Genomic DNA, 166196 nt, shown 5'->3' with positions numbered 1-166196 from the left:
GGGTGTTAAGTATTGCCCGAACATTCATGTTGTTCCCTGATAGCTCAGTTGGTAGAGCACTCGACTGTTAATCGAGTTGTCACAGGTTCGAGTCCTGTTCGGGGAGCCATTTCTGGAGAGCTGTCCGAGTGGTCGAAGGAGCACGATTGGAAATCGTGTAGGCGTTAACCGCGTCTCGAGGGTTCGAATCCCTCGCTCTCCGCCAGATATGGCCCGTTGGTCAAGTGGTTAAGACACCTCCCTTTCACGGAGGTAACAGGGGTTCGAGTCCCCTACGGGTCACCATTAATTACCTGAAAAAAAAGACTTGCATTCGATATAGTAATTGAGTTATTATATTACTTGTCGCTGTCACGGAGGCTTAGCTCAGCTGGGAGAGCATCTGCCTTACAAGCAGAGGGTCGGCGGTTCGATCCCGTCAGCCTCCACCATTTAACTTCATAAGAAGTATCTTTTATTGACGCGGGGTGGAGCAGCTCGGTAGCTCGTCGGGCTCATAACCCGAAGGCCGCAGGTTCAAATCCTGCCCCCGCAACCAAAACAATTCGGTTATATACCGAACGTTAATAACGCGGAGCCGTGGTGTAGTGGCCCAACATGCCTGCCTGTCACGCAGGAGACCGCGGGTTCGAATCCCGTCGGCTCCGCCATTTAATCAAAGTTCGGCTCGGTAGCTCAGTCGGTAGAGCAGAGGACTGAAAATCCTCGTGTCGGCGGTTCGATTCCGTCCCGAGCCACCATTTTCAAAAAGCAATTGTATATGCCGGTGTAGCTCAGTTGGTAGAGCAACTGACTTGTAATCAGTAGGTCGTGGGTTCGACTCCTATCGCCGGCACCATCTTGGAGGATTAGTGAAGTGGCTAAACACGGCAGACTGTAAATCTGCTCTCTCAGAGTTCGGTGGTTCGAATCCATCATCCTCCACCATTTCCTAGGGGCATAGTTTAAAGGTAGAACAAAGGTCTCCAAAACCTTTGGTGTGGGTTCAATTCCTGCTGCCCCTGCCAATTAAATATAGTTGTATGGCGGTCGTGGCGAAGTGGTTAACGCACCGGTTTGTGGATCCGGCATTCGTGGGTTCAATTCCCATCGGTCGCCCCATAACAACTACAAACAACATTTAATGTATTGGGGATTAGCCAAGCGGTAAGGCAACGGACTTTGACTCCGTCATTCCTAGGTTCGAATCCTAGATCCCCAGCCATTAATTTGCGGAAGTGGCTCAGCGGTAGAGCATCGCCTTGCCAAGGCGAGGGTCGCGGGTTCGATTCCCGTCTTCCGCTCCATTTAAATCTGGCGCCATAGCCAAGTGGTAAGGCAGAGCTCTGCAAAAGCTTTACCCCCAGTTCGAGTCTGGGTGGCGCCTCCACAAATTTTTTTCAAGCAATGAGCGCCCTTAGCTCAGCTGGATAGAGCGTTTGACTACGAATCAAAAGGTCAGGAGTTCGAATCTCTTAGGGCGCGCCATAAGTTAGCCGGCGTGGCGGAATGGCAGACGCGCGCGACTCAAAATCGTGAGGGAAACCGTGGAGGTTCGAGTCCTCTCGCCGGCACCACTTTATACATCAGACAGCCTGCAGGATCCTAGGATCTTGCAGGCTTTTTTGTTGTTTCTATAACTCCATGAAACTAGTAACCATAACGTTCAAATACGCACTGGAATAGCATGGACGGGATTTTACGCGGTATGAGATAATCGAAAGAACAAATCGGTAAAGGAATGGTACCAGGTGAAGCTGTTCCAGTCGCTGCAATTTAAGTTGATTATCGGCATATTCGCTATGCTCGTTCCACTTGTTGCTTACCACCTATACACGAACTTTTATGCGATACATGTTGTGAGGGAGAAAGTAGCGTCTTCCAATAACGACTTGGTCGACTTGTTCATGCAGAGCAAGGTAGATCAGGTGTTGGAGGATACGAGCAAATATCTGCTGACTCGGGCTGCTGGCGACCCTGATGTGTTATCGCTTAATTTATACCCCGATAGCGACAGCGAGTATCAGCTGCGCAAAGCACGCATTATTAACCGGCTGCGCGATGATCTTGTACTGTACCGGATCAGTACTTTTTTCGTATATTCGCGTAAGGCTCAGGATTTGACGGTCACGGACGGCAATTATAAAGACTTCAGAGAGCTCGCTGATTGGCTCCAGAAGAGCAGTACGAATGATAACGCGGAATGGACCGTTCTACGTAACGGCAATGAATTTGGGCTATTTACGGCTGTCCACGCATCGCCTGACGTTATGCTCGGCGCTTGGATTAACGTGGACAATCTGCTCGTGCCGTTTCGCCAGTTGAATCTTGGCGGCGGAGGCGAGGTTATGGTGCTCGGACCGAGTGGCGAGGCGCTGACGCCATCCTCGTTGTCGGATACTGGTCTTAATGATCTCCGTCATCATCTGAAGGCACTAGACGGCTCGTATTTCGTTCTGGAACAGCCGGGCGGTAAGAAGCTTGCAGTAGGAACACAGTCGGCCCAATCGGATATTCGAGTGGTCGTGCTTATCCCAGAGAGAAACATGCTTCAGCGTCTAACCTTCTTCATGAGGGCGGCATGGCTAATTCCGCTTGGCGCTGTTCTTGTGCTGGGCTTGTATATTTTTCTGCTGAAACGAGTTCTGTTTAGGCCGCTAAGTGATCTCATACGAGGTATGAGGCGCATCACTCAAGGGGATTTGAACTATCGGCTAACCGAGGATAAGACGAGTGAGCTCACATTCCTATCTTCGACTTATAATCATATGGCCGACCAAATTAAGCAGCTGCGTATCGGTATCTATGAGCAAGAGCTGAGAGTGAAACAAGCGGAGCTTAAACATCTGCAAGTTCAGATCAACCCCCATTTTTATTTGAACAGCTTACATATCATCTATAGCTTGGCGACGCTGAAGCTGCACGGCAACGTTCAGAAGATGGCTTTGTACTTGGCGGATTATTTCAAATTTACGATTCGGACGAACCGGACGCATGTCGCTTTGCAGGAAGAAATCAAACATATCTCCAATTACTTAGAAATCCAGAAGCTCCGATATCCCGATATGCTGGACTTTGAGATGCATATTCCGGCTCCTCTCAGTGATGCCGCTATTCCTGCTCTTACGGTTCAGCCGTTCGTCGAAAATGCGATTGTGCATGGCATGCGCATGGAAGGCGAGGCTTTCGTTATTCGGATATTTGCGGAAGCGCTTACGGACGATCCGAAGCAGTTCACGATTGTGATTTCGGATAATGGAGTCGGGTTCCCGCCTGAGCAGCTGGCCCAGCTAGGGTCGGCGCGATTTATGGAGGAAGCAGACGGCAATCATATCGGGATATGGAATGTGATGTATCGGCTGCGGCTTTATTTTGGAGAGAGAGCCGCTGTGGAATTTGCGAATGGTGAATCAGGGGGCGCGGTCGTGAAGCTGACGCTGCCTATACAGCACGGGGATGACGGGGGAGGTCATGTGCATGTTTAATTTGCTGATCGTTGACGATGAGAAATATTCGGTTGCGGGTATTACGCAAGGGATCGATTGGACAGGCATGCCCATTGAGAACATCTACGAGGCATACAGCGCCAAGCAAGCGAAAGAGCAGATGAACAGAACGAATGTTGATCTGCTGATCTCGGACATCGAGATGCCAGGTGACAACGGCATTCAGCTGCTCGAGTGGACGCGAGAGCATTTTCCAGAGACGGAGACGATCTTCCTGACGGGGCACGCGAATTTCAGCTATGCGCAACAGGCGGTTCATCTCGGAAGCTATGAATATATTGTGAAGCCAGTAGATTATGAGGAGCTTAAAAGGATTGTCGCAGGCGCCCTGAAGGAGATAAGCGACAAGAGGGAAACGAGGGAGTACCAAGAGACATACCGGCGTTATCATGACCGCTGGGTGCAGCAGAAACCGTTGCTCATCGAACGGTTCTGGCAAGATTTGCTCAGTCAGCGTATCGCCTCATCGAAGGATAACATTGATGAAGCCATCCATCTATACAATCTGCCGCTCACCTCGAATCAAACGGTCCTTCCTGTCTTGATTAGCGTGGAACAATGGAGCAAAGAGCTCGATGCCCGTGACGAGGAGATAATGGAATACGCCATCCGGAATTCGGCACTCGAAATTCTGCTTGAGGGAGAACGCGGCGCAGTGCTGCAGGATCGCTCAGGCGTCAATGTTGCACTTCTCTATGACGGAGTTGCCGGATTATCCGAGGGGATGGAAAGATTAAAGGATCGATGTAAAATGCTGCTTGAGGCGGCTAAGCGATACTTCTACTGCGAAATCTCCTGCTATATCGGGGAGGAAACGGAGCTCCCTCGTCTGTCCGCGTCTTATCGCGCCTTGCTGGAGCAGGAACAAGACAATGTGGCGGAATCGAACGATGTGTTTACGCGCGAGCAATCGGCGGACAGAACGATGCAGTCGGTTCCTTTTGCCCCGTTTGACGATTGGCTGGTAATGTTCGAATCAGGGAATAAACAGGAGCTGCTTAAGCGGCTGGAAGATACGGTAAAGTCTATTAGAGAACGTGACACGACCGCAGATACGGTAGATATGCTCATGACCTCGATCAAGCATCTGCTCTATCGTTCATTCCATCGTCAAGGCTTGCCTATGTTTGGCGGATTCGTGGTAAAAGGCGGTATTCGGTCTTTAGCGCAGTTCCATTCGTGGGCGCAGCAAACGATTGAAGAGGCCTTCGAAGTCTATCACGCGCAGGTGGCGGATACGAGGGCAGTCATTGATAAGATCCATCAATTTATCAACCAGCACCTGATGGAGGAAGAACTGAAGCGAGAAGATATCGCGAAGCATGTTTTTCTTAACCCAGCCTACCTGTCACGCCTCTATAAGAAAGAAACGGGGATCGCCCTGTCGGACTATATCATGCATGCACGAGTGGAGAAGTCCAAGTCTTACTTGGCGAATACGGACCGTAAAGTATCGGATATTGCGGTAGCGGTCGGGTATGCGAATTTGTCTCATTTTGCAAAGGTGTTTCGCAAGATAGTCGGTGTTGGACCCAAGGAATATCGGCAAAAATTCAATAAATAACGATTAGAGCCTCCGAACATCATGATCGGGGGCTTGCTGTATGTCCCACTAGGTAACAGAAACGTCGGAATTGTCACCGTACTCGGTAGAGAAAGCGCTCTCTCAAACGTTATTATTCATATGAGCACAAGGAGATGAATGAACGGGGAGGAAGCGAGTTGGGGAAGCAAGCGAAGGTTTGGACGATTGGCAAATCGTTGATGGCGTTAATGCTGGCATTGCCATTGTCGATGCCTATTCAGGGGTTAGCGGCGGCGGAAGGGGAGGCAGCGGCTGCGGCTACGGGCGCGGTCACATGGACGAACAGCTTTGACCCGGATGTCTTTACGGGGTGGGGATTGTGGGCTGGCGAAGGCAGCTCTGTGAAGCAGGCAAGCGTAGATGGCGTTACAGGCAAGGCGGTTCGCATTGATTATGACCGTTCGCCGCTTGGCTGGGGACTTGTCGCGCATGCGGAGCTGCCTGCGGATTGGCATCTAGACGGCACAAAGACGATCCAATTCTATGCAAAAGGCGATGGAATGGAGCAGGACTTCTATGTCGGAGTCGAAGAGAAGGATGGCGGAGACAAGTACCGCAAGCTGGTTACGATCAGCGGCAGGGAATGGACGCTTGTTACGATACCTGTATCTGAGCTGACTTATCAGGATAGCGGCGATCAGCATCTCGATTGGGATCGCGTCAATGCGATCAATATTAGCCCGGAGATCGATCGCTCTGGTCAAGTCACCATTGACGATGTGACTCTGGGTACATTCGAGCCAAGCTTAACCAATACGTTCTCTCCCGATGCATTCGGAGATTGGGGACTATGGGCAGGTGATGGCAGTCAAATTACAAAGTCAGCCATTGAAGGGGCGAGTGGAGGTCAAGGAGCGAAGTTCGATTATACTCGCTCCGCAGCAGGTTGGGGATTAGTCGCACACGGAAATATCCCAGCAGACTGGAAGCTGGAAGGAACGGAGGCACTGCGCTTCATGATTCGCGGCGACGGGACGGATCGGCATTACTCGATCGGCGTGGAGGAGAAGGACGGTGGCGATAAGTTCCGCGCCATCATTGATGTGAGTGGCGAAGGTTGGACGCCAGTTACGATTGCAGCGTCAGACCTCGTTTATCAGGATGGCGGAGGCAACGCTCTGCTGGATTGGGGACTTGTGAGCGGCATTAATATTAGCCCGGAAGAGAATGGCTCCGGCAGCTGGTCGCTTGATGACTTCACTTTCTACAAAGGCGGCTTACTGCCACCGGTTGTCAGTGAACCGTCATTGCAAGTTACGGAGCTGACTGCTGCGCGAGCAGGCTCGGTGTTCGAGGGTAAGAACATCATGCTGAGCGCAGCGCTGGACAACAGCGGTTCTGCGCCGTCATCGTTGGCAAGGAAGTTAAGCTATACCGTCAAAGATACCTCTGAGGCGGTCGTATTGTCAGGTACAGCCGATATACCGGCCATTGATGCGGGCGGCAAGGCTGATGTAGCTCTATCCTTCCAAGTGCCGAAATACGGCTACTATACGATCGAGGCATATACAGAGGATGAAGCAGGCGTACCGTCGGCGCGGACAATTGCCTTCGCAGCTATTGCTCCGGCAGCATCATCGGCAGGCGCGAAGCTGGGGCATAAGGATGATGATTCGACGCTTAGCGGGTTCTCGACTCACTATGATTATCTGGCCAGCGACGAGCTTCGCGAGCAGGAAGCGGAACTCATCAGGCTTGCGGGCGCGCAGCTGGTTCGCAATGATTTTCTGTGGAATACAATTGAACCGGCTAAGGGTCAATTCGATTGGTCGCTGTATGATCGCATCGTAGCGGCGAACAAGTCGCAAGGCCTGCAAATGATCGGTATGCTGGCATACAGCGCGGCTTGGGCAAGCACCGCAGCCGAAGGTGCGGATATGCCAGATCATTACCCGCCGCGTACGGTCTCTGAGTACGCGAACTTCGTCTATAAGACGGTCCTGCGATACAAGGACACGGTCCATCAATGGGAAATTTGGAATGAGCCGAATCTAGACGGCTTCTTCAGACCGACGCATTCGGCGGAAGCTTATACGGAGCTGCTGAAAGCCGGGTATTTGGCAGCGAAGCGGGCCGATCCTTCCGCGACTGTCGTCATGAGCGGGCTATCGGGAACCGGCGGCGGGTATCTGGATGAGATGATCGCGAGCGGAGCACTGGACTATACGGATGCGATCGTGATCCATCCCTATCAGGCCGGGGATCCGGAGGCTGGTGATGCGTTCGTTCACGATATTGCCGGCGTACAGGCAAAGGCTCCAGATAAGCCGGTATGGCTGACGGAATGGGGCTGGCGCACGGATGAACAAGGAGCTGCGAATCAAGCGTTGTACACCGTGAAGGGATATTTGCTCGCGGATGCGATGGATGTGCAGCGTAACGCGCTTTACTCGTTCAATATCGCAACGGATACGCAGTTCGGACTTGCTGATTCGAGTATCGGCGGAGCGGTGAAGCCGGTCTATCCGGCTGTAGCTGCCATGAACCGCGTAATCGCGGATCGTTCTTACGTAGGTGATGTCGCACTCGGTACGGATGGCGTAACGGCACTTGCGTTCAGTGGACGTGGCAACGCAGATTCTGTGATCGCGATGTGGTCTACAACAGCGAAGACGATTCTGCTCAAAGCGTCGAAGTCAGTCACGATCTACGATTTCTACGGCAATGCCACCGAAGTTGCGCCTGTCCAAGGCAAAGTGACGGTGACGCTGTCCGCGCAGCCAATCTATGTGCAAGGCAAGCTTCAGTCTTATGTCGGAAGCGCAGTCCCTAGAACAGGCGGCACTAAGCATGATGATCATCCTGGAAAGTCTGGTAACGGTAAGCATAACGATCCTGACCAGGCTTGGATTATGAATAGCCCATATACGCGAATCGGTCATGCTACGCTCACACGCGGCTTTGACAATTCGTTCTCAGTCGAAGTGTACAACTACAGCAGCCGTAAGCTTAAAGGCTCGTTAGAGCTCGCCGGTATCCCGAAGAGCTGGTTCTCTTCAGCTAAGGGAATGCTCCGAGCGTATGAGGTACAGCCATATACAAGCCAGACCATTACGTTCCAGTTGAAGCCGCCTGCAAACGCAGAACTTGGCACGGTGCAAGCAACGGTTAGAGAGAATGGCTCTAAGCCAGCGTTAAAAGCGAAATCGGTACCGCTGGACATCGTACCGAAGCTAGCGGTGCAGGTCGACAAGAAAGCGATAAAGTTGACGAACACGACGAGCCAGCCAATCTCCGGCAGCGTGGCGCTTCAAGCGCTTACGGGCTGGCAGCTGACGATCGCTCAGCCGGGCTTCGACCTTGCACCTGGCGCATCCGTATCGCTGCCCTACAGCATGAGTCCGCTCAGCGGCACTAAGGCTTCGAGCGAGATAATCATCGCAGGAACGGTTAGCTCCGCAGGAGAATCGATACCTTTCACCCAGAAGCTCTATGTCATCACGGCATCACATGCTGCGCAAGCTCCCGTTATTGACGGGCTTGTAGATGACAGTTGGTCAGCCTCCGTCGCTGCATTGGCCAATAAACAGGAGCAAGTGAGCGCAGACTATCGTGCCAACTGGCAGGCAGACGATGTATCGGCGAATGTGAAGCTCATGTGGGATACTTCGAAGCTGTACGTGCTTGCCGTCGTCAAGGATGACACTGCGTTCCAGCCGCAATCCGGCGGTGCGATGTGGCAGGGAGACTCGCTGCAGCTTGCTTTCGACGCGGCGAATACGGCTGGCGCTGGTTATGGGCCGCTCGTCTACGAGCTCCAGATCGGCAAGCAGGACGGTGGAGAAGCACAGATCTTCAAAGGGATGGGCTTCGCCAAGTCAGGCTTGATGGAAAGCGGCAATATCGCCGTTAGCCGTGATGAAGCCAGCGGAACGACTACGTATGAGCTAAGCATTCCTCGTGCCGAGCTCGATGGCTTCGGTGATGGAACGGCGATGAAGGAAGCGGGTTTCTCGTTCCTTGTTAATGACAATGATGGCAGCGGACGCGAAGGCTACATCGAATGGTCTTCCGGCGTCGGCGGCGCCAAAAATGCTTCGCAATTCGGTACCTTGTGGCTAATGCAATAGAAAGGCAGTACGGGGAGGGCTAGCGGAGGAACGATAGGCTGTCCTCCCCTTCATATAGCTGCATAATTCTATGGGAGCAGGTGACTAATGTGAGGAAGGTTTATCACCAAAGCAAGTTGAAGGCTTGGTCGAAGCTTGGCGTTGCGGCAGCACTAGGATTGACGCTGCTGTTCCCGGCAGCGGTTAGCTTCGCGGGGACGGCGACGACAATTACCGTCGATACGGCTTCAAATGCGGGAACGGTCAATCCGTATACCTGGGGCGTCGGAGCGCCGGACAAGTATGCGTGGTGGGCGGGAAACACAGCGCTCAAGACGAGAATCAGCGATGCGAAGATTAAGCTTGTGCGCGTGAATCCGATTCAGAACATGCTGTATAACAGCAGAGATCCATATCCGTCATCCGGCACGTTCTCCCTCACAGATATGGATGCGATTCTGAACACGATCTTCGATGCTGGAGCAGAGCCGCTGTTCGTCGTCGCAGGGTTCCCGGCTGGCGTGCCGAATACCCGTGACGCAAGCGGCACCATTACGTCGGCCAATTGGACGGAATACGGCAATTTCATGAAAGGCGTCGTGAAGCGGTACAATACGGACCATGCACTAGGCGCAACGAAGACGATTAAATATTGGGAGTTGTGGAATGAGCCCACTATCGAGGGCGATGGCAAATTTGCGAGCCAGGCAGCTTACAAAACATTCGCTCAGACCGTCGGGAATGCCATGAAGGCGCAGGACAGCACCATTAAGCTAATCGGGCCAGTTGATGCTTGGTCGGACTTAAGCAGCACGGGGTACTTATCGTATGCCGCGAAGCAGCTGGAGAGCCAAATCGATATACTGAGCTGGCATGATTATGGCCCTGATCCTACTAACTCGGACGCTACTCGCCTCGCATGGACGAAGCCGCACTATCAGGACAATATTGCAACAGTGAAGTCGGGCGGCTCTGGCGACATCTTCAAGGGACCGTCCGGCAAACTGTATGGCGCAGCGATTACCGAATACAACATGAGTCACCAAGACGGGGGAAGTACGTATAACGCGAAGTACCATAATGTCTTTAACGCGGTATATTCGGCGAGCGCGATCATCAATGCGATGAAAGGCAACGCGGATATGTTCATGTCTTATAATTTGGCGGAGACCGGGACGAATCTGCTCGGACTGCTGGATAACGCGGGATACGGCGCATACAAGCCATATTATACGTACCATCTGTTCGGCAATCACTTCGGGAATCAGAAGCTGACCTCGTCCGGCGGAGCGACCAATCTCGAGTTTGTCTCGTCCAAGGATACAGCTACAGGCAAAACCTACATTATTGCCGTTAATAAGGATGCAAGCGTCACTTATGATGCTTCTGTCCAATTACAAAATATCTCTTCGGCGACTGGAACGGTTAATGTGTGGAAGCTGGATGCCTCAACGAACCCAACGTCCAGCACCTCGCAGGCGTATTCCGGCAGCCAGTTTACGTATTCGATCGCACCGATGACAGTCGTCGCATTCGAAGTGACGCCAGGCAGCGGCGGCGGCGGTGGCTCTGTTCTCTTCTCGAACGGATTTGAGAGCAGCGAAGCAGCGCCTACATGGCTCGACACGCTCGATGGCAGCAGCAACGTGACCGGCTATACAGCCGGTACTAATCCGGAATGCTCGCCTCGTCTAGAAGCGCCGCATACAGGCACAGCGACTTTGATGTTCTCAGGCACTGACAATAGCACGTCGACGTCTTACGCCAAGTGCAAAGTGTTTGACGTGAATATTCCGATTACGTCTGTGACGAAGCTTGGCTATTGGCTGTATCCACAGGTGAATAACGCGAGATACGTTGCTGTCGACCTCATTATGACGGACGGCACGACGCTGCGCGATAGCGGCGCAGTCGATTCCAACGGCTACAGCATGCATCCGAATGCGGGCCACGGCGGCGCGATACCTCTGAACGCGTGGACGAATATCAAGTCCAATATCGGCACCGTGTTAGCTGGAAAAACGATTGATCGCATTATTCTGAACTACGATCATGCTGCCGATACCGGACAGTATCGCGGTTATGTCGATGATATTATCATTACGAACGGGACGCTTCCGTGACGTAGCATATAAGATGCAAGAAACCGCCCAGAGACGATCTCTGCGGCGGTTTTCGTCGTTTATATGTCCTTTTTTTCCATGAGAACCATGTGTAACCAAAACGTCCATCATGTCACCTCGATGCGTAGAGCGTGGTTATCCCCTCCTTCTATAATTCAGATAGTGAGAGAAACTTCCAGAGAAAGAGAGGATGAACCATGAAGACAATGTCCGCCAAACTGCAAGCCAGCGCCGCAGCGGAGACTGGCGGGAGGCAGGTTCGCGAAGGCCAAAGCCATAACCACAGTCATAACTCCAGCCGCCGCCGCAGTATCAGATTTCGCAGCTTAATCCGCTTCCGGATGCTCTACTTGATGATGCTGCCCATGCTTGCGCTCGTCATCATCAATAATTATTTGCCTATGTTCGGCATCCTCATTGCGTTCAAGAAGATTAACTATGAGCTGGGGATTCTCGGAAGTCCATGGATTGGATTGGAGAACTTCAAGTTTCTCTTCGCCACAACGGATGCTTGGATCATTACACGGAACACGCTGTTGTACAACGTCGTATTCATCGCCACGAACCTGGTGTTCGCAGTTAGCTGTGCCCTCATGCTGAACGAAATGCGCAGTAGAGTGCTTGCGAAATGGTTCCAAAGCGCGATGTTCTTGCCTTACTTCCTATCGGCTGTCGTCATCAGCTATCTCGTGTTTGCGATGCTGGGCGAGGAGCATGGCTTCGTGAACAACGTCATTATGAAGTCGCTTGGCCTTGACCCTGTCTCCTGGTATGCCAAGCCGGAAGCTTGGCCGATTCTGCTGCCAATCATTAATGCATGGAAGAATGTTGGCTACTTCTCCGTTGTGTACTTGGCCGCTATTGTCGGCATCGACGAAGAATATTACGAAGCCGCGCTGATCGACGGAGCCAGCAAGTGGAAGCAGTTGACCAGCATTACGCTTCCGCTGCTCATGCCTGTGATGGTCATCATGACGCTGCTGCAGATTGGACGCATCTTCTATGCGGACTTCGGCTTGTTCTTCCAAGTGACGCTCGATACCGGGGCGCTGTATCCGACGACGAACGTCATCGACACCTATGTGTACCGCTCGTTCATGGTCATGGGCGATATCGGGATGTCCTCCGCAGCTGGCTTGTATCAATCGGCAATCGGATTGGTGCTCGTCTTCGCATCGAATTTCATCGTCAAAAAAATCAACCGCGACAACGCGTTGTTCTAAGGGGGCACAGGCAATGAAATCATCACAGTTAGCGCACTCGCCCAATGCCATCTCGAAGCGCGCCAATTACTTCATTACTTCTCTGTTCTGGCTTTACACCATCGCATGCGTGTTTCCGCTGGCTCTGGTCATCGCTGTCTCGTTCACAGACGAAATGTCCATTCTGAAGAACGGTTACCAGCTCTTCCCGAAAGCATTCAGCACGATGGCCTATCAGCTGCTGTTCGAGGATTCCGCACAAATCGTACGCTCCTACGGTGTCTCGCTGTTCGTTACGATTGCTGGCACCTTGATCAGCCTCCTGTTGACGGCGGCATTCGCTTACCCGATCTCACGCAAGGAGCTGCCGCTGCGTAACGGCTTCACGTTCTTTATTTTCTTCACGATGCTGTTTAATGGCGGGCTTGTCCCTTGGTACCTCGTGTACACCAAGTACCTGCACATGGATGACTCCATCTGGGCGCTGATCGTCCCCATGCTCGTGCAACCCTTCAACATACTGATCATGCGGACGTTCTTCCAAACGACCATTCCCGGTGCCTTAATCGAAGCAGCGACAATAGACGGAGCGGGAGAGCTTCGAATCTTCTATAAGATCGTTCTTCCACTGTCGCTGCCTGTCATCGCGACGATCGCGCTGTTCAACACGCTGATGTATTGGAACGACTGGTTCCTCAGCTTGATCTTCATCAGCAATAACGAAACGGTCAGCGTGCAGTATCTGATGTACAAAACGATGCTGAACATCCAGTACCTCACGTCCAATGTGCAAGCTTCAGAAGCGCTCACGCGAGGAGGAGGCACGCTGCGCCTGCCAAGCGAGGCGATTCGAATGGCAATGGCGGTCATCGGCATCGGCCCGATCATTCTGGCTTATCCGTTCTTTCAGAAGTATTTTGTCAAAGGGCTCACAATCGGGGCTGTCAAAGGCTGATTCCGGCAAGCTATACTACTCGTAATAGATTGTCCGGTTAGCATAAATTGTTCTTTCATAGACATGGGAGGGTTATCGCATGATTTCCGGCAAAAGAAAAGGAATTTCCTCACTCGCTCTGGTGTGCGCACTCGGTCTGGCGTTATCGGGCTGCGGGAGCAGTGGCAACAGCAACGGCAACAGCAACACAAGCAGTAACAGCGGCACAAACAATGCCAAATCGACGGATACGGCATCCGCTGATGCAGCGCCAAAGTTGGAAGAAACGAATTTAACGCTGTATTATCCGGGTTCCCCGCAGAAGGATGAGCAGGAGGTCGAGGCGGCGATCAACGCGTATTTGAAGGATAAGATCAATGCCAAGCTGGACTTGATGCCGATTGACTGGGGCAGCTGGGACAGTAAAATCAATCTGATGATCTCTTCCTCGCAGCCTGCTGATATTATCTTCACCGCGGCTTGGAACGGGTTTACGGTCAATGTCGGCAAGGGCGCTTTTCTTGATCTGACTGAGCTTATCGACAAGTACGGCAAAGAGATGAAAGCGGTCATGAATCCGGCATTCCTGAACGGTTCGAAGGTGAATGGACGCAACTACGCGATTCCGACGAACAAGGAACTAGCGGCAACCCGCGGCCTACTCCTGCGCAAAGACATCGTGGAGAAGTACGGCTTTGACCTGAGCACGATTCATACGACAGCGGACCTTGAGCCGATGCTGAAGACGGTGAAAGAGAAAGAAGCCGATATGACGCCGTTCTACGTATCCAGCGATAGCGGCTTGCTGACGAACCTCAACTTTGACACGCTTGGCGATAACTCCGTGCCAGGCGTCCTGCATAAGATCGGAACAGAAACAACGATTCTGAACGAGCCGGCAACGCCAGAATTTAAAGAAGCGGCTGCGCTTAGCCGGAAGTGGTATCAAGCGGGTTATATCAACAAAGATGCGGCAACAACGAAGGTGAAGCCGGAGGAGCTGATGAAGGCGGGGAAAGTGTTCAGCTACACCGCATCCTTGAAGCCGGGAGCAGCCGAAGAAGTGATGCGTTCGGTCGGCGTTCCGCTCGTTCAAGTCAAGCTGACGGAACCGACAACTACGACCGGCGATACGACAGGGTCGATGCTGGCGATCTCCCGCACTTCGAAGAATCCGGAGCGTGCCATGATGCTGATAAATCTCTTGCATACGGACAAGACGTTGATTAACTTGATTAACTACGGCATTGAAGGCAAGCACTATGTGAAAGTGGAAGGCAAAGATAATGTCATCAAATATCCGGACGGCGTTGATGCAGCGAAATCGACGTACAGCCCGGGCACGAATTGGCAAATTGGCAACCAATTCTTGAACGACTTGTTCGATACGGAGAATCCGAAGAAGTGGGATCTCTTCAAAGCATTCAACGATTCCGCGAAGCCGTCGATCGGGCTTGGTTTTACGTTCAATAGCGACAGCGTGAAGAGCGAAGTAGCTGCATGCGTCAACGTGTACAAGGAATACTTCGGTTCATTGAATGCCGGCACCGTCGATCCAGACAAATATACGGCACAGTTCCTCGATAAATTGAAAGCATCCGGCGTTGATAAAATCATTGCAGAGAAGCAGAAGCAGTTTGACGAATGGTATCAAACAAAAAGCTAATTGGATATAAAACAAAACGACCGCTCTCCTATACAGGGGAGCGGTCGTTCACGTTTACAGCAAGATGCTTATTTCTTCATCATATCTGCAACGGTTTTGTCGAACTTCGCGAGCAGCTGATCTTTATTGATTGTGCCGCCTTGGTATTCTTGCATTGCAGCGCCGAAGCCTTGAGTTGTGCCGTCTGGGAAACGATCCCAGTGCCAGCCAAGAGCTGTCGCGGATTGATCTTTGATGGATGCTGCGATGGAACCGATGTCTTCTGTAGTCGCGTCGATGTTAGTCTCAGCAGGCATGAAGTGGAATTCCTTCGTCAGGTACTTCTTGCCTGTATCGGAGCTAACCATCCAGTTCAGGAATTTCTTCGCTTCTTCAGCGTTTGCGGACTTGCTGTTAACGATCCAGTTGTTCGGCACGCCTACATATACGTGGCCTGGTTGGTCATTGATTGGAAGCGGAAGCACGCCAAGTTTCAGTTCTGGGTTCACTTTGTCGATATCGCCTTGTGTCCAGTTACCTTGCTGCATCATCGCTGCTTTACCAGCTGCGAAGCTAGCGACTTGTGTAGCATAGTCAGTTGTCAGCTGATTTTTTTGTGCGTTCTTGAAGATCAGGTCAACAAGGTTGATCCATTGCTCGAACACTTGGTTGCCCTTTGCTGTTACTTTGCCAGCTTTCCAGTCTTCGATGAATTTCGCTGGATCTGGTTGGTTTGCAAGCGCTACGTCAGCAAGGTGAATACCAAGCGACCACCACTCGTTCGTCGTTTCGAACGGTGTAATACCTGCAGCTTTCAGCTTAGCAACGGCATCAGTCAGCTCAGGAAGCGTCTTAGGCTCAGTTGTGATGCCTGCTTTTTGGAACAGGTCTTTGTTGTAGATCAGACCGAAGCCCTCAGTGTTCATTGGCATACCGTACAGTTTGCCATCTACTGTTGTAGGAGCTTTCGTCGTCTCAAGCAGGTTGGCTACCCATGGTTGGTCCGAAAGATCAGTTGCGCGGTCCATGTAAGGAACGAGCGCGGAGTAACCGCCGTTGTTGATGATCTCTGGCTCGGAGCCTGAAGCGATCGCTGCTTTCAGAAGAGCGCCGTAGTCTTCGCCGCCGCCATGAGTTTCAACATCAACTTTAACGCCTGTTTCTTTCTCATATTCTGCAGCCATTGCGTTCAGTTGATCCGCAATCTCAACTTTGAATTGGAATACTTTGATCGTAACGTCCTTCGACGGAGCGTTAGTTCCGGTGTTCGTACCTGTATTGGTTCCTGTGTCACCCGTTGTGTTGTTTTTGTCGTTGTCCGACGAGCCGCAGCCTGATGCAAGAAGTGCAACAAGCGCAGAAGTCATGGCAAGCGCTGTAATTCTTTTCATGTCTCTAGTACCCCTTCCAAGTTGTCTGGTTTGTAAATGCTTACATTCTCATTGTAGGTATAATTACATGCTTCTCACACTGATTGCATTGAACAAAAAGGTGGAACATATTGATTAGCCCTTCACTGAGCCTGCAGTAATACCTTCGACGATGTACTTCTGTAAAAAGAGGAAGAACACGATAATTGGTGCGATACCGATGGCAAGTCCAGGTAAGGCAAGATCCCATTTCTTCGTATAAGCACCGAAGAATTTCGTAATGCCGAGCGGAATCGTCGTTAAGTCTTTGTTGCCGCCGATGACAAGCACAGGCAGCAAGTAGTCATTCCAAATCCAAAGTGTATTTAGAATGATGACAGTTACCATAATCGGTGTCAGAAGCGGGAAGACGATCTTGAAGAACACGCCGTAAGGTGTGCAGCCGTCAACAACTGCCGCTTCTTCGACTTCGAGCGGAACGCTCTTAATGAAGCCGTGGAATAAGAACATGGATAAAGCGAGACCGAAGCCGAAATAGCAAATGATAATACCGTACATATGGCCGCGCAGCTCAAGCAAGGACGTAATACGAACCAACTGGAGCATGACGGACTGGAACGGAATGATCATTGAAGCGACGAGAGCCGTGAACAGGATTTTGTTAAACACGGTCGGTCTGCGAACAAGGCGGTAAGCCATCATGGAACTGATGAACACGATACCGGCAACGCTGAATGCAGTAATAAGCAGTGAATTCATGAAGACATGAGGGAAATCAAGCTGCTCCCATACCTTCTTGTAGTTGTCCCAGTGATAAGTTGCAGGCCATTTGGCCGCATTCAGCAAAATTTCCCCTAGTGTCTTCACCGAGTTCGACAGTACGAAGTAAAACGGCGAGAGGAAGATTAGGCCGAGCAAGATTGCGGCAATCTCCAGAACAAGAGTGGGGAAGGAATAATTCGCTTTGCGTTCCATTATGCTTCCACCTCCCGGCGTTTCGTAAACCAAACTTGGGTCACTGTAATGAGCGAGACTGCGAAGAAGAACAGCATGGCTTTCATAGTGCCTAGACCGTAGCGGTTGTTGTTCAATGCTTCGGCATATACGTTGAATGCAAGCGATTGTGTTGATGTACCCGGGCCGCCTTTGGTGAGCGACAGGTTAAGATCGAACATTTTGAACGCATTCGATGTTGTTAAGAACAAGCAGATCGTAATCGCCGGCATAATGAGCGGCACGATTACGCTGTACAGCAGCTGGAAGGAGTTCGCGCCGTCGATGCGGGCAGCCTCCGTAAGATCCTTAGGCAAGCCGGCAAGCGCCGCGATGTAAATAACCATCATGTAACCAGCAGTTTGCCAAATAAAGACGATGACTATCCCCCAGAAGCCAGTTGTCGGCGTTCCGAGCCATGGCAGGTTAAAGAATGGAAGATTCGTCAATTCACCGATGGTGGTGAAACCCTTGGTGAAAATAAACTGCCAAATAAAACCGAGCAGAATCCCTCCGATAACGTTCGGCAGGAAGAACACGGTCCGCAGGAAGTTGCGGCTTTTGAGCGGCTTCGACAATACCATCGCGAGCAGGAATGCAAGCACGTTAGCGCCGATAACGGTTACCACCGTAAATTTGAGCGTAAAGCCAAGGGACTGCCAGAAATTCGTATCTGATGCGATCAGATGCAAGTTGTGAAGCCCTGTCCAATTTGCTTTGTTCATATCGAGTCCGTTCCAGTCGGTAAAGGAATAATAGAAACCGAGCAAAAACGGGATAAACACGACAGCCAGGAAGAACAGCAAGCCAGGTCCTACAAAGACGAGTTGCTGCATCCATTGGCTGAGCCGGTTGTTTTTCATAATTGAGTCGCTCCTCTCTCTAGATGTTCGTTTTGCGTGATCTTTTGGTACGCTAGGAACCAGTATATAGCACCCCCTCCTGCCGGAAAACCGAAGATCGTGAAGAGTAGGGTGGAATATATTGACCTGCCTGATACAATAATGACTGGATGGAGGCGAAAACAACATGATTCGAAACAGCATTCGCAAGAAGCTTATCTTCTTCTTGCTCGCTGCGACTATAATTCCAATCGGCGCATCGATTGCCGTATCCAATCTCTATACGAAGCGTTCCGTCACGGATGCGGCAATAAATGAGAATTCCAGCCGTCTGGAGCTTGGCAAGAACAATATCGTGAGCTATTTCAACACGATCAACCAGCTGTCATTGTCGGTCTACGGCGGTATCAATGCGGCTGACTCCTTATATACCTACTTGGAGAAGTCGATTACGAAGCCAGTGAGCAGCAACGTGGTCGCAACAAGTCATGATTTGGTTTATCTGCACTTGTTTAGTTTGTCACAAGCGAGCAAAGATATTTATCAATTGCACCTATTTATCCCGAGCGGCAGCCAGTCCAATCTTTGGATAAACGGTTTCTTCCGCCGAGAATATAACCCGAGCTACAAGGTGCCGCTGGACCGGAACGGGGAAGCGAATCCGTTCATCGAACCGACGCATATGAACACGCAGTATGGGATGCAGTTCTCGCTGCCGGAGTCGAAGACGTCGAAGGAACCTGTCATTACGCTGCATCGGCCGATCTATATGACGCCAACCAAGATGGTGATCGCCATGTTGTCGTTCGACTTGAAAATGGACAGCTTCAACCGGATCTGCGAGCAGCTGTACAATCAGAATGGACGTGAGCGCCTTGCTATCACGGATGAGGCCGGCAGTTACTTATACTCATCTCAGCCTGAGGAATACGGGAAGAAGCTGAAACAGAATTGGTCTGCGAAGCTTGCGCAAACGACCGGAAGAGGGCATTTTGTATGGAAGGACGACAGCTTCTCGGGAATCATATTTTACGACCATCTCGCAACGCCTTATATGAATGCGACAATCATTAAACAAATCCCGTATTCGGATCTATATAGCACAGCTACGACGCTAACGCGCATCAATTCGCTGATCGCTGCAGGCTTCTTGCTCATCGCGCTCATTGGCACGGTCTTCATCTCGTTCCAGCTGACCGAGCCGATTAAGCGGCTAATCGGCTATATGAACAGAGTGCAGGCAGGCAATCTGTCGGCTCCGCTCGAGGTGCGCAATACGGATGAGATCGGCCTGCTCGCAAGAAGGATGCAGAGCATGATGGAGACGATCGATCAGCTCATCCTGCAGGAATATAGGCTCGAGCTTGCGAACAAGACCAACCAGCTCAAGGCGCTCCAAGCGCAGATTAACCCGCACTTTCTGTACAATGCGATGCAGTCGATCGGTACGCAGGCACTTCAAGGAAATGCGCATAAAACCTACAGTCTCATTACACTGCTCGCCAAAATGATGCGTTACAGCATGACGACCGAAGAGACAGAGGTTCGGCTTGAACGCGAAGTCCAGCATGTACTGGCGTATCTGGACTTGCAGAAGGAACGTTTCGGCGAGCAGCTGCGCGTGGCAACATCATTCGCACCGGAGACGATGAACATTATGGTTCCGAAAATGCTGCTGCAGCCAATCGTCGAAAATTATTTCAAGCATGGATACACCGGCGGCGTGCAAACAGGCGAGATCCAAATTACAAGCACCATTCAAGATGAGATGCTCGTGCTTGAAATTATGGACAACGGCAAAGGCATCGAAAGCGATGAGCTCGAACGTCTGGCGGAGATGCTGACAGGCGAGCAGGATCATCCATTGCAAATGGAGGAGCCGGATGGCTCTGTGATTGATAAATCCGCAAGCATTGGTCTGATGAATGTTATTGCAAGGCTAAGGTTGTACAATGGACAGGCTGCCCAAATTAAGCTGGATAAGCGGATGCCAGCGGGCTTGTCCGTTACTGTACTTATTCCGCTTGCGAAAGGAGGAACCGAACAATGAGAGCGTTAATTGTAGATGATGAGAAGCATGTGCGTGATGCGATCAAGCTCCTGGTCCCGTGGGAAGAGCTTGGCATAACGGATCTGCTCGAAGCAGCAGACGGGCAAAGCGCGAAAGAAATGATCGAGCGGGAGAAGCCGGAGCTTATCTTCACGGACATGATGATGCCGGTGATGAGCGGCGTCGCTCTGCTGCGCTGGATTCATGAGCAGGAGCTGACGAGCAAGACGATCGTCATTAGCGGTTATGATGATTTTAATCTGGCGCGTGAGACGATTCGCTTCGGCGGCCTCGACTATATATTGAAGCCAATCGAACCGGAGCAACTCATTAAGGCGGTAAGGCATGCGATCGAGACGTGGTGCCGGGAGAATCAAGATCGGACGCTATCGCAGAATCGAGTGATGGAGCTTAACCAGCTAAAGCCGGTGTATTGGGACAAGGTGTTCTCGCAGATGATCGAGGAACCGCAGTCTTATCTGGCGCAGGCAGAGCTGCTTCAGCAGGAATTTGGATTGCCCGCCTCGGCGGAGCTTGTCAGGGTAGCGGTGCTTTCTTTCGAGGGCGTGAATCCAGTGAGCCTGCGATCGTTCTCATCGGATGAAGACTTGTTCTACTTTACGATGATGAATATTAGCAACGAGATTGTGCAGGAAGCGCGTCTGGGCTATGCCTTCTCTTATTGGAATCAGCGGCGGGAAATTGTCGTGATCCTGTGGAGCAGGCTTGAGGAAGCGACGCAAAGCTTGAACCGGATGCAGGAAGGCTTTAAACGTACGCTTCATACATCGTTTCATTTTGGCCTAGGCGGCATTTATCCGTTCCCGTCGGGCCTCAAGACGGCATACCTAGAAGCCAGCGCTGCGCTGCATCATCGCAATCTGCTTGAAGCGGGACAGTCCATCCATCTGTACTCGGAGCTGGATCCTCGGGGCAGAATGCAGGTTGTTCATCTATCCGATCATGGGGAGTCGCTGCGAATCGCGTTCCATAGCGGACAGGCGCAGCGGATCCGCGATGCGGTGGCCGATTGGGCGCGAGAGGCTGCGGGTGCCGGACGCATTACGCCTGACATGATTGAGATGTGGCGCAGCGAGTACAGCGTGCTGTGCTCGCAATGGTCGAAGGCATGGCTGGAGGAGAGCGGAGACTCGCCGGGACCGGCAATTGGCGAGGATGTGTTCGCGCTTCGGTATGAGGTGGATTGTCGGTTCTCCCTTGAGCAGCTGGAGCAGGCATTAGCGGAAGATCTGATCCGCTTCGAGCAGTCGCTTCGCGAGCTGAAGCAGCAGAGGGGCAATGTCATCTACGAAATTAAGAAATACGTCGAGACCCACTATCAGCGGGAGATTTCGCTTCAGGACATCGCGAACCATTTCTACCTCAGCCGGGAGTATATTTCGCGCAAGTTCAAGCAGGAGCTTGGCGAGAACCTGTCGGATTATATCGGCCGCATTCGGATCGCCAAAGCAAAGCGGCTGCTGGAGAATCCGAATATGCGTGTCGTGCAAATTGCGCAGATGGTTGGGTATCAAGATGAGAAGTATTTCAGCAAAGTATTCAAGAAGCTGACCGGCATGACGCCGAATGAGTATCGGAAAGGCCAGCTATAATGAGGATTAATGAAGGGGCTTCGAGGACGTTGTGACGTCTTGAAGCCCCTTTTTTGACGGGTAATGGCCGGGAGGCGGACCGGTGTTACGCCTTAGGTACGGAGAGGTCCCCGCCTGAGGTCCAGTATGAAAAACCGCCCTCGGTCCGTTTTGAATCGTTCTGAAAAAGCCTATCATGAGTACATAAGCAAAACACGCAACAAACAAAGAAAGAAATCGTAAGAAATAAACACATGCAGTTTAAATAACGAAAGGCGGTGACTAAAACAATGAACGGAAAAAATGCACTGGGCGCTATTTTGGTCGTAATCGGCGCACTCATGATCATGAACTTTATCGGTATTCACCTCGGCTGGATTATTAGTCTGCTGATGCCATTCATCCTAATCGGACTTGGCGTAATAGGACTTCGCAATAACAGCAAGGTAATTGGCGGCATCTTGATCGTCGTCGGCGCAATCATGCTTCTTGGCCAGATGGGTAAGATTATCGGACTTCTGATCGCAATCGGCGTTATCGTGTGGGGCGTCTCCTTATTCAAGAATCGCCACAAACGCGTCTAAGTAAATACGATGCTATAGCAACTAACATTTAATTGGGACAAAGGAGGCGAACCGATGAGCATCATGCGGAGAGTTCGGGATATGACGGTTGCAACGCTCAATGAGCGTTTGGAGAAAGCGGAAGATCCCGTCAAGCTGATTGACCAGTTCCTCTGGTCGACTAGAGAAGAGATTATCGGGGCAGAGCGGTTGTACCAGCAATGCCTGACACATAGCAATCATCTAAAAGCACAATGGCTGCAAGCGGAGCAATTGAAAGAAAAGCGCGAGCAGCAAGCGATTATCGCCTTGAAAGCAGGCGAGGAGCATGTAGCGCGCATTGCGCTGACGGAGAAAGCATCCAGCGAGGAGCGTGCGACGCAGTACCGCGAGCTCTACGAGCAAGCGCTGCAAGGCACAACTGAGCTAGAGCAGCAGCTTCGCGAGCTGCGCAGCGAGTACCAGACGGTATATGACAAGCGGGAATACTTCTCCGCACGTATGGAGTCGCTTCGTCTGCAGCAGCGGATGAACGAACGGTTCACAGGCGGCAATGCGAATGCGCCGGGCCAGCAGCCTGGCGGGATGTTCCGCAAGCTGGAAGACCGAATCAGCGATATGGAGCTGGAAGCGCGCAGTTTGCGCGATCTGCGTAAAGCAGGCGGACAGCTGATAAGCGAAGCGGGCTTTGCCCTTCAGAACACGATAGAGCGTGAGATGGAGCAATTGAAACGTAAATTACAGCAGGAAGGATGGAAGTCGTAATGAAGAAACTGTACCGGTCGCGCCGCGATAAGAAACTGTTTGGCTTATGCGGCGGTCTTGCCGAAATGCTGAATGTTGATGCGACGCTGCTGCGGATTCTTCTGATCGTCGTAACCGTCTTTACTAGCGGAGCATTAATTCTAGTCTATATCTTGGCTGGTCTAGTCGTTCCGAAGGACCCTTATCACTACGGGGGCTACGGTCCGACCGGCCACAATGGGAATTGGAATAACGGCCCATTCGGAGGCGGACAGGGTGGTCAAGGTAACCACGGCGGTCATGGCTTCGGCGGTGCAGGTGGTGCTGGAGGCTTTGGCGGTGGAAGTTCCTATACGAACCCACCTCAGCCTGGTCCTGGCGCTGCCGGCTGGCAGCAGCCTCCGGCACAAACGTCGGCTTCGAATATAGATGCGATGATGGATGATCTGGAGAAACGCGCACTGCGCAAAGAAATCGAAGAGCTTCGTGCTAAATTAGCGAAACATGAGAAGGGAGAGTTTTAATATGAGTATTTTTAAACGGATGAGGGATATGACGAAGGCGTCGATGCATGAGCTGTTAGACCGTATGGAAGATCCGGTCGTCATGTTGAATCAATATTTGCGCGATATGGAGGCTGAAATCCATACGGCGGAATTGACTGTTGCGAAGCAAATGGCTAGCGAGCGCCGCATGAAACAGCGTCTTGAGGAAGCGGTTCGCGGGGTGAGCGATCGTGAGGCGAAGGCAGAAACAGCGCTTCGCGCCGGTCAGGAAGAGCTTGCTCGCAAGCTGCTCGAAGAGAAAATCTTCTTCGACCAGAAGACGACGGAATATACAGAGCTTCACCAAAGCGCGAAAGCGCAAGCGGATGAGCTGATGAACCAGCTGCATGGCATGAAAGACGAGTACTATCAGCTGCGCAACAAACGCAATGAGCTTGCAGCCCGTGCCCAAATGGCGAAGGCGAAGAAGCAAATGGCGCAAGTATCTGCCGTGCACTCCATCGAGAGCGGTCACGCATCCCGCGGTTTCAGCCGTATGGAAGAGAAGATCATGCAGCTGGAAGCGGAAGCAGACGTTTCGCGCGTCCCTTACGGCGCATCCGGTGCACAGTCAGCAATCGGGACAGTTGATACAGCGAAGCAGCTGCAAGTGGAAGAACAGCTGCAGCTTCTCAAGAGCAAGCTGAATCCTCCTGCGACGCAAGCAACCATCGAAACGCCAACAGGTGAATAAAACAAGAATGAATCTGCAAATGATGTAGCCATACTTGGTCGATGCGCAATTGCCGCATCGGCCTTGCGGCTTGTTTTGCAGTTACATAGACTTAAGGGGGAACAGCATGTCAGCGGAATCGTCTTCGCCGAAAACGCCGGATCACGCGGAAGCCGGGGCGGGTACTGGTGCGGAAGCAGGAACGGGAGCGCAAATGGGAGCCTATCGTTCGCAGCCTGTCCAAGCAGACAGACCAAGGTTCCCAGATTATCTGAAAAGTGCAGAACCGCTGCCCAGCCTAACGGAGAAGCGTAAAAATGCGGCGGAGACAGTGCTGTGGCTGCTCGTTATTCTAGGTCTCAGCGTACTGCTGCTGCAAGGAACGGGCTATGTGAAGCTGTTCGCATTGCAGAGCAACGCCGCACTCATTGGGCTGTCCGTCATTGCCCTGTCGCTTGCGCTCGCTGCAGTATACAGCTACTTGCAAGGAATTAAGCTTCGCGCAGCGGTGCAGCGGCTCACCGATCAGCAGCGTAGCAAGCGGCAGCAGCGGGTAACGCTGATGTCGGAAGACGGCGGAGCACAAGTGCCGCCGGAGTCGTTCACCGAAGAGGATGAAGCGTGGACCGAGCAGGTTCGGTTCTCTGCGGTTATCGAAGAACGACAACGGCTCGCTCGTGAACTGCATGATGCGGTTAGCCAACAGCTGTTCGCGATATCCATGACGGCAACTGCAGTCAGCCGGACGCTTGAGAAGGATTGGGAGCGGGCGAAGCGCCAAGTTCAGCTGATCGAGGAGATGGCTTCCGTTGCTCAGTCCGAGATGCGCGCGCTGCTGCTGCATCTTCGTCCCGTACATCTCGATGGCAAGAACCTCGGGCAGGCGCTGCACAGCCTCATTGATGAATTGAAGCAGAAGGTGCCGATGACTATTACATTGGAGGCCGATCCGACCATTAAACTGGATACGGAAGCGGAGGATCATCTGTTCCGGATTGCACAAGAAGCATTGTCCAATTCGCTGCGGCATTCGAAGGCCGAGCATCTCAATATTTACTTGCAGCATGCAGGCTCGCATGTGAGACTGACGCTGCAGGATGATGGTCTTGGCTTTAATTTGGAAGAGAAGAAGCAAACGTCTTACGGACTGCTCACCATGGAGGAACGGGTGAACGTGCTCGGCGGTTCATTGAAGCTTATTACATCGCCGGGCAACGGCGTGCTGATCGATATATGGGTGCCTACGGGCGGGGCTTGATGGAAGGGGAAATGACGAAGTGGAAGCGATGGAACGAATGGACAGCTTGGAACAGCCAATAAAAGTGCTGCTTGTTGACGATCATGAGATGGTACGTATTGGCCTTGCGGCCGTATTAAATACCGAGGACGGCATTGAAGTTGTCGGGGAAGCGAGCAACGGGATGGAAGGCATCCGGCTTGCGCAAGCCTACCGACCGGATGTGGTGCTGATGGATCTCGTAATGGAGGGCATGGACGGCGTTGAAACGACGCGCAAGCTGCTTGAGCTGTATCCAGATTGCAAAGTCATTGTCCTGACGAGCTACCTCGACGATGGCAAAATGTATCCGGTCATTGAAGCGGGCGCGTTCAGCTACCTGCTCAAGACGTCACGCGCGACGGAGATTGCAGATGCAATTCGAGCCGCTGCACGAGGTCAATCGGTGCTGGAGTCGCAAGTTGCCGCTAAGATGATGAATCGATTCCGCCAGCCGAAGGCAGAGGCCGCGCAGAAGCTCCATGAGCAGCTGACGGAACGGGAAATGGATGTGCTCAAATGCGTCGGCAAGGGCTTATCCAACCAGGAGATCGCCGAAGAGCTGTTCATTGGCATTAAGACCGTCAAGTTCCATGTGACGAATATTTTCGCCAAGCTCGGCGTTGATGATCGGACGCAAGCGGCTATCTATGCGCATAAGCATGGGTTGGCGGAATAGGAAGAGCTGCAAGCTCTGCTCAATACTTAGAGGGTGTTTCACATCTTGCGGAAGGCAAAAGGTGTAATCCCTTCGCGGGTTTTGAACAGATTAATGAAATGGCTGACATGGTCAATGCCGACCTCATCGGCGATTGATGCGATGGGGGATGTCAGCGTACTTGAGCAGTGCTTCGCCCTGACAATCCGCAAGAAGATGATGTATTCGTTGGGCGACATATGGGCGGAAATGATGATCTCGCTCACGAGTTCGGTTAACAGCTTGGTGCCAAGCAATTCCGTGTGAGGCGCAGTCCCCTCATGAACGTCAATAAAGCTTCGAATAAGTCCGAGTATAGGTGATTCTCGCTGCAGCTGCAGAAGAGGGTCGCCTTTTTTGGCATATTGATCGTACTAATGGTTGCTCGCGCCGTCGTAGAAGTGAACCTGTTTTATTATTCGGGGGAGTAGGATTTTTGGGTGAGGAGAGGGCAAGGGCCAGGGCCAGGGCCAGGGCGAGTGAGGGCAAGAGCAAGAGCAAGAGTAAGAGGCTGAGATTCCGAAATAGGAGAAGAGTGTCCCAGAGGGATACACATTGGGTCGGAATCGCTGAAAACGGTAAAAGAGTGACCTTGAGGGATACACATCGGGTTAAAAACGCTGAATTTAGTGAAAGAGTGACCCTGGGGGATACTCATTCTACTCGAAGAAGTCCACCAGACCAGCTACATTTGCGGAAACTGCCAGGTTTGAGGCATAGAGGTCCACCAGACCAGCTACATTGGGATAGAGCGTCGAAAGGGGGAGGAAGAGTGAATCTTGAGGGGGGATACTGAGGAAACATTTAGACTGGACTGCTCCTTGAATGGAGCAGTCTTATTTATGTTGGTGAAAGGTGAGGAGTTGGTTGTAGATATCATCGATGTCGTTGATGGCGAAAGTAGGGACGCCGGATGGAAGGGGGGAGGTAGGGGCAAAAGAGTCCCACGTAGCAAGCATCGCAATATTCGTTAATTGGAGCAGCGGCTCGTCTTCGGAACTCCGAAGAAGCACAAGCTTCGGATAGTGCTCTTGCTTGAAGCCTTCGACCAGTACGATGTCGACTTGCTGCATATGGGCAAGGAGCGCGGAGAGCGGCTCGGTTCGGTTGCTAATTATGGCGCTGCGGGATGCGGAGCTGATCGCGGTAATATCCGCGCCGGCCTCTTGATGCTGCCATGTGTCCGTGCCTGGCGTATCCATCGTGAATTCGTGTGCGTCGTGCTTCGCTGTGCCGACAGTGAAACCTGCTTGTTTCAGCATGCGGGTTAGCCGGGCGAGCAGCGTTGTTTTGCCGCTGTTTTTGTAGCCGACGATTTGGAGCACGAATGGTGTTTGCTGTGCCTGTGGGGGTACGGCATGATGGCTGTTTTGATCAGATGGCATCTGGCTCAGTGCTCCTTATAAAGGGTAATGGTTAGAGCTGAGATTAGTATAGCATAAGCATGTATTACTGATTTAGCGGTTTCTGTTACAATGGGGAAATAGATAGTTACGGAAAGCGTAAAGGAGAAGATGGCTGTGCAGCTGCAGGGGGAGACGCGTTTTAGCAGGCGCGCGGTCAAAGTGGATGAGGCGATACGCCTCGTCATTGAAGCGGCAGTGCCGGGGCGGCAAGAGCGTGTGCCGCTGTGGGAGGCTTGCGGCCGTTATCTGGCGGAGCCGCTTGTTGCGACGACGGATTGGCCGCCTTTTGCGCGGTCGGGGCTGGATGGCTTCGCCGTCCGCAGCGCAGATACGGCGCAAGCGTCACCGAGTGAACCGGTGACGCTGCGCGTGGTGGATACGGTCCGCGCGGGCAAGCTTGCCTCCGCGGCCGTGGAGCCGGGCACCGCCGTCCGCATCATGACCGGCGGCGCGGTGCCCCTGGGGGCTGACGCCGTCGTCATGCTGGAGCAGACGGCGGATGCCCTTATTGACGGGCGAACCGCGGTGCGCGTGAAACGCGCCGCGGAGCCCGGGCAGAACATTGCGCCCCTCGGCGAGGAATTCCGCCGCGGGAGCGTGCTCGCAGAGCCCGGCACGAAGCTGCGGCCGGGCCACGTCGCTTTGCTCGGCACGTTTGGCTGCGCCGACGTGCCGGTGTTCGCGCGCCCGCGCGTAGCGGTGCTGGCAACCGGCACGGAACTGCTGCCGGTTGAGGCGCCGCTTGAGCCGGGGCGCATCCGCGACAGCAACAGCGCGATGGTCGCCGCGCTCGTGCAGCAAAGCGGCGGCGTTCCGCTGCTGCTCGGCCGCGTGCCGGACGAGCCGGAAGCCGCGGCTCGCGCGATTGCGGCTACGCTCGCGCAAAGCGACATCATCATCACCACCGGCGGCGTATCGGTCGGTGATTATGATGTGATGGCGAGTCTGCTCGCGGGCTTGCCTGCCGCCGGCTCGGCGGCAGAGCAAGTAAGTGAGGGAGCAGCCGCGGCTAGAGCTGCTGGCAGTCCCGCTGCGACTAGCGCACCTGCCGTCGCGGGCAATTCCGCCGCGACTAGCGTCCCAATCGCCTGCGGCAGTTCCGTCGTGCGAAGCATCCCAAGTGCCGTCGATCCTTCCGCGACTAGCGTACCCGCCGCGCCAAGCGTCCAAAGCGCCGCAGGCCAATCCGGCGCGACCAGCGACCTTGCCGCGGTCGGCACTGGTGGCCATACCGTCCCAAGCGTCCCCGGCAGTGCCGCCACGGCCAGCCCCTCCGCCGAGCTGCCTCCAGGCAGCCGCCTCCTGTTCAACAAGGCGGCGATGCGCCCCGGCAGCCCGACGTCCGCCGCTGTCGTTGGCGGCAAGCTGCTGCTCGCGCTGTCGGGCAACCCCGGCGCTTGCTTCGTCGGCTTCGAGCTCTTCGCGCGGCCGGCGCTGCGTCGGCTTCAAGGCGCAGCCGCCGACAACGCAAAGCCGAAGCAGGCGACAGCGAAGCTCGCCGCAGGCTTCGCCAAAGGCAGTCCGCACGAGCGATTCGTGCGTGCACGCCTTTCTACCGAAGGCGGCGTGCTCTACGCCGATCCGCTGGCGTTCGCCAAGTCCAGCATGATGGCGTCCATCCCTGATGCGGACGTACTTATTCGGCTGAAGGCGGGTGCAAGTGGCGTGGAAGCGGGAGCCATAGTGGATGTTATTCTCCTATAAAATGCAAAAAACCGCTCATTCAAGAGAGCGGTTCAGAGTGCCCGTGTAAGAAGTCAGTTGGACTTTTTACACGGGCACTTCTTTTATGTAGTTGGCGCTCGCTAACGCTAACGAACTCCAGCGATCCTATTAGGCGAATCTAGCTCGCCTCAAGGATCTAACGAATCCTAGAAGCGCTATTCCGACTAAATCAGGCACTTTCGTCAGCCAAAGTGCCGAATAGCGCTGCTGGAATTCGTTACATTTTCCCAAGCGCTGCATTCGGCCGAATAAGATGCCTACGATTCGTTAGCCAACCGGCCAGCCGGCTATTCAAATATGCGAGCGACAATCTTTCCGCCAACTCACATGAACGAATTCATAAACAACCCATCCAGCGGAAGCTGCAAATACGAGTCGGAAGAGGAGCGGTACAGAGTGAACGGCTGAAATCCGCTCGCCTTCGTGCTGATCAGGGATTTTGTCGGCAGCTCCGACAGCTGGGCAATCGTCTGCTGCAGCCGGGACGCCAGCCCGTGTCGGCTGTTTACGATTCGGCTTACCTCTTCCGGCCGAGCTTCCACTGCAGCACTCAGCTTCTCTTCATCGATCTTCCACTTGCCTTGCTGCGATTGTGAAATGCCGATCGACGCATGCTCCGGGCTTCGCAGCACGTCATCCACACGCAGCTTCAGCACCGGGTTCAAGTAGCTGGACGCATCGAAAGTATGCTGCAGCATATTGATTTCATGGATTACCGATTGCAGCTGGCTGTGCAGCGCATCGGAATTATTGCGTACCTTGATCGTGAAATCAGCAGGTCCGCTCATATCGTTCAGCGAGATTCGCACACGGCCTTGCTGCAGCACGATTGTATTCGTCTCATCCGAATCAATCACGTTGCCATCCACCAGAACGTGCGGGTCCGATGCCTTGATGACCGTCCGGTCTGCGCCGCTCGAAGCCGTAGCGTTGCCTCTCTGATCCTGAAGCGAGAAAGCATGCTCTGTTCCTATCCTGCTAGCCTCCAAGACAAGCTTAACCGTCCCGTTCGATTGATTCTCTTGCACGGATGCTGATATGCCGATTGAAGCTCCATTGATACTGTTCTGCAATCTGCCTAGCGCTGACGCATTCGTATCTCCGGGACGAATGACGGTAGCGAGTGAACGTGTCTGCCCGCCTGCTTGAAGCGTAAAGATATGCGCACCGGAGCTGATGACGGAAGGCGCATTCTTCGTTAGCTCATAGCCTTGATTCTGCTGACGTCTGGCAAGCGAGGCGACTTGAACGCTGTAGTCTGTCCGGGATGCGTTGGCGTCAGCTTCCCCGAATACGCCGGCAGCGCTCGTCCCATCCACTTGCACGGAGCGCTGTTCGAATGCAGACTTGCCCTTCATCCGAATGTCTGAGAGCGCATCGCTAGTAATATCACTCTGAGCGAGCCAAGCCGCTGAGCTGTCTGCTGCTGCCTTCAGAGCAGCGAGTGCCTGCTTCGGAAGCGTAAAGCTGCCCACCGAGCCGCGTGCCGGAATGGATGCGGCGACTTGCTTCCTCCTATTTTGCGATATCAGCGACATATAGCCTTGGCCCGAATAGGGATAAAGTGCGTACCGTTCAACGGGCTGAACCGGTTCCCGCGTATGCCGAACCGTTCCATATATAGCGGGTACAGAGTAAGGCAGAACCACAGCAATCCCTCCGATCGCAATTGTTCATCTACCTTACATTTTAAATAAATTTTTCCATCTTGTCGATTATCATATCGTTGTCCGCCAGCAATGAAAAAGCCCGCACCCCGCGCAGCTAAGCTGCAAGCGAAAGGGTATGGGCTTTGGATGCCGAATTATATGAGCAGGAACAGAAATGCAAGGGACGCCAAATCGAAAGCAAGCGCCTCGCCCCAATATGGATTATAACCATACCCGTAGTAAGGATCGCCATAGTAGTACGGATCGTAAGGATAATAAGCTTGCGTCTGCACGGCTTCCTTCGTCCCAGACTTACCCTCTACCGCCGCTTTGCCCGGCTTGCCGCCTTTTTTCTTCTTCACCTTCGTATTCGTGACCTTTCCTTGCTGCCCAACTGTAGCTCCAGCAGTCTTCTGCTTCATATTTGCTTCTGTCTCATTCAGCATTATGCGTCCGCCGTGGCATCGGCTGAGAATACCGACATGTCGCGTGCCTTCGTTCGTGACGACACAGACAGGCATGCCGCAATACTGTTTAATTGTATCTTCATGAAGTGGATATATAGGTTGCAACTTCGATGACACCTCCCCTTTAAAGTTCCTGAGACAGTGTATTCACCTACAGGTAAGTGCGTATGGATGTTTACCTACAGCTTATAAGGATATAAGAACTCTTGAAGGGAGCGGATCTTCGTATGCCAGCTAACCATCGCCGTCAATCGAGAGGCGGCATACTCGCCGTGGTCGTTCTGCTGCTCATTCTCGTAACCTGGACCCTATGGCATAACCGCAACATCCCCGCATCAGGTCAGACAGACCATGCGGTATCGTATGATTTTGAACAAGTGTGGAAATGGAGCAGCACGTCCTACGTAGGCGGAGCAGAAGGGGCGCATTGGTCGTTCCGCTGGGATGGCGAAGCGAATGCGGAAGGAATCGAGCAGCTTGCCTCGACGCTTGGATTCACGCTGCCACCTGGCTTGAGTGGTGACGCGCCTGTTGATATTACAGCCACGAATGATGTAGATAAGTTGAAGCTGTGGGTCCGATCAAAGCCGGTCGGCCAATTAAGCAATTCTGCCGATGCTTCATTCGAGCTTGTCCTGCTGCTTGATACGGCCAGAGGGTCCGGCAGCAAGGTGATTTCGGATGAGGTGGGAAAGGTGGAAAGTGCGGCAAATGCTGCTGGTTTGCTTTTGCAGGGGGGCTTTACGGTTCGCGGAGAGATGGTGCAAGTGGATGCTCCTGTTAGAGTTGCGGCAGCTGCGGAAGCGAAGGAAGTGGAGTCGTACGACGATAAGCATACGTCCAGCTTGACGTACTATACCGAGTTACTGCGAAGCAGCGTGCAGAGCGGGGCGGCAAAGGTGAATTTACAAATTGCAGGTGCGCTGACGACAGGCGAAACAGCTCGGGAACTGATCATTGGAGTGCCACTCATAACAGGCGATTATACGGAGCAGGAATAAGAAAATTTACCAGCTGCTGGGCGATATTTTGTCGGTGCATGAATAGCATCTACTGGCTCAATATGCTAAACTAACATAAATTGAACCACACAGTACATGTGTGAAAATACATAACAGAGAATGAGGGAAAAGACCGAAGTGAGCAAACAGGATACGATTGCCGCAGAGGGTGCGGTTTATTATTTGTTTGGAGCTACAGGCGACTTGGCGCGGAGGAAGCTGTTTCCTGCGCTTTTCAGCTTATATAAGGAAGGCAAGCTGGCTGAGAATTTCGCTGTTGTCGGACTTGCGCGCAGACCGCGGACGAATGAGCAATTCCGCGCCGATGTGCATGAATCGATCGGTGAGTTCTGCCGTTATAAAGCTGACGATGCGGAAGCTTGGGAACGTTTTGCGGAGCATTTTGTCTACATGTCACTCGATATCAACAATGTCGAAGGCTTCCGCGAGCTTGCACGTCTAAGCAAAGGCTTGGATGAGAAGTTCAATATCCCGGGCAATCGTCTGTTCTACTTGGCGCTTGCGCCGAATCTGTTCGGACCTGTCTCGTTCAACCTGCGCGATGGCGGACTCCTCGAGTCGACGGGCTGGAATCGACTTGTTATTGAGAAGCCGTTCGGCTACGATCTGGAATCCGCTCGTGAGCTGAATCAGCAGCTGAGCCAAGTGTTTGAGGAGTCAGAGATTTACCGCATCGACCATTACCTTGGTAAAGAAATGGTGCAGAACATTCAAGTGCTACGGTTCTCGAATGCATTTTTTGAGCCGCTGTGGAACAATAAACATATTGCCAATGTCCAAATCTCGCTGTCGGAGACGGTTGGCGTTGAGGAGCGCGGCGGCTATTACGATAAGTCAGGCGCTCTGCGCGACATGGTACAGAACCATTCGATGCAGATGCTGGCGATGATTGCGATGGAGCCGCCTAGCCGTCTTCATGCAGAAGATCTCCGCGACGAGAAGGTTAAAGCGCTTCGTTCGCTTCGTCCGTTCGAATCGGCTGCGGAAGTGAATCAGCACGTCATTCGCGGTCAATACAGCGAAGGTTCGATCGGTGATAAAGCGCTCACCGGCTATCGCCAAGAAGATTCGGTTAGTCCGGAATCGACGACGGAGACGTATTTTGCCGCTCGTGTGTACTTGGATAATTTCCGCTGGGCGGGCGTTCCGTTCTACATCCGTACAGGCAAGCGCCTGCCGGTGAAGACGACTGAGGTTGTCATCGAGTTCAAGAACGTGCCGGACAACATGTTGTTCGCGCAGCGTCACGATCTGGCGCCGAACCTGCTCGTTATTCGGGTTAACCCGATGGAAGGCATCTATATCAAGATCAATGCGAAGAAACCGGGCGTCGACAATGTCGTTCAGCCGGTATCGATGGAGTTCTGCCAAAGCTGCATGATCGGCATCAACACGCCGGAAGCTTACGAGCGCCTCATCTATGACGCGGCTCGCGGCGAATCGACTTACTTCACGCGCTGGGATGAAGTGGCTGAGGCGTGGTCGTTCGTTGACCGTATCGCAGCGGCTTGGCGCGAAGACAGCTCTAATCTGCAATTGTACCCTGCGGGCTCGTGGGGACCGAAGAGCGCTGAAGAGCTGCTCGCAGCAGACGGCTTCCACTGGTGGCCGGTGAACGGGCAAGCTGAAGACAATGTCATCTGGATTTCGGGCGGACCGAAGTGACCTTAGATAGTCTGGACGCACGCGGATGCTGGTGAGGCATATGCTAGAAGGACGGCAAGAGGACTGAAACGAATGGCCATGATTGATTTGTGGGCTGTAAAGGACGAAGGGAATAACGATGAGCAAACTTACGATAGCAGATGAAATAAAGCAAGAAGTAGAGAGACGGCGCACGTTCGCCATTATCTCTCACCCGGATGCGGGTAAAACAACACTGACGGAGAAGCTGCTCCTGTTCGGGGGCGCCATCCGTGAAGCGGGTTCCGTTAAGGCGCGTAAAGCAAGCCGCCATGCAACGAGCGACTGGATGGAGATCGAGAAGCAGCGGGGTATCTCCGTTACTTCCTCGGTTATGCAATTCGACTATAGCGGACATCGCGTAAACATTCTCGATACGCCTGGTCACCAAGATTTCTCTGAAGATACGTACCGCACGCTCACTGCAGCGGACAGCGCCGTGATGCTGATCGACGTCGCGAAGGGCGTCGAGGCACAGACGATTAAGTTGTTCCAGGTGTGTAGCAAGCGAGGTATCCCAATCTTCACGTTCATCAACAAGCTTGACCGTGAAGGGAAGAGTCCCTTCGAGCTAATGGAAGAGCTGGAGCGCGTGCTTGGCATTCGCGCGGTTCCGATGAACTGGCCGATCGGCATGGGCCGTGAGCTGTGCGGCGTCTACGACCGGATGAAGAGTCAGGTAGAACTGTTCAACGGGAACGACCATTCAACGATTGAAGTTCAAAAAGTAGCGGATTACAATGATCCGCATATTCGCGAGATGGCGGGCGATTACCTGACCGATCAGCTGATCTCGGATCTGGAGCTGCTGGACGTTGCAGGCGACCAATTCGACTATGAGAAAGTCCGTGCAGGCGAGCTTACGCCGCTGTTCTTCGGCAGTGCGGTGAACAACTTCGGCGTGCAGACGTTCCTTGAGAACTTCCTGCAGCTGGCGCCGTCACCGACGCCAAGAGAGAGCACGACCGGAACCGTCGATCCGATGAGCGAGAAGTTCTCGGGCTATGTTTTCAAAATCCAAGCGAACATGAACCCGGCGCACCGCGACCGTATCGCGTTCCTGCGTATCTGCTCCGGCCGCTTCGAGCGCGGCATGAGCGTACGCCATGTGCGTAACGGCAAAGACATTAAGCTGTCGCAGCCGCAGCAGTTCCTGGCGCAGGATCGGGACATCGTCGAGAATGCTTATCCAGGCGATATTATCGGCTTGTTCGATCCGGGCATCTTCCGGATCGGCGATTCGTTGTCGCAGGGCAGCGAGATCGTATTCGACGAGCTGCCGACGTTCTCGCCGGAGATTTTCGCAAAAGTAACGGTGAAGAATGCGCTTAAACATAAGCAATACCAGAAGGGCATCGACCAGCTGACGGAGGAAGGCACGATTCAAGTGTTCCACTCAACAGGCGGCTTCGAGGAGACGATTCTCGGCGTAGTCGGCCAGCTGCAATTCGAAGTATTCGAGCATCGGATGCGTGCCGAGTATGGCGTCGAAATTCAACTCCACCGGATGACGTTCCAGTTCGCCCGCTGGATTGTAGATGATAAGATTGACCCTACCAAGTATCGGATCAATTCCACGCTTGTGAAGGATAAGAAAGATAACTATGTTGCGCTATTCGAGAACGAATACGCAATGCGCACAGCAATGGAGAAGAACCCAACCTCCAAGTTTTTGGAGATGGCACCTTAAATTAGCTGTCGCGGAATGAAGCATGTCGAACAGCCGATTAAGGACGCGTCCTTGATCGGCTGTTTTATTTTGGAGAGGAGAGATAAGCTCATATGTCAACTTCACGCGTATTACGCTGGGTATCGGGCGGGATTGAAGCCTTTCTGGGCATTCCGATTATCGGGGGACTATTCGTCATCTCGATGGCATGGACCCCGCTGTTTGTGATGTTAATTCTGCATATCGTTACGCTAGTGTTCTGCTCCAAGGAGAATAAATCTAAGACTGGCAGCATTCTCGGCATTATTACTTCAGTAGTTGCGTGGATTCCGATTGTCGGTATGATTATGCATATTATAACTGCTATATTGTTAATGGTAAGCGCAGCCAAGGATCGCAACGAAGCACTTCCGCCGCCGAGCCCGCCGCACCCGAACAGCTTCTAAGAATATCAGATAAAGCGCCTGAAGTCGTAATCTTACATATTGACAGGCGCTTTTTTGCATGAGAAAATGTACGCGTGTACATTTCCAGTAACATGGAAGGGAGGAAGGGCTTATTCGTAGAAAAGTAGCGGAGCTTGCAGGCGTATCGGAAGCGACGGTGTCGCGGGTATTAAGCGGCGCTGATAACGTGAAGGAAGAAACAGCAAGACGAGTTATGGAAGCGGCTAATCAGCTGGGGTATGTTCCGAATGCGTTGGCACAGCGGTTCGCGCTGCGCAGAAGCGGCAACCTTGGCGTCATCCTGCCTATGCTGCCTAAAGTGAATCTCTTCTCTACGCACTACTTCTCTGAAGTGTTAAGCGGCATTGGGATAACGGCCAAACAACGGGGGTATGATCTGCTGCTCTTGTTCCGAGAACCCCATGAGCCACGGGATTACGCCAGCTTGTTTCGAACACAGAAGATTGACGGGTGCATCATCTTAGGTGCGCAGGACGTTCCTTCCGAGCGTGTTGCGCTTCGGGAGTTGAAGGACGGAGACTTTCCGTTCTGCCTGGTCAATCAACGTTTCGAAGGTGAAGCATTCAGCACCGTAGATGCCGATCAGCGTATGGGCAGCTATCATGCAGGCAAACATCTTGTGAAACAAGGCTATAGCCGAATCTGTTTCTTGAACGGTCCGGCGGAGTATTCGAACAGCTTAGATCGACTGAAAGGTTTCCGGCAGGCGCTGAAGGAAGCGGGGCTGCCGTATAAGCCGGAGCATGTTCTCGTCGGCAACTATAGCCGAAAGAGCGGCTACGGAAATTCGGAAGCGGTTGCAAAGCTGGTGGAATGCGGTGAAGTGGATGCAGTCATTGCTGCGAACGACCGGATGGCCATTGGGCTCTTGCAAGGACTCAGGGAGCGTGGCATTCGTGTTGGCGAGCATCTTGCGCTCGTCGGTTGCGACGATTCCGACATCTCTCGGATGACCGAGCCGCCGCTAAGTTCCATCCGTGTTCCATTCTACGAGGTCGGCTGCGAGGCGGCTTCAAGGCTGCTAGACGCGATGTCGGAGAACGAATCGCCTGAACCTTTCGAAATCAAACTGCCTGTGAAACTGATTGAACGTGCATCATCCCAAGTATTCAGAGAAACTCGCGATTAATTGACGAAAGTAAACCTAATTCGCTTGAGAGGATGAAATGAGAAGATGAGCAAAATTCGAGTCGGTATGATTGGTTATAAATTTATGGGAAAGGCCCATAGCAATGGTTATCGTGCCCTTCCGATGTTCTTCCCAAAGGTTGTTCGCCCAGAGATGGCAGTCATTTGTGGACGTGACCCTGTTGCACTTGAGCAAGCGCGCGCACAATACGGCTGGGAGCAAGCGGAGACAGACTGGCGTAAGCTGATTGCCCGTGATGATGTTGATTTGGTCGACATCAACGCGCCAAGTGATGCGCATAAAGAAATTGCAATTGCCGCCGCTAAAGCGGGTAAACATATTTTCTGCGAGAAGCCGCTTGCGCTTAATCTTGCAGATTCGATTGAAATGCTGAACGCGGCTGAGGAAGCTGGCGTGAAGCATATGGTTGGCTTCAACTACCGTTTCGCTCCTGCGATTCAGCTGGCTAAGAAGCTCGTGACAGAAGGTCGTCTCGGTGAAATTTATCACTTCCGCGGCTTCTTCCTGCAAGACTGGATCGTCGATCCTTCGTTCCCGCTCGTATGGCGCTTGCAGAAGGAAATTGCCGGCTCCGGCGCGCACGGCGACCTTGGCGCGCATGTTATCGACATGGCTCGTTTCCTCGTTGGCGATATCAAAGAGGTTATCGGCATGAGCGAGACGTTTGTCAAAGAACGTCCACTCGAAGCATCTTCAAGCGAGCTTAATACTGGACTTAGCAAGAAAGCTGATAAAGACGCGCCGCGCGGCGAAGTTACCGTTGACGATGCGACATTGTTCCTTGCCCGTTTCGCAAACGGCGCGCTTGGCAGCATTGAAGCGACTCGCTTCGCGCCAGGCCACCGCTGTACGAACTCGTTCGAAATTAACGGCAGCAAGGGCAGTATCAAGTTTGATTTTGAGCGTGTCAATGAGCTGGAAGTGTTCTTCACGGACGATGCCGCTGACGTACAAGGCTTCCGCCGTGTTCACGCGACAGAAGGTGCACACGCTTACAGCGAGGCTTGGTGGCCAGCTGGTCACAGTATCGGCTATGAGCACACGTTCACGCACGAGTTCCATGAGTTCATGCTTGCGATTGAAGAAGATCGCCAGCCGGTGCCGAACTTCGTGGACGGCGTAGAGTGCCAGGCTGTATTGGAAGCGGTCGACAAGTCGATTGAAGAACGCCGCTGGGTTTCGATTTCAGAGCTGAGATAAACATACTTTGGTAAGAAGGATGGTATCACCAATGAAAAAAGCACTCATCGTTTGGGGCGGCTGGGACGGTCATCAGCCGAAGGAAGTCGCTGAAATTTGTGAAGGCGTATTGAAGGAAGAAGGGTTCGACGTAACCGTATCGGATACGTTGGATGCTTACAAGGATGCGGGGCTGATGGCGTCGCTTGATCTGATCGTGCCAATCTGGACGATGGGTTCGATTACGCAAGAGCAGCTTCGACCGCTGCTTGATACGGTTGCAGCCGGCTGCGGCATCGCAGGCTGCCATGGCGGCATGGGCGATTCCTTCCGCAATGAAGTCGATTATCAGTTCATGGTTGGCGGCCAGTGGGTTGCTCATCCGGGCAATGACGGCGTTCGCTACGATGTGAACATGGTGAGCGAGGAAGATCCGCTGACGAAGGGTATCGGCGACTTCGAAGTGCGTACGGAGAAGTATTATATGCATGTTGATCCAGCGGTTAAGGTGCATGCAACGACGAATTTTGACGATGTTAAGATGCCAATCGTATGGACCAAAACATGGGGTCAAGGCCGCGTTTATTACAACTCGCTCGGTCACCAAGCGAACATCGTAGCGATGCCGCAAGTGCTTGAGTTGATGCGCCGCGGATTCCTGTGGGCAGCGAAGTAACTATAGTTGAAAATGAAATGTTCGTGATTAGAGGAGGCGTACTGCTAGATGAATCGCGTTAAAGTGGGCATTATCGGCTGCGGTAATATCAGCCATGTGTATTTTACGAATTTGAAGAAATATCCCGAGGTTGAGCTGGTAGCCGCAGCGGATATTGATATTGAACGCGCTCGGAGCCGTGCGCAAGAGTTTAACTTGGAGAAAGCGTATACGGTAGATGAGCTGCTCGCCGATCCGGAGATTGAGATCGTCGTCAATCTGACGATTCCGAAGGCGCATGCTTCGGTCTGCTTGAAAGCGCTTGAAGCGGGCAAGAATGTGTACGTGGAGAAGCCGATCGTCGTGACTCGTGAAGAAGGCCAGCAAGTGTTGAAGCTTGCAGCTGAGAAAGGGCTCCGCGTCGCAAGCGCGCCAGAGACGTTCCTTGGCGGCGGCATTCAAACTTGCCGCAAGCTGATTGATGATGGTGCAATCGGCACGCCGGTGTCCGCAACGGGCTTCATGCTCTGCGGCGGTCATGAGAGCTGGCATCCGGACCCTGAGTTCTATTATGAGATCGGCGGCGGCCCGATGTTCGATATGGGTCCTTATTATCTGACTGCGTTCGTTACGCTGCTTGGCCCGATCAAGCGTGTAACCGGCTCGGCGCGCATCTCGCATCCGACAAGAACGATTACGAGCGAGAAGAAGCGTGGCAAAATCATCGAGGTAGAGACGCCAACGAACATTACAGGCGTGCTTGATTTCGAGAACGGCACGATCGGCACGCTGCTGACGAGCTTCGACGCTGCGGCTGGCACAACGCTTCCGAACATCGAAATTCACGGCAGTGAAGGCACGCTGCTCGTACCAGACCCGAACGGTTTCGGCGGCGTTGTGAAGCTGCGCCGCAGAGGCGGCGACTGGGAAGAGATTTCGCTGACGCATGGCTATACCGACAACAACCGCGGCATCGGCGTAGCGGATATGGCGCGCGCGATTCGCGAAGGCGGCGAGCATCGTGCGAACGGCACGATGGCGTACCATGTGCTTGAGGCGATGCATGGCATCCACGATGCATCCCGCGAAGGCAAACATTACGAGATGCAGAGCACGTGCACGCGTCCGGAACCTATGCCAGCGCTTGAAGCACAGTCCAAATAACGATACACTATTAGAATCAGACAAGAACAGCTTGCCCGGCTTGGGTAAGCTGTTCCTTTTAACGACAGGACTACATAGATAGAGGAGCGCATACGAACATGAAACGAGTGAAAGTCGGCGTAATCGGCTGCGGCAATATCAGCCAGATTTATTTTACTAACTTGAAGAAGTATGACGAAATTGATCTCGTCGCAGCAGCGGATATCGACCTGGAGCGTGCGAAACAGCGTGCGGAAGAGTTCAGTCTGGCGAAGGCCTACACGGTAGAAGAATTGCTCGCTGACCCTGAGATTGAGATTGTCGTGAATCTGACGATTCCGAAGGCTCATGCATCGGTTTGCTTGCAGGCGCTGGAAGCAGGCAAGCATGTGTACGTGGAGAAGCCACTTGCGGTAACACGCGAAGAAGGCAAGAAGGTGCTTGAACTGGCTGCTGCGAAAGGGCTTCGCGTTGCTAGCGCTCCTGAAACCTTCCTTGGCGGCGGTATCCAAACTTGCCGTAAGCTGATTGATGACGGTGCGATCGGTACGCCTGTCTCCATCTCGGGCTTCATGCTTGGCGGCGGCCCTGAGGGCTGGCATCCGGATCCGGAGTTCTTCTATGAAGCGGGCGGCGGTCCAATGTTCGATATGGGTCCATACTACCTGACAGCGTATATTACTCTGCTCGGTCCAATCCGCAGAGTGACAGGCTCTGCTGTCATCTCGTACCCTGAGCGTACGATTACGAGCGAGAAGAAGAACGGCAAAGTGATTACAGTTGAGACGCCAACGCATATTGCAGGCGTGCTTGATTTCCATAGTGGTGCAGTCGGAACGCTGATGACAAGCTTCGATACGAAAGCAGGCACATCGCTTCCGAACATCGAAGTGCACGGCAGCGAAGGCTCGATTCTTGTGCCAGACCCGAACACGTTCGGCGGTCCGGTGAAGGTTCGCAAGCTAGGCGGCGAGTGGGAAGAAGTCGAACTCACGCACGGCCACACGGACAACAACCGCGGCATCGGCGTAGCGGATATGGCGCGTGCAATTGTCGAAGGGCGCACCCACCGTGCGAACGGCGCGATGGCTTATCACGTGCTTGAAGCGATGCATGGCTTCCACGATGCTTCCCGTGACGGCAAGCATTACACGATGGAAAGCACTTGCGAGCGTCCGGAAGCAATGCCGGCTCTCGAGAACGCGCCATCCCTGTAAGAAAATAAAGACAGCTTGTCCAGCGGACAATCGAATCATCGCGGCTTTATAGACGGGATGATTCGATTCTTCTGTGGGCAAGCTGTTTTTGTTATTCTGCTTCGTTCAGCTCGGACTTGGCGGAGCGCTCTCGTCTACGCCGTTCAGCTCATTGTACAGTACACCGACCATGCGCTCTTGATCGGGCTTCTCGCTGTTTTTCCATATCATTTCGAACAGTACCCCGAGTCCGGGCAGCGTTCGTTCATCATTGCCGATGGAGCTTTCGATCACGTCGGTCAGTTCCTCACCATTTTTATTTTGTACCCGACGAACGATTGCCTGCCGCAAATCAAGATTGTTCAATCTGATCCCTCCATCTTCACTACAGATTCGACAGTTAATATCTCCTGCGTCGCTTCATTTCATGCCGGAAGCAGCAGGCTGCTTATTCGGATAAATCCGGTAATTGTGATATACTAGGCGAAAGGATTTCGACCACTGGTCAGGGAGGAACATGAGCTTGGCTAAGAAGCAGTTTGCAGTAATCGGAATGGGGCGTTTCGGCTCTAGCGTAGTCACTACGTTAATGGAACTTGGATTCGATGTGCTTGCCATAGATCGGAGTGAGCAGATCATTCAGGATGTATCGGACTGGGCTACTCATGCGGTTGCGGCGGATACGACAGATGAAGATACCCTTCGGTCACTTGCCATCTCGAATTTCGATGTGGTCGTTGTGGCGATCGGCGAAGATATTCAAGCGAGCATCCTGACCGTATTGATTCTCAAGGAACTCGGCGTGAAGCAAGTCATCGTGAAAGCGCAGAACGAGCTTCATGGCAAGTTGCTGAGCAAGATCGGCGCGGATAAGATTGTGTTCCCGGAGCGGGACATGGGCATGCGGTTAGCGCATAACTTAGTATCTCCGAATATCCTTGAGTTTATTGAGCTGTCTAAGGAGTATAGCATTGTGGAGCTGAAGGCTCCGTCTGAATTGGTGGGCAAAACCTTAAAGCAGCTCGATATCCGGGCGAATTATAAATGCAATGTGCTGGCGATCAAGTCCGGCGCGGAAATGAATATTGCTCCTTTTGGCGATGATTGGGTTGAAGAGAACGACGTGCTGGTCATCGCAGGCAGAAACAAAGATATATCGAAACTAGAGCGTGAATATGCGGAAGGCTGAATGAACGTGGGGAATACATATGAATAAACGAATGATGAGTATTACTTCATTGCAGAATGAGAAAGTGAAAGCGATGGCGGCGCTGCTCGAGAAGAAGCACCGCGACCGTACGGGACGGTTCATCGTGGAGGGCGTGCATCTGGTGCAGGAGGCGCTGCAGGCGGAAGCAGATGTCGAGACGATCGTCATCGACATGGAGCGGGGCATTCCCGCAGAGCTGCGCACGCTGCTGAGCCAAACGGATTGCGAGCTGATTGAAGCGACGCCGGCCATTATCGCAAAATGTACCGGAACGGACACGCCGCCGCCGGTGTTCGGCGTTGTCGCGAAGCCGATGCCGAATCCGTCGGCGCTCTGGGGGCCGAACTCGCTCGTCATCGTGCTGGACGGCGTGCGCGATCCCGGCAATGTCGGCACTATTATCCGCAGCGCGGACTCGGTTGGCGCAGATGCCGTCATCCTCGGCCAAGGCTGCGTCGATCTGTACAATCCGAAGACGGTCCGCTCGACTATGGGCTCGCTCTTCCACTTGCCAGTCATCGAAGGCGACTTGGCGAAGCTGCTGCCGGAAGCGAAGGAACGCGGCATCACGCTCGTCGGGACAAGCCTGCAGGCGACATCGACCTGCTACGGCTACAACTGGAACGAGCCTACGTGGCTGCTGATGGGCAGCGAATCGCAAGGGCTGTCCGAGGAGTCGCTCGCTCAGGTCGATGAGCGGATCATCATTCCGATGCACGGGCGTTCGGAATCGCTGAATGTGGCGATGGCGACGACGGTGCTGCTCTATGAAGCAATGAGACAGAGGCGGTATAGCTAGCTGATCAGAAACGTATATGTGAGTTGTAATTCAGTTTGGCATTAAAGGTAAGACCCGAGGATAAGTTTCCTCGGGTCTTTTTTGTGACATTGCATTGCTATTGTTAGTTTACTGCGAAGATCATCACATAGGATCAGAACAACACGATCCGGAAAAGTCTTTTTGCCTCCGGTTGCTCAGAGCATGCCTAATCGGCACGTCAGCTACCTTATATGGTCACTACTCGTCTAAATCATCCGAATCTTGTACGATATCGCTGATTCGGCTCATCGTGTACCGAACAGCCATGATTGTATCTCGCTCGGTTTCTAAACTGCAAGCATTGCCCGTACGATGCTCCAATTCCGTATTGATTGCATCAAGGTATCCGCTTAGCCAGTCCTCCAACACCCTCCATTTATCCATGCAGTACTTAATTCCTTTCGAACTTGGCCATTACTTCGTCGAGGATGGCGATGAAATAGCTTTCCGTACCCGGCTCCTTTATTTTGTCTGCACCAGGAATAAGAAGAAAGCAATGCCTATTTCTCTGTCATTGGCAAGCTATGATTCAGCTTAATAGCGCGCCGCCCTCAATCATAATTACAGAACCCGTTGTAAAGCCGTTTTGAGCGAGATAAACATAAGTGGCTGCAATATCTTCTGGCTGAGCAATCCGACCTACCGGTAATTGCTTACTAATTGAATTAAACAAAGCATTACGATCGTCCTCAGCCATTCCAGCATATATAGGTGTCTACGATTCCAGGTGAAACTACATTCACGCGAATTGGTGCAAGATCAACAGCGAGCCCACGAAATAAACGGCAACCTGCTGAGAGGTTGCCGTTTATTCAACTAACGGGCAGTTTAGTTCCAATATGTGGTACAATGGTTTGCAGTCAACGACCGACTGTGTTTATGGACATCGCATCAATCTATATGTCGAACAGAAGACCGAGCAATGTTGCGGTTTTTTTGTTTTGTGGTCACATTATCATTTCTTTGATTGTCTTTAATAGTATAAAGGTTGAAAAGTGGTGAGAAATTGGAAACTAACGGTAGCAATACATGGGTAGAGAGCATGATTGATCGATATCACAATCCAATTTTTAAGTACTGTTACCACATGCTCCGGCAACGGCAAGATGCGGAGGATGCTTGTCAGGATATTTTTGTAAAAACGATGAAGAGTTTCAACGATCAGCAGAATATTCAATCCGAAGCAAACTGGATCTATCGAATCGCGCATAACCATTGCTTGAACATCCTTAAAAAAAGAAAGTTGCTCCGTTTACTACCTTTCGTACAAGAACGGAATGTTGATTCCTTTCAGGATGCTTCTTTGGCTAATGTGGAATTGTCATTGGACATTGATCGATTGTTGTCCGGATTATCTTCCGAGGAGCGTTCCATTATGGTGCTCCGAATTATAGAGGATAAATCATTTGAAGAAATCGGAGCAATTATTAATTATTCGTCCGCAACCACCAGGAAGAAGTTCGAACGATCAAAACGAAAACTTCAAAAGTCGCTTGAGTCTGAAAAAGGAGATCCTGAACATGAACAAACCAGCATTTCATACCTATGAACAGTTTGAAGAGTCCTGGAAAAAAGAGTCTGTTCCAAAGCCAGATGTAGAGTCTTTTAAAACGGGTTTATTGTTGCTTAAGAAAAAGAATTTTGAAATATCGCGATGGATTAGGCCAATCCCTGTTTCGATTGTTGTACTGTGCATATGCGTAATCTTTGTCTCAGGATCTCATACCTATGCTTTATTATCCAAGTTCATTCTTCACGACGCGGAGAAAAACGCTACTTTTGAATATAAACAGTCCTCAAGCGAGAGGGTGGAAATAAATCGTAAAATTGAAAGCATTCTCTCCCAGTACAAGAGCAAAATGTCGGAGGTCGCAAGTTCATTAGAACCAGGAGAAGCCGTAGTTTTTCTGATTGCTGAAGCCTATCAAATTGATGGGCACTACTTCCCGTTGCAAAAAGATATGTTAGTCACCGATTTGGAACAAATGAAGAACCTGCCTTCTTTGAAATTCAAGCCTCCTGCGAAATTATATCCATCCTACAGGTTTTCCAAAGGAACGATTCGATATAAGACTGATCAAGTTGAGCATGAGCAGTTGGAACAATGGTATTCTAAATCGATTGACTCGAATCTTACTTATCTGGTTGAACCGGTGAAACTAACCGATCAAGTCGAGCGGGTCGAATTCAGTTATGTCGATGAGGACAATCCAGTTTTTTCAGTTCTAAGTGTACATATGACCGAATCTACTGGCTCCATGTCTACAAGTAATCTTGATGCACAGGCAGAAATTATCAATATTGGCGGTAGGGAAGTCATTTACGAACCGAATCATTGTTCTCTTACTTTCGTGCTTCAACAGGACGACACTAAGCTACAGTTTACCGTTCTAGGCAATAACTTAATGACTAAACAAGATTTTATTCTCGCAGTAGAAAGTTTGACCGGTCAGCTTCAATTGAAAAATGGGGAGTGACTACACATGTTTTCATGCCGCAGGCTTTTATTGACGTGGTGTGTTAAGCTAACGGGCACAATAGCGCAACAAGGAATAGGCTGCCGAATCGGATCGGCAGCCTATTCAGCTAACGGGGCAGTTTAGCGTAATAAGCCTCTTCTCATGGACATCCAATATAAGGTAATATTGACAGGTTGTTGAATCTTATTTAGATCTTCTGTGAGGTGAGTAACATAGGTAAGAAAAAATATTTGATTGTTTGTATTTTGCTTATTGCAGGATATTACTTCTGCTACTACAACTATGTTTTTGCCAGACATAGTGCAATAATTACTGTAGTAAACAAGGAAGATCGTGCTATGACTGTTCGGTTTGCAAACAATTCAGAACAAAAAGTAAGAGTACCCCAAATAGTTCTCCCGCTAATTAAAGAAGGATCTACTTACTTGGTCTCAATCTATCGAAATAATTTACGAGCACCATTTTTAAAAGAAATCAGTCTTTCTCCAGAACCAGGTCAAGAATAATTAACAACGCGTCCCGTTAAGCTAACGGAGAACGATAGTTGAATAAACAACCATGTCCAGGCTGCCGACATGAACGGCAGCCTTTGCTCGACTAATGGGCAGGATAGTTGAATTCAATTCAAGAATACCTCAAAGATAAAGCAGCGCATGATAGGGGGATACGATGAAAACATTTTTGATGCTCGCTCTAATCGCGATCTCCATAACAGCATGCTCGTCTGGACAAGTCGAATCGAACCATTCAAACAACATAGTCGAACCTTCAGTTGAAACGGTGTTCAAGCAGGACTTTAAGTTGGATGATCTTCAGATAAAGAATAAAATAACGTTTTCGCTAGATAAGACAGCTTACGTACACGATGATAGGCTTGGCATTACAGTCACGAACAATACCGATAAGCTATTGTCATTTGGTACTGATTTTACGACCCAGAAGCTGGAGAATAAGGAATGGGAGACTGTCGTCTTAAACAATTTCGCATTTGATTCTATTGGTATAGAATTAAAACCTGGCACTCATTTTAGTGATGACCCCGTCATTCTAAAATATTTGCCAGCAGGTGAGTACCGGGTTGTGAAACGGATACGTCTTGGCACAGAAGCGGATAGCCCGCAAATTGATTTGGTGAGCGATCCCTTTACATTGCAATAGTAAAGGCTAGTTCTTGAAGTTGGTTGCGCAGTAGAAATGGCTGAGGCGATTCAATAGCTCAATATAGCATGATGGCAGCTGGAATGATTATCGGCTGCCGTTTTTCATTGAAGTAACGGGCAGGATTCATCAACGAAGTATTGAATAATTATTGTTAATAATTGTGATGTTCATGAGGAATTTAACTGCTTCAGCACACTTGGGCTTACTCGCTTAACTTGAAGAAACAATCGCATGAGAACTCAGAAATTCCACCTATATATTAAGGTTCGAGGTGATTAATTTGATTAGAATTGTATTCGTGTTGCCTCTTGTACTTGTCTTACTCACTGCTTGCGGAAGTCGAGAGAATGCTATAACTGCAAATGGAGAGTTTCCTCCGATAATCGGGGATTATTCTTTTGAAGAAGCCGTTCAGAATGAAGATGTGGTCCTTTGGGGGTTTGGACTGAGTTATAACATAGACAAATGGGCTCAGTTTCTCAAACAAGTAGATGAAAAAACACCAGCTCAAATTCGTATAACACTCAAAGGCATTGATATTGGTTTCATTTTTGAAGAATTATATTATGATGGTAAAGTGATTCATTACAAATATGACAACTCAAGAGACGCCTTGGCGACTGATATAAGCAATAGCACGATTTGTGCTGGGTTTGGAACCATGACTAATGAAAATGGTACCTGGACGGTGCTATCGGGTTGCGACAATGATGTTGGTGGTGCACTTGGAATAATGAAAGACATCAAAGAATATAAAGAAGTGGACATTGTTAAACTTTATCATTTGAATGTGAGCCCAAAGTGATTTAGTTTTTAAAATAAGTTTTGTCTTGATTTCACAGGTAAAATAGTTTAATAAGCAAGAAGGCAACCGACTAGAAGCGAGGTTGCCTTTGTTCAACTAACGGGCACAAGAGATCAACAAGGAATAGGCTGCCGAATTGACTCGGCAGCCTATTCTGCTAACGGGCAGCATTGCGTATTGATATAATTACCATCTGCTTCATTTTTTCAACAATTTACAGGTTGTCTGCGGATCGGTTCGACGACCTTTGTTACCGTATTAGAACTATTGGTTCAACCCTGTTTATGGTAAATTATTTGTTGTAGCTAATCCCAGAGAGAAGGTTGGGTATCTCGTATGGCATTGTATGATGTAATTGGGATAGAGTATGACACAACGCGCAAAGCTGATTTGGAGATCACACGACGACTAATGAGCCACCTTCAAGTTTTTAATGATTCGCAAGTTCTCGATGTCGGTTGTGGGACTGGTAATTATACCATTGCTTTATCTAACCTAGGACTGAATATGACGGGGACTGACATATCGGAGGAAATGTTAAATAAAGCACGCAACAAATCAAGTCATGTTACCTGGGATCAGGCAGATGTAGAGCATTTGCCGTACCAAGAGGGCGAGTTTTCAGGGGCTACATGTATTTTAGCAATTCACCATTTTAAGGATCTATTGAAAGCATTCGAGCAGGTGCACAGGGTGCTAAGTCAAGGAAGATTTGTAATCTTTACTTCTTCTCCAGAACAAATGGAAAGGTATTGGTTAAAAGATTATTTTCCTCAAGCAATGATGGATTCGTGTAGCCAGATGCCAAAGGTTACGGATGTAGTTGATTATCTAAAGCAGGCTGGCTTTATAATCGTTGGACTTGAAACATTTTTAATTCAGCCCACACTTCAGGACTTTTTCCTTTACAGCGGTAAGTATGATCCAAGCATGTATTTAAACCCGAATGTTCGCACAGGCATTTCGACCTTTGCAAGTCTGGCATCTCAAGAAGAGATCGATGCTGGCTGTACCAGACTAAAAACTGACATTGAAAATGGACAGATCCAAGAAATCCTTGATCGATACAGTAGTGAACTAGGGGATTACACATTTGTGATAGCTGAAAAAAGATAAACGGTGATTGTGAAGTTATTCAACAGCGGGTCTCGCTGCGCTAACGGACACTTTAGCGTAAAAGAGAACAGGCTGCCGAAGACTAATCGGCGGCCTGTTCCGCTAACGGGGCAGAATAACTAAAAACTTTTTGTGATAATTGGCTTGATGTTTTTATGCAATGAGGTGGGATGTAAATGGCTATTTGTCTTGAGTTTGAATTAATAGAAATTAACGGCACCATAGCAAGGTACAGATTCGGCAATTGTTTGCGTGAATTAGTTGGCGAAATCGAACTTGATTTATATAAGTTGAAAAACGGTGAAATACCTGAGGATACTCCTATTAATGAAGTTGTTAGGCTAATTAACGATAAACAAGAGCAGGCAATGGCGAACAGAGTTTTCAGTAAGGTGTATAAACATTTTCTTGAACATAATGAGTATCCAGTAACAGGCGGATATTACGCTTAGCTTCAATTTCCTACTTAAGCTAACGGGACACTATAGTTCAATAGAAATCTATAACGAAGCTGCCGGCACTATTCGGCGGCTTCATTACGTTAAAGGGAAGATTGACGCAACTTCTTGGTAACATAATGCGTCTAAATAAGACAAAGTGGGATAAATTTACAAGGAGAGAATGATTTTGTGAGGCAGGTAGGAATATGAGAATATGACGTTAATCATTGCTTTTAAGAGGCCCTTCATTAAACTGATGCTGTGAAAGAGAAAAATAATCTTACAACGAATTGTGTTCATATTCTCGTATATCATAAACCATTAGACGCTCCAATGGAGTTGCTGCCGCTGTTCCAATTTTCGTAACGGGTAGTTTAATGCAATTTTCATGGAATCGTATTAACTGAATGTATGTTAGCAACTAGCGCCCACTCACTCTGCTGTTTCATGATGAATTAATCTCTATAGGGGAGGTAAGATTATGAACGTTTCTAGTAATCTATCTATATTCTCGATTTTTACCCAGGTCATGATTGTTGTATATGGCTTGTTTATCTTGCTTGGTCTTTATAGTCTTTACCTATTAATTAAATTTTTGATCCGTGGAATCAAGGCATTAGAAATTTATATTGAGAAGAACAACAGAAAGTTCGGTGATTAAACTCATCACTGTTGCCCGAAGCTATAATTTCCTTGATTCCCCGCGCTCTGCATAAGTGCTTGGCTTAACGGGGCACAAAATTGAAATATCCCGCAGGAGGACTTAATGAACAAATTAGTTATTGTTCTGTTCATGATATTGGTGCTGGTCGGTTGTAGTGATAAATCAATTTCTCTTATCGGTGAGGGTATGAGTTGGAAAGGCGAATACACTGCAAACATCACTGAAGGAGTTAGGGAGGATGGAAAGTACACATTTAGTTATAAGAATGAAACAGACAACGGCCTGAAAAACTTAGAAATAACCATTAATGGAAAAGTGGTACGTAAAGAGAGTGACTACAAAGGAAGAATTATTGAAATTCAGCGTAGTTGTGCCGGTTGCACAGTAACTGACGAGACTATGCCAATCGAAGTGGAAATTAGCTGGAATGACCACAATAAAGAATTTTTTCAACTAAGTAATTAGAGGAAAATGATGAAAAATTAAGCTAACGGGACACGTTAGCACAATCGCACAAGCGATATGGGTCAGTATGAACTATTGGATCGTTCAACTAAGGCTGGAGGTGGTGCCATGCGGTTAATAGCTTGCATATTAATTGTGTTATTCGTCTTAACCGGATGTTTCGCAGAAAGTTATGAGATCCCACCTGGCGGCAAGCCGGAACCTGCTAAGATTAAGCTGACGCCTGTTGATTTATTCAAAGGAGATGCAGCCAAGTTTAAGCTATTCCTCGGCTCGATGACCGGCGCTTTTAAATTAACTTATGAGGGCAGCAAACCAAACGCTAAATTGGATATAGACATTTGGAAGAGTGGACGGAAAATGAATTCCTCGGGCTCGATCGGGGAGTTATTCTTTAGTTCGGAAGAGCAGAAGAGTAGTAACGAAATCGAGGTCATTATTTCTATAGATACGGTACCCATTGAGGGGAAGAACGAGTTCAGCACGATTAAAGTCTGTACGGTAAATCAATCGGGATCAAGCCTCTCTACCTTTACTATCCCGTGGGATGAAAAGTTAACCGCACGAGGTTTGATTCAGGATACGGAGCAGCATACATTTTCGGCCGATCAGCCTGTTCATGTGTTCGGCATGCAAGCCACCAGTTCCAATGGCATACATACCGCTGACCTTTCGCCGGAGTCGTTAAGCAGAACGGAATGGGCGCTCGTATTCACTTTACGGTTTGAGGAGTAGAGCCCAGGGGAATGTCCTCTAGAGATGATATTAAGCTAACGGGACACGATAGTTCAAAAAATAACTCACAATTGCTAATGGTTTGTAATTATTAATCAAGAAATAGAGGGATGTTTGATGGATAAATTTATATTTTTTATAAGTATGTTTACTGCGTCAATTATATTATTCTTCATAATTAATAGCTTTCTAGCTAATGATTCCGAAGTGATTTATTCTTTTCTTATTATTATTTCTTTGCAGTTATCAGTAATCTCCGCAATGTTATATAAGAATAATAAAAAGTGAAATTATTATTTTCAATTGAGATAAGTTACGATTACCAAAAAGGATTAAGCTAACGGGGCACAAGAGTTGAACGATCTACATCAAGGGGCTGCGGAGGAATCATTCAGCGGTCGCGTTTCACATCAAACACAACTATGACGAAGCTGCCTGCATGATCGGTGGCTTCAGTACTTTAACGGGCAGCATAGGCTTAAAATATCGCGAATACCCTACAAATGGAATTATTTACGAAGTTCTAGATGCGGTTACCGACATAGATCTGCAGCTGCGTTGCTCTAATGTGCTGGATAGCTAAGTGATAATTTTAGGATGGTGATACTACATGGTACACGAACAACCCAAACATACTGTTTCTGTTTCTGCTTACGTTATGAATGAGAGAGGTGAAGTGTTATTACTACGGACACATTGGCGCTCGGATACTTGGGAAATGCCAGGGGGAAACGTTGAGGTTGGCGAACCTTTAGATGTAGCTGTTTATAGGGAGTTTCTTGAAGAGACTGGTATTGTAATCCGCCCTCTAGGAATTACAGGTGTGTACTATAATGCAACGAAGCATGTTTTATCAATTGTTTTTAAGGCTGAGTATGTGAGTGGAGAAATAAAAATTCAACCAGAAGAAATTATAGAAGCCAGATATGTTGAGTTAAATGAATCGAATATAGACCAATATATAACCCGTCCAAACCAAAAGTCTCGTACACTGGATGCGATGCGTGCAAAAGGTTTTATTCCGTATGAAACCTGGGAAGTAAGTCCAGCATTTAACTTATTGTCTAGGTTATACAACGAGTAGTAACTTTGAGTTTGTTCAACCAACGGGGCATATCGCTCAATACAACACAACGGCAGCTGGCTTAACGATCAGCTGCCGTTTTCATTGAAGTAACGGGGCAGTTTTGCGTGGAAGTACGTTGTTTCAATATAAGAGGAGATAGAGTTATTCTCACCGAATAAAGAAAAAGCATATTCGAATTTTTGGAGGTTATAAGGATGGGAAAGGCTGATGAGATATATAGTAAACTGGTGACTGAAATTCTAAATGAAGGAGTTTGGGACAAAGATCAAAATGTTCGAACGATTTGGTCAGACGGTTCTCCAGCTTTCACAAAAAGCTTAATATCAAGGCAAATGCAATTCGATAACTCTGAAGTTCCGATACTAACAACAAAAAGAGTCCCATGGAAGTCTGCAATTCACGAATTGTTGTGGTTCTATGTTAAAAGAACAAGTGACTGTTCCTACCTAGATGAAAACAAAGTGAAGATATGGAGAGAGTGGACAAACGAAAATAATAATATAGGAAAAGCCTATGGATACCAGTTAGGCAAGCCAATTATGTTAAAAGGTCAAATTACAAATCAAGTTCATAATTTGGTTAACGAGTTAATCAATAATCCTGCGTCAAGAAGACACGTAGTGTCTCTTTGGAATATTGATGATCTAGATCAAATGGAACTTTACCCTTGTGTTTGGAACAATCAATGGCTTGTAAAGCAGGGGATTCTTCATTTAGTGGTAAATGCCAGGTCAAATGATATCGGCCTTGGAAACCCATTTAATGTTTTCCAATATTACGTATTGCAAAGAATGATATCACAAGTAACAGGATACAAATTAGGAACACTAACTCTAAATCTAAATGACATCCATATCTATGAAAGACATATAGATCCTCTTAAAGAACAAATTCAACGTACTCCATTTTCAGCTCCTGAACTTTGGATCAATCCGGAAATAAAGAATATAGATGATTTTACTATTAATGATTTTAAATTGATTAATTATGAGTATCATCCGTCCATTAATATGGAGATCGCTATATAAAATTCTTTTGAACTAACGGGCACAATAGCACAGCGCAATGACAGCAGGCTGCCGGAAAAATAACGGTGGCCTGTTCCGCTATCGGACATTTATGTCAATGAACCATCCTAGAAAAGAGTGTAAAGTATCCTTATTGAGGAGGTGCCAAATGATTAGCATTCATGATAACGAGATCACATCTTATCTTGTTGATTTGAAAAATCACAAAATAATTCTATTCACGGAAGCACCAAGTAACTCCGAACGAGTGGAAGTTTCATTTGAAGATGTACTAGCTCATCGATTCGAAACCCAACTAGAGGGAAGTATTATCTTGGACATTCAAGAATATGGGTTGAACCGATTTTTTGAGAATGAAAAAGAGCTGTTGGAGAAACAAAAAGACTATTGCTGGCCATTGCACTATGACAGCATTGATGAATTATCAATTCGGCTTATGAAAGAAGGATATCTATATTATGTGATCTATTCTTCATACGGATTAAATGGTTGGATTGTAGCGAAGCAATATGCCGCTAACAGGATTGTGTAGGCCGACCATTCAAGTAAAGGGCACGATAGTGTGAAAGGAGTGAACAAGTGTGGAGATATTCCGCTTCGATGAAAATGTTGGTGTACAAATTAATAAGTTTGATTCGAACTTTATTATGTCAAGGGTGATTCAGACTACGACGGAATCAAGTATTGGCTGTATACATATTAATGCCCAGGGAGTTGTAGGTTACCACCAAGCTGTTACAAATCAATTATTTCTTGTAGTACAAGGTAATGGATGGGTAACTGGTAAAGACAAAATGAAGATACCCGTGACAAGCGGTTGTGCTGTTTTTTGGAATAGTGGGGAGTGGCATGAGTCGGGTACTGATGTAGGGATGACTGCAATTGTCATTGAATCAGAACAACTAGAACCAACTAGATTTATGCCACTCAAGCAGGAATTATAAAGCTTATGTTTTTCCACTAACGGGCACGATAGCTCAATCAAACGGGCGGCTCTTTTGTTGAGAAATCAAAGCTATAACAAAAAGAACATAGCGGATATCCGTTATGTTCCTTTTTGTTATTCGCACGCAATCAAGACTTTGGAACGATAACCGATTCGCCTTGGTAAAGTGCGCATCGGCATTAAATGACTGATTCCCGCCACTATCTCCGGAAGAAAAATCGCTTAATCTGCGGCAAGTGCGACAACAGACAACTGAACTGTAGTTCCGTCTCCGCCTGTTTCCGAATTAAGTTTGTAATAAGAATATGCGGCAGTATTATCTGTTAAATCAAATGAATAGAAAGTATTGTTGAAATTGGAATAATCATCGGCTTTTCCTATATATATTATATTCCAGTTAACACCGTCGTCTGAACCCGAAAGAGTCCATCCGTCGCCCATACGGCGCGGCCATGACATATTGTCGTTTGCCGTGGCAATAATAAGGCGGCTTGCGATGAACGCATTGTCATAATTCCATTCCGCCCAGTAAGGCACGCCTCCGCCGTATTTCGTATTTGTACCCGCATTTTCCAGAGAAGTATAATCAAACAGAGATGAAGGACCTTCACTTGCACCGAATCCGTTTCCGCCTTTTATAAAATGAGTGTCAAACCTGACAGTTTTATCCCCTGCCGCTTCGGCGAATGTTTTATAACCTGTTTTCCATTTTGTTAGACCGTTTTCGAAGCCATACGTTATATTGGGGTTGAAATCGGAATAAATCTGCATCAGAACGCCGTATGCCGCGATAGGTGAAGGAATACGGGTCGCGCTGTCGGTTTCGAAAATGGAGCTTTCACCCACAAGACCGTCGCCTGACCTGCGGAAATTCCACGTCTGATATGCGTTTGCAAGCATATACTTCTTAAATTCGGCGAATTCGGGGCTTTTCACAACGAGCCCTGTGTAGCGCGCAAATACGAGCCTGAAGCTTGCGCCGTCGCCGCCATCCATGCCGCCTTCCATCTTGAAAGTAAGCCCGTCGTCAAGCGTCAGTGTTGTCCAGCCGTAGTTAAGGACTAACTTCGCATCGGCTAAATAACTGTCATCGCCTGTGTTGACCCACATTTCATAGGCTGCTCCGCCGAACAGTCCGTAATTATAGGAGAATTGCCAGTCACGGGGACCATTTTTGCCAGCCTGCGATTGGAAGTTGTCCCAAAGCTTCCCTGTGTTTTCATCCGCTACCATTGAAGCGCGCATCCAGTCATATATTCCTTTTGCTACATCTGCATAATATCCGCTTGTTACTGAATCGCCTTTGGCAGCGTATATCTTTGCAAGTCGTGCCGCAGCTATTGTGCCGTTGCCGTTGGTGGCGATATTCTTTTCGTTTGAGTTATTGCTGTCATTGGGATAGCTTCCGTCCCAGTTCGAGGACTTGTTGAATTTCCACAGCAGACCGCCCTGCACGCCTGAATAATAGTGCGCATCGGAAATCTCTCTGGTATCCCACGCGCGCGCATAAAGATGTTTGAATATTTCTTCTCCGACTGCAAGATAGTTTTCATCGCCTGTCAGGGTGTAAGTGCGTATGAAAGCGTTTGACCACCATAACAAGTCGTCGGTGTATTCGTTGTTTTTCCATGTACCGCTCCATGAGAAGCTTCCGTCAAGAAACCGGGTGCGGTAGCCGTCCATATATTTTTTGAACAGTTCTTTTTCAGCAGGGTCTGTCGTGTATTCATAGTAGTCGTTGAAAACTTCGTAGACATTGGCTGCCTGCCAGAATCCGGTTTCCTCGCCGCTCGATGATTTGTCGCTCCAGAGATATGTGGAATATACTCCGTTGCCTCTGTCCTTGAGGTAGGCATTGAGCCAGTCCTCCAGCATAACGGTTACCGTGTCGCCCTTTTCAAGGAGCGCCATTCTCACCGCCAGAACATCAAGCAGGGATTTCTCGGTGACAAGCAGAGTCTTGGAATACTCAGGCAGAGCTGCGAATGCCGCAAGAGCAGCGTTTAATCTGCCTGCGTCGGTGATTTTCAGGGAAGTGATGCTCTTCGACAGAACATCCGCAAATCCGAAATTATTGAGGATTTCATCGCGTCCTTTTTCAAGTTCCGTAACGCCTGCTTTTAAAGCGTCAAGCAATGATTTTTCGTTTTCGAGGCGTGTTTTCGCAACGTCTGTCAGGTTTTCATAGGCTGCAAGAGCCGCGTTTATTCCCTCTGCGTTCGTAATATTTAAAGCGTTTACATTTAACGTCAGGACATTTGAGAAATCATTCCAGAAAGTGTTCCGCTCGGCGGTTCCGTCGTAAGCGGTGACTTTAAGGGAATCAATGAAAAGCCATGGGTCCATAGGTCTTTCGGTACCGCTGTTATGATACCAGATGCGTATGGTATTTTCTCCCGCTTGGAGCGGTCTGTAAATGACATTGTTTTCCCAAGTGTTTATATCTTTTCTTGCAAAATACAGGATTTCATACGGTTTGCTGTTGATTTTCAATCTTCTTGAATTGTCTCCGCGTGTGAACCATCTGAAATCAAGTTTGTATAAGCCTTCGGCAGGAACATTTACTGTGAATTGAATATAGCGGCTTGTACCGTTTGGATTGTTACTGCTGCCGCCGTTATCCCAATAAACGGTATGAGTTCCCAAACGTCCTGATTGCTGCTGGTCGCCCCCGTAATTGATATTTGCCTGACTGGTAATATTTTGAACCAGATAAGTAGAGCTCTCAGGCTCGGGTACAGCTTCGGTTTCTTCGATATTGGTGAGGACAGCATAAATATGCTTGTCATCGTATGTACTTACAAATACGTCATATCCGCCGATTTTGAATACTCCAAATGAATTCTTTGTCATAAGAACTGAACCAAATGCATTTATGATTCCGTTTTTGGTTATATTGAGGAATACTTTCAGATTTCCGTCAGGCTGTAGTGCTCCCGTCCCCGAAACAGAAACGTCTCCGGGTATTTCTTCGTCCGGAATCAGCATTTCGCTGACTTCTTTTATCAGGCATACATCAATTTTATCGTTGCCGTAAGTGTTTACATAAACCGTGTATGCACCTACCTCAAATGTTGCCGCCGAATTCTTTTTTAATTCAAACGTACCATAGGCGGCTGTTATACTTCTGCCTTTATTATCGGTAACTTTAACAGTTATGCTTATCAGATTGGTATTTCCGGTTTGTTTTTGGATTTTTGCCTCAGCAACCGCGCCGTATGTCTCACTTGCAGGAACATTGCCGTTATTCTTATCTGGTGTTGCCGCTGCCGGAATAGCAAAGGCGAAAAGCATTGAAACAACAAGGACTAATGAAAGAAGTCTTTTCATTTTTTCAGATCCTCCGTTATTATATTTTTATGCCTCTTTTATTGTGAGTTTGGGGTTCCCCGTTTTCAGCCGCATTGGCTGATGCGCAACGTGGTTAAGCGCTTTCAGAGCAGAGCTCTCTTTTCCTGCCTCCTTTTATAAATTTTTCACTTATGTTTTTACTGCAACCAGTTAAATGAGCAAATATAGATATTGCACATTTAACTGAAATCACACCTGTTTTATATTTACAAATGTACCTAATTTTATATAAAATGTAAACATGTTTAGTATAAAACAAAGTTATGAAGAAAGAACCTCTGCTTCATATGATTTGGCACAGAGGTTCTTTTTTTGCAATGATTTTCTGTTAATCTGCTACTGGTATTCTGGTTCAAGCAAATCCTCTATATCGCAGCCGAGTGTGCGTGAGATTTTCGCCAGCGTGATTGCCATTGTGAAATTCCAGCCGTTCACATCCAGATGCAGGATAAGATATTGACCAATGCTTATTGAACTAACGGGACACATTTGCTCAATACTAATTTTTGGACGGCAGCCGGATCGGCTGCCGTTTTTTTGTGTTATCAAGGGAGTTGGGTGTGGGCCCAACTTTTTAAATTTCATTAAACAACTTTATTTTTATTCCAGACATTTTGCATGCCGTTGATTAAAGAACTTTATTTTTACGATTTCAGCCGCGGCACAACTCAAATTCGCCCAATTAAACAACATTAATTTATTTGAATGTGATTTTGATCCCCTGAAAACCCTTGATTTTACTGGACCATGGATAAAGAACTTTATTTTTTCTCACCACTTTAATTGAAAATAAAGTTCTTTAACGCTAAATAAAGTTCTTTAATCACCTGGGTCTGAAATGAGTCTTGTTGAAAATAAAGTTCTTTAATCGCTTGATATTACTGACGCGGAGAGATAGAACAGCAGATGTATCACACAGCAGTTTCGGCGCTAGTTAGACATGGAACAACCATAAGGTGCCGTACAGGTAACATAGTATACAGATTAAACCTCCCAAATTTAGCGAAGCTAATAGTATTAGCCCTTGGGAGGTTTTGTTATGAGGATGAGCGAATTATGGTTGTTGTATGAGGCCGATAAGCGTATTTTGGGTTTTAGTCCTTATACGTTGAAGGCATATTCACTACAGTTAAAAGTTCTGATTCGCGAAGTTGGCAACCTAAATATTAAAGAGGTATCTTTAACGTTGCTCAAGGAATATTTATCTAAACAATCTGAAAGCTTGAAGCCAAGCAGTTTAGCCCACAAAGTTCGTTTCATCAGATCCCTATTCCGTTTTGCATGTGAAGAAGGACATATGGCTCGTAATCCTGCTCTAAAACTGAAAGAACCAAAGATGGACAAACGCATTCCTAAATTTCTAATTGAAGAAGATATCATTCATCTGAAGATTTCTTGCGTTTCTAGACGTGAACACGCACTTCTTGATTTCTTTTATTGTACTGGCTGCCGTGTTGGCGAGGTGCATCAATTAAATATTGAGGACATAAACTGGCTAAAAGTAACGCCGGTATAGCTCTCTCCGACGTTCTCCCCGTAGATTGCCGACGGCAGCTGCTCCATTTTTTCATTACGCTAACGGGCAGAATAGTTCCAATACTTGATATTTTAAGAGAGGGGTAAACAACTTGTTTGTTACTTATGAAGAGATCACTAAGAAAGGCGTTGGGGTTCTAAATGAGGATGCCGTTATTACGCTTCCGAATGCAAATTTGTAAGGGGCTTTGGATGGTGTATCTTCCTTGGTACCCTATCTAAATTCAAGAAAGGAAACTGGCGGTTTTATTGCGGCGAATCTAGTGAAAAATTATTTCGAATCCGTTACCGATCGTAGAAGTTTAATGGACCACATGATTGAGGTGAATGATCTTCTTAGGGAACAAATGGTGCTCGCAAATATTGATCTGGAAAAAAAAGAAGAACTTTGGGGAGCAGCAGTGTCAATCGTACGTGTACAAGATGATGGTGTAGAGTACATACAGACGGGCGATTGCATGATTCTAGCCGTTTATGATAATGAGGAGGTTCGTCCATTAACTTGGAGACAAGTTTCTCACTTAGAAGCACCAGCATTCGCTAAATGGCAGGAAGGAATAACCGAAGGCTTGAAAAGCCAGAAAGAGCTTCATGAAACCGTAATTGATACAATAAGAAAGAACCGATATTGCGCTAATACTAATGGTGGTTACGGGGTCTTAAATGGGGAAAAGGATGCTGTTCGCTTTTTCGAATACGGAAAAATTAATCTGACGTGTTTAAAACATATCATTTTGTTGACTGATGGGATGTTTTTACCAACAACTATCGTACCCGAACAGAGTTCGTATTGGAGTTTTGTTGCGCAAAGAATATTGAATAAAGGTCTACAACTTTATACTCAAGAATTAATAGAACTAGAAGAATGCGATCCTGAGTGTATTCAACATATCCGCTTTAAGAAATCGGACGACAAGACTGCAATGGTAATTAATTTCCGTTAGGAGTTGCGCTAACGGAGAACGATAGCACAAGATTGAACAGGCTGCCGAACATCATCGGCAGCCTGTTGAGCTAACGGGCAGTTTAATGCAATAAGACAGAAGGGATTTCCCGAAGAACAGTGTATATAGAATGAGGGGGGTGTTGAATTTTGGGTAAATTAACCATTACATATGTTCCGCAGCCATCCAAAAAAATGTTCGAAAGGAATGATCGCGATATGATAAATGCAGATCTGTCTTTGAAAACGAAAATTAAATTTAATAGTGTAGGGTGTCTTTATTTGCCTGTTGATGACAGCGAAACCATATCTAACTGGTATGAGAATTTATTCAACTCAGCGGGAACACGAACATGCGGCGTCATTTGGGAGACTACGAAAGAAAAAGGGTTGACCTGCAATTTCATGACGGATGAATGGGTTCCGGGCGAGCCTTATGAAATGTTTGCCGTACGTTTTGAAACTGATGCGATTGAAGAATTATACGCACGCCTGACCGAGGCTCAGGTCGAATTAGAGCCGATGAAACTTGACGAGAGCGGAGCCTCTTTCATTTATCGAGATCCTCAAAGAAACAAGTTTCAAGTATGGCAGCGTGCTGGCACTGAAACACAACCACTAAGGGATGGTGTGCCGGCGTTTATAGGAGTTGCTACATTATTTTTTCCGGTTACTGATCCTGAAGTTACCCGCAAATGGTACGTCAACCTGGGTGTACATATAAACGACTCTGGGCAAACCGTAACCGGACGCGGAGAAGAAATATATTTTCTAAGATCGATGGAGCCGGGGAAAACGCTGAATTTCTATACCGGCGCGGGGGAAATCCAGCATATGGCGATTGCCATGATCAATATCAATGAGCTGGAAACGACGCATGGCCAACTCAAAGCGCACGGCTATAAGGTCCAGGAACACATTCTGGACCGGGAAGGCTGCGGTTATCAATTCCAGCTTTATGATCCGGATGGGAACAAGCTGGATATGTGGGATATGCAAACAATGGTTAGAAGAAATTTGCAAAACCTGGGCAGTCCAAATTGGAAAGACCGTTATATATTTGAAAATTGTTGTTTTTGGGTCGGTATCGACGAGTTTTTCGCAAAGACGCTCGAGCACGCGCCGGGTACTAGACACAAACGGATCACGGTTGTAAATCATACCGTTATTCAAGAGACGGATCCTGACGGAATATTAGAGCTAGTGAAAACGGTGGAAGCGTTTGGAGCACAATATCCGGAATGGGCGTTTGAAATTATATATAAGGAAGGCGCAGGTGAATATGCTCATTTGGCGTAAGCTCTGCTAGGTTGAGGTGTGTAGATAAATCTAAAAAGCTCTTTTTCGTGCAGTTTGTTGAACTAACGGGCACTATCGCTCAATACAACACGACGGCAGCCTGGCATGATGTTCAGCTGCCGTTTTTCATTGAAGTAACGGGCAGAATAATGTAGCGAAACATTAAGTAGTTGGCAACGTATTGAGCTATACCTACATCTTTTGTAAAGTCGTTGTATGAGGCGAAACTGTCACAGCAGTAAAGCTTTGGAATGAAATTAAGAAGCGGAGTGATTACTTGAAAATGAAAGATGACGGAAAAGGTTCTTTCATAGGCCTTGGAATTGCTCTAGGTGCCGCTTTTGGTTCCGCTTTTGGTGTCGCATTTGGAGCAGTATTCGGTAATGTAGGTCTTGGAATTGTATATGGAACTTCATTTGGAATTGTAGTCGGATTAGCAGTTGGTATTTTTAGAGATAACAAAAACAAGTGAAAACGCTCGATTACGTTAACGGAGAACGATAGCACAATAGAACGACGGCAGCTGGATTGTTTACCGGCTGCCGTTTGTCATTGAAGTAACGGGCAGTTTTGTTACATAAGGTATTTACGGGTTTCCGTGTGTTTAGCATTATTGGAAGCGAATGGAAAATGCGGAGGATGGGGGACTGTATGCAGAAAGTAAGTAGAAGTATAATATTATCCGTCATTTTACTGCTGATAATCTTTTTCGTATGGGTTGTCAATGAAAACTACAAGCTAAAGGGGAAAGTAGACACTGTAAAGCATAAGCTGACCCTATCTCAAATCCAGTGGGATTTTGTCCAATTAGATGGGGCGATAGCTAGTCAGATTGAAGCTCAGTGGTCGCAGCCTTCCTATGTGAGAGAGAAGGTCGGTGATATTCTGCAAGATATTGTTGTCATTTTGGATATAAACTCAGGCATTTACTTTTTATCTGAACAAGAAATAAATGATTTAAACACTCTTTCTCAGACCCTAAATGATTATCCAAATGATGATATGACCAAACCGATAAACAAACTAGAACAGTCCGAGATCGGTAAGCTTATTCAATTAAGAAATGCATTGCGAGATGTAGAATGGGGAATTGGATTTTCGAATTCAGGGGATTGGGAATCTTTTAATGAGAAGTTAAAAAAATTGTTACCTCAGATTTGAATGCTCGGATTGCACTAACGGGGCACGAATGCTATATAAGAAGTACAGTGTTAGTTGCATTCGCGCAATTTCATTTCACGCTCAACAAGGGATTTGATGATACAATAGATGAAATACAATTCACTAGACACTAGGTGGTGTAGATAGATGAAGCCTCGCGGGCAGCAGTCTTTTTCAGTAGAGTTAAGAACTGTTTTGGAAGCGGTTTCCGATCGTATGGTTCCGGAAGATGCATGGCCGTCAGCGACAGTAGCTGGTGTACTTACATACTTGGAGCGTCACACCGAAGAAGATCCTGGTACTTGGGCGAATCTCTTGGAGCCAGGTCTACTCGCGTTAAATGCAGAAGCGACAAAGCGCGATGGACGGTCCTTCACCGATCTGTCTGCAGTCGAGAAAGACAGTCTGCTCCATGAAGTCCGGCAAGATCAAGTTCGGAATTGGCCCATTCAGTCGAAGCTGTTTTTTGAAACGTTATTAAGCCTTATCATCGAAGGATACTACGGAAGTCCTGAATCTGGGGGGAATCACGGGGGCAAATCATGGGATATGATCGGCTTCCGGCCTGGAACGGTATCGGGAACGAAATTACCAGTCGAGGAAGTCGATTTACCGCAGAAGTTATTTGACCAACTTCGTGACCAGTATGATGTTGTCGTGATTGGAGCTGGTGCCGGTGGTTCCGTAGCTGCTGGCGTACTTGCTGAAGCGGGACTTGACGTGCTCGTCATTGAGCGAGGCAGCTGGCTCCGATATGCTGAGGTTGGCAGCAATCATTTACGGAACCACCGTTTGAGTAAATATGGTCATAACACGGGCCCTTCACGAGAAGGCAACCCTCGCACGATAATTTTGCCAGGTGGCGAAGAGCGGATCACCGCGCCTTTTGAAGGTGACTATCATAATAACGCAATGACTGTGGGTGGCGGAACAAGGGTATACGGAGCACAGGCATGGCGATTCCATCCGGATGATTTTCGCATGGCAACACGCTATGGCGTTCCTGACGGGAGTTCGTTAAGCGATTGGCCGATTCGATATCAAGACCTCGAGCCCTATTACGAGCGCGCCGAGTGGGAAGTCGGAGTTTCGGGGGATGGGATCGCCCACTCCGGACGCGGCATTAGTAAATATACCTATCCCATGCCACCGTTGCCAAGGACTAGGGAAACCGATCGCTTAGCCCGAGCAGCGGAGAAACTGGGATGGATTGCTGGGCCAGTACCACTGTTAATTAATTCAGTGGAACGCGACAACAGGCCAGCCTGCGGTCAATGCGGCCAGTGTGTCGGATTCGCTTGCCCAACGGACAGTAAAAATGGCGGACACAACACGATGCTGGTAAGGGCAATCTCTACCGGTAAATGCGACCTGATCTGCGATACCATAGTAGAACGTATTGAAACGGAGGGAGGAAAGCGTGCTACCGGCGTTCATCTTGTACAGGAAATCGACGGTAGGCGGGAGCGCCGCTATGTGAAGGCGGGGCATGTTGTGGTCGCCGCCGGGGCTATTGAGAGTGCGCGTCTTCTACTTAACTCGGCAAGCGATTTAGAACCGAGCGGGATCGGCAATCGGTATGGTCAGGTTGGTCGACATCTTCAAGGACATGTGTATGCCGGTGCATACGGCTTATTCGATGAGCCAATTCAAGACGGTCTTGGTCCAGGAGTAAGCATTGCTACTTTCCGCTTTGAGCATAGCAGCGAAGCAGGAGTTATCGGAGGAGGCTTGCTGGCTAACGAATTTACCAGGCTGCCGCTCGTTCACTGGTATCGTGCACTTGCGCCAGATGCTGCGAGGTGGGGGATCGCTGGAAAAGAAACGATGCGCGAAACCTATCTGAGAACAAGCCAGATTCAAGGCCCTATCCAAGAAATCCCGACCACTGATTCCAGGGTAAGGCTCTCTCCCACAGTAAAAGATCGCTACGGCCTACCCGTTGCACAGCTCTCCGGAAGCGTCCATCCGGAATCCCTTCGAGCTTCTGCGATGCTCGCCGAACAAGCAGAGAAGTGGCTGTGGGCAGCAGGAGCACACCAGGTTTGGCGAACAAAGGCCGGCGCTGGGCTAAGCGGCGGGCAGCACCAATCGGGTACACTGCGCATGGGTAACGACCCATCCGTTTCCGTTACCGACCCGAGTGGCCGCGTGCATGGATATGACAATCTCTGGGTAAGCGATGGCTCTGTGCATGTAACCAATGGTGGCGTTAACCCCGTCTTAACCATTATGGCTCTAGCATTCCGCACAGCTGAGAACTTAGTGAAACAAGGGTAAAGCTAATGGTACGTTAGCTTCCAAAAAACGAAGGCAGCTGTTCAGAGAAAATTAGCAGCTGCCTTCGTTCAGCTAACGGGTAACTATAGTTGAATAACCTACTTTATGAGGCTGCCGAGGATTCAATCGACGGCCTGGTTCCGCTAACGGGCAGATTAGCGGAATATACGATTGGTTATTCATTTTTCACCTTGAGCGATCTTTAACAGTACCCGTGCCACCAGCTCAGGGGCACTGAAAGGAGCGAAATGGTTCGTCTCTATATCTACAAAATTCACGCTAGGATCAAGACTATTTTTCACTTCATCTGAACTAGACGTATGGGACATCTGTGTGCAATAAATGAAAGTACGAGGAATTAATGACTTTAATTGAACAGGCTGGGACAGTGTAGCCAAGGGGTGAAGCTGCCCCTCCATACGTTCAAGAAACCATTCAAGTATCAGTTTATTTGGAATGGCTTCAGCTACATGTGGAAAATCGGCAGGATCAAGCTTGATTGACCATCCATCATTATTCTGTGCTCTGGACACCCACCAGTCTCTGCTATCTGGATAGACATCGAAAAAGGATTGCCCATCACTTGGCATAGCTGCATCTAGATAAACAAGGTGATCTAGTCTTTCTGAAGCTTTATCCGCCACTCCTGTAATCGGCATTCCGCCGTAACTATGTCCAACCAAAATTACGTTACTTAGGTTTTCATAGAACAAAAGATTGACGATATCCTGCACATGTGTTTCCAGATTTACATTTGAACTCGCAAGATGGGAACGATCACCCATACCTGTGAGAGTTGGTGTATGTACTTCATGCCCTGCTGCACGAAGATAGTTTGCAACAAAACGCCAGTTCCAACCTCCCCCCCCAAGCACCATGGACCAGAACAAAGATTTTCAATCGTATCTCCTCCCGTAGAATACGTGTATCTGACGCTATCTTACGCTCCGTTCATACTACTTTATGTTTGTATATGACACTGAATACCAGATGCGAGACATGAGGGCAACCGTTCATAAATAATCGACATAAAATGTGAAGCTCTCAAGATTGGCCGGTAACCCCACGGTCAGTGACGTTCTTCCCCGGCTATCTAGTTCCATACATATGTCCACAATAATAAGCATAGTTGATAGCCGCCAAATCCACGATTTGGCGGCTTTTTGCGGTTCGCCTGAAATCGACCGCCTAGTCTAGGAAGCAATCGATTGGATTTCCTCAATGTCCGATACATTTCTTGAGATTATAGGGTATAAACCGAGCTAAGGCAGAGCTACGATTAAACAAGCAAGTTCATCTAGCAAGTTCATCTATGTAATTATACATAATCAAAAATAAAGGGAGCGTATGGGGATGGCGGTTATTAAACTATCTGGACCGGGGCTTGTGCTTTCATTCGAGGTCGAGAATGAGCGCATGAGGCTGGTTGAAATGAGCACGGAAGAGAACGGGGAATTGCTGGATACAGCAAGAAGTGGACAGCTAGGAAATCCGTTGACCGTGGTGGTTCATGAAGGTAAATACGCTGGTCAATATGGTGTTGAATCCTTCCTTGTTCGGACTATGGAGCATAATGATTGGCAAATGAAAGTTGAACTGACACATGATTATTTGCCGCTTCAGTTATTTCTGATTATCGAGGCGGAAGGCCATGTGGCGACCTGGAGAGGACAGGCAGTATGGAGAGGCATTGAACCTATTGAGCTAGATATTTATTTCCCTTTGTTATCGAAATTAAGTTTTGGAAACGCAAGTGACGCTAGAGCGATCCTTCCACACATAGCTGGCGCTTCATTAAGCCCGCTTAATGAAGCTAATTACAAGAACGCTTATTCAGGGACACTGTCGTCCCCATCATTCCTTGTAGAAGGTCAAGGAAGAGGGATCGCTTTTCTCGATGATAACCGAGCCGATTTGACAGCAGACCCAGGCGCCTGCGTACGGCGGGAATACGCGATTGGTAACAACTTCAGCCATGTTTCGCGTTACTCGACTCACCATGATTTTTGGATCAATGATTACTTCGACGGTGGTGGAGGTAGTGATGGTCCGTTTGTTGGCATTTGTCATTCCCGTCACTTTGCAGGAACTCATGCAGATGGGTTGCAAAACAGAACTGAAATCAATAGCGACGAAGGCACGATCTCTTATTCGGATCATGGTATGGCCGTAGAATATATTGATCTTGGACCTGTACGAACGTATGCGTACACAGGTAATTGGAAAGTTGGGGCTGGGTGGGTACGCTCTCGCCGATCTCACATTCCGATCCGGCGCTCGCCTGCCGAGTGGTATCAACAAACGTCCTTTCTGGCTGAGCACATGGGAGACCAAATGGTGAAAGAGGGACAGTCCTTTTATGATTATCCAAAGTTGGCGGCACATAAAGAGTCGCTGGGATCGAATATGTTCCACGTCATGGGGTTTCATGACGCTGAGATGGCGACGACATTTAAAAACTGGCTTAATCGCGGTGACTACTTCTTTGCCGCCCAAAATCTCGGAGGCTTCGAAGCGGTTAAGAAAGGCGTGGAAGCCGTTCATCGCCGGGGTGGACGCGTTCTCTATTACATCGAAGGTCTGATCATGTGGAAGCAATCTCGAATCGGACTCAGTAAAGGGAAAAAGTGGGCATTGAAAGAAGCAGACGGCTCCTACACCGAGCATTACCGCGATTTCTGGCATATGGATTTGGCGAACGAGGAATATCAGAACTGGCTTGCTGAGACTTGCTCAGACATCATACGGACAACAGGTATTGACGGATTCTTCCTCGACTCCTCTTGCGCGACGTACAATCACCGCAATTATGATCCGAATCATCCGCATAGTCATCCTGACTATTGGAATTGGGGGCTGCGCAGACTGCTTCGGAAGATCAGAGGCTCGCTCGACAAGGTGAATCCAGGCGCGGTTCTCATTATTGAAGGATTCTCCGATTTGGCAGCTGAATTCGCTGATGGCTTCCTCTCGCACACGCATGATTGGTCAAGATATCACTTTGACGTTCCCTATGTTCGTTTCCTGCACTCGGATTTGAAGATATTCGAGAGCTATGCTCATTCTGATTCTTCGCCGACAGACATTCGGAAGAATCACTTATTCAATGCAGTTAATGGCATGCACATCTATATGCATGCAGCTGACAACGAGCTGATGGCTCCTCATGGTAAGAATACAAGAGATTATTATGATGCCTATCCCGAGATTTGTGAAAACCCGATGTCTCCACTCGATGTGGAATCGGAGAACTGTATAACGAACTTATTTGAAGGTGTCGAGTATGTGCTTACGATCGGCAATCCGACGGATGAAACGGTTGCGGCTACACTAGAAATTCCTGTTTCAGCCGGCGTGTTGTTTGATCGCGTGTCAGGCGAGAGGATTCCGGTCGTGAGGAATCAAGTAAAACTTGCTTTAGAGCCATGGGCTTATCGGGCGTTTGAAGTACGTGTATGAGGCGTTCCGTTATATATAGGCCGCAACTCATTCTAAGTTGGAGGGGAAACCATGTTCAGTAATTCCGTTTTACTGAAAGGAACACCGAGAAAGGCAATTGTACTTGCCATGTTGGCGGCTTTGCTGCTGTCGGTATTTCCGCTGACAAGCTCACATGCCGATGGAAATGTCTACTATGTCGGCGGCGACGGTGCGTCTGACGACAATTCAGGCACCGAGATGCAACCTTTTGCAACGATTCAGAAAGCAGCGAATATGGCGGAGGCGGGAGATACGGTCAAGATCCGTGACGGTATCTACCGCGAGACCGTCACACCGGCACATTCCGGTGCAGATGGTGAGCCGATCGTATTCGAGCCCGATGGAGATGCACAAGTTACGGTTAGCGGCACGGACTCCGCAGAGGGCGGATGGAGCTTGTATTCGGGCAACATTTATAAGAAAACGATCTCGCTTCCCGTAACAGGATACAACGATCACATTACGAGTAACGAGTCGTTGCTCGCCAATCAAGTGTTCGTGAACAGCAAGATGATGATCGAAGCACGTTGGCCGAACGTATCCGATTCGGACAATCTGTTAAACCGAGCGGACTATAGGGACGGCAAAGCGGCTACATGGTCTACCAACGGCGAGCTGAAGCTCACGGATGCCGAGATTCCGGTCATCGAAGGCGGCTGGGCAGGCGGAACGTTGTGGGCAAACGGCTGGTTTATCTCCCAAACAAGAAGCATAACCGCTGATTCCGGAACGCAGCTGACGCTGTCTGGGGGATTAATTGACTCCGATTTCAGAGATTATTACTATTTGACTGGTAAGCTAGGTGCTCTCGATACGGCAAAAGAATGGTTCTATGATGGAACGGATCTTTATCTGTGGATGCCAAACGGAGAGAGTCCTTCAGGCGTCGAAGTGAAAATGCGTAACTATGCGTTTGACCTGAGTGGTAAGTCTGAAATTGCTATTCATGGCATTGATCTGTTTGCATCAACGATTACAACGAATGAAAGTAGTTCGGGAATTGCGATTGATGGTATCCATGCACAATATATCAGTCATGGCGTTACATTGACGGATTCAGACGTGATTTACTCGCACACGAATGAAACTGGCATTCGTTTGATGGGCCCAGACAGTTCAATTAAGAACAGCAACATTGCATACAGTTCTAACCAGGGCATCGTGCTGGGAGAAGGCAATATCGCGGAGAATAACGTAGTACACGACGTTGCGTATGACGGAACTTACGCTAGCGGCATTAGTCCGGTACCCGGAGCCGATAATCAGAAGATTCTTCATAATACGATCTATGATGTAGGACGTTCAAACATTGATTTGCAGCCTTCCAAGAATGTAGAGATCGGTTATAACGATCTCTATAACTATGGCTTAATTAATACGGATACCGGAGCCATCTATTCCGCTCGCAATGCGGATTTGGACGGCACACGGATTCATCACAACTGGATTCATGACTCGAAGGCGGACACGGAGAGTAATGGACTTGTCGCCGGTATTTATTATGATCAAGGCGCAGGTCCTACTCAAGTGGATCATAATGTCCTTTGGGGCAACGAAGACGTGGACCTTTATGTACAGCATGAAAGCACGGCAGAACAAGTGCACCATGTTTACAACAATACGTTCGCAACGAATGGAACGGCTTCGTACTTGAATTACACGACGGATCCGGCGGATCAGCTCCTGAATAATATTTACAGGGATCAGGTCATCGGCAACACGCTGACTTCGACTTCACTCGGGCAGAATCAAACGCCAAAGTTCTTGAACGAAGGGGATGGCGGCCTTCGGTTCCGGTTGCAGGAGAGTTCGCAAGCAATCGACGCCGGAACGGATATAGCGGATGTGACGGAAGGGAACAATGGCAGCAAGCCGGATATCGGTGCATACGAATTCGGTGCAGAGGATTGGGTTGCAGGCTACATTGGGCCGGACTGGACACCGAATTATGAGAATCCGGACGCTACTACTCCTGACGAAGATGCTTCTGCTGGCGGAGCAACGAATGGAACGCTGACAATCAATGATACCGATATCGGTGACGGCGAGAATCAGTTCCATTATGTCGGCAACTGGGGCAGCAGCGCAGAAACGGGAGCTTATCAAGACAATGAGCATTTCTCCAACGAAACCGATGCGTACTACGAGGTGAAATTTACTGGAACGCAAGTGAAAGTATACGCGCAGAAGAACAATTCCTTTGGCATCGCAGCCGTATCCATCGACGGTGGTTCGGAGACGCTTGTGGATGGCTATAGCGCGACAAAGATTCATAACACGTTGCTGTATTCGAGCCAGAAGCTGCCGCTCGGCGAGCATGTGCTAAAGGTAAGGGTAACGGGGAATAAAAATGTAAACGCTGACAATTATAACCTCGTAGCAGACCGTATTGTTGTATCTACTGGAACGATTGATATTAACGATGCGGATACAGGTGGCGGAGCGAACCAATTCGAATTCATTGGCACTTGGGGCCAAAGCCCTGAGACTGGTGCTTACATGGACAACGAGCATTACTCGAACACAACCGACAGCTATTATCAAGTGAGGTTCGTCGGCACACAAGCAAAGCTATACGCGCAGAAGTATAAATCGCTAGGAATCGTGGCCGTGTCTGTGGATGGCGGAGAGGAGACGATGGTTGATTGCTATAGCGAGACCAAGATCCACAATACGCTCGTGTATGAGAGCCCTGTTCTTGAATATGGCGGTCATATAATGAAAGTGCGAATTACTGGGCAAAAGAACGAAGCCTCGGACAATACGTACCATAGTGCAGACCGGGTACAAGTCGTGACGGGCTTTGTGCCATACTCGTCCTCTATCACGATAAACGATATGGATATGGGTACGGGAACAAATCAGTATGAGTTCGTCGGAACATGGGGACAGAGTCCCGAAGCGGGCGCGTATTTGGATAACGAGCATTACTCGAATACGACGGATTCTTATTATAATGTCAGATTCAACGGTACTCAAGTCAGACTATACGCACAGAAGTATAAATCGTTAGGCATCATCGCGGTGTCCATTGACGGTGGGGATGAGACGCTCGTCGACACGTATAATCCCGTCAAAATCCATAATACGCTTGTGTATACAAGCCCCGTGTTAACGAACGGGGACCATATTATGAAGGTTCGCGTGACGGGAACGAAGAATCCAGCTTCGGATAATTTCTATCATAGCGCCGATCGGGTGGTCGTGACCACGATGCCGGTTTATGAAGCGGAAGAAGCCTATACGACGGCAGGAGTGGGAATTGTAGCTGAACAAACAGGTTATTCCGGCAACGGGTACCTTGGCGATTTTGGAAGCGAGGGTTCGTCGGCTGTATTCACGGTAAATGCCGGAACTGCAGGCGACAAAACGCTGACACTGAAGTATGCCAATGGGAATGAGGCGGACGCTTCCTTAAGCCTATATGTAAATGGCAACAAAGTGAAGCAACTTAATCTACCTAGTACGTCAGATTGGAATAGTTGGGATGTATGGACAGAAACGGTTTCCCTGAGTGCAGGGGAAAACGAGATTACATTCAAAGCAGATGCAGGGGATACGGGGAATGTTCTGCTCGATGCAATCTATGTGCCTTATGAGGAGCCGGCCGTACCGCCTCCGGTGGTAATCGAGCCGACTGATCCGGTCACACCTCCGCCATCGCCAAATACGCAGCAGCCTGCGGCAGGAACGAAGTACGAGGCAGAGGAAGCTGTGCTTGATGGAGGCGCATCGGTCAACACCGATCATACGGGCTATTCCGGTGAAGGCTTCGTTGATCATTTCGGCGACCAAGGCGCTTCGACTACATTTACGATTAATGCCGCCGTTGCAGGCGCGACAGACGTTACGCTTCGTTATGCAAACGGAGGCGCGACTTCTAGTTTAACGATTTACGTCAATGGCGTTAAGTTCAGACAAACGCTTATGCCGGGGTTCGCCGATTGGGACACATGGGGCTTTATCACAGACTCGCTCAATTTGAACGAGGGCGTCAACACAATTACCTATAAGTACGATTCGAGCGATATCGCGCACGTGAACCTGGACTATATTAGCGTTGCGTTGCCGGCGACGATATACGAAGCAGAGAATGCTGCATTTAGTGGGAACATTGCGAAAGATACGAATCATACGGGCTATTCGGGTACGGGCTTCGCAGCTAACTACTGGGGTCCAGGTGATACGGTAACGTTCACCGTGGATGCCGTTGCTTCAGGCAATCAAGACGTCACGTTCCGATATGGGAATAGTATGGGTAAGGACCAGACGCTTAGCATTTACGTAAATGGAACTAAAATTAGGCAGACCAGCCTGCCTAACCTAGCAAACTGGGATACGTGGGGTAATAAGCGCGAAACGTTGAATCTAAACGCGGGAACGAACACAATCGCTCTTAAATTCGAAGACGGAGATACCGGGATTGTGAATCTCGATTATTTGTCCGTACCGGAGCCTGCGCCAACCATTTATGAAGCTGAAAGCGCAGCGTTCAATGGAAATATCGCAACAGACACGAATCATACAGGCTATTCGGGCACGGGCTTTGCAGTGAACTACTGGGGACCGGGAGATGCTGTGACCTTTACAGTTGATGCTGCAGTTGCCGGATATAAGGATGTCGCTTTCCGCTATGCCAATAGTATGGGAGAGAATCGAACCCTCACTATCTATGTGAACGGAACGAAAATTAGACAGACCAGCCTGCCAAGCCTTGCGAACTGGGATACTTGGGATAGCAAAATCGAGAAGCTCATGCTGATTGCTGGTACGAATACGATTAAGCTTCAGTTCGATGATGGTGATTCAGGCGTCGTGAATCTTGACTATCTATCGCTTCCTGCTAAGTCAGAGGCTGAACCAACTACGCCAGAGACACCGACAACTCCATCGAATCCAAGGACTCCATCGACACCAAGTTCGGTTATCGGACAAGGTATAATCAGCACAACGATGGATGGCCGCAGCGTATGGACATTCGCAACGAATAAGGAGGCGCTGCTTGCCTCGCTTAATGGTGCGGCTGAACTCCATATCGATGTGACGCCGACAAGATCCGTCGATCAAGTCGAAGTGGGGTTGGATGCCGGAGTTATCGCACTCGCGAATAAGCTCGGTAAACCAATCGTCATTGAAAGCAGCGGTTTGCAGCTAAAGCTGAATCCAGGCTCGCTCGGCATACAGTCTGAGGCTGGAAATGTCCGAATCAGCTGGTCGACTACGGATGGTATACAGCCTCCGCAAGGCTTCAATTCGGCATCGACCGTATATGATTTGGGCCTATCGGTAGGCGATTCGGAAGTTCACAATTTCCAGAATCCGATCGAAGCGAGCTTTAAGGTAGACGGGACTAAGATCAAGGATCCGAATAAGGTCGGCGTCTATTATTTCAATGACATTACGAAAGCATGGGAATACATCGGAGGCACTCTGAACACGGATGGATATGTTATTGCGCAGTTGAAACACTTTTCCAAGTATGCTGTTATGGAGAGTGATTTGACCTTTGATGATATTCAAGGTCACTGGGCGCAAGCGGCAATTGAACGGCTAGCAGCCAAGCAAATCGTTGTCGGAAAAGAGAAGGGTCAATTCTCACCGGATGGTGAAGTGACCCGCGCGGAGTTCGTCGCGATGATTGCGAGAGCATTGAGTCTGAAGCAAGCAAACGTAGCATCTGCTTTTGCCGATGTCGATGGTGACGCTTGGTATAAGGAATCGGTATATGCGGCATATGAAGCGAAGATCATTAACGGAATCGCTAGTGGCAAGTTTGCTCCAAATGACAAAATGACAAGGGAGCAAATGATCGTCATTCTGATGCGAGCTTATCAATACGCAATCGGAGTGGCCGAGCCGGACGACTCCGGAGCAGACAAAGCCTTCTCTGATCAAGCATCGATTAGCACGTGGGCTGTTGATTCTATCCGTACTGCAGTTCAGCTTGGCTTCAGTAAAGGCTTCGTGGACGGCTCGTTCGGTCCGCAATCGTACAGTACGAGAGCACAAGCGGCTGAATTGCTGCTTAGACTGTTGGAGCGTTTGAACAAATAATAGAATCGCCCGCGGTACACGATGTGTGCCGCGGGCGATTTTTACGTTCCATATGATTCGGTGCCGTCTTATCCAGCCTCTCGATCTGCCAGCCTGCCAAGATCAATTCGTATGGTCACTAGTGTTCCCTGATTGAGCGAACTTTCGAGCGTCAGGCCGCCTGGTTTCCCATTCAAATTATTCAAGCGCCGGATCGTATTTTTGATGCCGTAGCCGCCATATTCGGGCTGATATTCTAGCTTTACCAGTTGATCGATTTTATCTGCGTTAATTCCGTAGCCGTTGTCCTCTATTGTAAAGACGAGCTCGTTCTCTTTGATAAACCCGTGAATTTGCAGTTTGCCGTGCTCTCCCTTGCCGTTCAACCCGTGCATTAAACTGTTCTCCACGATCGGCTGTAGCAGGTTCAGCGGGATGCTGCGGCTCATGGCATCCTCATCAATCTGGACTTCGTATTGGTACTGGCAGCCGTGCGTATATCGAATAATATCGACATAGAGCCCAATCATCTTCATCTCTTTAGCTACCGCAATTCGGCCAGTTCCTTTGTTGAGCGCAATCCGATAATAGTTGGTCATCAGATCGATGGTATGCGCCCCTTGCCGATCCTTTTGCTTAATGAGGGTCCACTTGATAACCGACAACGTGTTATAAAGCAGGTGAGGGTTGATTCTAGCCTGCAGCAAGTCCATTTCCAGCTTCATGTTTTCCGTTCGGCTGCTGGCTAATGCGGAGTAAGAGTCGTTCAGCTTACGTAGTACATTGATAAGCCGGTTCTTTATGACATCCACATCGTCGTTGCGTTGCGACAAGTGCTGGGCTTCAATATCTTCAAGCGAAAGGTCATGTGTTCGTAAATAGTTGACGAATTCGTTAAAAGAGCGAGTAATTTTGTTTGCTGTGACCGACGAAGTATAGATGACCGCTAGGACGAGCAGCAACAGGCATGCCGTCATCCATCCGATGATTTCCAGCAGTCGCCGGTCGAATATCGACTGGGGAACATATGCTATCATACGGCTTCCGTCTTTTAGTTCAGTTTCTGCTAGTAAGGCTCTATGGCCGGAAAGCGGATTGACGGCAGATAACTCGTCATTCCAATAGTATTTCGAACCTTTACGCATCACGACTTGCACGTTCTTCTGCATATTGAGATCACTTAAATAATAATGCAGCGAAGGCAATGGGATATTGACTGCAAGTGCACCTTTAAAGGTAGATAGAGTGACTAAGTTGCGATAAAAGGTGATGTACGCTTTGTTATTGATAATTGTCCACTCGGGGGCCCAAACGAAGCCCGTTGGATTACCTTTGATGACCTGCTCTTCAATGAAAGTGACTTCGGATGCGTCCAGATCGCTTAGATCTTCAATAAAGCTGCCCTTGAGGCCTGTATAATTCTTTAAGTAAAACTGGTACTGATAAATGTCCGATTCGGTGAAAGTCGCTTCGAACAGCCTTTGAAATTCGGTCATGGTATTAATGTTTGTAATGCTGTCTTTGTTGTTCAAGAGCGGAACATAGTAAGGACCCGACAAGATAATGTTGCTTCGATCCATATAGCGAGCAAAATCGTGATTGATCGGATCGGCCGCGCGATCAACCGATTCTTGCACTTTCTGGATGTAAGAGCTTTTAAAGTCGTTATACAGATAGAATCCAATCAGGATGGATATGATAACGAACGGAATTGTCGTGAACAGGATCAGGTTGAGCAATACTCTTAATTTCACGCTACCAGCAGGGAAGGTGAAGCGATTTCGCCATCTCATCTTATTGCCCCCGAACGCCTTGCTTATCCATATACTGTCTAGGGGTCATGCCCGTGTATTCCTTAAATACAAGGGAGAAATAAGATTTGCTTCGATACCCGACATGTTGAGCAACCTCATACACTTTAATATAGGGATCCTGCAGCATGCGCTTGGCCACTTCGATCTTCTTGCTGATTAAGTAATCGAATATCGTTTGGCCGGTCTGCTGCTTAAAAATAGCATTCGCATGGGCTGCGCTAAGGTAAAGTGGTTGTACGATTTGCTCAATGTTTGTATAACTGCCATAATCGCGGTCGACAAGTTCCTTAATATCCTCGACGATTTTGTTATATTTGCCGCCCGAATGCGAACGAGAGAGGTGCAAGCATACAAAGTGGATGGTCTCACCAAGCTTATGTTTCATTGACTCGACATTATCCATATGTTCAAGAGCGCGCCAGATACCTTCAACGTCTTCGATGACTCGAAGGAGGCTTTCATTCTTCTCTAGTAGCCCCGCTTGCAGCGTCGTTATCATAGCCAAAGACAAACCTTTATAGTAATAGGAAGGGTACCTATGTCCGGTAGAGAAATAACCGTCCAAGAAGGCGTTTACGTCTTCGCGGGAAGTGATCTCCTGATCCAACAGTTCTGCAATTCGTTGCTTCAATAGTTTGTAATCGTATTCGGGAGGCGTGTCTTTTGCTTTAACTTCAGAGACGAGTATGATCTGGTTGGTTCCTGTATAATAAAGGGAATCGGCGGCTAACAAAACTTGCTCATATTGATGATTCGCTTCAGTTAGTTGCGAAGAGAAGTCTCCGATGACGACAAAGACCGGCAAATGCAGTTCATTTGTAACCGCTTCCTTAAATTCGCCTACTAAATCCAACAGCTGGCTGACACTGTCCTCATCTTTCCACGGATCAATGAACAGCATATATCTGACGGTAGTCAGGTCTTGCATGATCACATACCCCTCGTATCGACCGGATATGGCACGCTCGAAACCGATCTTTAGTGAGTAACCTGCCATATAGAGACGATCCATGGATACTTCGCGGTCTTCTTCCCGAATATCCAACCCAATATGGATGACCGTAAATACCTTGCCATCTGGAATACCAAGGAAATGCACGCGGTCAGGCAAACTTTCCGCATCAATTAGATGGGGCTGCATGGTCAGCTCCTGCACGAACCTTTCCCGCAGAACAGGGAGACTCTGTTCGACTTGTTCTCTCAGCTGGATAATTCGACTTGATTGTGTCCGCTCACGAAGAATCTCCGTAATTGCTTTACCTGCTGCTTCCATTAATTCTTCAATGTTGATCGGTTTCAGTACGTAGCCAAAAGCGCCGTTCTTTAGTGCGCCTTTCACATAATCGAATTCGTCAAAGCAGCTCATAAATAAGAGCGCTGTATTTGGCAGCACTTGACGTATGGCGCCTGCCATCTGAATCCCATCCATTATCGGCATGGAAACGTCCGTAATCACAAGATCGGGTTCAATCTCGATACATTTGCGCAATCCTTCTTCGCCATTCACAGCACTGTCGATGACTTGGATACCTAACTCGTCCCAAGGAACAAGGTGGCGGATGCCTTCCCGATCCATGGGGTTATCGTCTACTATGAGCAGTGTTAACATGAACCGTCTCCCCCTCAGAAACCCCAAGATGCAAGATTGCAACCCTCTTGTCGACCAAGAGGGTTGCAATCATTGTAGCGTCTGTTATTTTGATTTGTCTAGCTCCGGTTTAATGTGCTCGTCATAGATCGTTTTATACTTGGATTGCATCTCGGTGAATGCATCCTTCCAATCTTGGCTATAAGTACCCAGGTAAGCATCGTAGTTCTTCTCGAAGTCTCCTGGGCTACCAACAATTGCTTTCACGATCGTGGTTCTTCCGGAGTCGCTTTCCCAGCCATTCGATTTATTCAAATTGCCGAGCTTGCTGTCCGGATCGAGTTGCGCTTCTGTCCAGCCGGTTTTACGGTAATAGGTCACGTTCTTCGCAAAATGTTGGCGGTTTACAACTTGCGTGACCATATCAATGTTGACGTTGTTTGCATCTGCTACTGTAGGGTAAACGTAGATCGGACCTTCGGCATAAGGGAAGCCTGCAATTTGATAAGTCTCAGCGTTCCAAGCGGTATGTGAGTTATTTTGCAAGTAGAGACCGTAGTGCGGACCGTCTTTATCGGATTCTTTTTGATACAGGATCCACTGCTCAATCCCTTTATACTCAGGTTTGAATCTGCGATCCTTGCCAGTGCCTGTCGACCATTCAGGAAGACCCCATTCACGCAGTTCGTTTGCTTCCTTCGATTGGTTCCAGTCAATCCAGTTCAAAATTTGTGGTAGTTCTTCATCTGTAATCTTGGAGCTGATGCCAATTCCCACAGCCGATCCGTCGAGGCTGGTCGGTGCGATCGTTGCGTTCTGGGATGGACCTGACATCGGCGATTGAGGGAAGAGGATGAGTCTGCGGAAACCGTAACCGCGTTTTTCCTTGTCGGACAGTGTGCGAGCGTCAGCCACAGGGCCCCATGCATTGAATACGGCATACTCGCCATTGATGATTTTTGCATTCATTTGCTCATCTTTTTGAATGAAGTTCTCTTTGTCGATCAATTGATCGTTGTAGAGCGTATTGTAGAACTTAATATAATCCTTCCATTGCGGCGTGAGTGGAGCGTAGTTGATCTGGTCGCCATTCGCCACATTAAAGGCAAAGTTTGTCCACCAGAAACCAGCCGTAGTATAGCTCGACCATGCCAGGGAATCAACAGTGTTGTTGAAGCTCAAGTGGGCAGGAATGACCTCTTTTTTGCCGACTTTCATATTAAGAGCTTTAACCTTCTGCAAGAAATCCAGCATGTCGGCTTGGCTATTGATTGGAATGTCGTTTGCTTCTTCGAAACTGAGCTTGCCGCCGTTAGCGACGTATAGGTCTTTCAATTCTTTCTCCGTTTTTACTTGCGGGAAGATCTTCTTCAGAATATCGTCGCGAAGATAAACGGCATATGGTTCAGTTGGAGGCGGGTTCTTCTCGCTGACGGCATCCCGAATATTAGGGAAGGCCATTGGATCGTAGGTGCTTGTATCATTGCCGCTTGGAATGTACCACAGCTTGCCGTCAATCAAATTGTCCTCATAATATTGGTCTACGGATACACCTAGTTCCTTAAGGGAAGCAACGGTTCGAGGCATGTATTTGATAATGTCATCTTTGCTGATTTCCCGGATATACTTACCTTCAATCAACATGCTGCGAAGCTGCGCGACACTGAAAATACCGTTTACTGCCAGGATGTCTGGCAATGTTCCGCCGACAATCTGATTTTGGAACCATTGTGCACGGTCCATGCCAGGCGGAATTTGAACGATCTCAGGAATGACCTTGGTTTTCTCGCGCCAGATCGGGGTCAGTACATCCTCGTTAGGCTTTGACGTACCAGTTTGAATGTTGCCGAGCATGGTAATCTTCAAATCTTTGAAGTTAGCTACTGGATCTTGTTGAGATGTGTCTTGTGATGTGTTCTGTGCCGCATCTGTTGTCGTGTTGTTTTTGGACGTGTTTGCGGTATTGCCGGAAGATGATTCATTAGAGCCATTATCCTTCGCGCAGCCAGCCAAAAGCGTCAAAACCATGACGGACGCAAGTGCGAGCTTTGCTCCTTTTTTACTGTTCCATTGCATACTTCGTTCACGCTCCCCCTAATTATGAGTATAACTTGAGATAGTGCTATGATTAAGCCTTTACGGCTCCAACCATCATACCTTTTACGAAATACTTCTGAAAAAACGGATAAACGAATAGTAGAGGCAGTGTTACGACAACTAGCGTGCTCATCTTTAACACTTCCGGTGTTGGCAGCTCACTTGCCACATTTGTGGGTATCTTGCCGGTAGAGGCCATGAGTTGAATCATCTCATTGCTTTGACTGGACAATACCGTCATGTAAAGCACATATTGCAGTACATATAGGCTTCGTTTGGTAATGTATAAGAGACTCGTTCCGAAATCGAGCCAAGCGCCAACGATCGCGAAGAAGAACATGGCTGCTAGTATTGGTTTGGCTAATGGAATAATAATGCTCACGAGCGTACGAAGTTTTCCTGCCCCGTCCATATTTGCAGATTCCTGCATTTCGGGAGGTATTTGTTCGATGAACGTTCGCATTATAATCATGTTGAAGAAGACAAAAGCTCCGGGAAGAATGTAAACCAGAAAGTTGTTAATCAGACCGAGCTTAGCGATGACAACATAGTTCGAAACGACGCTTCCGCCGATGAACATAGGCATCATGAAGTAGAAGAGAATCGCTTTCCGGCCGGGAAGGGCGCGATGGGAAAGCGAGAATGCGACCAAGAAGGTCACGCCTACCGAAATGATTGCTCCGATTATCGCTCTTGCAATTGTGATGACGAATGCGTCCACGATGAAAGGATTTTGAATGACATAACGATAGTTGTCGATTGTAAATTCCCTTGGCCACAACCAGAGTGGTCCAAGCGCTGCGTCTTTCCCGTCATTTAAGGAAAGCACGACGATATACCAGAAGGGGTACAGTGTGAGTGCACACAAGATAAGAATGATCGCGATGTTCGCGGTATCAAACCAGCTTTTTTCGCGTAGGGTGGATCCGTTCAATCTGCTCACCTCTTTCGTTGCTCCATCAAATGATCGAAGTTTCGTTCACTTTTTTGCTCGTGTAGTTAGCCGCCATCAGCAGCAGGAAGCTGATTAATCCGGAAAATAATCCAACAGCGGTTGCCAAGGAGAATTGCTGCTCTCGTACCCCTTTATAGAAGGTGAACGTATTAATAATGTTCGTATCTTCTTGAATAACGATATTTTGGAAGTTGAAGATCTGATCAAAGTTGCCGCCAACCATGCCCCCTAAGGCAAAGATCAGCAGGATGAGCGTCGTTGGAATCATAGCAGGAAGCGTGATCCTTAGCATTTGCTGCCAGCGTCCTGCGCCGTCTACCCGTGCGGCCTCGTAGAGATGAGGGTCAATCATCGTCATAGCTGCCAAGTAAAGAATGCTGCCCCATCCAATTTCCTTCCAGGTTTGAGAGATGACGAGCAACGGTAGGAATAGCTTGGAGTCTTGCATGAATACGATACGTTCTCCTCCGAATAAAGCTACTTTAATGTTGTTTACGAAACCGGAGGGGTCGACACTAAGAAAGATGTAAAACAATCCAGCAACGGTTACCCAAGATACGAAGTGCGGGACATAAGTAATGGATTGAGTGACCTTCTTGAATTTCGCGCTCCGAATCTCGTTCATTAGCAATGCGAGAATGAGGGGGGCAGGGAAACTGAAGATTAGGCTTATAACGTTGTAATAAATGGTTCGCCAAAGTAATTCATGAAACCATGATTCGGTTACGAATTCAAAGTGCTTCATGCCAACCCAAGGACTGTGCAATCCCATCCAGCCGTCAAAAAGGCTGTAATCCATGAAGGCGATAATGTTGCTGAACATGGGCAAATACTGAAATATAAATGTTAGCAGTAATCCGGGAACTAATAGCGCATAGAGAATGAGAAATTCATTGCGCAGCTTGCGTTTGTGCGTTTTCATCGCCGCTTCTATCCTTTCCGATGTTCTGTTGCACTTTCTAATTGTGAGCGCATACAGTTTCTTTATCTATGGCTATCTTAACACCCGGTTTCTTGCCGATATACCACACGATTTACGGAAAAGTAACGGAAAATGCGGGAGCTTGCAGCGGGATTTCGACATAAAAAAGAAGAGCAAGGCACCGAATAACGGTACCTTGCTCTCCTGAGGATGGTATTAGTTGATAAGGGAAATGTAGTCCACATTCACGACACCTGTATCGCCGCTATCGAACTTCAAAGCGATTGTATTGCTGCCGGCATTCAAGCTAAGTGTCTCTATTTGATCGGCCCAAGTGTCCCAGTTGGCCAGACTGGCGAGAGTCGTCTGTCTGATCTTAGTCCCGTTCACGTAGATGCTTAACGTGCGCGATGTTGTCTGAGCGTTCGCGAAGCGAATTGTAACATCCTTGTTGCCAGCACTTGAAGCATTTACTGTAAAAGTAACTGCGTCGCCAGTACCCCAGAAGTTAGCGGCGAATCCCGTACCGGAATAACCGGTATGGTTCGTGGCTGTTGCGACACTGCCCGCGTAGGAGGCAGACTCTGCTTCGTATTTGGTTGGAGACAAAGGGTTGGACAAGGACAAGTAGTCCAAATTAATGATACCTGTATCGCCGCTGTCAAACTTCAAGGTAATCGTATTGCTTCCTGCATTTAAGTTAAGCGTCTCGACCTTATCGCCCCAGGTATCCCAGTTCGCTAGGTTTGAGAAGCTGGTTTGCTTGATTTTCGTTCCGTTAACATAAATGCTGAGCGTTCTCGACGTCGTTTGACCGTTAGCGTAACGGAATGTCACGTCTTTATTGCCAGCGCTTGACGCATTGACCGTAAAGGTGACGGCATCACCAGCTGCCCAATAGTTCGCGACGAAGCTAGAACCAGAGTAGCCGGTATGGTTGGTCGCCGTGGCAATATTGCCAGAGAGTGCAGCACTCTCTGCCTCGTATTTATTTGAAGTAGGAGGTGGGGAAGTGAGGCCGCTGAATTCGAACCAGTCGAAGTTGCCATTGCCGGTGCCGCTTGGGAAAACAATAAAGATATCATGCGTACCGGTTGCCCCAGTTAAGCTTGCCGTGCCAGTCGTGAACGTCCCCCATGCGCCGGTGTTGTTCGTTGTGAGTGTTCCGACAAGTGTGCCTGTCGTGCTGTCCAACCGGATTTCGGCACTGCCTGTACCTGTATTTCCGCGAGCGTATCTAGCGGAGAACGTCGTATAGCCGCTGCTTAAATTAACGCCGTTATAACGGACATAGTCTCCACCGTCAGTGCTCTCAACGGCTGATCCTGTATTCGAGATGCCGCTCATGGCGCTGTAGGCTTCAGCCTCAAGATGAATGGTGCTTCCTCCAGAGCTTGAAGGTGCGACATATCCGGCAACCCAATCTGTGCCTCCGTACTCATATGCGCCGATATCCGGAGCAGCACCTACATAACCATCGGTTATGCCGGAGACGACTGCTCCAGCATCTTTGGCAGGTGAACTGCTTTGCAAGCGGAAAGCAAGACTGCCCGATCCGCTTCCCGAGAACAACGGATCAGTCGTTCGATAGAGGGAATTCGTACCGGAAGGAGTGTTCTCAATATACGTATAGTGAAACACGTTACGGAAAATATTGTTCTTCATAATATCAAACGTTGACGGTGAATCTGAATTCTCATTCTTATAAGATGTATAGCCACCAAGTGTAGCAAAAGTATTGTTATAGACCTGATGCGAGAAGGTTCGTTCAGAAGTGTGCTGAACATAGAGATCGCCAACCCCCGGACCGCTGCTCGCAAAATAAATGACGTTATGGTCAATGAGAGAAGGGCCAGAATTCTGGTCAAAGTAAATGCCTGTTTGTAGGCCGTATCCATTCGTAGGCGCTTTCAAGTCATGAATCCAGTTATGATGGATATGTAAACCGGTTGTGTCGGCATTTCTAGCAGAGTAGATGGCTCCTAAATCGATATTATTCATGCCGAAATCGTACAGATTGTTATAGCCAATCGTGACGTTCTTGCTATTCATAATATCGATACTTGAACGTCCGGTCCGATAAATCGTGTTGTTCGTAATCGTCTGCCCATCGCTTCCGTTCACAGGAGCAACCCCGCTTGAGTATGCCCCTTCGTAGTCGATATCATGGATCAAGTTGTTGTTCGCGGTTGAATTCGCGCCTAATACCACGCCCATTCCGGAGCTATACGAGATTTCACTGTCCTCAATACGGCTGTTCGCTCCCATTAAACGTATGCCTGTCGAGACTGCTGAAGTATCGATCTGGCCAGTGTGTGTATAGATGACGTCGGAATCCGTTATCGTTACACTGTGGTTAATGTACTTTGCATTTATTTCGTCCAACGTGATGTTCGTACTGGATGTATTTGTATTTACCGTAGCTGCGAATAGCTTGAGCTTACGAATTGTAATATAGGATTTGCCGCTCAGCTCGAACGCGTAATTACGCTTTTTCACTTCAACGTTTGCTGGACTTCCTCCGCCTGGCGCCCAAAGGTAAAGCTGAGAGCCATCATAGAACCATTCCTTCGCCGAATCTAGCGCACCAAGCTTGCCGGTCAAGTAATAATACTTGCGGAAGTCTGCACCGATAAGACCTCCGGAAAGCGTAAGTGTCGATCCGGATTGTGCCGTGATGTTCTGCGTTTGGGAAATGAACCAGCCATTCGCCCAAATCGTACCGCCCGCCCAACCGCCGGAAATGCTCGGAATAGAGGAATCGGTCAACGTTTGTGATCCGCTTGTGGACCATGTGCCAATGGTAGCATCTCGATAATCATTACGATTGAGCAAATCATTAGAATCAGGTAAATTCGGCCAGCGAGCTTCAATCATCATTTGCCCGTTTACGAACACTTGATTAGCCATGAGCGTTGTATTGTTTGTCATGTTAGCGTTGTAACCGCTTGTCATGGTAATCGGTTTCTTATAGATGCTGCCGCTATGAACCGTCCATCCGCCATCAGCGGTGTCTGCACCGCTTACCGTTACGTCTGCATCACCGTCCGGCTCGTAAACAATCGGATTTCCGGCACTACCGGAGTTCGTAGGAGTTATGGTTTCACGGTATGTGCCACTGCGGATTTTGACGGTGTCTCCGGCTGTAGCTACAGTCGAAGCTTTCTGTATCGTCGCGAATGGTTGAGAAGAAGTACCCGGATTGCTGTCAGATGCACCGGTTCCCCCGACGTAATATAATGCTCCTGAAGCTGAAGCTGTTTGTTGCGGCGTAATTGGACCCGTCGCAGCGGTGAGTGTAGCAAGTATAAGAGACAACATTAGCAACCAAATGGACTGTTTGTTTGGCCTTGATGTGGATGTCAACATACTCAAATCCCTCCTTAGATTAGAAAGAAAAACTGAGCTTGCAATAAACTGTGAGCTGAGTATGTCACCTTCCCTTCGAATTGTATGCGCATACATTTTACGCTGCATTCATCCTAGCACTTCGTTAAAACAAGGCAATACCCTAAAATTTTCGGAAGTTTAACGGTATCTGAAGATAAGATGGAGGATTTTTACATGCGATCCTATTCCTTGATTAGATATCTAATTTTGTGGATAAAGATCCTTGGATCGTGGTAGATTGATCGGAATGGGTGGTACTCACGGATTTACATTTCGGAGAGGTCATCACAGAATCTTCTTCCGTAGTTTAATAAACACTAGTAACGGCAGCCAGAATAAGGGCTGCCGTTTTTGTCATTTCGGACGGAGCTGTCCATATGAATGATCCATTTCTTTCTGCCGCATAATACATCAATATACATAAATCTAGGAGAACGGGACTCATATGCTGACAACAGAGCAAAAGGAGCTCGAGGCATTACTGCGGCTTTCAAGCCAATCGAGTGATTTCAAGATAAGCAAGATTACGTATTCGAATCGGCAGCTGTACATAGCCTACTTCAATACATTAATTGATCAAAAGTTGCTTCAGGAGCATGTCATAAAGCCCATACAGAAGTGCGCCTCGGCTGCTATCCCGACGTTAGAGGAGCTTCGCGAACGGATTCCGATCGACAATATCGAGATTACGGATCAAATCGATGTCATTCAATCGAAGCTGTTTAAAGGCGCGGTAGTCCTTAGGCTTCACGAATCGGATTCTGCATGCGCCTTGATTGATTTGGAGAACAAACGAGGAATCCGAACAAATAACGATACAGAGAATGAATTCAGCGTTGTCGGGCCGAAGGTGGGGTTCGTCGAAGATCTGGATACGAACCTAAGCCTCTTAAGAGTTCAGATTAATATCCCGAATTTAATCGTCAAGGAACTGATCATCGGCTCTGTGTCCAAAACGAAAGTGGCGATCGTCTATATAGACGGCGTAACAAATGAGCAGAACGTTCAAACACTGGAACAACGATTGCGCTCGATCGACTGCGATGTTGTATTCGACACGTCCGAGCTGGATCAGATTATATCGGACAACTCCATGTCGCCTTTCCCTTTGTTTGTTAGCACCGAACGCAGGGATCGGGTAGTCTACTCGCTCATATCCGGACAAGTCGCCGTCATCTGCGACGGCTCGCCTTATTTTATAACCGGGCCATCAACCTTGTTCGACTTCTTTATCTCCCCGGAAGACTATTATATGCCTTGGATTATTGGCTCATTTTTTCGCATCATTCGAATTTTCGGGGTGATATTCTCCTTGTTCGCAACCTCTATGTATGTCGCAGTAATGACGTATCATTATGAGGTCATTCCTAAGGATTTATTGGCTCCTTTAATCTTCTCAAGGCTCAACGTGCCGTTTCCGCCCGTCCTGGAAGTGCTTTTTCTGGAAGTAACAATCGAATTTCTTCGCGAAGCCGGAGCCCGATTACCGACCAAAATCGGCCAAACGTTAGGCATCGTCGGAGGAATCATAGTCGGCCAAGCAGCGGTCGAAGCCGCGTTAACAAGCAATATTTTGATTATTATCGTGGCCCTGTCGGCATTGGCCTCCTTTACCACGCCGATCTACAAAATGTCGAATACGATTCGCTTCCTGCGCTTTCCGATTATTCTGTTGTCCGCCGTCTGGGGCAGCGTGGGGTTGTTTATCGGGGTTTGCTTCCTGATCGTCCATATTACAAGGCTCCGATCGTTGGGCTATCCCTATACGGTGCCTTTGTTTCCATTACGGATTAAAGATTTCCGAGACAGCTTCATCCGCTCTTCGTTTCAATATACGGAAAACAGGCCGGGCTACCTCAAGACAAAGTCTAAGAAGCGGTACCTGCCAGAGCCCGTAAAACGGCGCTTCGATTGGGACGAAACATGAGTAGGCGATTGTCAAAAGGAGTGCCGGCATTGCCGTTGAAAAAATGGATTTCCATCTTTCTGATAACAGGATGTCTCACAGGCTGCAGTGGGCAAACCATCGTGAACAAAATCAACCTTGTCCAAACCATCGGTCTTGATTCCATGGAGAAAGGCGTGAAATGCACGGCGCTTATCGGTAATTTTAAAAAGAAAGGGGAGTCTAACGTTCAGCTCCTGAGCACGGTAGCGGAAAACACATTCGATATCATGCCGAGTTTAAACACGAAGACGAAGAACAGGATCGAATACGGTCAGCTTGGCGTGGCGCTCTTCGGACAAAGCTATGCCGAGCAAGGCATTGCGCCGATCCTGGAGTCCTTCTGCCGCAGTCCCAAAATATCGAGCAGCATACAGCTTGGCGTCACGGATACTACGGCTTCGGTGCTATTAGCTAAAGCCCGGCAAACACAGGACTCTTATTTCTTGTGTGACATGATCGACCAACATATCAAGTATGGCAATTTGCCAAGAATCAATTTGCAAGAGACGATGTTTCAATATTTCGGAGAAGGCCGTGATTTGTATTTGCCGCATTTCAGTCTGGAAGGGGAAGATATCCGGATGGATGGATTGGCATTATTCCGAGATGACAGATACGTAACGAGGATCGGGATTAAACAGGCATTTTTCCTAAAGCTGCTTATTCAGAACACGAAAAAAGGGAATTTTATCGTGCCTTTTCCTGGATCGAGCCGCAAGGATGAGAATGTGATTCAATTCGAAAGTTCGGGTTCTAAAGCAGTTTATAGGTTGGATCGGGTAAAACCTGTTCCTTCCGTCACCATCGAAGTAAGTTTGCGCGCTCAAGCCAGACAATACCCGGCCAGTATAGATTTCAGCTCGTTCGAACAAACCTCCAAGCTCGAAACGAACATCATCGCTTATTTAGAGGACGAATTGCGTCGGCTTCTTGCCTTCTTCCAGAAGAACGAAGTCGACCCGGTTGGCATTGGCGATTTCGTCCGGAGCAAGTCGAAGGATTGGAACGAAAAGCAATTTCGTGCACGATATCCGAAAGCAGACCTGAAAGTGCAGGTTCATTTTACAATCGTCGAACCTGTAATAACAGAGTAATGAATGACATTGGCTATTACCGGCAGGAGGGAGGCCTAGATGAAGCAGGACGCGACCAACAAATTGGCAATATCCCCGTACCTCTTAATCTTCCTGCTTTACGCCAGCATGGTTGATGTCGGGATATTGAATTACCAGAAAGCTCTGGTGCGGTACGCAGGTTATAACGCATGGATGTCGATTCCGCTAACGGGTATCAGCGTCCATCTTATCATCTGGATGATTTACCGGATCTGTTCTTCCAACGGGGGGATGGACGTTAACGAAATCAACCAGCGTTACTTTGGCGAGTGGATTGGCAGAGCTCTTAATGCGGCAATCATTGGCTATTTTGCCTTTGGGGCATTCGTCACCTTCAGAGTTTACTTGGCTATAATCCACTATATGCTTTTCCCTGAAATGAACCTGTTACCCATCAGCATAATAATGGCTATCCTCTTGTATTACACGGTTTCGGGAGGATTTCGCTCCGTCGCGGGACTCAGTTTCTGGGGAGTCCTATGCTCGTTTGTTTTTGTCATCCCCTTAAATTTATTTGGGTTACACTATTTGCACCCTCAGAATCTGCTTCCGTTGTGGAACCATTCGGCAGTTGACCTGCTGCTTTCGGCCAAGAGCATGGTCATGCAATACTTGGGGTTTGAAGCTCTGCTTGTTTATTACCCGCTTATCCAGACCCCGGCCAAGTCGCATAAATGGGCTCATTGGACGGTATTGGTCGTAACCGGTTATTACTTGATCACGGCCATGATTACGTTCATGTATTATAGCGAAGGCCAACTGCAGAAAATCATTTGGCCGACTCTCCATCGGGTTGCCTTATTGAAGCTGCCGCTAATTCAAAGATTGGAGTATTTGGTTATTTCCGTGCTGCTTGTCAAAATCGTGGCTTCCATCGCGATCGGTTTATGGTCCGCTTGCCGCGGAGCGAAGCACAGCCTGCGCTTGAAGCAGCCGATCAGCTTGATTGTGCTATTAACCGGATTTCTGTTGCTCGTCGTTTTCGTGAAAGACGAGATCATAATCAAGCGGATGTCCGAGTGGCATGCCTCTGCCGGTTTTTACTTCATCTATGCGTATATTCCCTTATTATTTGTCCTTACCTGCTTTAGAAAAAGAGAAACGGGATGTACAAGCCATCAATAAGACTTTGTAAAATTGAAAATAGGCTATAGCTTTATTTGGGAAGTGTTGATATAATAAACAACATGGTAGCGTTTTCATATCCTGAATTTAGGGTATGAAATATTTTTTCAGTCATTCTGGTATCGTTTCCAAGGTGCCTTGGTGAACAAAAGCGAGACGATTGTTATCATTGAGAGAAGAAGGTGAATTGGAAGCTTATGGCACAGACGTCGACTTCGAAGATGAAGCCGAGTAGGCCTGGAGCTGCTTTGTGGAAAAACATTGTACTCCATCGCTACTTATACTTCATGCTGCTCCCGTGTCTCTTGTTTTTCGTTATTTTCAATTATATTCCGATGGGAGGCTTGCTTCTCGCTTTCAAGGAATATAAGTTCAACAAGGGTATACTCGGTAGTCCATGGATCGGCTTTGACTATTTCGTAACATTCTTTCAGTCTTACCAAAGTAGAGAATTGATTCAGAACACGCTCATTATTAGCTGTATGAAGCTGTTCCTGTACTTGCCGTTCCCAATTGTGCTGGCACTTATGTTCAACGAGATTCGGAACAAGTGGTTCAAGAACGTTTCGCAGAGTGTTCTCTACTTGCCGCATTTTCTCTCATGGGTCGTTGTAGTCGGTCTTGTTCAGCGCATACTTGCTCCAGATACAGGCTTGCTTAATGAGGTCATAACGAACATGGGCGGCGATGGCAGCACCTTCTTCATGATGGACCCGAAGTACTTCTATCAAATCATGTTCGGCAGCCATTTGTGGAAGTCGATTGGTTGGGATTCGATTATTTATATGGCAGCGATTTCAGGCGTAAATCCTGATATGTATGAAGCAGCCAAGATCGATGGCGCAGGCAAACTTCGAGAGATATGGAGCATTACGCTTCCTTCGATTATGCCGACTGTCGTTATCCTGTTCATTCTATCGCTGGGCAACATTTTATCGGCTGGTTTCGATCAGCTCTACTTGCTCCGCACACCAGGGAATATGCAGCTTTCTGATATATTGGATACTTACATTATTCGTGTAGGATTAACAAATGGTCAATTTGGTTATGCGACTGCTGTCGGTATGATACAAGGCGTAATTGGATTAGTACTTGTTGTATCAGCGAATCGCCTCTCAAGAAAGGTTTCTGACACTTCCTTATGGTAACGCTTCCAGTTTATCCGTAACGCAGCACCTAATCTTCGGTGGAAACGTCAACAGACGTATTCATAACAATTTGCACAAAAAAGGGGTTATACGCATGAGCAGAAAATGGATGAAGTTTCTATCGCTTCCTGTTATGGCGTCAATGCTACTCACAGGTTGCTCCGGCAACAACGGGAATAATGTAGCAAGCAACGATCAAGCTTCGGACGGCAAGAACGCTACCACTAACAATGCAACTGCTACAAATGCAACTGAAGGTAAGCCAGCAACATGGATTGCAGACCGCAAAATCAAGGGTCTCGTATTTATGGGAACTGATGACTATACCGAAGAGATGAACCCTGAAATTAAAGCAGAAATCAAGAAGAAAACAGGTATCGATTTCGAAATCGAAATTATGAAAGCTGCCGATTCGCTCGAAGGCATGATTGCAGGTCTTGCAGCGAATGACCTACCGGACTTTATCGCTTTCTACCTCAATAACAGCGGCCGGCCCGAAATGCCAGTTGCTCTGAAAGCAGCGCGCGAGGGCATGTTCACTGATTTGGCTCCGTTCTTCAAAGATTCGAAAGTATATAGCAAATACTTGCAAGACGATTACCTGCCTGCAGACACGAAGTACGGTGTCATGTTCCGTCCTGAGTTTAACGGCGCTACTTATTTCACACATATGAACATTCAGCGCACTGGCGGTCAAGTGACCTGGAGAGGTGTAGGCGGTCCTTACATCCGCAAAGATATCGCTGATAAACTTGGAGTTGACCCGCGTACAATTACAACGACTGCTCAGCTGGAAGATCTGGCTAAGAAGATCAAAGAAGGCAATTTCACAGATAACAACGGCGCTGCTGTAACGCCAATCGGTCCTGCATACTGGGGCGGTCATGAAGTTGGTGCCTTGTTCAACGACTTGGAGTGGGGCGCGTCTGACCAGCGTATCAAGCAAGACAAAGACGGAAAAATCCTTCACGAAGCGCAAACGCCTATCGCTTTGAAAAAGGTTGAGTATGTGCAAAGATTGATCAAAGAAAAACTGCTTCAACCAGAATTCTTCACGATGGACGAGAGTCGCGCTACAGAAGGTGCAATTAACGGTACATGGGCAATTATTGCCGATATGCACAGCTATCAAGACTTTAACCAAGATATGCATTACATTCCGCTTGGTCCATTCAACAAAGTAGACGCTCCTTACAAGATGCAAATCGATTTCAAATCAGGTTACTCGGCTTGGGCAGTTCCAGCTACAACGGAGAAACCGGAAGAAGTTGTGAAGTTCGCGGATTGGCTTGCAAGCCGCGAAGGCAAGCTGCTGTGGAAATACGGTATCGAAGGCCGTGACTACACGCTTGACGCTAATGGCAACCCGCTTGTGAAGAAAGAAGTTGTCGACTTGAAGGCGAAAGATCCGAACGAGGCGAAGAAGCTTGGCTTTGCAGGCGTAGGCAACAATTGGGGAGAACTTCTCGGCGGCACGGACACTGATAACAAAGCAGACTTCGGTGAATTGAACTATGGCGATAACACGAACTCCGGTCTATTCCCGGCAGTTGAGAAAATTGCAACATTCTACGGTCTCGATGAGAAGATCAAAGACGCTGAAGTTTTGGATGCTTACGTGCCAAATTCCTTCCTCGGCGAGTTCCAAAATGGTACTGATCTGAAAACGGCGTTCGATAACTATAATGACAGCTTGGTTCAAGCTTACTACAGCAAGAACATCGATGCTGCGAAGAAGATTCTGGACAGCGCTTTGAAACAAATGGAATCGGCAGGTCTTGATGACTACTTGAAGCTTCTTGCTGACAAGAATGCGGATCCAAAAACGAAAGTGAAACTGTAGCAGCTAGGGCATCTCAATTACAGATGGTTAGGCGGTTTCGTCCGCAGCTCGGATGAACCGCCTTTCTTGATTATTCGATCAGCTTTGCAGCAGGAGGGAGAAAGCGGTGAACGAATTTTATAAGCTTAGTTTAGGGGAACGAGTTTTTCGAATTATCAATTATACGCTCATCGTATTGCTGTGCTTATCTATTATACTGCCTTTCCTGAACATATTTGCTCTAGCATTCAATCCCGGGAAAGATGCAGAAAGAGGCGGCATCTACTTCTTCCCGCGTATCTGGACATTCGAAAACTTCAATAAAGTGTTTGAATCCTCGAACATTGCAACAGCTTTCGGGATCTCGGTGTTCCGTACCGTAGTAGGTACGATTTCCAGTGTGTTTTTGACAGCGATGGCTGCTTACGCGCTTAAGAGTAAGACGCTTCCTGGCGGCAAGTTTTTCATGATGTTCATCTTCTTCACCATGCTGTTTGGCGGCGGCACGATTCCTTACTACATGCTGCTCAAGTCGATCCATTTAACGAACAACATTTGGGTATATGTCATACCGAGTTTATATAGCGCATGGAATTTGATCATTATTCGTACGTTCTTCCAACAACTTCACCCGAGTCTGGAAGAGTCGGCCCGAATTGACGGATATAACGACTTTGCTATCTTCATGCGCATTATTATGCCGCTCAGTCGTCCAGTTATCGCAGTAATCGCTTTGTTCAATGCGGTTGCTCATTGGAACGACTGGTTTACGGGCGCTTTCTTCGTTCGTAAGGCGAATCTAAGACCGCTGTCTACACTGCTGCAGGAGATGCTGACCAGCGCTGAAGCAATGCGCAATACGCTCAACCAGGCTGCTGGTACGGTCAATTATTCGATGCTTGATAAAATTCAAATTACAGGGAATTCGCTCAAGATGGCAACGATTATCGTCGTTGTCGCTCCGATTATTATTATTTATCCGTTCGTTCAGCGCTATTTTGCCAAGGGTATCATGATCGGATCGATGAAAGAATAGCGGATTAGAGGAAATTGGCAGCAAATGAAGAAATTATTTCTAAAGATACTTCCATATAGAGGGTGAGTTATGTGCAACCAAAGATTAAAGACGTGGCACGGCTGGCGGGCGTTTCCATTACGACCGTTTCCCGTGTGCTGAACGGCGAGAAGTATGTCAAAGACGATCTCAAGCAGAAAGTAACCCTTGCCATTCAGGAATTGGGATATGCCCCAAGCCATATTGCCCGTAGTTTGGTGCGCAACAAAACAAACCTGATCGGTGTTATCGTTCCGGATATTACGTCCAGCTTCTATGCAACGATTCTGAGCAGCATTGAAGAAGCGGCGAGCGAGAATGACTACAACTTGCTCGTGTGCAACATTAGCGAGAATATTGATAAAGAGCATAAATATTTGAATGTCTTTCAGGAGATGCGGGTTGAAGGCATCATCATTATGCATGAGAAAATTAACGAGGATATTCGGAATTTGATTCAGAAGATGAAAATCCCGGTCATCTTCTCAAGTGTTAAACCGATGGAGCAGGAATTCGTATCCGTCATCGTTGATGATTACAAGGCAGCCTACGATGCGACAACATATTTAATTGAGCTTGGGCATGAAGCGATCGGGTTTATCGGCGGCGATATGAGAGACATCACTTCCGGCCAGAACCGCTATAGCGGTTACCGTAATGCTCTGACTAACAGCGGCATTAAAATCATTCATGAGCATATTCGTTTCGGCGATTACAAGGTGAAGAGCGGTTATGAGCAAATGAAGGAGCTCTTGCGCGTGAAGCAGCTTCCGACAGCGGTGTTCGCCGTGAGTGACGATATGGCTGTCGGTGCGATGAACTGCATTCGCGACAACGGACTGCGCGTGCCTGAGGATATTTCGGTTATGGGATTTGACGGCAGCCAGCTAACGGAGCTCACTCGCCCGACACTCACCTCCATGGAACAGCCGATTCATGAAATGGGCAGGGTGACGATGAGAGTGCTGCTCGCTCAAGTCGAGAACGGTGATGTACCGACGAGCGACATCATTCTAGAGCATCGATTGGTTGCGCGGGAAAGCTGCACAGAGAGAAAGACGAGCACAGACAGCTGATTATTCGATGGTTATGACCGGGACGCTTAGGGTGACTGCGCCGAGAAGGCGCAGTCAATAGCTAGACGCGGGAAGCAGCGAAAGAACAATTTCTGCAGCCAACACAATAGCGGATCGGAAGAGGGAGTAGCATGCAAAAAAAATTCGACGCCGTCGTGATCGGCGATGCCAATATTGATCTTATTGTAGAAGGTTTGAAGCAAATCCCCCAGCCTGGCCAGGAAGTTCATGTCGATAATATGAGCATGCACGTGGGAGGCGGAGCGGCATTATTCTCGCTGTCCCTAGCCAAATTAGGCGTGAAGGTAGCCTTTAACGGAATATTGGGGAATGATGGTTATGGCGCGTTTATTCGAGAGCGATTTGCCTCACATGGTATCGATACCAGAATGATCCGGACAAGCGGCATGAATAACACGGGCATCTCGATTGCACTCAACCCGGAGACGGATCGATCCTTTATCACGTATGCGGGCTCGAATTCGGAGCTTCAGATGGACCAGATGGATTGGGAGACAATCGCCCAGGGCAGGCATGTTCATTTGACGGGATACCTGCTTGGAAGTAAAACGCATGACGCTTTCGTCATGCTTGCCAAATCGTTAAAGGCCAAAGGGCTTACGATATCCTGCGATGTCGGCTGGGATGATTCCGGTGAATGGTACGACGGTGTGTTCGAGCTTATGCGTCATTTTGACTTATTCTTAATGAACGAGACAGAAGCACAGCATTACACAGGGTGCGAGCATTTAGACGATATTCTGGGCCATATGGCAAAGTATTGCAATCATGTCGTCGTTAAGCTTGGAGCAGACGGGGCAGCGGTTATGAAAGACGGACAGCTCTTCCGCCGTCCAGCTTACAAGGTGGAACCGGTAGATACGACAGGAGCAGGAGATTCATTCAACTCCGGTTATTTGTACGGCTTCCTGACGGGAGCGGATGTGGAGACGTGCTTGAAGTATGGGAATGCTTGCGGTGCTTTGTCCGTCATTGCCCCCGGTGGAAGCACAGGTACACGCGACTTGGCCGGCATGCTTGCTTTTATTCAAGAGCTCGAGCCCGTTCATTCAAAATAAAGGAGATTAGGGTATGAAATATATGAACATTGATGGGGCCCAGAAGCCGATCTCCCGGTTGTTTATGGGAACGGGTGAGTTGCGAGAATTGGGAGATAGCCAGCGCGCCATGCTGGAAACCTTTATTCAGGCAGGTGGCAACGCATTCGATACGGCTCATCAATACCGTGGCAGAGAGCAGCTCCTTGGCCGGTGGTTGGCTGAGAACAAGCTGAGGGAACAAGTTGTAATTATGAGCAAAGGTGCCCATCATGACGATGGAGAACCGGGTCCGAGGGTCAATCCGGAAGCAATCCGGAAAGATTTATTCGAAAGTTTGGAGAGACTCGATACCCAATATATTGATTTATACGCGCTTCATCGCGACGACGAGACAGTGGAGGTCGGGCCAGTGATGGAGGAATTGAACGCGCATCTCGCCGCGAAGCGAATCCGCGCAATCGGCGCATCCAACTGGTCGCAAGCGCGCATTCAGGCTGCAAATGAATATGCGGCCGCGCACGGCTTGACGGGTTTTACTTTCAGCAGTCCGAATTTGAGTCTGGCGAGGCCCAACGAGCCTCGTTGGGAAGGATGCGTTTCTGCGGATCAATCGATGTGTGAATGGCATACCGGCAACCAGCTTCCGCTGCTGTCCTGGTCTTCCCAAGCCGGAGGGTTCTTCTCGGGTAGCTTCTCGCCAGAAAACCGTACGAACGAAGAGATGGTAAGGGTTTACTATAATGAAGGCAACTGGGAGCGCTATCGCCGGGCAGTGAAGCTTGCAGATGAGAAAGGCGTTACTCCGATTCAAATTGCATTATCTTACGTATTGTGCCAACCGTTCCCGACTGGAGCGATCATCGGTCCGCGGAACCGTGAAGAACTGGAATCCTCAGTTGAGGCGATGAATGTAGCGTTATCATCCGAGGAAGTAGAATGGCTTGATCTTGTAAGGGAGGAGCCTAAAGCATGATTAAACATAAATTAGCGGCTCAGCTGTTTACCTTGAGAAATGAAGTTAAGAAAGACTTTGAGGGCGTACTGCGCGAACTAGCCAAGATGGGCTGGGCAGGGGTTCAAATTGATGGTCTTCACGGCTATCCAGCTCGCGACATCGCTGCAATAATGAAAGAAGTCGGTCTTCGCACAGCTGGCATGCATGTAGGGCTGGAGCGCATGAAGCATGACTTGGATGCTGTGTTAGAAGAAGCACGGCTGTTTGATACGAAAGATTTTATTTGCCACTCCCTTCCAGATGACTTGCAAAACCCCGAAGGTTACGTGAGCGTGAAGAAAGATTTGCTCGATGTCTATTCCAAAGTGAAAGAACAAGGCTTTCGCCCAGGCTATCATAATCATGATTTCGAATTTCATACGCGAATTGAAGGCAAATTCGCGCTCGAATATTTACTGGATCAACCCGGCATTACGCCCGAGATTGATACTTACTGGGTCTTGAAAGCAGGCGAGGATCCACTAACTTTCATTTCCCAATATGCGAACCGCATGCCGATTCTTCATCTGAAGGATATGACAGGCGACGGAAGGCAGTATTTCGCAGAAATCGGATCCGGAATCATCGATTTCGCTCCAATTCTAAGTTGGGGATTGCAAAGCGGGGTCGAATGGTTTGCTGTCGAGCAGGACTACTGCTCCGGCTCTCCTATGGATAGTCTGGCCCAAAGCTTCGAACATTTGCTGATGCTTGAAAAAAAGCTCTAATGTAATTCTGAACAATGTTCACCCATGACGAACCACTACCTCGGAGGTAAAATGACTCTTTCCATATTTAACGGAGAAATCAGCCGAAATGAGCTAGAAACCTATCTTTCCAGAGCGGTGACTTCCGCAGATCTTGTCAACAGTGACACACTTGACGACGACCTCAGAATGATTAAGAATATTGGTGCTAAGTTCCTGGGGCGTGCTTCAGGCGTATGGGTGCTGGAGCCGGATGATGATGTGCATTTCCAGAAGTCTAAGAAACTCGCGGAACGTGTGCACGAGATTGATCTCGATATTATTCTGCAGACTTGTATCTTTGAAGCTGTTTTCAAAGATGTGGAGAAGATTGAGATACCGGAATGGGTGTTCTCAGCTTTCCAATTGCCTGTGGAGCACCGTTCATTCTGTTATAACGACATGTTGTTTGACACGAGACCGCAAGGTTATGTCTGGGATGAAGATGGCGGCATTCCGAACATGGATAAGCTCGAGACACAGCTTTGGTTCTTCTACAGGGCGGCGCGCTATATCGATGCTGGATTTGAAGCGATCCATATGGGACAAATTCATCTATACACCGCTGATGATAAAGGTCTCAAGAAAACGATCTCCTTATTCCAGAAGATTCGCAAGTATGCCAAAGACCATGCAAGGCGAGGCATCGTGCTGCTCGATGCACATACACATGGAGTCAATATAGATGGCAAACTGCTGTTTGATTTCCACTCTATGCCCTATTCACGAATGCCGATTCTCGATGTGCCTGGGGACAAGCTCGCGCTGATACAAGAGGGGTTCAGTGAAGGCGGCGTAACACCGAGCGGCTGGAGCTGTGATTCATTGCCAATGCTAATGGAACTCGATAACTGGGGCGGACAATTTTTTAGCGTAAATGACAATCTTCCCAATGAACGCAGAGCATGGAAGGAATGGTGGGGGTACGATCAGATCGCATGGTTTGCTTCTCAGGATGAAGAGAGCCGCAACCAGTTTCTTGAGTACGCCTTCAAATGGACAGCTGTGAACAACGCAAATGCCTATTTACAGATGCCGATCCGAAGAACGCTGGGCAGCTGCAAAGTTCAAATGCCATCGAGTGGTTTCGGAGACGGAATCTCAAACTGTTACCAGGCGAACCGTGCAGGCGAAGGCTGCCCGCTTGGATTTGGACAGGAAGAGTCGATCAAATTCCTTTGGCAATCGGAAAGCGATCTCAGGCAGAAGGCAGGCAACCCGATTCCAAACACCTCTTATGGAGCGGAGAACAGCTATGATCCGGAGACAGGTATCAAACTCCCGGGCCGAGTCATCTTATACGGAAGCTTCCAGCATCATGTGGGAGCGATCAATAATGATTCTAACAGCGAAACAACGCGGATGTATTATATAGGCAATGGCATCTATCGGCGGGATTTTGTCCTTCCGTTCAAGGGCTCGTACACCTATGCGGTGGCTCCATATGGAACATTGTCTTCCACTTATTCGATCGACAGGTATCCGCGCAGCGGGTCTTCGACGAAAGCGACTTTGAACGTCGCGCAGGATAACACTGTCGTTGAATTTATATTTAATGCTTTTAATAATGAGTTTACCGCCACGATAATTGAAGGCTTGTAAGGCTGATTTGATTTATTACTAATGTATAATTAGCCACTCTGGATGGAGATAATAGGGAAGTCAATTGTTCTGCCGAAGAACGTTGACGTGAAGATATGGACGGTAGGCATTCACAAAAATGTCTATCGTCCTTTCTTTATTATCTGTTACGGCCGAATGCCATGCTCTAAAACATATGTGACAAAGTTACGGTTGGTCTTTCTCGATCTTGTTATGATCTTACCTGTGGAAAGCACACATCACCGCATGATCATACTTGTAGAGAAAGAGGGTTTGTTTATGACAACACAATCGAATTCACCACTAATTATGTTTATACATGGCGCTTTTATGACACCGGATAGCTGGTCACCAATGAGGGACTATTTTGATAAGCGTGGGTTTAAGACCCTAGCTCCTGCCTGGCCGCACCATGATCGCAGCATCGATGAGCTTCGGAAGAATCCTTCCCCGAAACTCGGAAAGCTTGGGCTTGCGGAGATTGTTGAACATTACGTTAGAATATTAAGAACTTTGCCGGAAAAGCCTATCTTGATCGGGCATTCGTTCGGCGGTTTGATTGTACAACTCCTGATGGACCGCAACTTGGGGGCTGCCGGCATCGCGATCGATCCCGCCGCTTCCAAAGGGATTAACCCTGGGGCCTATAAGTCGGCTTCCAAGTCGGTGGCTTCCATTCTTCTTAAGCCATGGAAGAGGACGGCCAATCTGACGTTCGAGCAATTCCAATACGCGTTCGTCAACAACATGGCTGTCGGCGCACAAAAAGAAGCATTCAACTACTCTGTTCCGGAAACGAGCAAAATCTTCTTCCAAAGCGCGTTTGCAGCTTTAAATCCATCAAGTCCGTTTGCGATAAACTACAAGAATGGCAACCGGGGACCGCTTCTCCTCATTGCGGGAGAGGACGATCATATCGTACCTGCCGCCATGGTGAAAAATAATTTCCGGCTATACGATCAAAACTCGGGAGCTGCGACTCAGTTTGTAGAGTTCCCCAAACGCACGCATTGGATTATAGCAGAACCTGGATACCAAGAAGTTGCCGAATATATCATGGGTTGGATTCATAATCGGCGCGGAGCACAGGACGTTCAATAAACACATCGTAACGGCAGCCAGATTATGGCTGCCGTTGTTGTGGTACACAGGGATTTATGAAACTTCATGGTGATTTTTCAGTATGTATATCTAATGGTAATTTCACTAACGAGGAGGTAACGAATGATGGACAAAGTTATCCCGATTTTACCTTGCCCCAATGTAAGGGAACAAGCGAGTTTTTATGAGGCAATGGGTTTTGAGATTGTTGAGATTTATACAAGTCCGGCCCCCTATGCGTGCTTACGGTTTGGAGAGCTTGAGATCCATTTTTACGGAACCAAAAAAATATTACCTACCGAGAATTCTAGTATGTGTTACATAAGAGTAGATGATGTAGACGTGATGTATGAAACGTTCACTTCTGAGTTGAAGAAGAACACAGGTAAGATTCCGCGTGCTGGAATACCGAGGCTTTCCAAATTGAAAGATTTATCACTCGATCGAAGATTCACTCTGACGGATATTGGCGGCAATACCATCTATATTGGAACACCGAACAGTTCGACTTTCCTAAGGACGTTTGAAAGTGCCGAGTATTCGAAAAATTATGCATTACTGTACGACTCCTTCTATTCCAAAGAAGATATTGAAGTTGCATATCAAGTCTTAAATAAGTTCTTTCCAAATGATATAAACGCAATGAATGTATCCCAAATGGACAAAGCTAAACTCTTATTAGTTGTATTGGATATGGACAATCAACGAAATCAAAAAATAGATGAGGATATCAGTGCTCAATTGAAAGAGCTGATGAACTCTAACGATGATAAAGATGCCGATTGGAAAATGATTGCACAGAAGTACAATGATATTGTAATGGTTGAATAAAGTAAAAACGATTCTTCAACGCGGTCCTCTTAGGACGCGTTTTTTTGTATTTATTTCCACTATAACGAACATGATAAATTATACCCGGGTAATATTGATTTTTTATTTTTACCCGGGTATAATACGAGGGGAAGAGAGGAGGTCAATATGAGTAATATTCTAACGCACTTTTACTACACGGCATTTTCAGGTGTCGAAGTCGTCGCCACTGGTTCGTTACAGCATGTTGTTGCTACAGTGAAGGATGCTCTGGATGACAGAAACCTCGCACAACTGCTTATTTTTGACGATTCCACAGGGAAGCCGATAGATGTTGATTTTCGTGGGAAGACAGATGATGTGCTCCAACGATTAGAAGAACAGCTAGGATTAGGTGATCTAACCGGTACGGAAGTGCAACACCAGCCTTTAAAACGGGTTGGTCGACCTAAGCTGGGGGTTGTATCCGGAGAGGTTACGTTATTGCCACGCCAATGGGAATGGCTCAAGAGTCAACCTGGTGGGGCATCGGTAACCTTACGAAAACTCATTGATGAGGCTCGCCGTACTGGAGGGAAAGAGAGCAATATCCGAGAGTCACAAGAGGCAACATATAACTTCATGACAGCTATGGCCGGGAACTTCCATCAATACGAAGAAGCTCTACGGGCACTGTATGCTGGTGATGTGGATCGTTTCTATCATTTCATCGATGACTGGGCACCTGATATTAGAAACCATGTGAAGAAATTAGCCGCTAATGCATTCTCGGAGGAGAACGTATGAATTGTACGGAATGAATTGGAGGAGAAGATAATCGTGAACATCCTGAAGATAAATGGCATCGATTTGGCTTATGACAGTTTCGGCAACGAAAATGACGAGGCTATTATTCTAATTGCCGGGCTTGGAACCCAGATGATCCGATGGACGGATTCGTTCTGTCGGATATTAGCAGCGCGGGGCTTTCGCGTGATTCGCTTTGACAATCGTGACGTAGGTTGCTCGACGCACTTTAGCCATTATCAGACGCTGGATTTTGCAGCACTGGCGACTGCACTCATGTCGGGACAGCGACCGGGCATCCCTTACACGCTCGATGACATGGCGAGCGATGTTATCGGATTGCTTGACGCCATATCCATTGAGAGGGCACATTTGGTTGGTAGATCGATGGGCGGAATGATCGCTCAGGTTGCCGCCAGTGAGTACCCTGATCGGATTTTATCACTGACTTCCATTATGTCCAGCTCCGGTAATCCGGGCCTTCCGCCAGCTTCCCCCGAAGTCATGGCGATGATGACTACACCGGCGCCGAACCCATTTGAGGATGAAGCGGGATATTTGGCGCACAGCGTCGCTTTTGCCAAACGCATCGCCGGAACGGGCTATCCATTTGAAGAGGACGCTTATCGGGCGCTCATTCTGGAGGAAGTAAAGCGGGCTTATGATCCCGGCAGTGTCGGCCGTCAAATTGCTGCGATCGCTGTCTCCGGTGACCGACGTCCACGGCTGGCGAACATCAAAGCACCAGCACTTGTCATTCATGGGGTGGACGATCCTCTGTTCGTCCCAGCATGTGGCGAGGATACAGCTTCTGCGATTCCGGGCGCCGAGTTCATGCTGGTTGACGGCATGGGTCACGACCTGCCGCACCAACTGTACAAAGTAGTCGCTGATGGTATAGAGCGGACGGCTCGTCGTAATTGATCAAATGACATAGCCAGATGCAGCGGCTTGGGATAGGGAAGTAGCGGTATTATAATGGTGGTGCAGAGACTTGTCTCTGCACCACCATTTTTTTTGTGAAATGCTGAGAGAGCACATATGTGCTCTCATTACCCATAGAAGCCTGGAACGGGCAGGTTCGGCGCCTACAGCAGCCGGTGAGTATTCGGTTGCTCTCTAGTTATACGAGGATTGCAGTTCATTCACCGGATTGTTTCCTATTCTGCCCTTTTGTTTATTCCCGCAAAGGTTCTTTCCCTTCACGATAGAATTACATCACGCATGAATTGAGGGGATAAGATGGTTCAATTAAATGGTTTGCTTGACCGTGTTCGCGGCAGGCTGGAAGCAAGAATGACGAAGTATGATGGTGTTGTTCCGACCAAAGAGTTAAACATTGACCCGGAACAAATGGCAGGAGGATTTGAACAATTCCCAGAGACCACCGCCAAGTGGCGATTTGGCGAGAGCATAACGACCGTACCGGGGGAATACGAAGCGGTCGACGTTGAATGGACGTTCCGTCTGGAAGCGGGGAAGGCGAAGGAGACCTCCGTCGGTTTGGCCATCGCATTCGAGGAGTGGTCGGAGGAGCGTTACGTACTTGTACCCTGAGCAATCTATGCCGGCAACCGTTTCCCGGTCAGCCCTTTAAGCTATCCACCATGCTGGTCCAAGCTAGAGCTCTTTGGCCCGGACATGCCTAATCTCATCACGGACGTGCCGCGGTTATCGGCTTCCAGAAAGATGCCCTCCGGCTTTCATCTATTGACAGGCGACGCCTCGACGCCAGCGGTTGGATTTGCCGATACGCAAGCAGGCTTTGGTTTCCTGCTGTTAACGGAGCAGGGGACCGAGAAAGGCAACACAGGTATCCACCTTACCGAGAATGAAGATCGGTGTGAAGCCGTCCTTGCGCTCTCCGTACCTGGTGTTCGCCCTTATCGCTACGGATCCTGTACGACAATGGCACCGAGCGAGGACAAGGGTGCGAATTGGCTGCCAGGGGATGAAGTTATCCTGCGCTTCCGTCTTGTCGTCTTTCCCGTTGAACATATACAATGCCTCTTCGACGTCTTCGCAGCAATGCGCAAAGGCTTAAGCGGTCCGGTACAGCTCGAGCACATGCTGCCGTTCTCTGCGGCGTGGGACATACAGGAGCACAAGTACAACTTATTGAATTGGCAGGAGGAGCGGGGGTATTACCGGGTCGGAAACGTGGAAACGAAGTACCAGGACTGGCAAATCGGCTGGGTTGGAGGCGGCATGGCTACGTTTCCGCTGCTCTCTAACGGTTCAGCCATCTCACAAGAGCGAGCGCTAAGTAATTTGGATTTCCTGTTCACGAGCCAGACTGAGTCCGGCTTCTTCCATGGCGTGAGCTTTCACGGCGAATTCTATGGTGACGAATTTAACGAGGATCCTAAACGCAAGTATCCGGATCGTTGGCATATCGTCCGCAAAAGCGCGGATACGCTCTATTTCTTAATGAAGCACGTCTTGTACCTGGAGAGCAAGGGGCTTGGTTCACTCGTGAAGCCTAGCTGGAAGACGGGGATCCGCAAGCTGGCCGATGCCTTCGCCGCATTATGGTCCGAATACGGACAGTTCGGCCAATGGGTCGACTCGAAGGAGGGCACCCTGCTCGTTGGCGGCTCGGCGGGCGGAGCACTCGTTCCGGCGGGGCTCGCGCTTGCGGCTGATTACTTTGAGCATAAGCCTTATATGGCCATCGCAGAGACATCCGCGACAGATTACTACCTGCGTTACGTGAAACAAGGCGTCACGACGGGAGGTCCCGGGGAAATTCTGCAATGCCCGGACAGCGAATCCGCGTTCTCTTTGCTCGAATCTTATGTCGTGCTGTATGAATCGACTGGCAACGCCCATTGGTTGACCCTAGCGGAAGAGACGGCTGTTCAATGCGCCTCTTGGTGCGTATCCTATGACTTCGAATATCCGCAAGATTCTACCTTCGGGAGACTAGACCTTCGCTCTACGGGCTCGGTTATCGCGAACGCGCAGAACAAACATAGCGCTCCAGGCATTTGCACGCTGTCCGGCGATTCGCTTCTGAAGTTGTTCCGCGCAACGAATAATATCTTCTACTTGGAACTGCTGCAGGAGATCGCGCATAGCTTGCCGCAATACTTGTCCCGCGAGGACCGGCCGATGCGCGGCTGGGACGGGGACGACCTGCCTCCGGGCTACATGAGCGAGCGGGTGAACATGAGCGATTGGGAAGGCAGCGACAAAGTCGGCGAAGTTGTGCCTCTGTCGTGCTGGTGCGAAGTTTCTCTGATGTTGACCTTCGCCGAGGTGCCGGGGATCTACGTCCAACCGGATACGGGCTTCGCCATCGCGCTCGACCACATTGATATTGAAACCTATCAAGATGCAAGCGGCAGGACTGTGCTGCGAGCGACGAATCCTACAGGGTATCCGGCACGAGTCAAAGTCATGGCCGAACGTTCAACGGAAATGGCGGAGGCTCTCGGCCAGCACGGCGGCGTAGCTTTCAGCCAACTCGACATCGGATCGGGTGAAACGATCGAGTTTGTGCTATAACGTATGTTTTTTTACAATTTGTTCATTGAATAAGCAGGCAATTATGGCTATATCGTGAAGCATCTGGCTGGAAAGAGGCGGGCGGCAAAGGGTTTTCTCTTTTGTTAAGCAGCAGATGATTTGTTCATTGCAGCGGGGATGCCAAGTCCGTATTCTGAGGATGCGGCTGATCGACAAGGCCTGGCCGCGAGACTATCCGCAAGTTCGACCCCGCTATAAGCGAGTATCCCGGCAATGATCTTTGTAAACGCGTGCAAAGATCTCGGGCTACGCAAGGGAAGGCTGCGGCAAAGGAGTGATCGTAATGGGCGCAACCGGAAACAAAGCAATGGCAGTGCATCCACAACCAGTTGCGAAGCCCAGTGCTTTCAGCAAGCCGGGCAGGCAATTCGCCCGATACTGGCAGCTTTACTTGCTCGTGCTGTTGCCGCTGGCCTACATTATTATATTTAAATATGTGCCTATGGTTGGCGTACAGATCGCTTTCAAAGACTACAACTTCGCCAAGGGCATCTGGGGAAGCGATTGGGCGGGGATGAAGTATTTTAAGCAGTTTTTCGAAAGCCCGAATTTTTGGCCGATTCTGCGCAATACGTTGACCATCAGCTTGATTACCTTGTTGTTTAACTTTCCGGCACCTATCATACTCGCACTGTTTCTAAATGAAATCCGCGGCGGCTTTTTCAAGAAATCGATCCAAATGATTACCTACGCGCCGCACTTTATTTCGACAGTCGTGATGGGCGGGATGATTGTATTGTTCCTGTCCCCCACTGGGATGATTGGCAGCTTGTACAAGTTGCTTGGCATGGAGCCGCTTAACCTGTTAGCCACGGCATCCAATTTCAAATTTATTTACTCGTTATCCGACGTGTGGCAGCACGCGGGGTACGGAGCGATCATCTATTTGGCGGCATTGTCGGGAATCAACCCCGATTTGTATGAAGCTGCCAAGGTAGACGGAGCGTCGCGTTTCCGCAAAATGCTTCACATTGATTTGCCTGGCATCGCCCCGGTCATCGTCATCCTGCTCATTCTGAGCGCGGGCGAAATCTTGAACGTCGGCTTCGAAAAAACGTATTTGCTGCAAAATCCGTTGAATATGCCCGCATCCGAAGTCATTTCCACGTATGTGTATAAGATTGGGCTAATTAACGCGAATTACAGCTATTCGACCGCGGTGGGCTTGTTCAACGCTGTGATTACCTTCGCGGTGCTCGTGCTCGTTAATACGATTGCGCGACGATATTCCGAGAATAGTTTGTGGTAGGGGGAAAACCATGGCGGTTCAGAAAAAAATAAAGGAGCCCGCGTCCGACCGAATTTTCCTGGGCTTCATCTACGCGTCGCTTATCGCCGTGTTGATCGCCGTCGCTTATCCGCTGATCAATGTCGTCGCGTCGTCGTTCAGCAATTCTGATGACGTCGTCGCAGGAAGAGTTACGATTTTTCCGATCGGCTTTAACGTCGAGGCATATAAGTATATATTTGAAAGCGACTATATCATGCTCGGGTATTTAAATTCGATCATCTATACGACCGCTGCTGTCATTATTCAAGTGTTGCTCACGATCATTATGGCGTATCCGCTGGCTAGAAAGCAGCTGTTCGGTCGCGGCGTAATTATGGGCGTGCTCGTGTTCACGATGTTCTTCGGAGGCGGCCTGATCCCGACGTATTTGGTCGTCAAATCGCTTGGTATCATCGATACGAGATGGGCGATGGTGCTGCCCGGCGCGATGGCCGTCTTCCAAGTCATCGTGGCAAGAACGTTCTTTCAGACGACGATTCCGGAGGAGCTGCACGAAGCTTCGGAATTGGACGGCTGCAGCCAAATCGGCACTTTCATCCGAATCGTGCTTCCATTGTCCAAGCCTATGATTGCAGTGCTCGTGCTTATTTACGCGGTTGGCAACTGGAACGCATACTTTGATGCCTTGATTTATCTGAACAGCGAGAAGCTGTTCCCCCTTCAAGTCATCCTGAGGAACATATTAATTGTTAACGCAGATCCAACGAAGCTCGTCAGAGATCCGCTTCGCATGGATCACTTGAGGCAGATCGCAACGCTGCTCAAATACGCGCTTATTGTTGTCGCGAGCATCCCGGTATTGATCTTCTATCCATTCATTCAAAGGCATTTCACGAAGGGCGTCATGATCGGTTCTTTGAAAGGCTAACTCGGAAGGTAAATAACAACTATACTCGGAGGTCTGCATATGAAAAGGGGACTTATTATTTGCTTGTTGATGTGCTTATTCGTAATATCGGCTTGCGGAAAAAGCAATGAGGGGACAAGCGACAACACTTCGCCTTCGGGTGAAGCAGGAAGCGAAGCTCCGGTCAAGATGACGGCGTATACCTTCCAGTCAGAAGCGATCAGCGATTACAAGAACAACGATTTAACCAAGCTTCTCGAACAGAAGTTTAATGTCGACTTCCAATGGACGATCGGTCCGACAGATGCAGCCTTGGAGAAACAGAACGTGCTGCTAGCCAGCGGCGACTATCCGGCTGTCTTCTTCGGCGGTGAGTTCAACCAGATTGATCAGCTGAAGTACGGCACGGGCGGCGTGTTTATTCCGCTTAACGACTTGATCGATAAGTACGGCCCGAATATTAAGAAGGCATTCGATGAAACGCCGTACCTGCAGAAAGCCGCAACGGCGCCGGACGGCAAAATCTATGCTCTGCCGGGATTGGAAGAGTGCTATCACTGCAGCTTCTCGCAGAAGATGTGGGTGAACAAAGCTTGGCTTGAGAAGCTCGGCCTGAAAGAACCAACGACTACGGAAGAGTTCTACCAAATGCTGAAGGCGTTCAAGGATAAGGATCCGAACGGCAATGGCAAGGCAGATGAAATTCCGCTGTCTGGTTCACCGAACCAATGGAACGGCAACCCGTATAACTTCTTAATGAACGCATTTACCTACAGCGCGAACGGCGACTTCCTTACGCTAAGCGGCGGCAAGGTGGATATTACCGCAAACAAGCCGGAGTGGAAGGAAGGCTTGGCCTACGTCAAGAAATTATATGATGACGGTTTAATTGATCCGCAGACGTTCACGCAAAATGCCGACGGACTCAGAAAGCTCGCTGATGCCGATACTCCTGTACTTGGAGCGCTTCCAGGCGGCTGCTGTATGCCGACGGTCGAGAACGGCAAATTTAATCAATACGTTGCCATTGCGCCGCTGAAAGGCCCTAACGGCACGCAACTCGCCGGTTACTTCGGTGATTCTGTAGGGGAGGCACGCTTTGCCATCACGAACAATGCGACGCCTGAACAGCAGATCAAGGCTATCCAAATCGCCGACTTCCTGTACTCGCACGAAGGCACGCTGGATGCCATGTATGGCCCGAAAGGCATCGGCTGGGACGACGCGAAGGCCGGCGATCTAGACATCAACGGCAATCCGGCGGAATATACGGCGCAAGAAGCGTATGCCCGTGAGGATAAGCGCCAAGTCAACTGGGATACCGACCTGCGCTATACGAAGGCCGATCTGTTTAATGCCCGCGCTCAAAGCCAGGATATCAGCAGTCCGGAAGGCTACGAGAAGTTCCTGTCTGTCATGACGGATAAGTATGCGAAGTACAAGCCGGAAGAAACGTTCCCTTCGGCGATCTGGCTGAAGCCTGAGGATGCGGCGCAGCTATCGCAGATCAAAGTCGATATTCTGAACTATATTACCGTCAATGCCGCCCAATTCATCACCGGCCAGAAGAGTCTGGATAAAGACTGGGATTCTTACGTGAAAGGCTTTGATGGACTTGGCCTGAAAACGTATGTTGACGCGAACCAAACGGCTTACAACGAGCAGTATAAATAAGTTCATTTCGCGAAGAAACCCGCCGCGAGCGGCGGGTTCTTCGCCATAAGGAGGCTGGAATCGAATGCGGAAGTCTTGGTTTTATCGATTGCTTTTGTCCTATTTGCCCGTGTTTTTTTTCCTGACCTCGTTCCTCTTTTTTATCTTCTTCCAGGAGCTGAGCGTCCAATCGCGAAAAGACACTGTCAGAGCCAATCAGGAGCTGACACGGACAATCATGGACAGAGTAGATTACTCGATGGAATCAATCGACAACGCACTGACCGATTTCGCCCTCAATAACCAGGTCCTGAGCCGCTTTCTCAGCGATAAAGGCCTCGATAACGTTCTACTGCAAATGCAAATGAAGAAGGAAATGGAAAACTTCAAGCGCCAAAACCCGCTGGTTGATTCCATGTATTTGGTTCGCATGCAGGACGGCACCATATTTACGGAAAACTTTATCTACAACTTTGACAATTTTCCTGATCGGGATTATTCCAAGAAGCTGGAGCAAGGCAGGTCTGCGCTGCTGTGGTCTGACCCAAGGAGCTATACGGATTTCTCTCAGCAGAGAAATGTCGTGACGGTTGCCAAGAATGTGTTTCTGTCGATGGGAAAGCCGAGCATTGTTGTCGCCAATCTAAGCCTGAACGCCCTGCGCGACAATGTCGATCAGGCGTTTAATCAGAAGAACAGCTACCTCGAGGTTCGGAGCGCTACCGGCAAGACGGTGCTCTCGCTTGGCGAAGCTGCGGGTGGCCATAAAGAGCCGTTGTCCAGCAGCGTATCGGAACAGACAGGGTGGACGTTCTCCGGTGGTCTTCCCAACGAGCGGCTGGTGTCTGTCGTCTCGCAATTGTTCGGCGTTTGGATGGTGCTGGGTTATGTGATCGCGGCCTTGGGACTTATTTTTATCGTTATTATTACACGCAAAAACTACGCTCCGCTGGAATCGATGATAGCGCGGATCCGATCCTTGCCGGCCTTACGGACGGAAGAAACGGATACCGGGCGCAAGGATGAGTTCTCCGTCATCGAAGCAGCTATTTCCAGCGTGCTCCAGAACAATAATGTGCTGCAGAAGAGGCAGCAAGAGACGCTGCATCTCCGCAAGCAGCATTTCACTTACGAGCTCTTGGAGGAAGAAGGATTGATCGGGGAGGCGGAATGGTCGGAGGAGATGCGCGCCTATAAGCTCTCGCCCGAATTCGGCGGAGCTCGGGTTGTGGTGTTCGAGCTCGACAATTACTCCGGCTTCGTGAGGAGCTTTGGCAAGAAGGATCAAATGCTATTGAAATACGCGGTGCAATGCGCGGTGATGGAATCCTGGGAGGAGCGGGGAATTCCTGCGATCGGAGAGTGGATGACGGAGAATCGATTCGCCACTGTCCTGCTCTTCGGCGAACAACGCGAACAAGATCTCATCGTCCGAGAAGCCGCGGATGGCATATTGAATTGGATCGCCGCGTATCTGCGCTGCTCGGTGACGGCCGGTCTTGGCGTGTTCGCCGCTAGAATAGCGGACATTCCGATGTCCTACCGGGAGGCAAAAGCCGCACTGTCTGCGAAAATGCTGCGCGGAGGCGGAACCGTGCTCTTATACGAGCCGGCTTTGGCGAAGGTGAAGCATGATTTATTCCGGCATTTGCAAGTTATCCAGTATCTCGTGAGCGAATATCGCTCGGGGGAAGAGGGCTGGGAAGCCCGGCTGGAGCATCTGGAACAGCGAATCCGCGAGGACAATCTCCCGCAAGATGAAGTGAGAAGCCTATTAAACTATTTGATCTTTAATCTCGACCGAGCGATCTGCGAGATGTCCGAGGACTTCCGGTCGGTATGGCAGGAAGAGGGGCTGAAGCCGCTCTCCGACGCCTTTGACCGGGAAGAGACGCTTACGGGTATTCTCGGGCGCTTCAAAGAAGTGCTCGGAACGTTTCGGAAGCAAGTGGAGCAGGCACAGGACAAGAAGAATCATACCGGCCTGCTGCAGGAAGTGCGCCAATACGTGCAAGCCAATTTCCGCAATCCCGACATGTCCCTTGATTTGCTTAGCGATGCGTTTCATTTGAATGCGAAATATCTGAGCAAGCTGTACAAGGACCATTTTGGAGAGAGACTGATGGATGTCGTGCTGGAGCTGCGGATCGCTTATGCGAAGACGCTTCTCATAGACACGAGAGACGCTGTCATGGATATCGCAATTCGAACGGGATTTACCAATATCGTATCGTTTAACCGTTCCTTCAAGAAAGTCACCGGGCTGACGCCGGGCAGTTTCCGCGCCGTACAGACAGGTGAGCGCATGAAGGAGCATGACAAAGAAACGGGAGTTGATTAGAAGATGAACAGTACCGCCGGCGCGCTGTTTGGCCGTCGTATCCTATTCATCGCGGGCGAAGATGAGTACGAGTCGGAAACGACACTCACTTCTCTTGCAGCGGAGGCGGAGGAACGCTATGGAGCGGAGACAACCGTGATTCGCGCCGTGCTCGGGGGCAAGGAGATCAATAATATACCCGGGCTCGATTTGCTTGCCGATGCCGATTTGGCCGTGTTCTACGTAAGGTTTCTGACTCTGCCTGAAGGGCAGCTTCGACATATTCAAGCGTTCCTGGATTCAGGCAAGCCGATCGTGGCTTTCCGTACAACGACACATGCTTTCAATTATCCGAAGGACCATCCGCTGGAAGAGTGGAACAATCGCTTTGGCATGGAGACAATGGGTGCCCCGTGGATTCGCCATTTTGGCCACTCATCTTCGACGACCGTATCCCTTGCATGGGGGGCCGAAGGGCATCCCGCCTTGGAAGGCGTATCATCTCGGTTTGAATCTCGTTCCTGGCTGTACCACACACTTCCTTATCCGGTTGGTAACGTTCAGGTGTTATTGAACGGCTCGACGGTTCGTCCGGAGAACAACGGCTGGTCGTATGATGATCAAACCCCGTTCATCCATCCGGTTGCCTGGACGAGAACACGAGACAATGGCGGAAGAGTATTCGCGACGACGCTCGGACATCAAGAGGATTTCGAGGTCGAATCGTTCCGCAGAATGGCTTTTAACGGAATGGCATGGTCGCTTGGCTATGAATCTAGCAATGAAAACAAGGAGAGTGGCTTATGAAAGCAGCGGCGATTACCGGAGTAAGACAAGCGGAACTGGTAGAAAAAGAGAAGCCCGAGCTGCGCGACGGTTGGGCGCTCGTTAAAATACACGCCGCGCCGATGTGCGCGGAATACAAAGCTTTCTTGGACGGCAGCCATAACGATTGCCTCGGACACGAAGCGGCAGGCGAAGTTGTTGAGACAGCGCCGGGCAGCGTCGTTAAGGTCGGCGACCGCGTTGTGGTCATGCCGCAATATCCGTGCGGGAAATGCGAGCTTTGCGTAGCTGGCGATTACATCCATTGCGAGCACGGCTTGCCTCACGGCGAACCAACGATGGCGCAATATATTGCCAAGCCTTCGTGGATTCTGCCGGTTGTTCCGGACGATGTTTCGTACGAGAAAGCGGCGCTGGCGTGCTGCGCTCTTGGCCCATCCCACGGAGCCTTCAGCTTGATGGGTGTTGACGCGTTCTCCACGGTGCTCATCACCGGCCTCGGACCGGTTGGCCTCGGCGCTATCGCGTCGGCGAAATACCGAGGGGCGAAAGTCATCGCAGTCGAAATGAACGAATACCGGGTTGAGATGGCACGCAAGCTCGGAGCGGACCTCGTGCTCGATCCGAGAGACTCGGACGTTGTGGAACGAATCAAAGCGTTCACGGGAGGAAAAGGAAATGACTACGGCCTTGACTGCTCTGGCGCACCGGCCGCGCACCGTCTTCAAATCGACGCGGTGAAACGAAAAGGAGCAGTAGCTTTCGTAGGGGAAGGCGGAGAAACGCCGATCCGAATCAGCAACGACATGCTACGCAAGGGAATCCGCCTAATTGGCTCCTGGCATTACAACTTGAAGGAGTTCCCGGCGATTCTGCAGATGATCCGCACTTCACCTCTGGTCGACTTGCTTGTCACGCACACGTATCCGATGAGCCGCATCCAGGAGGCATTCGAGAAATCCGCTTCCCAGCAAAGCGGCAAAATCATTCTGAAACCATGGGAGTGATCGGATCATGAAAATCGGTATCAACCTGCTGCTTTGGACGGACGCTCCGAATCCGTGGACACACGGAGAGCTGCTCTCCCGCATTCGGGATTGGGGCTTCGATGGAGTCGAGATTCCCGTAGACGGCTTGTCTCACGAGGATACCGCCGAGTTCGCCGCCATGCTCTCCGATCTGGGACTTGGCGTTACGGGCATTTCCGCCCTTGACGCAGCTTCAGCCGATCCGGCAAGTCTCGATCCGGCGAAGAGGGAGGCGGCTCTTGAAGCGCTGAAGCGGGCCATTGATAATATCGCTGCCCTCGGCGGCGAACTGCTATGCGGGCCGCTCTTCCAAGGTCTCGGACGTTTCAGCGGTCAAGGGCCTAGCAAGGAAGAATGGGATGGAGCGGTAGATACGCTTCAACAAGCAGGCATTTATGCCAGAACGAAAGGCGTGAAGCTTGCGCTTGAACCGCTAAACCGGTTCGAAATGTACGTCGTCAATACGCTTGCGGACGGCGCCAGGTTCGTTCGCGAGGTTGGTCTGCCCAATGTTGGGCTCTTGGCAGATACGCATCATGGCAACATTGAGGAATCGAACACTGCTGATGCATGGCGGGCAGCGAAGGACCACATCTTGCACGTGCACCTGTCCGAAAACCACCGTGGCGTTCCGGGCAGCGGGCAAGCGATCCCTCCTGAGATCTTCCGGGCATTGCGCGATATGGACTACGACGGGTGGCTTACAATCGAGGCGTTTGGTCTTGACGTGCCAGGTCTTGTCCCCCGCCTGCATCTGTGGCGTAAACTGTCCGAACATTCTGACGATCCAGCTCGCCTAGGTCTGGCCTTTATTCAGAGCCAGCTGGCTTCTGAAGCTTGAGGAGGGGAACAGATGCCTACGGTTAGAAGGAATGGAATTGACATTCACTATGAAGAGCGAGGGCAAGGGGAACCGCTGGTGCTCCTCATGGGCCTTGGGGCTCCCGGTTCGGTATGGAAAGAGCATGTGCAAGCCTACGAGCAGCATTTTCGCTGCATCCTCGTCGACAACCGGGGAGCCGGCGGCTCCTCCAAGCCGGAAGGACCGTATTCCGCGAAGCAGATGGCAGCCGATACGCTTGGTTTGATGGACGCGCTGGGTCTCGATACCGCGCATGTGTCCGGCATATCCATGGGCGGCATTATCGCCCAGGAGCTCGCGCTTGCGGCGCCAGAGAGAATTCAGTCGCTGACGCTCAATTGTCCCTGGATGCGGGTAGATGAATATACCAGCCGGATATTCCGGACGTTCAGGGACAGCTACGGCAAGCTTGCGGCGGGAGAATTTCAGCGTCTACTGCATCTATTCATTTATACGCCGAGTTACCACGAGAAGCACCGGGCCAAGCTGGACGAAGCCATTCATGCGGCGGACAGAGATTCGGATTCCATGATGCCTGCCCATGCGTTCTGGGCACAGTGTGACGCCTGTCTCTCCCACGACGCGACAGGACGGCTCGGCACAATTCACGCTCCTGTCCTGATTACGGTCGGAGAACGAGACATCTTCACTCCTCCGTCGCTGGCAAGAGAGATTGCGGCCGAGATCAAGCAAGCGGAGCTCGAGGTGTTTCCGGGAAGCGGTCATACCCATCACTGGGACAGCTTGGATGCATTCAACCATCGTACGCTCGAATTTCTGTTTAAACACGCAAGGAGGCAACAGCCATGAAAATATCCATCGGATCTTGGGCGTTTGCTTTTGGTCCTTTCGAGAAAAACCCGTGGTCGTTCGAGCAAGTGCTCGAATACGCGGCGAATGCGGGATACGACGGGGTAGAAATTAACGGCTTTCTGCCTCATCCCGTTCCAGAAGCTTACGACACGCCTGCCAAGCGCAAAAGCCTGATCGACGGCATTCGCAGCAGAGGGCTTGGCGTGTCGGCGTATGCACCGGATTTCCGTATTGTTCCTCCCGGCGTGATAAGCCCGGCTGCATATCTGGAACTGTTCAAGCGGTATGCCTCGTTTGCGAAGGATTTGGAGACATCCATTATCCGAGTCGATACCGTATCGCCTCCGGGTCCGCTTAGCCAGGCTGAATATGCCGACCGATTCGGACGGCTTACGGAAACATGGCATGGGGCTGCGGAAATAGCAGCTGACGCCGGTCTTCGCGTCTCGTGGGAATTTGAGCCGGGCTTCTGGTTGAATAAGCCGTCCGAAGTGCTTCGCGCGGTCCGCGAGGTTGGCCATCAGGCATTCGGAGTATTGTTTGACACGAGCCATGCGTACATGAGCGGCGTGGTTGGCGCAAGGCAAGAAGAGCCGAAGGAGACGATACCTGGCGTGAACGAATATGCCGCTTTATTGAAAGGGCATGTGAACCACGTCCATCTCATAGACTCGGACGGTACGCTGCATGATGACGAAACAAGCACGCATGCGGAATTCGGGGCGGGACACATCGATTTCTCCTCGTTCTTCTCGGAGAATCGAAAGCTGCTGTTGGACCACGAGTGGTGGTGCGTCGACTTCTGCTTCAACGCGCAGGTCGAAGCGTGGGGCAAGGATGCGATTCCATTCCTGCGGGCTAAAGCGAAGGAGGCAGGTCTATGACGATTCCGTTTGGATGCCAGACGTACACTTGGCAAATGTCTTACGAACGCTACCGCGACAGGCTTACCGGCATTCTTGATGTAATTGCAGACGCAGGTTTCGCTGGCGTCGAAGCCGAAACATGCATGCTTGGTTCTTACTATGAAGACCCGTCGCTGCTGCGCGAAGCGCTGGAGATTCGGGGGCTGAAGCTTGCGGCGCTTACGCTTGCCCTTCCTTGGCTGGGAGGCGCCGAATCTGGCGAGGAGCGTAAGGAAGCCGACAGGTTGATTCATTATTTGGGGCATTTCCCGGAGGCAAAGCTCGTACTCGTCCAACTGCCAGGGCTTGACCGGTCGGAGTTGCAGGGTAGGCAGCGTTCTGCGCTTTCCTGCGCGAACGAGGTTGCCCGTCGGTCGCATGACGCGGGGATTATCACCTCTTATCATCCCAACTCGCCGGCTGGCTCGGTGTTTCGCAATGCGGAGGATTACAAGGTGCTGTTCGATGGGATGGACGACCGCTACCTTGGCTATTGCCCCGACTCGGGCCATATTGCCAAAGGCGGCATGAATCCGACGGAGATCATCCGCGAGACGCTGCCGATCATCCGGCATGTTCACTTCAAGGACTTGTCCGCGGACGGGGCTTGGAGAACGATGGGGCAAGGCGCGATTGACCATCCGGGGCTTGTGCGCCTTCTGGATGATGGCGGATATAAGGGCTGGATTATGGTCGAGGAAGAATCCGCCGAAGCGGAGATAGACCCGGACGGCGCGACGGCGGCGAACGGCAAGTATTTGGAAGCAACATTCAAATAAAGGATGGCGAGGACGGCCTCGCCAATGCGAAGGGAGAAATTCCGGATGAAAACTTATTCGGCATCGGTAGTCGGCGGTGGGCATGGCGGCAAGCTCAGCTTGAACGCCCTCGCACTATCGGAGCGTTACGAATTAAAGGCGGTCGCGGATTTGCGGCCGGAGGTATGCGAGCAGCTGAAGGAGCAATTTCCGGGTATCCTGACATTTACGAGCCATGAGGAAATGTTCGAGCAATGTCCGACGGACGTCGTGTGCGTGAGCACGTTCCCTCCGTCCCATGAAGAAGTGACACTGTCGGCGCTGGAGTCGCCGATCAAAGGCATTCTTGTAGAGAAGCCGCTCGGCCATACCGTCGAATCGGGCCGCCGCTTGCTGGATGCGATCAAGAGTAAAGGGCTTCCGGTCGCAGTACCGCACGGGATGCTGGCTAAAGCAACACCGCTTGAAATTATTGAACGCGTGCAGCGCGGAGAAATCGGGGAGCTGAAGCTCGTCGAGATTCAAAATGACAAGTGGGACATTATCAATGCCGGTATTCATTGGCTCAACTTCTTCGTCAAGCTGACCGGCAACGAGCAGATGGCCTATGTGATGGGGCAAGCGGATACAAGCACAAGAACGTATCGCGACGGCATGCAGGTCGAGACAGCAGCTGTCACCTACGCACAGACGGTTAGCGGCATCCGCGTCGTGATGATGACCGGAGACGATATTCTCGTCAATCGCGAAGGGAAAGACACGCTGTTCCGGATCGTCGGGACGAAGGGCCTCATCGAGTTCTGGGGTTGGGAGAACGGCTATTGGATCGTTAACGCGGAACATCCAGCCGGAGCAAACATCGTGCCGGAGGAGTTCCCGGTCATCGGCCACCGCAGGCACCTGGAGAATCTGGCTAAGCAAATGGACGAGGGCACGACCGATTACGCGCTCGTGGACAGCTCCCTCGCCGCGCTTGAGATCGTTGAAGGCTCGTATCTTTCCGCCCGCACAGGCTGCCGGATTCCGTTCCCTGTAGACGAATTCAAACAACCGGAACAGCCAAGCGATTGGGTAGCCGGCATTCCGTATTCCGGAACCGGCGGCGGCCGTAACGGGAGGTTCCTATGAGCATAGTGCGGTTCGGCATTGTCGGAGGCGGCTGGCGAGCGGAGTTCTTCCTTCGGATCGCGGCAGCTCTTCCGGAGCGGTTCCAGGTCGCGGGTCTTGTCGTCCGCGACCCGGCCAAAGGAAAGGAGCTCGAGCAGGTCTGGGGTGTTGCGACATATCGCGATATCAATGAATTGCTTGCTGCTGCGCCATCATTTGTTGTCGTCAGCGTGCCTAGAACGGTCGCGCCGGGCATCGTCCGTACGCTTGCGGACGCCGGCATGCCGGTTCTGTGCGAGACGCCGCCAGCTGAAACACTGGAAGGCATGTCCGAGTTGTACGCGGCGGTTGGGCGAGAAGCGCGTATTCAGGTTGCCGAGCAATATCCGTTCCAGCCTAATCATGCGGCGAGACTTGCCGTCGTCGCATCCGGCAAATTGGGTGAAGTTTCTTCGGCGCAGGTGTCCTCGGCGCATGATTATCACGGCTTGGCGCTGATGCGCCGTTATATGGGCCTAGGCTTCGAGGATGCGGTTATCCGGGCGGTAGCGTTCGAATCGCCGATTGTGGAAGGCCCAGGTCGCGGCGGTCCTCCGAATGCTGAGCGGATCGTCAAGAACTCACAGACGATTGCTACGCTTGATTTCGGCGGAAAAGTAGGCGTATACGACTTTACCGGCGAACAGTACTTCTCCTGGATTCGTTCGTCCCGTGTACTTGTTCGAGGAGAGCGAGGCGAGATCGAAGGCATGACAGTTCGCTGGCTCCAGGATCATCAGACGCCGCTTGAAGCCGACCTCTATCGTCTGGAAGCAGGCAAGGACGGCAATCTGGAAGGCTTCCACCTGAAGGGCATTCTGTGCGGTTCAGAGTACGCTTACGTGAATCCGTTTGCCCCTGGCCGTTTGTCCGATGATGAAATTGCCGTCGCGGCTTGCCTCGAGCGGATGGACGGCTACGCCAATGGCACGGATGAGCACGGCTTTTACGGTTTGGCGGAAGCTTGTCAGGATCATTATTTGGGGCTCATGCTCCACCACGCAGCGAAGACCGGAGAGACAATCCGTACGACGAAGCAGAGCTGGGCTTTATCATGAATAGAGTGACTTTTGCACAATAAAAGCGTGAAAAAGCCTAAAAGCCTTTTGGTCCATTTCATTAAGGACTGAAAGGCTTTTTTTGAAATGATTCTGTGATATCAAAACTCGGAACAAAATAGCAAATATACGATATTTCATTCTGCATTTAGAGATGTAAAATGAGAGCATATAGAGGCTTGCAAAGGAGTTTTATCGATGATGAAGGACGTGAAAGAAACACCAATTACCGTATTGCAAATCGGGGAAGGGAATTTTCTAAGGGGTTTTGTAGACTGGATGCTTCAAGTCAGCAGAGAGCAAGGCGAGTTCGACGGAGGTGTTGCTGTCGTCCAGCCGAGACGATCTGGAAGGGCTAAAATACAGGCTTTGGCGGCACAAGATGGAATTTATACGTTAGTCATACGGGGACTAGAGGACGGCCAGGTCGTTGATCGAGCATCCATTATCTCTGTATTTACTGAAGTGTTCGATCCTTATGAGGAATGGAACCGTTTAACCTCGCTAGCAACAAGCGACTCGCTGCGATTCGTCATCTCGAATACGACGGAGGCAGGTATCGCTTATACTCCCGAGCCTCTTACGGATGGCCCAATTGCCTCCTTCCCGGGAAAAATCGCTTATTTGCTGTATCGCCGCTATCTTGCATTCGGAGGAGCTCAGGATAAGGGCATCATTTTCCTGCCTTGTGAGCTTTTAGAAAGAAACGGCGATGCGTTACGGGACATTGTCGTTCAATATAGCCAGGACTGGGGCTTCCCGGACGAATTTCTAATCTGGCTGCAGGAGAGTAATCGTTTCTTGAACTCGTTGGTTGACCGGATCGTCACTGGTTATCCGGAGGAAGATCAAGCGCAGGCATGGTTCTCCGAGTGGGGCTATACGGACAGCATGTTGACGGTTGCGGAACCATACCACCTATGGGCCATTGAAGGGGAAGAGGAGCTAGATGACCAACTGCCGCTTAAGAGAGCAGGGCTTAATGTTCATTGGACGAATGACCTTCGACCCTTCCAGCAGCGGAAGGTGAGGATACTGAATGCTTCCCACACCTGGATGGCGTCCATCGGCATTCTTCATGGCATCGATCACGTTAGGGAGATGATGCAGCACCCCGATTGGGGGCAGGAAATACAGCTGATGGTAAGATCAGAGATCATCGCCGCTCTGCCTTATCCTCCGGAAGACATGAATGCATATGCGGATACGGTGTTTGAACGTTTTAACAATCCATTCATCCGTCATCGCCTGGCAGATATCACAATGAATAGTTTGACCAAGTTCAAAGTACGCTTGCTCCCTTCTATGAAACATTATGCATTACTAGGGCAGAAGCAGCCTGGAAGACTAGCTTTGGGGTTGGCGGCACTCTTAAGATATTATGCTGTTCGTCGTACGGAGGAGGGATTCGAAGGAAGGGATCTCCATGGTCGAACGTATCTCGTACGCGACGATATTCAAGCTTTGAATAAGCTAGCAGATATCTGGGAACAAGGAAGCACATTGGAAGATGTCGTAGGTCAGCTGCTGAGTCAGGTAGAAATCTGGGGATATGATTTATCCGCATGGCCGGGACTTCAAGAAGCGGTATGCACAGAATGGTCAAAGTGGGGTGACGGAAGCGGATGGTAAAGCCCTGGGTTCGGTTGTCACCAGACGATCAAGTTATTGTTGCGCTTGATACGATAGCAGCTGGCGAGAAGCTAACGCTGGAGGATGGAACTTCGCTTACCCTGACAGAAGAAGTAACGCGAGGTCACAAAATTGCGACTACACCTATATGCTCAGGAGACCATGTTCGCAAGTTCGGCTATTCCATAGGACAGGCTGTCGTCGATATTGGGCCAGGAGCTTGGATTCATACCCATAACCTGAAGACTGGACTAGACGGGATAATCGATTATCGTTATGAGCCGATTAACCAGAGCGAACGATTAACAGAGACCGCATTCGTAGAATCCGAATCCAAGGATTCTATCCGTACTTTTATGGGGTACGAGAGGCCGAATGGGGAAGTCGGTATTCGTAACGAAATATGGATTATTAATACGGTCGGATGCATCAATAAGACATGCGAAATACTGGCACGCAGCGGTCAAACGGAGTACGGTAACCAAGTTGACGGCATCTATCACTTTGCGCATCCATTCGGTTGCTCCCAGCTGGGAGATGATCTTCAGCATACTCAGAAGCTGCTGGCTTCGCTCGTTCATCACCCCAATGCTGCCGGTGTATTGGTAGTCGGCTTGGGCTGCGAGAACAATCAGATCGAATCGTTTAAGCTTGCCATTGGCGACCATGATTCGAGCAGAATCAAGTTCTTGAAATCGCAAGATACGGAGGATGAGTTAGCGGATGGGTTAATGCTTATCGGTGAGTTGGTCGATTATGCGAGCACCTTTACGAGAAAGCCTCTTCCCATATCCAAGCTCAGGATCGGCTTGAAATGCGGGGGGTCAGACGGTTTATCCGGCATTACGGCGAACCCGTTGGTTGGGGCTGTTTCAGACCGGCTTATCTCAGCAGGAGGTACTGCGCTCCTGACGGAGGTTCCCGAGATGTTCGGAGCCGAGACCATTCTAATGAATCGTGCGCTTAATGAAGATATTTTCGAGAGAACGGTAAGGCTCGTTAATGATTTTAAGCAATACTTTATAAGGCATAACCAGCCGGTTTACGAGAATCCATCCCCTGGCAACAAGTCGGGGGGCATCAGCACGTTGGAAGAAAAGTCATTGGGATGCACGCAAAAGGGAGGGCACGCTCTTGTCTCTGACGTATTGCCATACGGGGAAAGGGCTACGAAGACGGGCCTCAATTTGTTGGAAGCGCCAGGCAACGATTTGGTTTCTGTAACGGCACTTACCGCAGCGGGAGCGCATATCGTCTTTTTCACCACAGGCAGAGGAACACCCTTCGGAGGTCCGGTACCAACGGTGAAAATTTCTACGAACACCGAGCTGGCCGAGCGTAAAAAGAACTGGATCGACTTTAATGCCGGCATACTCCTAGAGGGAACGTCCATGGAAGGAATGACGAACGAGCTGTGGGAATTCATGCTTGCGATCGCCTCGGGAGAGTCACGAACTCATAATGAGAATAACGGCTATAAAGAAATTGCCATCTTTAAAGACGGAGTAACTTTATGACCGAAAGTGTGCTAGATATCGGATAACAATAGAGACCCTTCGAAAGGGTCTCTATTGTTTTCTTCACCCTTTTTTTATTGTATAAAAGTTATATAGATATGAAGGATATTTAGATGAGATGAGTATAATTACGACTTGTGATCAAGCTTGCAGCTTGCACGGTTTTTCGAACATTTTCTCTTCGGTGCGTCGGATTTGTTGGTTGAGCCATCCGTTTGTTTGGCTAAAACACCAAGGTATAGCAGCATACTAGCGTTACTTTCTTGCGCTGTCATTCTCATCAACATGCTTGTTCACTCCTTGCTTTCAAGTTATGAGTTGATTATAAATTGCGCGAGAGAGCCTGTATTGTACAGTCGATTATCAATTGTAAAAAAGTAAGATATAGTTTATAAACTTTAATCAGGGACATAATGATTCTGATTACGTTCTGCAAAGAGAGGTGAATCGTTCTTGTCGAATCAAAAATGCTACTATACCTTCGAAGATCCATCCGGTACCTCGTTTGAATACCGAGCCACCAGCTTACAGCAAGCAATGGTGATAAAGAAGAAGTTGGCCTTGGACATGGGAATTTCCAAAGAGGATTTCGAGTTAACAAGCATAAGCAAAAAACGGAATACGGACGTTTAGGAAAAAGCCGCGAAAATCGCGGCTTTTTTCGTTAACTCGCTTGCCTCGCGAATCCGTCTCTATCTTCCTAATTCGAATTGACTTCAATTCTATTAAACTTTATACTTCATGCCGTACCTATCAAATGCAGGCAGCATAGAGAAAGTATGTCATTCATTTAGGAGTATGTGTGAGTGAAGAAGAGTAAAGGCAAGTTCAACAAGATTTATGCCATGCAGCTGGTAACCATCTTTATCGGCTTCGTCATCTTCGGATTCTCGGAAAATATTAAAGGCCCGGCAATCCCGCGTATTCAATTCGATTTTCGGCTTAGCGAGTCTCAGCTGGGGACTTTGTTATCTTTAAATGCGTTGGGTTACTTGATCGCCTGTTCTTTTACCGCGTATTTGACCAAGTTATGGGGAATCAAGTGGGTGACGGTTGCTGCGTTCGCTTCGATGGCGGTATCCGGTATCCTCATCTATTTCTCGCATTATTACGCGTTATTCTCGGCTTCGTACTTCCTCATGTACATTGGCAACGGAATGCTGGAGATCGGTCTAGCTATTCTTAGCGCTCGGATTTTCGTGAAGAACACGGGCATGATGATGAATATGACGCATGGTTTCTACGGGCTAAGCTCAACGGTTGCGCCGCTTGTTGCAACTGGACTGATGCAGGTAACAATCGCAGGTCACCTGCTTGATTGGCGCGGCATGTATCTGGTGATGCTCCTGTTGTCGATTATTCCGATTGTGATTGCGATGAAGAGCACCTTCCCCGGGGATGACATCTCGCTCGAGGACCGAACTTCATTCAAGGATTTGCTAAGAGACCGTGTACTATGGCTAATGGTGCTGGTGCTCACGTTTGGGGTCGTATCTGAACTAGCAGTCGGAGGCTGGCTTGTTAATTTCCTAGAGAAAGCGTACGAGTGGGATACCATTACTGCTTCCGGAATGTTATCTGTGTTCTTCCTGTGCTTCGCGCTTGCTCGGCTGCTCCTTGGTCCATTGACCGATCGAATTGGCTTTGTTCTCTCACTCATTATCTTCTCGGGGTTCTCGGCATGTTGTACATTTGCTGCTATCCTCGGGGGAGAACAAGTCGCATTCCTGTTCGCGGTTTCGGGAACGGGCATTGCGATGATCTATCCGACGGTGATGGCGTTTATCGCGAAGAGATATCCCAAAGGCAGCGATATGGCGATCACGTTCACCGTAACATTGATGGGACTAGGCAGCGTAATTGGCAATTATCTGATTGGAGGAGTCACAGAGACCGTCAAACGCATCGTCGGCAAAGATTCACCCACAAGCCTGCTTCGCGGGCTTCAAGCTGGCTACGGTTTTATTGGATTATGTGCGGCATTATGCGCAATAACTGGACTTATTCTATACGTATATTTGTATAAGAGAAAAGAAGTCATCTGATCAACCTGCTTGTAATAAGAGAGTCCGCGAGAATGAAATTCGCGGGCTTTTTAATTTTTACGTCATATCTTCCTCTGTCGAAGAATAGCTATGAGACTAATTGATAGTTTCATAGCTTAGGAGGCGTATGAAAATGACCCATGAGCTAGTGTTTACTGTGGAAGAAGTCGCGATTATGCTTAATAAAGATAAGCGGATTATTTATCAGTGGTTGGCGGCGGGCACCTTGCAAGGGAAGCGCAGGAGTAAGGGGAGAAAGAGCAGATGGGAAATTTCGGCTTCGACCGTCAAACCGTTCATCCCCGGCAAGTTGAGTGAGCATGACAAAGCTATTCTGGACATATCGGATAAAATTCTGGAGCTGAGAGAGCGGTCAATAAGCGAGTCCAGCATGGCTCTTCTGGATGAATTGCTCATGCACTTCCTCAGTCTGCAAGACGACGGGCACGATGGAGAAGAGGAGCAGAAAAAGAATCGGTGCCAAAGACTTGGAATCGTGACAAGAGATTGTATGGGTTGGGATAAGCTAGCCCTGCATCAATTGATTGCTCGCAATCGGATGGGGTTAATAAGCGATGAGGCGTTAAGCGAGCTCCTGATTGCTAACGAGTGGGTAGCTGCGTATGAATACTTGACGAACGAAATCGTCGTATTTATGAGAGATGCGTCAGCGGATAGCCTAATTGCAGGAAAATGACGGTTGCATATGGAAGCAGTTAATGGTGCAGTTTCTCTATTCGTAATGAGTACGTCATACCGACATACATTCGCATAAGAAGGACGGGATATTTGTGACAAAGATCCAACCGCTGACACTTGAGCATTTCGAGCAACGTATGGAATTATTTCAGTATGCATTTCAACAACAGCTTTCTGCAGATCGTCTCGACAAGGAGCGCGAAGCCTACCAGCCAGGCGCGGAATATGGCGTTGTCGATGAAGATGGCCGCTTGCTCTCGATGTTAGCTATCAATTCGCTACAGGTTTGGATTCAAGGGAAAGCTTTCGCGATGGGCGGCATTGGCTGCGTAGCCTCTTGGCCGGATGCGAGGCGACAGGGCGGCGTTTCCAAGCTGATGGGTTATTCGCTGGAGAAGATGAAGGCGGATGGTCAAACGGTGAGCATGCTCGCCCCGTTCTCCTTCTCTTTCTATCGGAAGTACGGCTACGAGTTGTCCATGGACCGCAAAGCGTATACCATCCAGAAGGAGTATTTGCCTCCTCGCGTGGATGTTCCTGGGAGTGTCAAGCTCGTACCGAAACAGATGGAGCTGTTCAGCGCGATGTATGAGCAATATGCAGCCCGCTATAATGGGACTCTGATTCGGGACGAGGGCTGGTGGAATCGCTTGATCATGACCAAGCCTGGCCATGCCGCCATCTATTATGGCGAGAATGGAGAGGCGGAAGGCTATGTCATCTATCAGATCGCGGGCCGCACAATGACTGTACATGAGTGGGTAGAACTCACGGATACAGCCAGACTGGCATTATGGAGCTTCGTAGGTAATCACGATTCCATGATCGATAAGCTGACGATGACCGCGCCGATGGACGACACTCTGCATTTACACCTGCCAGATCCTAGATTCAAACAAGAGATTCTCCCATTCTTCATGTCTCGTATCGTGGATGTGGCCGGCTTCATGGCCAATTACCCGATGAATCCGCACTCGCGCGAGGAGTCACTGCTGCTCAAGCTGCATGACCCGCATGCATCATGGAATGATGGAGCGTTCCGATTGGAGATTGCGGCAGATGGAGCAGCCAGACTTGAGAGAATGGACAACGAAGCTGGCGGTCTGCCTTCGATAGAATGCGAGATCGGCGCGCTGACGGCTCTGCTCATCGGTAACTGGAGTATCGATGTGCTCGTTAACTCCGGCAAGCTAAGAGCGGAATCCGAAGCAATCGAGATGTTAAGACGTAGAATTTCCAAGCGCACTTCCTATCTAATGGATGGATTCTAAAATATGCACTTCCACACAAAGCCGCGTCTGATTGTTCAGACGTGGTTTTTTTTTGAGCGTAATAGGCTATACATGAACTCGCGCCACCCTCTATAATTGTCGTAATGCTAGCAAGGCCGGATTTTCAATCCACATAGATTGGGCTGAGTCGATGATCCGTAAACCACTTTCCTTTCAACACCGATTAATGCTGGTTATCCTCTTGACCGTGCTGCTGCCGTCGGTACTTCTTAATTTCCTTACCTTCTCCACGATAAAGACACAAATGCAAGACGACGCGGTTACATGGCTGAAAGGGATCACGGAAAACTCGGGGCGAACGATGGATAGCTATGTTCAGCTTGTCAAAGGGATTACCAAGAATCCGGCATACGACAGCACGCTGATGAACATTTTTGAGAAGCATCGCTTTAATACGCACGGTTTATACGGCTATTCCTTTGATGAGCAGGTGCAAATCAATGGCTGGCTGTCCATGTTAAGAGAAATGGATGACAACATCTATGCGGTCAATTTCGTTGACCTAAGTGGTAACCGCTTTCATTTGGGCAAGGACTATGTGGATATTAACAAGGAGTGGATTAATAAAACCCGCGCGTACAATGGGGGAAGCCTTATCTGGCCCCCTGTAAAGCTTAAGAACGGCGAAACGGTATTCTCGGTGACGAGAACGATTATTAATCCGAATACCTTCCATATCACGGCGACGATTCAGCTTGTGTTCCAGCTAAATTTCCTTACGCAAACGGATAATGAGAACTTTCTGCAGCACGGAGATTTGTTCATTCTGGATCAGAAGGACCACGTTATTTTTGATTTGAATGGCAAATGGACCGAGGAGAAAATGAACTGGGACCGGCAAGATCAGAATTTTCACGTCAGCTACGATTCGAGCTTAACAGGCTGGAGGCTCGTCGGCACGCTGCCCGAGGATGTGCTATTCCAAAAGGTGGATTACCTTCGCAAATGGATCTTGCTGGCCAATATTGTATTCATCTTATTGACGATGGCAATCGTTTATCTGCTAAGCTACCGAGTTACCAGGCCGCTGTGGAACCTTAGCAGGGTGATGCAGCAGGCGTCGAAGACGAACTTCATCATCGACACGATCAGCTTCAAGCGCAGAGACGAAATCGGCATGATCACGAGCAGCTTCAATCAGATGGTAAGAAGAATTCATGACCTGATCGAGACGGTGACGGAGACGGAACGCAGGCGCAAGCGGTCGGAGATCGAAGCGCTGCAATCGCAGATTAACCCGCATTTTCTCTATAACACGTTAAGTTCAATCACCATGCAGGCAGAGCTTGACGAGAATTATAAAATTTCGGACATGTCCGCCTTGCTCGGAAAGCTGCTGCGTTATTCCATCGGCAGCCAGGAGGAGTGGGTAGAGGTAAGGCAAGAATGCGATTATATCCGGACGTACATACGTATCATGCAATATCGATTTCCATTGATTCAATTCGACCTGCACATCGACGAGAGCGTCAATCACTGGTTAATGATTCGCTTATTGATTCAGCCCATAGTAGAGAATGCCATCATTCATGGCATCGTTCCGAAAGGAAAGGAAGGACAAGTCCTTATCCATGTCGGAGCGAAAGAGGCACCAGAGGGCGAGAGCAGGCTGTGTATTTCTATCAAAGATTCCGGAGTTGGCATGGACCAGCAGGCTGTTGACAAGACCATGGAACGATTGAAGGAGTACGAAACACAGCCGGGGGGAATCGGCCTGCAAAATGTTTATAATCGCATCGCTCTCTCTTATGAAGGCGATTTTCAATTTGTTCTGCAAAGCAAGCTAGGCATGGGCACGTGGTTCTATATTGAAATCCCGGGGAGGATCGGCGCATGAGAATCATGATTGTCGAGGATGAAGAGCTTCTTCGCGACGGGCTTATGAAGATGATCGGACGAATGGGCTTGAATGGTTCTTCTGTCGTTGCCATTGCCGGTAACGGAGAGGATGCGTTAGAGCAGCTATCCCACGTCGGCGTTGATCTGATCATTACGGACATTCGAATGCCGAGAATGGACGGATTGCAGCTGTTGGAGGAAGTCCAGCGATTGAATCTCGATATACGTTCCATCATCTTGAGCGGGTACGATGATTTCGAATATGCGAAACGAGCACTGAAGCTTAACTGTAAAGATTATTTGCTGAAGCCTGTAATGTTCCAGGATCTCTATGAGCTTCTAAGCAAGATTGAGGCCGAGTTCACTGCAATGCAGACGAAGATGGTTGAAGAAGTGAAGCTGAAGGGGATTCTCAATCAGAATCAGGCTCTCATTCGGCACGAGTTCCTGAGAACGTTCATCCAGCTGGAGAAGGCTCAGCAGATTGAAGCACGCCTTGCTGAGGCGGAGACGATCGGGCTTCAGCTGCAAGCAAGCAGCTATTCGGTCATTGCCGTGCAGCTCGAAGAAAAGCCGGAAAAGAAGCATAACTATGGCAAAAGCGGTTGGACGCTTATGAAATTCGCCTTGCACAATATTGTAGAAGAATTGACCGGTTACATGCCGTGTTATTATGACGAGCATGAAGTGCTCATAGTGCTCCATGCGGGCATTGCGGATGAAGAAGACTTGTATGCGATATGCAATCGGATTGCATTGAAGAGCAGAGAGCTTTTAAAGCTATCCGTCTCTATCGGAATTTCCGAGAAGCAAGATTTATATCGCTTGTCTATCGGTTACGGGCAAGCCATACGGGTTCTGAAGTACCGGCTCATCTCTGACCAGCCTATTATTGAATTCCACTCGCATGTCAGCCGATTCAAGAACCATTCAATGAAACCGCATATGGATCAGTTGGCAGAACTGTTTGATCTCGATCATGCGGATACCGCCATCGAGCAGCTCAAAGAATGGTATGAAGCGCTCAAGGCTGCGGAGCTGAGCATTGATTCCTTGGAGGTACTGGAACAAGAAGTGCGAGTGCTGTTCCATTCTTTGCTGAGACACTTTGTGAAAGAGCTGGGTGACCGCGAGTACGAGCTCGGAGTGGAGATCGGAATCATGGAAACGGCAGACTCCTTCTACGCAAGAATGAACCCGCTGTTAAACGTGCTTAAGGCCATCAGCTCAGACAGCAAGAAGGGGTTAATCGAGAATTGTACGTCCAAACAAGTCATGAAATATATCAGGGAACATTACAACGAGAATATCAACCTAACTTCAATCTCGGAATACATCTACATGAATCCGGCTTATTTAAGCGTCATGTTCAAGAAGAAGACGGGGACAAGCATCATCGAATACTTAACCGAGGTGCGAATGGGAGAAGCCAAGAAGTTGCTGTTAAATATGGAGCTAAAGACGTATGAGATTGCGGAGATGGTCGGATACAACGATGCTGCATACTTCTCCACGCTATTCAAGAAATACTGCGGCGTATCTCCAAACGAATACAGAACTATAAATATTCGAAGATAATCTATATTTCCTTCATGGGAGCGGGTGCGTTCCCCCTATACAATTTAGGTAGACGTACACGATTCAGTCAAATCCATTAGGGGGGACCAAGAATGCGGAAGAAAGATATGCTGCTCAGCTGTGTGGTTGCTTTGTCTAGCTTGTCTCTAATTATGGCAGGATGCTCAAGCAACAATTCATCAAACTCGAACGCTAATTCCAATGCCGCGGCCAATACGGAAGCTAACACCGGGGCTAATACAGAAGGGAATGCGGCTGCCAATTCAGAGGCTAACGCATCTGCCGAAGCAAATAATGGCAATGCGGCTGCAGCAGATCAAGCAGAACCGATTAAGGCTCAGTTTTACTATGATTTTGCAGCACTCACCCAGTATATTGCGGATGTCAATCCGATTGTTCAAGCCTCAGACAATATCACCTTCGAAGGCGTTCCTTACACGGACACGACGGCTTACCAAACCGCGGTACGCATCGGATTCACGACGCAAGAAGCGCCTGATCTGTTCAAATGGTGGAATGGCTACAAATTGAAGGAGCTGGCAGATAGCGGGAACTTGGCGGATATGACGGAGCAATGGAATGAGCTAACCGCGGATGAGAATGGCATTCTGCCTTCGCTCTCCGGTCCATTGACTGTTGATGGCAAAATCTACGGCATTCCGGCGTCCGCCCATTATTGGACCATCTTCTACAATAAGAAGGTATTCGCGGATAATGGATTAACGGTTCCGACGACATGGGATGAGTTCATCAAAATCAACGATACGCTCAAAGCGAAGAATATCACGCCTATTGGTACTTCGATCAAGGATTCGTGGAACGGATTTATCTGGTTCGAAGATCTGATGATTCACTCTTACCCTGAAGTCTATAAGAAGCTCGTTATCGGTCAGGCCAAATATACGGACCCTGAAGTGGTAGAAGTGATGGAGCTGTGGAAGTCCATGTACGATAAAGGCTATTTCGCGAAACCGATGACGATGGACGTCGAGGCTCCGCCGGCATTTGCCAAAGGCCAAATCGCGATGTTCCTGTGCGGTACCTGGTACGAGAGCTTCTTGACCGGCGCAGGCCTCAAGCCTGAAGAGGGCTATGGCTCGTTCATTATGCCTGCGATCAAGCCGGAAGCTGGCAAAACCGTCATCTCCGAAATTACGCCGTTCCTCGTTTCGAAGAACGCTAAGAACAAAGAAGGTGCCATTAAGGCAGCTATTGCGCTTACGAAGAAAGATGCGAATGAGAAGCTGCTCGCCGTATTCGGCGGCGTGCCTACCCGTAAGGATGTCGAAGCAAGCAGTCCGACGATTAAAGCGCTCGTGGACAATATCTCCAAAGACAACTACTCCGCTATAACAAGGTACTGGGAAGCGACGCCATCGGAGCTTTCGGAATATGGTTCCAGTGAGTTTATCAGGTTCATGCTCAATCCGGACCAATACATGGATGTCTTGAATAACATCCAGAAGAAGGCGGATAAGTACTGGGCGGAACATAAATAATAGCCGCTAGGGTTAAGGGGTGTTAGACCGCCTCTTAACCCTGCTTATTATCGGGACCTATAGGGAGTGTGAGCAGATGAATTACTTCAGAAAACACGGAGAGGCATTGCTATATGTATTGCCTGCGGCCTTGATGATAGCTGTATTCTTCATATCCTCCATCATTTACACCTTCGTGGTCAGCTTTACGGACTGGGATGGATTGACGAAATCGCATTGGGTGGGATTGAAAAACTACATCGAGGTATTCAACGATGTGACGTATATCACCTCGCTCAAGAATACATTCATGTGGGTGGGACTCTCTTTAATTCTTCCCGTTGGTCTTGGACTTCTCCTTAGCATCTTGCTGCAGCAAATCAAAGGACAGAGATTGCTCAAGAATCTGTTTTATTTGCCTTATGCGATGTCGCTGACGGTAGTAGGCGTGATCTGGATCTTCCTATTCTCTTCGAGCGGCATTAATTATCTCTTGACCCATATGGGACTTGAATCATGGACAAGGGATTGGCTGCAAACGCCTCACTATAATACAGTTGCCATGCTCATTGCCTCCTTATGGCAAGGAACAGGCACGAATATGCTGCTGTTTCTAGTCGGGCTAGGATCATTGCCGAAGGATCCGTTCGAGGCAGCAGCGATCGACGGCGCGAATCGCTTCCAGATCTTCTGGAGAATAACGCTGCCGCTCTTAAATCCGGTAACCATCGTCGTGCTGGGGCTGGCTCTCGTGAACAGCTTCAAGACGTTTGATATTATTTGGGTCATGACGCAGGGGGGACCTTATCGTTCCTCGGAGACGCTGGCCGTAACGATGTATCGCGAAACCTTCATGCTGTTCCATTTCGGACAAGGTGCTGCGATTTCAATTCTGTTAACGATTTTGACGGTCGTTGCGTCTTGGTTTTATTTGAGAAAAACGATCGTAGAGGAGTGAGAGCATGAAACAGCTCGCAAGCGGAATGAAATACTTAATCGTTATTACGTTGGCCGTTCTATGGATGGCTCCCGTCGTGCTCGTTCTCATGAACTCGACGAAATCGTTAATTGACTTTACGAATGGGACGATGTGGGCGTGGCCGAAGAGCTTTCATTTCTTTCAGAACGTAGAGGAAGCGTTGAAAGTAGGCAAGCTATCCAAATATGTGAAGAACAGCTTAACGTACGGCATAATCGGTTCGTCGGCCAGTATCCTGCTCTCGGCCTTTGCGGCATACGGCCTGGTTGTCCTGCGGTTGAAAGGCTCCTTCTACTGGTTCTTGCTCATATACAGCGGAACGATATTCCCATTCCAAATGTATCTGGTTCCGTTGTTCACGGGCTATCAGAAAGTGGGCATCTATGATACCTTCCTGGGGATGTGCCTGTTCTATACCGCCATCTGTATTCCGTTCTGCGTATTTCTGCTGCGTAACTTCATGACCACGATCTCGCGGGAATTCGTGGAAGCCGCTCAAATGGACGGTTATACGACGCTAGGGATCTTATTCCGGATCATTTTCCCATTCTTGATCCCGCCGATTTCCGTGCTGTTCTTATTCCAATTCACCTTCATATGGAATGACTTGGTGTTCGGCTTGATCCTCACGCGAAGCGATGACATTCGTCCCATTATGTCGGGACTTGCCGCCATGCAAGGCATCTATTTCTCTACGGGAATTACAACCTTGATGGCAGGTATCGTGATTACGTCTATACCGACTCTACTGCTGTTCTTCTTCCTCCAGAAAAATTTTATTAAGGGCATGCAAATTACGGTGAAGTCTTAGAGCAGCAGCGCCGAGTTGCCGAAATCGGCAGGTTCCATAGCTGAGAGTGCAAAAATTGAACTCTCAGCCCTCAATTCCGCCGATTTTGACTCTGAGAGTTCATTATTTGAACTCTCAGCTCGGTTAAGCCGCCGAAATCGGCAGGTTCCATAGCTGAGAGTGCAAAAATTGAACTCTCAGCGTTCAATTCCGCCGATTTTGACTCCGAGAGTTCATTATCTGAACTCTCAGCTCCGCCAGACCGCCGAATTCGGCAGGTTCCATAGCTGAGAGTGCAAAATCTGAACTCTCAGCCCTCAATTCCGCTGATTTTCACTCTGAGAGTTCATTATTTGAACTCTCAGCTCCGCCAAGCCGCCGTGCATTCCGAGTCCTGCGCTTCGATCGTCGGTATTGATTCTTTCGACGATGCTGTGCCATAAATGGCAAAACACAAAGCCGAATCCCTAGATGTATAGGGATTCGGCTTTTTTGTTAATAAAATGACATACAGTTTAATTTGACAGTTACTATTATTTTATATAAACTCTCACTATGGAATGCGACATCACAATATAGGAGGGTTTATATTGGCACGCACGAATAATAAGGCACTTATTGTGACGGGGCTGCTCATCGGCTTCGTATTCTCCGAACTCGATGAGACCGTCGTAAATACGGCACTGCCGACGATTATCCGGGATCTGAACGGATTATCGCTATATGGCTGGGTGGCCGGCATCTATATGCTAACGATGACGTCATTCATGCCGATACTGGGCAAGCTGGCAGACTTGTACGGACGGAAGAGGATTTATATTTTGAGCATGAGCTTGTTTATTGCGGGATCAATCATTAGCGGCTTTGCCGATGCAATGCCTGTACTTCTGCTTGGACGCGGTATTCAGGGGATTGGCGCAGGCGGATTAATGCCGCTCGCGATGGTTATCTTTGGAGATATCTTTACCGTCGAACAGCGCGCCAAGGCGCAAGGCATATTCGGAGCGATTATGTTCGTGCCGCAGCTGCTTGGACCGCTGATCGGCGGCTATTTTACGCAGCATATTTCGTGGCATTGGATTTTCTGGGTAAACATTCCCGTTGGGGTGCTCGCAGCGATTGTGCTTTCCGCGGGACTTCAAGAATCGAAGGGGAACAAGGAGGCAAGCATCGACTGGGCGGGTGCATTGCTGCTGGTAGGGGCAATTATCTCGCTGCTTATTACGCCAGTGCTTCATGAAACGGAAGGTTATGCTTGGAACTCGCCGGTTCTGATCAGCTTGTGGGTACTTGGAGCTGCTCTGCTTGCTGTATTTGTACTCGTGGAACGCAGAGCGAAAGAACCGATTCTGCCTATGCATCTGTTCAAGAACCGTACGTTCGTCGTCATCTCGCTTATTATCTTCATCATGATGATCGGTCTCATGGGTTCCTTCTCGTCGTTCCCGTTCTTCGCTCAGAACGTGCTTGGCCTGACGCCAATCGCATCCGGATATCTGACGATGCCGCTGATGGTAGGGGCAGTGCTCTCAAGTGTTATTTCTGGTAGAATGATGACAAAGCTTCCTTACCGGTATATTTTCGTCGTATCGATGGTGATGCCAGCCATCGCTTTCTATCTCATGACGGGATTGACGATGCACTCCAGCCTGATCGAGATTATTGTTTTCTTCCTCATTCTCGGCCTTGGCTTCGGCGTATTGTTTAATAACAACCTGGTTGTACAGGAATCGGTCGAGAAGGAGAACAGCGGCATTGCGTTAACGTCTGTCACGCTGTTTCAATCCTTTGGTCTGACCATAGGTGTCAGCGTATTCGGCAGTTTGCTAGCGTCGAGGATTAGTTCCGGGATGAGCAAGCTTGCTGGCTCGATACCTACAGATAGCGTGGAATCATTAACCCATGCTGCTCAAGGTGGTATACCCCAAGGGTTGGACGAAGGGCTAGCCGAACAGATCAAAGGCGTGTTCTCGAATGCATTCCAGCATCTTTACTCAATTTCGTTTATCTTCGTGTTGATCGTATTCGTCATCTGCTTCTTCCTAAGGAAGGAAGTGCTGATCGTATCGGACAAGAAAGACGTTCATGCAGCAGCAGGAGGTACATCAACTATCGAAGCTTAATTATGCATTGTAGATAAGGAGTTATGGCCATGTCCCTCGATGACCTAAAGCCGGTGAAGATCGGACTTCGCGAGAAGAAAAAGCAAAAGACACGCTTGACCCTTCAGCAGCAGGCGCTGCGTCTATTCAATGAGCAGGGCTATCAGGCGACGACTATCGAACAGATTGCGGAAGCGAGCGAGATTTCGCCGAGCACCTTCTTCCGTTATTTTGCGACCAAGGAAGCGCTCGTGCTGGAGGATGATTACGATCCGGTTCTGATTGGGGCTTTTTGGCGGCAGTCTTCTGAGCTGACACCGATTCAGGCGTTCCGGGCAGCCATTCGGGAAGGCTTCGAAGAGATTTCGGAAGAAGAGAGGGAGGCGCTTCAGGAGCGGATTAAGCTAACGGGGAGCGTTCCGGAACTTCGGGCAGCTTCTCTCTTGCATATGAATGATACGCTGATGATATTTACGGAGATATTGTCCGAGCGGCTTGGCGTTCCGAAGGATGATTTCAAAATCATGACTTTATCCGGATCCATCCTCGGGGCTGTTATGGCGGTACAGCAATATTGTCTCGATCATGAAGAAGCCAAGTTTATAGCGAAGGTCGATGAAGCACTGGCTCAGCTGGAAGCGGGATTGACACTGGAGTAAAGAAAAACCGTCCCTATGAAGGACGGTTTTTCTGTGTTTGCGAAGCAAGCAGCAGGCTCCTGCGTTATGTTGAGAGCTTCCGCACATAATGCTTCGGCGTGCAGCCTGTGAATCGCTTGAATAGCTCATAGAAATGCGCCATGTTCTCGATTCCGACCTCGGCGGCAATATCTCCGATAATCATGTTCTTCGTGATAAGAAGCTGCTCGGCTCTGCGGATGCGCTGCCTGTTGACGTAGTAGGTAAACGAAACGCCGACGCACTTCTTGAAGAACTTAGAGAAGTAAGTGTAGCTCATGCCGGCGATTCGGCTGGCTTCTTCCATATCTATTTTGCCGCTAAGATTACTTTCTACATAGTCGAGAATTGGCTGCATGACCGCAGCATCCACATGCTCGAAGGGCTGAAGCAGCTCACGCACGTCATTGCGAAGAAGGGTGAGCATCAGCTGCTTGACGTACATGCTCATCGCGATTTCATAGCCTTTGGTCTTGTTCATCATTTCATCGTGAATATCAATGATGACCTGGCCGATCTTCTGCTTCACGCGAGCATTCTCGCTAAAGATATAGTTCAGATCTTCCAGCGGCCTGACCATCTCGGAGAAATGGCGGTAATACCCCATCATCGCTTCGTCAAAATACGGCCTCAGGTCCAGATGCAGCACAATATAAACGAGAGGGCCGATATCCACCTTGTTGCTAAGATGAAGCTGGTTCGCGCCAATGAGGACGACGTCGCCTGGGGAGAGGATGTATGTATTCTCCGGTGTACGGATGTCAAGCTGCCCCTCCTGCACGACAATGAGCTCTACTTCTTTATGATAATGCCATTGTCTGGCGAGTGGCTGCTTCGACCTCAGGTCAGTAAACTGCCATACCTTCATGCATAAACGTTCATTCTGATAATGAATTGGTTCTTGAAATGTCTCCACCATATGGGGTCACCTTATCCGGCAAGTGCAAATTTGGATATAAACGAGTCAAAACTCGGCATACATGAAATCTATGAGAATCGTTATGATAGCTTTAACAAGTATACACCAACTAAAGGGGCGAGTGAGAGATGAAAGTAGCGATTGTTGGCTGCGGCGGCATGGGACAGTATCATGCACAGTGCTATGCGAAGATGCCCGGCGTTGAACTCACCGGCGTCTGCGATGTCGATTATGAATTAGCTTTGGAAGCTGCGAAGAAGGTAGGCGCATCCGCTTTCGGTTCTTTTGAGGAGATGGCCCAGTCTGCTGAATTTGATGTGGTCAGCATTGCGGTACCTTCCTACTTGCATAAGGAAATGGTCGTGAAAGCAGCTGCTGCGGGCAAGCATATCATCTGCGAGAAGCCAATCGCGCTTCAGCAGGAGGATGCCCTTGAGATGATCCAATGCTGCGAGGAATACGGCGTTCGCTTATTCATCGGTCACGTGGTGCGTTTCTTCCCGGAATATGCGCAGATCAAGCAGCAGGTTGATGCCGGTCTCATCGGTAAAGTCGGCGTTGCCAATGCGCGCCGTGTGGGAGGCCATCCGGGTGAAGCGAGAAGCTGGTTCAAGGAAATCGATAAAAGCGGCGGCGTCATCGTCGATCTCATGGTGCATGACATTGACTTTATGCGCTGGACGATTGGCGAAGTGAAGTCCGTGTATGCGATGGGGCATAGTAACGGCGAGATCGATTACGCATTAGTTACGCTGGTGTTCGAGAGCGGCGCGGTCGCTAATCTGGAAGCATTCTGGGGCTACCCGGGTTCATTCCGTTATGCGGCTGAAGTTGCCGGCTCGAGCGGGCTCGTTAGTACGGACAGCGTGAAGTCGCAGTCACTGCAAATTCGTAAAGTTGCCGTAGAGCAGAGCGGAGACAAAGTCGTAGAAATCCCGCAAAGTCCGGGCTTCACCGATCCTTACTATAAGGAACTGGAGCACTTCTTGAGCTGTATTGAGACAGGCAACGATCCGATTGTGACTGCGCATGACGCGTTCAAGGCACTTGAAATTGCAGCAGCAGCGCGCGAATCCTTACAGACAGGCAAGGTCGTAGTACTGTGATGACGAAACGGAAACGGGAGGGACACTAGCATGACAACGTTAAAAGTAGGCATGATCAGCTTCGCACATGGACATGCATACAGCTACTTCAATAGTTTGCAGCAACTGCCGGATGTTCAGGTTGTCGGCATTGCCGATGACGTCCAGAGCCGCGTGGCAGATATTACGGAGCGCCATGGCATTCCATACTACGCGGATTACAAGCAGCTGCTTGCTCAAGATATAGACGCAATCGTCATATGCTCGGAGAACGTGCATCATGCCAAGCTCGTCATCGATTCGGCGAGAGCGAAGAAGCATGTGCTCTGCGAGAAGCCGCTCGGCGTATCGGTAGCAGAGATGCAGCTGATGATCGACGAATGCAAGGAGAACGGCGTCCAGCTGATGACGGCCTTCCCATGCCGCTACTTGGCTGCGGTGATTAGCGCGAAGGAAGCGATCGAACGTGGTGAGATCGGCGAGATCGTTGCGATCAAAGGAACGAATCACGGCGGCAATCCGGGCGGATGGTTTGTCGATCCAAGTCTCTCCGGCGGCGGAGCGCTTCTGGATCATACGGTCCATGTCATGGATCTAATGAACTGGATATTGCAGTCGCCAGTCAAAGAAGTCTATGCGTATGCGGCAACGCTGTTCAAGGAAGGGCTTGCAGTCGACGATGCCGGCATGCTTCACGTCAAGTTCGATAACGGTGTATTCGCCGTGCTGGATACGAGCTGGTCTCGTCCGAAGTCGTTCCCGACCTGGGGCGATGTCACGATGGAGATCGTGGGCACCAAAGGGGTTATTTCCGTCGATGGCCTCGCGCAGAAGAACGACCTGTTCAGCGATGCAACAGGGAAAGGCGTCTATTCCTTCTGGGGCGATGACATGGACTTCTATTTGGTCCGAGACTTCGTAAACGCATTGCTGCAAGGCAAGCCGGTACCGATTTCCGGCGAAGACGGCTTAAAGGCGGCGCAGGTAGCGATTGCCGGTTATGAATCGAATAAGCTGGGACAGCCGGTTGCGCTATAGAAGCGAATGATAGAGAGCCCCGTACATCTAAGTACGGGGCTCTCAAAGTGTGAAGCAGCCGATAACAGCGGCATGGCGAGGTTGAGAGTCAAAAAAAACGAACTCTCAGCAAAGAAATTGGCCGATTACTGCTCTGAGAGTGCAAAAATCGAACTCTCAGACCGGGAAGCAGCCGATAATAGCGGCAATGTGAGGCTGAGAGTCAAAAAATCAAACTCTCAGCAAAAGATATCAGCCAATTGCCGCAACAAGAGCCCCGTACATCGCTTACGGGGCTCTTGTTTAACCCAAGCTCTTCCGCAAGCGCTCCCCCATCCACAAGCAAGTGTCCCATAAGTCGGACACCGGTTGCTGGGTGAAAGGGAGGGTATGCATATACCCGGGCGGCCCGTATTCCGGGGTGATTGGCGTTGATGCCGCGCCTTGTTCTTCCCGCACTGCAAGTATGCTTCTCCACCACGATTCATGCCTCTGTAATTCCACTCCATATTCCGGCGCGGCAGGATGGGGAACTTGCGGCCCTTGCGCATAGCCGACGCGCGCGTGGATGTGAATCGTGCGTTCAAAAGCGATTTGCAGCGCATCCGCTTGATCTTCAAGCAGCGATTCGCAGACGCAGCACCAATGGCTGAAATCTGCCGTGATGCGCAGATCTGGCAGCTCTTGCAGCAGCTTAGCTGTGTTCCATGGCGTATACATGGCGCGGCGGCGATGGGTCTCATGTCCGACGCGTATGCCGGCCGCTTGCTCTGCGCGAAGTGCCGAACGGAAGAAACGAACTTGTTCTTCATAGGACATGCAATCGCGAGCACTATGGGATATCACGAGCAGCGGGTCGAAAGCCGCAGCCTGCTCAGCGCCTGCAGCGAATGTATCTTCATGCGCGCTGACTGTCGTGCCGCTAGAGCCGATTAGCGCAATAAACTTCAATTGATGCTTTTGCAGCAGCTCTATAAATTCGTTCTTATGTTCGGGAGGAGGCAAGGTTGCTTCCACGCCGTCATAGCCTGCGGCCGCAATCTGCTCAATACTTGTCTGGTAAGGCAAATGCTCCATACCCCACAGTGATTTAAACAATTGTATGGTCATTGATTCAGTGCTCCTCTATGCGCATTCACCCGCGTTAATAGCTTCATAGTAGCATCAGGCAGCGCGGTAGACCATTTCGAATCGTCCTGAATGTTTATATAAATGTAGACTACAATTATGCAACAAATCCATACCGTTATGAATGGTTGAACCTGTGTAACCGATGCTATGATTGCCTTGTCACGGGACGCCAACCAAGCATTGGAGGAATCGGTTCATGAAGATCAAGATGGGGAACGAAGAGCTGGAGATGGGCAGCAAGTATTTGACGGAGCTTCGCAGCGCGAATGAGCTGCTTCATGATGTAGAAGCAATGAGACACCTATTGGAAGAGGACGGCTATTTGCTTATTCGCGGCTTCCATAATCGTGAGGATGTCATGAAGGCGCGCAGCGGGATGTTGCAGAAGCTTCATCATATGGGCAAGCTTGATCCTGGCTTCCCGATCGAAGAAGGCGTCATCGCTGAAGGGGCCAGAGGAGCGATGTTCGGAGGAGCGGCGAATACGGAAGATGAGCTGATGTCCGCTTATTATGAGCTTGTGAACAGCGAGAAAGTGATGAGCTTCTTCGATCGTCTGCTTGGCGGAGAAGCGATGACCTATGATTTCAAATGGCCGCGTGCAGTTGGCAACGGCGAATTCACCGGTGCACATTACGACATCGTATATATGGGGCGCGGAACGAAACAGGTGTATACGATGTGGACACCGCTCGGCGATGTTCCCTATGAACAGGGACCGCTCGCGATCTGCCTGGGATCCCAGCATTTTGAGAAAATGAAATCGACCTACGGTCAAATGGATGTCGACCGCGACAATATTGAGCTGGGCTGGATTTCGAAAGACCCGCTTGAATGCGTGGAGAAGTTCGGCGGACAATGGGCAACGACGCCTTTTGAAGCAGGCGACATCATTATTTTTGGCATGTTCCTCATGCATGGCTCGGTTAATAATACAACGAACAAGTTCCGTCTAAGCTCCGATACGCGTTATCAGCTTCGTTCGGAAGCCGTTGATGAGCGCTGGGTAGGCAGCAAGCCCAAAGGTCATTATGCGTGGGGCAAAGAGAAGCCGAAGTCGATGGAAGAAGCAAGGAAAGAATGGTCGATCTAATAGGTTCACAACCAACCAACGAACCGGCGTCGGAGACTCCCTCCCAGCGACGGTTTTTTCTATTCAGGGTGCAAAGAAGGAACTAGGCCGCAAACAAGCGAATGGAAAAGGTAGGAAAGCCAATCGTTCTAAGTAATGAATTGAACTAGAGGAGATGTGTCCGATTATGGCAATGCCAATTCCATCACCGCGAGTGGCGAAGTTCGAGAAGCAGGCTTTTGGTATGTTTATTCACTGGGGGCTCTACTCCCAGCTGGGGCAAGGGGAATGGGTGCAGCACTTGAAGAACATTCCGATGGATGAGTACGCCGCATTGAAGGATACGTTCACTGCTGCCGATTTCGATGCGCGGCAGATTGCGAGAACTGCCAAGCGAGCGGGCATGAATTATATCGTGCTAACAACAAGACATCATGACGGATTCTCGCTTTATGATACGCGAGGTTTATCGGATCATGATGCACCGCACAGCGCGGCCAAAAGGGATTTAATCGCAGAATTTGTTCAGGGCTGCAGGGAAGAGGGCATTACGCCGTTCTTCTACCATACCACCTTGGACTGGTACCAGCCGAGCTTTCAAGATGACTTTGACAGCTATCTGGAATATCTGCGTGCATCGGTCGAGGTATTGTGTACGCATTACGGACCGATCGGAGGCTTCTGGTTTGACGGGAATTGGAGCAAGCCGGATGCAGATTGGAAGCTCGATGAATTGTACGGAACGATTCGTAGATTGCAGCCAGAAGCTATGATTATTAACAATACGGGACTAGATCTTCGCGGTGAAATCGGACATCCGGAAGTGGATAGCGTGACGTTTGAACAAGGGCGTCCGGAGCCGATGAAGCGAGAAGGCATGAGCAAGTACATCTCCGCGGAAATGTGCCAAACGATTAATGGTCACTGGGGCTTCGGGCGTAACGATTACTCGAATAAGTCAACGGGCGAGCTGATCGCCAATCTCCTTGCCTGCCGTAAAGTTGGAGCGAACTATTTGCTTAACGTGGGTCCTCTGGCTGGCGGTGCCATATCGAAGCTTCAAGAAGCAACGCTTGAGGTTATCGGGGATTGGATACGTCTACACGGCAATCTTATCTATGAAGGAAAACCGAGCCCAGTTAAAGGGCAAGGAAATAACTTTGCGCTAGAAACGGGTGACGGTAACGGAAACACCTATCTGTTTGTACATGATTTGACGATTGACGGGCATGCGAATGTAACGACAGCCGTGGGAGGAAGCGGGCCTAGAGTATTTACGAACGTAACGAAGCAAGTTTCTAGCGTACGCTGGTTCGATAACGATGAGGAGCTTTCGTTCACTCACGATGCGGAATCAGGATTGTTATGTTTCCATGCGACAGGTTATCCGTATGGAGATAACCTAGTTGCGCGGGTAGCTGTTATTTCATAACTGTCATAAAAGCAGCTCTAAAAAAGCCGTCTTCCGGTAGATGTATTCCGGTTGGCGGCTTTGTTTTTTATTAACAATGCGACGTAACTCCCAAGATATGGTTTTGGTGTTCAGGAAATACTGCTTCGTGATATATTGAAGGAAAAGTTTCTCAAAATCTATCAAAGACACCAACGCCCGAGGAGTGCATCGCAGCATGAAAGTCATGAAGGTCTCTTACTTTCGTTCCCTTCCTTTTCGTATTTCCCTGTTAGCCGGAATTTGTTGTTTATGTCTATGCTTCGTCTTGACCTACGTTTCCTACCAGCATCAGACGAGTCAAGTCTATGATGAGTTGAATGCGGTGGAAGGCATGTTCCATTCCCCGCTCATGCTTCAAATCGACGAAATTGAGAAGTCGAAAGTGGAATCGAAGAAGTATGCGGAATCGTTTAGAAGCGACCCCGAGGTGGCAGAGGTACAGGCGGAGATGGATCGTGCAGCATCCTCCGATCTCGTCGAGAATGCCTATTTGTTCTATCCCGATTGGATGACGCAGGATGGCAAGCCCGCACTGCTCAATTTATTGTCCAATTCCGAGCTTTATGTAGACGGAGAACTTCCTGCGACGGTTTATGTCCCTCAACCCGAGCTCTATGATGCGCTCAAAGAAGCTGAAGTTTCCAATTACAGCGTTACGGCGCCATACACGGATGATTACGGTACATGGATTAGCGCGATCAGCGCGATTCGAGACAAGGATGGCAAGCTCGTCGCTTTCGCCGGACTGGACTTCAATTATAAGCTCATTCAATCGATCTTACATAAACGGTTGATGGAGAGTGTTACGGCGGGTATTATCGCAGGCGTCATCTTTATGATTCTGCTCTCCGTCACGGTTAGATACAACCTTCGCGGAATCAACCGACTGAGCACCATTGCCCAGAATGCGGCAAATGGCGACTTGTCCGGTCAAATTACAATCAAGAGCCGCAACGAGATTGGCCTTCTTGGCAATCACTTCAATGCAATGATCGGCAATCTCCGATCGCTTATCGAGCATATCGCGGATTCCTCGCGGCAAGTATCCGGGGCATCGGAGAGATTGTTAAGCGGAGCAGCCGAGACGGTACAAGCTACGCAGGCGATCTCCGGTTCGATCGAACAGCTATCCTCCCGTTCCGAGGAACAGCTAGTCGGGGCGCAAGAGAACAGCCGAGCGATGTACGAAATTTCGAGCGGCATTCAGCGCATTGCGGAATCTGCGGGCGAATCCTCGAGAGGCTCCGAGGAAGCGATGCAATTGACTTCTGAGGGCAATCAGCATATGCAGCAGAATCTTGACCAAATGACGCAAGCGCTGAGCGAAATCCGCCAAGGCGTGCAGGCGATGACCAGCCTGAAAGCATTGTCGGAAGAGATCGGCAATATTACGATGATGATCGCGGAAGTGACGAACCGAACGAACCTGCTTGCGCTTAACGCTTCTATAGAAGCTTCCCGCGCAGGCGAGCATGGCCGCGGCTTTGCGGTCGTATCGCGCGAGATTCGGACGCTTGCCGAGCAGTCCAAGCAATCGTCGGAGCAGATCGCCGACTTGATCGGCCGTGTGCAGCAGGAGACGCAAACGGCATTCGTCGCGATGGATCGCGGCATGGTGGAAGTCGAGGCTATTGAAGCAGTCGTGCAGAAGGCGGATCATGCCTTCCGCCAGCTATCTGTCACGGTGCAGATGGTAGCCTCGCAAATGGTCGATGTCTCTGCCGTTTCCGAAGAGATGTCGGCAGGCTCCGAGGAAGTGTCGGCATCGATTAGCGAGATGGCCGAGCAATCCCGCATGACATCCGAAATGACGAAGAACATCTCCGCCGCTTCCGAGCGTCAGCTCGCTACAATGTCCGAAGTCACGGAGACGGCAACCCGCCTGAACGGGATGTCAGGCGAGCTTCAGCAAGCAGTCGAGAAATTCAAGCTGTAATGACGCTATAAATAAAGATGCAGATAAAGATAAAGTGCCTGGAGCCTTAACCTTTAGAGGATGGGGCTCAAGAGTGTAGAGAAACCCCAGTTTATTCAAAACGGTGGGTTTCTCTTTTTGTTTACCTTTCACATTCAGGGTTCCAGAGAGGCTCTCACACTGGGAAGCAGCCAATATCGGCACCGTAGTGAAGCTGAGAGTTCAAAAATCGAACTCTCAGAAAGGAAAACAGCCGATTGCTGCGCTGAGAGTTCAAAAATTGAACTCTCAGACTGGGAAACAGCCGATTGCTGCACTGAGAGTTCAAAAATCGAACTCTCAGAAAGGAAAACAGCCGATTGCTGCACTGAGAGTTCAAAAATCGAACTCTCACACTGGGAAGCAGCCAATATCGGCACCATACCTGGAGCAAGAGCCTTATCCGGTACCGGATAAGGCTCTTTTTCCTTACAACAGGGTATAAAATCGTCCGAAATTACGTGCTGAACTACACTTTCCTACGGATTCCCCCGTAACTTTACATTTTTCGGATTATTTGCGCTATAGTTATTGCGATGGACTGCAAGGGGGGCATCATGAACATTAAGGGCAGGGTTAGAGACTCGGTGGCAAGACTATGGCCGAAGACATTAAAGAATAGATTATTCATTATCCTAGGCTTCAACGTCCTGATTCCACTTGTGATGGTCATCTTAATTTCCTACAAAAGCGTCTACCCGCTGCTCGATCAGCGTATTCGGGACGGTATCCAGAACAACCTCAATATGTATCAGATGACGCTGGAGAATACGCTCGCCAGCATTAACAACGTGTCTCAGGCGCTTGCCTACGACGGCCGGATCGGCAAGAAGCTTAGCCAGTTCCTTACGGAAAAGGATCTATATACGAAATCGCAAATCAACAACGATATCCAGCAGGATTTAAGCATCATATCGAGCACGAATCCGACACTCGGGCTCTTCTTTTACTATTTTGAAGATAAGAATAAGCTCCTGTACCAGAACTATAATGTGAGACCGGGCTTCTCTCTGGATAGGCTTCCGCGACTGGTTGAACTGAATGGGATTACGTATTACGGACCGCATTTAACGAACAGGCAGTACAGCGACGTTAAAGTGCTATCCGTGGCGCGGAAGATTGTCATGCCAGATCAGAACAACGTCTACGTGTATCTCGAGACAGGCTACAAGCTATGGGACAAAATCAATCAAACCGGCCATGAAGACAGCATGGACCAATATCGCCTTATAGTCGATCAGGAGAATAAGGTTACATTCAGCGAGAATACGGCGGATTTTCCGATTGGTTCGACCCTTCATGATCATCCGGCAGGCAAGCTCAAGGAAGCCGGCGGTTATTATGTATTTGAGACAGCCAGCAATCAAGGCTGGAAAGCGATCTATCTCATCTCGAAGGCGGCCTATCACAAAGAAGTCATCCGCTGGATTGAACAGCTGGTCGTCATACTAATCATCTCGATTCTACTCTGCTCCTTATTCACATGGGCGATTTGGCGAATGGTTTATGTGCCTCTGAGGAAGGTCAACCGGGATATGCGACTTGTTGAGAATAGTGATTTTGACACGCCATTGTCTCAATTCGCGATAGTTGAATTTGATGTCATGATGCGGCATTTTGATACGATGCGCGAGCGGGTGAAGGAACTGCTCGAAGAGAACACGTTGAAGGAAAAGCGCAGGGCTGACTTTGAAGTGGAGAAGCTGCTGTATCAAATCAACCCGCATTTCATTCATAATACGCTCGATACGATCCAATGGCTGGCCCGCTTGAAGGGGCAAGAAGATATCGATACGGTCGCGACCTCGCTGAATAAATTGCTCTATTACAACCTTGGCAAGAAGGGACCGCAATCGACAATTGAGGAAGAGCTGGAAGCGCTGAAGGATTATTTGACCTTGCAGAAGATTCGTTATGATTTCGAATTCAGCGTCACGATTAGGGTCGAAGAGGAGCTGGAGAGCTGTCTTGTGCCTCGGTTTATTTTGCAGCCGCTGGTGGAAAACTCCCTCTATCATGGAAATTTTGACAAGGATGGATTAATTGAAGTTACGGTGGAGCCGGACGGTGGCTCTTATATGATCATTCGCATACGCGATAACGGGCGCGGCATGACGCCAGAAACGATTGCACGGCTGCTTGAGAAGCAATCGGAAGAACAGAACCGGATTGGCCTTGGAATCGGGGTCTATTATGTGAAACGGGTATTTGATTCGCAATATGACGGACAAGCCTCATTCGACATGACAAGCGCTATAGGGGAAGGAACGTGCATTACGCTCCGGCTGCCTAGAATGCATGCAACTGCAAAGAAGAAAGGTGAAGGCTTATGATGCGCGTGCTTATCGTTGATGATGACCGTTTGGCGCGGACAGGCTTAATGAGCCTGCTGCCCTGGAATCAGTTCGGATTACAGGTGGCGGGGGAAGCGAGCAACGGGGAGAAGGCGCTTGAATTTCTGCAGGAGAACGAGGTTGATCTGCTCATTACGGATCTCGCGATGCCGGTCTTATCCGGAATCGATCTCATGCGGCAGGTGCGCGAGCTCTATCCGAACATGTTCATTGTGGTGCTGTCCTATCATCAGGATTTCGAATTGGTTCAGGAAGCGCTCCGTCTCGGGGCGATTGATTATATTGCGAAGATTCAACTAGAGAAGGTCAAGCTGGAAGAGGTGCTGGAGCGGATTACGAAGCGGATTCAGTTTGAATTGAAGCAGCGCGCCAACCATCCAGCCGAACAAGGCGGCCAGAAGCAGCAGTCGGCATCGCATGAAGAACAGGCATGGATCATGGCGGCGATGCTGCCGTTAGATTGGCTAAGAGATTCTAGCAAGCATGCCAAGCTGAAGGAATATATGAGCCGGAACAAGCTGAAGCTCGAAGCTGTGCAAGAAGCTAGAGAGAAGCTGCTCGATAAGCTGAAGCCGATCCTTCCGGAAGAGAAGAAGACAGCGTCAGCTTCCATTCATACGCTCGAAGAATGGCATGCAGATATGGAGTCATTGCGCGCATGGTTCCAGGAGGAGCAGAAGCTGTCGCAGTACTCGATAGAGATGATCGAGGCGATCCTTCGGGCGGCCCATTATATTCGGGAGCATCTGAGCGAGGATCTGCATCTGGATCAAGTTGCGCGCGAGGTCGGCGTGAGCCGGAGCTATTTCAGCGAATGCTTCAAGGATATCATCGGGATATCCTTCCAGAACTTCTTGCGCAACGCCCGGCTTGAATTTGCAATGAAGCTGCTCGAAGAGACGACGCTGCCAATTTACGCGATTTCGCAGAAGGCGGGCTATCCGAACGAGAAGTACTTCAGTAAAGTATTTCGTTCTTTATTTCACCTGCTGCCGAGCGAATATCGGGCCAAAGGTGTAAAATCGTCCGATTTGATGAAGGCTGTCTACCGGCTGCCCTAAAATATCGAATCGAATAGCTACCTGCAAAGGACCGTTTGTGCTCTCGCAGATGGTCCTTTTTGCTATACGATAGTGCAAGAAAGCCAAACCTACATATAGGGGGATTAAGATGAACTTGCGGTTACGAAGTACAGCAATCATGTTGACGGCTTGTTTGGCATTAGCGACAGGGTGTTCGTCGAATAACGGCGGCTCAAGCAACAATGGGCAGAATGCGGCAGCGAACTCGGGTTCGAACGCTGCGAACACGGCGAACACAGCCAATGCAGGGAATACGGCTGCGGAGCCTGCCGATCCATTCGGCAAATACACAGAGCCGGTAACGATCAATATCGGCAAATCCATTGACCCGACTTCAGAGAAAACGCTGCCGGCAGGCGATACGGTGGAGAACAATCAATACACTCGTTATACCGAAGAGAAATTGAACATTAAATTTAATCATCTGTGGCAGGCACAAGGCGATGCCTATACGCAGAAGCAGAAGCTGTCGATCGCAAGCAACGACATTCCGGATGCGATGATCGTAAACTATGCGGACCTCGTGAAATTGGTCGAAGCGGGCCAATTAGAGGATATGTCTGAGGTTTACAAGAACTATGCTTCCCCGCAAATCAAGGAAATGTACGAATCCGCCAATGAAATCGGTTTGAAGCAGGCGACCTTCGATGGCAAGCTGATGGCGATTCCGAACTCGCAAACGCTGGCAGACTCGATCTACATGCTGTGGATCCGCCAGGATTGGCTGGATAAGCTCGGTCTGCAGCCGCCGAAGACGGTGGATGAACTAGCAGCGGTCGCGAAAGCATTCATCGATAAAGACGTCAGCGGCAAGGGAACAGTCGGTATCACAGGAGACAAAGCATTGTTCGAAATGGACAACTCCGTCGGCGGCTTGGATCCGATCTTCGCGGCATTCAAGTCCTACCCGCTTAACTGGGTGAAGGATAACTCGGGTAATGTCATGTTCGGCGGTATTACGCCGGAGACGAAGGAAGCGCTGGGCAAGCTTCGCGAGCTGTATACGCAAGGCTTGATTGACAAGGAATTCGCGCTTCACACGGATCCGCTGGAGCTTGTAAGAGGCGGGAAGTCGGGGATCTTCTTCGGTCCATGGTGGATGGGCTACGACCCGCTGCCGGATACGATGAAGAATGATCCGAAAGCAAATTGGAAGCCTTATCTGGTGCCTCTGGATTCCGCAGGCACGTTCAATACGCATGTGCAATCGCCGACAAGCGCTTACTTCGTTATGAAGAAAGGCTTTAAGCATCCAGAAGCACTCATGAAATATATTAACGTCCAAGTCGCAGCGGAAACGTATGCGGATCCGGATTCTTCGAAGCTTGATCCGGGTGTTGGCTTGCAGAACTGGCCGATGCGCAGCGTGACGACCTATGCAGATAACGTAGAACGCAACTCGAAGGCGCTCAATGATGTACTGGGCGGCTCGGCGGACGTATCGACACTGAACAGCAACCAGAAACCTCTATATGAAGATTGGCTGAAAACGAAAGACGCTCCTGCAACTGACTTCGGCGCGTGGGGCCCTGCATTCTCCTACATTGTTTCCGGTCAGGAATTGTTCAAGCCGATGAACAAAGTATTCAGCTTGTTCTATGGTCAAACCAAATCCATGGAAACCAAGTGGGCGAACCTGCTCAAGCTGCAAAATGAGACGTACACCAAAATTATCATGGGCAGCGCCGACCTAAGCGCCTTCGACGACTTCGTCAAGAACTTCAAGGCACAAGGCGGAGACGAGATTACGAAGGAAGTTACAGAAGCGCTCAAGGGATAGGAAGAATGAGCTGACGATTAGCGCCGGGGGCTTAGCTCCTGGCGCTTATTGTTCGAGATGAAGGAGTGGGAAAGAAAAGATGAAGAACCGGACATTCATTATGAATTATTACCTGATGCTAATTCCCGGATTCATACTGCTGATTATGTTCTCGTTCGTTCCGCTGTTCGGAGTTGCAATCGCTTTCGAGAACTTCAACGCCGGTCTTGGCATTTGGCGCTCGGAATGGGTCGGACTCGATAACTTCAAGTATATGTTCCAGCTGTCCGACAGCCGCGTTATTTTTATGAATACGATTTACTTGGCCGTTATGAAGATTATCGCGAACCTCATTGTCCCGCTCGTGTTCGCCCTATTGCTGAATGAAGTGCGGAAGATGGCCTTTAAGCGTTTTGTACAGACGGTCGTTTATTTGCCGCACTTCCTGTCTTGGGTTATTCTCGCGGGCATCGTAACGGATATGTTCTCGTATCACGGAATTGTGAATCAACTTTTCGGCGCTTTCGGGTTTGAGCCTGTCCTGTTTCTAGCCAACAATACGTGGTTTCCCGGCATTCTCGTCGGAAGCGACGTATGGAAGGAATTCGGCTTTAATACCATTATTTATTTAGCGGCGCTGACCGGCATCAATCCCTCCCTCTATGAGGCAGCGGCGATCGATGGGGCTGGCAGAGCCAAACAGCTATGGCATGTAACGCTGCCCGGCATCAGGCCGACGATTGTGCTGCTTGCAACGCTCAGCCTCGGCAATGTCCTGAATGCGGGCTTCGATCAAATATATAACATGTACAATCCGCTCGTGTACTCGTCCTCCGACATTATTGATACGTACGTGTACCGCGTCGGCCTCTTGAATGTTCAGTACGGATTGGCGACAGCGGTCGGCTTGCTCAAATCGGTCGTCAGCTTGCTGTTGATCGGGGTTTCTTATGCGTTAGCGTCCAAATTCGCGAATTACCGTATTTTCTAGTAGAGGAAGTGATTGTAAAATGGTGAAGACACGCTCATTCGGCTCCTTATCAGCAGATATGATGATTTATTTGATCTTAGGCATCGTCATGATCTCCACGCTCTATCCCCTATGGTATACAGTTGCGGTATCCTTCAGCGACAGCAGCGCCGCGGCGGGGGGACTCGTCAAATGGCATCCCGTCCACTTTAACTTGGCGGCTTACCATGAAATCATGAGCGACCGCAAGTTCTTCAAGGCATTCTTGGTGTCGATCGAACGGGTTGTTCTCGGGACGTCGATTAGCTTTGTCATTACTTTATTGATGGCCTATCCGCTTTCCAAAGAGAATTCATTCTTTCCGGGACGCAATATCATCATGTGGTTTCTTGTCGCGATGATGCTGTTTAACAGCGGGCTCATCCCATGGTATATGACGATCAAATCGTATGGCATGCTTGATTCCATCTGGGCGCTGGTACTGCCTTACTCGGTGCCGGTCTTCAACATTATCCTCGTCATCAACTATTACAGAGGACTGCCGAAGGAACTGGACGAAGCGGGAATGGTCGACGGGGCAGGGCCTTGGTACTTGCTTCTCAAGATTTATTTGCCACTGTCGGTTCCGGTTATGGCTACAGTAACGCTCTTCAGCATCGTGTTCCACTGGAACTCCTTCTTCGACGGTCTGATTCTCATGAATAAGCCGGATCATTATCCGCTGCAATCGTACGTGCAGCAGCTCGTCATTAACATCAACACGGCGGAGCTCACCACCGATCAACTGCAGAGTCTGTCACAGCTATCGAACAAAACATTGAATGCGGCGAAGATCGTCGTGACGATGGTGCCTGTACTGATCATTTATCCATTCTTGCAGCGGTACTTCGTACATGGCATCACGTTAGGTTCTGTAAAGGAATAGCAATTCTTCGCTCGTGATAAAAGGAGAGAGATGCATATGGCAAGCTTCGTATACCAGGGAGAGAAAACGAAGGAAATCGTGTTTCCGCTCGGCGGAATCGGGAGCGGCAGCATTGGCCTTGCCGGCAACGGGCGGCTCGTAGACTGGGAGATCTTCAATCGGCCGAACAAGCGGAGCGTGAACAGCTTCAGCCATTTTGCCGTCAAGGCGGAAGCAGACGGGCGGCTGCTCGATGCACGGGTGCTGAATGGAGATTTACTTCCATCCTACATGGGGGAGCGGCATATCGTTCCCCATAGCGGCTACGGGTTCGGGCCGGAATCGACGACCATGGCAGGCGTACCGCATTTCCGCGACTGCACGTTTACGGGGGAGTTTCCGCTGGCACAGCTCGATTTTGCGGATGAACGGTTTCCCGGCTCGGCTTCTATGCTTGCGTTCAATCCGTTTATCCCGATTAATGATGCGGATTCGAGTATTCCGGGCGCTTTCTTCGAAATCAAGCTTACGAATACGACAGACCAGCTGATCACCTACACCGTTAACGCTTCAGTGGGTAACCCGCATACGAGCCAGGTCAGGTGGAATCGCTACAAGCACGATAGCGGGAGCGGCCATCATCACATTCAGATGGGTACGGATGAATACGGTCCAGACAGTCCGAAGCGCGGCGATATCAGCATCTCGACGGATGCGGCGGATGTTAGCTATCAGGAATATTGGTATCGAGGCACTTGGTGCGATAACCTCGAGATGTTCTGGCGGGATTTCACGGAAACGTCGAAGTTTAACAATCGGACGTATGTGGATAAGGCGTTTAAAGGCTCCGACGTATGCTCGCTTGCTACCCATGTGGTTATCGAGCCAGGAGAGACGAAGTCGGTACGCTTCGTCATCACTTGGAATTACCCGAACTGCTTCAACTACTGGAGCACGGAGGTTTACGGCGCGAAGGAAGATCCGTACTATCATCCCGAGCATCCGACCGTATGGCGCAATTATTATGCTTCTTTGTTCGAGGATTCGGTGATAAGCGGCGGCTACTCGCTGCAGCACTGGGATCGGCTGTACGGAGATACGCTAAAGTTCAAGGATGCGCTCTTCTCCTCTACCATTCCGGTGGAAGCCATCGATGCGATATCGGCGAACATATCAACTTTGAAAACAGCGACCTGCTTGCGCCTTGCCGACGGCTCCTTCTATGGGTTCGAGGGGACGATCGAGCATTCGGGCTGCTGCGAAGGTTCATGCACGCATGTTTGGAACTATGCCTATGCGCTGCCTTTCCTGTTCCCGAAGCTGGAGCGCTCCATGCGGGACTTGGATTACAAGTACAACATGCGCGAAGACGGCCGGATGTCGTTCCGCCTCATGCTGCCGCTCGGTAAGCCGAATTCGATGTTTGCTTGCGCGGATGGACAGTTCGGCGGCGTCGTCAAAGCATACCGGGACTGGAAAATATCAGGAGATACGGAATGGCTGCGCTCCAACTGGCCGTCCATACAGAAGTCGATCGAGTACGCGTGGGCTGAGACGAATGAGCACAAATGGGACCTCAACAAGGATGGTGTGCTTGAAGGCCGTCAGCATCATACGCTTGACCTTGAGCTGTTCGGGCCGAATGCTTGGCTGAACGGGTTCTATCTCGCAGCGCTCAAGGCAGGAGCGGTGATGGCGCGTCACCTTGGCGATTATAAGAAGGCAGTGGAATATGCCGGCTTGTTCGAGCAAGGGAAGAAATGGACGGATGAGCATCTGTTCAACGGAGAGTATTACATCCAGCAGATCGATCTGACCGACAGGTCGATGGTCGAAGGCTACGAGGATCGGGTCGCCGACTATTATTGGAATGATGAGTCGGGCGAGCTCAAATATCAAATCGGGGACGGCTGCGGCGTCGACCAGGTTATCGCGCAGTGGCATGCGAACCTGAGTGGTCTAGGCGAAATCTTCGATCCGGGGCAGACGAAGCGGGCGCTGCAATCCATCTATACGTATAACTACCGGGTCGTCGGCGATTACTTCAATGCATGGCGGCTGTTCAGCTTGAATGACGAAGCGGGGGTTATTATCTGCTCCTGGCCGAAGGCGGAGTCGATGCCGCGAATTCCGCTGACGTACAACCAGGAGACGATGAACGGCTTCGAATATCAATCCGCGATTCATATGATTCAAGAAGGCATGGTGCAGGAAGGAATGGAGATCGTCCGTGCAATCCGTGCCCGCTACGACGGCGAGCGGCGGAATCCGTGGAACGAATTCGAATGCGGTAGCCATTACGCGCGTTCGATGGCGAGCTATGCGCTGCTGCCGGCTTTCAGCGGCTTCGAGTACGACATGGTAGACGGAATGATCGGATTTAATCCGATTCAAACGGATGAGAGCGGACGGTTTACGGCATTCTGGTCGCTCGATTCGGGTTGGGGAACTGTCGAGATAACGCAAGAGAGCGTTCAATTGCATGTGTTGTACGGCGAGCTGTCTATCCGCACGCTCCGCTTGCCTTTCTTAGGACAGGGCTCCGTGTCAGATGCTAGATTCGCAGGCAGTTCTATTCCGGTCAAGCAGGATGCGAACGGGAATTGCACGTTCGCTGCACCTATCGCGCTGACTCCTGAGGCTTCGTTAACGATTCTAGTATCCAGCAAGATCTGATGTATGAACTATAAGAGTTTCACGAGGGGCATTCATGGATAATTTATTTCAGCTTCCCACGATGTATAGCGCGATCCGCATACCTGGAATGGAATATGCGAGGAGGCCCGCCGGCTGGTCGTTTCCGAGCCACCGGCATCCGTATTTCGAATTTCTATGCTGTGTGGAAGGGGAAATTCGGCAGTGGGTCAACGGGCAGCTCTATGTGCTGACGCCGGGCGATATGATTCTGATCGGCTCTGATATGCATCACAGGACGGAGATCGGCCAGGATTGCCTGTTCTTCGATTTTCATTTTGATGTGGAGCAGTCTGATATTCATTCCATTGTGCAATCTGCCGCCAATCCGCTACTGCGATACACCGATAACGAAGCGCTGTTTGGTCGTATCGAACAGTTTCTAGGCGAGTTCGGCGAGGATCTGCATCTGATGGGTCGGCAGAGCGTTTCGGCTTCGGGCGGCAAACAGGAGCAGCGACAAGAGGCATACTTGCAGCAGATCGAGCGCTCCATTCGCACGCTCAGCATTCATTCCCGCCTGCTTGAGATTATTGGACAGCTCGCGAAGCGTCTGCTGCAGATGAGCGTCAGTCTATCGGATGTGCAGGTTACGCCTTCGCAGATTCGACTTGCTCGCGAAGCCTCCTGCTATATCGAAGAGCATCTGCTTGATGACATCCGCGTGCATGATGTGGCGAAGCGGCTGAATGTTCACCGCACGCATCTGCATCACTGCTTCAAGAGCGTATATGGAGTTTCGCCAAGCATGTACATTACCAGCTCGCGAATACGCGAAGCGAAGAACCTGCTGCTTACGCGGGATTGGAGCATGGAGGAGATCGGCTTGCACCTGCGCTTCTCCTCCTCCGCTCACTTTAGCCGTGCCTTCCGCTCGGCGGTTGGCATGCCGCCGATTCGGTTCCGGCAGCGCGCGCGGGCGCAATAGCTGCTATTGGCAGAGAACCGTAAAGATCCAAGATGGGCAGGCTAGCTCTGCGCCATCTTGGATCTTTTTGCGTCGATCGCTGCCTTCGGCGGGAAATTGGCTAGAGTGCCGGAAGAGAAGATAGAGAGTGCCGTGGGTGCCTACATTGGTGGGAAATCGGCTGGAGTGCCGAAAGAGAGTATCGGAGGGATCTACATTGGCGGGAAAGTGGCTGGAGTTCCGAAAGAGAGTATCGTAGGTATCTACATTGGCGGGAAATCGGCTAGAGAGCTGAAAGAGAGTACCGTAGGTATCTACATTGGCGGGAAAGTGGCTAAAAGGCCGAAAGAGAGTACCGTGGGTATCTACATTGGCGGGAAATCGGCTAGAGTGCCGGAAGAGAGTATCGTAGGTACCTACATTGGCGGGAAAGTGGCTAGAAGGCCGAAAGAGAGTACCGCAGGTATCTACATTGGCGGGAAAGTGGCTAGAAGGCCGAAAGAGAGTACCGCAGGTATCTACATTGGCGGGAAAGTGGCTAGAAGGCCGAAAGAGAGTACTGTAGGTATCTACATTGGCGGGAATGTGGCTAGAGAGCCGAAAGAGAGTACCGTAGGTATCTACATAGGCGGGAAATCGGCTGGATTGCCGAAAGAGAGTACCGTGGGGATGTATCACTGGGTGATACACGTTACTGGAAAATGGAGCGTAATTCTTAAAGTGTGAGCTCTGGGGATACACATTGCTGGAAAATGGGTTGGAATGCTTAAAGTGTGACCCGTAGGGATACACATTGGTGGAAAATGGAGCGGAATGCTGAAAGTGTGACCCGTAAGGATACACATTGGTGGAAAATGGAGCGGAATGCTTAAAGTGTGACCCGTAGGGATACTCATTGGTAGAAAATGGAGTGGAATACTGAAAGTGTGACTCGTAGGGATACACATTTCTGGAAAATGGGTTGGAATGCTTAAAGTGTATCCCGTAGGGATACACTTTGGTGGAAAATGGAGCGGAATGCTTAAAGTGTGACCTCTGGGGATACACATTGGTGGGAAATCCGCTCATTGGGTAGAAAGAAGCTGGTCTGGTGGACCATATCGGCGGAAATTCGCCGATATGGGAGCAAGAAGCTGGTCTGGTGGACTACATCAGCGGAAATTCGCTGATGTGGGAGCAAGAAGCTGGTCTAGTGGACTACATCGGCGGAAAATTCGCCGATATGGGAGCAAGAAGCTGGTCTAGTGGACTACATTGGCGGAATTTCGCCAAGATGGCACTAAGAAGCTGGTCGAGTGGATCACTTTGATGGAATCCCACATGATTGTAAACGCGAAAGGCTATCCCATAAGTCACGATGACTTGTGGGATAGCCCCTCTTCAACGTTTACCCGAGATCTGGCTGGTCCTGCAGCGTGACCTGCGGGGACTTCATGCCGTGAAGCTCGAAGATTACTATTTCATTCTCGCCTGCCCGGAGCAGCGGAGCGGGGACATACAGCGTAACCTGCGGCCCGATCTCCCAGTAGCGGCCAAGGTTAAAGCCGTTGATGAACACGACGCCTTTGGTCCAGCCGCTCATGTTCAGGAACGTGTCCGCTGGCTCATCAACTTGGAAGCTGCCTCGATAGAAAGTCGGCTCAGCCTGCTCGGATAGTGCGGATGCTTCGGCAGGGTCGGCTGCCGATTCCAACGGGGAGTAGACAATGCCCGACAAGTCATCGAGCGGCAGCGGGTACATCGTCCAATCGTAGAGAAATTGACGTTCGATCCGGACGCCTTCCGTGATGCCCTTCGGATCATACATTTTCCAGCCATAATTGATCCGTCCCATATTCTCCACGAGCAGGCTGAGGGCTGCGCCTTCCGCAGGCGTCTCGACGGCAATATCGCCATCTGCGATTTCAATCGTCAAGTCATGCTTGTTCCGTTCAATGACGCCTTGGTAGTTCCCGCCAAAATAGACAAGCGCGCGATCGCGCACCTCTTGCACCGTTACCTTGCTGAGCGGTCTTGGTCCGCTGACATGCGTGGTATAGAGGACGAACCCGTAATCCTGCCCCAGCTTCTCCATCGTCTCCGTATAAGCACGCTTCACCGGCTTCGATAGCGCTTCGAGCTGACTGAATAAGCTTGCCTGCTGTGTCAGCTGAATGGCTCCATATCCTTTTTTGGCAATAGGCTCTGGGAGAATCCCCTCAGGGATGTCCGCATACTTCGCGATGACATCGCGGATGGCTAAGTACTTGTCCGTAATATCGCCAGATTCGCTGAGCAGGGCGTTATAATCGTAGCTCGTGACGGTAGGTTCATAGGACGTAAAGAAGTTCGCGCCGTTATAGAAGCCGAAGTTAGTGCCGCCTTGGAACATATAGAAGTTAACCGATGCGCCGGATTTCAAGATCCGATCGAGCACATCCGCCACATCGTCATAGCCGCGGACATGATGCTCCTCGCCCCAGTGATCGAACCAGCCGTTCCAATATTCCATGCACATGAGCGGACCGTCAGGCTCATACTCGCTTAACTTGGCAAAAGCATTCTCCGGAGCCGAGCCGAAATTCGCCGTTGCGAGCGTTCCAACTAGCATGCCACCTTGGAGCATATGATCCACAGGGCCGTCCGATGTGAAGAGCAAGACATCGATGCCGCGTTTGATCATGCCTTCCCTTAGGTACTTCAGATAAGCTTTGTCGTTCCCGTAACTGCCATATTCGTTCTCCACCTGCATAGCGATAATCGGACCGCCGTTCGTATGCAGAAGCGGCACCAATAGAGGCATTAACACATCATAGTACGCATCTACGCGATCGAGGTAAGGCTGATAATGGCAGCGCAGCTTCATGCCGTCCTCCGCAAGCAGCCAAGAAGGCAGACCTCCGAATTCCCATTCTGCGCAAATATAAGGACTTGGGCGAACGATGACATGAAGGCCAATCTCGGCAGCAATTTCGATGAACCGAACGACGTCCGCGATGCCGGAGAAGTTGAACTGTCCTGGCTTCGGCTCGTGGATGTTCCATGCGAGATATGTTTCAACCGTATTGAAGCCGCAAGCCTTCAGCTTCAACAGACGGTCCTTCCAATATTCCGGAACGATGCGGAAGTAGTGGATCGCACCCGAAATAATTTGCTGCTTCTTCCCATTGAGTACAAAATCACGTCCGTCGATTGCGAAAGTTGTCACGTGAAGATCCCATCCTATCTCTGCTGTTTATTGTACTATCGTAGCACTATTGAACCTGTAGCTGCTTTTCTAATCGTCTTGTCTTTTTGCATAATTGTCAGCTGCTCATCGACATTTGACATGCGAAGTAGGGAACGCTAAAATAAATCCAACACGATACATCGTGTGCGATGTATCGCATGGAATGTATGTTGAAGGAAAGGAGAACGAACGTGGAACGAGCTGAGTTTCTTCGGGAATCGATTGACTACTTGCACCGGATCATGATGAAGAACCTGCAGAGGCACGCAGAGGAGCATGGGGTCACTGTGCCACAGACGCGTGTCATTGCTGAAGTGCTGATGCATCAGTCAATCAGTATCAAGCAGCTGACGCAGAACCTCCGAATGACGCAGAGCACCGTCTCGGACATTGTGGAACGGTTAACAGCAAGAGGCATTCTCATGAAGACGACGGACCCGAGCGACAAGCGAGCGGTGAAGATATCGCTGACGGATCCGGTTCTGAAAGAAATCAAGGACCGAACTCCGGAGCCTATGAACCAGTATGTAAGAGACGTCCTCAGTCTGCTTCCTCCAAACGAGCAAGCGACGGTTGAAGAAGGCTTTCGGCTATTCGTGACGGCGGTCAAAGAGAAAGCCAAGGCTGACGGATTCGAGAATGATCACTATTATGACATCTTGTTTTTACCAAAAGAAAACCCATCAGAGAATTAGAGCTGCGGCAGCATGGGATAAGAGGAGAAGTAACAGAAATGGCTAAGTACCTGTATAAGTTAGGAATGTGGGCAGCCAAAGGCAGCAAGAAGGTGCTGCTCGGCGCGCTTATTATCTTGATCGCACTCGGCGCAATCGGTTTGACACTGGGACCTTCCTTCAGCAATGAATTGACGATCCCAAATACGCCGGCAGATAAGGCAGCTAAGCTCATTAGCAAGGAGTTCTCCCAGCCGGGGCTCCAGGCAGCGAAGATTCAGGTTGTGTTTAAGGCTCCGGATGGCGAAACACTGGAGTCCGAGAAATGGCAGAAGGTTATTGCAGACACGATTACTGCAATGGGCAAAGAGGCAGATGTTGCGTCCGCTGCCACGCCAATGCAGCTCAAGAACTTGAATATGACGAAGCAGATCGGCTACGGAGAAGTGACGTTTAAAGTGTCAGCCTTGGACGTCTCGAGCGAGACGAAGGAAGCGATCGTTCATCAGCTGGATGCGGCAAGAAAAGCAGGCCTAACGGCAGAGGCGCGCGGTGATGTTGTCCTCACGGAAGGCGGGGAATTCCCGGTTGAAGTGATCGGGATTGTTGCAGCTTTCGTTATTTTGGCGATTACATTCGCTTCTTTCCTGGCCGCAGGTTTGCCGATAGTTTCGGCTCTTGTCGGTCTTGGCGTCGGCATGCTCGGCATTGTCATTGCATCGAGCTTCATTGAAGTTCAGAGCGTCTCGCTCTCGCTGGCAGCTATGCTTGGACTGGCTGTAGGTATTGATTACGCTTTGTTCATCATTTCCCGGTTCAGACAGCAGCTAGCCCAAGGTTACTCCGTGCAGGAGTCTGTTGCAATCGCGAACGGTACAGCCGGAAGCGCGGTACTCTTCGCAGGCGTAACCGTTGTTATCGGATTGCTCGGACTGTCTGTAGCGGGAATTCCGTTCCTGACCATGATGGGAATCGCCTCGGCGCTTTGCGTCATCACGACGGTTCTCGTATCTATCATTGTGCTGCCGGCTCTATTAGGCTGGATGGGCCACAAGCTTTCCCCGTCTAAAAGGAAATCAGCGAGTCGAGGCCAAGCTGCCCGCAAGAAGCAGTCGTCCAACAAGTGGGGGACATTCGTTACGAAACGTCCACTCCTCGTATCGCTGGTCAGTATTGCGCTGCTTGCAACGATCGCTGCGCCATTCTTCCATATTAATCTGGGCTTGCCGTCTGACGGAACGACGAAGTCGACAGCAACGACGGAGAGAAGAGCTTTTGACCTGTTGAATGAAGGCTATGGCGAAGGCTTCAACGCTTCCTTGATTATTGGAGCGCAGGTATCGAATCCGACGGAAGCGACTGCTGGGGCGATTGCTGGTATTCAGAAAGAAATCAGTGGACTAGCTGATGTCCAGACCATTACGCCTCCTTTTCCCGGACCATCGGGTAAATTGTATATCATGACTGTCATTCCGAAGTCAGGACCGGATGATACGAAGACGAAGGATCTCGTGAAGGCGATTCGAGACCTCTCGGGCAAGACGGAATCCGAGAATGGCATTGAGCTGCTCGTTACCGGCACGACGGCGATGAATATTGATATTGCCAACAAGCTGAACGATGCGTTGCCTGTATTCGCTGCACTTATTGTTATTCTTGCGTATGTGATTCTGGTGCTCGTATTCAGATCGATTCTGATTCCTTTGAAAGCCGTTCTAGGCTTCTTGTTATCGCTAGGAGCAACACTCGGATTCGTCGTCTTCGTTGTGCAGGATGGCCACCTGATTAATTTCTTCGGCTTCCCGGCATCGAGTCCGATTCTGGCGTTCCTGCCGGTTATCTTGATCGGTATTCTGTTCGGACTGGCGATGGATTACGAGATCTTCCTGGTGAGCAAGATGCGCGAGGTGTACGCACAAACTGGCGATGCGCGCAAAGCGATTCTGGATGGAATGCGCGACAGCGGCAAAGTCGTAACTGCGGCGGGACTCATTATGATCTCCGTATTTATCGGCTTCATGCTAGCCCCAGACGCGATCATCAAGTCGATGGGCCTCGCGCTTGCATTCGGCGTCTTGTTCGACGCCTTCATCGTACGGATGACGCTTGTTCCGGCGGTCATGAGCTTGATGGGCAAATCCGCATGGTACATGCCGAAGTGGCTCGATCGCATTCTGCCGAACATCGACATTGAAGGCGAGAGCATTATGCACGAGATGGAGAAGAAGAAGAGTGCTTAGAGTGCTGTAATAATGAAAAGCCCTGATCATCAAGTTACCTTGGGATCAGGGCTTTCTCTATTTGTAAAAAAGTAAGGAGAAAAACGCTCCCGCGAAGTTACGAATGACGTAGTAATGGACAGTTAGGACACTGTTTGCTGCATGGCTTCTGAAGAGCGCGCAAGCTGTGATTGGGTTCACCGGTAGCCGTCATATTCTCCTGATTCACCACATTCTCCTCAGTTCTTTCTTGCTCCGTTGCTTTCAAACACATTGCTTGCTCACTCCTCGTATCAAGTTATGAGCTCATTATAAATCGCATAAGGAAGCGAGTATTGTAGGATACAGTCTCGATTGTACAAAAGTAAGATAAAAAAAGGAAGACGCGGATCGCGATGCATGATGTGCATGGCGTTCCGTGTCTTCCTTCCGTTATTACCGACTCGCTTCCAGAGCCGGGCTGCGATCAAATTCTACTGCGCAGAATTGCCCCGTTACTGCAGATTCCTTCGCCTTCAGGCACAGCAGCGCGCTGCCAAGTCCGTCCTCTAGGGTCGACACCGATTGCTTCGTGGAGCCTTGCATCAGCTGGGCGAAGTTAGCCGCGAGCGCAGCGTCTCCCCCGAAGTGATTCTCGCCTGCGCCGACTCGGTACGTTTCCACGCGCGAGGTATGATGCATATAGACCGTGACGACACCCGTGTTGAAGTCAAACTCGATTGTTCCTTTGTACCCCATGAACCTCGCACCGCGAGCTCCGGCCTCGCCGCGAACGAAGAAGTTCTGCGAATACGAGACGTGCATGCCGCTCTCGTAACGGATTAAAGCGCTGCCGGAATCCTCGTTGCCCGTATCCTCGGCATAGGCGCAATACTGCCAGTGTGGCACTTTCGTCTGCAAGGTGCTGTCCGGGCATGTGCGATACTCTTCGCAGTCTACACATTTGAGCCCTGCCGGCTTATCGCCTTTGAAGATTTGTTTGGACGTCATCGCGCAGACGCTAACTGGCTTCATCCCAAGCACGTAATTGATGTAGTCGAAGTCATGCGTGGCTTTCTGAAGGAACAAGCCGCCCGTTTCGTTCTCGTCGCGGTACCAATTCTGGAAGTATACGCCGCCATAGGGGACGTTGTTCACCGCTTGAACATGCTCGATCGTGCCGATTTTGCCCGAATCCACAATCTCCTTAATCAGCTGAACGATTGACGTCACACGCAGCGGGAACGAGACGATGACCGGACTCGGATTCGCTTCATAGCACGCTTTAAGGCGGGCTAGATCTGTCATATTGGTTGAGACCGGCTTCTCCAGAAACAGAGGCAGCCCCGTTGGCAGTACCTTCACGGCTTGCTCCGTATGGTGGGAGCATCTTGTGCCGATCATAACGCCGTCCAGCTTCTCAGCATCCAGCATCTCTTCCGCCGTATTGTAGTAACGAACGTCTTCGCCTAGACCAAGACGCTCTCGATCCGCCTGAATCGCTTCGCTGCGCGGATCAACAATCGCCGCAATCCGGCAGCTCGGATCTTGCCGTAACGTATCTTTGGCGACGCCTTGAATGCGCCCGCCGAAGCCAATAATGCCAATATTCATGATCGTGCTGCCTCCTTCAAGTCTTTGATGGTATCAGTATAAAGCCGATCGACTTTCCGATTCTTTGTCCTGAAAGCCGTATTTTTTGTCATTCATGTCTGATAGAGAACATGTTAAGCTAGTCTCAATAAATTGTTATGATCCCGGAGGGGGAGCAATGGAACAATCGCAGACGGAGCTGGACGATTATTATCGCACGCGGCTTACGCAGACCATCGTGATTGAGCAGATGATTACGATGTACTATTTGGAATTTGGCCGCGATTACGTGTTCAGCGGTGAACGCCATAATTTCTGGGAGCTGCTGTACGTCGATCGCGGCGCAATCGAAGTAATGGCGGATGACGAGCGGCATTTGCTGACGCAAGGCATGATGATCTTCCATAAACCGAATGAATATCATAAGTTCAATGCTGTAGGCGGCAAGGCGCCGAACGTCATCGTAATGACCTTCGAATGCCAGTCGGAGGCGATCTCGCAGTTCCGCGACCTCGTCATCCCATTGGACGATGAAGAACGGAATTTGCTCGCCAATATCGTAAGAGAGGGCATGAATGCGTTCGAATTTCCGTTCCTTCATCCCCTGAAGCGCCGCGAGGACGCCAAGCTTGGCAGCGAGCAGCTGATTAAGTGCTATCTGGAAATCTTCCTGCTTCGCTTGCTGCGAAGACAATCCATGCACCCGAGAAAGCTGCCATTATCTTCAGCTGCCAAGGAACGAGCAAGCGATGAGCTGGCGAGACATATCGCCAAGTACTTGGACGATCATCTGGGCACGGAGCTGTCTCTGGACGAGATTAGCCGCATGTTCATGATCGGCAAGACTCGGCTCAAAGAGATTTTCAAACGAACGACCGGCCAGACGGTTATGGCTTACGCAGCGAACGCCAGAGTGGAGCGGGCGAAGCTGATGATCCGCGAGCATACCGATAACATGACGGAAATTGCAGAGAAGCTCGGATTCAGCAGCATTCACTATTTCTCCAAGGCATTCAAGAAACAGACGAATATGACCCCGACGGAGTATGCGCGGACGGTGAAAGCGAGGCTTTCCAGCGCGGAGTAGTTCGGATGGGGATTAAACATGGGGCTGGGACAACGATGTGCCCCCTTCTAACGAACTCAAGCAGCGTTATACGAGCAAATTGAGCTGGTTTGTTATTCTAACGAACTCAGGTAACGTTATTCGTCGCATTTGAGCCATTTCGGTGGAAGGATCGAGGCAATGGTATGCCCCCCAGTTCGTTAGCCGATTTAACCAGTCGAAATGGGATGAATAAGCGCTATACGGTTCGTTAGATCCTAAGAGGTATCGTAAGGACTGGAAGTGATCGACTATGATCACTTCCAGTCTTTTTTTGTCTGAATTGTGAAGGATATTGGCGTTGCTAACGCGAATACTCCACTTTGGTTGATATCTACAAAAAGGGGTTATTTCATGCCACAAGCTTCCTATTCTGATCCATCGATTATCGAATCCGCGTTTCTCTCGCGCATGGGAGACAAGCACAATGTCAATTTATACAACGAGCTTCTAGCCGCTGCCGATAGAGGAAGAACAACGACCATTATTGAAGACCCGCTCGGCAAAGTGACGTATAAGAAGCTGCTTCTCTCGATTCAAGTTGTAAGCGCTGTCCTTCCGGAGCACATTGACGGACAGCAGAAGGTCGGCGTTCTAATGCCTAACGTCATTGGGAATGTCGTTACGTTATTCTCCTTATTCAAACTCGGTATTACGCCATGTTTGCTGAACTTCTCGATGGGCGCCGAATCCATTGCGGACTGCTGCGCCACGGCTGAGGTGAAGAAAGTCATCACCTCCAAAGCTTTTATCGAGAAGGGCGGCCTCGATTCCATTGTGAAGCATCTGTCTTCCACGGTTCAGTTCATTTATTTGGAAGATATTCAGAAGCAGATCAATTTCGGTCACAAACTAAACGGGTTTGTCCGGTATGCGCTGAAGCGGCGGGCGGCTCACCAAACGAATGAGATCATTCTGTTTACGTCCGGTACGGAGAGTAAGCCCAAGGGCGTTGTGCTGACGCATGACAATCTGTTTGCGAATGTGAACCAGATGCTGTCGATCGTTCATTTTATGCCAAGCGACCTAATCTTTAACGCACTGCCGATGTTCCATTGTTTCGGGCTTCTTCTTGTTCTGCTTGGCGTGACCAATGATCTGCCGGTCTACTTGTATCCTAACCCGCTGCACTACAGGGAGATTCCGAGCTCGATTCGCAGAACCAAAGCGACGATCATATGCGGCACGTCCACGTTCTTCGAGGGTTATGGGGCGAATGCGAACGACGGAGATCTGGCTTCGCTTCGACTCGTCATTGCCGGTGCGGAGAAGCTGAAGGAAGAGGTTGCGAAGCTGTGGCAGGAGCGTTTCGGGATTCATATCTTCGAGGGATACGGCGTGACGGAGACGTCTCCCGTTATTTCCACGAATACGCCGGATGTCCGCAAACCGGGAACGGTGGGTAGGCTCGCGCCGGGCATGGAGTACCGGATTAACCCGGTCGAAGGCATTGCTCAAGGCGGAACGCTTGTCGTGAAAGGGCCGAATGTCATGAAGGGCTACTTGATTCACGGCCAAGGCTTCGTGCCTTGCGAAGGCTGGCATGACTGCGGCGACGTTGTAACGGTGGACGATGAAGGCTTTATTACGATTCAATCCAGGCTGAAGCGGTTCGCCAAGATTGCAGGCGAGATGGTCGCTCTCGGTCATGTCGAGAAGCTGGCAAGAGAGTGCTTCGAGCATGCCGGTTTCTATGCAGTCTCAATACCTGACAGCAAGAAGGGGGAGCGCATTGTGCTCTTCTCAACCAAAGAAGATACAGACCTAAACAGGCTGAAGAAGTATATCAAGGAGCAGAAGGTTTCATCCCTGTATATTCCGTCTCAACTGCATGATCTGTCCGAAGTCCCGATTCTCGGCACAGGCAAGACAAACTACGTTCAGCTTATGGAGCAAGCGAAGCAATTGGAAAATCAAGTTCAGGCGTCAGGTTAATTACAAAGTAGATTGGAGTGGTTGATAGGATGCAAGAAGAACGCAATTGGGCGGGGAATTTCAGGTATAGCGCGGAGGAACTGTTCGAGCCGGAGCGGCTGGAGCAGCTTCAGGAATGGGTGGCGAATCGAGGGCAGGTGAGAGCGCTTGGGACGCGCCATTCTTTCAACAACATTGCCGATACGGAAGGCAGCCTGGTATCGCTGAAGAAAATGAATCAAGTGCTGGAGCTTGATCATTCTCGCGGGACCGTGACGGTGGAAGGCGGTATTCGGTACGGAGATCTGGCTCAGTTTTTGCATCAGAACAGCTACGCCTTGCCTAATCTGGCTTCACTGCCGCATATTACGGTTGCGGGAGCTTGTGCAACAGGAACACATGGTTCGGGCGACCGAAACGGAGGGCTTGCGACTGCCGTTCGCTCCATCGAGGTGGTCACGGCAAGCGGTGAGCAGGTTGTTTTCACGCGTGGCGAGCAGCCAGAAGCAGATGGAGCCATCGTCGGCCTTGGAGCGCTTGGCATCGTATCGAAGCTGACCCTCGACATTATGCCGACCTTTGACATTAGCCAGCTGCTGTATGA

Annotated in this window: 132 protein-coding genes and 16 tRNA genes (1 of these 148 cut by a window edge); 124 read left to right on the top strand and 24 right to left on the bottom strand. The window is 49.6% G+C overall.

Annotated features, from left to right (window positions below; translation table 11 throughout):
• Positions 1-33 precede the first annotated feature (33 nt).
• The 23 genes from AC0YNX_RS24100 (at position 34) to AC0YNX_RS23990 (ending at position 15044) form a co-directional block, all read left to right on the top strand.
• Positions 34-109, top strand: a tRNA-Asn gene (locus AC0YNX_RS24100).
• A gap of 5 nt (positions 110-114) precedes the next feature.
• A tRNA-Ser gene (locus AC0YNX_RS24095) sits at positions 115-205 on the top strand.
• A 5-nt stretch (positions 206-210) separates the two neighbouring features.
• Positions 211-285 (top strand) — tRNA-Glu (locus AC0YNX_RS24090).
• Positions 286-355: 70 nt separating this feature from the next.
• Positions 356-431 (top strand) — tRNA-Val (locus tag AC0YNX_RS24085).
• Positions 432-461: 30 nt separating this feature from the next.
• Positions 462-538, top strand: a tRNA-Met gene (locus AC0YNX_RS24080).
• 35 nt (positions 539-573) lie between these two features.
• A tRNA-Asp gene (locus AC0YNX_RS24075) sits at positions 574-650 on the top strand.
• A 14-nt stretch (positions 651-664) separates the two neighbouring features.
• Positions 665-740: transfer RNA gene (locus tag AC0YNX_RS24070), tRNA-Phe, on the top strand.
• A gap of 22 nt (positions 741-762) precedes the next feature.
• Positions 763-838, top strand: a tRNA-Thr gene (locus tag AC0YNX_RS24065).
• A 4-nt stretch (positions 839-842) separates the two neighbouring features.
• Positions 843-927: transfer RNA gene (locus AC0YNX_RS24060), tRNA-Tyr, on the top strand.
• A gap of 6 nt (positions 928-933) precedes the next feature.
• Positions 934-1007, top strand: a tRNA-Trp gene (locus AC0YNX_RS24055).
• An 18-nt stretch (positions 1008-1025) separates the two neighbouring features.
• Positions 1026-1101, top strand: a tRNA-His gene (locus AC0YNX_RS24050).
• Positions 1102-1129: 28 nt separating this feature from the next.
• Positions 1130-1204 (top strand) — tRNA-Gln (locus AC0YNX_RS24045).
• A 7-nt stretch (positions 1205-1211) separates the two neighbouring features.
• A tRNA-Gly gene (locus AC0YNX_RS24040) sits at positions 1212-1286 on the top strand.
• 9 nt (positions 1287-1295) lie between these two features.
• Positions 1296-1369 (top strand) — tRNA-Cys (locus AC0YNX_RS24035).
• A 21-nt stretch (positions 1370-1390) separates the two neighbouring features.
• Positions 1391-1467: transfer RNA gene (locus AC0YNX_RS24030), tRNA-Arg, on the top strand.
• A gap of 7 nt (positions 1468-1474) precedes the next feature.
• Positions 1475-1556: transfer RNA gene (locus AC0YNX_RS24025), tRNA-Leu, on the top strand.
• Positions 1557-1730: 174 nt separating this feature from the next.
• Complete coding sequence (locus tag AC0YNX_RS24020; RefSeq protein ID WP_475818241.1) at positions 1731-3464, top strand: sensor histidine kinase; 1734 nt, start codon at positions 1731-1733, stop codon at positions 3462-3464.
• Positions 3457-5049 carry a response regulator transcription factor gene (locus AC0YNX_RS24015; RefSeq protein ID WP_475818240.1) on the top strand — a complete coding sequence of 531 codons (1593 nt, stop codon included), beginning with the start codon at positions 3457-3459 and terminating at the stop codon, positions 5047-5049. The genes AC0YNX_RS24020 and AC0YNX_RS24015 overlap by 8 nt, the downstream gene beginning before the upstream one ends.
• Before the next feature lie 158 nt (positions 5050-5207).
• Positions 5208-9140 carry a sugar-binding protein gene (locus AC0YNX_RS24010; RefSeq protein ID WP_475818239.1) on the top strand — a complete coding sequence of 1311 codons (3933 nt, stop codon included), beginning with the start codon at positions 5208-5210 and terminating at the stop codon, positions 9138-9140.
• An 89-nt stretch (positions 9141-9229) separates the two neighbouring features.
• Positions 9230-11242, top strand: coding sequence for a GH39 family glycosyl hydrolase (locus AC0YNX_RS24005; protein WP_475818238.1), 2013 nt, complete (start codon positions 9230-9232; stop codon positions 11240-11242).
• 197 nt (positions 11243-11439) lie between these two features.
• Positions 11440-12465 (top strand): ABC transporter permease, encoded by a 1026-nt coding sequence (locus AC0YNX_RS24000; protein ID WP_475818237.1) that lies wholly within the window; start codon positions 11440-11442, stop codon positions 12463-12465.
• Positions 12466-12478: 13 nt separating this feature from the next.
• Positions 12479-13399, top strand: coding sequence for a carbohydrate ABC transporter permease (locus AC0YNX_RS23995; protein ID WP_475818236.1), 921 nt, complete (start codon positions 12479-12481; stop codon positions 13397-13399).
• Positions 13400-13478: 79 nt separating this feature from the next.
• Entirely contained in the window at positions 13479-15044 is a 1566-nt protein-coding gene (locus tag AC0YNX_RS23990; protein ID WP_475818235.1) for an ABC transporter substrate-binding protein, read from the top strand.
• A 68-nt stretch (positions 15045-15112) separates the two neighbouring features.
• Here AC0YNX_RS23990 and AC0YNX_RS23985 read toward each other — a convergent pair whose 3' ends face one another.
• The 3 genes from AC0YNX_RS23985 to AC0YNX_RS23975 form a co-directional block, all read right to left on the bottom strand.
• Positions 15113-16414: an ABC transporter substrate-binding protein gene (locus AC0YNX_RS23985; RefSeq protein ID WP_475818234.1), complete on the bottom strand. Its 1302-nt coding sequence runs from the start codon at positions 16412-16414 to the stop codon at positions 15113-15115.
• A gap of 114 nt (positions 16415-16528) precedes the next feature.
• Entirely contained in the window at positions 16529-17368 is an 840-nt protein-coding gene (locus AC0YNX_RS23980; RefSeq protein ID WP_475818233.1) for a carbohydrate ABC transporter permease, read from the bottom strand.
• Positions 17368-18249, bottom strand: a complete 882-nt coding sequence (locus tag AC0YNX_RS23975) for a carbohydrate ABC transporter permease (protein ID WP_475818232.1) — start codon at positions 18247-18249, stop codon at positions 17368-17370. Before AC0YNX_RS23975 ends, AC0YNX_RS23980 begins: the two co-directional genes overlap by 1 nt.
• A gap of 166 nt (positions 18250-18415) precedes the next feature.
• On the opposite strand from AC0YNX_RS23975, the gene AC0YNX_RS23970 reads away from it, so the two are divergent.
• From AC0YNX_RS23970 to AC0YNX_RS23935, 8 genes are all read left to right on the top strand, one after another.
• Positions 18416-20278 (top strand): sensor histidine kinase, encoded by a 1863-nt coding sequence (locus tag AC0YNX_RS23970; protein ID WP_475818231.1) that lies wholly within the window; start codon positions 18416-18418, stop codon positions 20276-20278.
• On the top strand, positions 20275-21891 hold the full coding sequence (locus AC0YNX_RS23965) for a response regulator (RefSeq protein ID WP_475818230.1): 1617 nt from the start codon (positions 20275-20277) through the stop codon (positions 21889-21891). The genes AC0YNX_RS23970 and AC0YNX_RS23965 overlap by 4 nt, the downstream gene beginning before the upstream one ends.
• A gap of 269 nt (positions 21892-22160) precedes the next feature.
• On the top strand, positions 22161-22454 hold the full coding sequence (locus tag AC0YNX_RS23960; RefSeq protein WP_475818229.1) for a LiaF transmembrane domain-containing protein: 294 nt from the start codon (positions 22161-22163) through the stop codon (positions 22452-22454).
• A 54-nt stretch (positions 22455-22508) separates the two neighbouring features.
• A complete protein-coding gene (locus AC0YNX_RS23955; protein ID WP_475818228.1) occupies positions 22509-23198 on the top strand; it encodes a PspA/IM30 family protein in 690 nt (229 codons plus the stop codon).
• Positions 23198-23701, top strand: coding sequence for a PspC domain-containing protein (locus AC0YNX_RS23950; RefSeq protein ID WP_475818227.1), 504 nt, complete (start codon positions 23198-23200; stop codon positions 23699-23701). The genes AC0YNX_RS23955 and AC0YNX_RS23950 overlap by 1 nt, the downstream gene beginning before the upstream one ends.
• A gap of 1 nt (position 23702) precedes the next feature.
• Positions 23703-24416 carry a PspA/IM30 family protein gene (locus tag AC0YNX_RS23945; RefSeq protein ID WP_475818226.1) on the top strand — a complete coding sequence of 238 codons (714 nt, stop codon included), beginning with the start codon at positions 23703-23705 and terminating at the stop codon, positions 24414-24416.
• A gap of 106 nt (positions 24417-24522) precedes the next feature.
• Positions 24523-25653 (top strand): sensor histidine kinase, encoded by a 1131-nt coding sequence (locus tag AC0YNX_RS23940; protein ID WP_475818225.1) that lies wholly within the window; start codon positions 24523-24525, stop codon positions 25651-25653.
• Positions 25654-25681: 28 nt separating this feature from the next.
• On the top strand, positions 25682-26350 hold the full coding sequence (locus AC0YNX_RS23935) for a response regulator (protein ID WP_475818257.1): 669 nt from the start codon (positions 25682-25684) through the stop codon (positions 26348-26350).
• A gap of 38 nt (positions 26351-26388) precedes the next feature.
• Here the strand turns inward: AC0YNX_RS23935 and AC0YNX_RS23930 are convergent, their stop codons facing one another.
• Positions 26389-26568: a helix-turn-helix domain-containing protein gene (locus AC0YNX_RS23930; RefSeq protein WP_475818256.1), complete on the bottom strand. Its 180-nt coding sequence runs from the start codon at positions 26566-26568 to the stop codon at positions 26389-26391.
• 636 nt (positions 26569-27204) lie between these two features.
• Entirely contained in the window at positions 27205-27753 is a 549-nt protein-coding gene (gene mobB, locus AC0YNX_RS23925; protein ID WP_475818224.1) for a molybdopterin-guanine dinucleotide biosynthesis protein B, read from the bottom strand.
• A 129-nt stretch (positions 27754-27882) separates the two neighbouring features.
• Between mobB and AC0YNX_RS23920 the strand changes: the two genes are divergently transcribed.
• The gene (locus AC0YNX_RS23920) at positions 27883-29478 is read left to right on the top strand and encodes a molybdopterin molybdotransferase MoeA (protein ID WP_475818223.1); all 1596 of its coding nucleotides are present in this window, start codon (positions 27883-27885) and stop codon (positions 29476-29478) included.
• 344 nt (positions 29479-29822) lie between these two features.
• Here AC0YNX_RS23920 and AC0YNX_RS23915 read toward each other — a convergent pair whose 3' ends face one another.
• Positions 29823-31148, bottom strand: a complete 1326-nt coding sequence (locus tag AC0YNX_RS23915) for a hypothetical protein (RefSeq protein ID WP_475818222.1) — start codon at positions 31146-31148, stop codon at positions 29823-29825.
• 155 nt (positions 31149-31303) lie between these two features.
• Positions 31304-31720, bottom strand: a complete 417-nt coding sequence (locus tag AC0YNX_RS23910; protein WP_475818221.1) for a hypothetical protein — start codon at positions 31718-31720, stop codon at positions 31304-31306.
• 122 nt (positions 31721-31842) lie between these two features.
• On the opposite strand from AC0YNX_RS23910, the gene AC0YNX_RS23905 reads away from it, so the two are divergent.
• The 9 genes from AC0YNX_RS23905 to AC0YNX_RS23865 all read left to right on the top strand — a co-directional run bounded on the left by AC0YNX_RS23905 (position 31843) and on the right by AC0YNX_RS23865 (position 41800).
• Positions 31843-32616, top strand: a complete 774-nt coding sequence (locus AC0YNX_RS23905; protein ID WP_475818220.1) for a YwmB family TATA-box binding protein — start codon at positions 31843-31845, stop codon at positions 32614-32616.
• Positions 32617-32754: 138 nt separating this feature from the next.
• Positions 32755-34302 carry a glucose-6-phosphate dehydrogenase gene (zwf, locus tag AC0YNX_RS23900; protein ID WP_475818219.1) on the top strand — a complete coding sequence of 516 codons (1548 nt, stop codon included), beginning with the start codon at positions 32755-32757 and terminating at the stop codon, positions 34300-34302.
• A gap of 118 nt (positions 34303-34420) precedes the next feature.
• A complete protein-coding gene (locus AC0YNX_RS23895) occupies positions 34421-36010 on the top strand; it encodes a peptide chain release factor 3 (protein WP_475818218.1) in 1590 nt (529 codons plus the stop codon).
• Positions 36011-36102: 92 nt separating this feature from the next.
• Positions 36103-36435: a hypothetical protein gene (locus AC0YNX_RS23890; RefSeq protein WP_475818217.1), complete on the top strand. Its 333-nt coding sequence runs from the start codon at positions 36103-36105 to the stop codon at positions 36433-36435.
• Positions 36436-36547: 112 nt separating this feature from the next.
• Positions 36548-37585: a LacI family DNA-binding transcriptional regulator gene (locus tag AC0YNX_RS23885; protein WP_475818255.1), complete on the top strand. Its 1038-nt coding sequence runs from the start codon at positions 36548-36550 to the stop codon at positions 37583-37585.
• Positions 37586-37630: 45 nt separating this feature from the next.
• Positions 37631-38806, top strand: a complete 1176-nt coding sequence (locus tag AC0YNX_RS23880) for a Gfo/Idh/MocA family protein (RefSeq protein ID WP_475818216.1) — start codon at positions 37631-37633, stop codon at positions 38804-38806.
• Between the two features lie 31 nt (positions 38807-38837).
• Entirely contained in the window at positions 38838-39461 is a 624-nt protein-coding gene (locus tag AC0YNX_RS23875; RefSeq protein ID WP_475818215.1) for a ThuA domain-containing protein, read from the top strand.
• 48 nt (positions 39462-39509) lie between these two features.
• Complete coding sequence (locus AC0YNX_RS23870) at positions 39510-40604, top strand: Gfo/Idh/MocA family protein (RefSeq protein ID WP_475818214.1); 1095 nt, start codon at positions 39510-39512, stop codon at positions 40602-40604.
• Positions 40605-40702: 98 nt separating this feature from the next.
• The gene (locus AC0YNX_RS23865; RefSeq protein WP_475818213.1) at positions 40703-41800 is read left to right on the top strand and encodes a Gfo/Idh/MocA family protein; all 1098 of its coding nucleotides are present in this window, start codon (positions 40703-40705) and stop codon (positions 41798-41800) included.
• Between the two features lie 105 nt (positions 41801-41905).
• Here the strand turns inward: AC0YNX_RS23865 and sspI are convergent, their stop codons facing one another.
• Positions 41906-42145 (bottom strand): small acid-soluble spore protein SspI, encoded by a 240-nt coding sequence (gene sspI / locus AC0YNX_RS23860; protein WP_475818212.1) that lies wholly within the window; start codon positions 42143-42145, stop codon positions 41906-41908.
• Between the two features lie 157 nt (positions 42146-42302).
• On the opposite strand from sspI, the gene AC0YNX_RS23855 reads away from it, so the two are divergent.
• Complete coding sequence (locus tag AC0YNX_RS23855) at positions 42303-42968, top strand: potassium channel family protein (protein ID WP_475818211.1); 666 nt, start codon at positions 42303-42305, stop codon at positions 42966-42968.
• 19 nt (positions 42969-42987) lie between these two features.
• Positions 42988-43788, top strand: coding sequence for a TrmH family RNA methyltransferase (locus tag AC0YNX_RS23850; RefSeq protein WP_475818210.1), 801 nt, complete (start codon positions 42988-42990; stop codon positions 43786-43788).
• Between the two features lie 219 nt (positions 43789-44007).
• On the opposite strand, the gene AC0YNX_RS23845 is transcribed toward AC0YNX_RS23850, so the two are convergent.
• The 3 genes from AC0YNX_RS23845 to AC0YNX_RS23835 all read right to left on the bottom strand — a co-directional run bounded on the left by AC0YNX_RS23845 (position 44008) and on the right by AC0YNX_RS23835 (position 44558).
• Positions 44008-44193: a hypothetical protein gene (locus AC0YNX_RS23845; RefSeq protein WP_475818209.1), complete on the bottom strand. Its 186-nt coding sequence runs from the start codon at positions 44191-44193 to the stop codon at positions 44008-44010.
• A 145-nt stretch (positions 44194-44338) separates the two neighbouring features.
• Positions 44339-44506 carry an SDR family oxidoreductase gene (locus AC0YNX_RS23840; protein ID WP_475818208.1) on the bottom strand — a complete coding sequence of 56 codons (168 nt, stop codon included), beginning with the start codon at positions 44504-44506 and terminating at the stop codon, positions 44339-44341.
• The gene (locus AC0YNX_RS23835; RefSeq protein ID WP_475818254.1) at positions 44499-44558 is read right to left on the bottom strand and encodes a hypothetical protein; all 60 of its coding nucleotides are present in this window, start codon (positions 44556-44558) and stop codon (positions 44499-44501) included. Before AC0YNX_RS23835 ends, AC0YNX_RS23840 begins: the two co-directional genes overlap by 8 nt.
• Before the next feature lie 257 nt (positions 44559-44815).
• Here AC0YNX_RS23835 and AC0YNX_RS23830 point away from each other — a divergent pair, with 257 nt between their 5' ends.
• The 13 genes from AC0YNX_RS23830 (at position 44816) to AC0YNX_RS23770 (ending at position 54734) form a co-directional block, all read left to right on the top strand.
• Complete coding sequence (locus AC0YNX_RS23830) at positions 44816-45358, top strand: RNA polymerase sigma factor (RefSeq protein ID WP_475818207.1); 543 nt, start codon at positions 44816-44818, stop codon at positions 45356-45358.
• Positions 45330-46286: a hypothetical protein gene (locus AC0YNX_RS23825; protein ID WP_475818206.1), complete on the top strand. Its 957-nt coding sequence runs from the start codon at positions 45330-45332 to the stop codon at positions 46284-46286. The genes AC0YNX_RS23830 and AC0YNX_RS23825 overlap by 29 nt, the downstream gene beginning before the upstream one ends.
• Positions 46287-46492: 206 nt before the next feature.
• Positions 46493-46795: a hypothetical protein gene (locus AC0YNX_RS23820; protein ID WP_475818205.1), complete on the top strand. Its 303-nt coding sequence runs from the start codon at positions 46493-46495 to the stop codon at positions 46793-46795.
• Positions 46796-46958: 163 nt separating this feature from the next.
• Complete coding sequence (locus tag AC0YNX_RS23815) at positions 46959-47447, top strand: immunoglobulin-like domain-containing protein (protein ID WP_475818204.1); 489 nt, start codon at positions 46959-46961, stop codon at positions 47445-47447.
• A gap of 283 nt (positions 47448-47730) precedes the next feature.
• Entirely contained in the window at positions 47731-48255 is a 525-nt protein-coding gene (locus tag AC0YNX_RS23810) for a DUF4362 domain-containing protein (protein ID WP_475818203.1), read from the top strand.
• Positions 48256-48591: 336 nt separating this feature from the next.
• Positions 48592-49371 (top strand): class I SAM-dependent methyltransferase, encoded by a 780-nt coding sequence (locus AC0YNX_RS23805; RefSeq protein ID WP_475818202.1) that lies wholly within the window; start codon positions 48592-48594, stop codon positions 49369-49371.
• Positions 49372-49547: 176 nt separating this feature from the next.
• On the top strand, positions 49548-49823 hold the full coding sequence (locus AC0YNX_RS23800) for a hypothetical protein (protein ID WP_475818201.1): 276 nt from the start codon (positions 49548-49550) through the stop codon (positions 49821-49823).
• Positions 49824-50577: 754 nt separating this feature from the next.
• Complete coding sequence (locus tag AC0YNX_RS23795) at positions 50578-50940, top strand: hypothetical protein (protein ID WP_475818200.1); 363 nt, start codon at positions 50578-50580, stop codon at positions 50938-50940.
• 108 nt (positions 50941-51048) lie between these two features.
• Positions 51049-51675 (top strand): hypothetical protein, encoded by a 627-nt coding sequence (locus AC0YNX_RS23790; RefSeq protein ID WP_475818199.1) that lies wholly within the window; start codon positions 51049-51051, stop codon positions 51673-51675.
• A 610-nt stretch (positions 51676-52285) separates the two neighbouring features.
• A complete protein-coding gene (locus AC0YNX_RS23785; RefSeq protein ID WP_475818198.1) occupies positions 52286-52759 on the top strand; it encodes an NUDIX hydrolase in 474 nt (157 codons plus the stop codon).
• Positions 52760-52956: 197 nt separating this feature from the next.
• Positions 52957-53790, top strand: a complete 834-nt coding sequence (thyA, locus tag AC0YNX_RS23780) for a thymidylate synthase (protein WP_475818197.1) — start codon at positions 52957-52959, stop codon at positions 53788-53790.
• Positions 53791-53938: 148 nt separating this feature from the next.
• The gene (locus tag AC0YNX_RS23775) at positions 53939-54322 is read left to right on the top strand and encodes a hypothetical protein (protein ID WP_475818196.1); all 384 of its coding nucleotides are present in this window, start codon (positions 53939-53941) and stop codon (positions 54320-54322) included.
• Positions 54323-54371: 49 nt separating this feature from the next.
• Positions 54372-54734, top strand: a complete 363-nt coding sequence (locus AC0YNX_RS23770) for a cupin (RefSeq protein WP_475818195.1) — start codon at positions 54372-54374, stop codon at positions 54732-54734.
• Between the two features lie 224 nt (positions 54735-54958).
• Here AC0YNX_RS23770 and AC0YNX_RS23765 read toward each other — a convergent pair whose 3' ends face one another.
• Together AC0YNX_RS23765 and AC0YNX_RS23760 are read right to left on the bottom strand one after the other, a co-directional pair.
• A complete protein-coding gene (locus AC0YNX_RS23765) occupies positions 54959-58066 on the bottom strand; it encodes a glycoside hydrolase family 76 protein (protein WP_475818194.1) in 3108 nt (1035 codons plus the stop codon).
• A gap of 357 nt (positions 58067-58423) precedes the next feature.
• Positions 58424-58672 (bottom strand): helix-turn-helix domain-containing protein, encoded by a 249-nt coding sequence (locus AC0YNX_RS23760; protein ID WP_475818193.1) that lies wholly within the window; start codon positions 58670-58672, stop codon positions 58424-58426.
• A 460-nt stretch (positions 58673-59132) separates the two neighbouring features.
• Here AC0YNX_RS23760 and AC0YNX_RS23755 point away from each other — a divergent pair, with 460 nt between their 5' ends.
• The 6 genes from AC0YNX_RS23755 (at position 59133) to AC0YNX_RS23730 (ending at position 65306) form a co-directional block, all read left to right on the top strand.
• Entirely contained in the window at positions 59133-59603 is a 471-nt protein-coding gene (locus AC0YNX_RS23755) for a tyrosine-type recombinase/integrase (protein ID WP_475818192.1), read from the top strand.
• Between the two features lie 208 nt (positions 59604-59811).
• Complete coding sequence (locus AC0YNX_RS23750; RefSeq protein ID WP_475818191.1) at positions 59812-60567, top strand: protein phosphatase 2C domain-containing protein; 756 nt, start codon at positions 59812-59814, stop codon at positions 60565-60567.
• A 149-nt stretch (positions 60568-60716) separates the two neighbouring features.
• A complete protein-coding gene (locus AC0YNX_RS23745) occupies positions 60717-61865 on the top strand; it encodes a VOC family protein (RefSeq protein ID WP_475818190.1) in 1149 nt (382 codons plus the stop codon).
• A gap of 283 nt (positions 61866-62148) precedes the next feature.
• The gene (locus AC0YNX_RS23740) at positions 62149-62337 is read left to right on the top strand and encodes a hypothetical protein (protein ID WP_475815311.1); all 189 of its coding nucleotides are present in this window, start codon (positions 62149-62151) and stop codon (positions 62335-62337) included.
• A 179-nt stretch (positions 62338-62516) separates the two neighbouring features.
• Positions 62517-63026, top strand: a complete 510-nt coding sequence (locus tag AC0YNX_RS23735) for a hypothetical protein (RefSeq protein WP_475818189.1) — start codon at positions 62517-62519, stop codon at positions 63024-63026.
• A gap of 195 nt (positions 63027-63221) precedes the next feature.
• Positions 63222-65306 carry a GMC family oxidoreductase gene (locus AC0YNX_RS23730; protein ID WP_475818188.1) on the top strand — a complete coding sequence of 695 codons (2085 nt, stop codon included), beginning with the start codon at positions 63222-63224 and terminating at the stop codon, positions 65304-65306.
• Between the two features lie 179 nt (positions 65307-65485).
• Here the strand turns inward: AC0YNX_RS23730 and AC0YNX_RS23725 are convergent, their stop codons facing one another.
• Positions 65486-66196, bottom strand: coding sequence for an alpha/beta fold hydrolase (locus AC0YNX_RS23725; protein ID WP_475818187.1), 711 nt, complete (start codon positions 66194-66196; stop codon positions 65486-65488).
• Between the two features lie 463 nt (positions 66197-66659).
• Between AC0YNX_RS23725 and AC0YNX_RS23720 the strand changes: the two genes are divergently transcribed.
• Both AC0YNX_RS23720 and AC0YNX_RS23715 read left to right on the top strand, forming a co-directional pair.
• Positions 66660-68765, top strand: coding sequence for a DUF6259 domain-containing protein (locus AC0YNX_RS23720; RefSeq protein WP_475818186.1), 2106 nt, complete (start codon positions 66660-66662; stop codon positions 68763-68765).
• A gap of 51 nt (positions 68766-68816) precedes the next feature.
• Positions 68817-74840, top strand: coding sequence for a carbohydrate-binding protein (locus AC0YNX_RS23715; protein ID WP_475818185.1), 6024 nt, complete (start codon positions 68817-68819; stop codon positions 74838-74840).
• Between the two features lie 68 nt (positions 74841-74908).
• Here the strand turns inward: AC0YNX_RS23715 and AC0YNX_RS23710 are convergent, their stop codons facing one another.
• From AC0YNX_RS23710 to AC0YNX_RS23685, 6 genes are all read right to left on the bottom strand, one after another.
• Positions 74909-76612, bottom strand: a complete 1704-nt coding sequence (locus tag AC0YNX_RS23710; RefSeq protein ID WP_475818184.1) for a sensor histidine kinase — start codon at positions 76610-76612, stop codon at positions 74909-74911.
• Between the two features lies 1 nt (position 76613).
• Entirely contained in the window at positions 76614-78242 is a 1629-nt protein-coding gene (locus AC0YNX_RS23705) for a response regulator transcription factor (RefSeq protein WP_475818183.1), read from the bottom strand.
• Positions 78243-78326: 84 nt separating this feature from the next.
• A complete protein-coding gene (locus tag AC0YNX_RS23700; RefSeq protein ID WP_475818182.1) occupies positions 78327-80297 on the bottom strand; it encodes a type 2 periplasmic-binding domain-containing protein in 1971 nt (656 codons plus the stop codon).
• 52 nt (positions 80298-80349) lie between these two features.
• A complete protein-coding gene (locus AC0YNX_RS23695; protein ID WP_475818181.1) occupies positions 80350-81252 on the bottom strand; it encodes a carbohydrate ABC transporter permease in 903 nt (300 codons plus the stop codon).
• 25 nt (positions 81253-81277) lie between these two features.
• Positions 81278-82195 carry an ABC transporter permease gene (locus AC0YNX_RS23690; protein ID WP_475818180.1) on the bottom strand — a complete coding sequence of 306 codons (918 nt, stop codon included), beginning with the start codon at positions 82193-82195 and terminating at the stop codon, positions 81278-81280.
• A 216-nt stretch (positions 82196-82411) separates the two neighbouring features.
• Positions 82412-85564, bottom strand: a complete 3153-nt coding sequence (locus AC0YNX_RS23685; RefSeq protein WP_475818179.1) for a carbohydrate-binding protein — start codon at positions 85562-85564, stop codon at positions 82412-82414.
• A 466-nt stretch (positions 85565-86030) separates the two neighbouring features.
• Here AC0YNX_RS23685 and AC0YNX_RS23680 point away from each other — a divergent pair, with 466 nt between their 5' ends.
• The 41 genes from AC0YNX_RS23680 to AC0YNX_RS23480 all read left to right on the top strand — a co-directional run bounded on the left by AC0YNX_RS23680 (position 86031) and on the right by AC0YNX_RS23480 (position 135581).
• A complete protein-coding gene (locus AC0YNX_RS23680) occupies positions 86031-87512 on the top strand; it encodes a spore germination protein (RefSeq protein WP_475818178.1) in 1482 nt (493 codons plus the stop codon).
• A 35-nt stretch (positions 87513-87547) separates the two neighbouring features.
• Positions 87548-88627, top strand: coding sequence for a Ger(x)C family spore germination protein (locus AC0YNX_RS23675; protein WP_475818177.1), 1080 nt, complete (start codon positions 87548-87550; stop codon positions 88625-88627).
• 39 nt (positions 88628-88666) lie between these two features.
• On the top strand, positions 88667-89773 hold the full coding sequence (locus AC0YNX_RS23670) for a GerAB/ArcD/ProY family transporter (protein WP_475818176.1): 1107 nt from the start codon (positions 88667-88669) through the stop codon (positions 89771-89773).
• Positions 89774-89994: 221 nt separating this feature from the next.
• Entirely contained in the window at positions 89995-90921 is a 927-nt protein-coding gene (locus AC0YNX_RS23665; RefSeq protein WP_475818253.1) for an ABC transporter permease, read from the top strand.
• A 94-nt stretch (positions 90922-91015) separates the two neighbouring features.
• Positions 91016-92764 carry an extracellular solute-binding protein gene (locus AC0YNX_RS23660; RefSeq protein ID WP_475818175.1) on the top strand — a complete coding sequence of 583 codons (1749 nt, stop codon included), beginning with the start codon at positions 91016-91018 and terminating at the stop codon, positions 92762-92764.
• Positions 92765-92870: 106 nt separating this feature from the next.
• Positions 92871-93779: a carbohydrate ABC transporter permease gene (locus tag AC0YNX_RS23655; RefSeq protein ID WP_475818174.1), complete on the top strand. Its 909-nt coding sequence runs from the start codon at positions 92871-92873 to the stop codon at positions 93777-93779.
• A gap of 71 nt (positions 93780-93850) precedes the next feature.
• Positions 93851-94873, top strand: a complete 1023-nt coding sequence (locus AC0YNX_RS23650) for a LacI family DNA-binding transcriptional regulator (RefSeq protein WP_475818173.1) — start codon at positions 93851-93853, stop codon at positions 94871-94873.
• 131 nt (positions 94874-95004) lie between these two features.
• A complete protein-coding gene (locus tag AC0YNX_RS23645) occupies positions 95005-95952 on the top strand; it encodes a carbohydrate kinase family protein (protein WP_475818172.1) in 948 nt (315 codons plus the stop codon).
• Between the two features lie 13 nt (positions 95953-95965).
• Positions 95966-96907: an aldo/keto reductase gene (locus AC0YNX_RS23640; RefSeq protein WP_475818171.1), complete on the top strand. Its 942-nt coding sequence runs from the start codon at positions 95966-95968 to the stop codon at positions 96905-96907.
• Complete coding sequence (locus AC0YNX_RS23635) at positions 96904-97656, top strand: sugar phosphate isomerase/epimerase family protein (RefSeq protein WP_475818170.1); 753 nt, start codon at positions 96904-96906, stop codon at positions 97654-97656. The genes AC0YNX_RS23640 and AC0YNX_RS23635 overlap by 4 nt, the downstream gene beginning before the upstream one ends.
• A gap of 168 nt (positions 97657-97824) precedes the next feature.
• Positions 97825-99276 (top strand): pullulanase X25 domain-containing protein, encoded by a 1452-nt coding sequence (locus tag AC0YNX_RS23630; RefSeq protein WP_475818169.1) that lies wholly within the window; start codon positions 97825-97827, stop codon positions 99274-99276.
• Positions 99277-99363: 87 nt separating this feature from the next.
• On the top strand, positions 99364-100377 hold the full coding sequence (locus AC0YNX_RS23625) for an alpha/beta hydrolase (RefSeq protein WP_475818168.1): 1014 nt from the start codon (positions 99364-99366) through the stop codon (positions 100375-100377).
• 123 nt (positions 100378-100500) lie between these two features.
• A complete protein-coding gene (locus AC0YNX_RS23620; protein WP_475818167.1) occupies positions 100501-101208 on the top strand; it encodes a VOC family protein in 708 nt (235 codons plus the stop codon).
• Positions 101209-101355: 147 nt separating this feature from the next.
• Positions 101356-101973, top strand: a complete 618-nt coding sequence (locus AC0YNX_RS23615) for a DUF2239 family protein (RefSeq protein WP_475818166.1) — start codon at positions 101356-101358, stop codon at positions 101971-101973.
• A gap of 33 nt (positions 101974-102006) precedes the next feature.
• Positions 102007-102897: an alpha/beta fold hydrolase gene (locus AC0YNX_RS23610; RefSeq protein WP_475818252.1), complete on the top strand. Its 891-nt coding sequence runs from the start codon at positions 102007-102009 to the stop codon at positions 102895-102897.
• A gap of 318 nt (positions 102898-103215) precedes the next feature.
• Positions 103216-103530, top strand: coding sequence for a hypothetical protein (locus tag AC0YNX_RS23605; protein WP_475818165.1), 315 nt, complete (start codon positions 103216-103218; stop codon positions 103528-103530).
• Positions 103531-103614: 84 nt separating this feature from the next.
• Positions 103615-105483 (top strand): hypothetical protein, encoded by a 1869-nt coding sequence (locus tag AC0YNX_RS23600; protein ID WP_475818164.1) that lies wholly within the window; start codon positions 103615-103617, stop codon positions 105481-105483.
• A gap of 304 nt (positions 105484-105787) precedes the next feature.
• Positions 105788-106753: an ABC transporter permease gene (locus AC0YNX_RS23595; RefSeq protein WP_475818163.1), complete on the top strand. Its 966-nt coding sequence runs from the start codon at positions 105788-105790 to the stop codon at positions 106751-106753.
• 10 nt (positions 106754-106763) lie between these two features.
• Positions 106764-107663 (top strand): carbohydrate ABC transporter permease, encoded by a 900-nt coding sequence (locus AC0YNX_RS23590; RefSeq protein ID WP_475818162.1) that lies wholly within the window; start codon positions 106764-106766, stop codon positions 107661-107663.
• A 39-nt stretch (positions 107664-107702) separates the two neighbouring features.
• Positions 107703-109316, top strand: a complete 1614-nt coding sequence (locus AC0YNX_RS23585) for a type 2 periplasmic-binding domain-containing protein (protein ID WP_475818161.1) — start codon at positions 107703-107705, stop codon at positions 109314-109316.
• 217 nt (positions 109317-109533) lie between these two features.
• Positions 109534-111636, top strand: coding sequence for a helix-turn-helix domain-containing protein (locus AC0YNX_RS23580; protein WP_475818160.1), 2103 nt, complete (start codon positions 109534-109536; stop codon positions 111634-111636).
• A 3-nt stretch (positions 111637-111639) separates the two neighbouring features.
• Positions 111640-112422: a ThuA domain-containing protein gene (locus AC0YNX_RS23575; protein ID WP_475818159.1), complete on the top strand. Its 783-nt coding sequence runs from the start codon at positions 111640-111642 to the stop codon at positions 112420-112422.
• Positions 112419-113408 (top strand): zinc-dependent alcohol dehydrogenase, encoded by a 990-nt coding sequence (locus tag AC0YNX_RS23570; RefSeq protein WP_475818158.1) that lies wholly within the window; start codon positions 112419-112421, stop codon positions 113406-113408. Before AC0YNX_RS23575 ends, AC0YNX_RS23570 begins: the two co-directional genes overlap by 4 nt.
• A 7-nt stretch (positions 113409-113415) precedes the next feature.
• The gene (locus tag AC0YNX_RS23565) at positions 113416-114270 is read left to right on the top strand and encodes a sugar phosphate isomerase/epimerase family protein (protein ID WP_475818157.1); all 855 of its coding nucleotides are present in this window, start codon (positions 113416-113418) and stop codon (positions 114268-114270) included.
• Between the two features lie 12 nt (positions 114271-114282).
• Entirely contained in the window at positions 114283-115101 is an 819-nt protein-coding gene (locus AC0YNX_RS23560) for an alpha/beta fold hydrolase (protein WP_475818156.1), read from the top strand.
• A complete protein-coding gene (locus tag AC0YNX_RS23555; protein WP_475818155.1) occupies positions 115098-115988 on the top strand; it encodes a sugar phosphate isomerase/epimerase family protein in 891 nt (296 codons plus the stop codon). Before AC0YNX_RS23560 ends, AC0YNX_RS23555 begins: the two co-directional genes overlap by 4 nt.
• Entirely contained in the window at positions 115985-116788 is an 804-nt protein-coding gene (locus tag AC0YNX_RS23550; protein WP_475818154.1) for a sugar phosphate isomerase/epimerase family protein, read from the top strand. The genes AC0YNX_RS23555 and AC0YNX_RS23550 overlap by 4 nt, the downstream gene beginning before the upstream one ends.
• 45 nt (positions 116789-116833) lie before the next feature.
• Positions 116834-117895: a Gfo/Idh/MocA family protein gene (locus tag AC0YNX_RS23545; RefSeq protein ID WP_475818153.1), complete on the top strand. Its 1062-nt coding sequence runs from the start codon at positions 116834-116836 to the stop codon at positions 117893-117895.
• Complete coding sequence (locus AC0YNX_RS23540; protein ID WP_475818152.1) at positions 117892-118971, top strand: Gfo/Idh/MocA family protein; 1080 nt, start codon at positions 117892-117894, stop codon at positions 118969-118971. Before AC0YNX_RS23545 ends, AC0YNX_RS23540 begins: the two co-directional genes overlap by 4 nt.
• A gap of 198 nt (positions 118972-119169) precedes the next feature.
• Complete coding sequence (locus AC0YNX_RS23535) at positions 119170-120603, top strand: tagaturonate reductase (protein WP_475818151.1); 1434 nt, start codon at positions 119170-119172, stop codon at positions 120601-120603.
• Positions 120597-122120, top strand: a complete 1524-nt coding sequence (locus AC0YNX_RS23530) for a UxaA family hydrolase (protein WP_475818150.1) — start codon at positions 120597-120599, stop codon at positions 122118-122120. Before AC0YNX_RS23535 ends, AC0YNX_RS23530 begins: the two co-directional genes overlap by 7 nt.
• An 845-nt stretch (positions 122121-122965) precedes the next feature.
• Positions 122966-124165, top strand: a complete 1200-nt coding sequence (locus AC0YNX_RS23525; RefSeq protein WP_475818251.1) for an MFS transporter — start codon at positions 122966-122968, stop codon at positions 124163-124165.
• A 133-nt stretch (positions 124166-124298) separates the two neighbouring features.
• A complete protein-coding gene (locus AC0YNX_RS23520; protein WP_475818149.1) occupies positions 124299-124862 on the top strand; it encodes a hypothetical protein in 564 nt (187 codons plus the stop codon).
• A gap of 94 nt (positions 124863-124956) precedes the next feature.
• Positions 124957-126135 (top strand): GNAT family N-acetyltransferase, encoded by a 1179-nt coding sequence (locus AC0YNX_RS23515; protein WP_475818148.1) that lies wholly within the window; start codon positions 124957-124959, stop codon positions 126133-126135.
• A 187-nt stretch (positions 126136-126322) separates the two neighbouring features.
• Positions 126323-127993 carry a sensor histidine kinase gene (locus AC0YNX_RS23510; protein WP_475818147.1) on the top strand — a complete coding sequence of 557 codons (1671 nt, stop codon included), beginning with the start codon at positions 126323-126325 and terminating at the stop codon, positions 127991-127993.
• Positions 127990-129573 (top strand): response regulator transcription factor, encoded by a 1584-nt coding sequence (locus AC0YNX_RS23505; RefSeq protein WP_475818146.1) that lies wholly within the window; start codon positions 127990-127992, stop codon positions 129571-129573. Before AC0YNX_RS23510 ends, AC0YNX_RS23505 begins: the two co-directional genes overlap by 4 nt.
• 92 nt (positions 129574-129665) lie before the next feature.
• Entirely contained in the window at positions 129666-131072 is a 1407-nt protein-coding gene (locus AC0YNX_RS23500) for an ABC transporter substrate-binding protein (protein ID WP_475818145.1), read from the top strand.
• A gap of 76 nt (positions 131073-131148) precedes the next feature.
• The gene (locus AC0YNX_RS23495) at positions 131149-132009 is read left to right on the top strand and encodes a carbohydrate ABC transporter permease (RefSeq protein ID WP_475818144.1); all 861 of its coding nucleotides are present in this window, start codon (positions 131149-131151) and stop codon (positions 132007-132009) included.
• A 4-nt stretch (positions 132010-132013) separates the two neighbouring features.
• Entirely contained in the window at positions 132014-132841 is an 828-nt protein-coding gene (locus tag AC0YNX_RS23490; protein WP_475818143.1) for a carbohydrate ABC transporter permease, read from the top strand.
• A gap of 569 nt (positions 132842-133410) precedes the next feature.
• Complete coding sequence (locus tag AC0YNX_RS23485; protein ID WP_475818142.1) at positions 133411-134943, top strand: MDR family MFS transporter; 1533 nt, start codon at positions 133411-133413, stop codon at positions 134941-134943.
• A 29-nt stretch (positions 134944-134972) separates the two neighbouring features.
• Positions 134973-135581, top strand: coding sequence for an acyl-CoA-like ligand-binding transcription factor (locus AC0YNX_RS23480; RefSeq protein ID WP_475818141.1), 609 nt, complete (start codon positions 134973-134975; stop codon positions 135579-135581).
• A 64-nt stretch (positions 135582-135645) separates the two neighbouring features.
• On the opposite strand, the gene AC0YNX_RS23475 is transcribed toward AC0YNX_RS23480, so the two are convergent.
• Complete coding sequence (locus AC0YNX_RS23475; protein ID WP_475818140.1) at positions 135646-136467, bottom strand: helix-turn-helix domain-containing protein; 822 nt, start codon at positions 136465-136467, stop codon at positions 135646-135648.
• A gap of 179 nt (positions 136468-136646) precedes the next feature.
• On the opposite strand from AC0YNX_RS23475, the gene AC0YNX_RS23470 reads away from it, so the two are divergent.
• On the top strand, positions 136647-137624 hold the full coding sequence (locus AC0YNX_RS23470; RefSeq protein WP_475818139.1) for a Gfo/Idh/MocA family protein: 978 nt from the start codon (positions 136647-136649) through the stop codon (positions 137622-137624).
• Positions 137625-137654: 30 nt separating this feature from the next.
• Positions 137655-138641, top strand: coding sequence for a Gfo/Idh/MocA family protein (locus AC0YNX_RS23465; protein WP_475818138.1), 987 nt, complete (start codon positions 137655-137657; stop codon positions 138639-138641).
• Positions 138642-138923: 282 nt separating this feature from the next.
• Here AC0YNX_RS23465 and AC0YNX_RS23460 read toward each other — a convergent pair whose 3' ends face one another.
• On the bottom strand, positions 138924-139730 hold the full coding sequence (locus AC0YNX_RS23460) for a sugar phosphate isomerase/epimerase family protein (protein ID WP_475818137.1): 807 nt from the start codon (positions 139728-139730) through the stop codon (positions 138924-138926).
• 217 nt (positions 139731-139947) lie between these two features.
• On the opposite strand from AC0YNX_RS23460, the gene AC0YNX_RS23455 reads away from it, so the two are divergent.
• The 12 genes from AC0YNX_RS23455 (at position 139948) to AC0YNX_RS23400 (ending at position 156209) form a co-directional block, all read left to right on the top strand.
• Positions 139948-140844, top strand: a complete 897-nt coding sequence (locus tag AC0YNX_RS23455; RefSeq protein WP_475818136.1) for a phytanoyl-CoA dioxygenase family protein — start codon at positions 139948-139950, stop codon at positions 140842-140844.
• Positions 140845-141010: 166 nt separating this feature from the next.
• Positions 141011-142255: an alpha-L-fucosidase gene (locus AC0YNX_RS23450; protein WP_475818135.1), complete on the top strand. Its 1245-nt coding sequence runs from the start codon at positions 141011-141013 to the stop codon at positions 142253-142255.
• Positions 142256-142451: 196 nt separating this feature from the next.
• Positions 142452-144212 (top strand): methyl-accepting chemotaxis protein, encoded by a 1761-nt coding sequence (locus AC0YNX_RS23445; RefSeq protein WP_475818134.1) that lies wholly within the window; start codon positions 142452-142454, stop codon positions 144210-144212.
• 575 nt (positions 144213-144787) lie between these two features.
• Positions 144788-146563, top strand: coding sequence for a sensor histidine kinase (locus AC0YNX_RS23440; protein ID WP_475818133.1), 1776 nt, complete (start codon positions 144788-144790; stop codon positions 146561-146563).
• Positions 146560-147645: a response regulator gene (locus AC0YNX_RS23435; RefSeq protein WP_475818132.1), complete on the top strand. Its 1086-nt coding sequence runs from the start codon at positions 146560-146562 to the stop codon at positions 147643-147645. The genes AC0YNX_RS23440 and AC0YNX_RS23435 overlap by 4 nt, the downstream gene beginning before the upstream one ends.
• Before the next feature lie 109 nt (positions 147646-147754).
• The gene (locus AC0YNX_RS23430) at positions 147755-149446 is read left to right on the top strand and encodes an extracellular solute-binding protein (protein WP_475818131.1); all 1692 of its coding nucleotides are present in this window, start codon (positions 147755-147757) and stop codon (positions 149444-149446) included.
• Between the two features lie 79 nt (positions 149447-149525).
• The gene (locus AC0YNX_RS23425) at positions 149526-150416 is read left to right on the top strand and encodes an ABC transporter permease (protein ID WP_475818130.1); all 891 of its coding nucleotides are present in this window, start codon (positions 149526-149528) and stop codon (positions 150414-150416) included.
• A gap of 19 nt (positions 150417-150435) precedes the next feature.
• Positions 150436-151320, top strand: a complete 885-nt coding sequence (locus AC0YNX_RS23420; RefSeq protein ID WP_475818129.1) for a carbohydrate ABC transporter permease — start codon at positions 150436-150438, stop codon at positions 151318-151320.
• A 36-nt stretch (positions 151321-151356) separates the two neighbouring features.
• Complete coding sequence (locus tag AC0YNX_RS23415) at positions 151357-153975, top strand: GH116 family glycosyl-hydrolase (RefSeq protein ID WP_475818128.1); 2619 nt, start codon at positions 151357-151359, stop codon at positions 153973-153975.
• 34 nt (positions 153976-154009) lie between these two features.
• Positions 154010-154921, top strand: a complete 912-nt coding sequence (locus AC0YNX_RS23410) for an AraC family transcriptional regulator (RefSeq protein WP_475818127.1) — start codon at positions 154010-154012, stop codon at positions 154919-154921.
• A gap of 57 nt (positions 154922-154978) precedes the next feature.
• On the top strand, positions 154979-155626 hold the full coding sequence (locus AC0YNX_RS23405; protein WP_475818126.1) for a hypothetical protein: 648 nt from the start codon (positions 154979-154981) through the stop codon (positions 155624-155626).
• 364 nt (positions 155627-155990) lie between these two features.
• The gene (locus AC0YNX_RS23400; protein ID WP_475818125.1) at positions 155991-156209 is read left to right on the top strand and encodes a hypothetical protein; all 219 of its coding nucleotides are present in this window, start codon (positions 155991-155993) and stop codon (positions 156207-156209) included.
• Between the two features lie 78 nt (positions 156210-156287).
• Here the strand turns inward: AC0YNX_RS23400 and AC0YNX_RS23395 are convergent, their stop codons facing one another.
• Positions 156288-158087 carry a glycoside hydrolase family 35 protein gene (locus AC0YNX_RS23395; RefSeq protein ID WP_475818124.1) on the bottom strand — a complete coding sequence of 600 codons (1800 nt, stop codon included), beginning with the start codon at positions 158085-158087 and terminating at the stop codon, positions 156288-156290.
• A 212-nt stretch (positions 158088-158299) separates the two neighbouring features.
• Between AC0YNX_RS23395 and AC0YNX_RS23390 the strand changes: the two genes are divergently transcribed.
• Both AC0YNX_RS23390 and AC0YNX_RS23385 read left to right on the top strand, forming a co-directional pair.
• Positions 158300-158803 carry a MarR family winged helix-turn-helix transcriptional regulator gene (locus AC0YNX_RS23390; RefSeq protein WP_475818123.1) on the top strand — a complete coding sequence of 168 codons (504 nt, stop codon included), beginning with the start codon at positions 158300-158302 and terminating at the stop codon, positions 158801-158803.
• A 38-nt stretch (positions 158804-158841) separates the two neighbouring features.
• Positions 158842-161022: an MMPL family transporter gene (locus AC0YNX_RS23385; protein WP_475818122.1), complete on the top strand. Its 2181-nt coding sequence runs from the start codon at positions 158842-158844 to the stop codon at positions 161020-161022.
• A 414-nt stretch (positions 161023-161436) separates the two neighbouring features.
• Here the strand turns inward: AC0YNX_RS23385 and AC0YNX_RS23380 are convergent, their stop codons facing one another.
• The gene (locus tag AC0YNX_RS23380) at positions 161437-162594 is read right to left on the bottom strand and encodes a Gfo/Idh/MocA family protein (protein WP_475818121.1); all 1158 of its coding nucleotides are present in this window, start codon (positions 162592-162594) and stop codon (positions 161437-161439) included.
• Between the two features lie 157 nt (positions 162595-162751).
• Here AC0YNX_RS23380 and AC0YNX_RS23375 point away from each other — a divergent pair, with 157 nt between their 5' ends.
• From AC0YNX_RS23375 to AC0YNX_RS23365, 3 genes are all read left to right on the top strand, one after another.
• A complete protein-coding gene (locus AC0YNX_RS23375) occupies positions 162752-163660 on the top strand; it encodes a helix-turn-helix domain-containing protein (protein ID WP_475818120.1) in 909 nt (302 codons plus the stop codon).
• Positions 163661-164032: 372 nt separating this feature from the next.
• Entirely contained in the window at positions 164033-165613 is a 1581-nt protein-coding gene (locus tag AC0YNX_RS23370; protein ID WP_475818119.1) for an AMP-binding protein, read from the top strand.
• A gap of 29 nt (positions 165614-165642) precedes the next feature.
• Positions 165643-166196 carry the 5' portion of an FAD-binding protein gene (locus AC0YNX_RS23365; RefSeq protein WP_475818118.1) on the top strand. It continues 700 nt past the right edge of the window, so the window shows 554 of its 1254 coding nt (coding positions 1-554); it begins with the start codon at positions 165643-165645; its stop codon lies off the right edge, out of view.

Source organism: Paenibacillus sp. J31R98, from assembly GCF_056269245.1.
This window is presented reverse-complemented; position numbering and strand designations above follow the sequence as displayed.

Bases quoted from the DNA above. Each gene is read 5' to 3' on its own strand.
- AC0YNX_RS24015 (WP_475818240.1), top strand. From the start codon at position 3,457: ATGTTTAATTTGCTGATCGTTGACGATGAGAAATATTCGGTTGCGGGT.
- AC0YNX_RS24000 (WP_475818237.1), top strand. From the start codon at position 11,440: ATGAAGACAATGTCCGCCAAACTGCAAGCCAGCGCCGCAGCGGAGACT.
- AC0YNX_RS23995 (WP_475818236.1), top strand. From the start codon at position 12,479: ATGAAATCATCACAGTTAGCGCACTCGCCCAATGCCATCTCGAAGCGC.
- AC0YNX_RS23990 (WP_475818235.1), top strand. From the start codon at position 13,479: ATGATTTCCGGCAAAAGAAAAGGAATTTCCTCACTCGCTCTGGTGTGC.
- AC0YNX_RS23985 (WP_475818234.1), bottom strand. From the start codon at position 16,414: ATGAAAAGAATTACAGCGCTTGCCATGACTTCTGCGCTTGTTGCACTT.
- AC0YNX_RS23980 (WP_475818233.1), bottom strand. From the start codon at position 17,368: ATGGAACGCAAAGCGAATTATTCCTTCCCCACTCTTGTTCTGGAGATT.
- AC0YNX_RS23975 (WP_475818232.1), bottom strand. From the start codon at position 18,249: ATGAAAAACAACCGGCTCAGCCAATGGATGCAGCAACTCGTCTTTGTA.
- AC0YNX_RS23970 (WP_475818231.1), top strand. From the start codon at position 18,416: ATGATTCGAAACAGCATTCGCAAGAAGCTTATCTTCTTCTTGCTCGCT.
- AC0YNX_RS23965 (WP_475818230.1), top strand. From the start codon at position 20,275: ATGAGAGCGTTAATTGTAGATGATGAGAAGCATGTGCGTGATGCGATC.
- AC0YNX_RS23960 (WP_475818229.1), top strand. From the start codon at position 22,161: ATGAACGGAAAAAATGCACTGGGCGCTATTTTGGTCGTAATCGGCGCA.
- AC0YNX_RS23955 (WP_475818228.1), top strand. From the start codon at position 22,509: ATGAGCATCATGCGGAGAGTTCGGGATATGACGGTTGCAACGCTCAAT.
- AC0YNX_RS23950 (WP_475818227.1), top strand. From the start codon at position 23,198: ATGAAGAAACTGTACCGGTCGCGCCGCGATAAGAAACTGTTTGGCTTA.
- AC0YNX_RS23945 (WP_475818226.1), top strand. From the start codon at position 23,703: ATGAGTATTTTTAAACGGATGAGGGATATGACGAAGGCGTCGATGCAT.
- AC0YNX_RS23940 (WP_475818225.1), top strand. From the start codon at position 24,523: ATGTCAGCGGAATCGTCTTCGCCGAAAACGCCGGATCACGCGGAAGCC.
- AC0YNX_RS23935 (WP_475818257.1), top strand. From the start codon at position 25,682: ATGGAACGAATGGACAGCTTGGAACAGCCAATAAAAGTGCTGCTTGTT.
- AC0YNX_RS23930 (WP_475818256.1), bottom strand. From the start codon at position 26,568: ATGTCGCCCAACGAATACATCATCTTCTTGCGGATTGTCAGGGCGAAG.
- mobB (WP_475818224.1), bottom strand. From the start codon at position 27,753: ATGCCATCTGATCAAAACAGCCATCATGCCGTACCCCCACAGGCACAG.
- AC0YNX_RS23920 (WP_475818223.1), top strand. From the start codon at position 27,883: ATGGCTGTGCAGCTGCAGGGGGAGACGCGTTTTAGCAGGCGCGCGGTC.
- AC0YNX_RS23905 (WP_475818220.1), top strand. From the start codon at position 31,843: ATGCCAGCTAACCATCGCCGTCAATCGAGAGGCGGCATACTCGCCGTG.
- AC0YNX_RS23895 (WP_475818218.1), top strand. From the start codon at position 34,421: ATGAGCAAACTTACGATAGCAGATGAAATAAAGCAAGAAGTAGAGAGA.
- AC0YNX_RS23890 (WP_475818217.1), top strand. From the start codon at position 36,103: ATGTCAACTTCACGCGTATTACGCTGGGTATCGGGCGGGATTGAAGCC.
- AC0YNX_RS23880 (WP_475818216.1), top strand. From the start codon at position 37,631: ATGAGCAAAATTCGAGTCGGTATGATTGGTTATAAATTTATGGGAAAG.
- AC0YNX_RS23875 (WP_475818215.1), top strand. From the start codon at position 38,838: ATGAAAAAAGCACTCATCGTTTGGGGCGGCTGGGACGGTCATCAGCCG.
- AC0YNX_RS23870 (WP_475818214.1), top strand. From the start codon at position 39,510: ATGAATCGCGTTAAAGTGGGCATTATCGGCTGCGGTAATATCAGCCAT.
- AC0YNX_RS23865 (WP_475818213.1), top strand. From the start codon at position 40,703: ATGAAACGAGTGAAAGTCGGCGTAATCGGCTGCGGCAATATCAGCCAG.
- AC0YNX_RS23850 (WP_475818210.1), top strand. From the start codon at position 42,988: ATGAATAAACGAATGATGAGTATTACTTCATTGCAGAATGAGAAAGTG.
- AC0YNX_RS23845 (WP_475818209.1), bottom strand. From the start codon at position 44,193: ATGGATAAATGGAGGGTGTTGGAGGACTGGCTAAGCGGATACCTTGAT.
- AC0YNX_RS23840 (WP_475818208.1), bottom strand. From the start codon at position 44,506: ATGGCTGAGGACGATCGTAATGCTTTGTTTAATTCAATTAGTAAGCAA.
- AC0YNX_RS23825 (WP_475818206.1), top strand. From the start codon at position 45,330: ATGAACAAACCAGCATTTCATACCTATGAACAGTTTGAAGAGTCCTGG.
- AC0YNX_RS23815 (WP_475818204.1), top strand. From the start codon at position 46,959: ATGAAAACATTTTTGATGCTCGCTCTAATCGCGATCTCCATAACAGCA.
- AC0YNX_RS23805 (WP_475818202.1), top strand. From the start codon at position 48,592: ATGGCATTGTATGATGTAATTGGGATAGAGTATGACACAACGCGCAAA.
- AC0YNX_RS23800 (WP_475818201.1), top strand. From the start codon at position 49,548: ATGGCTATTTGTCTTGAGTTTGAATTAATAGAAATTAACGGCACCATA.
- AC0YNX_RS23795 (WP_475818200.1), top strand. From the start codon at position 50,578: ATGAACAAATTAGTTATTGTTCTGTTCATGATATTGGTGCTGGTCGGT.
- AC0YNX_RS23790 (WP_475818199.1), top strand. From the start codon at position 51,049: ATGCGGTTAATAGCTTGCATATTAATTGTGTTATTCGTCTTAACCGGA.
- AC0YNX_RS23785 (WP_475818198.1), top strand. From the start codon at position 52,286: ATGGTACACGAACAACCCAAACATACTGTTTCTGTTTCTGCTTACGTT.
- thyA (WP_475818197.1), top strand. From the start codon at position 52,957: ATGGGAAAGGCTGATGAGATATATAGTAAACTGGTGACTGAAATTCTA.
- AC0YNX_RS23775 (WP_475818196.1), top strand. From the start codon at position 53,939: ATGATTAGCATTCATGATAACGAGATCACATCTTATCTTGTTGATTTG.
- AC0YNX_RS23765 (WP_475818194.1), bottom strand. From the start codon at position 58,066: ATGAAAAGACTTCTTTCATTAGTCCTTGTTGTTTCAATGCTTTTCGCC.
- AC0YNX_RS23760 (WP_475818193.1), bottom strand. From the start codon at position 58,672: ATGAAATTTAAAAAGTTGGGCCCACACCCAACTCCCTTGATAACACAA.
- AC0YNX_RS23755 (WP_475818192.1), top strand. From the start codon at position 59,133: ATGAGCGAATTATGGTTGTTGTATGAGGCCGATAAGCGTATTTTGGGT.
- AC0YNX_RS23740 (WP_475815311.1), top strand. From the start codon at position 62,149: ATGAAAGATGACGGAAAAGGTTCTTTCATAGGCCTTGGAATTGCTCTA.
- AC0YNX_RS23735 (WP_475818189.1), top strand. From the start codon at position 62,517: ATGCAGAAAGTAAGTAGAAGTATAATATTATCCGTCATTTTACTGCTG.
- AC0YNX_RS23720 (WP_475818186.1), top strand. From the start codon at position 66,660: ATGGCGGTTATTAAACTATCTGGACCGGGGCTTGTGCTTTCATTCGAG.
- AC0YNX_RS23715 (WP_475818185.1), top strand. From the start codon at position 68,817: ATGTTCAGTAATTCCGTTTTACTGAAAGGAACACCGAGAAAGGCAATT.
- AC0YNX_RS23710 (WP_475818184.1), bottom strand. From the start codon at position 76,612: ATGAGATGGCGAAATCGCTTCACCTTCCCTGCTGGTAGCGTGAAATTA.
- AC0YNX_RS23705 (WP_475818183.1), bottom strand. From the start codon at position 78,242: ATGTTAACACTGCTCATAGTAGACGATAACCCCATGGATCGGGAAGGC.
- AC0YNX_RS23700 (WP_475818182.1), bottom strand. From the start codon at position 80,297: ATGCAATGGAACAGTAAAAAAGGAGCAAAGCTCGCACTTGCGTCCGTC.
- AC0YNX_RS23690 (WP_475818180.1), bottom strand. From the start codon at position 82,195: ATGAAAACGCACAAACGCAAGCTGCGCAATGAATTTCTCATTCTCTAT.
- AC0YNX_RS23685 (WP_475818179.1), bottom strand. From the start codon at position 85,564: ATGTTGACATCCACATCAAGGCCAAACAAACAGTCCATTTGGTTGCTA.
- AC0YNX_RS23680 (WP_475818178.1), top strand. From the start codon at position 86,031: ATGCTGACAACAGAGCAAAAGGAGCTCGAGGCATTACTGCGGCTTTCA.
- AC0YNX_RS23670 (WP_475818176.1), top strand. From the start codon at position 88,667: ATGAAGCAGGACGCGACCAACAAATTGGCAATATCCCCGTACCTCTTA.
- AC0YNX_RS23665 (WP_475818253.1), top strand. From the start codon at position 89,995: ATGAAGCCGAGTAGGCCTGGAGCTGCTTTGTGGAAAAACATTGTACTC.
- AC0YNX_RS23660 (WP_475818175.1), top strand. From the start codon at position 91,016: ATGAGCAGAAAATGGATGAAGTTTCTATCGCTTCCTGTTATGGCGTCA.
- AC0YNX_RS23645 (WP_475818172.1), top strand. From the start codon at position 95,005: ATGCAAAAAAAATTCGACGCCGTCGTGATCGGCGATGCCAATATTGAT.
- AC0YNX_RS23640 (WP_475818171.1), top strand. From the start codon at position 95,966: ATGAAATATATGAACATTGATGGGGCCCAGAAGCCGATCTCCCGGTTG.
- AC0YNX_RS23635 (WP_475818170.1), top strand. From the start codon at position 96,904: ATGATTAAACATAAATTAGCGGCTCAGCTGTTTACCTTGAGAAATGAA.
- AC0YNX_RS23630 (WP_475818169.1), top strand. From the start codon at position 97,825: ATGATTAAGAATATTGGTGCTAAGTTCCTGGGGCGTGCTTCAGGCGTA.
- AC0YNX_RS23620 (WP_475818167.1), top strand. From the start codon at position 100,501: ATGATGGACAAAGTTATCCCGATTTTACCTTGCCCCAATGTAAGGGAA.
- AC0YNX_RS23615 (WP_475818166.1), top strand. From the start codon at position 101,356: ATGAGTAATATTCTAACGCACTTTTACTACACGGCATTTTCAGGTGTC.
- AC0YNX_RS23605 (WP_475818165.1), top strand. From the start codon at position 103,216: ATGGTTCAATTAAATGGTTTGCTTGACCGTGTTCGCGGCAGGCTGGAA.
- AC0YNX_RS23600 (WP_475818164.1), top strand. From the start codon at position 103,615: ATGCCTAATCTCATCACGGACGTGCCGCGGTTATCGGCTTCCAGAAAG.
- AC0YNX_RS23595 (WP_475818163.1), top strand. From the start codon at position 105,788: ATGGGCGCAACCGGAAACAAAGCAATGGCAGTGCATCCACAACCAGTT.
- AC0YNX_RS23590 (WP_475818162.1), top strand. From the start codon at position 106,764: ATGGCGGTTCAGAAAAAAATAAAGGAGCCCGCGTCCGACCGAATTTTC.
- AC0YNX_RS23585 (WP_475818161.1), top strand. From the start codon at position 107,703: ATGAAAAGGGGACTTATTATTTGCTTGTTGATGTGCTTATTCGTAATA.
- AC0YNX_RS23580 (WP_475818160.1), top strand. From the start codon at position 109,534: ATGGACAGAGTAGATTACTCGATGGAATCAATCGACAACGCACTGACC.
- AC0YNX_RS23575 (WP_475818159.1), top strand. From the start codon at position 111,640: ATGAACAGTACCGCCGGCGCGCTGTTTGGCCGTCGTATCCTATTCATC.
- AC0YNX_RS23570 (WP_475818158.1), top strand. From the start codon at position 112,419: ATGAAAGCAGCGGCGATTACCGGAGTAAGACAAGCGGAACTGGTAGAA.
- AC0YNX_RS23565 (WP_475818157.1), top strand. From the start codon at position 113,416: ATGAAAATCGGTATCAACCTGCTGCTTTGGACGGACGCTCCGAATCCG.
- AC0YNX_RS23560 (WP_475818156.1), top strand. From the start codon at position 114,283: ATGCCTACGGTTAGAAGGAATGGAATTGACATTCACTATGAAGAGCGA.
- AC0YNX_RS23555 (WP_475818155.1), top strand. From the start codon at position 115,098: ATGAAAATATCCATCGGATCTTGGGCGTTTGCTTTTGGTCCTTTCGAG.
- AC0YNX_RS23550 (WP_475818154.1), top strand. From the start codon at position 115,985: ATGACGATTCCGTTTGGATGCCAGACGTACACTTGGCAAATGTCTTAC.
- AC0YNX_RS23545 (WP_475818153.1), top strand. From the start codon at position 116,834: ATGAAAACTTATTCGGCATCGGTAGTCGGCGGTGGGCATGGCGGCAAG.
- AC0YNX_RS23540 (WP_475818152.1), top strand. From the start codon at position 117,892: ATGAGCATAGTGCGGTTCGGCATTGTCGGAGGCGGCTGGCGAGCGGAG.
- AC0YNX_RS23535 (WP_475818151.1), top strand. From the start codon at position 119,170: ATGATGAAGGACGTGAAAGAAACACCAATTACCGTATTGCAAATCGGG.
- AC0YNX_RS23530 (WP_475818150.1), top strand. From the start codon at position 120,597: ATGGTAAAGCCCTGGGTTCGGTTGTCACCAGACGATCAAGTTATTGTT.
- AC0YNX_RS23525 (WP_475818251.1), top strand. From the start codon at position 122,966: ATGCAGCTGGTAACCATCTTTATCGGCTTCGTCATCTTCGGATTCTCG.
- AC0YNX_RS23520 (WP_475818149.1), top strand. From the start codon at position 124,299: ATGACCCATGAGCTAGTGTTTACTGTGGAAGAAGTCGCGATTATGCTT.
- AC0YNX_RS23510 (WP_475818147.1), top strand. From the start codon at position 126,323: ATGCTGGTTATCCTCTTGACCGTGCTGCTGCCGTCGGTACTTCTTAAT.
- AC0YNX_RS23505 (WP_475818146.1), top strand. From the start codon at position 127,990: ATGAGAATCATGATTGTCGAGGATGAAGAGCTTCTTCGCGACGGGCTT.
- AC0YNX_RS23500 (WP_475818145.1), top strand. From the start codon at position 129,666: ATGCGGAAGAAAGATATGCTGCTCAGCTGTGTGGTTGCTTTGTCTAGC.
- AC0YNX_RS23495 (WP_475818144.1), top strand. From the start codon at position 131,149: ATGAATTACTTCAGAAAACACGGAGAGGCATTGCTATATGTATTGCCT.
- AC0YNX_RS23490 (WP_475818143.1), top strand. From the start codon at position 132,014: ATGAAACAGCTCGCAAGCGGAATGAAATACTTAATCGTTATTACGTTG.
- AC0YNX_RS23480 (WP_475818141.1), top strand. From the start codon at position 134,973: ATGTCCCTCGATGACCTAAAGCCGGTGAAGATCGGACTTCGCGAGAAG.
- AC0YNX_RS23475 (WP_475818140.1), bottom strand. From the start codon at position 136,467: ATGAAGGTATGGCAGTTTACTGACCTGAGGTCGAAGCAGCCACTCGCC.
- AC0YNX_RS23470 (WP_475818139.1), top strand. From the start codon at position 136,647: ATGAAAGTAGCGATTGTTGGCTGCGGCGGCATGGGACAGTATCATGCA.
- AC0YNX_RS23465 (WP_475818138.1), top strand. From the start codon at position 137,655: ATGACAACGTTAAAAGTAGGCATGATCAGCTTCGCACATGGACATGCA.
- AC0YNX_RS23460 (WP_475818137.1), bottom strand. From the start codon at position 139,730: ATGACCATACAATTGTTTAAATCACTGTGGGGTATGGAGCATTTGCCT.
- AC0YNX_RS23455 (WP_475818136.1), top strand. From the start codon at position 139,948: ATGAAGATCAAGATGGGGAACGAAGAGCTGGAGATGGGCAGCAAGTAT.
- AC0YNX_RS23450 (WP_475818135.1), top strand. From the start codon at position 141,011: ATGGCAATGCCAATTCCATCACCGCGAGTGGCGAAGTTCGAGAAGCAG.
- AC0YNX_RS23445 (WP_475818134.1), top strand. From the start codon at position 142,452: ATGAAAGTCATGAAGGTCTCTTACTTTCGTTCCCTTCCTTTTCGTATT.
- AC0YNX_RS23440 (WP_475818133.1), top strand. From the start codon at position 144,788: ATGAACATTAAGGGCAGGGTTAGAGACTCGGTGGCAAGACTATGGCCG.
- AC0YNX_RS23435 (WP_475818132.1), top strand. From the start codon at position 146,560: ATGATGCGCGTGCTTATCGTTGATGATGACCGTTTGGCGCGGACAGGC.
- AC0YNX_RS23430 (WP_475818131.1), top strand. From the start codon at position 147,755: ATGAACTTGCGGTTACGAAGTACAGCAATCATGTTGACGGCTTGTTTG.
- AC0YNX_RS23425 (WP_475818130.1), top strand. From the start codon at position 149,526: ATGAAGAACCGGACATTCATTATGAATTATTACCTGATGCTAATTCCC.
- AC0YNX_RS23420 (WP_475818129.1), top strand. From the start codon at position 150,436: ATGGTGAAGACACGCTCATTCGGCTCCTTATCAGCAGATATGATGATT.
- AC0YNX_RS23415 (WP_475818128.1), top strand. From the start codon at position 151,357: ATGGCAAGCTTCGTATACCAGGGAGAGAAAACGAAGGAAATCGTGTTT.
- AC0YNX_RS23410 (WP_475818127.1), top strand. From the start codon at position 154,010: ATGGATAATTTATTTCAGCTTCCCACGATGTATAGCGCGATCCGCATA.
- AC0YNX_RS23385 (WP_475818122.1), top strand. From the start codon at position 158,842: ATGGCTAAGTACCTGTATAAGTTAGGAATGTGGGCAGCCAAAGGCAGC.
- AC0YNX_RS23380 (WP_475818121.1), bottom strand. From the start codon at position 162,594: ATGAATATTGGCATTATTGGCTTCGGCGGGCGCATTCAAGGCGTCGCC.
- AC0YNX_RS23375 (WP_475818120.1), top strand. From the start codon at position 162,752: ATGGAACAATCGCAGACGGAGCTGGACGATTATTATCGCACGCGGCTT.
- AC0YNX_RS23370 (WP_475818119.1), top strand. From the start codon at position 164,033: ATGCCACAAGCTTCCTATTCTGATCCATCGATTATCGAATCCGCGTTT.